Source organism: Streptomyces sp. NPDC030798 (genome assembly GCF_055572275.1).
In genome coordinates this window covers 170,612-401,297 of record NZ_JBVIDR010000003.1, presented here as the reverse complement: position 1 = coordinate 401,297, position 230,686 = coordinate 170,612, and the positions used below count along the sequence as shown (strand labels likewise).

The following is a 230,686-nucleotide window of genomic DNA, read 5'->3' as shown; positions in this document are numbered from 1 at the left end:
ACCTGGTCGCCTGGGCGCTCGACCTGCCCCGCCTGCGCGCGTCGGACGCCGCCGGCACCGCCCTGTGGCGCTCCCTGCTGCCCGCCCCACGCCCCGCCTCCCGGGCGGGGGAGGCGCTGGCCGGCCGGCTGGCCCGGCTGCCCGAGCCCGAGCGGGCCGAGCGCGTCCTCGCACTGGTCCGCGACGAGATCTCCCGCGCCCTCGGCCTGCGCTCGGCGGAGTCCGTACGGCCCGACCAGCCGCTGCGCGAGCTCGGCATGGACTCCGTCACCGCCGTCGAACTGCGCAACCGCCTGGCCGCACGCCTCGGCACCCGGCTCCCCGCCACCCTCCTCTTCGACCACCCCACCGCCGGCCGGCTCGCCGAGCATCTGCTGACCACCGTGCCGGGCCGCACCACGCCCACGGTCCCGAAGACCCCCACGAGCGCGCCGGACACCGCGGAACCGATCGCCGTCGTGGCCATGGCCTGCCGCCTGCCCGGCGGGGTGAGCGACCCGGAGGACCTGTGGCGGCTGGTCGCCGAGGGCCGGGACGCGGTCGGCCCCTTCCCCTCCGGCCGCTGGGACGTCGAGGCGCTCTACGACCCCGACCCGGACGCCCTCGGCAAGTCCTACGCCCGAGAGGGCGGATTCCTCGACGACATCGAGTCCTTCGACGCGCCCTTCTTCGGCATCACCCCGAAGGAGGCCGCCGCCATGGACCCGCAGCAGCGGCTGCTGCTGGAAACGGCGTGGGAGGCGCTGGAGCGCGCCGGGATCGTGCCCGCGCGGCTCGCCGGCAGCACCACCGGCGTCTACGTCGGCATGTTCGGCAGCGACTACCTGGCCGGTTCCCGCCTCGACCAGCTCGACGGCTATGTCGGCACCGGCTCCGCGCTCAGCGTGGCCTCCGGCCGGCTGGCGTACGCGCTCGGCCTGCACGGACCGGCGCTGACCGTGGACACCGCCTGCTCCTCCTCCCTGGTGGCGACGCACCTCGCGGCCCAGGCCCTGCGCAACGGGGAGTGCGACCTCGCGCTGGCCGGCGGGGTGACGCTGATGGTGACCCCGCAGACCTTCGTGGAGTTCAGCCGGTTGCGCGGGCTCTCCCCGACCGGCCGCTGCCGTTCCTTCTCCGACGACGCCGACGGCGCCATCTGGGCCGAGGGCGCCGGCATGCTCGTACTGAAGCGGCTGGGCGACGCCGAGCGGGACGGCGACGAGGTGCTGGCCGTCCTGCGCGGCACGGCCGTGGGCCAGGACGGCCGCAGCCAGGGCCTGTCCGCGCCCAACGGCCCCGCCCAGGAACAGGTGATCCGCCGCGCCCTGGAGCTGTCCGGTCTGGAGCCCGCCGACATCGACCACGTCGAGGCGCACGGCACCGGGACGACCCTCGGCGACCCGATCGAGGCGAACGCCCTGGCCGCCGTCTTCGCCGGCTCCCGGCCCGGGGACCGGCCGCTGTACCTGGGTTCACTGAAGTCCAACATCGGCCACGCGCAGGCCGCTTCCGGCGTCGCCGGACTCATCAAGGTCGTCCAGTCGCTGCGGCACCGGACGCTGCCCCGCACCCTGCACGCCGGCACACCCAGCCGGCACGTCGACTGGGCGGAGAGCGGGCTGCGGCTGCTCCAGGAGCCGGTCGCCTGGCCGGCCACACCGGGGCGGGTGCGGCGGGCCGGGATCAGCGCCTTCGGCATCAGCGGCACCAACGCCCACGTCATCGTGGAGGAGGCCCCGGCCGCACACGCACCGCAACCGGCACCGCAGGAGCTCGAACTGCCCGCCTCCAAGCGGCTGTTCGTACTCTCCGGGCGCAGCGAGGCGGGCCTGCGCGGGCAGGCCGCGCGGCTCGCCGCACACCTCGGCCCGGACGCCGCGCTCCCCGACGTCGCCCACACCCTGGCCCGGCACCGCAGCCACTTCGAGTGGCGCACCGCGGTCGTCGCCGGCGACCGGGAGGAACTGCTGTCCTCGCTCAAGGCGCTGGGCGGCGGCCGCAGGCCCGTGCCCGCACCGCGCGAGGAGCAGACCGGCAAGGTCGCCTTCGTGTACGCCGGGCACGGCGGCCAGTGGACCGGCATGGGGCTGGAACTGCTGGACCGGTCGGAGGCCTTCCGGGCGGAGCTGACCCGCATCGACGCGGCCGTCGAGCGGCAGGCCGGCTGGTCGGTGCTCAACGTCCTGCGCGCGCCCGAGGAGTTCTCCCCGCTGGAGCGCACCGAGTACCTCCAGCCCGTCCTGTTCGCCGTCAACGCGTCCCTCACGGCGGCCTGGCGCGAGCTCGGCGTCACCCCGGACGCGGTCGTCGGCCACAGCCTGGGCGAGATCGCCGCCGCCTACAGCGCGGGCGCCCTCACCCTGGACGACGCCGTCACCGCCGTCACCGCGCGCGCCACGGCGGTCGTCCCGCTCGTCGGGCTCGGCGGCATGCTGGCCGTCGAACTGCCGCCCGCGGACGTCGAGAAGCTGCTCGAACCCTACGGCGGCCGGCTGTTCGTCGGCGCGGTCAACGCCCCCGGTGCCACCGCCGTCTCCGGCGAGACCGAGGCGCTCGACGCACTGCGCCGGCACCTGGCGGAACAGGGCGTGCCGACCCGGGTCCTGTCGACGCCGTTCGCCTCGCACACCCCGCTCATGGATCCCTTGCGCGAGGAGCTGCTCGACCGCTTCTCCGGCATCCGCGGCACCCGCACCCCGGTCCCGCTTTACTCGTCGGTGCGCGCCGAGCCCGTCGCCGGGGACGGCCTGGACGCCGCCTACTGGTTCGCCAACCTCCGCCGCCCGGTCCGCTTCGCGGACACCGTTCGGCGCATGCTGGACGACGGCTTTCGCTACTTCGTCGAACTCAGCCCGCACCCCTCGCTCGTCCCGGCCGTCGAGGCCGTGGCCGCCGACGCCGGCATCGACGCGGTCGGCACCGGCTCCCTGCGCCGCGGCCGGGACGGGCAGGACGTACTCCTCGGCAGACTGGGGGAGTTGTACACCGCCGGGTACACGCCCGACTGGACGGCGCTGTTCCCGCACGGCCGCCGCGCGCCCCTGCCCACCTACGCCTTCGCCCGGGAACGCCACTGGCTCGCCCCCGCCCCGGCCGGCCCCGGCGGCGGCTCTCCGCTGCTCGGCACCCACGTCCAGGCCAGCGACGAGCCCGGCCGGGACCTCTTCCAGACCGAGATCGACCTGAGCGACAGCCGGTTCGCCTATCTGACCGACCACCGGGTCACGGGCGAGGTGTGGCTGCCGGGCGCCGCCTTCCTCGACCTGGCCCTGGAAGCCGCGGCCACCGTCTCGGACGGCGACGCGGTGCAACTCGCCGACGTCCGGTTCGCCCAGCCGCTGCGCCTGGACGCCGAGCGGCCCGTACGCCTGCAACTGGCGCTGCGCGACGCCGAGGACGGCTTCCGGGAGTTCACCATCGCCTCCGCCCCGGCCGGCCGGTCCCACTGGGAACGGCACGTCACCGGGCGCATCGCCCCGACACCCGCCGGCCCGCAGGAGGGGCCGGGGCTCGCCGCGCTGCGCGAGCGCTGCGCCGAGCGGGTCGACCTGCCCGGCGTCTACGCCGGCCTCGCCGCCCTCGGCATCGACTACGGCCCGGCCTTCCGGGGCCTGGACGACGGCCACCAGGACGGCGGCACCCTGGCGGTCGCCCGTCTGGCCGCCCGCCCGGCCGCCGGACACCTGCTGCACCCCGCCACCCTCGACGCCTCCTTCCACACGGCGGCGCTTCCCGCCGACGCACCCGACGGCAGGGCGTTCGTCCCCGCCGGCGCCGCGCGCGTCCACTTCACCGGCCGCCGCACCACCCCCGCCTGGGCGAGCTGCGCCCTGGGCCCGGTCGAGGGCGACACCGCCACCCTGGACCTGCGGCTGTGGGACGAGCAGGGCCAACTGGTCCTCGCCGCCGACGGGTTCCGGCTCGCCGCCCTCTCCCCGCTGGACGGCGCCCTCTTCGAGACCCGCTGGCAGCCCCGCCCCGAGGCCCGGGAACAGCCCGCCGGGGGCGGCTGGCTGATCCTCGCCGACGAGAGCGGCGTCGCCGACGAACTCGCCGCCCGGATCGGTGACTCGGCGCCCTGCGTCGTCGCCCGCCCGGGTGCCGCGTACGGCGTCGAGGGCCCCGGCCGCCACGTCCTCGACCCGGCCGACCCCGGCCACCTCTCCCGGCTGCTGGACGAGGCCTTCCCGGACGCGCCGCCCGCGCGCGTGGTCCAGCTGACCGCGCTCGACGCCCCGCCGGTCACCGACGAACGCAGCGCCGAGGAAGCGGCCCGGCTGTGCTGCCTGACCACCCTGCACCTGGTCCGCGCCCTGACCGAGCGCCCACGCGGCCGGGCACCGCGCCTGTTCGTCGTCGTCCGCGGCAGCCAGGCCGCCGGGGACAGCACCGCGGTGACCCATCCCCAGCAGGCCCTCGCCTGGGGGTTCGGCCTCACCGTCGCCCAGGAGCACCCGGAACTCGCCACCACGCTGGTCGACCTGCCCGCCGACGGCGGCACCGACGCCCTGTGGACCCAGCTCCGGCACGCCGACGACGAACGGCTCGTCGCGCTGCGCGACACCGGCCGGATGGTGCCGCGCCTGGCCCGCACCCGCCCCGACGACGACGGCGGCCACCCGGAACAGCCGGACGGCGTCCACCTGATCACCGGTGGCCTGGGCGGCCTCGGCCGGGTCGTCGCCGAACGCCTCGTGCGCCGGGGCGCCCGCCGGCTCGCCCTGCTCAGCCGCACCGCGCCCGACGCGGCCGCCACCGCCTGGATCCGGGACCTTCGGCAGCGCGGGGTCGCCGTGCACCTGCCCCGCGCCGACGTCGCCGACCGGGCCGCACTCACCGCCGCCCTGGACGCCCTGCGCCGGGAGGCGGGACCCGTCGCGACGGTGGTCCACGCCGCCGGTGTGCTGGACGACGCCACCCTGGCGAACCTCACCGACGAGCGCGTCCGGCGGGTCCTCGCGCCCAAGGTGCTGGGCACCGCCCTGCTCACCGAACTGGTCCCGGAGGCAGCCAACCTGGTCCTGTTCGCGTCGGCGGCCGGCCTGCTGGGCTCGGCCGGACAGAGCCCGTACGCGGCGGCCAACGCCTTCCTCGACGCCTGGGCGCACTCCTTGGCCCGCACCGGCCGGCGGGCGCTGAGCCTGGACTGGGGCGCCTGGGCGGGCGTCGGCATGGTCGCCGAGTCTACCGCCCGGGCCGCCGAGACCGGCCGCTCCGGTCTGATCGCCTTCTCCCCGCAGGACGGCGGCGAACTGTTCGACCGTGTCCTGGCCACCGCACGCCGCCAGCTCGCGCCCCTCGCCCTCGACCCCGACCTGCTCGCCCTCGACCCGGACGCGGCACGCGGCCGCCCCATCCTGGCCGACCTGGTCACGGTCCCGGCCGGCGGCGGGGCCACCGACGACCTCGTGCACAAGGTGTTCGCCGCCGCCACCGCACAGGAGCGCGCCGAATGGCTCGAGACCTATGTACGGGCCCGGGTGGGCGAGGTGTCCGGCGGCGCGGTCGACGTGTTCGCCACCACGGCCCTGAAGGAACTCGGCCTGGACTCCCTGATGCTGGTCCGCCTGCGCAACGCCTTCGCCCGCGAGCTGGGCGTCGAACTCCCCGCCTCCGACGTGTTCTCCGCCGCCGACGTCCGCAGCCTCGCCCGCACCCTCGCCGAGGCCCTGCCCGAACGCGCGACACCGACCGGGCGGGCACGGACCGGGCCCGCGCGCGAGGTGCCGGAGACCGACCTGCGGCCCGCCACCCGCGACGTCGTACGACTCCTGCGCAGCGCCCGGCCCGGCATGCCCGACGCGGCCCACGGCGTCGGCCTCGCCGTACGGCTCACCACGGCGACCACCCGCGCGGCCCTCACCGGCATCCTCGACCGGCTCGCCGCCCGGCACGCCGCCCTGCGCACGGCCGTCGTGCCCGGCGCCGACGGCGGACGGCACCTGCGCGTGGACCGACAGCCGCCGGCGCCCCTGCTGCGCTGGACCGACGCCACCGGCGTGGACGCCGCCGAGCGGCTGCGGCTGCTGCTGGAACCGCCGTTCGACCTGGCCGCCGCGCCGCTGTGGCGGTTCGAGCTCATCGACGGCGACGACCGCGGCCAGCTCCTCGTCTTCGGTGCCCACCACGCCGTCAGCGACCTGCAGTCCCTGCTCCTCGTCGCCGCGGAGATCGACGCCGAGCTGTCCGGCACCCCGCTGGACGGCGAGGTCACCAACCGGGACATCGATCTGCTGATCGAGGCCCAGCAGGGCGACGGCGAGGGCCCCGGCGACGAGTGGCGCGCGGCCTTCGAGGGCAGCGAGCGGCTCGACCTGACCCTCGCCCGCCCGCGCCCGGACACCCGCTCCTACCGCTCCGGAAGCGTGACCCTCACCCTGCCTGACGGGCTCGGCGAGCGCATCGCGGCCGCCGCGAGCGACCTCTCCGTGACGCCGGCCGCGTTCTGCCTCGGCACCCTCACCGTGCTGCTGGCCAGGAAGCGGGAGCGGGAGCGGTTCGTGCTCGCCGTGCCCGTGGACACCCGCATCCACGCCGACGCCCACGGCGCGGTCGGCTTCTTCGGCGTCCCCGTGCCCTTCCCGGCCCGGGCGGCGGCGGGGGAGCGGGTCGCCGCGGTGCTCGCCCGCACCGACGACCGGCTGCGGCAGGTGCTGGCGAAGGGCGCCATGTTCTCCGACGTGCTCGCCACGCTCGCCCGGCAGGGCCTGCACCGGCCGAACGCCCCGCTGGTCGAGGTGTACTTCAACTACGTCCGGTTCTCGGGTGAGTTGAGGAACCTGGAGGTGCTGCCCGCCGGCGTCGGCCACACCGACCTCGACCTGATGGTCACCATGACCCCGGACGCGGGCACCGTCCGCCTCGACCACAACCTGGACATCCTGGACGCGCAGACCACGACCGGACTCGGTGAGGAGTTCCTGCGGCTGCTCGAGGAGACCGCGCAGGACGCGAACGGACTCGTACGGGAGAACGTCGCGACCGACACCACTCCGGTCACCGAAGCCGACCTTGAGGGTCCCCGGATCGGGCTCGCCGCCACCTTCGCGCTCGGCAACCTGCCCCTGCTGTGCGAGGCGGCGCTGGAGGAGGAGCGGGCGAGCGCCGTGGAGGCGCCGTACCACCAGGTGCTCGCCGCGCTCCAGGACCCGTCCGGCGTCCTGTCCGACCCCGCCACCGCGGTGGGCGTCGTCCTGCTGCGCGCCGCCGACCTGGAGCGGTTCGGGCCCGTGGACGACACGGTCCTCGACGAGCTGGGCACCGCCTACCCGGCCGCGCTGAAGTCCCTCGCCGAACGCACCCGCAGGCCCCTCGTCGTCGGCATCCTGCCGACCGCCGCGCCCGCGGACCGCTTCCTCGCCTGGGAGCGGCAGCTCGCCGCCGCCCTCGACGGACTCCCCGGCATCGCCGTGCTCGGGCCCGACGACTGGACCCGCCACCACACCGTCGAGGACCCCTTCGACGCGCGCACCGAACGCCTCGCCCACCTCCCGTTCACCCCGGAGTTCCAGGCGGCGGCAGCGCTGAGCCTGGCGGAGGTGGTGCGGGCGGTACGGCGCCCCGCGCCGAAGGTCATCGCCGTGGACGGCGACGAGACCCTGTGGGGCGGAGTGGCCGGTGAGTGCGGACCCGAGGCGGTGGACCTCACCGGACCCCGCGCCCTGCTGGCCCGCAGGCTGCTGCAGTGGCGGGCGGCGGGCGCGCTGCTCGCCCTGGTCAGCAACAACGACGAGGCCACCGTCCGGGCCGTCCTCGACCGGCCGGACAGCCTGCTCCGGGCGGAGCACTTCAGCGTGCTCTCCGCCGCCTGGGGACCCAAGCCCGGCCGCCTCGACGAGGCCGCCCGCGCCCTCAACCTCGGTCTGGACAGCTTCCTGTTCCTGGACGACAACCCGGCCGAGATCGCGAAGATGCGGTCGGCGCTCCCGCAGGTGCTCTCCGTGACCTGCCCGCCGGCCGCCGAACTGGAGGCGTTCCTGGGCCGGTTGTGGCCCCTGGTCCCGGCGGCGGCCACCGCCGAGGACGCCCTGCGGGCCCGCTTCTACGCCGAGGAGCGCGAGCGGGACGCCGTGCGCGCGGGCGCCGGGTTCGAGGAGTTCCTGGCCCGGTTGAACCTCGAGGTCGACATCCGGGAGCTGGGCGGGGCCGACGTCGAGCGCGGTGAGCAACTCGTGCGCCGGACCAACCAGTTCACCCTGCGCGCCCGCTCCGCCGACGGCGGCGACCTGGCCCGCTGGCGCGAGCGGGGCGAGGTGTGGACGGCGTCGGCCCGCGACCGCTTCGGCGACTACGGCCAGATCGCGCTGCTCGCGGTACGGGCCGACGGAGACCGGCTGGACGTCCTCGCCTGGCTGATGAGCTGCCGGGCGCTCGGCCGGGGTGTCGAGGAGCGGCTGCTCGCCCGGCTCGCCGACCGCGCCGAGGAGCTGGGCTGCGCCAAGGTCCGCATCACGGCGGAGCGGACCCCGCGCAACGCGCCGGCCCGGCGGCTGCTGGCGGCGCTCGGTGGCGGGGACCCGGACGACGCCCGCCTCGACGTCCTGGTCACGCCCGACCGCCTGCGCGCCTTCCGCTCCTGGGAACAGCCGTGAGGACGCCTCGGACGGCAGCAGTGAGGAACACGACCATGCACAACGCGAAGGGCACTCATGCGTGACGTGAACGAGGAGCCGGTGCACGCCGGCCGGCGAGCGGTCGCCGAGGCGATCGAGCGGGGCGGCGGCGGGCTCGGCGTGTCCGACCTGCTGGCCCGGGTCCGGGCGGCGGCCACCGCGCCCGAGCCCGCCCCGGCCACCGCGCCCGACCTGGACGCGCTGACGGCCACCATCGCCGCCGCGGCCGGCCGCCACCTGCCCGCCGGCCGGCTCGCACCCGACGCCGACTTCTTCGACGCGGGCGGCTCGTCCGTCGACGCGGTGGAGCTGGTCGCCGAGCTGGAGGGCGAACTGGGCATCGAGGTCGACCTGGACGAGGTCTTCGCGGACGCCCGCCCGGCGAGCCTGGCGCGGCGATGGCTGCCGCTGGTGGGGGGCGGCGCGGTCCCGGCCGCTGCGGCGACGTCGGCCGAGGCACCGGCGCCGGCCGGGGCGCCGGTGCGCACCACGGCGCCGGCCGGGGCATCCGCAGCGGCCGTAGCCTCGGTGACCGCACCGACGCCGGCATCGACGCCGGTCAGCCCGCCGGCAGGAGGCGGAGCACCGGCACACGCACCGGCGCCGGCCCAGCCCCCCGCCCCCCACTCCCGGGCCCGCCGGGAGGACCTCGACCAGATCCTCGCCGACCTCGCCCTCGCCGACCGGCTGCCCTTCACCGACGTCCCCGAGCCGCTGCCACCGCGCCGGATCCTGCTGACCGGCGCCACCGGCTTCCTCGGCAGCCACATGCTGCTGGACCTGCTGCGGCACAGCGACGCGCACGTGTACTGCCTGGTCCGCGCGGCCGACGAGGAGGCCGCGACCGCCCGGCTCGCAGCGCAGCTGCGCGCCTACCGGCTGCCGTGGTCCCCGGAGGTCCGCCGCCGGATCACGGTCCTGCCCGGCGACATCCGCCGCCCGCGCCTCGGTCTCACCGACGAGCAGTGGCACACCCTGGCGCACGAGCTCGACAGCGTCGTCGGCGTGGCGGCCGCCGTGGACTTCCTGCGCGGCTATCAGTCGCTGCGCGGCAGCAACGTCCTCGGCGCCCTCACCCTCGCCGAACTCGCCGCGACCGGGCGGCCGAAGCCGCTGCACCACATCTCGTCCATCGCCGTGTTCAACGAGGTCGGCATCACCTCGATGGGTGAGGACGACCCCCTCGCGCACGTCGACCGGCTCGTCTCCGGCTACGACCAGTCCAAGTGGGCCGCCGAGGTGGCCCTGCGCCGCGCCCGCGACCACGGCCTGGTCGTGACCGCGCTGCGCCCCGGCGGCATCGGCGGCCACACGAAGACCGGCGCCTACAACGCGCAGGACCTCAGCAGCGGCCTGATCTCGGCCTTCGGCCGCTTCCGCACCGTCCCGGCGTTCCACTACCTCAACGCGGCGCCGGTGGACTGGGTGAGCCGGGTCGCGGTCGCCGCGATCTGCGAACCCGACGCCTGGGGCTTCGACTACCACCTCACCGGCGTGCCCAACACCCTCGACGACGTCGTACGGGACATGGCGCTCGGCGGCATGCACGTCCGCGTGCAGGACTGGGACGAGTGGCGCACGGACATCCTCGCCCGGCTGGAGGCCGAGCCGGTGCCCGAACTCGCCTTCCTCTCCCGCGTGTTGCAGAGCCCGACCGCGCTCAAGCTGTGCGAGGCCACCCTCAAGGGCCCCGCCGCCGCCGGTGAGCGCACCGACGCCCTGGTCGCCGCCCTCGGCCTCGCCCCCGCCGCCCGCTACGACGCACAGGCCCAGCTGAAGACGTTCGAGAAGCTCGCCGACGACGGCCTGGCCCGGCTCCCGCACAAGGACGACCAGCCCTACCTGTGGTTCTCCGAGACCACCGAGGGCACGGTCGGCCCGGTCGGCGCCACCTCCGGGACGCCCTGCTCCATGGCGCTCACCCTGTCCATCGCGAGCATGTACCAGCTGGTCAGGGAGCGCCGGGTGGACGTCACGGGCGAGGTGACCTGCAGCGCGATGCACCCCGAGCCGCTGACCGTGGAGCGCGGCGACGTCTGGATCCGCCCCGAGGAGGGCATCCCGCAGCGGCACGGTCTGCGGCATCAGCTCCTGCGCTACCGGCTCACGCTGTGCGACGCCGACGGCAACCGGTGGTGGCTGGAGGGCCGCAAGTACGCGCGGGCCCGCCGGGACCTGTGGCGCCAGACCCGCGCCCTCACCGTGGAGATCGGCCGTGAGGGCGAGACCGCGAGCCTGCTCGGCGAGGTCGTCGTACCCGCCGACTCCTACGTCCGCGACCAGATCGACGGCATCCGCGTCGACCCGCGCCTGACCGCCCAGGAGAAGCGGGCCGCCAAGCTGACCTGGCTCGCCTGGTTCGGCCTGGAGATGGGCCGCGGCCTCGTCGCCCCGTTCGCCCGGGCCGCCGCGGACCTGCTCGACCTGCGCCGCACCCCGACCCTCACGGAGCAGCACCGATGATCTTCCGCACCACTCCCTCCCGGACGGCCCGGCCGGCGCTGCGCAGGGTGCGCACCACTGCCGCCCCGCGCCCGCTGCGCCACCGCCTCGACCCGGCCCGCGTGGAGGAGATCCCGTTCCGCGCGAGCGACGGCGTCCGCCTCGGCCTGACCCGCGTGGACACCGGTGCCCCGGGACGCCCGGCCGTGCTGCTCCTGCACGGGCACACCGCCTCCGCCGACATGTTCCTGCTTCCCGAGACCCGCAACCTCGTCGACGTCCTGCTCGACGACGGCTACGAGCCCTGGCTGCTGGACTGGCGCGGCAGCTGCCGGCTGCCGTACAACGAGACCGGGCAGCGGTACACGTACGACGACGTGGCCCTGTACGACATCCCCGAGGCCGTACGGCACATCCGCGCGCGCATCGGCGACCGGCCGCTGTTCGTGGTGGCCCACTGCATCGGCTCGCTCACCCTGTCGCTGAGCCTGACGGCCGGGCTGGTCCCGGGCCTCGCGGGCGTGGTCTCCCAGGGCGTCTTCCTCACGCCCAGGCTCGCGGGGCGGACCTCCCTGCGGATGTCCGTGGCGGGGGAGCTGCTGAAGTCCCGCATCGACCACATCCCGGTCGACTTCCGCCGGGTGGGCCTGTGGTCGAAGTACACCCCGCTGTTCGCGCTGGCCGCCCGCAGGGCCGCGTGCCCCGACCCGACCTGCCAGATCCTGCACAACTCGGCCTGGGGCACCGGGGCCTCGCTGTTCGCCCACGAGAACCTGCACCCGGTCACCCATGACCGGCTCGCCGAACTCCTCGGCCCCGCACCGCTGTGGATCCTGCCCCACCTGCGCCGGATCGAGCTGGCCCGCAGCGTCGTGCGCTGGCACGACACCGACCACCGCTACCGTGCGCTGCCGCCCAACGCGCTCGACGCAGCGGACCGCATCGACACCCCGGTGCTGCTGCTCTCGGGCAGCGAGAACGGGCTCTGGCTGGACTCGCAGCGGCTCTGCCACGAGGTGCTGGGCCACCGGCAGCCCCAGCTGGACGTCTCGTACACCGAGATCCCCGGCTACGGGCACCTGGACACGTTCCTGGGCCGGGGCGCGGCGCTCGACGTCTTCGGGCACATCCTCGAATTCCTCGGCGCACGGCGGTGACGGCCGCCCGGCGGGCCGACTAGCCTACCCGTCAGTAACCGGATCGCTCCCCAGGAGGCGCCCCATGCCGCAGCTCGAAGTCGACGGCGCGACACTCACGTACGACGACGAGGGCCCCCGCGACGGCGTCGGGGTGCCCCTGGTGTTCGTGCACGGCTGGACGGCCGACCGGCACCGCTGGGACCACCAGCTGGAGCACTTCTCCACCGGGCGCCGGGTGATCCGGCTGGACCTGCGCGGGCACGGCGAGAGCAGTGGCGCGGGCTCGCGGACCATCGAGGACCTGGCCCGGGACGTGCTGGCCCTGCTGGACCACCTCGAGGTGGAGCGGTGCGTCCTGATCGGGCACTCCATGGGCGGGATGATCGCGCAGACCATCGCCCTGTCCCACCCCGGGCGCGTCGAACGCCTGGTGCTGGTCAACTCCATCGGCCGCATGACCTACAGCCGGGGCCGGGGCCTGCTCATGACGGTGTCCACCCTCGTGCCGTTCAAGGTGTTCGTCGCCGCCAACATCCAGCGCGCCTTCGCCCCCGGGTACCCCCGCGAGGAGATCCGCTCCTACATCCGGGCCTCCGCCGCCACTCCGCGCGAGGTCGTCATGACCTGCTACTCCGCCATGCGCGCCTTCGACGTCCTGGACCGCGTCGGGGAGATCCGCGTGCCCACCCTGCTGGTGCACGGCTACCACGACATCCAGCTGCCGGTGCGGCAGATGCTGCGGCTGGCGAAGGCCTGCCCCGACGCGGTGGTCCGCATCATCGACGCCGGCCACGAGCTGCCGGTGGAGAAGCCCGCCGAGCTGACCGCGGCCCTGGACGCGTTCCTGACCCCGAAGCAGTAACGGCCGGGCCCCTTGGCGAAGTTTTTGCCCGTGGCCGGTTCCCGGCGGCCCCGGCCCGGGGCGACGGCGGTCCGGTGGCCTCGCGCGGGCAAAACGCGGCCGAAACCGTGGGGGAGGGGAGGCCGCCCGGGGCGGGGCCGCGTTGACCGCCGGGAGCGCCTGACGGAGGCTCGTCATATAGGTGCTCGATACAACTGGTTGGCGGCCGTCCCCTGTCCCCCTCGGACGACACGGGCCGGGCGCCCGCCGGAGGCAGGAGGCAGCGCATGTGCGGCATCACCGGATGGGTCTCCTACGACCGCGACCTGACCGCAGAGGACACCGCACTGCGGGCGATGACCGAGACGATGGCCTGCCGGGGTCCCGACGACCGCGGTACGTGGGCGGAGGGGCCCGCCGCGCTGGGACACCGCCGGCTCGCCATCATCGACCTGCCCGGCGGCCGGCAGCCGATGACCGTGCGCACACCCGGCGGAACCGTCGCCCTCGTCTACTCCGGGGAGACGTACAACTTCACCGAACTGCGCCGCGAACTCGTCGCCCTCGGCCATGAGTTCACCACCGACTCCGACACCGAGGTCGTCCTGCGCGGCTACCTCGCCTGGGGGGACGCCGTCGCGGAGCGGCTGAACGGCATGTACGCCTTCGCCGTGTGGGACGGCCGCCACGGCGAGCTCGTCATGATCCGCGACCGGATGGGCATCAAGCCGTTCTACTACCACCCGACCGCCGACGGCGTCCTGTTCGGCTCCGAGCCCAAGGCGATCCTCGCCCACCCGCTGGTCCGCCCGCGCGTCTCCCAGGACGGGCTGCGCGAGCTGTTCACTCTGATCAAGACGCCCGGCCACGCCGTCTGGGACGGCATGCGCGAGGTCGAACCCGGCACCGTGGTCACCGTCGGCCGCGGCGGGATCGCGACCCGCGTCTACTGGCGGCTGGAGACCCGCCCGCACACCGACGACCGCGACACCACCGTCGCCACCGTGCGCACGCTCCTCGACGACATCGTGCGCCGCCAGCTGGTCGCCGACGTCCCGCGCTGCACCCTGCTCTCCGGCGGCCTCGACTCCTCCGCGATGACCGCGCTCGCCGCCCGGCAGCTCGGCGAACGCGGCGAGAAGGTGCGCAGCTTCGCCGTCGACTTCGTGGGCCAGAGCGACCACTTCGTCGCCGACGAACTGCGCGGCACCCCGGACGCGCCCTTCGTGCACGACGTGGCCCGGCTCGCCCGCACCGACCACCAGGACATCGTCCTGGACACCCAGTCCCTCGCCGACCCCGCCGTACGGCAGCGGGTGATCCGCGCCCGGGACCTGCCGGCCGGGTTCGGCGACATGGACGCCTCCCTGCTGCTGCTCTTCCGGGCCATCCGCGACCAGTCCACGGTCGCCCTGTCCGGCGAGTCCGCGGACGAGGTCTTCGGCGGCTACCTGCAGTTCTTCGACGAGGACGCCCGCCGCGCCGACACCTTCCCCTGGCTGGTCCGCTTCGGCCGCCACTTCGGCGACGACACCGACGTCCTGCGCCCCGAGCTGGCCAAGTCCCTCGACCTGGACGGGTACGTCGCCGACGGCTACCGCTCGGCCGTCACCGGCATCGAACGCCTGGACGGCGAGAGCGACTTCGAGTACCGGATGCGGCAGATCTGCCACCTCCACCTGACCCGCTTCGTGCGCGCCCTGCTCGACCGCAAGGACCGGATGAGCATGGCCGTCGGCCTGGAGGTCCGGGTGCCGTTCTGCGACCACCGGCTCGTGGAGTACGTCTACAACACGCCCTGGTCGCTGAAGTCCTTCGACGGCCGGGAGAAGAGCCTGCTGCGGGAGGCGACCGCGGACGTCCTGCCGCGCTCGGTGTACGAGCGGGTCAAGAGCCCGTACCCCTCCACCCAGGACCCGCGGTACGCCCGCGCCCTCCAGGACCAGGTCAAAGACCTCCTCGCGCGGCCCGCCCACCCCGTCTTCGACCTGGTCGACCGGGACCGGGTGCGGCAGGCCGCCGAGCGTGCGGCCCCCGTCAGCAGCCAGGTCGCCCGGCGCGGCCTGGAGCGCGCCCTCGACCTGGCCCACTGGCTGGACCTGTACTCCCCGCAGCTGGTCCTCAGCTGAGCCCGATGGCCCGGTCCGCGGCGGCCGCCGTCGGCTGCCACCACGTCGTCACCGGCTCCCACACCAGGACCTCGCTGCCGGTGCCCAGCTCGGCGGCGGTGAACGAGCGGCCCCACTGGAACGCCGACGGGCTGACCCCGATCCCGGGCACCCGGCGGGTCTCGGGGTCCGCCGGGTCGGCGATGGTGCGCACGTCCGCGTACGCCGTCCTGCCCGCGCGCAGCGTGTACGTCCCGCCGGAGCTGTCCGGCACCGGGAGGGCCACCCCGTCCAGGTCACCGAAGGTGACCGTGGGCACCCGGTCGACCAGGCAGGCGCGGGGGCCGCGGTTGGTCACGCCGAGGCGCAGCACGGTCGGATCGGCGGACGCGGCCTTGGCCCGCACGGTCAGCACTTTCTGCGCGCAGCGCGCGGCCCGGTCGGGCGCGGGCGCGGGCGCCGCCTGGCTCGGCGGTGCGGTCAGCAGCAGGGCCGTGGCGGCGGCCGGGACGGCGGATACGGCGAGGGCGGTGCGGATGCGCATGACGGGTTCCCCTGTCGGTCACGGACGGATACGGCGCGCCGAGGCACGCCTGCCCGGTGTGACGTCCCGGATGCCCGGGAGGTTGTGCCGATTTCGAGCCGGTTACCCGGTTGCGCTGGTTCTGTCATCCCTTGGTGGTGTTCGCGGTCGAACCCCAGTCGTCGCCGTCCGCCGGGCAGGAGCTGCCGCTCGCCGGCAGGAAGCCGTACAGCAGGAAGTCGTTCACCTTGCGGTGCACACACGTGGACGACGAGTACCCGGTGTGCCCCTCGCCCTTGTTGTCGAGCACCACGGCCGCCGGCCCCAGCCGCCGCGCGGTCTCCTCGGTCCAGCGGTACGGCGTCGCCGGGTCGCCGCGCGTGCCGACGAGCAGCATCCGGGCCGAGTGCACGTTCTTGACCCGGTGGCGGATGAAGTCCGTGCCCTTGGGCCGGCCGTAGCACATCAGCAGCTGGGTGAGCCGGAACCGGCCGAAGACCGGTGACGCCTGCTGGTAGGCCGCCGCCAGGTCCTTCAGGTCCTTGGTGGCCTGCCGTTCGGTGGGCCGGTCGGGGTCGTCGGCGCAGTTGATGGCCATCAGGGCGGCCGGCAGATTGTCCGCGGGCACGTCCTGCGGGGCGACCAGCCCGCCGTCCTGCCTGCGCTGCCGGTCGTGCCCCGTGCCCTGCCGGACCGGTACGGCGAAGCCGCCGCCGGAGGCGAAGCCGAGCACCCGCCGGGTGTCGCCGTCCTCGATCAGGGAGCCCAGGGCGCGCTCCAGCGAGGGCCAGAGCTGCTTGCTGTAGAGGGCCTGCCCGATGGCCGCCACCAGGTCCTGTCCGGAGAAGGCGCCGCCGAAGTCCGTGGGCACCGGGTTCTCGTCGAGGGAGCGCACGAGCTGGACGACCTGCTCCCCGGCCGCGCGCCGGTCCTGCCCGAACGGGCATGCGATGTCGCTCGTGCACCAGTCCAGGAAGTCGTCCAGTGCCGTCTGCTGGCCCTCGGCCCCCGCCACCCCCTGCTCGGACAGCGGCTCGGTCAGGGTGTCCACCCCGTCCAGCGCCATCCGGCCGACCTTGTCCGGGAACTGCGCCGCGTACACGGCGCCGAGCCGGCTGCCGTAGGAGAAGCCGAGGTAGTTGAGCTTCTTGTCGCCGAGAGCCTGGCGGATCACGTCCAGGTCCCGGGAGGCGTCCACGGTTCCTATGTGCCGCAGCACCGGGCCGGACGCGCCGGCGCACCGGGCGGCGATCCTGCGCAGCTGCTGCATCAGCGCCTGCGGCCGGCTGAGGGACCCCGGCCGCACGGCGAACGGGTCGCCGTCGTCGCCGCAGCTGACGGGGGAGGACCGGCCGACGCCGCGCGGATCGAAGGAGACCACGTCGTAGCCGTTGGTCAGGTCCATGAACTGCTTGCCGTCGGTGGCCAGCTCACTGACGCCCGGGCCGCCGGGCCCGCCGAAGTTCAGCAGCACCGAACCCCGGGAGGGGCCGGTCGCCCGGTAGCGGGCCAGGGCCAGGTCCAGCGTGCCCGCGCCGGGTTGCGCGTAGTCGAGCGGGACGGTCACCTTCCCGCACTGGAGGTCTTTCGGCAGGTCCGGGCCCTCGCAGGCACCCCACGCCACCCGCTGCCGGTAGAAGCGGGACAGGTCGGGCTGCGGGCGGTCCGCCGCGGTCGCGGGCAGCCCCGCCCCGACGAGCGCCAGGGTGAGGGCCCCGGCACCCGCGATGCGCCGCACGGCGGGCCGTGTGGACAGCTTGGCCAGCATCGATCGCCTCCCGGGGCACATCCGCCGCGGACCGGGGCTGCGCCCTCGATCACCATAAGCGGGCCCTGCGCGGGCCGCCTCCGGGCGAGCGGGGAGATGCCCGTTGATCTATGCTTCGCCGCCTCCGGGGTGATCAATGATCATTCGATGGCTTTGCATGCGGTTCGAATGATCATGCCACTCGATGGGGTGAAAGACCGATAAGCCATAACTCGGATGGTTCCCCTGCGTTTGATGGGGTGCGGGTGAGCGCCCGCCACGAAGTCTGGAAGGCAGGGAAACCTATGGGACGGGCTACCCGAAACGGTGTGATCGCGGTCGTCGCCGCCTCCGGCGCCATGGCCCTGGCGATGCCGGTGACCGGCGCCTTCGCGGCCGGCGGGGCCGGCGCCGAGGGCTCGGCGGCCGGCTCACCCGGTCTGATCTCCGGCAACACGATCCAGCTCCCGGTGCATGTCCCGGTGAACGTGTGCGGCAACACCGTCGACGTGGTGGGGCTGCTCAACCCCGCCGCGGGCAACGCGTGCCGGAACGGGGACGAGGCCGGCCAGGGCGGCCCGGCCGCCTCCGGCGGTGCGTCGGCGCAGGGCGCCGCGGAGGACTCGCCCGGTCTGGTCTCCGGCAACACGGTCCAGCTCCCCGTCCACGCGCCGGTGAACGTCACCGGCAACTCCGTCAATGTGGTCGGCGTGGGCAACCCGGCCGTGGGCAACCACTCCGCCAACACGCCGGGTGACGAGCCGAGCCCGCCCGCGACCCGGGCGCCGAAGCCGCCGGCCCGCGTCCCGTCCCGTCCGGCGCCGCACGCCCCGGCGCCCTCCGTGGCGACGCTGGCCCACACCGGCACGGACCTGACGGCCCCCGCGATCGCCGGCAGCGCCGCCCTCCTCCTCACCGGGGCGACTCTCTACCGCCGCTTCCGCCCGGGCCGCACCCGCTGACCCGCGCCTCCGGCAGCCGTCGCCCAACGGCTGCCGGAGAAGGGCCGGTTGAGGTGGCGCAACGGCCGATCTCGGGTGGTGCGGGCCCCGGTCGATCGGGAAGGATGCTGCGGGCACGGCCCCGCGCCGTGCCGTCCTTCACGAAACGACCCCACCGGAAACGGAGCGCATCGATGACGTCACCGGCCCCCCAGGACCTCGTCGTCACCCGGGCCACCCTCGCCGACTGGCCGGTGATCAGCGGGTGGGCGGCGGCGGAGGGCTGGAACCCGGGGCTGTCCGACGGCCCCGCCTTCTTCGCCCAGGACCCCGAAGGGTTCTTCCTCGGCCGGATCGACGGGGAGCCGGTCTCGGCCATCTCCGTGGTCACCTACGGCTCCCCCTACGCCTTCCTCGGCTGCTACCTCGTCCGGCCCGGCCTGCGGGGCCAGGGCCACGGCCTCGCCACCTGGAAGACCGCCCTGGCCCACGCCGGCGACCGCACGATCGGCCTGGACGGCGTCGTCGCCCAGCAGGACAATTACCGCCGCTCCGGCTTCCGGCTCGCCCACCGCACCATCCGGTTCAGCGGCCCGGCCCCCGAGACCCGCGTTCCCGCCGGTGTCCGCCCCGCGGTCCCGGACGACCTGCCCGCCCTCACCGCCTACGACAGCGCCTGCTTCCCGGCCGACCGCCCCCGCTTCCTCGCCGAGTGGCTGACGGCCCCCCGCCACCGTGCCGTCGTCCGCCACGACGGCGACCGCGTCACCGGGTACGGCGTGCGCCGCCCCGGCCACGACACCCTGCGGATCGGCCCGCTCTTCGCCGACACCCCCGCCGATGCCCATGCGCTGTTCGCCGCCCTCACCGCCGACGTCACCGGCCAGCAGATCGCCCTCGACGTCCCCGAACCCAACACCACGGCGGTCGCCCTGGCCGAGGAGGCGGGCTTCACCCCCTCGTTCGAGACGGCCCGTATGTACACGGGACCGGTCCCCGACCACGCACAGGAGCGGGTGTTCGGCGTGACGACGCTGGAACTGGGCTGAGCCGCAGGGCGACTTGGACCGGGCCCGCAACGGGCGCTCGCCAGGGCCTGCGGCGGCTCTCCGGGTCGCGCGGGTCGTCCTCACCGGCTGTCGTTCCGTACGGCACGAAGGCGCCGCGCGCCGTCGCCGGCACGGGCGGCGCGGTCCGCGACGGGCTGGTCCGGCGCCTGCCGGGCGTGCCGTCCCGGCCGCTTCTGCCGACGGCGCGGGCAGCGCCGTTCACCACGGGCCGCAGTCCGTGTCCGTGCGTCCTCGCCGTCGGGCCGAGCAACGCGGTTCGCCTCGGGCCGGTTTCCCACCGGCCGCAGCCGTGGCGCCGGGGCGCAGGCCGCCCGCGCGCCGACGCCGGCAACACCCTCCACGCCGGCGGCACCCGTGTCGGCGCCCGCCAATTCGGTTGCCCCGTCGGCAGGCGGATGATGGAGTCGGGCTCATGGATCATGCCGCCGTCCTCGCCCTCTACGACCGTGACATGCGCGAAGGCGCGCGCCCGGACGGCCCTGGTGTCCGGGTCGAGCGGGACGGTGCCCTCGTGCGGCAGGTCGCGGACGCGCAGGACTGGAACGGCATCGTGTGGTCCGCCCTCGACGCGGCGACCGCGGACCGGGTGATCGGTGAGCAGATCGCCCACTACACCGCGCTGGGTCTGGGATTCGAGTGGAAGCTGTACGGCCATGACCGTCCGCTCGATCTCGGCGCCCGGCTCGTCGCCGCCGGGTTTCGTGCCGAGCCCGAGGAGACGCTCCTGGTCGGTGAGGTCGCCCGGCTGGCACTGGACGGTGAGCCGCCCGCCGGCATCCGCATCGTGCAGGCCACCGACGCGGACGGCATCGACCTCGTCGTCGACGTGCACGAGCGGGCGTTCGGCACCGACGGCACCCGGCTGCGGCACCGGCTGCTCGCCCGGCTGGCCGCCGACCCGGGCACGGTCGTCGCCGTCGTGGCGCTCGCCGGCGACGAGCCCGTCAGCGCCGCCCGCATGGAGCTGGTGCCCGGCACCCGGTTCGCCGGGCTGTGGGGCGGCGGCACGGTCGAAAACTGGCGGGGCCGGGGCATCTACCGTGCCCTGGTGGCCCACCGCGCCCGCGTCGCCGCCGCCCACGGCTACCGCTACCTCCAGGTGGACGCCTCGCCCATGAGCCGACCCGTCCTGGAACGCCTCGGCTTCCACGCGCTGAGCACCACGACGCCCTACCTCTACGGTCTCTGACCGTCAGCGGCGCACGCGCGACCGGTCCAGCGCGGCCACACCCACGGCCGCGAGGGCGATCTGGATGAGCCACTCGATCCAGTCCGGCCCACTGGTGTCCGCGACCCCGAGTCCGGCCGCGATGGCCGAGCCCAGCAGCGCCGCGATGATGCCCACGACGATCGTCCACAGGATGCCGATGTGCTGCCGTCCGGGAACGACCAGCCGGCCCAGCACACCGATGATGATGCCGATGACGAGGGCACTGATGATGCCTGAGATCTCCATGTCCATCCCTCTGCGTCCGGTCCCCCACTGCTCTGCCATGTGCCCGCTGTAAGCGGACGCACGCCGCCCCGCTTATTGCCGGGACTTTCTGTTCACCGGGTAGTCATGCCATGTACCTTTCAAACAATCGACGCGTGTAGAACCCTCAACCACGTTCTACGCGCGCAGACTTGGCGTCCCCACCGCCAACTCCCCACCCCTCATGGAGGTTCGACGGATGCCCGGATCCCGGAGATCCCGCCGCACACTCACCACCGCCCTGACCGGCCTCGGCCTGCTCGCCGCCTCGGTGGCCCTGCAGGTCGGCTCCGCCCCCACCCCCGCCCGCGCGGCCACCACGCACCGGATCCTGTTCGACAACGCCCATGCCGAGACGGCCGGCAACGCGGACTGGATCATCTCCACCAGCCAGCCCGACCCGCTCGGCCAGGACTCCTCCCCGTCCACCGAGACGGACTGGACCGGCGCCCTGTCCTCCTGGGGCGTGGCCCTGCAGAAGGCCGGCGGCTACAGCCTGAAGACCCTGCCGTCGGGCTCGAGCCTCAGCTACGGCGGCTCCTCCGCCACCGACCTGACGAACTTCGACACCCTGGTCCTGCCGGAGCCCAACACGCTGTTCAGCACCGCCGAGAAGACGGCGATCATGAACTTCGTGAAGAACGGCGGCGGCCTGTTCATGATCTCCGACCACACCGGCGCCGACCGCAACAACGACGGCGAGGACGCGGTCGAGGTCCTCAACGACCTGATGACCAACAACAGCGTCGACTCCACCGACCCGTTCGGCTTCTCCATCGACTCGCTGAACATCACCTCCGGGTATCCGGCCGCGATCAGCGACAGCACCGACCCGGTCCTGCACGGCTCCTTCGGCACCGTCAGCAAGAGCCTGATCGCGAACGGCACCACCGCCACCCTCAAGCCCTCCGACAACTCCGGTGTCAAGGGCCTGCTCTACCGCTCGGGTTACTCCGGCAACACCGGCGCCTTCTTCCTGACGTCCACCTTCGGCAGCGGCCGCATCGCCTTCTGGGGCGACAGCTCGCCGATCGACGACGGCACCGGCCAGTCCGGCAACACCCTGTACGACGGGTGGAACGACTCCGGCGCCACCAACGCGGCCCTCGCCCTCAACGCCACCGCCTGGCTGGCCGGTTCCGGCACCGGCGGGGGAGGAGGCGGCGGGGGCGGCGGCACCTGCACCGCCGCACAGCTGCTCGGCAACCCCGGCTTCGAGTCCGGCGCCACCACCTGGACCGCCTCCGGCGGTGTCATCAGCAACGACAGCGGCGAGTCCGCCCGCAGCGGCTCCTACAAGGCCTGGCTGGACGGCTACGGCTCGGCCCACACCGACACACTCGCCCAGACGGTGACCCTTCCGGCCTCCTGCACGAGCGCCCGCCTGAGCTTCTACCTGCACGTGGACACCGCCGAGACGACCACCTCGACGGCCTACGACACCCTCAAGGCGCAGGTGCTGGACAGCAGCGGAACGGTGCTCTCGACGCTGGCCACCTACTCGAACCTGAACGCCGCCGCCGGCTACACCCAGCGCAGCTTCAGCCTCGCGGGCTACGCGGGCCAGACGGTCACGATCAAGTTCACCGGCACCGAGGGCTCCACGCTCCAGACGTCGTTCGTCCTCGACGACGCCGCGCTCGACGTGAGCTGAGCGGTCGCCGCGGCGGGGGCGGGGGCGGACCACTGTGCCCGCCCCCGCCGTGTCAGGCGGCCGGCACCGTCTGCTCGGGCGTGTTCCAGCCGGAGATCCGCACGTGCGGCGCCGAGCCGTGCAGATCGGCGGTGCGGTAGGTGGCGGTCAGGGTCACCGACTCGCCCGGCCAGAGGCTGACCTCGTTGTCCGACCACCGCACCGGCAGCACCGGCCGGCCCTGCGCGTCGACCAGATGGACGTCGGTCAGCAGCGACGGCGTCCGGCCGGTCCCGGTGGCGCGCACGGTCACCGTCGTGGTGGCCGTGCCGCCGGACGACTCGGTCGACGCCGTTGCCGCCACCGGCGCCGGCGCCATCGAGGAGAGTCCCCTGAGGTCCGCGTAGCCGGTCGTCGGCGTGTGGTACCAGTCGGTGCGGGCCCAGTCGAGCGTGTCGGCCCGGGTGGAGAGCCAGTACACGTTCCGGCTCACCTCCCGGCCGGTCGCGTCGGTCAGGGTCAGCCGGAGCAGGTACGTCGCCGACCGTCCGGGCACCGAGGACGGCAGGGTGAGCGCGGTGCCGTGGGCGCCGTCGCCGGGCACCGTCATCGCGGTGACGGTCCGGTCGTACGTCTGCGTGCCGTCCGGGTCGAACAGCGTGGCCCGCGCGGTGAGCCCGCCCGCGGAGGCGTGCCGGCGGTTCACGACGACGACGGAGCGGTCGTCGTAGGAGTACTGGACGTGCAGCGGTTCGTTCGCCTTCTTCGCGCCGAAGTAGGCGCCGCCCTGGTCGAGGTAGCGGTCCGTGAGCTGCCAGTGCAGGGACGTCCAGCCGCTGTTGAACATCCAGTGGACCACCCCGGTGGCGGGCCGGTCGGCGTCCGTGGCGTTGCGGGCGTAGGCCTCGAACTGGGCCCGCACGTTCTCGTACTGGGCCAGCTGCGCCTTGCGGACGTAGTCGGTGAGGCCGGTCGGGGCGCCGTAGCGGCCGGTGAGGGCGGCGTCGTAGATCTTCAGGGTGCCGAAGACGGAGGACGGCGAGCGGTGGTACTGCCGGGCGTCCGGGTTCTTCCAGAGCGTGTCGAGTTCGGCGGGCGTCATCATCCGGCGCAGGGTGTCCAGGGTGGGGATGTCCGGGCCCGCGCTGGTCTCGGAGTTGAAGCCGGTGGCCCCGCCCTCGCGCTTGGCGTACCAGTAGCCCGGCGGCACCCAGTCGTACGGGCCGGTCATCTTCATGCCCGAACGGCCCAGCTTCGGTGAGGAGTTGTCGGACGCCGCGGCGACCACCGGGTTCGGCCAGTCGGCCGCCTTCAGGGCGTCGAGGTAGTTGCCCTCGATCGTCGCGTCGGGGGCGGCGTCGCTGCCGATCAGGAAGGAGATCACGCTGGGGTGGCCGCGCAGCCGGGCGGCCTCGGCGGCCATGGACGCCTTGGCGACCGGGTAGTCCGCGTCGGTCCACTTCTCGCCGGAGCCGTCCTCGTTGACGTTCCCCTCCCACTTGTCGCAGCACTCCCAGCCGGGCAGCGTGAGCACGCCGTAGCGGTCGGCGAGGTCGAAGAACTCGTCGGGCTCGATGTGGCCTTCGAGCCTCAGGGTGTTCAGGCCGAGGTCGAGGGCGTACCGGAGCCGGTCCGCCACGTACGTGGGATCCCAGCGCAGGAACTCGTCCGGGGACCAGCCACCGCCCCTGATCAGCAGCTTGCGACCGTTGATCAGGTACTGGCGGGCGCCGTCGGCGTTCAGGGGTGCCTGGACGTCACGGATGCCGAAGGTCTCATGCGCCGTGTCCGAGGCCGTGCCGGACACCGATGCGCCGAGATCCAGGTCGTACAGGGGCTGGCCGCCCATGCCGGCCGGCCACCACACGGCGGGGGCGGTGAGGTGCAGGCCGGGGACGTCGTCGGCGGAGAAGGTGACGGTCTTCGTCTCGTGCGGGGCGAGCGGCACGCTCCGGGCGAAACTCGTCCCGGCGACGCGGCCGGTCACCTCGGCGGTGAGCGCCGATGCCGAGTCATTGCGGACCTGCGCCTTGACGGCCAGGTCCGCGGTGGCGAGGGAGGGGACGGCGAGCCGGGACACCACGTGCGCGTCACGCAGCGCCACCGGGCCGCCCCGGCGGACCAGGACGTCACGGACGATGCCCATGTTGCGGTCGGGCGGAGGCTGGAGCCAGTCGAGCCAGCCCATGGTGAGGTCGGCGTCCGGGTCGTTGGGCAGGATCCGGAACGCCACCGTGTTGGTGCCCGACCGCACCAGCGAGGTGATGTCCAGCTCGTGGCGGGTGTAGGCGCCGGTCACGTCCGCGGCCTTCGCCACCCGGTGCCCGTTGACGTACACGTCGGCCGCCGAGACGACTCCGCTGAAGTCCAGGTGGGTGCGCCGGGCGGTGTCCTCGACGGTGAAGTCGGACCGGTACCACCAGGGGACGTCGAAGTCCTCGCGCGGGATCCGCTGCAGGTTGGTGGAGTGGAAGGGGTCCGGGTACACCCCGTCGGCGAGCAGGGCCGCCACGACCGTCGAGCGGGGGCCTGCCGGATGCCAGCCGGTGGCCGGATAGCCGGGGGAGGAGACCGCCGCCGCGGAGTCGCTCACCTTCGCCGTGGACTGGATCGCGTACCCGGCGAGCGGCGTGGCGGAGCCGGCGGCCGACGGCACGTGCGTCACCCGGGGATGCGGCAGGGGCGCGGGGGCCGCGGCCGGCTCCCGGGGGCCGGCCCAGGCGCCGGTGGTGAGCGTGCCGAGCAGGCCGAGCAACGCGGCGGCCAGGGCGAGGCGGCGTCCGGGGACGGGGCGAGGGAACACGGCGGTCTCCAGCCTCGTAAAGTTAGGAAACTTTACTAACCTGCCTCAAGGTAGGGCGCGGGCCGAACCGTGTCAACGACCGTAACCGGCGCCGGTGCCGGTGACGGGTGCGAACAGGTCAGGCGTCCCCCGTACGGCGCTCGAAGACCAGGTCCCGCGCCGTGCCCAGCGCCGTCGCGACCGCACCGAGCAGCACCGCGTCCTCGCCGAGCCGGCTCGGGGCGATCCTCGGCCGCAGCGGGGTGAGTGCGCGAAGGCGCTCGCGGACCGGCCCGAGCAGCAGGTCCACGCTGTGGCCCACCCCGCCGCCGAGCACCACGAGGTCCGGGTCGAGCACGGCGGCGGCCGCCGCCACGGTGTGCGCGATCCGCTCGCCCTCCAGCTCCACCGCCCGCACCGCCGCCGCGTTGCCCTGCCGCGCCGCGTCGAAGACGGCCTTCGCGGTGAGCTGCCCGCTCATCCCGAACTGCCGGGCGGCCTCCACCACCGCCACCCCCGAGACCGCGTCCTCCAGCCGCTCCGGCTCGGACCGTGCCGTGCGCGGTATGCGGTCCCCGGGCTTCTCCTGTGGTTCCGGCCGCCCCGGCCAGGGCAGGAACCCGATCTCCCCGGCGAGCCCGCGTGCCCCCGTGAACAGCCGTCCCTCGTTGACGATCCCCATGCCGAGGCCGGTGCCGATCAGGATGTACGCGAAGAGCCGGCTGCCCGCGCCGACGCCGTAGGTGTACTCGCCGAGCGCGGCCAGGTTGGCGTCGTTGTGCACCTCCAGTGGCACGCCCAGCTCCTCGCGCATCCGGTCGACGAGCCCCGCGCGGCCCCACCCCGGCAGATGCATCGCGTACCGCACCCGCCGCTGCTTCTCGTCGTAGACCCCCGGCGTGCCGACCACCCCGTGGACCACCTGGGCCGGGTCCACGCCGGAGTTGCCGATCACCTGCCGGGCCGTGTCCACCACCAGGCCGGCCAGGGCGGCGGAGGCGCGGGCCCGGTTGCGCACGTCCGCGCGGGCCACCACCGTGCCGTCCAGGTCGACCACCGCCACCCGCAGCCAGCCCCGTCCGATGTCCACGCCGAGCGCGTATCCGGCGGCCGGGTCGGGGGCGTACAGCACGGCGGTGCGTCCGCGCCCGGGGGCGTGGGTGCCGACCTCGTGGACCAGCCCCGCCGCCTCCAGCGAGGCCAGCGCACTGGACACCGTCGGCTTCGACAGGCCCGTGTCCCGGGCCAGTTGGGCCCGCGACGCGGTGCCGAGGGCGCGCAGCCGGTCCAGCAGCAGCCGCTCGTTGGTACTGCGCAGGCGCTGCCGGTTCCAGGGCTGGTCCTGCGGCTCTTCGGGGTCGCGGGCGGGCATCGCACCATTCTCACGCATGGCCGCCGCCTACTTGACGCCGATAGTAAGTCTCCTTAACTTTATCGGCCAGTCACCCCGGCCGGGCGCGTCGCCGCCGAGCACGCGGTCCCTGCGCCCGTCGCGTCAGGAGTCCCCATGTCCGGTAGCCCGCCACCCCCCGGTGGCTTCGTCCGCCGTGTCGGCCTGTTCCAGGCCACGGCCATCAACATGAGCCAGATGTGCGGCATCGGCCCGTTCGTCACGATCCCGCTGATGGTCGCCGCGTTCGGCGGCCCGCAGGCGGTCATCGGCTTCGTCGCGGGTGCCGTGCTGGCGCTGTGCGACGGCCTGGTCTGGGCCGAACTCGGCGCCGCCATGCCCGGCTCCGGCGGCAGTTACGTCTACCTCCGCCAGGCCTTCCAGTACCGCACCGGCCGCCTGATGCCGTTCCTGTTCGTGTGGACGGCGATGCTCTTCATTCCCCTGATCATGTCCACCGGCGTGGTCGGCTTCGTCCAGTACCTCGGCTATCTCGCCCCCGGCCTCGGCCGGACCTCGGGCGATCTCGTCGGCCTCGGCATCATCGCGCTGGTCGTGCTGCTGCTCTGGCGGGGCATCGAGCACATCGCCCGCATCACCGCCGTGATGTGGGCGGTGATGATCGCCTCCGTCCTCCTGGTGATCGTCGCCGCGGCCGGCGACTTCAGCCCGCACCTGGCCTTCGACTACCCCGCCCACGCCTTCGACCTGACGAGCGCCCACTTCTGGCCCGGCTTCGCCGCGGGGCTGACCATCGGCATCTACGACTACCTCGGCTACAACACCACCGCCTACATGGGCGCCGAGATCAAGGACCCCGGCCGCACCCTGCCGCGCTCGATCCTCCTCTCCATCGCCGGCATCATGGCGATCTACCTGCTGCTGCAGATCGGCACCCTGGGCGTCGTCGACTGGCACCGCATGACCGACCCGCACGACATCGCCGCCACCTCGGTGGCCTCCGCCGTGCTGGAGGAGACCTGGGGCAGGGGCGCCGCCGACACCGTCACCGTGCTCATCCTGATCACCGCCTTCGCCTCGGTCTTCACCGGCCTGCTCGGTGGCTCCCGGGTCCCCTACGACGCGGCCCGCGACCGGGTCTTCTTCCGGCCGTACGCGAAGCTGCACCCGCGGCACCGCTTCCCGATGCTGGGCCTCGCCACCATGGGCGTGATCACGGCGATCGGCTTCCTGATCGGCCGGCACACCGACCTCGCCACGCTGATCCAGCTGCTGACCACCGTGATGGTGATCGTCCAGGCCCTCGCCCAGATCGTCGCGCTGACCGTCCTGCGCCGACGGCAGCCGGCCCTGCCGCGCCCGTACCGGATGTGGCTCTACCCGCTGCCCAGCATCCTGGCCTTCGCCGGCTGGTGCGTGATCTACGGGTACGCCGACCGCAACTCCCCGGGCCGCCACCCCGTCGAGTGGTCCCTGGCGTGGCTCGCCCTCGGCTGCGTGGCCTTCCTCGTCTGGGCGCGGCTGGAGGGGGTCTGGCCGTTCGGGCGGAAGGAGATCGGAGAGGAGTACCTCGCCGGGCGCGACCCCGACGCCGAGCCCATCGGGAGCTGAGGCCCAACGGCCCCCCGATGGGATAGATTTGACGCAGCCGTCATGAGCCTCCCCGGTCCGGACCCGGTCCGCCGGGGAGGCTTTCGTCCATGACCGAAACCAACGCTCCGGACGTCTCCGTCCGCCCCGCGACCCCCGAGGACCGGCCCACCGTGGAACGGCTGTGGCTGATGTTCCGCCACGACCTGTCCGAGTTCCGGCAGGCCCTGCCCGCTGCCGACGGCACCTTCCGCTCCGACCGGGTCGAGCACGCCTTCTCCGCGCCCGGCTGGGCGCCGTACCTGCTGATCCGCGACGACCGCCCCGCCGGATTCGCCTTCGTCCGCGCGCTGGACGGCCCGGTGCGGGTGCTCAACAGCTTCTTCGTCGTCCGTGGGGCCCGGCGCCGGGGCATCGGGCTGCGGGCCGCGCGCGAGGTGCTGACCCGGTACCCGGGACCGTGGGAGATCGCCCACCAGCAGGACAACCCGGCCGCCGTGGCCTTCTGGGAGCGTGTCGCCACGGACCTGGCGAAGGACGCCTGGACCCGGGAGCCCCGCCCGGTGCCGGACCGGCCGGACCTGCCCCCGGACCTGTGGATCTCCTTCACCGTGCCGGCCTGAGGCCCGGGCCGGCCGCGCGCGGCGGTCGGGAGGCCGGTCCGCCCGGGCGGACCGGCCTCGCGTTCTTCGTGGCCTTCACTTTCTTCGCTTGGTCCTCCCTTCCTCGTGTCCTGTCCTTATGGCCTGGGGGCGCTCTTCGCCGCCGTACCGGCGCAGATCAGTCCGAGACTGCTGCGGTGCGCGGTGAGCGCCGCATACCCAGTTTGCTCTTATTGACCCCTTATGTGTAGAGGTGGCTCAGAGCTGCCGGCCGAGGCCGCCCGTGCGGCGGCCCGCGCGATGTTGCGGGCCATGCCGCCGAACACGATGGCGTGGAACGGCGAGACACTCCACCAGTAGGCGTGGCCGAGCAGTCCGTGCGGGTGGAACAGAGCACGCTGCCGGTACCGGCTGCGGCCCGCACCGGCGGACTCGGCGTACATCTCCAGCCAGGCCAGACCCGGCAGCCGCATCTCGGCCCGCAGACGCAGCAGGTGCCCCGGCTCGATCTCCTCCACCCGCCAGAAGTCCAGCGAGTCGCCCACCCGCAGCCGCTGCGCGTCCCTGCGGCCCCGGCGCAGTCCGACCCCGCCGACCGCCCGGTCCAGCCACCCCCGCAGGCTCCAGGCGAGCGGGAAGGAGTACCAGCCGTTCTCGCCGCCCACGCCCTCGATCACCCGCCACAGCTCCCGCACCGGGGCGTCCACCGTCGCCTCCCGCTGGTCGGTGTAGAGGCTGCCGCCCGCCCAGTCGGGGTCGCTCGGCAACGGATCGCTGGGCGCTCCGGGCACCGCGGCGGACGACCAGCGGGTGGTCACGTCGGCCTCCTTCACCCGGCGCAGCGCCAGCCGTACCGCCTGGTCGAAACCGAGCGGGTGCCCGGGAGGGTCGGGCAGGTACCGCGCGAGGTCGTGCTCGCGGCAGACGACCTCGTGCCGCAGCGACTCGGTCAGCGGCCGCGCGATGGACGCCGGCACCGGGGTCACCAGGCCCACCCACAGGCTGGAGAGCCTCGGGCTGAGCACCGGCACGGGCACGATGATCCGCCGGGGCAGACCCGCCACACGCGCGTACCGGGCCATCATGTCCTGGTACGTCAGGACGTCCGGCCCGCCGATGTCGAAGGCCCGGCTCACCTCGGCGGGCAGCCGCGCGCTGCCGGCCAGCAGGCGCAGCACGTCCCGTACGGCCACCGGCTGGATCCGGGTGCGGACCCAGCTCGGGGTCACCATCACGGGGAGCCGTTCGGTGAGGTGGCGGAGCATCTCGAAGGACACCGAACCGGAGCCGATGACGACCGCGGCACGCAGCACGGCCGTCGGTACGCCCGAGGCCAGCAGGATGCGGCCCACCTCGGCCCGGGACCTGAGGTGCGGGGAGAGCGCGGACTCGGGCACCCCGGCAGGGGTGAGTCCCCCGAGGTAGACGATGCGGCGTACGCCGGCCGCCCGGGACTGCTCCCCGAAGATCCGGGCCGCGCGGCGGTCCGTCTCCTCGAACTCCCGGCCGGTGCCGAGCGCGTGCACCAGGTAGTAGGCGACGTCGACGTCCCGTACGGCCTCCCTGACCGCGTCGGCGTCGGTGACGTCACCCCGGACCACCTCCACCTCACCGGCCCAGGGCTGGTCACGCAGCTTGCCGGGGGACCGGGCCAGGCAGCGCACCCGGTACCCGGCCGCGAGCAGCTCGGGCACCAGTCGGCCGCCGATGTAGCCCGTGGCACCCGTCACCAGGCAGCGCTCTCCCGTCGGCCGTTCGTCGCGGTTCATGGCTTTCGGCCCTCCGTGTCGGCGACCCCCTCCCCATGCTTCCCCGCCGGGCGCCTGCGAAGGTTGCCCACCGACCGGGTGACATGTCCGCACACGTCCCGGGCAGTGGGTAAGCACAGGATGTACGTTCCGTTCGCCGTGGATACCGGAGGTGACGGCCACCATGGACGCGAAGGTGTTGGAGCGGTTCCCCGCCGGGGCCCCGCGTGGCTCGTGGCCCGCGGAGGAGTACGCAGCCGCCCGTCGTGCCGAGGGCCAGGACGCGACCGTGGTCATGGACCTGAAGTCCGACGCCTTCCTCGTCGTGGTCGAGGGCTCCCGGGACGACGGACGGCCCTGACCGGCCCCCTGTGATCGACCGCCGCTGCCGGACTGCCCGTTGATGACACGACAGCCCCGGCACGCCGGGCCGTCCGCCGCCCTCGGGCTGCCGGCCGCCCGGGCCGCGCACGATGCCGAGGGAGCCGTACGGTGCCGCGCCGGGCCTGCGCGCGTGCCGGAGCCGCCAGAGCGGCGACGCCGGGTGCCGGACGGTCGTGCGGTGGCCCGGCGTCTGTCGCGCCGCCGTCGAGCCCCCTACCGGGCAGCGCCTCGGCCGCGGCCGGTCAGTGCCCGCAGATGTGCCCGCCGGGTCTCCGCCGTCTGGCCCTGCACCAGCAGGAACAGGCCCTCACGGGCCAGGCGCTGGGCGCGGCTGGTCAGTGCGGTCGCACGGCCGCCGCCGGCCACCATCGCGGCGGTCGTCGCGGCCCCCAGCACCTCGTACGCCTCCGCCCGAAGGGCCAGCCGCTCCGCCACCCGCTCGAGCGGCGCCGGATCGTCGGCCAGGGCGTAGGCCCGGCGGCGCACGTCGGCGACGCGGTCCCGCAGCGGGCCGGACACCTCCTCGTCCAGCAGTGACAGCGCCGCCTCGGCGACGCCGAACACCGCCGGGTTGGCGTTCAGCGTCCGCGCCCGGTCGCCCGGTGCCCACCGCTCGTAGGGCGCGCGCAGGGCCACCGCCTCCTCGGGCACCCGCAGGCCGTCCAGCTCCAGGGACACCGTGCGGGCGGCGGTGAGCGCGGCGAGGCGCATCGGCGGCGAGGCCCGCAGGCCGGGCTGCTCGTGCGCCTCGACGAAGGCGAACAGCACCTCGTCCGCCTCGGTCACCCCGGCCAGCAGCATCACGTCGTTCAGCCCCCACCCGGTGTACCAGGGGACGGTCCCGTCGAACCGCCACCCGCCGCCCTCCCTGCGGACCCGCACCGGAACGCGCGCGGGGTGGCTGCGCAGGTGCGCGTACGCCACCCCGGACAGCAGCTCCCCGCGCGCCAACGGACCCAACAGCCGCTCCCGCAGCGGCCCTTCACCACGGGCGAGCGTCTGCACCGGCGTGTGGTGCTGCGTCTGCACGAACCAGGTCGAGCAGCACGCCCCGGCCAGGATCTCGGCGGTCTCCCGCAGTACGGCCGGCGGCGCCCCCGAGCCGCCGTACGCGACGGGCGCCACCACGCCGAGCAACCCCGAGCGCTTCACCGCCCGGATGTGGCTCGCGGGCACCCCCTCCTGGTCGACGCGTTCGGCCTCCGGGACGAGCAGATCGGCGGCGAGCCGCCGGGCACGGGCGACGAGCGGATGGGCGGTGTCGGTCATGGGGGTGATTCTCCCGGAGAGCGGTGGCGGGAGAACTTCTCCCGGATTCGACGGGGCGCGGTGTCGATCCGGGGGTCCGCCGTTCGTGTAGGAGGTGACAGCAGGCCCGGACACGGGCACAACGCCTTGGAGGACACCATGAAGCACTACCTGCTCAGCGTGGTCCAGCCGGCCGGCGGCACCCCGCCCGCCCCGGACGCGCTCGCGGAGATCATGCGCAACGTCGAGGCCTTCAACGACGAACTGCGCGCCGCCGGGGCGTGGGTGTTCGCCGGCGGGCTGCACGGCCCGGAGACCGCCACCGTGCTCCGCCCCCAGGGCGACGACGTCCTCGTGACCGACGGCCCCTACGCCGAGGGCAAGGAGTACCTCGGCGGACTCTGCCTGATCCGCGCCGCCGACCTGGACGAGGCCCTGGAGTGGGGGCGCAGGGCGGCCCTCGCGACCACCCTGCCCATCGAGGTGCGGCCCTTCGCGGACCGGCACTGACGGAGCAGCAGCCATGGCCGGGGCTCCCGACATCGAGGCCGTCTTCCGTGCCGAGTACGGCCGCGCGGTCTCCGTCCTCGTCCGCCTCCTCGGCGACATCGACCTCGCCGAGGAGGCGGTGCAGGACGCCTTCGCCACCGCCGTCCGCAAGTGGCCGGAGACCGGCGTGCCGCCGAGCCCGGCCGGCTGGATCATCACCACCGCCCGCCGTCGCGCCGTCGACCGGCTGCGCCGCGAGTCCTCCCGGGACGCCCGGCACGCCGAGGCCGCCCGGCTGTACGCACCCGCCGCACCGGTCGAGGAGGGCCCCGTGCGCGACGACCGGCTCCGCCTGATCTTCACCTGCTGCCACCCGGCGCTCGCCCCGCAGGCCCGGGTCGCCCTCACCCTGCGCCTGCTCGGCGGCCTCAGTACCGCGCAGATCGCCCGCGCCTTCCTGGTACCCGAGGCCACACTGGCCCAGCGCCTGGTGCGGGCCAAGGCCAAGATCCGCGACGCGGGCATTCCCTACCGGGTGCCGCGCGACGCCGATCTGCCCGACCGGCTCGGCGGCGTCCTCGCCGTGATCTACCTGGTCTTCAACGAGGGCTGCACCGGCGACCCCGGCCTGTGCGCGGAGGCCGTACGGCTCGGCCGGCTGCTGACCGAGCTGATGCCGGACGAGCCCGAGGCCACCGGCCTGCTCGCGCTGATGCTGCTGACCGAGGCGCGGCGGCCGGCCCGGCGGGCCGCGGACGGCACCCTCGTCCCGCTCCCCGAGCAGGACCGGACCCGCTGGGACCGGGCTCTGATCGACGAGGGCCAGGGCCTGGTCCGACGCTGTCTGCGCCGGGGCCGGCCGGGCCCGTACCAGATCCAGGCCGCCGTCAACGCCGTGCACAGCGACGCCCGCACCGCCGCCGCCACCGACTGGGGCCAGATCCTGCGCCTGTACGACCAGTTGACGGCCGTCGCCCCCTCGCCGGTGGTCGCCCTCAACCGGGCGGTCGCCGTGGCCGAGGTGGAGGGTCCGGCCGCCGCCCTGCACCAGGTCGACGCGCTCGACCTCGGCCGCTACCACGTGCTGCACGCCGTCCGCGCCGACCTGCTGCGCCGCCTCGGCCGGACCACCGAGGCGGCGCGGGCGTACGAGACCGCCGCCGCACTGGCCGCGAGCGAGGCAGAACGGGCCTATCTGGAGCGGCGCCTACGGGAACTGGACCTCGGGACGGGGTGACCGACGTCACCGTGCCAGCCGGAATTCACTTGAGCACCTGAAAGGTTGGCAAGTGCATCCGACTGTTCGATTCCAGTCGCGGGCGGACCCGCCCGTGCACCACCCAGCGAGGCACCCCGTGAACGACTTCACCCCCGAGCGTCCCGCCGACGTCGTGGCCCGGCTGCGCGCCACCTTCCGCACCGGCCGTACCAAGCCCGTCGAGTGGCGCACCGGACAGCTCCGGCGCCTGCGCGCGCTGCTCACGGAGAACGGCCCCGACCTCGCCGCCGCCCTCCACGCCGACCTGGGCAAGAGCAGCACCGAGGCCTACCGCACCGAGATCGACTTCACCGTCCGCGAGATCGACCACACCCTCGAGCACCTGGACGCGTGGCTGCGCCCGGAGCCCGCACCCGTCCCCGCGCACCTCGGCGCCGACGCGACCGCCTGGACGCAGTACGACCCGCTCGGCGTCGTCCTCGTCATCGCCCCCTGGAACTACCCCGCGCAGCTCCTGCTCGCCCCCGTGGTCGGCGCGCTGGCCGCCGGCAACACGGTCGTGGCCAAGCCGAGCGAACTGGCCCCGGCCACCTCGGCCGCCCTGGCCAAGCTCGTGCCGGCCTACCTGGACACCGACGCGGTCGCCGTCGTCGAGGGCGGTGTCCCGGAGACCACGGCCCTGCTGGCCGAGCGCTTCGACCACATCTTCTACACCGGCAACGGCACCGTCGGCCGCGTCGTGATGCGCGCCGCCGCCGAGCACCTCACCCCCGTCACCCTCGAACTGGGCGGCAAGTCACCAGTGTTCGTGGACCGAGGCACCGACATCGACGTGGTCGCCGACCGGCTGGCGCGCGGCAAGTTCCTCAACGCGGGCCAGACCTGCGTCGCCCCCGACTACGTCCTCACCGACCCGGAGACCGCCGCCGCCCTGGAGAGCGCGCTGGTCCGCGCCGTCGAAGCCCTCTACGGCACCGACCCGGCGGCCTCGCCCGAGTACGGGCGGATCGTCAACGAGCGCCACTTCGACCGGCTTTCCGCCCTGCTCGGCTCGGGCCGCACCGTGGTCGGCGGCGGCAGCGACCGCGCGGCGAAGTACATCGCGCCCACCGTCCTCGCGGACGTCGACCCGGCCTCCCCGGTGATGCGGGAGGAGATCTTCGGCCCGATCCTGCCGATCGTCACCGTGCCGGGCCTGGACGAGGCCATCGACTTCATCAACGACCGTGACAAGCCGCTCGCGCTGTACGTCTTCACCGAGTCCGACGGGACCCGCGACCGCATCGCCGCCGAGACCTCCTCCGGCGGCCTCGGCCTCGGCCTGCCGCTGGCCCACCTCACCGTCTCCGACCTGCCGTTCGGCGGGGTGGGGGAGAGCGGCATGGGCAACTACCACGGGCGCTACTCCCTCGAGACGTTCAGCCACCGCAAGGCGGTCCTGGCCAAGCCGCTGAACTGACCGTTTCCTGCGGGGAGTCGTGCGATACTCCGCCGATGCCCACTGAAACGATCACCGCGGACGCCTCCGGAACCGTCGAGCTCGGCGATCTGTCCGTCCACCGCATCGGCCTCGGCGCGATGCGGCTGACGGGCAGCGCCGCCTTCCATCTGGGCACCCCCAGCGACCGGGAGCGCTCGCTCGCCGTGCTGCGCCGGGCCGTGGAGCTCGGCGTGAACCACATCGACACCGCGGCCTTCTACTTCTCCTCCCTGCGCTCCGCCAACGAACTGATCAACACCGCCCTCGCCCCCTACGCCGACGACCTGGTGATCGCCGCCAAGGTCGGTCCCTTCCGCGACTGGTCGGGGGAGTGGGGGACCGCGGCCCGGCCCGACCGGCTGCGCGGCCACGTCGAGGAGAACCTGCGCCAGCTCGGCCGCGACCACCTCGACCTGGTCTATCTGCGCCGGATGGGCCAGGAGTCCATAGCCGAGCACTTCGGTGCCCTCGCCGAGCTGCGCGAGGCAGGCCTCGTCCGCCACCTCGGCATCTCCGCGGTCGAACCCCGGCACCTCACCGAGGCCCTGGAGATCGCGCCGGTGGTGTCCGTGCAGAACCGCTACGGGCTCGACAAGCCCTACCCCCACGGCCGGGAACTGCTGCGCATGTGCGGGGAGCGGGGCATCGCCTTCGTCCCCTTCTACGCCGTCGCCGGCGAGGGCGGTGAGCGTGGAGCGGCCGAGGCGCGCCAGGAGGAGGAGGTCGCGGCCGTGGCCCGTGCGCACGGCGTCAGCCCCGCGCAGGTCCGCATCGCCTGGACCCTGCAGCAGGGGCCGCACGTCCTCGCCATCCCCGGCACCGGCGACCCCGCGCACCTCGTGGAGAACGTCGCCGCGGGCGCGCTGCGCCTCACCGCCGAGGAGCTGGACCGGCTCGACGCCGTTCGGGAGCGGGCGGCCTGAGGGCACCGTCCCCTCACCGGGGCGCACGGGCGGACCGCGCTCGGCTCGACCCGGTTGACTACGATTGCGTAGACGCCGTGCCGCACGGGCCGCGGGGACGAGACGGGGTGAGGACCGTACCCATGACCGACGCCAGGGACGAACGCCGGCCGGCCGGTGAGCTGGAAGCGAGCGTGATGGCCGCCCTGTGGGCCGCGGGAGCGCCCCAGACCCCCGGCCAGGTGCAGCGCAGTCTCGGCGGGGGCCTGGCCCGTACGACGGTGACCACGATCCTCACCCGGCTGCACGACAAGGGCACGGTGGCCCGGCAGCGCCAGGGCCGGGGCTACGCCTACGTCCCGGTGCAGGACGCGCAGGGGCTCACCGCCCGCCGGATGCACAGCGAGCTGGACCGCGACAGCGACCGGGAGACGGTCCTCGCCCGGTTCGTGGCCCAGCTCAGCCCCGACGACGAACGCATCCTGCGGGACCTGCTCGAATCCGACGACCGATGACCGCGCTCCTCCTGCTGCCCCTGCTGCTGCCGTTCGCCCTCCCGGCACTGGCCCGGCGTGCCCTGGACCGGCTCGCCCCGGTGGCCGCGCTGCGGGCGCTGACCGCCAGCGCGGTGGTCCTCGCGGGGTGTTCGCTGGCCGCGCTCGGCGCGTTCGTGCTGACCGGGCTGCTCAAGCTGCCGCTGTTCGCCGCGCTCGGGGAACTGGTGCACCCGCTGCGCACCGCCTCCGATCTCGTCGTCGTCCCGGCCGCCGCCACCTCCGTCGGCGCCCTCGCGGTGTGCGGCTGGACCCTCGCCCGCTCGGTACTGCACCAGACCCGCGCGTTCCGGGCCGCCCGCACGGCGGCGGGGCGCCGGCCCGCCGCGGGCGACCTGTGCGTGGTCGACTCGCCGCGGCCGGACGCGTACGCCCTGCCCGGGCGCCCGCACCGCATCGTCGTCACCACCGCCATGCTGCGCAGCCTGGACGGACCCGAGCGGGAGGCGCTGTTCGCGCACGAGCGCGCGCACAACGAGGGCGGCCACCACTACTTCCTCGCCGCCGCCGAACTCGCGGCGCACTGCCACCCCGCCCTGCGCCCGGTCCGCGAGACCATCCGGCTGGCCGCCGAGCGCGCCGCCGACGAAGCCGCCGCGGCCCTGGTCGGCGACCGGCGCCTGACCGCCCGCGCCATCGCCCGCGCGGCCCTCGCCGGCCAGGCCGTCCGCTCCGACCGCCCCGGCTTCGCCCCCGCCGCGACGACCGGCCCCGTCCCCCACCGCGTCCAGGCCCTGCTGACCACCCCCCGACCCCCGCACCGCACCCACCGCCGCCTGGCCGCCGCCCTCCTCGCCACCTGCACCGCCCTCTCCTGCGCCTCCGCCCTGACCGGCATGGCCGACTTCCACCACAGGGTGGAGATCGCCCAGGGCGAGCGCTGACAAGAGCTGCGCGCCGCTCGGGTGTCCGGGCCTCATGTCGACCGGTGGACCTCCGTCACAGGGTGGAGACCCTCGTCCGGTGGTGCGCTCCGCGCCCGGGCCGGATCACCGGCCCCCGCCTCGCCGCTGCCCGCCTCCCGGTGCCGGGACTCCGGGGCGGATGCCTCGGGCCCAGCCACTTCCCGCACCCCGCGTTGTGCGGGATCGGGTCTGCCTGAGCGAGCCACTGCCTCCACCCCGCCCGGGTTCCCGCCCCTCCACGGCCCCGCCCCGCCCCAAGCCGGCCACCGCCCCCGGCGGCCTCTGCGAAGGCGACTGGCGCCGTGGAGGGTTTTACGTATAACCTCTGCCGCTACCACCCCCACCGGACGGCACCGGAAGGCCCCGATGAGACGCGTTGCCCTGGTCACGCTCGTCGTTGACGACTACGACGAGGCGATCCGCTTCTACACCGAGGCGCTCGGGTTTCGGCTGGTCGAGGACGCGGCGCGGCCCGACGGCTCGCGTTGGGTCGTCGTCGAGCCCGGACGCGGGGGCGACGGCACCGGTCTGCTGCTCGCCCGCGCCAAGGGCGAGGAGCAGCGCGCCCGGGTCGGGGACCAGACCGGCGGGCGGGTCGGGTTCTTCCTGCACACCGACGACTTCGCCCGCGACCACGCCCGCATGACCGCCGCCGGCGTGACCTTCCTGGAGACCCCCCGCCACGAGCCCTACGGCACGGTCGCCGTCTTCCAGGACCTGTACGGCAACCGCTGGGACCTGCTCCAGCCCGCCGCCACCGACTGAACCACCACCGAGGACACAGACAGACCCATGACCGCGCCCCGCATCGACACCGAGACCCTCCGCCGGCTGCCCAAGGCCGTGCTGCACGACCACCTCGACGGCGGCCTGCGCCCCTCCACCGTCGTCGAACTCGCGGCCGCGGTCGGCCACACCCTGCCCACCACCGACCCCGACGAGCTGGCCGCCTGGTACGTCGAGGCCGCCAACTCCGGCGACCTCGTGCGCTACATAGCCACCTTCGAGCACACCCTCGCCGTCATGCAGAACCGCGAGGGCCTGCTGCGCGTCGCCGAGGAGTACGTTCTCGACCTCGCCGCCGACGGCGTCGTCTACGCCGAGGTGCGCTACGCCCCCGAGCTGAACACCCGGGGCGGGCTGTCGCTGCGCGAGGTCGTGGAGACCGTCCAGGAGGGCCTCGCCGCCGGCATGGCCAAGGCGGCCGCCGCCGGCACCCCGGTCCGCGTCGGCACCCTGCTGTGCGGCATGCGGATGTTCGACCGGGTCCGCGAGGCCGCCGACCTGGCCGTCGCCTACCGCGACGCGGGCGTCGTCGGCTTCGACATCGCCGGCGCCGAGGACGGCTTCCCGCCCGCCGACCACCTGGCCGCCTTCGAGCACCTGCGCCGCGAGAACGTGCCGTTCACCATCCACGCCGGCGAGGCGCACGGCCTGCCCAGCATCCACCAGGCCCTGCAGGTGTGCGGAGCCCAGCGCATCGGCCACGGCGTGCGCCTGACCGAGGACATCCCCGACCTCGCGGCCGGCAAGCTCGGCCGGCTCGCCTCCTGGGTGCGCGACCGCCGCATCGCCCTGGAGATGTGCCCCACCTCCAACCTGCAGACCGGCTGCGCCACCTCCATCGCCGAGCACCCCATCACGGCCCTGAAGGACCTCGGTTTCCGGGTCACCCTCAACACCGACAACCGCCTGGTGTCGGGGACGACGATGACCCGGGAGATGTCCCTGCTGGTCGAGGAGGCCGGCTGGACGCCGCAGGATCTGCGCACGGTCACCGTGAACGCCCTCAAGAGCGCGTTCATCCCGTTCGACGAGCGCAACGCCCTCATCGAGGACGTGGTCCTGCCCGGCTACGCGGCCGCGCTCTGAATCAGCCCCCTGAGGTAGGCGGCCTGTCCGACGTGCTGAAGGTCGTCGGACAGGACGCTCACCAGGCGCACGCCCAGCGTGACCGGCGGATCCCAGCGCTCGTCCACGATCCGTTCCAGATCCTTGGCGGCGAGCGAGCGCAGCGCACCCAGGGTCTGCTCGTGGACGGCGTCGTAGTACTCCGCCAGCAGACCCGCCGACTCCACCCGTACCTTCGCGACCTTCGCGGCACTGTGCCCGTACCCGGTGTCGTGCCGGGGCAGGTCCAGGCCGAAGCGTTTCTCCCAGCCCTGGGAGAGCCACACCTGATCGAGGTCGAAGGCGTCGGCGACGTGGTCGTCCTGCACCCGGGTCAGGTGCCAGACGAGCCAGGCGACGGAGTTGGCGTCGGGCGCCGGGCGGTGGTGCAGCTCGTCCGGTCCGAGGCCGTCGAGGGCGGCATGGACTTCTTCCTGGATGCGGCCGTAGCCGTCGATGAGGATGTCCTTCGCATGCATGCGTCCACCATCGCGCATCCCGCCCCCTCCGGCGGGGATCCGGTGGCGGGTGGCCGAAAAATCAGCGGCCCCGGGACCCGTCCCCGGCGTGCCCCGGGTCTCCTGTCTCCAGCAGCGTGACCAGCGCGCGGGCCGCCGGGCTGGTGGCCCGCTCCGGCGGCAGCAGGGCCACCGTCTCGTACTCCGCCTCGGCCGCGCCCTTCAGCGGCAGTGCCGTGAGCGCCGGCCGCTTGTGCCGGAAGTGGCGTGGCACCACGGCGACGCCCAGGTTCTCGTCGACCAGGTCCAGCAGGCTGTGCACGTCGTTGACCTCCAGCGCGACGGTGCGCCGCACCCCGGCCGCGAGGAAGGCGGCGTCGGTGGTGCGGCGCGGCCCCCAGTCCGGGTGGAAGTCCACGAACACCTCACCGGCCAGGTCCTGCGGCGTGAGCACCGCCCCGGCGGCGGCGAGCCGGTGGCTGGGATGGCACAGCACGGTCATCGGCTCGCTGGTCAGCGACACCGAGCGGAGCTGGTCGCCGTCCGCCCGGGTGCGGTAGGCGAAGGCCAGGTCCAGCCGACCGGCCGCGACCTCCTCGGCCAGCGCGCCCGAGCCCGCCTGCCGCAGCCGGATCTCCACGTCCGGATGGCGCCGCCGGAAGGCCGCCAGCAGCCCCGCGACATGCACCCCGGCGATGCACTGCTCGGTGCCCAGCGCCAGCGTGCCGCGCAGCACGCCCTGCACCGCGGCCACCGCCTCGTGCGCCGTGCGCACCTGGGCCAGGATCCGCTCGGCCTCGCCGAGCAGGGCGCGCCCCGCCTCGGTCAGGGTCACCCGCCGGGTGGTCCGCACGAACAGCGGCGCCCGCAGTTCCCGCTCCAGCGCCCGGATGGACGCCGACAGGCCGGACTGGGACACCATCAGGCGTTCCGCGGCCCGGGTGAAATGCTGGTCCTCGGCGACCGCGACGAAGTGCTGGAGATGGCGCAGTTCCATGATTGTGCAGCCTAGCCGCACAATCCCATCGGATTCTCCTGTTGGACCGCTGTGCGTGCTCCGCGGAAGAGTGGACAGGCCAGACCGTGTGCCCACCCCTCTGGAGTCTCGTTGTACACCGCACACCCCGACCGTTACGCCGATCTGCCCTACCGGCGCACCGGACGCAGCGGCCTGAAGCTACCCGCGCTGTCGCTCGGCCTGTGGCACAACTTCGGCCCGGACCGGCCGGTCGAGACCCAGCGCGCCATCCTGCGCCGCGCCTTCGACCTCGGCGTCACCCACTTCGACCTCGCCAACAACTACGGCCCGCCGCCCGGTGCCGCCGAGTCCGCGCTGGGGGAGTTCCTGAAGGCGGACTTCGCGCCGTACCGCGACGAGCTGGTCATCTCCACCAAGGCGGGCTACCTGATGTGGCCCGGCCCGTACGGCGAATGGGGCTCGCGCAAGTACCTGCTGTCCTCCCTGGACCAGAGCCTGAAGCGGATGGGCCTGGACCACGTCGACATCTTCTACTCGCACCGCCCCGACCCGGACACTCCGCTGGAGGAGACGATGGGCGCCCTGCACTCGGCGGTGCAGCAGGGCAAGGCGCTGTACGTCGGCGTCTCCAACTACTCGGCGGAGCAGACCCGCGAGGCGGCCCGCATCCTCGCCGACCTCGGCACGCCGCTGCTCATCCACCAGCCGCGCTACTCGATGCTGGACCGGCGCCCCGAGGACGGGGGCCTGCTGGACGCCCTGGACGAGCTCCAGGTCGGCTCCATCGTCTTCTCCCCGCTGGAGCAGGGCCTGCTGAGCGACCGCTACCTCGACGGCATCCCGGAGGGCTCCCGGGCGGCGAGCGACAGCCCGTTCCTCAACTCCGACGCGGTCACCGAGGACCTGGTCGGCCGCCTGCGCGCCCTGAACGACATCGCCGCGGCCCGCGGCCAGACGCTGGCCCAGATGGCCCTGGCCTGGGTACTGCGCGGCGGCCGGGTCACCTCCGCCCTGGTCGGCGCGAGCAGCCCGCGCCAGATCGAGGACAGCGTCGGCGCCGTCCGCAACCTGGACTTCGACGCGGAGGAACTGGCCCGTATCGACACGATCGTCAAGGGCTAGGCCCGCGCGGCGGTGGCCGCGGCGGGGCGACAGGCCCCTGCCCGTGACCGCACGCGGGGGAGCACGCGGCGGATGCCGCGTCTCGCGCGCTCGAGCGGGCGCGCTCCGCCTCGTACGGTCGTGCGGACCAGCCGGCGCTCGCCCGCACGGTCCACCGCCCCGCCCCCGCCGGCGCCCGCCGCCACCATGGGCCGGCGCCCGGAGCGCCGGGTGACCGGACAGGTGGGGGCGGGGCGGAGGGCTGCGGGCGCCGGCCCGGACCGAGGTGTCCATCGGTCACGCCGCCGGCAGCCGGTCCAGGAAGCCCAGCACCTGCCGGATGCGGCCCTCGGCGTCCAGTGTGATCACGTCGGACCCGGCCACCGGGGCGGAGCCGTCGGCCTCGTTCACCAGCTCCCAGCCGAAGCGCGCGACGTCGTGGTGCCCCTCCACCGTGCCGAGGAGACGGAAGGCGAACCCCGGGAACTGCTCCTGGGCGGCGGCGATCACGGCCGCGATGCCGTCGTGCCCGCGGACGTCGGCCAGCGGGTCGATGTAGCCGCCGTCCGCGGCCCAGGCGGCGGCGACCGCCTTGGCGCGGGCCTCGGACTCGGTGGCGTTCCAGGCCTCGAGGTAACGGACGACGGCACTCTCGTAACGGTCGGTGTTCACGGTCATGGCGAATCAGCCTCCAAAGAGGTCGTCACTGCTGGTCGGAAGCCGGATCCGGGACTTCGCCGATCCGGTGTGACCACCATGCCCGCCCGTCCAGGGGCCGGTCGATTACCTCCGGGGTCATGACCGGGACGCCGTACACCCGCGCATTCCCGGCCACTTCGGGCGGTGAATATGCCAACAGACTGGCCGGAAAGTCATGGTGACAGTGTGTCGGGAGTGGCGATACTCGAACGGCAGGGGCACTCCAACCGCACAGAATCGCACGGAAAGCGAGGCGACCCCCTGGGACCGGCCTGCACCTCAGCGAGGCGACGGGGGAGTGATCGTGCACGACGAATTCCTGTGCCATGTCACGGCGTACGGCACCTGCGGCGGACAGCGCGTCGGCGTACCGCTCGGCACCTACCGCGCGCCCACCCTGGCACTGGCCCTGTGGTGGTTACGGGACCGGGCGTCCTGGATCGCCGAGCGGCTGGACCCCCGCCCCGAGGACCCCGCCTTCCCGGCGGGCGCGCTCGTCCCCGTCGCGGACACGGTGGCCGACGTCCCCGCCCTGCTGCGCGCCTGGTGCGCCGACGTGGCCCGGCAGGAACAGGTCGCGGACGAGTTGGCCGGAGGCCGCCTGGTGCGGATCGCCGCCAGCGACGACACCACCGAGTACGAACTGCTGGCGGAGTCCGTCGACGCCCTGCGCATGCAGCGCACCCTCCCGGCACTCGTCGTACCCGTCGCCTGACACGTGCCACGCCCCGCCCGCAGCCCACGAACAGCCCTGTCACGCGGCGCACATATGGTCGAATCGGGCACCACGCGGTGCTGCCCTGCGACGGCGGCCACTGGACGCTCCGCTAGGTCACGGACGCGTCGACCAGGCCCCGCCGCCGCACCGGCCGGGCCAGCAGCGCGCCCACGAAGCCCGCGGCCAGGCCCCACAGGGCGCCGAGGCCCACCGCCTGCCACAACCGGGGCCGCAGGAAGAGCATCCCGGACAGCCCGCCGCCCAGATCGCCGATGCCGAGCAGGGACAGCCCGTAGTGCGCCGAGATCCGGCACAGCAGACAGATCATGAACACCGTGAGAGCCAGGGCCACCGCCATCCGCACCGCGTGCTGCCAGGCCCGGACACCGGCCGGCGACCGTACCGCCATCCCGAAGGCCACGGCCGGGAGGAGCACCGCGTCCACGACCAGCAGCCACCACATCGTGCCGTCGTAGTCGGTGAGCGTGTGCAGGTTGAGCGTGGAGACGTCGGGTGTGCGCAGCACCTTGTCCAGCACCTGCGGCACGGGCAGCCCGAACGGCCCGTCCACCCTGCCGTGCCAGGTGGCCCCCTGGCCGAGGGTGAGGGCGAGCCACACCAGGTTGGGCAGCCCCAGCAGGATCAGCGCGAACGTCTCGGCCGGGTGACCGCGCGTCGCCGCCACCACCAGCGCCAGCACCAGGCCCACGACGACATAGCCGAGCAGCAGGACGACCATGGCGTGCGCCGCGGGCCGTACCGGCTCCCGCAGCCGCAGCAGCCGCCCCGGCAGCGGCGCGCCGGGGGCCACCAGCAGCGCCAGCACCAGCACCCCGGCCAGCCACAGCAGCCCGAACAGCACGGTCAGCGGCACGTCCGTGGTGAACCCGAGCGTGGGCTCGACCCCGAACAGACCGGCCAGATCGCTGAGGGTGCCGTCGCCCACGTCCACGGCGAAGGTCTGGCGGGCCGCGACGGACAGCCCGATCAGCGCCAGCAGCCAGAGCACCGCCAGCCGGGCGGCCCAGCCGGCCAGCTCCCCGGCCGAGGCGACCGCCCGGTGCCGCAGCGGCCGCAGGAAACCCGCCCCGATCACCAGGGCCCCGGCCAGTGTCACCGACAGCGGGATCACGCTGAGGCCGGCCCGGGTCCGGGCCAGCGCGCCGGCGTCGCCGGTGAGTTCGAGGCTGCCGCCGACCGCCGCCACCACGGTCGCCACCACGACCCGGGCGAACGCGCCGTCCGGCAGGTCCGCCGCCCCGGCCGCCCACAGGCCCACGGCCGCGAGGACGACCATGACGGTCAGTCCGGTCAGCACGGCCGCCAGGGCCTGCGCCCAGCCGTGACGGGCCACGGGCCGTGCGGAGACGGTCGGAGGGCTCACGCCTGTCACGCTAGGCAGCGCCCGCCCGCCGCGCGCGCCGGGTGGGCCGTCCGGTGTCGGCTTGCGGGCCGTCCGGGACCGGGGCACACAAGGGGATCCGCTGCGCATCACATGCGCACGAGCGGGACCGTCCCCGAGGTGAGCCGCGCCTCGCGCGGGGGGAAGCGGGGCAGTGAGCGGGCCCACGTTTCGCGGGGGACTGCGGCGCCCGGCTCGGGGTACGAGGACAGATGCGACAGTGACCGGCCGGACCGGGCATTCCGAGAGAGACACGTATGACCGAGCACCTGGGCGGGGCAGTGATACCGACTGGTTTCGATGTACCCGTGGAGCCGCTGCGACGCGCGGCGCACTACACCGGCGAACCCGGATGCATCGCTGAGGCACGGGCCTTCACGGCCCAGTTCCTGCAGCAGCTGAGGACCGAGTGGTGCGCGGACATCGACCGCCGGACCGACGGCGATCTGCTCCTCGTCGTGAGCGAGCTGGTCACCAACGCCGAACAGCACAGCAGCGGCCCCTGCATCCTGGAGCTGGAGGGCACGGACACCGCCGTCGTGGTGGCCGTATACGACAGCAGCTCCGCCCTGCCCCGCCGGTTCCCGAAGAACCCCGAACGCGTCGGCCGGCACGGCCTGGAGATCGTGCACGCCGTGGCCGCCCAGGTGACCGTGGAGCGCGTACCGGTGGGCAAGCGCGTGTGCGCGCGCGTGGAACTCAAGCGGTGAACCGGTGGGGGCGTCGCCCGCGCGCTCCCCGTTGCCCCCTGGCCGGGCCCGGGCGCCCAGCGCCCGGGCTCACCTCACGCGCAACCCAGTTCGCCCAGCATCCCCTGGCGCAGCCGGGTGATGATCCGCTTGATCAGCCGCGAGACGTGCATCTGGGAGCAGCCGAGCCGTTCCCCGATCTCCGCCTGGGTGGCCTCCTCGACGAACCTCATGTGGATGATCTGCCGGTCGCGGTCGCTCAGCTCGGCCATGAGCGGGGCGAGGGCGTGGAAGTCCTCGACGAGCCGCAGCCCCTCCTCCTCCACGCCGATGAAGTCCGCGAGCACGGCCTCGCCGTCCTCGGGGCCGTCGCCGGTGAGCGCGGCGTCCAGGGACGCCGAGTTGTAGCCGTTGGAGGCGAGCTGGGCCTCGACCACCTCGTCCGCACTGATGTTCATGAGCGTGGCGAGCTCGGCCACCGTCGGGTCCCGGTCCAGCCGGCTGGACAGTTCCTCCCGGGCCTTGGCCAGCTCCACGCGCAGCTCCTGCAGCCGGCGCGGCACGTGCACCGCCCAGGTGGTGTCCCGGAAGAACCGCTTGATCTCGCCCACGATGTAGGGCAGCGCGAAGGAGGTGAACTCGACCTCGCGCGACAGCTCGAACCGGTCGATGGCCTTGATCAGGCCGATCATCCCGGTCTGGACGATGTCCTCCATGTCGTCGCCGCGGCCCCGGAACCGCCCGGCCGCGAACCGCACCAGCGACATGTTCATCTCGATGAGGGTGTTGCGCGCGTACTGGTACTCGTGCGTGCCCTCCTCCAGTTCGGCCATCCGGCGGAAGAACTGCCGGGACAGCTCCCGCGCGTCGCGCGGCGCGACGGCCGCCGGGTCCTCGATGCCAGGCAGTGATCCCTCGCCCGTCCTGTCCCGCTCGGTCTTCTCCACGACCTCTGCTCCCGACCGGATCCCGGCGGTCTTCATTGCCTCTCCCACGAAAGTCACGGTTCGACGTCTGCCTCTGGGGCCTGGTCCATCCCTGCCCACGGTGCGTGTTCCCCGGATACCCGGAAACCGGAATCCCATGCCTGCCCGTGGTGCCGTTCACCCAGCGGGTACCCCCGGTGACGGCACGCATGCGGCCCCCGCCCAGCCCTGGCCGGAAATAACCGCCGTCCGGGTGCGCAGACGGTGCCGGGATCTAGGGTGAGGGGGTGACGAACCAGGTGAGCGACGACGTCCGTGTCATCCCGCTGCGCCCCGCACCGGCTCGCCCGGCGGCCCCGGACCCCGCGCCGAAGGAGCCCTTGTGGCGCGATCTGGTCGGTGGGGTGCTGCGCCGGGAGCGGCTGGCGCAGGAGCGCACCCTCCGGGAGGTGGCCGATACGGCCCGGATCTCCCTGCCGTACCTGTCCGAGATCGAACGCGGCCGCAAGGAGGCCTCCTCCGAGGTCCTCGCGGCCGCCGCCCACGCGCTCGGTCTCGGTCTCGGCGATCTGCTGTCGCTGGCGCAGGGCGAGCTGACCCGGCAGACCTCCACGGCACGGCGTACCGCGCGCCGCACCTCCTACCAGGGACTCTCGCTCGCCGCCTGAGCCCGGCCGGAGACGCCGCCGGGGCATGCGTCCGAAAGACACCGCGGGGCGGCCGATGAGTTCCGGCCCGGCGACCGGTCGACACAGATGACCGTGTTCCACGCCCCAGGAGGTACGCATGACCACCGACGGATTCACCACGTGTCTCTGGTTCGACGGGCAGGCCGAGGAGGCCGCCGAGTTCTACGTGTCGGTCTTCAAGAACTCCAGCATCGGCCGTGTGGGCCGCTACACCGAAGCCGGCCCCGGTCCGGCCGGCTCGGTGCTGACCGTGGAGTTCACCGCCAACGGCCAGAAGTTCGTCGCGCTGAACGGCGGCCCCCAGTTCACCTTCAACGAGGCCGTCTCCTTCCAGATCCTGTGCTCCGACCAGCAGGAGATCGACCACTACTGGAGCAGGCTCACCGAGAACGGCGGCGAGGGCGGTCCCTGCGGCTGGCTCAAGGACCGCTTCGGCGTCTCCTGGCAGGTCGTCTACGACCGGCTCATCGACCTGATCCAGGACGCGGACGCCGAGAAGGCGGCCCGCACCATGCGCGCCATGATGGCCATGGGCAAGCTGGACGTCGCCGAACTGGAGAAGGCGTACGCGGGGGAGTAGGAACCGGCGGGACCTACCCGGCCTCGGCGAGGATCTCGGCGATCACATGCCGGGAGTTCTCCGCCAGCGCCGGGTTGGTGTCCCAGTAGTACGGAAGCTGGACCAGCGACACCGACAGCGCCCAGCCCCGCCCGCGCGCCCACTCGGCGTCGTCGGCCCCCACGGCCTTGCGGAAGGTGGCCCGGGCGGAGGCCGGCAGCAGGTTCCAGGCGACGATCAGGTCCACGGCGGGGTCGCCGACCCCTGCGGTGCCGAAGTCGAGCACGGCGCTCAGCCGGCCGTCGTCGACCAGTACGTTCCCGGGAGAGAGATCCCCGTGGGCCCACACCGGCGCCCCGGTGTGCGCCGGGGCACTCAGGGCCTGCTCCCACAGGGCCGAGACGGCGTTCGCGTCCACCCGCGTGCCCAGCTCGGCCACGGCCGCGCGGGTGAGTGCGTCCCGCTCGGCGAGCGGACCGCCCCGGTAACCGCGCGGGGCGTCCCCCCGGAGCGGTCGCGCGCAGCGCGCGCACGAACGCCCCGAGGTCCTCGGCGAGCCGCTCCGGCTGCTCGACCGCCCCCGCGACCGGATTGCGGCCCTCCAGCCAGCGGTAGACGGACCAGGGCCAGGGATGGCCCTCGTCCGGCTCGCCCATTCCCAGCGGCTCGGGCACCGGCACCGGCAGCAGCGGCGCGAGCCGCGGCAGCCATCGCTGCTCGTGCCGCACGTCCGACACGGCCGAGGGCCGCCGGGGGAGCCGTACGACGAGATCGGTGCCCAGCCGGAACATGGCGTTCTCGGTTCCGGAGGAGGGCAGGCGGCGTACGGGCAGGGCCGCCCACCGGGGAAACCGGCGGGCTATCAGACGGTGGACCAGCGGGGCGTCGAGGTCGAACTCGTCGGCGTGCATCCGCCCGGGCTGCGGGCTGTCGAAGGCGCTCATCGCGAGCCATCCCACCGCCTCGACGCCCTCGCTGTCCAAGGGATTTCGCCGGGCTCAGACCCGGTCGGCCACGATCAGCAGGTACTGGAAGCTGCCGTTGCGGTACGCGGACAGGAAGGTGTCCTCGATGCCCGTGACCAGATGGTCCGCCTGCCGGCGCAGCTCCCAGTACGGCAGAGCCGCCGCCGTCAGGTCCTCGACGTGCACCGGCACCAGCCGGTTGCGGGCCATCGCGCGGAAGTACTCCGAACGCGGATGGATGTCGCAGATGTAGTGCGCGTTGATCAGCGAGACCTCCCGGGAGGCCCGGCCGTAGGTGTCGTTGTAGCAGCCCGTGATCACCACGTACCGCCCGCCGCGGCGCAGCAGCCGGGCGTGCTCGGCGAACAGCAGGTCCAGCTCGACGTACATGGTGGACTCGTTGTTCCACGACGCCGCGTACGCACCCGGCGCGAAGCCGGTGTCGAGCATGTTGCGGTGGTGGTAGCGCACCTTGCCGTCGATGCCCCGCGCACGGGCCTGCGCGTTGGCGAAGTCGGCCTGCTTGGCGGAGATCGTGACCCCGTCGGCGTGACAGCCGTAGCGCAGATGCGCCACGACGCTGCCGCCGCCGCGCCCGCAGCCGGCGTCGAAGACCCGGTCGGTCGCGGTGAGAGGTCCGAGACGGGAGGCGAGCAGCTCGGCCTGGGCGTGCTCCAGCCGGTGCAACTCGGCGGTGACGCGCTCCCGGCGCAGCTCCGCGTCGGGCTCGTCGAGCACCGAGAAGTCGGCCTCCCCGATGCCGTAGTGGTGGTGGTACAGGTCGTCGATCCTGCCGAGTTCGAGGTTGACCGGATTCTCCTCGGCGTTCCAGTACTCCGCCACGCGGCTCTGGTACGTGGACTGGGCCGGTACCGCGGCAGCCGTGGTGGGGGCGGCGGGGGCGCTGGTCAAATGGGTCTCCTTGATGGTGCTGTACGGCGTTTCACTTCACTGCCACTGGCGGGTCACCAGTAGTCGGGCAGGTGGTAGCGGTGGGTGTTGGTGGCGTGCCACTCGTGGTTGCCGGACACCCAGGCGGCGAGCCCCCGGGCGTAGCGCTCGACGAGGGGCGAGGTGGCGGACAGGACGGCCGACTCCTCCTCGAAGGCCTCCATGATCCGGTTGTGGATCTCGACGGACCTCAGATAGGCGGCCTTCAGCCCGCACCGCTCGTGGGCGGCGACGACCTGCGGCAGGTTGAGGTGGGTCGGATCGCTCGCCAGCTCCTTGGTGAAGGAGTACAGGTCGTTGACGATCGTGGTGGCGTTGCAGGCCAGCGCGGTGATCCGCTGGATCTCGGGGCGGGCGTACACCGGTTCGGGCAGCTCGTAGCCGTCCACCGCGTCGACGATCGACAGACACGGGCGGAAGTTGTTGAACTGGCGCATCACCAGGTACTCCCACACCCGCGGCACATACCGGGTCTCGGCCCAGGCCGCCTCCGCGAGGTAACCCAGGTGCAGCCGGGCGATGTCGTGCACGAACCGGCCGGTCTGGCTGGGCGTGGCGAAGCCGGCGTAGTCGGCGAGGGCGAAGTGGTACGAGCGCAGGGGACCGTCGGCCCGCATGCCCCGGCGCCACTCCTCCTCCAGCTCCGGGATGCCGTGGTAGGGGTCGATCGCCGACTGGGCCATGATCAGCCGCCCGCCGAGGCCCCGGCGGGCGCCGCCCCGGCCCTCGTCCTCCTCGCAGTAGCAGGAGTCGACGACGTTCTCGGCGAGCAGCAGTTTGCCGGCGACGGTCAGCCGCTCCAGGTCCAGGGCGCCGGGATGCTGCAGGACGACGGCCCGGCCGAACTGGAAGCCGGAGAAGTCCCCCTGCCACGCCTGCGGGAACAGATCCAGGTCGCGGGCCCAGGTCTCCAGTCGGCGGTCGACCTCGGCGGCCTTCTCCGGGTCGGCGGGGGCGGCCGGCGGGCAGTGCAGTCCGGGGATCGCCCCGGTGCGCCGTGGCCTGCGCAGGCTCTGCGCGATGTTCGGCGGCCCGGGCAGCGCGTAGGCGCGGGTGGGTGTGCTCATGGCGTGCTCCAGGACCTCAGTCGGCCGTCCGGCCGATCTGGACGTTCTCCAGGATCCCGGCGGCGTCGGGGACCAGGATGGCCAGCGAGTAGTAGGCGGTGACGAGGTAGTTGACGATCGCGGCGCTGTCGATGCCCATGAAGCGGACGTTCAGGCCCGGCTGGTACTCCTCGGGGATGCCCGTCTGGTAGAGCCCGATGACGCCCTGGTCGGCCTCGCCGGTGCGCAGCGCGATGATGCTGGTGGTGTGGTCCTCGCTGATCGGGATCTTGCTGCACGGGAGGACGGGCACCCCCCGCCAGGCGGGCACCTCGTGTCCGTCGACCTGCGCGGTGCCGGGCACCAGGCCCCGCCGGTTGCACTGCCGGAAGAAGGCCGCGATCGCCTTCGGGTGGGCGAGGAACACCTTGGTCTTGCGCCGCATCGACAGCAGCTCGTCCATGTCGTCCGGCGTCGGCGGCCCGGTGAAGGTGCTGACGCGCTGGCCGTAGTCGACGTTGTGGAGCAGTCCGAACTCCCGGTTGTTGACCAGCTCCCACTCCTGCCGCTCGCGGATCTCCTCGACGGTGAGCCGGAGTTGCTCGGCGGTCTGGTCCATCGGGTCGTTGTAGAGGTCGGCGACCCGGGTGTGCACCCGCAGCACGGTCTGGGTGAGCGACAACTCGTACTCGCGCGGCGCGAGGTCGTAGTCGACGAAGCCGCCCGGCAGCGTCGGCTCGCCCGCGTGGCCGGCCTGGACGGGGACCTCCGCCTCGCCCTTGCGGTTCATCGGCCGGCCCTGGCGCTCGACGTACGCCCGCAGATGGGCCCCGAGCGACGGCACCCGCTCGATGAACTCCGCGACGACGGCCCAGGGCAGCGCCAGCACCACACCCGCGGTCTCGGCCCGGACCGAGGCGAGCCACAGCGGGTCCGACTGGCCGACCGCCTCGTCGCCCATCTGGTCGCCGTCCGTGACGACCCCGATGATCTCCTCCTCGCCGTACTTGCCGGACGTGTAGCGGGTGAACCTTCCGTGCACCACGAGATAGGCCTCGGTGACCGGCTGGCCGGCCTCGAACAGCACCTGGCCGGCGCGCACCTCCCGGGGCTGGAACCGGGCGGCGATCTCGCGCAGCACGTCCGTGTCGGGGTAGCCGCGCAGGACCGGCAGCTCGGTCAGCGTCTCGGGGACGACCCGGATGTCGTCGGCGCCGTTGTGCTCGAAGTGCACGCGCCCGCGGCCGGTGCGCAGCTGCAGCCGCCGGTTGACCCGGTAGGTGCCGCCCCTGACGTCCACCCACGGCAGGGCCTTCAGCAGCCATCGGGAGGTGATGGCCTGCATCTGGGGTGCGGACTTGGTGGTGGTGGCCAGCTGGCGCGCCGCCCGGGTGCCCAGGCTGGTGAGCTGCCCGTCGGCCGGGGCGGCGGGCTCGGGTTCGTCGACTGCGGAACCGGTGGCGATGTCCGGAGTGGACACATTCCCTCCTGCGGAGAGGCGGACGGGGGTGATGCCGATCGATGGGTGGTGCGCGGGATGCCGGTGCGCTCCGACCAGCCAAACAGGACACGTGAGCTGCGGGTACGGCGCGCAGGGGGCGGATTTGATCAAGAGGTGGTGCAAACCCGCTGCCGAGGGCGTGCCGCCGCGGGAACCGTGATCGCGCGCCGGTGCGCTGCTTCCGCACCCCGGGTGAATCCGCCTCCCTGTCGCCCCGCGCGGATCGCCCGGCATCTTTCGGCGCGCGGGCCGGGCGCGGGATGACTAGCGTGATGTCCCGGGACGTACCGTCTGACCGAGAGGGCCCGGGCCATGGCCGTGCAACCTGAAGGAACGCCCTGTTGGGCCGATGCCATGTTCAGCGACGTCGAGGGCGCCAAGACCTTCTACGGCGACGTCCTCGGCTGGACGTTCGGCGAGACGTCGTCGGAGTACGGCAACTACACGCAGGCGTACGCCGACGGCAAGGCGGTCGCCGCCGTCGTACCGCCGATGCCCGGCCAGGAGGGGCAGTCGCAGTGGTGCCTGTACTTCGCCTCGCCGGACGCGGCCGCGACCGCGCAGCGGATCCGGGACAACGGCGGTGAGGTGCTGATGGAGCCGATGCGGGTCGGCGACTTCGGCACCATGTGCCTGGCCCGCGAGCCCAGCGGGGCCGTGTTCGGCGTGTGGCAGGCGGGCACCCACGAGGGCTTCGAGGCGACGGCGGTGCCCGGTGCCTACTGCTGGGCCGAGGTCTTCACCCGGGAACCCGAGAAGGCCGACACCTTCCTGTCCGCCGTGTTCCCGTACCGGGCCAAGGAGATCGAGGACCACGCGATCGACTTCCGCATGTTCGACATCGGCGAGGAGACCGTCCTCGGCCGGATGCGGATGACCGACGACTTCCCGCCCGAGGTGCCGTCGTACATCAACGTGTACTTCACCGTCGACGACTGCGACGCGGCGGTGGCCCGGGCCGGCAAGCTCGGCGGGGTCCTCCGCTTCGGCCCGATGAGCAGCCCCTTCGGCCGGTTCGCGGCGCTGACCGACCCGCAGGGCGCGAACTTCTCGGTGATCGACATCACGACCACCGAGGGCGACATGCCGAAGGTCAAGGAGGTCTGACCGGCCCGGGCCCGGCGCCTCGCGCGGTCGTGGCATGATCGGGCGCATGCGTGAACGTGTGGTGGCCGCGTGCGACGGGGCTTCGAAGGGCAACCCCGGACCGGCCGGATGGGCATGGGTGGTCTCGGACGACGAGCGGACGCCGGACCGCTGGGAGTCGGGACCCCTCGGCCGGGCCACCAACAACGTCGCCGAACTCACCGCCCTGGAGCGTCTGCTGACGGCCGTCGACCCCGACGTGCCGCTGGAGATCCGGATGGACTCCCAGTACGCGATGAAGGCCGTCACCACCTGGCTGCCCGGCTGGAAGCGCAACGGCTGGAAGACGGCCGCCGGCAAGCCCGTCGCCAACCAGGACCTGGTGGTCCGCATCGACGCGCTGCTGGACGGCCGCTCCGTGGAGTTCCGCTACGTGCCCGCCCACCAGGTGGACGGCGACCCGCTGAACGACTTCGCCGACCGCGCCGCCAGCCAGGCCGCCTCGGCGCAGGAGGCGGCCGGCAGTGCCCTCGGCTCCCCGGAGCCGCCGCCCTCGCCCGATGCACCCGTGGCCAGGGCGCCGCGCCGCAAGGCGGCGCCCCGCCGCACGGGCGGCACGGCGTCCTCCCGCACCATCAAGGCGAAGTTCCCCGGCCGCTGCCCGTGCGGCCGGTCCTACGCGGCCGGCGAGTCCATCGCCAAGAACGCGCAGGGCTGGGGCCACCCGGAGTGCCGGACCGCCGAGGCCTGATCGGCGCGCGGCCCGGTCAGTCGTCGAAGGTGTAGAACCGCGTGTGGTCCAGCAGGTCGGCCGGGCGCACGTCGTTCCACGGCTTCATCGTCTCGTTCAGGTCGACGACGTCCGGGGTGTTGCCGGTCGGCACGTACCCCGCGTCCGGGTGCCGGCGCTGCCACTCGGCCCACAGCTTGTCGATGTAGGCGTGGTGCAGCCAGAACACCGGGTCGTTGGGGGAGACCCCGGTGGCCATCTGGCCGCCGACCCACACGTGCACCCGGTTGTGCAGGTTGACCCCGCGCCAGCCCTCCAGGTGATTGCGGAAGCCGTCGGAGGCGCTGTTGTAGGGCGCCATGTCGTACGCCGGTATCGACAGCACCGACTCCACGTCCGCACGGGTCGGCAGCTCGCGCACGCCCTGGCCGAGCGAGCGGCGCAGGAAGGTACGGCCGTCCACCCGCACGCTGATCGGCCAGTTGCCGCCGGTCGCGGCGAACGGGCCGTCCATCACCCGACCGTCCGAACTGCGCCCGGTGCCCCCGAGGAAGTCCGGTGCCCACAGCGAGGCGCGCACCGTGCGGTCGGTGCTCCAGTCCCAGTACGGCAGTGCGACGGAGGAGTCGACCGACTGCAGGGCCTGCTCGAAGTCGAGCAGGAATCTGCGGTGCCAGGGCAGGAAGGACGGGGAGCGGTGGCCGGTCCGCTCGCCGCTGTCGGTGTCGGACATGATGAAGGCGTTGTGGGTGCGGACGAACGCGTCGTAGCGTCCGCTGCGCTTCAGTTCGAGGACGGCGTCCACGAAACGCCGCTTCTCGTCGGCGGACAGGGTGGCCTGGTTCTTGCGTACGGTCATGTGCGAGGTGCTCCGGAAGTCCTGGCGGAGGGCGGTCAGTTGGCGGGGAACGGCAGCAGAGGTGCGCCCTGCAGCTCGTCCACCGCTGCGCGGGCGGCGGCGCGCGGGGTGGGCACCGGGTCGTAGTGGCTGACGACGCTGATCCAGCTGCCGTCGGCGTTGCGCATCACGTGCAGCTCCACGCCGTCGACGAACACCGCGTAGCCGCCGCCGTGTTCGTGGTGATGACCGCCCATGGTCGACGGACGCCCCTGTATCCGGCGGCCCTTGTACACCTCGTCGAAGGCCTCCGGCGAGCCGTGCTCGTGCCCGGAGGCGAGAACGCCGGGCGCGGCGAGGGCGGCAGGCGCGGCGAGGGTGGCCGCGGTGGCCGTGGTGGCGAGGGCGGCCGCCGCGGTGAGTGCGCGGCGCCGGGTGAGTCCGGGCATACGGGTCCTCCTGTGCTGGTGTTCGAGGGGTGACCCGGCATGCCTATCGGGACCTCCGGGAGCGGGAGAAATCCCCCGGTTCCGGTTGGCTGCGATCCGGACAATTACCCACATGTGGTGCAAGGTTGAACCAAGACGATCTTGCTGCCCCGGAGTGCCGACCGAGTGCGGAACGGGCAATTCCTTGCGGTCGCGCCCGTGATCGGGGTGGTTCCTCTCGCTCGCGGTCCACCGGAGTGGCGCGGATCACCGCCACAGAGTGACGCGATCCGGAAGCCACGCCCCCGTCCGGCCGGCCTGTTACTCTGCGTACGAAATGGCTACATTGAGTGATTGTCGGGGGTGTGTGTGAAGATCGTCTGCGTCGGAGGCGGGCCCGCGGGCCTCTACCTCGCCGTCCTGCTCAAGCGGCAGAACCCGTCCCACGACGTCACCGTCCACGAGCGCAACCCGGAGGGCTCCACCCACGGCTGGGGCGTGACCTACTGGCGCGGCCTGCTCGACCGGCTGCACCGGTACGACCCCGAGTCCGCCCGCGCCATCGAGGCCAACTCGGTGCGCTGGACCGAGGGCGTGGCGCACGTCCGCGGCCGGGTGACCCGGCAGCCGGGCGACGAGGGGCACGGCATCGGCCGCCACCGCCTCCTGGAGATCCTCGCCGGGCGGGCCCGCTCCCTGGGCGTGCGGCTGGAGTTCGGCAGCGACGTCACGGCTCGCGACCTGCCGGAGGCCGACCTGGTCGTGGCGGCCGACGGCGTGCACAGTGCCCTGCGCACCCGGTACGCCGACGACTTCGGCACCCGTCTCCAGGAGGGCCGCAACCCCTACCTCTGGCTCGGCACCACCAAGGTCTTCGACGCCTTCACCTTCGCCTTCGTCGAGACCGCGCACGGCTGGATCTGGGCCTACGGCTACGGCTACAGCGGCGAGCGCAGCACCTGCGTCGTGGAGTGCGCCCCGCACACCCGCGCCGGTCTCGGCCTGGACCGCGCCGACGAGCCCGGGACCTGCGCCCTGCTGGAGCGGCTCTTCGCCGGCGTCCTCGACGGCCACCCCCTCCTCCTCCGACCGGCGGCCGGCGCCTCCTGGCCCGTCTTCCGCACCGTCACCAACCGCACCTGGCGCCCCGGCAACCTGGTCCTGCTCGGTGACGCCGCCCACACCACGCACTACTCCACCGGCGCGGGCACCACGCTCGCCCTGGAGGACGCCATGTGCCTGGCCGCCTGCCTGGGCGCGCACCCCGCCCTGCCGGAGGCCCTGGCCGCCTACGAGCACCGGCGCAGATCCGCCCTGCTCGCCGCGCAGAGTGCCGCCCACCACAGCGCGCGCTGGTACGAGAACCTGCCCCGCTACATCGACCTGCCCCCGCACCGCATGTTCGCCCTGCTCGGCCAGCGCCACTCCCCCCTGCTGCCGTACGTCCCCCCGCAGCTCTACTACGGCCTCGACAAGGCGGCCGGGCGACTGGAGCCGCTGCGCCGGCTCAAGCGCCACATCGGGCCCCGGCTCGCCCGCGCCCTGCAACCCCGGTCGTAGCCCCGCCCGCAGCCGAGGCCGCCCTCCCGCCCACCGAGGAGCCCCCACGGCCGTACCCGTCGCGTTCGACTCGCGGCCCTGACCGTCCCCGGCGACGCAACCGCCGCCGCCCGCCGAGCCGGAGACGCCGAAGCCACGCTGCGCGAAGCGGGCACCGACGTGCGGGTGCACTCGGCGCCCGATCCGCGGGAGGCTCGACCGGGTGACAGACTGTCGCCATGGACGAACGCGTAATCGGCAGGTCGGGGCAGTGGGCATCGGTCGTCGGACTCGGCACGTGGCAGCTGGGCGCCGACTGGGGCGACGTGGACGCCAAGGAGGCGGAAGCGGTCCTGGAGGCGGCGGCCGAGTCCGGGGTCACCTTCTTCGACACCGCCGACGTCTACGGCGACGGCCGCAGCGAGGAGACCATCGCCACCTTCCTGCGCACCCGCCCCGACCTGCACGTCCTGGTCGCCACCAAGATGGGCCGCCGGGTCGAGCAGATCCCGGAGAACTACGTCCTGGACAACTTCCGCGCCTGGAACGACCGCTCCCGCCGCAACCTCGGCGTCGACCGCATCGACCTGGTGCAGCTGCACTGCCCGCCGACGCCCGTCTACTCCTCCGACGCGGTGTTCGACGCCCTCGACACCCTGGTGGACGAGGAGCGCGTCGCGGCCTACGGCGTCAGCGTGGAGACCTGCGCCGAGGCGCTCACCGCGATCGCCCGGCCGCATGTGGCCAGCGTGCAGATCATCCTCAACCCGTTCCGCATGAAGCCCCTGTACGAGGTGCTCCCCGCGGCCCGGGAGGCGGGCGTCGGCATCATCGCGCGCGTTCCCCTCGCCTCCGGCCTGCTGTCCGGCAAGTACACCAAGGACACCGTCTTCGCGGCCAACGACCACCGCACCTACAACCGGCACGGCGAGGCCTTCGACCAGGGCGAGACGTTCTCCGGCGTCGACTACGCCACCGGCGTCGAGGCCGCCGCCGAGTTCGCCGCGCTCGCGCCCGAGGGCTGCACCCCGGCCCAGCTGGCCCTGCGCTGGATCATCGAGCAGCCCGGCGTCACCACCGTCATCCCCGGCGCCCGCAGCCCGGAACAGGCCCGCGCCAACGCGGCCGCCGCCAAGCTGCCCGCGCTGACCGAAGAGACCCGCACCGCCATCCGCGAGCTGTACCGGCGACGGATCCAGGACCAGGTCGAACACCGCTGGTAGGCACGGTGCGGGCTGTTTGAACAAACGCCCGGGCGGTTAGACGCACCGCATGACGCAGCAGGAGCGGCGCAGGGGGCGCAACGAGACCGAGGAGGAGCGGGCCGACCGGATGTGGGTCGAGCTGATCCAGGAGGTCAGGGTCGCCCAGACCGGCGTGCAGATCCTCTTCGGATTCCTGCTGACCGTCGTCTTCCAGCAGAAGTACGCGACTCTCGCCCACGTCGACCAGATCATCTACATCGTGACCGTCGTCCTGGGCGCCTGCGCGACCGGCGCCCTCATCGGTCCGGTCTCCCTGCACCGCCTCGTCTCCGGCCGCCGGGTCAAGCCGCAGGCGGTGCGACTGGCCTCCCGGATGACGTTCGTCGGCCTGCTCCTGCTGCTCGTCACGATGGCCTCGTCGCTGCTGCTGATCCTCCGGGTGGCCACCGACGACGGCTATGTGCCCTGGCTCGTCGCGGCCGTCGTCCTGTGGTACCTGGTGTGCTGGTACGGCCTGCCGCTGTGGGCGCGCCGCAAGCACACCAGCCGGTCGGACGGCGGGGCCGGGCCGCAGGCCCCGCGCCCCCCGGTCAGCCCGCGCTGAGGATCTCCGCCAGCATCTCGTCGACCGGCACCTCCTCCTGCCCGGGAGCCACCACCTCGTGGGCCTCGCGCAGGAACGCGGCCACCGCCGGCGCCCACGCGTACACCACCGCGCGGTGCCGGCTGCCGTCGGCCCGGAAGTCCCCGAGGAACTCCAGGCGCAGCTCCCGCCACATCCCGGTGGCGTGCGGGGACATCCGTACGTCGCCCACCCCGACCGGCCTGGTCAGCCCCTCGACGAGCATCTCCCGGTCCAGCCGCCACCGCGCCAGCACATGGCCGTCGTGCCCGAACACGGCGGTGACCGCGAACGGGTCTTCCGCGTCGTAGCTCAGATGGGCGAGCACCGGGCACCGGGCGGTGCCGTCCGCCTGGAGCTGCACCACCAGGGTCTTGTGCACGAAGGGGTTCACGCGAGGGCCTCCGAGAACGAACGGACGTAGGGCCCTCTAGTACCCCGGTCACGCCCAAGATGCTCACCCAAGCGGCTGATTCACCTGTCGTTCACTCAGCCGAACGCGTCCCGCAGGGCGGGCAGCAGCGTCTTCGCCGACCAGTCCAGGAACTCCGGCTGCGAGTCGCCGCCGATCTGGACCAGGGCGACCTCGTCGAACCCGGCCTCGGCGTAGGGCCGTACGGCCTCCACGAAGGCGTCCGGGTCGTCGCCGCACGGGATCGAGGAGGCGACGTCGTCGGCGGTCACGAACTGGGTCGCGGCCTCGAAGGAGTCCGGGTGCGGCAGCTCGGCGTTGACCTTCCAGCCCAGGCCGAACCAGCGGAACTGGGCGTGGGCCCGCTTGACCGCCGTGTCCCGGTCGGGGTCGTAGCACACCGGCAGCTGGCCCACCCGGGGCTTGCCGGTGCCGCCGTGCCGGTCGAACGCCTCCAGCAGGCCCTTCTTCGGCTCGGTGGCGATGACCAGGTCGGCGAGGTGCCCGGCGAGCCGGCAGGACTGCTCGCCGGAGACGGCGATGCCGATCGGCGGGGCCTGCTCGGGCAGGTCCCACAGCCGGGCGGAGTCCACGTCGTAGTGGGTGCCGTGGTGGGTGACGTGGCCGCCGTCGAACAGGGCGCGGATGATCTCCACCGCTTCCTCGAGCATCTCGTGCCGGACGTCCACCGGGGGCCAGCCGCCGCCCACCACATGCTCGTTGAGGTTCTCGCCGGCGCCCAGCCCGAGCCGGAACCTGCCCTCGGACAGCAGCTGCACGGTGGCCGCCTTCTGCGCCACCACCGCCGGGTGGTAGCGGACCAGGGGGCAGGTCACGTACGTCATCAGCGGGATCCGCGAGGTGGCCTGCGCGGCGGCGCCCAGCACGCTCCAGGCGTACGGGGCGTGGCCCTGGGCCCGAAGCCACGGAAAATAGTGGTCCGAGGTCACCGAGAAGTCGAAGCCGGCCTCCTCGGCGCGCACCACGTGGTCCACCAGGTCACGGGGACCGGCCTGCTCGGTCATCATCGTGTATCCGATTTGCACCATGGGGGCCGAGTCCCCGGGCTGCCGGACGGAAAACGGGTCCGGGTGCCCGCTCAGCCCTTCGGCGCACGGAACGTCTGCAGGAAGGTCCGCTGGGCCAGCCGCGCTGCGGGGTCGTCCCAGGCGTCGGCCGGCGTGGCGAAGCGCAGCGAGAAGCTGTGGCCGCCGCCGATCAGGAAGCCGCGTCCGAAGGTGTGCACCCGGGCGTCGCCGGTGCCGGACAGCCACTCCAGGTCGGCTGCCGCGTACCCCTGGTAGGTGGTGGCCCGGATGCTGCCGATCCGGTGGTAGCCGGACAGCTGTTCCAGCTCCGGTTCGACGTCGTCGCGCCACACGACGACCGGGTCGGGGCCGGCGTGGGAGCTGTAGGTGACGGCGAGGGTGGGAGAGTCGCCGTCGGTGCCGAAGGTGACGCGGTAGGCGAGGTCCTTGACGCGGGTGGTCGTCAGCCGTCGCCAGCCGTCCGGCAGGGCCACGGAGAACCCCTCCGGCGCGGTGTACCGGTGGTACCCGGCCGGCAGCGCGGCGGCGGAGGCACTGGCGCCGGCGTGCGCGCCGGGGCTCGGGCTGCCGGGCGGGGCGGCCGGGCTGGTGGCGGCGGTCGGCCGGGAGCCGGGCGTGCGGGTGTCGGTGCGGTCGGCGGGCGGGGCGGTCGTGGCGGCGGGCCGGGACGGTGCGGACGAGGCCGAGGTGCCGGGCAGCTGGTGGGTGGCGGCCAGGACGGCGGCCGCGATGCCGGCGACGGCCAGCGCGGCCCCGGCGGTCAGGACGAGCCTGCCGCGCCCGCCCGGACCGGTGCCCCGCACGGTGGCGCAGGCGCCACGCACCCGGGGCTCGGGTACCGGGGAGCGGTCGGCGTCGGTGTCCTCGTCGAGGACCCTCGTCAGGGAATCGCGCACCACCGCACGGGTCAGCCGCTCCCGGGAGTTCTTGCGCAGCAGCCCCTGGACGGCCTGGGTGAGCGGGCCGGTGCGCAGCGGGGTGCGCAGGGGCAGCCGGTCCACGGCCTTCAGGGTGGCGTCCGGGCGGCCCCGGTCGCGGAACGGCGGGCGTCCCTCGACCATCGTGTAGAGGATGGCGCCGAGGGCCCACAGGTCGGCGGCCGGTCCGACGCGCTCGTCGCGGGCCTGCTCCGGCGAGGCGTACGACGGCGCCGTGAGCCTCGGTGCCAGGGTGGTGCCCGCCAGCCCGAACCCGGCCACCAGGACCGGGCCGCCGTCCCGCACGAAGATCTGGCCGGGGCTCAGCTCGCCGTGGGTGATGCCCTCGTCGTGGGCGGCCTGGAGCACGTCGAGGACGTCCAGGCCGAGCCGCGCCGCCCGGACGGGGTGGAAGGGGCCCTCCCGGTCGAGGAGTTCGGCGAGGGTGGTGCCCTCGATCCGGTCGGTGACCGTCCACAGCGTGCCCGCCTCCACGACGGCGTCGACGACGGTGGCGACCCGGCCGGGGCACAGCAGCCGCATGATCTCGGAGTTGCGCATCACCCGGGCCGTGGCGCGGCGCACGGTGTCGGCGTCGGTCTGCTCCGGCAGGGCGGTCTGCGCCACCATGCGGGGCTGGTGGGCGGTCACGTCCTCGGCGTGCCACCACAGCCGGTTCGTCTCGCGGGCGAACACCTCCAGGAGCCGGTACCGGCCGGCGACCAACTCGTGTGCGGAGACGTGCGCCTCGACCATGGTCATCCCTCGCTGAAACCCCTGCCTCGAACTTTCCCTGAGAGGTACGCGGCGCACGCGGGGGTGTGTTCAAAGAACTGCGGCTCCGATGCCGTTCCTGCCTTTTATTCAAATCGCCGAAAGGGCTTTCGAGTTTGCGAAGGCAGTGTGGGTCCGGGCGTCGACCTGCGGGTAACCGACGGTAAACGCCCGGGTGTCACGCGGGGTTCACAGCAGCCCGAAGCGGTCCGCCCAGCCGAGGACGTCCCCGGGAGTCGCATTGCCGCCGCACACCACGAGCCCCAGCCGGGCGCCGTCGCCGACCCGCGCCCGCACCTGCCGGGCGGCCGGCAGCAGACAGCCGGCGGCCGGCTCGGTCCACACCTTGGCGTGCTCGGCGAGGTCCAGGCAGCCCCGCACGGCCTCCCGGTCCGGCACCACCAGGACCTCCTCCAGCAGCTCGGACACATGGTCGTACGTCAGCCGGGACACCGAGGGCGCGCTCAGCGTGGTGACGAGCGAGGAGACCGGCACCTGCAGCGGACCGCCCGCGCGCAGCGCGGCGGACATCGCCTCGGCGCCCTCCGTCTCCACGCCCCACACCCGCACTCCGGGACGCCGGGCGCGCAGCGCGGCCGCCACCCCGGCGATCAGACCTCCGCCGCCGATGCTGACGACGACGTCCGTCAGCTCGCCGGCGTCCTCGGCGAGCTCCAGGCCCACCGTGCCCTGGCCGGCGACGACCACCGGGTCGTCGAACGGGTGGACCAGCGTGAGGCCCTCGTCCCTCAGGCGCAGCACCAGCTCGAACGCGCTGTCCATGCCGTCGGTCAGCCGTACCGACGCCCCCGCCCGCTCGGCCAGCTCGATGGAGCGGGCCGGTGCCGTGCGCGGCATCACCACGGTCGCCTTCACGTCGAGGGCCGCCGCCATCACCGCGAGCGCGATCCCGTGGTTGCCGCCGCTGACCGCCACCACGCCGGCCGCCCGCTCGGCCTCGCTCAGCGACAGCAGTTTCGCCGTCGCCCCGCGCGCCTTGAACGAGCCGGTGCGCTGCAGCAGTTCGAGCTTGGCGGTGACCGGGACGCCGAGCAGTGCCGTCAGGCCGGGGCTGGGCACGGTCGGGGTCCGGACCACATGGGGGGCGATGTGCTGTGCGGCGGCTTCGATGTCCGAGATGCCGATCAAGGCCGTTCACCTTCCCGGCGCGGGACGGGAAGCCGCGCCTCTCGCACCCTGACCCGTGCGGCCGCCCCAGGTCAACACGGTTTCGGTGGTCCGGGGCGCGCGGGCCCGGCGATCGGCCGGAAAGGGAAGGGGCCCCGGCCCGGGGGCCGGGGCGTGGCCTGCCGAGGGCTCAGTGCTGCTGTGCCTTCTGCGGCGTCGCCTCGCTCGGCCGGACCACCACGAAGCCCTCGCCCTGCAGCATGAGCTGGACCGCCTCGCCGCTGCCGCCCCGCAGCATCGAGCCGATGGACTGCGAGCGGTGCAGCGAGGTCTGCAGATGCGCCGTCCAGCCGACGACGGCGTCCGTGTCCACGTACACCGGCGACTGCGCCGAGACGGGGATCACCAGCGGGTTGCCCTCGCAGACCAGGCCGAGCCGGCCCTGTCCGCTGAACACGCTGTTGAACAGGCCGCCCCCGGCGATGCCGGAGCCCTTCACCGTCCTGATCTCGTACGACAGCGACGCGTCGAAGCACAGCACGTTGCGGCCGTTGACGGTGAACTGGTCACCGGGCTCCACCTCGACGATGAAACAGTTCTGCGCCTCGTGCGCGAACCACACCTCGCCCTGCCCGCGCACCGCCATCAGCGGCAGCCCCTCGCCGGTGACCGCACGCTTGAGCATGCCGCCCACGCCCTGGCCCTTGCGCTCGAACTGGAGGCCGCCGCGGTGGGCGATCATGGCGCCCTGGCGGGCGTACATCTCGCCGTTCACCGCGTACTTGATGCACTTGGCGTTCTCGACGGACATGCCCGGCTCGACGGCCGGGCGCACGACGTGCTCACTGGTAAAGAGGTCACCCTTCATGCGGGGCATCGTGTCCCGGACGGAGTGGTTCCGCCAAGATCACGGCCTTCGCCTCCTTGCCGCAGAACGCCGACTCCAGCACCCCGGCCAGTGTGCCCAGCACCTTCCCGTTGTTGGACGTGGTGGCCATGGCCGTGACGCTCCGCCTGCCGTCCGGCGCGGCGAACGCGTAGGTGTAGTACCCCTGCACCGCGCCCGTGTGGCCGTACACCGACACCCCGCAGGACAGGTCCCGCCGGCGCAGCCCGAGCCCGTAGGCGGTGGTGTCGTCGACCCGGGTGAAGCGCTCCATCTCCGCGAGGCGGGCCGGCGAGAGCAGTCTGCCGCCGAGCAGCGCCGAGTAGAAGGTGTCGAGGTCCTTGGCGCTGGAGATGACGGCGCCCGCGCTCTGCGCCCAGGACACCGTCTGCTCCGTCGCGTCCACCAGCCCGGCGCCGGGCCGGTCCGGGGTGAGGTAGCCGCGGGCGTACCGGCCGGGGATCCGGGTGTCGGGGTGGACGTAGAAGGTGTCGCGCAGGCCCAGCGGCCGGAAGACGCGGTTCTCGTACTCGGTCCTCACCGGGTGCCCGGTGAGCTTCTCGATGAGCAGGCCCGCGACGACGAAGTTGGTGTTGGAGTAGGAGTAGGCGGCGCCGGGTTCGTGGGTGAGCGGCTTGCGCAGGGAGAGGGCGACGAGTTCGCGGTAGGTGAAGACCCTGTCGCGCACCGCCTCGAAGCCCGGGACGCTGTCGGCGAACAGGTCGTCGGTGTAGTCGTACAGCCCGCTGCGGTGGCTCAGCAGGTGCCGGACGGTGATGCGGTCGTCCGGCAGCAGGCCGGGCAGATAGCGGTTGACCGGCGCGTCGAGGTCCACCTTGTGCTCGTCGGCGAGCTGCAGCAGGACCACCGCCGAGAAGGACTTGGTGACGCTGCCGATGCGGAACCGGTCGTCGGCGCCGATGGCCTGCCGGGTGGCGCGGTCGGCGACGCCTCGAGTGACCTCGTAGGTCCGGCCGTTGTCGTCGACCCGGGCCAGTGCCCCGGGCGCTCCCTCGGCCACCACGGAGCGCAGCACACCGTCCAGGCCCTGGAGGTCGGGCGGCTCGGGGGCCGCGGTCGCGGCCCGCGCCGGAAGTGCGCACAGCGACAGCACGACCGCCGCGAGGACCGCACCCCTGCCCACCGTTGCTGCGCCCATCCGGCACCCACTCCCATCCGCACGGTTCGTGATGCGACGTCGGTCACATTCAGGCCTGGGAACCTAGGCGATGCGGACGGCGTCTCCACAGCCGACACACAGTTGGTCATCTCGCGATCACTCTCTGGCGCCCATTTGCAAAGGATTGCCATAGAACAACGCGAAATGGATCATTCCGGCTTTACGTGCGCATGACTGATCCGGAAGGGTTGCCCCCCGGGGCCCGACCAGCCCTCGTGGCGCTCAACAACGCCATGCCTCAGGGCGGTTGGTGACTTCAGCCGCCTTTGAACGAAGGAACCCTGATCAGATTGCGTAGACCGCACATACGCACCGTGGCGGTCGCCGTCGCGGTGGCGACGGCTGCCACAGGCCTGGCCGGTACGGCCTTCGCGGGTCCCTCCACGGGGGTGGAGCGCACCGCCGCTTCCGCCGCCCCGAACGCCACCGCGGTGGTGGAGGCGGCGCGCACCGCGGCCTTCGCCCACGCGACGGCGACGGGTGTCTCGCAGGGCGACGAACTCCACGCCCAGGACGTGATGATCGACCCCGAGGGTGCCCGCCATGTCCGGTTCGTCCGGACGCACGGCGGCATGCCGGTGCTCGGCGGCGACCTCGTCGTCCACCTCGGCCGACAGCTGTCCTACACGGGGGTCACCCGCGCGGCCCAGCACACCGTCAAGCCGGCCACCACCCGGGCGAAGCTGACGCCGGCCCAGGCCGCCGCCAAGGCCGCCCGGGCCGCCAAGGGCGACGCGGGCAGCGCCGAACTGGTGGTGGACGCCCGCGGCGGCGCCTCGGCGCTCGCCTATCAGGTGACGGTCACCGACACGGCCGGCTCGCACACCGTCGTCGTCGACGCCGTCACCGGCAAGGTGCGCAGCAACACGCCGGACGCCGACGAGTTCCTGTCGCCGAAGCTGCTCGACACCCTGCGCGAGCGCGGCGAGACGGTCGACCCGTCCACCGGCGCCGGCTCCGCCGGGAGCACCGGCCTGCTCGGCTCGGGCCTGTCCGGCGCCACGCACTACCCGGCGACCGCGCACGGCACCGGCAAGACCCTCTTCGTGGGCAAGGTCGGCCTGACCACCACGGCGACGTCGCGGGGCCACTACCAGCTCAAGGACCCGAGCCGGTACGGCACCGAGGTCCGGGACGCCAAGGGCAAGTACACGGAGAGCTTCGGCGCGGGCACGAAGTTCACCAACACCACCAACGTGTGGGGCAACGGCAAGACCACCAGCCGGTCCAGCGCCGCCGCCGACGCCCAGTACGGCATCACCAAGACCCTGGACTTCTACAAGAAGACCTTCAACCGCAAGGGCATCGCCAACAACTCCAAGGCGGCCCGCGGCATGGTGCACTGGGGCAAGAAGGTCGCCAACGCCTTCTGGGACCCGACCTGCAACTGCATGCTGTACGGCGACGGCGACGGCGACATGTTCAAGAAGCCGCTCGTCGTCCTCGACGTCACCGGTCACGAGCTGACCCACGGCGTCGTCGAGGCGACCGCCAACCTGCAGCCGACGTACGTCGACTCCGACGGCAACCAGTACGGCGAGCCCGGCGCGCTGAACGAGTCCCTCGCGGACATCTTCGGCTCGAACGTGGAGTTCTACGCCAAGAACGCCAAGGACACCCCGGACTACCTGATCGGCGAGAAGCTGGGCCTGGACCAGAAGTTCCTGCGGCGTCTGGACCACCCGTCGCTCGACAAGCTCGAGGGCACCATCGACTACTGGGCGCCGGACACGGACTTCACCGAGGTGCACGCCGGCTCCGGTGTCTCCTCGCACGCCTACTACCTCCTCGCGGAGGGCAGCGGCAAGAAGAAGATCGGCACCGTCACCTACGACTCGCCGACGTACGACGGCTCCACGGTCAAGGGCATCGGCCGCACCAAGGCCACGGCCATCTTCTACCGTGCGCTGACCCGCTACATGGTCTCCACCACCAGCTTCCACGACGCGCGCGTCGCGACGCTGAAGGCGGCCAAGGACCTGTACGGCGCGACCAGCACCGAGTACAAGACGGTGGACAAGGCGTGGGCCGCGGTCAACGTCACCGCCGCCAACACCCCGGCCGCCGGTCACTGACCGCACGCCGAGCAGTACCGGCACCACCGGATGCCCCGCCCCGCGCGGGGCATCCGCATGTCCGGCTCCGGCCGCCCCGGGCCGCCGAGGTGCGGACCCGCCGCGACGGCGGGACGATGACCTCCGTGGGACACACAGGCACGTGCCGGGCGGGGGGTCCGGGGCCCGGCGCCTCCGGCGTGGCGGGGGAGTCCGTCCGGTGACCGGCCGGTTCGGGCGCCTTCGGCGGGTCGCCGTCGTCCTGCTGGTGGCCGCGGCCTGTCAGTCCGCGCCCGCCCGGGCCGCCGGGCCGCCGGGCGGGGCCACCGAGCGGGACTCCGGCGTCGTCACCTGGGCGGCGAGCGCCGACCTCCTGGGCGAGGGCGGCGCCGGCCGCGGATACCGGCTCGTCGTGCACACCAGCGTCGGCGGCAGCGCGCTGCGCGTCCGCCTCTCCAACGCCTTCGGCGACCGCCCGCTGACCCTGGACGGCGTCTACGCGGGCCTGCGGCTCCGGGGCGCGGCCCTCACCCCCGGCAGCAACCGCCGGCTGACCTTCGCGGGAGCCCCCCGGGTGACCGTGCCGGCCGGCGCGGTGGCCTGGAGCGATCCGCTGCCGGGCAGGGTCCCGGCCGCCGCCGACCTGGTCGTCAGCCTGCACACCCCGGGCGCGGCGGGCCCGGCCACCGGCCACGGCCTGGCCATGCAGACGTCGTACCTCACGCAGGGCGACCACGGTGCCGAGGAGAGCGCGGCCAACTGGACGGCGACGACCGGCTCCTGGTGGTACCTCGACGCCGTCTCCGTACGCCCGGCGAGCCCCGCCACCGGCGCCGTCGTGGCGCTCGGCGACTCCATCACCGACGGCTGGCAGTCCACCGCCGATCTCAACCGGCGCTGGCCCGATTACCTGGCCCGCCGCCTGAGCACGGCCCCCACCGCCGTCAAGGGCGTGGCCGACGAGGGCATCTCCGGCAACCGGGTCCTCGCGGACGGCGCCGGGCCGAGCGCCCTGCACCGGCTCGACCGGGACGTGCTCTCCCTGCCCGGCGTCCGGACCGTGATCCTCTTCGAGGGCGTGAACGACCTCAGGGCCCACACCGGCGTCACCGCACCCGACCTGATCGCCGGCTACCGCCGGATCGCCGAGCGGGTCCACGCGGCCGGCAAGTGCCTGGCGGTCGCCACCCTCGGACCGTTCCGGGACGGCCTCGGATGGGACCCCGCCACCGAGGCCGTGCGCCGCGAGGTGAACCGGTACCTGCGCGGCAGCGGGGCGTTCGACGCGGTCCTCGACTTCGACCGCGTCCTGCGCGGCCCGCACGACTCCGGGCGGCTGCTGCCCCTCCTCGACGGCGGCGACCACCTCCACCCGGGCGACCGGGGCATGCGGGCGCTGGCCGGCGCGGTGGATCTCGCCGGCCTCGACTGCGCCCGCTGACTCCCGCTCAGCGCAGCGTCTCTGCCCAGTTCGCCGGTACCCGGCCCGCCGGACCCGGTGCCGGCTGCTCGGCGGGATGGCCGGCCGGCGGCGCCAGTTCGGGGCCGGAGGCGTACAGCTCCTCCGTGTCGTAGTTCCAGAACCAGTCCTCGCCCGGCTCGAAACTGCGGATCACCGGGTGCCCGGTGGCCCGGTAGTGGGCGGTGGCGTGTTTGGCGGGGGAGTCGTCGCAGCAGCCGATGTGGCCGCAGGCCGCACACCGGCGCAGGTGGAACCACCAACCGCCGGCCTCCTCGCACTCCACGCATCCGGTGCCGCTCGGCGGCACACTCGGGTCGATCGCGGCCTCGTCGCTCATCCTGCCTCCTCGGGGTCTGCCAGGGCGGACGCCTCCTCGGGCGCCTCGGCGGTCAGCGGCAGCAGTACCTGGAACCGGGTGTCGCCGGGCACCGACTCGACCCGGAGCGTGCCGTGGTGCTTGTTGACGACGATCCGCCAGGAGATGTCCAGGCCGAGCCCGGTGCCCTCGCCGACCGGCTTGGTGGTGAAGAACGGGTCGAAGATCCGGCCGCGGATCTCCGGCGGCACCCCGGGCCCGGTGTCCCGGAACTCGACCAGCAGCCGCTCGTGGTCCGGCGCGGTCCGCACGGTCAACGTGCCCTCCCCGCCCGCGCCGTTGATGGCCGACACCGCGTTGTCGACGAGGTTGGTCCACACCTGGTTCAGCTCCGCCGGGTAGGCCGGGATCTGCGGGAGCGAACGGTCGTACTCCTTGACCACCCGGATGCGCGGGCCGATCTTGCCGGACAGCATCAGCAGCGTGCTGTCGAGGAGTTCGTGCACGTCGACCACCCGGTAGGGCGCCCGGTCGAGCTGCGAGTACTGCTTGGCCGCGTCGACGAGGTGCGAGATCCGGGTGGTGGAGTCCTCGATCTCGTTCATCAGCAGCTCGGTCTCGATGGTGTAGTTGAGCCAGCCCACCGCCCCGGGCAGGATCTCCTCGCCGACGGCCGCCGCGACCTGCTCCAGCCAGTCCACGTCCAGCCCGGCCTGCACGAAGGTGGGCGCGAGCTGCCAGCCCTGGTCGATGCCGTGGTCCTCCAGCCAGTCGCTGAGCGCGTCCTCCCGGTCGGAGGCCTCCAGCGGGCTGAGCGCCGGCGCCTTGGCGACCCGCTCGGCGGTGCGCTCCTGTATCTCGATCAGGCTCGCCAGTGCGTCCCGGGAGAACGGGCCCTCGGCGATCACGGCGAGCTTGTGCCGCATCTTCGCGACCCGCTCGCGCAGGCTCGAGGTGGCCCGAACGGCCGCCGCCGCAGGGTTGTTCAGCTCGTGCGTGAGCCCCGCCGACAGCGAACCGAGCGCCAGCAGCCGCTCCCGCTGGCCGATCATGGCCTGGGTGTTCTTCGACCCGAAGAACAGCCCCTCCAGCAGGTGGACGGCCATCGGGAACCACTCGCTCATGATCTCGGCGAAGGTGTCCGCCGGCAGCACGAAGAACCGCGTCGGCTCCGTCACCCGCATCGAGTTGTTGTAGACCTGACGCACCCGGTCCCCGAGGTACGCCTGCATGGCGCCCGCGTACACACCGCGCTGCGAGGTCCGGGACACCTCCACGTCGTCACCGCCGACGCGCCGCGAGAGCACCACCGTGCCCTCGACCATCACGTAGAAGCAGGTGGCCGGCTCACCCTCGGTGTAGACCGGGCCCGGCTGGAACAGCTCCACCCGGCCCGCGCTGCACAGCCGCCCGAGCTGCTCGGGCGCCAGCTTCTCGAAGAGGAACAGGGAGCCGATCTCCCGCGGGCTGCACGGCACGACCTGCCCGCTCACGACTGCTCCAGATACCGGTGGACGAGCATGACGGCCATGGCTCCCTCTCCGACGGCGGACGCGACACGCTTGGCGGACTCGGCGCGCGCGTCGCCCGCGACGAACACACCGGGAATGCTGGTCTCCAGGTGGTACGGCGGCCGCTCCAGCTCCCAGCCCTCCGGCGGCCGGCCGTCGGCGGTCAGATCGGGCCCCGCCAGGATGAAGCCGCGCCCGTCGCGCAGCACCGTCTCGCCCAGCCAGTCGGTCAGCGGCGCGGCGCCGATGAACACGAACATCCACTGGGCGTCGACCCGTTCGGCCTCCCCGCTCGCCACATCACGCAGCGTCAGCTGCTCCAGGCGGCCGGAGCCGTGCGCCGCGTCCACCACCGTGCGGCTGCGCACCGAGATGTTCGGCGCCTCCTCGATCTGCTGGATCAGGTAGTACGACATCGACGCCGACAGGTCCGGCCCGCGCACCAGCAGTGTCACCGACTTGGCGAACCGGGACAGATACATCGCCGCCTGGCCCGCCGAGTTGGCGCCGCCCACGATGTACACGTCCTGCCCCTGGCAGGCGGCGGCCTCGGTGAGCGCCGAGCCGTAGAACACCCCGCATCCGGTCAGGTCGGTGCAGCCGGCGGCCTCCAGCTGCCGGTACTGCACGCCCGTCGCCAGGATGACGCTGTGCGCGGCGATCGCCGAGCCGTCCGCGAACCGTACGACGCGCGCCGCGCCGTTGACCTCCAGCCCCGTCACCTCGCGCGCGGTCAGGATCTCGGCGCCGAACTTGGCCGCCTGCCGCCGCGCCCGGTCGGTGAGCTGGGCGCCGGACACGCCGTCGGGGAAGCCGAGGTAGTTCTCGATCCGGGAGCTCTGCCCGGCCTGTCCGCCGGTCGCCGACCGCTCCACCAGCACGGTCCTCAAACCCTCCGAGGCCCCGTACACGGCGGCACCGAGCCCGGCCGGGCCGCCGCCGATCACCACGAGGTCGTAGAAGTCGGCCGCCGGTGTCGTCGCCAGCCCCACCCGGGCGGCCAGCTCCGGCGCCTCGGGCTCGACGAGGACCGCACCGTCCGGGGCGACCACCACCGGCAGCCGCTGCCCGTCCTGACCGGCCGCGGCCAGCAGCCGCCGCCCCTCCGGCTCCTCCACGGAGTACCAGCGGTAGGGCACCTGGTTGCGGGCCAGGAACTCGCGCACGTCCGAGGAGCGCGCCGACCACCGGTGCCCCACCACCTTGGTGCTGGGCACCGGCTTGTAGGCGCTGTTGCGCCAGGCCTGCAGCAGATCGTCCAGCACCGGGTAGAGCTTCTCCTCCGGCGGGTCCCAGGGCTTGAGCAGATAGTGGTCCAGGTCGACCACGTTGATCGCGTCGATCGCCGCGTTGGTGTCGGCGTACGCGGTCAGCAGCACCCGACGCGCGCCCGGATACACGTCCAGGGCCTGTTCCAGGAACTCGATGCCGTTCATCTGCGGCATCCGGTAGTCGGCCAGGATCACGGCCACCAAATCGCCGCGCAGCTTCAGCTCCCGCAGCGCCTCCAGCGCCGACTCGCCCGACTCGGCGCGCACGATCCGGTACGACTCGCCGTAGCGCCTGCGCAGATCACGGGCGACGGCGCGGGAGACCCCCGGGTCGTCGTCCACGGTCAGGATGACGGTCCGCGCTGCGTCGGCGGCCTGTGCCATACGACTCCCACCCCGAGGTCGGCTGCACGGCACGGCGGCGCTGGGCCGGCCGCACCGGTTCAAGGGCCATCGTAGGGTCGATCGGCCCGGTCCGCTCCGGGAGCCGGTGATCGACCGCCCCCGCACGGGTACCGGAATCGGCGGCCGGCCGCACCGGATGCGCGAGACTGGCCCCGCGACGCGGACGACGAGGAGGCCCACGCGATGACACGCCCGATCACGGCTGGGGTGGACGGTACAGAGGAGAGCCTGGCCGCGCTGGACTGGGCGGCCCGGGAGGCCGTGCGCCGGAAGCTGCCCCTTCGCGTGGTGCACGCCTGGCGCTACGAGGAGTCGCTCGCCGTGGCCGACCGGGACACGCAGCACGGCTGGGTGTCCCAGGGCGTGGCCGACGCCGTCGCCGCCGTGCGCGGGCGCCATCCGGAGCTCGAGGTGGGTTCCGAGGTCGTCGAGGGCAGGGTGGTCGAGGCGCTGGCCCGCGTGGGTGCGGAGGCCGAGATGCTGGTGCTCGGCTCGCGCGGGCACGGGCCGGTCGTCGGCTTCCTGCTGGGCTCGGTCGGCCGGCAGGTGATCGCCGAGGCGACCCGGCCGGTGGTCCTGGTGCGCGCCGGGGACCAGCCGGTGGCCGAGGCGGCCGGCCGGGACGTCCTCGTGGGCCAGCACGGCGCCCCGGAGGACAGCGCGGCCGCGCTGCGGTTCGCCTTCGAGACGGCCGCCGCCCGCGGCGCCACCGTCCGCGCCGTGCGGGCCTGGACGCTGCCGCCGGTCTTCGCCTACAGCCCCGGCTCGCTGAGGCTCCTGGACGAGGCGGGCGGCCTCGAGCCCCACGAGAAGCAGGCCCTGGCCGAGGCGCTGGGTCCGTGGCGGGAGCGCTTCCCGCAGGTGCCCGTGGCCGAGCACGTGGAGATGGGCAGCGCCGGCCAGGTGCTGCTGTCACTGGCCGCCCGGGCCCAGTTGCTGGTCGTGGGCCGCCGGGCGCACCGCACGGCGGTCGGCGCCCGGATCGGCTCGGTCGCCCAGGGCGTCCTGCATCACGCGGAGTGCCCGGTGGCCGTCGTCCCGCACGCGTGAGCTACGCGGGGGTGGTCGGCTCCAGGGTCGTGCGGGCCTTGGGCAGGACGCGGGCGATGTAGTCCTCGACCGCGGTGTCCAGGCCGATGTCGTGCTCCGCCTGCTCGGACAGGTACCAGCGGTGTTCGAGGAGCTCGTGGTAGATCTCGGCCGGGTCCATGGAGCCGCGCAGCTCCGGCGGTACGGCCCGCACGGTCGGCCGGAACACGTCCCGCACCCAGCGGTGGGCGAGCACCTCGGGGCGGGCGGCGAGCGGGTCGCCCGGGGCGTAGTCGTCCTGAGTGGCCATCCAGCTCTCCAGGTCGTTCAGCAGCCGTCGGGCCTGGTTCTCCTCGGTGTCCAGCCCGGTCAGCCGCAGCAGCTGGCGCTGATGGTGGCCGGCGTCGACGACCTTCGGCACGAAGGTGACCGTGTCGCCGGCCGCCGAGTGCTCGATCTGCATCTCGGCCACGTCGAACCCGAGCTCGTTCAGGCGGCGTATCCGGCGCTCTATGTAGTGGGACTTGCCCGCCGGGTACACCGAGGTGCGGGTCAGTTCCTGCCACAGCCCGGCGTAACGGGTGCAGATCTCGTGCCCGAACTCGACCGGGTCGACGGACGGGTGCAGCGCGCCCGACGCCTCCAGGTCCAGCAGCTCGCCGCTGATGTTCACCCGGGCCAGGTCGAGGTCGTACTCCCGCTGCCCGGGGCTGAGCCGGGGGTGCAGGTCACCGGTCTCGGCGTCCACCAGGTACGCGGCGAAGGCGCCCGCGTCCCGCCGGAACAGCGTGTTGGACAGCGAGCAGTCGCCCCAGGCGAACCCGGCCAGGTGCAGCCGCACCAGGAGCACGGCGAGGGCGTCCATCAGCCGGTGCATGGTCGCCGGGCGCATGGTCGTCTCGAACATCGAGCGGTACGGCATCGAGCCGCGCAGATGCCGGGTGATCAGCACCGGCTCCAGCGGGGCACCGGCGCGGTCGGTGCGGCCGGTGACCACCGCGAGCGGATCGACGGCGGGGATGCCGATCCGGTCGAGGTCGCGCAGCAGCCCGTACTCGCGCAAGGCGGGCCGCTCGGCCAGCTCCTTGACGGCGATCACCTCGTCGCCGGCCCGCGCGTAGCGCACGACGTGCCGGGAGATGCCGCGGGGGAGCGGCACGAGGTACTCCTCGGGCCACTCCTCCAGGGGCACGTCCCAGGGCAGGGCGAGCAGGAGCGCGGGGTGCTCCGGGTTCGTGGCGCTGATCTGCAAAGCCATGGGAGGAACCTTAAGGCCCCGCCCGGCGGAGTCAGGAAGCGCGTTCTGCGGCCCGCTCGGCGGCGGCGCGCACGGAGCCCCGGTGGAGCGGGCCGTGGCCCGGCAGCAGGGTGTCGCCGTCGAGAGCCCCGATCAGCTCCAGCGAGGCCAGGGCCTGGGCGCGCTCGTGGTGGAAGAAGCCGTGGAGGAGCTGCGGTCCCTCGACCCGGGAGGTGGCGTGGCCGCTGACCAGGGCGTCGCCGGAGATCACGATGCCCGCCCCGGGCAGGTGGTAGACGCAGTGGCCGTCGGTGTGGCCGGGGGTGTGCACGGGCACCGGACGCCCGGGCAGGTCGAGCGGGCCCTGCACCGGGAACGGCTCGGGAGCCGTGACCGGGTTGTGCTCGGTACCGCCCACCTTGATCACATGCCTGGCCCAGGACAGCACGCCCGGCCGCCAGGCGTTGCGCACCACCTCGCCGAGGGTGACCTGCTGCAGGAACTCCCGCCGGGCGTGCGGGACTTCCCGCGGGTGCAGCTGGACGGGGATGCCGTGGGTGCTGCGCAGGTACTCGGCCGAGCCGATGTGGTCGTTGTGCGCGTGCGTGATCAGCACGGCGGTCACCGCCTCCGGTGAACTGCCCACTTCGGCCAGGGACTCCAGGAGGCCCTGCCGGTCACCGGGATATCCGGTGTCCACCAGGGTGACGGCGTCCCCGTCCTTGAGGATCACCCAGTTGGTGTGGTGGCCGTGCACCAGGTAGGTGCCGTCGGCGACTTGGTGTACCTCTGCCCGCATGATCTCCCCGAACCCCGAACCCGAACCGCTGCTGCCGGGGACAGCCAACCAGATCCCGGACCACGCCCCGCACGAGGGTGGCCCGGCGGTCAGCGCACGCCCTGCGGCCGGAACTGGATGCTGATGCGCGGCCCGGTCGCCCGGGCGGTCTTGGGCACGCAGTGCTCCCAGGTGCGCTGGCACGAGCCGCCCATCACGATCAGATCGCCGTGCCCGAGCGGCCGCCGCACCGTCGTGCCGCCGCCGGCCGGGCGCAGCAGCAGGTCCCGGGGTTCGCCGACCGACAGGATCGCGACCATGGTGTCCTCGCGGGCGCCCCGCCCGATCCGGTCCCCGTGCCAGGCGACGCTGTCCCGGCCGTCGCGGTAGTAGCACAGCCCGGCGGTGCTGAACGGCTCGCCCAGCTCCCCGGCGTAGTGCGCGGACAGTGCCGCGCGGGCCTCGTCGAGCACGGGGTGCGGCAGCGGGTCGTCCGCCGCGTAGTGGGCGAGCAGGCGCGGTACCGCCACCACGTTGTCGTACATCTTCCGGCGCTCGGCCCGCCAGGGGACCTCGGCCGCCAGCTGTTCGAACAGGGCGTCGGCGCCGCTGAGCCAGCCCGGCAGCACGTCGATCCAGGCGCCGGAGCCCAGCTCGGTCCGGCGCAGCCCGTCGAGGGAGCCGAGCCGCAGCTCGTCGGTCTGGTCGAACAGGGAGCCCTGGAGGTGCGTGGACATGGGCTCAGCGTACTCCTTAATCGAAAATCAGTTCCCATTCGATCAATGTCGCGCGCCGGGGCGGTTCCGATACACCGCTGTATCCGATACATTTCTGTATCGAACTCGGGAGGGGGCGGGACCGATGTCGGAGACGGTCAGGCGCGTCACGCGGCGCCGCGAGCAGACCCGCGCCCGCCTGCTGGGCGCCGCGTTCGAGGTGTTCGCCGCCAAGGGATTCGGACGGGTCTCCATCGAGGAGGTCTGCGAGGCCGCCGGCTTCAGCCGGGGCGCCTTCTACTCCAACTTCGCCACCCTGGACGAGCTGTTCTTCGCCCTGTACCGGGAGCGCGCCGACCTCATCGCCGCCCAGGTGGCCGACGCCCTCGCCCAGGACGGGCCCGACCTCGACGTGCCGGCCTCCGTGGACCGGGTCACCGAGGTGCTGCTGCTCGACGTGGACTGGCTGCTGGTGAAGACCGACTTCCTGGTGCACGCCGCCCGTGAACCGGCCGTCGCCCAGGCCCTCCTGGACCACCGCACCCGGCTGCGGGAGGCCATCACCGAGCGGCTCTCCCGGGCCCGCGGCCACACCGCGCTGCCCGCCGTGCTCGGCGACGCCGCCGGTGCCGCCCGCGCGGTGGTCGCGGCCTACGACGGCGTCACCACCCAGCTGCTGCTGGACAAGGACGTCGACGCCGCCCGCGCCTGGCTGGGGCAACTGCTCACCGCCCTGCTGACCGACGGCAGCGGCGCGCCGTACGCGGCACAGAAGCCGGACGAGTCGTAGAAGTCGCAGACGGAAGGACACCCATCGCCATGGACGCGGACGTCATCGTCGTCGGAGCGGGCCTCGCCGGCCTGGTCGCGGCGCACGAGCTCACCACCCGGGGCCGCCGGGTCGCCCTGGTCGACCAGGAGAACGCCGCCAATCTCGGCGGCCAGGCGTTCTGGTCCTTCGGCGGGCTCTTCCTCGTCGACTCACCCGAGCAGCGGCGCCTCGGCATCAAGGACTCCTTCGACCTCGCCTGGAGCGACTGGCGGGGCAGCGCCCGGTTCGACCGGGTCGAGGACGAGGACTCCTGGGCGGTGCGCTGGGCCCGCGCCTACGTCGAGTTCGCGGCCGGCGAGAAGCGGTCCTGGCTGCGCGGACACGGCATCGAACTGCTGCCGACCGTCGGCTGGGCCGAGCGCGGCGACCTCAGGGCGGACGGCCACGGCAACTCCGTACCGCGCTTCCACATCGCCTGGGGCACCGGCACCGGCGTGGTCGAACCCTTCGTCCGGTACGCCCGCCAGGCCGCCCGGGACGAGCTGCTCACCTTCCACCACCGCCACCGGGTCGACGAACTCGTCATCGAGGACGGCGCGGCACGCGGCGTGCGCGGCACCGTGCTCGCCGCCGACGACTCGCCCCGGGGCGTGGCCTCCAACCGCGAGCGCCTCGGCGACTTCGAACTCACCGCCCAGGCCGTCGTCGTCACCAGCGGCGGCATCGGCGCGAGCCACGACATCGTGCGCCGCTACTGGCCCGCACGGCTCGGCACCCCGCCCGCCGAGATGGTCACCGGCGTTCCCGCCTACGTCGACGGGCGGATGCTCGACATCAGCGCCGAGGCCGGGGTGCGCCTGGTCAACCGGGACCGGATGTGGCACTACACCGAGGGCCTGCAGAACTGGGACCCCATCTGGCCCGGCCACGGCATCCGCATCCTGCCCGGCCCGTCCTCCATATGGCTCGACGCCCTCGGCCGCCGCCTGCCCGAGCCCTGCCTGCCCGGGTACGACACCCTCGGCACGCTCGAGTACCTGCGCACCACCGAGGACATCGCCGGGTACGACCACTCCTGGTTCATCCTCACCCGCAAGATCATCGAGAAGGAGTTCGCGCTCTCCGGCTCCGAGCAGAACCCCGACATCACCGCCAAGGACCGCAAGGCCTTCCTGCGCGACCGGCTGCTCGGCAAGGGCGCTCCCGCCCCGGTGCAGGCGTTCGTCGACAAGGGCGCGGACTTCGTGACGGCCGGCAACCTGGAGCAGCTGGTCGAGAAGATGAACGGCCTGGCCGGCAAGCCGCTGCTGGACGCGGCCGAGGTGCGCCGCCAGATCGAGGCCCGCGACCTGCAGATCGCCAACCCCTACAGCAAGGACGCGCAGATCCAGGGCATCCGCAACGCCCGCCGCTACATCGGCGACCGCCTCGGCCGGGTGGCCACCCCGCACCGGATCCTGGACCCGGACGCGGGCCCGCTGATCGGCGTCAGGCTGCACGTGCTGACCCGCAAGACCCTGGGCGGCATCCAGACCGACCTCGACTCCCGCGCCCTGGGCGCCGACGGCAGCCCCATCGGCGGCCTGTACGCGGCGGGCGAGGTGGCCGGCTTCGGCGGCGGCGGCGTGCACGGCTACAACGCCCTGGAGGGCACCTTCCTCGGCGGCTGCCTGTTCTCCGGCCGGGCGGCCGGACGTGCGGCGGCCCGTCAGACGGCCTGACTCAGCCCGCCAGCAGCTCCGCCAGCACCGAGGCATGGCTCCGCTCCGGCGCCTTGGACGCCGTCAGCAGCGTGACCGGGCCCTGCCGGGCCGACTCCCGGAGGCCGCCGAGCAGTTCGGCGGCCTCCGGGGCGTCCAGCTCGGCCTCGTAGCGGCGCCGGAACTCCTCGTACGAGCCCTCCGTGTCGTGGAACCAGCGGCGCAGTTCGTGCGACGGCGTGAGCCCCTTCGGCCACGCGTCCAGCCGGGCCGCGTCCTTGGACAGCCCGCGCGGCCACAGCCGGTCGACCAGCACCCGCAGGCCGTCGTCGGGCTCGGGCGGTTCGTAGATCCGGCGCACGCGCACGCTCACGGTCGGGTCCCCTCTCGGCTCGCGGACGGTGTCGCGAGCCTACGTCGGCCCCTTCGAGCCATCGCGCGGCGGCGCGGCGCGACTTGACCAGAATGAGGGCGAAAGCGGTCCACCGTCCGCCTAGTCTGGGCGCGAAACGATCATCAGCCACCCCCCTTTGAGGAGCGCTTGTGACACCACCGCGCAGACAGGCCCCGATACGCCGTACCGCAGTCCTTCGTCGCGAGGCCGTCCTCGCCACCGTTCCCGTCGCCGTCGCGGCGCTGCTCGGGGCCGCGGGCCCCGCGACGGCCGGCACGATCGGCGCGGCCGGCGCGGGCGACCCCTACTTCCCGCTCAGCGGCAACGGCGGCTACCACGTCAGCCACTACGACCTGACGCTCCGCTACGACACCGCCTCCCGGCACCTCGACGGCAAGGCCGTGCTCACCGCCCGCGCCACCCAGAAGCTCACCCGCTTCGACCTCGACCTCAAGGGCCTGAAGGTCACCGGCGTCACCGTCGGCCGCACCGCCGCCGCCTTCCGGCGCAGCGGGCAGGAACTCGTCGTGACCCCCCGTCACGCCCTGCGCAAGGGCGACAAGTTCCATGTCACGGTCACCTACCGGGGCACGCCGAAGCCGGTCACCGACCCGGACGGCTCCGCGGACGGCTGGATCCCCACCGACGACGGCGCCTTCGTCGCGGGCGAGCCGCAGGGCGCCATGACCTGGTTCCCGGCCGACAACCACCCCAAGGACAAGGCGTCGTACGACTTCACGCTCACCGTGCCCAAGGGCCGCACCGCCGTCGCCAACGGCGTGCTGCGCTCGGAGCACACCGCCCACGGCCGCACCACCTTCCGCTGGCACCAGGCCGAGCCCATGGCCGCCTACCTGGCCACCGCCACCATCGGCAAGTTCAAGGTCGAGCGGTACACGACCCGTGACGGCATCCAGGTGTACAACGCGGTCGACGCCCGGGAGGCGCGTGCCGCCGCGCCCGTGCTGAAGAAGCTGCCCTCCGTGCTGGCCTGGGAGAGCAAGCTGTTCGGGCCCTACCCGTTCCGCGCCGCCGGATCGATCGTCGACCACGCGCCCGGCGTCGGCTACGCCCTGGAGACCCAGAGCCGGCCGCTGTACGACTCGGCGCCCGACCTCGGCACCCTGGTCCACGAGAACGCCCACCAGTGGTTCGGCGACTCCGTCTCGCTGACCGCCTGGAAGGACATCTGGCTCAACGAGGGCTTCGCGACCTACGCCGAGTGGCTCTACGCCGAGCAGCACGGCGGCGACAGCGCCCAGAAGACCTTCGACGCCCTCTACGCCCGCCCCGCGAGCGACCATCTGTGGGCGTTCCCGCCCGGCGACCCCGGCAGCGGCGAGAACATCTTCGACACGCCCGTCTACGCCCGCGGCGCGATGACCCTGCACGAGCTGCGCCGGGCCGTCGGCGACGCGGACTTCTTCCGGATCCTGCGCGCCTGGGCGACCGGGCACCGCGCCGGGCACGGCACGACCGCCCAGTTCGAAAAGCTCGCCGAGCGCGTGTCCGGCAAGGACCTGAACGCCCTGTTCCACACCTGGCTGTACACCGAGGGCAAGCCCGGCCGGGCCTGAAATCTGACACGTTCCAAACAAGTGTCGGCCAGGGTCTGAGCCATGATCCAGCGCAGAACCGCCGTCGCTCTCCTCGCCTCCCCGCTGCTGCTCACCGGCTGCGGCGGCGGAGCCGAGGCGACCGAACGCGCGACCCCGGCCACCCGCCGGGCGCCGACGGCCACCCCCACGCCCCGGTTCACGGCCGAGGCGGCGCCGCGGGGCATACCCGGCCTCGGGCCCACCATGGCCGCCGCAGTGCCCGGGCGCTGCCGGCAGGCCGTCGTCGTCACCGGACGCGGCCGGAACTCCCCGCTGTGCACGGTCGTCCTGTACCGGCGCACGGCCGGCGGCTGGGAGCCCGGCGCCGCCTGGCCCGGCCACAACGCGCTGCACGGCTGGAGCAGCCACCACCGGGCCGGGGACCTGCGCTCGCCGGTCGGCGTCTACACCCTCAGCGACGCCGGCGGCCTGCTCCCCGACCCCGGCAGCCGGCTCCCGTACCACCACTCCTCCGGGTTCACCTCGCCCGGCACCGGCTTCGAGGGCGAACCCCTCGCCGGGTCCTTCGACTACGTCATCGCCATCGACTACAACCGCGAGCCCGGCACCTCGCCCCTGGACTGGACCCGGCCGCTCGGCCCCGGCCGGGGCGGCGGCGTCTGGCTGCACGTCGACCACGGCGGCCCCACGCACGGCTGCGTCAGCGTCGCCCGGGCCCACATGAAGGAGCTGCTGCGCACGCTCGACCCGGGCCGGCACCCGGTCGTCGTCATGGGACACGCCGACCGGCTCGCCCGCTGACCCGCCGACCAGCCTAGGATCCGAACTCGTGTGCGCACATGTGCTGGTCGCCGAGGACGACGAGAAGCAGGCCGAACTGATCCGCCGCTCGCTGCTGGCCGAGGGCCACACCGCCACCGTGGTGCACGACGGCGCGGCCGCGCTCGACGCGGCCCGCCGGCTCCGGCCCGACCTCGTCGTGCTGGACCTCATGCTCCCGGTGATCGACGGCTTCGGCGTCTGCCGCGTGCTGCGCGGCGGCGAGGACCCCGACATCCCCGTGGTCATGCTCACCGCCCGCGCCGCCGAGGACGACGTACTGCTCGGCCTGGAACTGGGCGCCGACGACTACATGACCAAGCCGTACAGCCCGCGCGAGCTGATGGCCCGCATCCGCACGGTCCTCAGGCGCAGCGGCCGCGGTGTGGGCACCCGGGACGAGGACCCCGTCGTACGGGCCGCCGGGATCAGCGTCGATCCCGCGCGGCACGAGGTGCGCTGCGCGGGCGAGCCGGTGGAGTGCACGCCGGCGGAGTTCCAGATCCTGCTGGCCATGGCGGGCGAACCCGACCGGGTGTTCACCCGGCGGCAGTTGCTGCAGTGCACCCGCGGCTTCGACCGGGCCTCCACCGAGCGCGCGATCGACGTGCACATCATGAACCTGCGCCGGAAGATCGAGGCCGACCCGCGCCGACCGGTGCGCCTGGTGACCGTGTTCGGCGTCGGCTACAAACTGAACGGCGGCCGGGCGTGAAACGCCGGATACCGCTGCGCAAACGGCTGCTGGTCCGGCTGCTGTCCGTCTCCGCCCTCATCGCCGTCTGCTCGGTCGCGGCCACCGCCTGGCTCGCGGTGACGACCACCACCAGCGCCCTGAAGGAGGAGCAGGGCCAGGACCTCGCCGCCGACAACCGCATCCTCGCCACGCTCAGCGGGTACGCGGCGACCCACTCGGACTGGACGGACGTCCGGCACACCGTACGCGACCTGTCCCGGGAGACCGGCCGGCGCATCGCCCTCACCACCGTCGACCGCACCCTCCTCGCCGACTCCGCGCCGCGCGGCACCCCGCTGCCGCCCCGGCCCGCCGCCACCGTCGACCCCTTGCGCACCGACACCTACACCGAGAGCGGGGCGCAGCTCAGCGGCATCGATCCCCGGGTGGTGGGGCCCTACCGCGTCACGGCGAAGGAGCGGGCCGAGCTGGACGCGCTCGCCGACAAGCGCCGGCAGTGCTACGAGCGGTTCGGCATCGAGGCCACCGTCGTCCGCACCCCCAGCGGACGCCCCGTCCTGAGGGGTCCCGAGGGCACGGACACCTCCTACGCGGCCGAACAGTGCGCGGACGGCCGGCTGGGCACTCCCACCCCGACGGAGCAGAAGGCGCTGGACGCCCTGTCGGACCTGGCCCGGCCCTGCCTGAGGCGCGCGGGCCTGGACCTCGGCGGACCGCTGTTCCTCTCCCTCGACCCCACCGGGCGGGACGCCTTCGGCGGCGGCTTCCCGATGTCGAAGTACGCGCGGCCCGGCAGCGGTCTGGCCGCGCGCACGGACGCCTGCGTCCTCGCCGCCCGCCGCACCCAGCTGGAGCCCTACGTGTCGCCGGTCGCCGAGCTGTTCCTCGGCATCGGCGACCAGAACCCCTCCCGCTTCGACATGTCCCCGGCCAACAAGGCGAAGGTCGTCGGCGCGGCCGGCCTGGTCCTCGCCGTCACCGTCGCCGTGACCGCCGTCGTCGCCGTCCGGCTCTCCCGGCCCCTGCGCGCACTCACCGAGGCCGCCGGAGCGCCGCCCGAGCTGCACGTACGGGTGCCGGTGACCACCCGGGACGAGACCGGCATCCTCGCCGAGGCCTTCAACGACCTGACCGAGCGCCGTGAGCGGCTGGAGGCCCAGCGCAAGGCCATGGTCAGCGACATCGCACACGAACTGCGCAGCCCGCTGACCAACATCCGGGGCTGGCTGGAAGTCGTCCGCGACGGCGTCGTCGCCCCCGATCCCGCCCTGCTGGACTCCCTGCACGAGGAGGCGCTGGTCCTCCAGCGGATCATCGACGACCTGCAGGACCTGGCCGCCGCCGACGCCGGAACCCTGCGCCTGCACCGCGAGCCGCTGCGCGCCGGCGACCTGCTGGAGCAAGTGGCCGCCGCCCACCGGGTGGCCGCGTCCACCGCCGGGGTCGCGCTGCGCACGGAGGCCGACGGCACCGCCTGGCTGGCCGCCGATCCGGTACGGATGCGGCAGGCGCTCGGCAACCTGGTCTCCAACGCGCTGCGGCACACCCCCGCCGACGGCACGGTCACCCTGGCCGCCCGGCGGGAGGGCGAGGAGGTCGTCCTCACGGTCACCGACACCGGCAGCGGCATCGCCCCCGCGGACCTCGCCCACGTGTTCGAGCGGTTCTGGCGTGCGGAGAAGTCCCGCAGCCGCCGCACCGGCGGCAGCGGCCTCGGCCTGCCCATCGTCCGCCACCTCGTCGCCGCCCACGGCGGCACCGCGGAGGCCGCGAGCGAGCCCGGCCGGGGAGCGGTGTTCACCCTGCGGCTGCCCGCTGCCGCACCGCCGGGCGACGAGACCTGAGGGCACGACGCCGCAGGTGGCGATTCCCGGCGCCCGCCGGGGGTACTCCGGGTCGCGCGACACAGCAGCCGAGGGAGGTCATGCCATGAGCACATCGGAGGACCTGCCGGTGGTGTCCGGACTCGCCGAACTGGCCCGCCTGGTCGAGACCCACCACGGCCTGTACGTGCGCTGGTCCCAGGGCCCCGGGCCGGACCTCGGCGAGGTCTCCAGCACCGACGAGCTCACCGGCGTACCCATGCCGGGGCTGTCCGCCAACCCGCTCGACGTCGAGGACTGGTGGCAGGACCGGTCGGTGGAGCTGTGGGTGGCGCGGCGGCTGTTCGACTACGCGCACCTGCCGCACGAGAAGGGTCCCGGGGTGCGTCCCTGGGTCCTCAGGGGCCGGGAGACGGGCCGCGGCCCGGACAACGAGCCTCTCGTCGTGGACGTGGACCCGATGTGCTGGATCGCCGACGACATGATCGACGAGGCCAGGGCCGAGGTCGCCCGGCAGGAACACGAGTGGGGGCCGCTGCGCCGCAGCGGACGCTGAGCGGCCCCCGGTCGGTCACCGGTTCAGCCCGAACGCGGCCGTGAGCGGGCGCGGCGCCGCAGCGAGCGCCGCTCCAGCTCGGTCGTACCGCCCCAGATGCCGATGCTCTGGCCCGTGTCGAGCGCCCAGTCCAGACACTGCTGCTGGACGGGGCAGCGCCCGCACACCGCCTTCGCGCGCTGGGTCTGCACCTGCGCGGGCCCGGTGGTGCCTATGGGGAAGAACAGGTCGGGGTCCTCTTGACGGCACACGGCATGGTCGCGCCAGTTGTCCATCGGGTTCTCCTGCGATCGAAGTCGTCCGTGCCTGTCGCTTGTGTACGTCGGGTTCGGGTGACCGGTCGGAGCGGTATGAAACGGCACAACCGACGGAAGGATCGGGCGACGACCGCGGCCCGGTCACTGCTCGCGCAGACCCCAGGGGGAGTCGTACGCGCTCAACAGGTCGAGGAACGGACGCGCGGGGAACGCCTCGGGTCCCAGAACGCCCGTGCCCGACCAGGCACCGGTGGCGAGGAGCTCGAGGGCGACGACCGGATTGACGGCCGTCTGCCACACCACCGCCTGACAACCGTACTCCGCCATCGACCACTGGTTGTCGACCACGTGGTACAGGTACACCTCGCGCGGGGCTCCGTCCTTCGTGCCCCGCACCCAGGTCCCCGCACAGGTCTTGCCGTGCATGCGCTCGCCCAGGGTCGCCGGGTCGGGCAGGCAGGCGGCGACCACGTCGCGCGGGGAGACCCCGACCGGGCCGTCCGGGCCGGGCACGGTCACCGGCGCCGTGCGGTCGAGTCCCAGCCGGTGCAGGGTCTTCAGGGTCTCGATGAAGTCCCGGCCCAGCCCGTACTTGAACGTGACCCGGCGCGCGCCGACCCACCGCGGCATCAGCAGCACCTCCTCGTGCTCGACGTTCACGCACTCCACGGGGCCGATGCCCGCGGGGAAGTCGAACACCTCCGGCTCGCTGAACGGCGCGGTGGTGAACCAGCCGCGCCCCTCCTCGTAGACGACCGGCGGGTTCAGGCACTCCTCGATGGTGGTCCAGATGCTGAAGGAGGGCGCGAAGTCGTGGCCCTCGACGGTGAGGTTCGCGCCGTCGCGGACGCCGATCTCCTCGATGGTGTCGAACAGCTCGTCCGCCGCGTACCGGGCGAACACGTCCGACAGGCCGGGCTCCACACCCATGCCGACGAGCGCGAGCGCGCCCGCCCGTTCCCACGCCTCGGCGAGCGCGAACTGCTCGTCGCCCAGCTTGACGCCGCACTCCTCGTACGGCCGCTCCGGGTGCGGCCGGGACAGGGACATCGCCATGTCGACATAGGTGGCGCCGGCCGCGCGGGCCGCCCGGAACAGCGGCATCACGAAGCGCGGGTCGGTGGCGTTGAGCAGCACGTCGCAGCCGGAGCCGGCGAGCAGCCCGGCCACGGCGGCCTCGTCCGCCGCGTCCACCCGGGCGGCACGGAACCGGTCGCCGGCAGCGCCGAGGGCCGCGACCGCCGCCTCCGCCCGGGCCGGGTCGTGGTCGGCGACCACCATCAGGTCGAAGAACGGACGCCGGGCCGCGATCCGGGTGATCGCGGTGCCCACACCGCCGGCTCCCACGAGCAGTACACGCATGACGGAAACTCCTGCCTGGAGTGAGGGGTCGGATACATGGCGGGCGCGCCTCGGCCGGAATACAACGCCCCGGAGTGTCATAAGGTCAATGGCGTTGGCATAAGCGTGCCCGTCCCCGGGCCCCAGGGAGGACCGACCGTGCCCAAGCCCGTCGTGCCCGAGGAGAAGCGCCGCCGGCGACGTCCGACCCGCGGCGGCACCGTGCTGTCCGAACGGCTGATCGTCGCCACCGCGCTGCGGCTGCTGCGCGAGCACGGCAGCGGCGGGCTGAGCGCGCGCCGCCTGGGCCTCGCCCTCGACTGCGACCCCAGCACCCTGTACCGGTACTTCCGCGGCATGGACGAGCTGACCCTGGCCATCGGGGACGCGCTCATCGGTCAGGCGCTGCAGGGGTGGGCGCCGACCGGGCGGTGGCGGGCGGATCTGCGGGCGATCGGGCTGCGCATTCACGCCGCGTACGTCGCGCATCCGCAGGCCGCGCTGCTCACCGCCAACCGGGTCACCGGCCGGGCGCACGAACTCGCCGCCGACGAGGCGGTGCTCGGCGTGCTGCGCCGGGCCGGGTTCCCGCTGCCGGACACGGTCCGGATCTACCACGCCTTCATCGACCAGACCCTGGCCTTCGCCGCGCTCGACTCCGCCTCCCTGACGCTGCCGACCGCCACCCAGCGGGCCGACGAGGAGCAGTGGCGCTCGACCTACGCCCGCCTGCCCCGTACCACCCACCCCCGCATCGCCGAAGCGGCCCCCCTCCTGGCCCGCCGCATGCTCACCAGCGCCTATCCGACGGCCCTGGACATGCTGCTGGACGGCGCGGAGGCCTGTCTGACGTCAGCGGGCTGAAGCCGCGCCCCGAGACCACCGGTCCGTCACCGGGAGCCACCGCTGCCGCGGCTCCCCTCAGTCGCGCAGGGCCTCCCGCGCCGTGGCCGCCACCGCCTCGGCCAGGGAGGCCAGGGCCGGGGAGTCGAGCTTCCACTGCTGCCAGTACAGGGGGAGGTCGACCCAGTCGGTGGGGGAGAGGAGGGTGAGGCGGCCCTGGCGGAGCAGCGGAGTGGCCTGGGCCTCCGGGATCATGCCCCAGCCCAGACCGGCGGCGATCGCGTCGGCGAAGCCCTCCGAAGTGGGGACGTAGTGCCGCAGCGGACCGGCGCCGGGGCGGCCGAGCCGGCGGACGAAGCCGTCCTGGAAGTCGTCCTTGCGGTCGAAGACCACGACGGGCGCCCCGGGCAGGAGCTCGGGCAGCGGCCCGTCCAGGTGGCGTGCTGCGAACTCCGGTGCGGCCGCCGGGAGATACCGCATCCGGCCGAGCGGCCGCACCGAGCAGCCCGGCACCGGCTCGGGGGAGGAGGTCACGGCGGCCATCACCAGACCCTCGCGCAGCAGCGCCGCCGTGTGCGCCTCGTCCTCCCGGTGCAGTTCGAAGCAGAGCCCCGGCACCCGGGTGAGCGCGCCGAGGAACCAGGTCGCCAGCGAGTCCGCGTTCACCGCGACCGACACCCGTGTCGGCTCCCCGGCGCCGCTCAGCCCCAACTCACCGCGCGCGTCCCGCTCCAGCCGGGCGAGCTGCCGGGCGTAGCGCACCAGCACCGCCCCCGACTCCGTCGGCCGCACGGGCTTGGTGCGCTGCAGCAGCACCCGCCCCGTGCGCTGCTCCAGCGCCTTGACCCGCTGGCTGACCGCCGACGGCGTCACATGCAGGGCCGCGGCCGCCGCGTCGAAGGTGCCCTCGTCCACCACGGCGAGCAGTGTCCGCACCTGGTCCAGGGGAAGCTCTGTCATCACAACAGCTAAGGGTACGTAAGAATCTTTAGCTGTACGCAAGGTGGCGGCGCCCTTAGCGTCGACGGCATGCACCACGCCCTGACCGCCGCGGCCGCCGGATTCGGCACCGGCCTCTCCCTGATCGTCGCCATCGGCGCCCAGAACGCCTTCGTCCTGCGCCAGGGGGTGCGCCGGGACGCCGTCCTCGCCGTGGTCGGCATCTGCGCCCTGTCCGACGCGGTCCTGATCGCCCTGGGCGTCGGCGGCGTCGGCGCGGTCGTGGTGGCCTGGCCGGGTGCCGTACGGGCCGTCGGCCTCGTCGGCGGCGTGTTCCTGCTGTGCTACGGCGCCCTCGCCGCCCGCCGGGTCCTGCGGCCGGGCACCGGCCTGCGGGCGGAGGGCGAGGCGGCCGGCTCCCGCCGCCGCGCGGTCCTCACCTGCCTCGCGATGACCTGGCTCAACCCGCACGTCTACCTGGACACCGTCTTCCTGCTCGGCTCCCTCGCCGCCGACCGCGGCCCGCTGCGCTGGACCTTCGGACTCGGCGCCGCCCTGGCGAGCCTGTGCTGGTTCGCCGCCCTGGGCTTCGGCGCCCGGTTGCTCGGCCGGGTCCTCGCCAGGCCCGCCGCCTGGCGGCTGCTGGACGGCCTGGTCGCGGTCACCATGCTCGGCCTCGGCGCCCTGCTCGTCACGGGATCCTGAAACAAAGAATTCGGCACACCCGGCCGGTGCTGCCATAGTGAGCCCCGCACCGAAAGGTGTACGCACCAACCTCTGCCGTACACGCACCAACCTCTGCCGAGCGACCAGGACACCCGTGGACACCAGCGAGAGCAGCAGCACCGCGCCCGACACCGCAGAACCGGCCGCGCCGGCCCCGCCCCGGCGCGGCTGGCGCCGCTGGGCGATGGACACCCGGCCCCTGCGCATCCCGGCCTACCGGCGCCTGTGGTCGTCGACCGCCGTCACCGCCGTGGGCAGCCAGCTGACCGCCGTCGCCGTGCCCAAGCAGATCTACGACATCACCCACTCCTCGGCCTGGGTCGGCTACGCGAGCCTCGCGGGCCTGGTGCCCATGGTGGTGTTCGCGTTGTGGGGCGGCGCGGTCGCCGACACGGTGGACCGGCGCAAGCTGCTGCTGGTCACCAACACCGGGATCGCCGTGACCTCACTGCTGTTCTGGGCGCAGGCCGTCACCGGACTGGACTCCGTCGCCGTGCTGATGGTGCTGCTGGCCGTGCAGCAGGCGTTCTTCGGCCTCAACTCCCCGGCCCGCAACGCCTCCATCGCCCGCCTCGTCCCCGCACAGGAGCTGGCGGCCGCCAACGCGCTCGGCTCGACGGTGATGCAGACCGGCGCGGTGGCGGGCCCGCTGCTGGCGGGTGTGCTGATCCCGGTCGTCGGGCTGCCCGAGCTGTACCTGATCGACGCGCTGGCGCTGTGCGTCACCGTGTGGGCGGTGTTCCGGCTGCCCGCGCTGCCGCCGCTGGGCGACCGGCCGGTCCGCCGGGCCGGGGTGCGCGAGATAGCGGCCGGCTTCCGCTACATCGCCGGGCACAAGGTGCTGCTGCTGTCCTTCCTCGCCGACATCGTCGCCATGGTGTTCGGGATGCCCCGGGCCCTGTTCCCGCAGCTCGCCGCGCAGACCTACGCGCCCTGGGGCGAGGGGCTCGCGCTCGGTGTGCTGTTCGCCGGGATCCCGGTCGGCGCGGTGCTCGGCGGTCTGTTCTCCGGTGTCTTCTCCCGGGCGCGCCGGCACGGTCTGCTGGTGATCGGGGCGGTCGTCGGCTGGGGCGTGGCCGTCGCCGGAGCCGGGCTCAGCGGCAACCTCTGGCTGGCCGCGGCCTTCCTCGCCGCCGCCGGGGTGGCCGACATGATCTCCATGGTGTTCCGCGGGGCCATCCTGCTGTCCGCCGCGACCGACGAGATGCGCGGCCGGATGCAGGGCGTGTTCACGGTCGTCGTCGTGGGCGGCCCGCGCCTGGCCGACGTGCTGCACGGCACCGCCGGCTCGGCCTTCGGGCCCCGGGCCGCGGTGGCCATCGGCGGCGCGCTGGTCGTCGCGGTGATGCTGGCCCTCGCCGCCGCGGTCCCGGCACTGCGCCGGTACCGCATCTGAGGGCCGTCGCGGGCTCAGAGCAGCCCGCTGCGCCGCCGGATCGCGTACTGGTCCAGCAGCTTGCCGCGGGTGGTCTCCAGCCGGTGGGCGAGGATCTCGGCGACCGTCCGCACCAGCGAGAGTCCGAGCAGCGGGTCCTCCACGCACAGCGCCAGCACCGACGGCCCGTCGAACTCGTAGGCGCGCACGTTGCTGAAGGCCACCGCGCCGAAGTCCCACTGGTAGGGCGGGAACAGCCACGACCAGCCGAGCATGTCGCCGGCCCCCAGCGTGGCCACGGTGACCCGCTGCCGCGAGGTGACCTGCTGGTCGAGGTGGACCGCGCCCGAGCGGATCACCCAGAAGCGGTCGGCGGTGCCGCCGGCCTCGAAGATCCGGGTGTCCTCCGGGAAGGACACCTCCTTGGCCACCTCCATCAGCCGCTCGCGCTGGGCCTGCGGCAGGGCGGTCAGCAGTTTTATCGCTTTGGTCATCGCGCGGGCTCCTCGCCGGCAGCGGTACGGATGCTTCCCTCGGTGAATCCCTCGGTGCTTCCCCACTCCCATTTCAGCCGCTGCCGCCGCCCCGGGCACCTCGAAGGACGCGGGTTCTCACCGGCCGTGCGCCGCGCGGACATGAAAAAGCCCTGGCTGGACGGGGGAGGCCAGCCAGGGCCGTATGCGGTGGCGAGGGAGGACGGCTCGGTCGACTCCGTCACCACGTATGGATGAACACTAAACCATTTGGAGAGGGTTCGCCCAATCGTTCGCGGGTCACGTGACCTGTTTCACTCCGGGCGCGGTCGCCGGCGGCCCGCCGGGATCGACGATCTCCTCCAGCACCCGCAGCACCGCGTCGTACGTCTCCGCCCGCACGGACGCCTCCCGCGCCCCGTCCGGATCCGTCGCCGTCAGGCTCTGCGCCCGCTCCCGCCAGGCCCGCTCCTCCTCGGCCGCCCGGTCCCGGCCCCGCCGGATGCGTCGCAACAGTTCGTCCGCGTCCACCACATCGGTCATACGAACCGGGTACCCGGCCGTCCGCCGGTGATGGCACCGGCACCGACGGTGCGCGACAGCGGTGTTTGATCCCCGGCGAAGGGGGTCAGCCGGAAAGGAGAACCCGGCGAACCGGGCACGATACAGGGAGGGAAAGGGATGCGCGAGAAGCATCGGAGCAACTCCTCGACGGGTCTCAGGGAACCGTGCCGGACCCTGCCGTCCCGGCCGGCCGACGCCCGCCGCACCGTCCGGCGGGTGGTGCACGAGCGATGCAGGGCCTGCGCGCTGACCTGCGATGCCGAGGCCCTCGAGGACGCCCTGCTGGTCACCTCGGAACTCACCACCAACGCCATCCTGCACGGCGGCGGCATCACCGGCTTCGACGTCGACGTCGACGGCGGGGATGTGAGCGTCTCGGTCAGCGACCGCAGCGACGAGCTCCCGGTGGTCGCCGCACCGGTCGACGAGCGCGGCCGTACCCGGCTCGGCGGCCGCGGCTGGCCCATCGTGTGCCGGCTGGCGCGCGACGTCAGGGTGGCCGACCTGCCGCGCGGCGGCAAGTGCATCACGGCCGTCGTCCCCCTGCGCTGAGACCGGTGGGCGAAGTTCCGGCGAGCGGCGTTTGCCGCCGGGGCGGACGGGCAGACGGAATCTCGTGCTTCGGACCGGAGGCGCGCGCCCAGCGGAGACAACACGGCTGCTGCGGGCCCCCTTCCGGCGGGCCCTGTGGCATCTCCGCGGCGATACCTGACAGCACCGTTCGGGCCAGGCCCCGGGAAACAGGTTTCCGGCCGGCCCTGAAACCATCGTTCAGGAGCGATTCCGCATGCTGACCGACATGTCGACAAGCCGTCCCGGCACGCCCGACACCACCGCCCCCGCCGCGCCCGCGCGGCGGACCCATGACGACGCTCCCGACACCACGGCACTCTTCGCCCGGCTTGCGGAGCTCGAGGACGGCCCGGAGCGGGACGCCGTACGCGACGAACTGGTGACCGCGTGGCTGCCCATGGCCCACCGGATCGCGGGCCGATTCCGCGACCGCGGGGAGTCCGTGGAGGACCTGCGTCAGGTGGCCGCACTCGGACTGGTCAAGGCCATCGACCGGTTCGACCCCTCTCGCGGCGCCTTCGAGAGCTACGCCGTTCCCACGATCACCGGCGAGGTCAAGCGGCACTTCCGGGACCGGATGTGGGCACTGAGGGTCCCCCGCCGGGTACAGGAACTGCGCAACCGGGTGCGCGTGGCCCGCCGCGAACTCACCCAGAACCCCGGCAGCCCCGAGCCCAGCGCCGCCGACATCGCCGCCCACACCGGCCTCACCGAGGAGGAGGTCTCCGCCGGCATGGAGGCGCTGGAGAGCTTCAGCACCCTCTCGCTGGACGCCGAGCTGGCCGGCGGCGACGACGGCTACAGCCTCGCCGACACCCTGGGCGCGACGGACTCCTCCTACGACGTCGTCGTCGACCGCGAGGCCGCCAAGGAGGGCCTGCGCCGGCTGCCCGAGCGCGAGCGGGCCATCCTCTACATGCGCTTCTTCGAGGACATGACGCAGAGCCGCATCGCCGACCGGCTCGGCATCTCCCAGATGCACGTCTCCCGGCTCATCAGCCGCAGCTGCGCCCGGGTGCGCGACGAGGTGCTGGGGCAGCGGCCCGGCGGCCGGACCGCCCTGTGATGCCGGACCGCCCCGCCACGCCGGCCCCGCCGACCCCCCGCCCCGGACCGAGGAGCCTGCCCCGATGCTGATGCCCCCTCCCGCCGTCCTGCGCCGGCTCGTCGAGGAGTACGAGAGACTCCTCGCCGAGGAGGCGCCCGCGGCGGCGCCGAGCCCGCGCCTGCGGGACCTCGCCTACACGTTGTGCGTGTCCACCGGCACGCGCGAGATCGGACACGCCCTGGACACGGCCCGCATGCATCTGGCCACGACGGCACCCGCTCCGGTCGCCCCGGCCGCGCCCCGGTCCGAACCGCCGGCCACACCGGACGGGCTCCTCGCCGACGCCACGGCTCTGCATGTGAAGACCGCCGAACACGCCGGAGCCGAACACGCTGAACGCGCCGGACGCATACCCCGCCTCCCCGCGGACGCGGCGGCGCCGTGACCGGCCTCTCCGCGGATGGTGCGGCGCCGTGACGGCCTCTCCGCGGATGGTGCGGCGCCCTAACCCGCCTCCCCGCGGACGCTGTGGCGCCGTAACCCGCCGCGTCCCGTGCCGGCGCCTCCCGCGGCGTCTGCGCAGCGCCTGTCACCTCTTCGCCCGCTCGGGCACCATGCCGAGCGGGCGGGCCAGGCCCGACACCGCCTCGTCCAGGCGTTGCAGATGGCGCAGCACCCGGTCGGTCACGCGCCCGTAGCGCGGGGTGCGCAGGGTGCCCGGCTCCAGCAGGGACGCGATGCTGGGGCCGGACTCGACGGCGTCCGGGGAGCGGGGATCGCGCACATGCGCGGCGATCGCCTCGATGTTGTGCACGATCCGCCCGCACGCGGTCCGCAGCCGGGGATCGGCGGCGATCGACGGGTGCGTGGGCAGCAGTTCGGCGGTGGCCGCCAGCGACCGCCCGTGGTACGCGCAGGTCTCCAGCAGCGCCACCACATAGCGCGCGGTGTCGCGGCGGGAGCGCAGCGGAGTGATCGGGTGGGTCAGCGGCTGGGTGCCGGCGCGCAGGTCGGCCAGCGCCTGGTCCAGGTCGCGCGCCTGCTCCACCAGGTCGCCCGGCGCCCCGCCGCTCAGCTGGTCGACGGCGCCCCGCGTGACGTCCGCCAGCTTGTCGAGGACGGCGACGAGAAGGTCGTTGGTGCGCCGGTCGGTGTGCACCGGCAGCACCACCGCCGCCGCGATCACCCCGCACGCCGCGCCCAGGGCCGTCTCCTCCACCCGCAGCAGCAGCACCGCCGTGCTGTAAGTGTTCAGCAACGTGTACAGCAGCCCCAGCATCGCCGTCACGAAGAACGACATCAGCGTGTACGACAGGGGCGCGCTGTAGAACATCGCGAAGATGAACACCAGCACCAGGCCGAACGCCGTCCACGTGTGGTTGCCGACCAGCCCCGCGAGCCCGATCCCGGCCACCACGCCGAGCACCGTGCCGAGCAGCCGGCGGTAGCCCTTGACCAGGATCTCGCCGGTGGACGCGGTGTTGATGAACACGATCCAGCAGGTCAGCACCGCCCAGTACCAGCGCTGCGTGGACAGCAGCTCCCCGCCGGCGATGGCGAGGGAGGAGCCGACGGCCACCTGCACCGCCGCCCGGGTGGTGGGCCGCGCCAGACCGGTCGGCTCCGGCTCGGCCGGCTCGTCCTCCTCGCTGCTCTCGATGGCCGCGTCCTCGGCGTCCAGTTCCTCGCGCGAGCGGGCCGTGGCCGGTGAGTCGTCCGACTCGTCCTGCGGGCCGTCGAGGGCGATTCTGAGGCCCAGCACGGCGCGCGCGGCCTCGCCGAGACCGCGGAAGACGTCCTGCACGGCGGGGGAGGCCTTCGGCAGGTTGTCCTCCTCGCGGTAGCCGAGCAGCCGGTTGCGCACGTGGGCCAGCGCCGTCCCCGAGGCCTCGCCGACCGGCCGCAGCACCAGCAGCCGCAGCGCCCCCAGGTCCCGGCGCAGGACCGCCGTCGCCTCGTCCCGCACGGGCAGCGCGCCGCCGGAGGGCAGGGGGGCGCCGGGCAGGTGCAGGGTCAGGGTGTCCGTGCGCTCGGCGCTGCGCGCGGTGAGCAGGAGCAGACCCAGCCGCTCCGCGGCGATCTCGGCGTCCGCGATCCGGCGCTGCACCAGTCGTGCCGTCGCCTCGTCAGAGGTGCCGTCCTCCAGCCGGCCCTGGATCATCAGCGCCGTCTCGTGCAGCCGGGCGGTGCCGGTGCGCAGGTCGTCCAGGCTCTTCTCCACCTCCTCGGGACCGGCGTCCAGCAGCTCCACCTGGGTGGCGATCAGCTGCCCGAGCCGGGCGCGGAAGGCCCGCCGCAGCCGGTCCAGCGTGCCCGCCGGGGTCTGCGGGAGCAGCACGAAGCGGGCGACGGCACTGCAGGCGAACGCCACGGTGATCACCCCGCACAGGGCGGGCAGCGCCGAGGGCGCGGCACGCACGAACAGGGAGAGGAAGTAGACCTGGAAGGAGATCAGACCCAGGGCGGTGCCGCGCTCGCCGAAGCGGCGGCCGTAGACCGCGCAGAAGATGAGCACGACGAAGAAGAGGTCGCCCACGACGACCCAGTGGTTCAGCAGCGTGCTCACGGACACCGAGGCGAGCGCCACCGGCAGGCCCAGCGCGAGAGTGACGGCCTGCCGGGAGCGCTGCTTCTCCCGGATGGCGAAGGTCGCGACCATCGCGGCCATGGCGCCCGCCACCAGCTGCGGCACCGGCACCCGCAGCACGGCCAGCACGAGCAGGGTGAGCGCGATGGCGGTGACGGTGCGCAGGCCCGCGGTCAGCCGGAGCAGGCCGGGATCGGACGCCGCCAGCCGGTCCCACATCCGTGCCCAGCCCGACCGAACCGCTTCGCTCACGCCGCCGTGCTCTCTCCCGTAGCCAGAACTCGATCTTTGCCCCAGCATGGCACGGCGGCCGGACCGCCGGCCGTCGTGCCCGTGGCCGGCGGCGCCGCGTCACATCAGGGGCTCTCGGCCGCCGTGCCCTCCACCCGGGCCCGCACCTGTTCGGGTGTCAGATACGAGTCGGTGTACTCGAAGTCCTTCAGCCGGGCCGGCTTGCGCGCCTGGAAGCCGGTGCGGACGAAGTCGTCGCCCGCGACCGCGTTCAGCAGCCAGTTGGTCATCACCCGGGCCTTGGCGACGTTGGTGCGCAGCGCCGACCAGTGGTAGCCACGGGCGACCGCCTGCGCCGGCACCCCGCGCAGCTCGATGCCCAGCGGCTTGGACACGGCGTCCTTGCCGCCGAGGTCGACCACGAGCCCGAGATCCTTGTGCACATACGGCTGGAGGGGCCTGCCCCGCAGCGTCGCGATGACGTTCTCGGCGACCCGCTTGCCCTGGCGCATCGCGTGCTGGGCCGTGGGCGGGCAGACCGCACCCGCCTCGTCCTTCGCCTTGTCCGGTACGGCGGCGGCGTCGCCGAGCGCGAACACCCCGTCGTTGCCCGGCAGCGTCATCTCGGGGGTGACGGCGAGCCGGCCGCGCACCGTCTCCGCGCCGAGCGTGGCGATCAGCGGGCTCGCGACCACACCGGCCGTCCAGATCAGGGTGTGGGTCGGCACCACCCGGCCGTCGGTGAACGTGACCTCCTCCGGGCCCGCCTTGTCGATCGACACGCCGAGCGAGACCTCGATCCCGCGGCGCTTGAGGATCTCCTGGGCGCTGCGGCCGAGCTTGTCGCCGAGTTCCGGCATCAGCTTCGGCGCGATGTCGATCAGATGCCACCGGATCAGGCCGGGGTCCAGGCGCGGGTAGCGCTGGACCGCCGCGTGCGTGAGCCGCTGCAGACAGGCCGCGGTCTCGGTGCCCGCGTAGCCGCCGCCGACCACCACGAACTGCAGCCGCGCGGCCCGCTCGGCGGGGTCGTCGCTGGCGTCGGCGAGGTCGAGCTGCGAGATGACGTGGTCGCGGACGTACGCGGCCTCGGCGAGCGTCTTCATCCCGAAGGCGTGCTCGGTGAGCCCCGGGATGTCGAAGGTGCGGGTCACGCTGCCGGGCGCCAGCACGAGATAGTCGTAGCGCTCGTTGACGATCTTGTCGGTGATGGTGCGGATCACGCACACCTTGGACTTCAGGTCCACACCGATCGCGCCGCCCGGGATGATCCGGGTCCGGTACTTCTTGCTGCGGCGCAGACTGAGGGCGATCGACTGCGGCGTGAGCACGCCGGAGGCGACCTGGGGCAGCAGCGGGAGATAGAGCTGGTAGGCGAACGGTGTCACCAGGGTGACGTCGGCCTCGTCCGGGGCGAGTTTCCGCTCCAGACGGCGGACGCACTCCACTCCGGCGAAGCCTGCGCCAACCACCAGGATCCTGGGTCGTGTCACGGTGTTCATCCCTTTCTGCGGCTCCAGGCGGTCCGACTCGACGCCGTTCGCATGCCCCGGATCACCCCATCGATCCCACCGTGCCCCGTGCCGTCCCGCCGGCTCGGGTGCGGCAGGCAGACGAACGCGTGCGCACCAGCATGCCCCTGCTCGGGCCGGAGTAACCCGATCTCGCACAGATACACGTCGTACGCCCGCACGGCGGCCGCCGGGAGCGCCCGTCACCAGGGCAGGAACACGTGAATGTCCTTGCCCCGGTCGTGCACGACGACGCTGACCTGGGTGCACAGGGTGTGCACGAGGTGCCAGCCGATCCCGCCGCCGCCCGCGTTCGGATGGAAGGGCCGCGGCTCCGGCCGGGTGGTGCTGGTGTCGTGCATCGTCACGTGCACCCCGTCGAAGGTGCGGCGCATCCGCAGGGCGAACGGCCCGGGGGCGTACTGGATGGCGTTGGCGGCCAGCTCCGTGACGACCAGGAGGATGTCGTCCCAGAACTCCGGGGTGCCGGGTGGCGCGTCCTCGGCGAGGAAGCCCAGGAACTCCTCCGCGGCGAGCCGCGCGCCCGTGACATTGCGCAGCTCGCCCGGGAAGGAGTACGTACGCTCGTACTTCTCCTCCGAGGGCGAGTCGTCCCAGCGCGGCTCCGTCGTCATCTCGCATTCCCCGGCCCCGTCGCGCCGGGGCCTCTGCCCGTCCCGTCACGACCAGGGCGGTCGTCGTTGCTGATCACTCCAAGGCTGCGGGTTCCCACAGCCGGGCCGGCTATCCGTCCGTACTCCTCCTAGCGGAAGACGTCGTCCGACTCGTCCCAGTCGGCCGGCTCCTGCGGGTCCGGCCGCCGCGCCGCCCGCGAACGGGCCTCGTACATCGCGTCGATCTCCGCGGCATAGTGCCGCGTTATGGCTTCCCGGCGCAGCTTCATGGACGGCGTCAGCAGTCCGTTGCCCGGGGCGAACGATTCTTGCAGGACACGGTAGACCCTGATGGACTCCGTGCGGGACACCGCACTGTTGGCCGATGCCACGGCCCGGGCGATCTCCTCCTTGAGTGCGTTCTCCTCCCGCGCCTCCCGCCCCGGCGACTCGCCCTGCAGCGCCAGCGCCGCCCGCCAGTGCGCCAGGAACTCCGGGTCCAGGGTGATCAGAGCGCCCACGCAGGGCCGGTCGTCGCCGACGACCACCGCCTGGTGGATCAGCGGGTGCAGGCGCAGCCGCTGCTCCAGCGGGGCCGGCGCCACGCTCTTGCCGCTGCTGGTGATGATCACGTCCTTCTTGCGCCCGGTGATCGTCAGATAGCCCTCGGAGTCGAGCTGCCCGATGTCCCCGGTGGCCAGCCAGCCACCGCGCACCGTCGCCCGGGTCCGTGCCTCGTCGCTGATGTAGCCCTGGAACACCGACGGGCCGCGCACCAGGATCTCCCCGTCGTCGGCCACCTGCACCTCGGTCCCGGGCAGCGGCCGGCCCACCGTCCCGGACTTCTCCCGGCCGAGCGGCTGCATGGTGATTCCGCCGGCGGTCTCCGTCAGCCCGTAGCCGTCGTGCACGTAGAGCCCGATGCCCTCGAAGAACAGGGAGAGTTCCCGGCTGAGCGAGGAGCCGCCCGACGTGCCCCGCACGACCCGCCCGCCGAGCCCGGCCCGCAGCTTGCGGTACACCGTCCGCTCGTAGAGGGCGTGCTGCAGCCGCAGGTCGAAGCCCGGGCCCGGGCCGAGGCCCAGCCGGCGGCGCTCCTCGGCCTCGGCGAAGTCCCGCGCGGTCTGCGCCGCCCGCTCGTACAGCGCCCCCCGGCCCGTCTCCCGGGCGGTGCGCAGGAACGTCTTGTACAGCTTCTCGAACACCGACGGCACGCCGTACAGATACGTCGGCCGGAAGGTGCGCAGCGCCGACGCCAGCGCCGCCTGGCTCACCTCCGGTTCGTGCCCCAGCAGGAATCCGCCGCGCAGACACATGAGCATGATCATGATGCCGTACACGTGCGAGAACGGCAGGAAGACGAGCACCGCCGGCTGTTCCCCCGGCGGCGCCGCGGTGTGCCCCCAGCCGGCCACCAGGACGTCGCACGGGTAGGCCAGGTTGCGGTGGCTGAGCGCGCAGCCCAGCGGGCGGCCCGAGGTGCCGGAGGTGTAGGCGATGACCGCGGTGGAGTCCGGCAGCACGATCCGGCGCAGCGACTCCACCGTCGTCAGCGGGATCGTCGCGCCCTGCTCGGCGAGCAGCGCGACCGCGCCCGCGTCCAGCTGCCAGACGTGCCGCAGCCGGGGCAGCACCGCACAGACGGTGCCCACCGTCATCACGCCCTGCTCGTCCTCCACCACGACGGCCACGCAGCCGGCGTCGCGCAGGATCCACTCCACCTGGTCCCGCGAGGACGTCGGATGGATCGGGACGACCTCCGCGCCCACGGTCCACAGCGCGAGGGCGAACAGTGTCCACTCGCAGCGGGTGCGGGCCATCAGGGCCACCCGGTGGCCCGGCGAGATCCCCGAGGCGATCAATCCCTTGGCCAGGTCGACCACTTCGTCCCGCAGCTCGACCGCCGTCACTTCCTCCCAGACCCCGGACGCCGGATCCGCGCGGCGGGCGAGGACGGACAGGGTCGGTATCCGCTCGGCGGTCTCGAAGACGCTGTCCGCGAGGCCGCCGGTCAGGGGCGGTACGGCTGGCGGAGCGAGGGCGACGTCGCGCATGCGCTGCTCCCAGGGTGTACAGAGGGTGACTCCGCCGGTGGGCTCGGTGGCGGCGGGTGCTCGAATGTAGCCCAGGGAAGCGGTTTCGGTGCCAGGAACAGGCAAGTCGTGATCGGCTGATGATCTGGGCGTGTCCGGGGGACTCGGAGCACATGACTCATGTGAACCCCGACCCGGAGCCCGAGCGGACCACCGGCCTGGAACCCGGCGGTGGAGTACCGCCCGGCGAGACCCCGCCCGCCGAGAGCAGCATGCCGGAGGCCGGGCCCCGGGAGACGCACAACCCGCCCACCGGCTGGGCCAAGGCGCCGCTGGCGCTGATTCTCCTCGTCGTCGTCCTGGTCGCGCTGGGATTCCTGGCGTACGCCCTCGCCCTGATCCTCTGAGCCCAGGTTCCCGCGCGGCCGGCCCGGCCTGCCCGCACCGGCCGGCGCGGGCAGGTCAGCCCTGGGTGCGGCGCACGGACTCGGTGACGACGTCCCGGAAGCTGCCGGTGCGCTCCAGCACCCGCCGCTGCTCGCGGGCGCCGTTGCCGCGCCGCAGCAGTTCGGTCACGGCCTCGTCCACGGGCCGGGCGTCGCCGCTCTCGGCGAGCGCGTCCCCGGTGTGCTCCAGCAGCGAGCGCAGCACGGCCCGGGCCGGCCGCGGCCGCATGGTCACCGGGTCGAGGAGGTCCTGGTCCAGGCCCGACCGGGCGGCCTGCCAGGAGGCCAGCCGGAGCAGGCTCACGCTGTGGTCCGGCGCCGGCCGGCCGGCCCGCCAGTCCCGTGCGGCCGTCTCCACCAGGGCCCGGGTCAGCGTGGCGATCAACGCGGCGGTGTCCGCGCACAGGCACACGTCCGACACCCGGATCTCGACCGTCGGGTAGTGGGCGGACAGCCGCGCGTCGAAGTAGGCCATCGCCTCGTCCAGGATGGCGCCGGTGGCCACCATGTCCGCCACCCGGCGGTGGTACCGCTCCGCGGACCCGAACAGCTCCGTCGGCCCGGCCGAGGGCCAGCGTTCCCACACCCGGGTGCGGTAGCTGGCGTAGCCGGTGTCGCGGCCCTGCCAGAACGGCGAGTTGGCGCTGATCGCGTTGAGCACCGGGAGCCACGGGCGCAGCCGGTCCAGGACCGCGACGCCCTCCTCGTCGGACTCCACGGAAACATGCACATGACAGCCACAGACCAGTTGGTCGCGGGTGCCGACCCCGTACCGGTCGGCCAGCCACTGGTAGCGCTCGTTGACCGTGAGGGAGGGGCTGACCGGCAGCGGGGAGGTGGCGAGCGCGGCGACCGCGCAGCCGATCTGCCCCGCGAGCCCGGCCGCCTCCTTGCGGCAGCGCACGATCTCGTCGGCCAGCGCCGTCATGTCCGACTGCGGATGCGTGGCGAACTCCAGCATCTGCCCGAACAGCTCCTTCTCGAAGACGTCCTGCCCGGGATCGTCCTGGGCGGCACGGGCGAGCACGGCCGCCGCCAGCGCCTTCGGGTCGCCGCTGTCCGGATCGACCAGAAGGAGTTCCTCCTCCACACCGACGGTGCGCACTGATGCCGCCCTTCTGTTCATGCCGCAAGGGGCAGTCGGGTCTGTACGACCCCGACTGCCCCCGGGACGGCCGTCGACACCTGCCGGGTCAGCGCACCGGCGTCAGCCAGACCGTGGCGAGCGGCGGCAGGGCGAGCCGCAGGAACCCGTCCTCGGGCTTGAGGGCCCCCGGCGCGCCGGCCGCGACACCGCTGCCCCCGTAGCGGACGGCGTCGGTGTTGAGCGCCTCCTGCCAGGCGGGGATCTCCTCCGGTACCCACAGCCGGTAGTCGTGGCGGACCACGGGGGAGAGGTTGGACACCGACAGCAGGGGCGAGCCCGCGCGGTCGTGGCGCAGGAACGCGAAGACGTTGTCGTCGGCGGCGTCGCACAGCACCCACCGGAAGCCGCCCGGGTCGGTGTCCCGCTGCCACAGCGCCGGCGTGGCCCGGTACAGGCCGTTCAGGTCCCGGACCAGGTCCCGCACGCCCCGGTGGTCCCCGGCGGCGCAGTACTGCGGGTCCAGCAGCCACCACTCGGGCCCGTGCTCCACCGACCACTCGCCGCCCTGGGCGAACTCCTGCCCCATGAACAGCAGCTGCTTGCCCGGATGCGCCCACATGAAGCCGAGATAGGCGCGGTGGTTGGCCCGCCGCTGCCACCAGTCGCCCGGCATCTTCGACACCAGCGCCTGCTTGCCGTGCACCACCTCGTCGTGGGAGATCGGCAGCACGTAGTTCTCGCTGTAGGCGTACACCATCGAGAACGTCATCTCGTCGTGGTGGTACTTGCGGTGCACCGGCTCCTTCTGGATGTACTCCAGCGAGTCGTGCATCCACCCCATGTTCCACTTCAGCCCGAAGCCGAGCCCGCCGCCGTCCGTCGGCCGGGTCACGCCGTCCCAGGCCGTGGACTCCTCGGCGATCGTCACCACGCCCGGGCAGCGCCGGTACACGGTGGCGTTCATCTCCTGCAGGAAGGCGACCGCGTCCAGGTCCTCCCGCCCGCCGAAGACGTTCGGCTCCCACTGTCCGGAGTACCGTGAATAGTCGAGGTAGAGCATCGAGGCGACCGCGTCCACGCGCAGGCCGTCGATGTGGAACTCCTCGCACCAGTACACGGCGTTGGCGACCAGGAAGTTGCGCACCTCGGTGCGCCCGTAGTCGAACTCGTACGTCCCCCAGTCCGGGTGCTCGGCCCGTGCGGCGTTCCCGGGCTCGTACAGCGCGTCCCCGTCGAAGCGGGCCAGCGCCCAGTCGTCCTTCGGGAAGTGCGCCGGCACCCAGTCCATGATCACGCCGATCCCGGCCCGGTGGCAGGAGTCGACGAAGTACCGGAAGTCGTCCGGGGAGCCGAGCCGGGGCATCGGCGCGTAGTAGGAGGTGACCTGGTACCCCCAGGAGCCGCTGAACGGATGCCCGGCCACCGGCATCAGCTCCACATGCGTGAAGCCCATCTCCTTGACGTATGCGGGCAGTTCCTCGGCCAGTTCACGATAGGTGAGTCCCGGTTTCCAGGAGGGCAGATGCACCTCGTACACCGAGAACGGCGCCTCGTGGACGGGGGTGTCACCGCGGTGCGCCATCCACTCCCCGTCGCCCCACGTGTAGTGCGAGGCCGTCACCACCGACGCCGTGTCCGGCGGCACCTCCGTGCCCCGCGCCATCGGGTCCGCCTTGAGGAACCGGTCACCGTACCGGGAGGTGATCTCGAACTTGTACCGGGTGCCCTCGCCGATCCCGGGCAGGAACAGCTCCCACACCCCGGACGCGCCCAGCGAGCGCATCGGGTACTGCGTGCCGTCCCAGTACGTGAAGTCCCCGGCGACCCGCACCCCCTGGGCGTTCGGCGCCCACACCGTGAAGCGGGTGCCGGACACGCCCTGGTGCGTCATCACGTGCGCGCCGAGCGCCTGCCACAGCTGCTCGTGCCGGCCCTCGCGGATCAGATGCAGGTCCAGTTCGCCCAGCGCGGGCAGGAAGCGGTACGGGTCCTGCGTCTCCTGCTCGCCCTCGTCGTAGCCCACCAGCAGGGTGTACGAGGGGATTTCGGGGTACGGCAGGACGGCGGCGAAGAGCCCGTCGCCCTCGGAGGCGAGCTGGGTGCGCATCCCGTCGACCACGACACTGACCGAGCGCGCGTTCGGCCGCAGCGCCCGGAACAGGGTGCCGCCCGGCACCGGGTGGGCGCCCAGCAGGGCGTGCGGGTCGTGGTGCGCCCCGCCCAGCAGCCGGCCGCGGTCGGCGGCGTCGAGCGGCGGGACCACGGGGGAGGCGGGTCCCGCGGACTCGGGACGCGCGGTGTCGCGCAGTGCCATGACCTCAGCCTCCCCACACGGCGAGCCGCTTGATCGCGGCCATCGGAACCGGCAGCCAGTCCGGTCGGTGTCTCGCCTCGTACAGCACCTCGTACACCGCCCTGTCCGTCTCGTGCGCGCGCAGCAGCGCGTGCTTCTTGCGTGGATCCCACCCCGCCCGGGCCGCGTAGCCCGCGCAGAACGCCTCCCGGCAGCGGCGCGCCCACTCCGGCCGCCAGGGGCGGCGCTGACGCGCCGCGTAGTCGAAGGAGCGCAGCATCCCGGCCACGTCCCGCACCGGGGACTGCTCGGCCCGCCGCTCGGCGAGCGGCCGGGACGGCTCGCCCTCGAAGTCGATGACGAACCAGTCGCGCCCGGCCCGCAGCACCTGTCCCAGGTGCAGGTCGCCGTGGATGCGCTGGGCCGGGGGCCCCGTGTCGCACGTGGCCAGGGCACCGAACGCGGCCCGCAGGCCGGGGACGAAGGGCCGCAGGCCCGGTACGGCGTGCGCGGCGGCGTCCAGCCGCGCCGACATCGCCTGCGCAGTCCGCCCGTTCTCGCCCCGCCCGGCCGGCGGAAAGGCCTCGGCCAGCGCGAGGTGCACCTCGGCCATCGCCCGGCCCAGCTCCCGGGCCTCGACCGTGAAGTCGTCGCCTGCGGCGAGCGCCCGCAGGGCGAGCGTCCAGCCGTCGGTGGCGTCGGGCAGGAACGGCTGCAGCACACCCAGCGTGGCCGGCCGCGGCGAGGTCGTACTGAACCAGGCCACCGGCGCCGGCACCCGGGCACAGCCCTGCGCCGCGAGCGCACCCGGCACCTCCAGATCGGGGTTGATCCCGGGCTGGATGCGCCGGAAGACCTTCAGGATGTACGCGTCGCCGTACACGATCGACGAGTTGGACTGCTCGGCGTCCAGCAGCCGCGGCGGGAGCCCGCCGGTCAGGTGCACCGCCGGGGCCGTCTCGAAGCGCAGCGGGCCCGCCGTGCCGGGCTGCCGCAGCCGCTCCAGCAGCAGATGGGCCGAGCGGGGGTCGTGCAGCGCGTCGTAGACCGCGAGACCGGCCAGCGGGCCCTGCTCGGCCCGGCCGATGTACGCCCGCTCCAGACGCGGGGCCGGCCGCTCCCGCAGGCCGATCAGCAGCTGGTAGCAGTCGCCCGGCGGGGGAGTGCCGCCCGGCGCGGGCACCGGCACGTGCGATGCGTGGACCAGCAGGTGCAGACACCCCGGGAACAGCTCGGTCACCGACAGCACCGACAGATCGGTGACGGGCCGGTCCTTGCCCGCGAACCAGCGCTGCTTCGGCAGCCACTCGCGCAGCAGCCCGCCCAGCGAGACGAGCGGCCGGTCGACGCCGGCCGTGGTGGGCGGTCGGAGGGTGATGGTCTTCGGCATGGTGACGCGTCCTTTCCTCGGCGCCGGGCGCTCAGCGGCGGCGGCCGATGCGGGATGCGACTCGGGTGAGCCGGAACCAGTAGAAGCCGTGCCCTGCGAGCGTCAGCAGGTACGGCAGTTCGCCGATCGCCGGGAAGCGCACCCCGCCGATCAGCTCGACGGGGTGCCGCCCGTCGTAGGTCCGCAGATCAAGTTCGGTGGGCTGCGCGAACCGGGAGAAGTTGTTGACGCACAGCACCAGGTCGTCGCCGTACTCCCGCAGGTAGGCGAGGACCGCCGGGTTGGAGGACTGCAGTTCCGTGTACGAGCCGAGTCCGAAGGCGGGGTTCTGCTTGCGGATCTCGATCATGCGGCGGGTCCAGTGCAGCAGTGACGACGGCGAGGACATCGAGGCCTCGACGTTGGTCACCTGGTAGCCGTAGACCGGGTCCATGATGGTGGGCAGGTACAGGCGCCCGGGGTCGCAGGTGGAGAAGCCCGCGTTGCGGTCGGGGGTCCACTGCATCGGGGTGCGCACGGCGTCGCGGTCGCCGAGCCAGATGTTGTCGCCCATGCCGATCTCGTCGCCGTAGTACAGGATCGGCGAGCCGGGCAGGGACAGCAGCAGGGCGGTGAACAGCTCGATCTGGTTGCGGTCGTTGTCGAGCAGCGGGGCGAGGCGGCGTCGGATGCCGATGTTGGCGCGCATCCGCGGGTCCTTGGCGTACTCGGCCCACATGTAGTCGCGTTCCTCGTCGGTGACCATCTCGAGGGTCAGCTCGTCGTGGTTGCGCAGGAAGATGCCCCACTGGCAGCGCGAGGGGATCGCCGGGGTCTTGGCGAGGATCTCCGAGACCGGGTAGCGCGATTCGCGGCGTACGGCCATGAAGATGCGCGGCATCACGGGGAAGTGGAACGCCATGTGGCACTCGTCGCCGCCGGCGGCGTAGTCACCGAAGTAGTCGACGACGTCCTCGGGCCACTGGTTGGCCTCCGCCAGCAGCACGGTGTCCGGATACATGGCGTCGATCTCGCGCCGGACGCGCTTGAGGAAGGCGTGCGTGGCCGGCAGGTTCTCGCAGTTGGTGCCCTCCTCCGCGTAGAGATAGGGCACGGCGTCCAGCCGGAACCCGTCGATGCCGAGGTCCAGCCAGAACTTCAGGGCGGCCAGGATCTCCTCCTGCACCGCCGGGTTCTCGTAGTTGAGGTCCGGCTGGTGGGAGAAGAAGCGGTGGAAGAAGTACTGGCCGCGCACCGGGTCGAAGGTCCAGTTGGACGCCTCGGTGTCGACGAAGATGATGCGCGCGTCCTCGTACTGCTTGTCGTCGTCGGCCCACATGTAGTAGTCCCCGTAGGGGCCCGCGGGGTTCTTGCGGGACTCCTGGAACCACGGGTGCTGGTCGCTGGTGTGGTTCATGACGAAGTCGATGATGACGCGCATGCCGCGCTGGTGGGCGGCGTCCACGAACTCCACGAAGTCGGCCAGGTCGCCGAACTCGGGGAGCACGGAGGTGTAGTCGGAGACGTCGTAACCGCCGTCCCGGAGCGGTGACTTGAAAAAGGGCGGCAGCCACAGGCAGTCCACGCCGAGCCACTGCAGATAGTCGAGTTTCGCGGTCAGGCCCTTGAGGTCGCCGACACCGTCGCCGTCGCTGTCCTGGAAGGAGCGGACGAGGACCTCGTAGAAGACAGCGCGTTTGAACCACTCCGGATCCCGGTCCTTGGCGGGGGTGTCCTCGAATGTGTCCGGCACGGGGTCATTGACAGTCATGACGCTGAGGGCCCTCCGATCTGTGGCGTCGATCGCCCGACATGGAGCACGTGCGCCGGTGTCCGGCCGGGCGTGAGGCGCACGTAGTTGGTCCTGCCCCAGTGGTAGGTCTCGCCGGTGAGCAGATCGCACACCGGCACCGACTCGTGCCAGTCCAGGCCGAGTTGCGGCATGTCCAACGAGACCGTGGCCTCCTGGGTGTGGTGCGGGTCGAGGTTGACGACCACGATGACCGTGTCCGGGCCCGTGCTCTTGCTGTAGGCGAGCACGTTGTCGTTGTCGGTCGGATGGAAGCGGAGGTTCCGCAGGCGCTGTAGCGCGGGGTGCTGCCGGCGGATCGTGTTGAGCCGGGTGATGAGCGGTGCGATGGTGCGGCCCGTTCGTGCGGCGGCCTCCCAGTCGCGGGGCCGGAGCTGGTACTTCTCCGAGTCGAGGTACTCCTCGCTGCCTTCCCGCAGGGGCGTGTTCTCGCACAGCTCGTAGCCGCTGTAGATGCCCCACGTGGGGGAGAGGGTGGCGGCGAGCACGGCACGGACCTCGAAGGCGGACCGGCCGCCGTGCTGGAGATAGGCGTGCAGGATGTCCGGGGTGTTGGCGAAGAAGTTGGGCCGCATGTAGGCCGCCGCCTCACCCGACAGCTCTGTCAGGTATTCGGTCAGCTCCTGCTTGCTGTTGCGCCAGGTGAAGTACGTGTACGACTGCTGGAAGCCGATCTGGGCCAGGGTGTGCATCATCGCCGGGCGGGTGAACGCCTCCGCCAGGAAGATCACGTCCGGGTCCTTGCGGTTGACCTCCGCGATGACCCGCTCCCAGAAGACCACCGGCTTGGTGTGCGGATTGTCCACCCGGAAGATCCGCACCCCGTGGTCCATCCAGTACCGCAGGATCCGGACGGTTTCCGCGACCAGCCCGTCCATGTCGGCGTCAAAGGCGATGGGATAGATGTCCTGATACTTCTTCGGCGGGTTCTCGGCGTGGGCGATGGTGCCGTCCGGCCGGTGGTGGAACCACTCCGGGTGCTTGTGCACCCAGGGATGGTCGGGCGAGCACTGCAGCGCGAAGTCGAGGGCGATCTCCAGGCCCAGCTCCCGTGCCCGGCCGACGAAGCGGTCGAAGTCCTCGATGGTGCCGAGGCCGGGGTGGACGGCGTCGTGGCCGCCCTCGGGGGAGCCGATGGCCCACGGCACGCCGACGTCGTCGGGGCCGGCGGTGAGGGTGTTGTTGGGGCCCTTGCGGAACGTCGTGCCGATCGGGTGGATCGGCGGGAGGTAGACGACGTCGAAGCCCATCTCCGCGATCGCCTCCAGCCGGCGCGCGGCCGTGCGGAACGTGCCGTGCGGCTGCTCGGCCGTGCCCTCCGAGCGCGGGAAGAACTCGTACCACGAGCCGTACAGCGCCCGCTCCCGCTCCACCAGCAGCGGCATCGGGTCCGAGGCGGTCACCAACTCCCGCAGCGGATACCGGGCCAGGATCCCCTCCACCTCCGGCGACAGCGCGGCCTTCAGCCGGTGGTGCACCGACAGCGTGTCGTCGCCGAGGGCGCGGGCGGCCTCCAGGACCAGGTTCCGCTCCGCCCCCTTGGGCACTCCGGCGGCCGCACGCTCGTAGAGTTCGGCGCCCTCCTCCAGGACCAGGCCGGTGTCGATGCCCGCCGGCACCTTCACGGAGGCGGTGTGCCGCCAGGTCGCCAGCGGATCGCTCCACGCCTCCACCCGGAAGGTCCAGCGGCCGGTCGTGTCCGGGGTGACCTCGGCGCCCCAGAGGTCGCTGCCGGGCGTCAGCTCGCGCATCGGCGTCCACGGGCCGCGGCGGCCGTTGGGATCCCGCAGGACCACGTTGGCACCCACCGCGTCGTGCCCCTCGCGGAACACGGTCGCGGTGACCTGGAACGTCTCCCCGGCCACCGCCTTCGCCGGGCGCCTGCCGCACTCCACGGCCGGCCGGACGTCACGTACCGGTACACGACCGATGGCCGGGGTCCTGCGCATGGATCTCACCTCCGCCGTGCGCGAAGCCGGGCCCCGGGCCCGGCTTCGCGATCCGAGAAAACGGTTCGGCTGCTGCCGTCCCGTGGGGAACGCCATGTACGGTGCCAGGTCAGGGGCTTGGCGCCGTGGAACGCCGCTCCGGTGGCGGCGCGCGCCGGGCCGCCCGGCCCGGCTGGGACCGTCCGTCCTGCTCGCGCAGATAGCCGGCCAGGGTCGAGCGCAGATACCGCTCGGCCGCGTCCGCTGCCTCCCGGGCGCAGCGCTTTCCCATCAGGACGCACAAGGTGTAGCCCGAGTCCTCGAAGGTCGCCCGGACCGTGCGGTCGTGGGGCGAGGCGAGCATCACGCGCTCCCACGCCCGGTAACGCCGCAACTGCCGGGCCACTTCGGCCTTGGCGGGTAGCAGCATGACCCTCTTCACCTTCCACGCTCTCGACTGGGCGCGTTCCCGACGGTCGGGTGGTGTCCGCGCAGGGGTGGGCGCGGCACCGTTACGGCGATCGAGGCTTTCACTCATGGTGCACACATGACGACCCAACGTCCTGTTGGACCTTCAACCAACCCGCCGTTCGGGATGCTCGTGTTGCACGAATGGCGTAGCGACCGCACTGTGGAGGTGACTCAGAAGCGAGCAATGCTCACGCTCAGTGTCCGGGATCCCTCCCGGACGGGCCGAGGGGAGCGGGAGCTTCGCCGGTGAGGAGCAAGCGACGATGAAGACCGCAGTGCCCTGCTACTACCACCTCGACGTGGAAGTCAGCCCGGAACGGGTGGGACAGGTCAGCCGCATCCTGGCCGCCCACCTCCGCTACTGGGACCTCGAGAACCTCACGGATCCCGTCTGCCGCGGCGCCGAACTGCTGCTGCGGGCGATCGACCAGCACGCCACCGACAAGGCCACGTCGATCGAGATGTGGTGGAACGGACAGCACCTCATCACCGCCTTCGGCGGCGACGATCCCGACCTGCGCCCGGATCAGGACCTGCGGGCCTGCCTCGCGGACATCGCCGCCATGAGCGACGGCTGGGGCTGCTGCACCTCGGACACCGGAAGCAAGATCATCTGGTTCTCGCAGCGTGCCCGCGCCGGCGAACGCGTCCCGCTGGTCCCGACCGCTCCGGCGCCGAGCCTCACCGAGGGTCTCCAGGTGCCGCGCGAACTGCCGGTGGCCGCCCTGGCCGCTCAGGCGACCGCCGTGGACGAGGCCCTGGAGGGCGCCCGGTGACGGCCCGCACGTCCCGGAAAGGGGTGCCCGTGTGGAGCGGGCACCCCTACCCGTTGGGAGCCGCCTTCGACGGACAGGGCACCAACTTCGCCCTGTTCAGCGAGGTCGCCGAGCGTGTCGACCTGATCCTGGTCGACGGCGCCGGCACCGAGACCCCCGTACGACTGCACGAGGTCGACGGATTCGTCTGGCACGCCTATCTGCCGGGCATCGGCCCCGGCCAGCGGTACGGCTACCGGGTGCACGGCCCCTGGCAGCCGTCACTCGGCCACCGGTGCAACCCGGCGAAGCTGCTGCTCGACCCGTACGCGCGCGCCGTCGACGGCCAGATCGACAACCACGCCTCCCTCTACGAGCGCGCACCCGACGGCCCCTGCCCCAAGGACAGTGCCGGGCACTCCATGCTCGGCGTGGTCACCGACCCCTACTTCGACTGGGGCGACGACCGCCCGCCGCGCACGCCGTACGCGGACTCGGTGATCTACGAGGCCCATGTGCGCGGCCTGACCCGCACCCACCCGGACGTCCCCGAGCGGCTGCGCGGCACCTACGCCGGACTCGCCCACCCCGCGGTGCTCGAGCACCTGACCAGGCTCGGCGTCACCGCGGTGGAGCTGATGCCGGTGCACCAGTTCGTCCAGGACGGGGTGCTGCAGGACCGGGGCCTGTCCAACTACTGGGGCTACAACACCATCGGCTTCTTCGCCCCGCACAACGCCTACGCCGCCTTCGGCTCCCTGGGCCAGCAGGTCAACGAGTTCAAGGCGATGGTGAAGGCGCTGCACGCGGCCGGGCTCGAGGTGATCCTCGACGTGGTCTACAACCACACCGCAGAGGGCAACGAGAAGGGCCCCACGCTGTCCTTCCGGGGCATCGACAACGCCTCCTACTACCGTCTGGTCGACGGCGACTGGGCGCACTACTACGACACCACCGGCACGGGCAACAGCCTGCTGATGCGCCACCCGTACGTGCTGCAGCTCATCATGGACTCGCTGCGGTACTGGGTCACCGAGATGCACGTCGACGGCTTCCGCTTCGACCTCGCGGCCACCCTGGCCCGGCAGTTCCACGAGGTGGACCGGCTGTCGGCGTTCTTCGACCTCATCCAGCAGGACCCGGTGATCAGCCGCGTCAAGCTCATCGCCGAGCCCTGGGACGTGGGGGAGGGCGGCTACCAGGTCGGCAACTTCCCGCCGCTGTGGTCGGAGTGGAACGGCCCCTACCGGGACGCCGTACGGGACTTCTGGCGCGGGGAGCCCGGCTCGCTCGGCGAGTTCGCCTCCCGGCTGACCGGCTCCTCGGACCTGTACCAGCACAGCCGGCGCCGGCCGCGCGCCGGCGTCAACTTCGTGACCGCGCACGACGGTTTCACCCTGCGGGACCTCGTCTCGTACAACGACAAGCACAACGAGGCCAACGGGGAGGAGAACCGGGACGGGGAGAGCCACAACCGGTCCTGGAACTGCGGCGAGGAGGGCGAGTCCGACGACCCGGCCGTCCTCGAACTGCGCGCCCGCCAGCAGCGCAACCTGCTGGCCACGCTGCTGCTGTCGCAGGGTATCCCGATGCTCTGCCACGGCGACGAACTCGGCCGCACCCAGCGGGGCAACAACAACGCCTACTGCCAGGACAACGAGGTCTCCTGGATCGACTGGGACCTCACCGACGAGCAGCGCACCCTGGCGGACTTCGCCCGGCACGTCATCGCCCTGCGGGCCGCGCACCCCGTGCTGCGCCGGCGCCGCTTCTTCCACGGCGAGACCGTGACCAACGCCAGGCAGCCGCTGCCCGACCTGGTGTGGCTCCGGCCCGACGGGCGCGAGATGACCGACCGGGACTGGCAGCGGGGTGACGCGCACTCGGTCGCCGTGTTCCTCAACGGCGACGCCATCGCCGAGCGCGACCCCTATGGGCGGCGCGTCGTCGACGACTCGTTCCTGCTGCTGCTCAACGGCTACTGGGAACCGGTCGACTTCCGCCTGCCCGACCCCTCCTTCGGGGAACGCTGGACGACCCTGATCGACACCGCCGTATCGGAGGGCATCCCCGACGAACGCGAACACAAGGCCGCCACAAGGCTCCGCACAGAACCCCGCAGCCTGATCCTCCTCTCCCGCCCGTCCCGGAGCCGGCACTAGCCCGGGCCTCCCCGCGGGCCCACCCACCGCGGGGGCACCCGGGTGCCGAGGGGTGGGGCGTGGTGGTCACCTGCCGCCGGCTGTGGTCGGCGTCGGTGTGTGCGGATCGGGCGGCTTCGGTCCGGCCCGGCGGCCCTACGCCGATCGGCGTAGGGCCGCCCACAGAGCAGTCCCGCCGCCCTCCGCGAGGATGACATGACGCCACCCGTCCGGCGTCACACAAGCTGGAACACGCTGGGGCGCCCCCATCAAGGCTGTCTTCCGCCCCCCTCGCCACTCGCCCATCCAACACGCCGGCCACGCACACCGGGGCGTCGCCTGTGGGTCGGGGACGCCGACCCTGCAGGGGCGCGGGCCACGGCGGCTGCTCTGCCGGTGGCCCTCGCCCGGGACGCGCACGGCACCGGTGTCGAGAGGTGCGGGCGCCGACGGGCCGCTGGAACCCGGAAACCCCGGTGGACGGGGTCAGCGGTGGGGGCGGGCCGTCACCGTGAACTGGGCGCCGTCCGGGTCGCGCAGGATGGCCTCCGTGTCGTCCTCGCTGAGCACACTTCCCCCGTGCTTCTCGGCGGTGCGGGCGCAGCCCGCCACGTCCGACACCGCGAAGTGGATCTGCCAGTGCGGCCGTACGGAGGGATCCGGAGCCGCCTCCACCGCACCCGAGTCGATGCGGGCCACGATGTCGCCCCGGCTGCGCAGTACCACCTCGCCGGCCTCGTACTGCACCTCGCAGCACCCCGGCGTCTGGGAGGCCCAGCCGAGGATCTCGCCGTAGAAGATCGCGGCGTCGAAGGCGTTGCGGGTGTGCAGCCGGATGAAGGTCGGCGCGGCCCGCCGCCACGCCTCCCAGTTGGAGACCAGTTCCCCCTGCCAGATGCCGAAGGTCGCCCCGTCCCGGTCGGCGAGCAGCGCGGCCCGGCCCGGGGGAAAGGACAGGGGCCCGACCGCCGCCGTACCGCCGCGTTCCCGGGCCCGCGCCACCGCCTCGTCGGCGTCCGGGACCGCGAAGTACGGCGTCCAGGCCACCGCCATCTGCCACATCGCGGCGACGGCGGCGATCCCGGCCACCGGCACCCCGTCCGCCAGCGCGATCCGGAAGTGCTCGCCCAGCTTCGCGCCGCGCCACCGCCAGCCCAGCAGGGCCGAGTAGAACTCCTGGGTCGCCCCGAGGTCGCGGCTGGTCAGGCTGACCCAGCAAGGGGCACCGAAGACCGAGTGCGTGGAGACCACGTCCCGCGTCCTCGGTCCACCGCCGGCAGGGGTGTCAACATTCATGGCAAGTCCTGGTCTCGGGGCCCGGTGGCCACCGCTCTGGCACCAGTGTCCGACCGGAGCGGGCGGTGTGCCTGTCGGGTACCCCGGTGGCGGCGGTCCAGGCGGGTGAGCACGAGGGACGCATGCGAAAGACCGAGCCCGACCGGATCACCGGGCGCAGGCCGAGGCGGACCGGTTGAAGGTCGGAGCTGATCCATCCCGCCCGGCGTCCGCGCCGCACCGGAGGACGCCCTGGGTCGGCACGGACCGTCCGGATCGCCGGAGCCCCGGACCTTGGTACCGGGGCTCCGCAGCAGCGCTGACCGAGCACGCGGAGGCGGGGCCTCAGCGGGTCTCCGCCAGCAGTTCCTCGCGCAGCCGGTCGAAGCAGCCGCTGAGCAGCCGGGAGACGTGCATCTGCGAGATGCCCAGTTGCTGGGCGATCCGGCTCTGTGTCATTCCCCCGAAGAACCGCAGGTAGAGGATGGTGCGCTCGCGCTCGGGCAGGGCCTCCAGACAGGGCTTGACGGCGGCCCGGTCGATGACCAGGTCGAAGCCGGGGTCGGGCCCACCGAGGGAGTCCCCGAGCGCGTACCCGTCCGTCCCGGCGACCTCGGCGTCCAGCGACAGCGCCGAGAAGCACTCCAGTGCCTCCATGCCGGTGCGCACCTCCGCCTCGCTCAGCTGCGTGTGCGCGGCGATCTCGGCGACCGTGGGCGCCCGTCCGGGGGTGGTCTGCGCGAGTTCCTTGACGGCGCTGCGCACCCGGTTGCGCAGGTCCTGCACCCGGCGCGGCACGTGCAGGGTCCACATGTGGTCGCGGAAGTGGCGCTTGATCTCGCCGGTGATGGTGGGCACCGCATACGCCTCGAAGGCACGGCCGCGGGCCGGTTCGTAGTGGTCGACGGCCTTCACGAGGCCCAGTGCAGCCACCTGGTACAGGTCCTCCAGGGATTCCCCGCGCCCGCGGAACCGTACGGCGATCCGCTCCGCCATGGGCAGCCAGAGCCGGACCAGTTCGTCCCGGAGCACCTGTCGCTCGGGGCCTTCGGGCAGCTCCGCGAGCCGTTCGAACGCCTTCCCGGTGTTGGGGGCGTCGTCGTGGGGATGGGGCTTCGTGCTGCTGGTGACAGGCATCGGCGCACCTCTCTCAGCACGTGCTGATCGACAGAAGCCGTGGGAGGTGCGCTCGGACCGGGGAAGGACACCGGGGCCTCCGGCGGCAGCCGGTCCCACGGACGTGCCTCCTGTCCGAAGCACCTCAGGCTGATTCCCGTTAACCATCATATCGAAACAATTGCGACTTAATGGACAGATGCGCCGGGACAGGTGTCAAGGGTGTTCATATGTCTGTAGGAGAGGTAACTTTCTAGGAGTGGTAGTGGAAGCGGACTTTTCCGAAGAGCTGGCCGACGCCCTCGTGCGCATCCAGCGGCTGGTCCGGCGCCGGCTGCGCGGCGGCCTGACCGGGCCGTGGCTGCGCGGGGCCGAGGTGGAGCTGCTGCGGCTGGTCGAGGGCCGGCCCGGCATCGGCGTGTCGGACGCCGCCCGGGAGCTGCACCTGGCGGGCAACTCCGTGTCGACCCTGGTCAACCGGCTCGTCAGGGACGGCCATCTGCTCCGGGAGACCGACCCCGCCGACCGGCGCGCCGCCCGCCTGCTGCTCACCGGGGCCGCCCAGAAGCGGCTCGCCGACTGGCGGCACCGGCGGGCCGACCTGGTCGGCGAGCACGTCGCCCGGCTGGACGAGGCCGACCGGGAGGCCCTGCGCGCCGCGCTGCCCGCGCTCCGGAAGCTGGCCGTCACCCTGCACGAGGAGGCCGAGGAGACATGACGAGCGACACGCCCGCCCCGCCCGCCGATGCCGTCACCTGCACCGGCCTCGCCTACGCCTTCGGGGACACCACCGCGGTCGACGGCCTCGACCTCTCCGTCGCCGAGGGCGAGGTCTTCGGGCTGCTCGGCCCCAACGGCGCCGGCAAGACCACCGCCATCCGGTGCATCACCACCCTCCTGCCGGTCCCGGCCGGCAGGGTCCGGGTCTTCGGCCACGACGCCGCCCGGGACCGCATGGCGGTGCGCCGCCTCCTCGGCTACGTCCCGCAGCAGCTCTCCGCCGACAGCGGTCTCACCGGGCGGGAGAACGTCGCCCTGTTCGCCCGCGTCTTCGACGTGCCGCGCCGTGAGCGCGCCGCGCGCGTCGCCCAGGCCCTCGCCGCCGTCGACCTCGCGGACGCGGCCGACCGGCTCGCCGGCACCTACTCCGGCGGCATGGTCCGCCGCCTCGAACTCGCCCAGGCCCTGGTCAGCGCGCCCCGGCTGCTGATCCTGGACGAGCCCACCATCGGCCTGGACCCGATCGCCCGCACCGGCGTCTGGGAGCACATCAACGCCGTCCGCGCCGCGACCGGCATGACCGTCCTGGTGACCACGCACCACATGGACGAGGCCGACCAGTACTGCGACCGCGTCGGCCTGATGCACCGCGGCCGCGTCCGCGCCCTGGGCACCCCCGCCGAGCTGCGCCGGGGCCTGGCCGAACGCCGGGGCACCGACACCCTGCCCACGCTGGAGGACGTCTTCCGGGACGTCGCCGGCAGCGGCCTGGACGACCACTCCGGAGGAGGGTTCCGCGATGTCCGAAGCACCCGCCGCACCGCGCACCGTGTCGGCTGACGGCGCCGCCCTGCTGCTCAGCCCGCCCGTGCCGCGCGCCGGCTGGCGGCTGCTGCCCGCCCGGGTCGTCGCGATGTGCGCCGTGGAACTGCAGAAGCTGCGCCACGACCGCACCGAGCTGTACACCCGGGCGATCCAGCCGGCCCTGTGGCTGCTGATCTTCGGTCAGACCTTCACCCGGATCCGGGCGATACCCACCGGCGGCATCCCCTACATCGACTACCTGGCGCCCGGCATCATCGCCCAGTCCGCGATGTTCATCGCCATCTTCTACGGCATCCAGATCATCTGGGAGCGCGACGCCGGCATCCTGAACAAGCTGCTGGTCACCCCGACCCCGCGCTCGGCGCTGATCACCGGCAAGGCGTTCGCGGCCGGGGTGAAGTCGCTGATCCAGGCGATCGTCGTGATCGTCATCGCCGCCCTGCTGGGCGTCTCCCTCACCTGGAACCCGCTGAAGCTGCTCGGCGTCGCCGCCGCCGTGGTGCTCGCCTCCGTGTTCTTCTCCTGCCTGTCGATGACCATCGCCGGGATCGTCCTCAGCAGGGACCGGCTGATGGGCATCGGACAGGCGATCACCATGCCCCTCTTCTTCGGCTCCAACGCCCTGTATCCCGTCTCCGTGATGCCGGGCTGGCTCCAGGCCGTCAGCAAGGTCAACCCGCTCAGCCACCAGGTCGACGCCCTGCGCGGGCTGCTGCTCGGCACGCCGTCCCACCTCGGTGGCGACTTCACCGTCCTGGCGGTGGCCGCCGTCCTCGGCATCGCCGCGGCCTCCTCGCTGCTCGGCCGGCTGGCCCGCTGATCCCGCCCCCCCGCGAACGTGATGTGCGGCACGCAGCCGCAACCGTCCGCGAGCCCGCGAACGGGATTCTTCCTGCGCAGCGCTTGATCACCGATCAAAGCGGGCGAACCCCCTGGCCACAGCGCATTCTGCTCATTTGACAGTGCGCTCGGGGCACAGATAGACAGCAGCTCTCGAGGGTCGAGAGGGGCACTGTGTACGAGCCGAACGTGGTCGGGGACTGGCAGGAGTACGACGAGCATGCCGGTCTGCGGGTCCGCGTCCACCGTCTGGAGGCGGCCGAGCCGCCGCGCGGACGTGACGACGCCGCGGCCGGTCTGGCGTACTTCTGTCTCCGGGTGACGGTCGAGAACCGCGGGGTGCGGCCCTACGGCATCCATCTGGAGGACGGGCAGATCGACGTCCGGGTCGGCCCGGACGGCGAGGGCGCGTTCATCGACTGGCGCAACTCCCAGTTCGTCGAGGGCTTCGACGTCTACCCGCTGCGCCGGGCCACCGCCGTGCTCTTCGCGGCGGCCCCGGAGGCCTCCCTGACCCATGTGGACGTGCAGGTGCAGCTGCGGGTCGAGGAGGAGTGGACCGAGCGCCGGCTGTGGGCGGGCGGCATCGGCGTCCTGGAGGCGACTGCGGCGGCCACGGCGACGGGCACCGGGCCGGGCAGCCTGGCCCACCAGCTGAGCGCCTACCTGAAGGACCAGACGGAGCCGGGCACCGCCTGACGGATCCGCCGGACCCGGGACGCGTCTCCCGCGTCAGTGCGGGATGCCGTCGATGATCTCCCGCGCCCCCTGGCGCAGCAGCGACACCGCGACCGAGGTGCCGAGCGTGGCCGCGTCCAGCCGGCCCGCCCACTCGTGGGCGTTCAGCCGGGTCTTGCCGTCCGGGGTGAAGACACAGGCCCGCAGCGACAGTTCCCCGCTCCGGTCCACGCGCGCGTACCCGGCGATGGGGCTGTTGCAGTGCCCCTGGAGCACATGCAGGAACATCCGCTCGGCCGTCGCCTCCCGGTGCGTGTCCGAGTGGCCGAGCCCGCTGACCGCGTCGATCAGCTCGGCGTCGCCCTCCCGGCACTGCAGGGCGAGGATGCCCGCGCCGATCGGCGGCATCATCGTCTCGGCGGACAGCACCTCGCTGATCACGTCCCGGCGGCCGATCCGCTCCAGGCCGGCCACCGCCAGCAGCAGCGCGTCGGCCTCACCCGCGGCCAGCTTCGCCAGCCTCCGGTTGGCGTTCCCGCGGAACGGCACGCAGTCCAGGTGCGGATGGGTGGCGGCCAGCTGGGCCACCCGGCGCACCGAGGACGTACCGATCCGGGTGCCCGCCGGCAGCTCGTCCAGGGTGAGCCCGTCCGGGTGCACCAGCGCGTCCCGGATGTCGTCGCGCTCGAGGAACGCGGCGAACACCGTCCCCGCGGGCAGCGGCCGGTCGGCGGGCACGTCCTTGACGCAGTGCACCGCGAGGTCCGCCTCCCCGGCGAGCAGAGCCGCGTCCACCTCCTTGGTGAACGCCCCCTTGCCCTCGACCTGCGACAGGTCACCGAGCCACTTGTCCCCGGTGGTCTTCACCGGTACGACCTCGGTGCGCACCCCCGGATGCAGCGCGCCCAGTTCGGCGCGCACCCGCTCGACCTGGGCGAGGGCCATCGGGGAGTCACGGGAGACGATACGGATCAGCTCGGGCACGGACATGGGGACACGATAGACCCTCGCTGGCGGTGCCCGCGTACGACGGGGAAAGCCCCCTGCCGCACGCGGGCAGCGGCCTGCGGGACGCCCGCTCGGGCGTCGGGGTCGAACGCGATTCTGGACGGCTTCGCCGAGGCTGGGTGGGCGGCGAAGTCGGCGTCCTTCAGACCGAAGTCGGCGCTGCCGAAGTCGTGGGCGCTCAGCTTGTCGCGCCCACCCGCCGGGCAGCCGTTCCAGCCCACCGGCGGTGGGTACGTACCGCACCTGCCCGTCCTGCACCCACACCACCACGTGCGCTCAGTCGTGCCGGTGCTCGGCAGCGCTCGGTGTCGTGGTCGAAGGCGGGCCGGTACGCCGGTTGGGCAGGCTCGGCGTTGTGAGGGAGCGCCTGCGGCGGAGCGGCGAGGGCGGTGCCGGGGAAGGCGACGACGAGGGCGGCGGCGCCGGCCAGGGCGCCGAGCCGTCGCCGGGGACGGACGCGCGGTGGCCGAAGAGGCACGGGGGAACTCCAACAGGCCTGGGGGACCAGGGAGTTCAGCGTCCCGTTCGCGTCCCGCGCTGCCAAGAGGTCACCGGCGCCCCCTGCGTGAAACCCCGGGGAACACTGCCGTCAGCCCGAGCCCTCCGGGAGGTCCGCCGCCGACTCCTCCGGGGCGAGGTCGGGGCGCAGCCGCAGCCAGGACGGCTGGCGCAGCATCCCGTTGCGGGTCCGGGTGCTGTAGCTGACCTCGCCGACGAGCCGGGGCACCACCCAGCGGGCGCCCGGGATCCGCGGCACCGGGTCGAAGGGGCAGGTGTCCGTCGCCGCGGCACCCAGCAGCGCCGCCAGTTCCGTCCGCTCCGCCTCGCTCCAGCCGGTGCCCACCCCGCCGACGTAGCGCAGCCGGCCGCCCGCGCGCTGGCCGACCAGCACCGCGCCGGGCAACCCGGTCAGCCGCCCCTTGCCGGGCAGCCAGCCGCCGACGATCACGTCCTCGCTGCGCATGTTCCGGATCTTGATCCAGGCGCGGGAGCGCACCCCGGGCTCGTACACCGAGTCCAGCCGCTTGCACACCAGGCCCTCCAGCCCGTGCTCCCGGGTGGCCCGCAGCGCCTCGGCGCCGTGCCCGGTCACCGCGGCCGGCGTCGACCAGTGCGGCCCGGCCAGGCCCAGCTCCTCCAGCCGGGCCCGCCGCCGCGCGTAGGAGAGCCGCAGCAGCGGCCCGTCCAGGTACGGCACGTCGAAGAGCACCAGATGGACCGGCACCTGCGCGGCCCGGCGTGCCGCCCGCGCGGGGGCGTGCGCGAGGCCCATCCGGCTCTGCAGCAACTGGAAGCTCGCCCGGCCCTGTTCGTCCAGGGCCAGCACCTCACCGTCCAGGACGGCGGGCATGCCGCCCGGCGCCCCGCCGAGCGGCCGGAGTTCGGGGTAGGCGGCGGTGATGTCCTCCCCGGAGCGGGCGCGCAGCAGCAGGCTGCCGTCGCCGGGCAGGTAGACCATCACCCGCTGGCCGTCCTGCTTGGTCTCGTACGCCCACCGTGCGTCCTCGGCGGCGGGCGGCAGCGTGCCGGGGGTGGCGAGCATCGGCGGAATGAGCGGCAGGGTCGCGGCGGTCACGGCAGAACATGTCGACCACTCCCACCGCCGCCACGCCCCTTTCCCGCCCGGTTCCCCTGAACGGTCCTGTCCGGGCGCCGGATGCCTCGAGCGGCCTGCTGGGGAGCCGACTGACGGGCGGGCGGCCGGAGTTGGGCGCCGGGGCACGGGAGCAGCGCGCGCCGACCGGGAACCGGGCGGGCGAGGACCGTTGCTGCCGACCGCGCAGTGAGGCGTCACCCGGGCAGCGGACGGGCGGCCCCCGCCCGGGCCACCCGCTCTGCCGGGTCATCCGCGCCAGGACGATCGGGATCACCAGGGTCTGCCGGTGAAGGGGTGGACGGGGCCCGTAGGCTTCCCGGGTGGACCTCGCCGCCCCGGTCGAGGGCCTGGAGCGGCGCGCGGGACCGGCCGCACCAGGGCGGTCGCAGTCCCGGAGCGGTGGTGGGCATGGCGCGCAGGACGGCGCGGGCCGAGCAGGTGCACGCGACGCGAGAGGCGATCCTCGACGCGGCGGAACGGCTGTTCGCCGAGCACGGCGTGTACGCCGTCTCCAACCGCCAGGTCAGCGAGGCCGCCGGACAGGGCAACAACGCCGCGGTCGGCTACCACTTCGGCACCAAGGCCGACCTGGTGCGCGCGGTCGCCCGCCGGCACGCCGAGCGGATCGAGTCGATCCGGGTACGGGCCCTGGAGAGGGCCGGCGACTCCACGGACGCACGCGACTGGGTCGACTGCCTGGTGCGCCCGGGGACCGAGCACCTGGCCGGGCTCGGCAGCCCCACCTGGTACGCCCGGTTCTGCGCCCAGGTGATGACCGACCCGGCGCTGCACGAGATCATGCTCGAGGACTCCCTGACCTCCCCGGCGCTGCGGCAGGCCCTGGACGGGCTGCACCGCACGCTGCCCGAACTGCCCGCCGACGTCCGCGCCGAACGCGGCCGGATGGTGCGCACCCTGATCCTGCACGCCTGTGCGGAGCGGGAGCGCGCCCTCGCCGAGGGCACCCCGATCCCGCGGGCCACCTGGGCCGAGGCCGCCACGGGCCTCGCCGACGCGATCCTCGGCCTCTGGCTGGCGCCGGTCACGCCGGCCCGCTGACGGTCGGTCGTCGAAGGTCACCCACGGGTGTGCGGGGTCGAGCGGAGGGAGACGGTCGCGCAGATCTTCGTCCGGGCTGCCACCGCCGTCGGCCGGACGTCCGGCACGGGTCGCTTCGGCGCAGTCTTCGGCCCCGGCCCGGCGGCCGGTCGACGGCACGGGACGGGCGGGCCGCCGGCCGCTCACTCCGGGGCGGCCGGTTCCGGGTCCAGGCCGGTGCAGGCCAGCCGGCCGGCCACCTCGGCGCACGCCTCCACGCCCCGGGGCGAGGACACGGCGAGCATCGGGCTGGCGGAACCGGTGGTGTCGTCCGCCGGATAGCGGGCCGACAGGACGTCCTGACCGGCCCGCACCGACACCTCCCGGGCCTGCGCCGAGTGCACCCGCACCTCCGACCACGCGGTACCGCACGCGGGGGAGTAGCGCAGGCGGACGTCGTACCCGGCGTCGGTGACCGCGCTCGTGGTCCGCGCGTCCCGTGCGCACACCGACGCGTCGGGCAACTCGCCCTGGCAGGAGCGCGCATGGCAGCGGGGCACGGCAGCCAGGCTCTGCCCGGCCGGCGCGGGGGCGGCCTGCCGCCCGGACACCATGACGGCGGCGGCCACCGCCGCGGCCGTACCGAGCAGTGCGAGCGCCGACAGCGGAAGCCACCGAGCGCGCGTCCGGTCCGCCTGCCGCGGCGGCGGGCTCGGGGCGCTGGGCGGGCTGTCGGCCTCGGCCCACAGGGCCAGTACGGCGCCGGGATCGGCGCCGGCCAGCCGGCTCAGCGCCTCCACGGCCGGCCGCGGGGGCCGCTTGGTGCCGGTGAGATAGCGGTGCCAGGCCGACTTGCTGTACGGGGTGCGCGCGGCCAGCGCCGCCAGGCTCAGTCCCGTACGGTCCTTCAGTTCGCGCAGTCTCACCACCAGTGGCTCGTCCGGCGTGGCCGATCCTTCGGGATGCGGCATCGTGCGTTCCTCGACTCCCGTTCCGCTATGGGCGCTTTCGCCCCTGTTGCCGGAATGGCTTCCCGGGAGACCGGCGTCCGGAACACCGGATGAGGTAGGAGGACGGTGAAACGCCCGCGTGCCGAAGGCCTGTTCGGGGGTCGGCGAACAGGCCTTCGGCGGTCAGCGGGTCAGGTCCGGCGGTCAGCGGGTACCGCGGCGCGCAGCCGTCAGCACCACGGCAGGGCCCGGATGAGACGCACGTAGCGGGCCGAGACGTATCCCCGGTGGTGGCGCAGCCGGTACCAGAGGTGGTTGCCGAACACCCCGGAGCCGTACGTCCGGCACGACAGCGCCAGCAGCCGGTGCTGGCGCCGGTGGCCGATCACCCGGTAGCCGGTGCCCGGACCGGAGCGCACGTTCAACCGGGCGCCGTGCGTGACGACCTCGCCGGCGGCGGGCAGCGCGTGATGGTGCGTGTGGTGGATGCGGTGCTGGGCGGGCACCGGGTACGGCGCGGCGCTCGCCGGCGCGGCCGCGGCCGCCGTCGGCAGGATCGCGAGCACCGCCACGGTGGCCAGCAGACCGCTCTTGAGAGTCCGTCGGATCATGGAAACCTCCGGCTGTCGTTCTCGTGACCACGAACCGTGATCACGACAGCCAGCGTTGCCGCGGCGGACCGCCGCGATGCCGTCCCTGCGTCCCGTGGGACGCCGGGGACGTTCCCGGGGACGGGTCCCGTCCCCGCACTTCGGCCGACCTGGCCCTCCGCCGGAGGCCGTTCCACCGCCGTCCCCCGGGTCGGTGACCGGCTGCTCCACCCGAACCGGGCCCCCCGGTGCCTACCGTCAAGTAATATCCGGCGGCAGACCACCGGAGGAGGAACCGTGTCACGGTCCGAACGTTCACCCCTGCTGCTCGCCGGTCTGCTGGCCGCGGCCGGTGCGGCCCACTTCGCCGTGCCACGGCAGTTCGACGCCGTTGTTCCCCGGGCGCTGCCCGGCTCGCCCAGGGCGTGGACGTACGGCAGCGGGGTCGCGGAGCTGGCGCTGGCAGCCGGTGTGGCTGCCCGCCGGACGCGGCCCCTCGCCGCGAAGGCGGCCGCCGCGTTCTTCGTCGGAGTGTTCCCGGCCAACCTGAAGATGGCCGTCGACTGGCGCCACCGGCCCGCGCCCCAGCGGACCGCCGCCCTGGTCCGGCTGCCCCTGCAGGTACCGCTCGTGCTGTGGGCCCGCGGCGTCGCCCGGGGCGGGGAGGGCCGGTCGTGACCCGGCGCATCGAGGTCGGGGACAAGGCCGAGGACTTCGCTCTGCCGGACGAGACCGGGACGCTCCGGCGCCTGACCGAGCTGCTGGCCGACGGGCCGGTCGTGCTCTTCTTCTACCCCGCCGCCCTCACCCCCGGCTGCACCGCCGAGGCCTGCCACTTCCGCGATCTCGCCGCGGAGTTCGCCGCCGTCGGCACCCGCCCGGTCGGGATCAGCGGCGACAGCGTCGACAAGCAGCAGGAGTTCGCCGGCCGGCACACCCTCGGCATGCCCCTGCTCTCCGACGCCGACGGCACCGTCCGCGAGCGCTTCGGCGTCAAGCGGGGCTTCACCCTCGCGCCCACCAAACGGGTCACCTTCGTCATCGCCCAGGACCGCACCGTCCTGGAGATCGTCCGTAGCGAACTGCGGATGAACACCCACGCCGACCGGGCCCTGTCCGTCCTCCGCACGCACTAGGCCCTGTCGTCGAACTCCCGCCTGCCCCACAACGCCATGCACGCACTCTCGCCGCACCGGGCCCCGACCCGAGTACATCCAGTACGAGGGCCAGGACCCGGCACGCCGAGAGCACGCACCTGACGCCGCAGGGCCCGCCCTCCGGGCGGACGACGGGAGTTTGACGACAGGACCTAGGGCTGGGGCCGGCCTCGAGCAACGGCTCGGTGCCGGCGCAGCTGTGCGTGCCCGACCCCGCGGCACCGGCATGATCCGCCGGACGGGTCCCCGACGTGAGTCCCGGCCGCCTCCGCGCTTGATGGCCGGGAACAATCGGATCATCCTGGGGCTTATGGAGCATGTCGCGGCCGCGGCGATCATCGATGCCCAGGGCCGGGTGACCGGATGGAGCGACGGCGCGCGGCTGCTCACCGGCCGGACGGCGGACGAGGTCGTCGGCCGGCCCGCCCGCGCGCTGCTCGCCGAGGACGTGTCCGCCGGTGCCGCCGCCCGCGGCGGCCCCCTCACTCTGCGCCACCGCGACGGACACCGGGTCGAGCTGACCGTCACCGTCTGCCCGGTCCTCGGCTCCGGCGGCGTGCCGGCCGGCTACGTGGTCACCGCCGACCCGCCCTGCCCGCCCGCCGCCGCGCTGGCCGCCCGCGCCTTCCAGCAGGCGTCCATGTCCATGTCGATCTTCGACCTAAACCAGCGCTACCTGCGTGTCAACGACGCCGTGTGCCGGGTGATGGGCGTGCCCGAGGACGCGCTGCTCGGCCGCTTCTACCCCGACACCGTCGCGGACGCCGAGCACAGCCGGGGCTTCCTGCAGCATCTGCGCCAGGTCGCCGAGACCGGCCGGCCCGTCCGCTACGAGAGCTTCACCGGCGCTCCCGCCCTGAACCGGGAGCACGCCTGGAGCATCGAGATGTGGCCCCTGCACGACGACTCCGGCGAGCCCGCCGGGGTCGCCCTGGCCGCCTTCGACAGCAGCGACCAGTACTGGGCCCGACGCCGCCTCGCCCTGCTGAACGAGGCCGCCACCGGCATCGGCACCACCCTGGACGTCGTACGCACCGCCGAGGAACTCATCGAGATCCTGGTCCCGCAGTTCGCCGACTTCGCCAGCGTCGACCTGCTCGACTGGGTCCTCGGCGCCGACGAGCCCCCGATGATCCCGGACGGGGGAGTCCTGCTGCGCCGTGTCGCCCACGGCTCCAGCCGCGAGGGCATCCCCGACGCCGCCCTGAGACTGGGCGAGACCGACATCTACCAGCCCTCCTCGCCGCCCGCCCGTGCCCTGTGCGAGGGCCGTGCCGTACTCGCCCAGGCCGGCGAGCCGGCGTTCGTCGAGTGGCTCGCCGAGCGCAACGCGCGCTCGCCCGAGGGTCGCCCCTTCCGCCGGGGCGTCCACTCCATGCTGGCCGTGCCCCTGCGCGCCCGCGGCACCCCGCTGGGCGTCGCCGTCTGCGTCCGCATGGCCCACCCCGACGACTACGGTGACGACGACGCCGTCTTCGCCGAGGAACTCGCCAGCCGCGCCGCCGTCTGCGTCGACAACGCCCGCCGCTTCGCCCGCGAACGCTCCACCGCCCTCGCCCTCCAGCACAGCCTGCTGCCGCGCGGCCTGCCCGGGCAGGCCGCCGTCGAGGTCGCCCACCGCTATCTGCCGTGCGGCTCGCTGGCCGGCATCGGCGGCGACTGGTTCGACGTCATCCCGCTCTCCGGCAGCCGGGTCGCCCTGGTCGTCGGCGACGTCGTCGGCCACGGCATCCGGTCCTCGGCCACCATGGGCCGGCTGCGTACGGCCGTCCGCACTCTCGCCGACGTCGACCTGCACCCGGACGAACTGCTCACCCACCTCGACGACCTGGTCACCCACCTGGCCTCCGACGACAGCGGCGAGGAGGTCGCCGAACTGGGCGCCACCTGCCTCTACGCCGTCTACGACCCCGTCTCCCGCTGCCTGTCCATGGCCGCCGCCGGCCACCCGGCCCCCGTCCTCGTACTGCCCGGCCAGGAGCCCGAGTTCGTCACCATGGCCGCCGGACCGCCCCTGGGCGTCGGCGGGCTGCCCTTCGAGGCGACGGAACTGCAGCTGCCCGAGGGCTCCGTCCTCGCCCTGTACACCGACGGGCTGGTCGAGGACCGCGACCGGGACGTCGACCGCGCCACGGAGGAGCTGCGCCGCGCCCTCGGCGCCCCGGCGGACTCCCTGGAGGCGCTCAGCGACAACGTCCTCAAGGCCGTGCTGCCCGAACAGCCCACCGACGACGTCGCCCTGCTCATGGTCCGCACCCGCGCCCTCGGCACCGACCGCGTCGCCACCTGGGACGTCCCGCCCGATCCGGCCCAGGTGGCCGCCTTCCGGCAGGCGGCCACCGAGCGCCTGGAGGCCTGGGGACTGGAGGAGACCGCGTTCGTCACCGAGCTGGTCGTCAGCGAACTCGTCACCAACGCCATCCGCTACGGCGCCCCGCCCATCCAGCTGCGCCTCATCCGCGACCGGGCCCTCATCTGCGAGGTCTCCGACGCCAGTTCCACCTCACCGCATCTGCGCCGGGCGCACGCCTACGACGAGGGCGGACGCGGCCTGCTCCTGGTCGCCCAGCTCACCCAGCGCTGGGGGAGCCGCCAGACGGGCAGCGGCAAGACCATCTGGGCGGAACAGCCCCTGCCCCCCTTCTGACCGACCGCCCACCCCTGTCCCGGCCGGCCCCCCGTCACCCTCCGGCGTCGTCGGCGGCGACCTGGGCGAGGGTGCGGCCGGTGCGGACCGAGCGGGCCCGGCGCGGATCCGGGGTGCCGTGGCCCGCGGGCCGGGCGGGACCCTTGCGGACCAGGAGCCAGGCCTCCTCCCCGTCCCGGCCGCCGCGGAAGCGGGTGAGCGCGTACGCGCCGTGCAGCTTGGTGCCGTGCAGCCGGAACGTGGCGTGCCCGCGCTCCAGGGACTCGGCGAAGTCGACCGGACGGCCCCGGCGGTCGTGACTGAGCGGCTCGTACGTCCCCCGGTCCCAGACGATCACGGTGCCGCCGCCGTACTCGCCCTGGGGAATGACCCCTTCGAACTCCTCGTACTCCAGCGGATGATCCTCGGTGGGCACCGCGAGCCGCTTGTCCCCGGGATCCGCCGACGGGCCTTTGGGCACCGACCACGACTTCAGGACGTCGTCCACCTGGAGCCGGAAGTCGAAGTGCATCCGGCGCGCGTCGTGGATCTGCACCACGAACCTGGGGCGCTCACCCGCCCCGCCCGCCTCCTGCCCCGACGGCTCGCGGGTCCGTGCGAAGTCGCGCTTGCCGCGGTAGGTCCGCAGCCGTTCCTCCGTCGCCACGAACGGCTCCTTCCGTACGTCCGTCCCACCGCGTTCCCGGGTACCCCGCGCCGGGCCGTTCAGCTCGCGCCCGGCTCCCCCGGCACGGGGTGCCCGCAGGCGGCCGCCAGGGAGGTGAGGGCCTCGCGGAACCAGGCCCGGTGCTCGTCGACGGCCCGGCGGACGGGGTGGTCCGGGTCGGGGTATTCCGCGGCGGCGTTGATGAACGGGCAGCCCCGGAAGCCGGCGCCGCACGTCTCGTCGGCGATCCCGGAGACGAGCCCGGCAGCGTCGCCTTGCGGGACAACCGGGCCACCATCCACCTGGCCCCCGGCGACAACGCCCACCTGCACGCCCCGCGGATCATGCACCGCGTGATGCTCGCCGGGGACGTGCCGGTGGGCGTGGACGGCCGGGCCTCCGAGCCGGTGACGGGGACCGAGGCGGGCCGCTGGTGAGTCAGGCGGCCGGCCGCCACCCGAGCGCGGGCCCGAGCCGCGTCGCCATGTCCGTGAGGATCTGGACGTAGTCCTCGTGTGCGAAAGTGAACGGCAGTGCGAACGCGACCTCGTCGATCTCACGGAACGCGGCGTGCGCGTGCAGCCGCTCGGCCAGCTCCTCGGAGGTGCCGACCAGGTCCGGGGCGAACAGCAGCCGCGCCGGGCCCTGCGGGGAGGCCGTGCGGGGCAGCCGCTGGGCCGCGTACGCCTCGTACCTGGCGCGCTGTTCCGGGCTCGCGGAGTCCGTCGGGATCACCACCAGGCCCTGCGAGACCCGGGCCGCCTCGCCGTCGGGGTGGTGGGCGCGGAAGGCCCGGACGTGGGAGAGCTGGATCTCCGCGAAGTCCGGCGGACCGTCCGGATCCTCGGCCTTGACGACGCTGCTGGTCAGGAAGTTCATGCCGTGCTCACCCGCCCAGCGTGCCGAGCCGAGGCTGCCGCCGCCGTACCACATCCGCCCGCCGAGCCCCGGGGAGTGGGGCTGGACGACGTCCGCGAACGTCTCGAAGCCCTCGACCCCGCTGAAGCCGGTGGCCGGCTTGCCGCGCACGAAGTCCAGCAGGCGCCGCACCCGCTCGTAGCCGAAGTCCTCCGCGTCGGCGGTGTCCGGGTACAGCGCCTCCCTGACCTGCTCGAAGTGCATCGGCGGGCCGACGCTGACGCCCGGGTTCAGGCGGCCGCTCGAAAGAAGGTCGACGGTCGCCAGGTCCTCGGCGAGGCGCAGCGGGTTCTCCCAGCCCAGCGGGATCACCGCCGTACCCAGCTCGATGCGCCGGGTGCGCTGCGAGGCCGCCGCCAGGACCGCGACCGGCGACGAGATGCCGTACTGCAGGTGCCGGTGGCGGACCCAGGCGCTGTCGAAGCCCAGCCGCTCGCCCAGCTCGATGATCTCCAGCGTGGACTCGTGGCCCCGGGCCGGGTCGGCCGCGTCGAACAGACCGATCGTCAGGAAGCCGAGTCTGCGCAGCGGTCGGGGGGTGGACGGCACGGACTCCTCCAGCGGTCGTACGCCAGTTCCGCTCCGATTCTCGCAGGCCCGTGTGACAACCGTGTGATCAGTTCAGCGGGATGGTGACCTCGTCCTCGACGGGCGGATCGAGTTCCTGCGCCCGATTGCCGGTCGCGGCGAAGCAGCGCAGCCGCACCGCCTCCTCAGTGACGTCCAGCCGCAGGAACGACTTGAAGAACGGCGGGCTGTAGGTGGCCGATCCGGGCGAGAACAGCTGGGTGTAGATCTTGCGGACCGGCAGCCGGACCCGGGAGGTGCGGTCGGGCCGGCCGCCCGCGCCCAGCAGGCTCGCGACCAGCCGGGTGCGCCGGGTGACCCGGGCGTCCGGTCCGGGCGCACGGCCCGTTTCGATGCCGAGCCGCTCGGCGATGACGGCCGTCGCCTCGGCCTCGGTGAGGGTGAAGAAGCGGCGCAGGCGCAGCCGGCGGCCGTACAGCCGGCTGTAGAAGGCCAGCGAGTCGCCGCGCAGCGGGTAGCAGCGGAAGTCCCGCTCGGTGACGCCCCCGACCGACACCCGGGGGATGGTGTGCGTGGCGTGCATGAACGCGCCGCCGCCGCCCGAGACCACGTACTGGAGGGTGCGCCCGCCCACGTCGACCGGATAGCGCTGGTAGTTGTGGATGTCGCCGCCGATCGCGGCCACGTAGTGATGGGCCGGGTCGCGGACGACGTCGTCCACCGTGCCGCCGCCCTCGATCGGGCACGGGTGGTGCTCGCCGTCCACGTACAGCGGGGAGCCGGTGATCAGGATCTTGGGCCGGGGCCCGCGGGAGACCTCGCGCAGCCACGCGCCCTGTTCGGCGTCGAGCGTGCCCAGCAGCCCGGTGTCGATGCCGACGATCCGCAGCGGCCCGGCGTCGATCGCCCAGTACGGCCCCGGCTGCACGGCCTGCTGCCCGGGCGCCGAGCGCAACGTCCGCGCCTCGGCGAGGCGTTGCTCGTCCGCCGGTCGCGGCTTGTGCCACAGCCGGGTGCGCCACCATGCGCGGCTGAACGGGCGGGCCGCCGGCTCGGCGTCGAGCGGCGGGGCGTCGGCGCAGAAGACGCGCATGAAGGCGCCGAGATCCTCGTACCAGTCGTGGTTGCCGGGAATCGCGTAGATCGGCGCCGGGTAGTCCTTGTACGGCCGGAAGAACTTGGTGCCGTAGTCGTCCGCACTGCCGACGGGGTAGATCACGTCGCTGGCGATCACCGCGAAGCGGGTTCCCCGGCTCACCTTCAGGAAGCCGGGTATCACGGCGTACTGGGAGGCGTCGCCCTCGCCGGTGTCGCCGATGACCATGAAGGAGAAGCGTTCCGGTACGTCCGGCCGGATCACCTTGTCGGCGGGCGCCCCCGCCGCGGTCTGGCGTGCCGCCCAGCGGCTGCGGGTACGGCCCGTCGGGTCGCCGAACCAGGACGCGAGCACCCCGTTGCGGGCCGCCCACAGGATCCTCGGGTTCAGCCACGACAGCTTCTCGACATGATCGGGCATCAGCTGCCGGAAGGCGCCGGGCTCGGCCGCGCCCCAGCCGGCACCGTGTGCGGTATCGCGTGAGGATTCAGACACGCGGTGCACGGTAACAACGCGTCGGCCCGGAACCGGACTTCGGGGCGGTGGGACACGGCAGCCGGGGCATAGCGGGTCATAGGGAAAACCCTCGATTGAACCGCTTGTGAGTGACATGGACTGTTCAATCCTGTCATTCTCCACCCGCACGCAGTGCATCCCCGACTGTTCACGGACCGGACACGGTTCCCGCACAGCTCAGCTCGTCCGGACAGCACACCCGGCTGCCCGGTCTGTCACCGGCCGCGACCCGGCGGCCGCAGCAGGAGGAGTACGAGTGAGACGCCTTCCCCACAGACGCCTTTCCAGCAGTCGCCTTCCCCACAAGCGGGCCGCGGTCGGAGCCGCACTGGTCTCGACCGCGGCCCTGCTCGCCGTCGGCGTCCAGTCGGTCCCGGCGGCCGCCAAGCCGGCGGGTCCCCACCCCGCCCCGGTGCGCACCGGCGGTCTCGAGGCCAGGCTCACCCCGGCCCAGCACAAGGCGCTGATCAAGAGCGCCCGGCAGAAGACCGCCACGACCGCCCGCACCCTCGGCCTCGGCGCCAAGGAGGAGCTGGTCGTCAAGGACGTCGTCAAGGACAACGACGGCACCCTGCACACGCGGTACGAGCGCACCTACGCGGGTCTGCCGGTCCTCGGCGGTGACCTCGTCGTGCACACCCCGCCCGCCTCCCTGGCCAAGGGCACCGTGAGCACGACGTTCAACAACAAGCACCGCGTCAAGGTCGCCTCCACCATCGCGACCTTCACCAAGGCGGCCGCCGAGACCAAGGCCCTGAAGACCGCGAAGGCCCTGGACGGCACGGAGTCCAGGGCCGACAGCGTCCGCAAGGTGATCTGGGCCGGCAACGGCACCCCGAAGCTCGCCTGGGAGACCGTCATCGGCGGCTTCCAGGACGACGGCACCCCCAGCCGGCTGCACGTCATCACCGACGCCACCACCGGCAAGGAGCTGTACCGCTACCAGGCCGTCAAGACCGGCACCGGCAACACCCAGTACAGCGGCACGGTCAGCCTCACCACCACGCTGTCGGGCTCGACCTACCAGCTGTACGACACCACGCGCGGCGGCCACAAGACGTACAACCTGAACCGGGGCACCTCGGGGACCGGCACCCTGATGACCGACTCCGACGACGTCTGGGGCGACGGCACCGGCTCCAACACGCAGACCGCGGGCGCCGACGCCGCCTACGGTGCGCAGGAGACCTGGGACTTCTACAAGAACACCTTCGGCCGCAGCGGCATCCGCGACGACGGCGTCGCCGCCTACAGCCGCGTCCACTACAGCAGCGGCTACGTGAACGCCTTCTGGGACGACAGCTGCTTCTGCATGACCTACGGCGACGGCTCGGGCAACACCCACGCCCTGACCTCGCTGGACGTGGCGGGCCACGAGATGAGCCACGGTGTCACCTCCAACACCGCGGGCCTGGAGTACTCGGGCGAGTCGGGCGGCCTGAACGAGGCCACCTCCGACATCTTCGGCACCGGAGTCGAGTTCTACGCGAACAACTCCTCCGACGTCGGCGACTACCTCATCGGCGAGAAGATCGACATCAACGGCGACGGCTCGCCGCTGCGCTACATGGACAAGCCCAGCAAGGACGGCGGTTCCGCCGACAGCTGGTACTCCGGGGTCGGCAACCTCGACGTGCACTACTCCTCGGGCCCCGCGAACCACATGTTCTACCTGCTCTCCGAGGGCAGCGGCACCAAGGTCATCAACGGTGTGACCTACAACAGCCCGACCTCCGACGGCGTCGCCGTCACCGGCATCGGCCGCGCCAAGGCGCTGCAGATCTGGTACAAGGCACTGACGACGTACATGACGTCGAGCACCAACTACGCCGGTGCCCGCACCGCCGCCCTCAACGCGGCCTCCTCGCTGTACGGCGCCAACTCCGCCGAGTACGCCGCGGTGGGCAACGCCTTCGCGGGCATCAACGTCGGCGGCCACATCACCCCGCCCAGCAGCGGTGTGACGGTCACCAACCCGGGCAGCCAGTCCTCGACCGTCGGCACGGCGGTGAGCCTGCAGATCCAGGCGAGCAGCACCAACAGCGGCGCGCTCAGCTACAGCGCCTCCGGTCTCCCGGCCGGCCTGTCGATCAACAGCTCGACCGGCCTGATCTCCGGCACGCCCACCACCGCGGGCACCTCCAGCACCACCGTCACGGTGACCGACTCCGCCGGCAAGACCGGCACCGCGACCTTCACCTGGACGGTCAGCACCGGCGGTGGCGGCGGCTGCACCTCCACCCAGCTGCTGAAGAACGCCGGCTTCGAGTCCGGCAGCAGCGGCTGGACGGCGACCAGCGGCGTCATCACCACCGACAGCGGTGAGGCCGCGCACAGCGGCTCGTACAAGGCCTGGCTGGACGGCTACGGCTCCTCGCACACCGACAGCCTGTCCCAGTCGGTGGCGATCCCCGCGGGCTGCAAGGCGACGCTCACCTTCTACCTGCACATCGACACGTCGGAGACCACCTCCAGCACCCAGTACGACAAGCTGACGGTGACCGCCGGGTCGAAGACGCTGGCCACGTACTCGAACCTCAACGCGGCCTCCGGCTACAGCCAGAAGTCCTTCGACCTGTCCTCGCTGGCGGGTCAGACCGTGACGCTGAAGTTCAACGGCGTCGAGGACTCCTCGCTGCAGACCAGCTTCGTCGTGGACGACACCGCCCTGACGACCGGCTGACCCACCACGTCACGGTCCCGCACCCCGGGCAGGGGTGCGGGACCGCGGCATGTCAGCTCAGCGGATCCAGCGTCAGATACGCCTGCTGGGGGCTGCCGTCGTGGACGAGCGACTCCTGGTTGCCCACGTCGTCGAAGGCGAACGCGTACGCCTTGCCGTCGGCCATCTGGGCGTGCACCTTGCGGGCGTAGTGGTTGGTCACCGGGTCCTGGTAGAACCCGGCCGGTGAGGTGTCCGGCTGGTTGCGGTCGGTCAGCAGCGTCGAGCGGTTGAACCCGGCGCACAGTGTCCGGGAGATGGGGCCGCGCACGGCGTCGTTGGGCGCGTCGAGCAGCTTGTGGCAGCCGAAGATGCTGTCCGCGTCCGGTTTCTGGAAGCTGGTGACGACCGCGCCGGAGGAGTTCGTGAAGTTCATGACGTTCCCCGAGACCCGGCCGTAGTACTTGGTGCCCGGCTGGTCGGCGAACGGCGTCACCGTCAGCGTGGACGTCGAGTACTTCTGCCACACCCGGTTCACGTAGTCGTTCATCACGCCGGCCGGAAGCGCCCCGGTCTCCACGCCGTACAGCGGGGAGAGCGCGCGCAGCACCGTGCCGTCCGGGCGCGTCTGGATCAGGTTCGCCCAGCCGCCCGGCTGTCCGCGCAGCGCGGCGAAGAAGGCGCTGTAGCCACCGGACCTGAGGTGCCCGGTGCTGCTCACGCTGCCGTTCGAGCGCTGCACCCCGACCGCGTACGGTGCGGAGAACATGTCCACCTGGGTGCTGTTGAGCCACAGCCCGGAGTCGTTGAGGGTGTACTCCGACCAGTTGAACAGGATGTTCCGGTTGGGGTCGGAGGGGTTCTGCACGGCCGGCTGCACCAGTCCGCCGGTGGTGAGCCGGAAGTCGAGCTTCTGGCCGTAGGAGAAGTAGATCCGGCCGGAGAACTTGGGGATCCGGATCGTCTTGGACTGGCCGGCGGCGGGGCCGGCGATCGCCGCGTCCGGCGCCGGAGTCGGCGGAGTGCCGCCCGCCGGCCAGGGGTGGAAGACGCCGCCGGCATCGGCCCAGCCCTGCCGGCCGGAGGAGAGCTGGGTGCCGAGGTCGTAGAGGTACACCGGCTCGGAACGGCCGGAATTGTTGGTGATCTTCAGAGGGACGGTGTCCGGGACGGCGGCGCCGGCGCGGTCCGGTGCGGCGAGGGCGAGCAGGCCGCCGACCAGGACCGCGGCGGCCGCGAGAGGCAGTGCCGGGCGTGTCGTGCTGGGGAGCACTCTCCACCTCCGTGTGGGGTCGGGGTCGTACGGACATTGGTCCGTACCTGGCTTGAGAGCGCTCTCAGAGTGCGGCCGGGACGGGTTCATGTCAATGTTTCGGACACGACGGCCGGGCGCCCTTCGAACGGAGGGCGCCCGAAACCCCGTCAGAACGTACGGTCGAGCAGATCGAGCAGCGCCGCCCAGTGCCGCTCGTCGGCCTCCCGGTCGTAGGCCGGGGTGTCCGCCTGGGTGAAGCCGTGGTGCGCCTTGTCGTAGACCTCGCAGCGGTGCCGCACCCCGGCGTCCGTCAGGGCCTCCTCGAAACGCCGGACCTGCTCCTCGGGCAGCGACGGGTCCTCACCGGCGTGGCCGAAGTACAGCTCGGCGGTGATGGATCCGACCGCCCGGTGCGGGCTGTCCGGGGCATCGGTGGCGAGCCGCCCGCCGTGGAACCCGGCGGCGGCCGCGACCCGGTGGGGATGAGCGGCCGCCGTCCGGACGGCGAGCCGGGCGCCCATGCAGTACCCGGTGATCGCGACCGGGCCGTCCGCCGTCAGCGGGCTGTCCGCCAGCCACCGCAGATACGCGTCCGCGTCCCGTTCGATCAGATCCGGCGTCAGCGACGCGACGACCGGCCCGAGCCGCTCCCAGATGGTCGGGTCGGCGCCCGGGTCGATGAACTCCGGCAGGTCGACGACCGGGGTCCGGCCCAGCCGGTAGAACACGTTCGGCACCAGCACGGTGTAGCCCGCCCCGGCGAGCCGGTCGGCCATCGCCCGCAGGCACGGGCGCAGTCCGTAGGCGTCCTGGTAGAACAGCACGGCCGGCCGCGGCCGCCCGTCGGCCGGATGGGCGAGGTAGGCATCGGCGACGCCGTCCGCGGCGGGGACGTCGACGGCGGTTCCCTGTACGTCGGTCATGGTGAGAAGGCCCTCCCTCGAGGAACGGGCGTCGGCGCGGAGGTCCGGCGACGCCGCGGGTGGAGCCCATGCTGCCACGCAAGATCCATCCCGCCGCCGCCGGTGCCGCGCCCGCTCACTCGAAGCGGCTGGTGTCTCCCGCGCCCCGCCGCACGATCTCCGCCCCGCCGCCGGAGAAGTCCACCACCGTGGTCGGCTCGGTGCCGCAGTCCCCGGAGTCCACCACCGCGTCCACCACGTGGTCGAGCCGGTCCTTGATCTCCCAGCCCTGCGTCATCGGCTCCTCCTCGTCCGGCAGCAGCAGCGTGCTGGACAGCAGCGGCTCGCCCAGCTCCGCCAGCAGCGCCTGGGTCGCCACGTGGTCGGGGATGCGCACGCCCACCGTCTTCTTCTTCGGGTGCAGCAGCTTGCGCGGCACCTCGCGGGTGGCCGGGAGGATGAAGGTGTAGCTGCCCGGGGTCGACGCCTTCACGGCCCGGAACACGTCGTTGTCGACGCGCACGAACTGGCCGAGCTGCGCGAAGTCCCGGCACATCAGAGTGAAGTGGTGCCGGTCGTCCAGATGGCGGATGGAACGGATCCGGTCCATGCCGTCCCTGCTGCCGATCTGGCAGCCCAGCGCGTAACAGGAGTCGGTCGGATATGCGATCAGCGCCCCCGACCGCACCGCGTCGGCGATCTGGCCGATGCTGCGCGGCTGCGGGTTCTCGGGGTGCACATCGAAGTACTTCGCCATCCGCCGAGCTTATGCCGTCCCCCGGCCGCGGCACGCCCGGCACGGGCCTCCGGCCGCGACACGCCGGGCCCGCCGCCCGCGTCCGCCCTGGTCACCGGCGCGCCGTGCTCCCTCGCGGCCACTGCCGTACGCCCGGCGGAAACGGACGGAAGGTGTCCGGACACGGCCAGGTGTACGGCGCGGAGAACGGGGCATCCGACCTGTGAAGCACCCGGGGCCCTTCCCCCCGCTCCGGGATGCGATTGTCTCCGCCGGCGGCCCACCCCCCCCGGGCCGCCGGCGGAGCCGTGCCACGGCACCGGCGGCGGGACGGGGCGGCGCGTCGGGTAACGTCCCCGGTGAAACGCCGAGGCCGACGCGACGACGAGGAGGGGCGTGACGTGGCCGCCCGAGCCGACGAAGGCCCCCGCCCCGAGCAGCAGGACACCTGGGCGGAAGAGCTGCTCGACCATCTGCGCCCCGCCGTCCGCGACCCGGGCCGGGTCGTCACCTGGCTCGGACGCGCCGTCGGCGCGGCGGTCCGCCTCCAGGACGCGCACGGCGCCCTCCTCGCCGGCGAGCGGCTGCCGCTCGACGACACCGTGCTCGCCGACGTCGCCACCGGCCGTATCTCCGCCGCCGCACTCCAGGACGGCGCTCGGCATGTGCGCATGGTCGGCATACGGCACCCGGAACAGGCCCCGGCGGCCGGCGCGGTACTGGTCGTGGCCCGCCCGGAGCCCTTCGACCGGCGTGCCGCCGAGATCGTGCACCGCACCGCCGGCGTCCTCGAACTGCTGCTGCGGGAGAGGGAGCTGTCCGACGCGGGGCGCCGGCTGCGCCGGGCCACCGCCGACCTGCGCCTGGCGATCCTGCAGCTGCTGATGGTGGAGGACACCGTCTCCGCCCGCCGGGTCGCCGCCGGTCTGTGGCCCGGGCTCCTGGAGGAGGACAGCGCCCGGGTGTACGTCGTCGAGGGGTCCCCCGCCGAGCGGGACGCGCTCGCCGATGCCTGCGCCGACGCCACCGAGGGCCGGGCGCTGGTCGTGCGCTGCCCCGCGATGGACGGCCACGTCATCGTCGTCAGCCCCGGCCCGGGAGCCGAGCAGCGGCTGCGCACCCTCGTCGACGGCCGGCCCGGCACCTATCTCGGCGGCAGCCTGCGCCAGCGCCTCGCCCGGACGTCCACCGCCTACGGGCAGGCCGTCAGCGCCCTGGCCGTCGCCCGCTTCCGCCCGGACCAGACGGCCGTCTTCGCCGAACGCACCCACCCCGCGCGGCTCATGGACCCCGCCCTGCTGGGCGCCTGGTCCGCCGGTGTGCTGCGCCCCCTGGACACGCTGCCCCACCACATCCGTGCCGAGCTGCTGGCCACCACCCGGCTCGGCCTGGAGTTCACCGCCGTCAACGCGGCCAAGGTCCTCGGCGTCAGCCGCAACACCGTCCGCGCCCGGATGGACCGCGTCGAGGCGCTGGTCGGCGCCGACTTCTCCGGCCTCACCACCCGTGCCGTCGCCCAGCTCGCGCTCAACACCGAAGCGGCGCAGGGGCCGTACGACCCCGACGGCGCTCCCGATGCCACGGCACCGCACCCGCCGGCCCCGGTCCGGCTCGGCGACCTGCTCGGCTCGCCCGCGCTGCGCACCTGGGCCCGGGACCTCCTCGGCCGCCTGGACGGCGACGGCCGCGACCTGCGCCGCACCCTGCGGGCCTGGATCGCCGCCGACGCCAACGCCGAGCGCGCCGCCCGGGAACTGGGCGTCCACGCCCAGACCGTGCGCGAGCACGTCCGGGCCGCCGAGCCGGTGCTGGAGCGCCAGCTGCTGGCCGGCGGCGGCGACCTGTTCGAGGTCGTGCTCGCCCATCTGGCCACCGGCGCGCTTCCCGCACCCGCTCTCGGCGGGGCGAACCGGGGTCAACCGGACGCGGTTGTGCACAAGTGAGTCCTTGGCATTCCGGAAAGGGCATGGGCGCGGTACCCGTCGCCGTGCCCTCCGGTTAAGTTCGGCACCCGCGGGGCACGACCGGAACGGGGGACCGGTCGGCGCCCCGCACGTGCATGCGCCCCGACGCACACGGTCCGGCGCCCTTCAGGTGCTTCCGCCCCGGCGGGCAGGGGCCGGCATCCCTCAGGTGCTTCTGCTCCGACGGGCATGATCGGCGTCCCGCGCGTGCTTCTGCCCGGGCGGCACGGGTGACGTCCGAGGTGTGCTTCTGCCCGGGCGGGCACGGGTCGACATCCTTCAGGTGCGTCTGCCCCGGTGGCACGGTCGGCGTCCCGCGCGTGCTTCTGCCCGGGGGAGCGCGAATCGACGGCTCGCGCGTGCTTCTGCCCCGGCGGGCACGGGCCGGTATCCCGCGCTGCTCAGCCGTCCAGCCGGACCGGCACCTCCTGCCAGCCGTGGGCGATGAACGACGGCACGTGCCGCAGCGCGCCGGGTTCGACGGCCAGGCGGAGCCCCGGGAAACGGGCGAAGAGCGCGGGCAGCGCCGTCAGCGCCTCCATGCGGGCCAGCGGGGCGCCGATGCAGCGGTGCACACCGATCCCGAACGCCATGTGGTCGTCGGCGCCGCGCGTCACGTCGAACCGTGCGGCGTCCGGCCCGTAGTGCGCCGGGTCCAGCCCGGCGGCCGCGTACGTCGTGATGATCGCGTCCCCGGCCGGGATCGTCACCCCCGCCACCTCCAGGTCCGACACTGCGAACCGCAGCGGCACGGCGGCGATGGACGGGTGCACCCGCAGCGTCTCCTCGACCACCCCCGCCCAGTCGGCCCGCCCCGAGCGCACCGCCGCCAGTTGCCCGGGATGCGTCAGCAGGGCCACGACCGCGTTGCCGATGAGATTGACGGTGGTCTCGAATCCGGCGCCCACCACCAGCAGCAGGGTGTGCAGCAGCTCCTGGTCGGAGAGCCGGTCGCCGTCCTCGTCGCGGACCCGGATCAGCTCCGTGGTCAGATCGTCGCCCGGGTGCCTCCGCCGGTGCGTGATCAGCGCGCCCAGCACCGAGCCGATCCGTTGCTGCACCGACGCCGCGTGCTCCGGGCCCGGGTCGGAGGTGTCCATGATGTCGGCGATGAGCCGCGCGGCATCGTCCCGCAACTCCTCGGGGGCACCGAGCAGTTCGCAGATCATGCGCAGGGGCAGCGGATGCGCGAGCCCGGACCGCAGATCGACCACGCGACCCCCGGCCCCCTCGGCCGCCAGCGCGTCCAGCAGACCGGTGGTGATCGCGGCGACCCGGGGCCGCAGTGCCTCGGTGCGCCGGTGCGTGAAGCCCGGGGCCACCAGCCGGCGCAGCCGCGTGTGGTCGGGGCCGTACGCGGACAGCATGTTGACCACACCCACCCAGGTGACGATCCAGTTCCAGGCGGGCCGCTTCGTGGACTCCGGCCACTGCCGCCAGTGCCGGCGCGCGTCCTTGCTCACCCGGGAGTCGAGGATCAGTGCGCGCAGGACGTCGTGGCGGGTGGGCGCCCAGGCGGGGATGCCACCGGGCAGCTCCACGGGGACGACGGGGCCGAGGGCGCGCAGCCGGGCGCTCTCCGCCACGATGTCGGTGCCGAAGGGGTCGAGCGGGACGCGGTCGGTGACGGTCACGACGGCTCTCCTGGCGGGGTCGGCTCACGTGCGGCGGCACCGGCCAGTACACACCGTCGTCGTTGCCCGTGCGCACCCCGCCGTGGCGGACTCGGCCGGAAAACGGCGTGGTGGACGGGCCCTCAGCGGGCCGCGGGTTCCGCGGGCAGCTTGAAGACGTGACCCGGAGAGATGATCTTGGTGATCGCCTCGCCGAACAGGGTGCTGGGCTCCTGGCCGGCGTGGTTGATGTCGGTGTTGAGCAGCACCACCAGGGTCGCCTTCGCGGGCGGGAGATACACCGTCAGGGCCTCGTACCCCGGGATGGAGCCGTTGTGTCCGATCCAGCCCTGCACATTGAAGATGCCCAGCCCGTATCCGGCGCCCGGGATCGATGTGGGTGGAGTGACGAGCCGCTGCTTCTGGGTGGCAGGGCCGACCATCCGCCTGCCGTCGGGGAATTGGCCGGTTGCCACCGTGGGCGCCCACACCCGCAGATCCCGCAGCGTGGAGATCATCGCGCCGGCCGCCCACGCCCAGGACGAGCTCCACCCGGCCGTCTCGGCGACCTTGCCGTCGGCCGTCTGGTTCGTGTACCCCTGCGCGTGCGGGCTGGGGAACTCCGTGCCGGAGGGGAACGACGTGTCCTTCATGCCGGCCGGGTCCAGGACGTGCTGCTCGATGTAGTCCGCGAGCCGCCGGCCGCTCTCCTTCTCGACGACCAGGCCGAGCAGGATGAGGTTGGTGTTGGAGTAGAAGAACTTCTCTCCCGGCGGGAACATCACCGGGTGCTTGAAGGCGTAGTCGAGCAACTGCTGCGGAGTGAAGGTGCGTTGCGGGTCGGAGGTCAGTGCCTTGAAGAAGGCGTCGTCCTCGGAGTAGTTGAACAGCCCGCTGCGCATGCCGGCCAGCTCCCGCAGCGTGATCCTGTCGCCGTTGGGCACGCCGTCGACGTACTTGCCGATCGGATCGTCCAGCCCGACCTTGCCCTGGTCCACCAGTTGCAGCAGAGCGGTCACCGTGAACATCTTGGTCTCGCTGCCGATCCGCATGTGCAGGTCCGGGGTCATCGTCCGGCCGGTGCCCTTGTCGGCGACGCCGAGGGAGCTGACGTAACTGCCCCGGTCCGGTGTCCAGATGCCGACGGTCACGCCGGGCACGTTCGCCTCCCGCATCACCTTGCGTACGGCGGCGTCCAGTTGGCGGGCCACGGCCGGAGTGAGGGTACGGACGTCCGTCCCGGAGGGGGAGGGGCTCGGCGAGCCGGCGGCGGCAGCGGCACGCACCGCGGCGGGCGCCGCCCCGGCGGGAGCGGCGGCGAGCGGTGCCGTCAGCGCCCCCACCACGACGGCGATCGCGGCCCCCCGGCGCAGGCGTGTGGACGAATGCGGCATGGGCTGACTCCAAGCACGTGCGAGGGAACGTGCGGTGGGCGAGACGTCGGAGCCCTGTCCACTCAGCATAGGAGCGCCCGTCCCCGGGCGCCTGTCGGCCGTCGCACGCCCCTGTGGGATGCTTGTCGGACAGGCGGAACGCCCCGTTCGAGGGGCGGGCTCACCCGACCCGGTGAGCCTCGGGCGCGGGGCGTAGCGCCGGCCCGCCCCGGGCGTTGCCCCGGCATGAACGTCATCGACCGTGTGGACCGGACGGACCGCAGGGACCGGACGAACCGCAGGGCCCCGGCGGACCGCGCCCGTGAGCCTATCTACGCCCAACTCATCGCGGAGTGGCGCGCCGAGGGGCGCACCGTGCCCGCGGAACCGGAGGCCCTGTGGGCCGCCCTCACCGGCTTCCCGCCGCGCACCCGGACGGAATCCGAACGTCCCTGACGGCGACGGGGATCAGCGCCCGCACAGCGGCGCCAGCACCGCCAGCGCTCCGTTCGCCTCCCGCAGCGCCTCCTCCAGGGCACCGGGCCGGTGCAGCACGCCGGTGCCGTCCGGCGCAATGATCCACTCCAGGAACCGGGCGGGCCGGTACGGCGGCGGTACGGCCACCCAGGATCCCCTGGTCGCGTACCGCAGACCGGCGCCGACCCAGCCCCCGGCCGGATCCGGCGGCAGGAAGAACCCCACCCGTCCCGACGCGGTGTCCACCAGGGTCGGCCCCGGCACGGGCAGCCGGGGCTGCCACAGCAGGTCCAGGGCGAGCAGGCCCAGCCGGTCGGGCACGGTCAGGACGTCCCAGAACCGGCCCGCCTCCAGCAGTGCGATGCCCTCGCCGTGGTCCCACTCCCACTTGCACGCGCGAGGATCGGCCGCCGCCGCGGCGAGCCACTCCACGCCCCGCCTCCACATCGTGTTCGCCATGCACTGCTCCGGTGCTCTCGCTCGTCCGCCATCGGCGCACAGGCATGCTGATAGATATTTCTGTCCGGCGGAAGGGGTGGCGCGGCCTGGCGTTTCCAGACCACCCGGCCGAACGCTTGATTCGAGCGTCAGCACACTCGATTCGGGCGCGACATCTTGCTCAGATCACTTTTTCGGTCGTACGCTCACGCTGTTCCGTCACCCCATCGACCGAGGTACGCCATGGACCGCACGCGTCTGCATGCCCTCCTGGCCCGGGAGAGCGCCGAGGCCGAACGCCGCAACCCGCGCTCCAGGGCGGCCTACGCCCGGGCCGACCACCTCTTCGGCCGGGTGCCGATGACCTGGATGAACAAGACCGCCGGAGCCTTCCCGCGGTACCTGGCGGGCGCGCGCGGAGCGCGCATCACCGACATCGACGGACACGAGTACATCGACTTCTGCCTCGGCGACACGGGCGCGATGGCCGGTCACTCGCCCGCCCCCGTCACCGAGGCGGTCCACCACCGGTACGCCGGCCTGGGTGGGGCCACCGCCATGCTGCCGACCGAGGACGCCGAGTGGGTCGGCGCCGAGCTGACCCGCCGCTTCGGCCTGGCCCGCTGGAGCTTCGCGCTGACCGCGACCGACGCCAACCGGTGGGCGATCCGGCTCGCCCGCGCCGTCACCGGGCGCCCGAAGATCCTGGTGAACAGCTACTGCTACCACGGCAGCGTGGACGAGTCGCTGATCGTCGTCGGCCCGGACGGGCACGGCACTGCCCGCCCCGGCAACGTCGGCGCCCCCTGCGACGTCACCCTGACCAGCCGGGTCGCCGAGTTCAACGACCTCGCCGGACTGGAGCGCGAGCTGGCCCACGGCGACGTCGCCGCCGTCCTGATGGAGCCCGCGCTCACCAACATCGGCATCGTCCTGCCCGAACCCGGCTACCTCGCCGGCGTCCGCGAGCTGACCAGGCGGTACGGCACCCTGCTCATCAACGACGAGACGCACACCTTCTCCGCCGGCCCGGGCGGCTGCACGGCGGCGTGGGACCTGGAGCCCGACCTGCTCACCATCGGCAAGGCGATCGGCGGGGGCATCCCGGCCGGCGCCTACGGCCTGTCCGCCGGCCTCGCCGACCGGCTGCTGGACCGCGCCGACCTGGACCTCGTCGACATGGGCGGCGTCGGCGGCACCCTCGCCGGCAACGCGCTGTCGGTCGCCGCGATGCGGGCCACCCTGGAGCACGTGCTCACCGACGACGCCTTCGCCCGGATGACCAAGCTCTCCGAACGCTTCGAGGCGGGCGTCCGGGCCGGCATCGAGGCCCATGGGCTGCCCTGGTCCGTCAGCCGGCTCGGCGCCCGCACCGAGTACCGCTTCACCTCACCGGCGCCGCGCACCGGCACCGAGTCCGCGGCGGCCGCCGACGCCGAGCTGGAGGACTTCCTGCACCTCCACCTCGCCAACCGGGGCATCCTGCTGACCCCGTTCCACAACATGGCGCTCATGTGCCCCGACACCACCGAGCAGGACGTCGACGCCCACACCGAGGTGTTCGCCGCCGCCCTGGCCGAACTGGCGGGGTGAGCGGACCGTGGTGCATCTGGACGACACCGACCGGGCCATTCTGCGCGAGCTGCAGACCGACGGCCGGATCGCCTACGCCGACCTCGGACCCAGGGTCGGCCTGTCCCCCTCGGCGGCCCGGCAGCGGCTGACCCGGCTGCTGGAGTCCAGGGCCGTGCAGGTCGTCGGCGTCACGGACCCGATGGCCATGGGCGGGCAGGCCATGGCCCTGCTCGGCATCGGCGTCGACGGCGACCCGCGTCCGGTCGCCGACGCGCTCGCCGAGCGCCCGGAGGTCGTGTACGCGGTGCTGACCTCGGGCGGCTTCGACCTGTTCGCGGAGGTGGTCACGCCGGGCCCGAAGAACCTGCTGGACTTCGTCAACGACGTGGTGCGGCCCCTGGAGGGCGTCCGCGATATCCGGTCCTTCCCGTACTTCGGGATCCACACCCACCGCTTCCTCTGGGACGTGGGCTGACGGGATCTGGGTCGGCGGGACGTGGGCCGGCCCGGGCGGTCCGGTACGCAGGAGCTCAGGCGGGCGGGGGCTGCGGGGTCAGGACGAGCATGCTGGCGTCGTCTCGGACCTCGTAGCGCAGCCGGTGGAGGTCCGCCCAGATGGCCCCGGGCAGTTCGGCGGGACCGGTGCCGGCGAGGGCGACCAGCCGCTCGGGCAGCGGGTAGAAGGAGTCGGAGGCGTCCCGCGCCTCCCAGAGCCCGTCCGAGGCCAGCAGCAGCCGGTCGCGCGGTCCGAGGGCCACGGTCACCTCCTTCGGCGCGTCGACGCCGACCAGTCCGATGCCCAGCGGGGGACCCGGCGCGACGGTGATCTCCCGGGCCCGCGCCTCCCGCAGCAGCACCGGCGCCGGATGCCCGCAGGCCAGCACGCGCACCGCCCGGGCGTCCGCGGCGAACTCCAGCAGCACCGCGGTGGCGAACAGCTCCGCGTGCCGGACACCGGCCGAGTCGGCGGCGAGCCTGCGGTCCATGCGGGCGGCGACCGACTCCAGGTCCGGCTGGTCCAGCGCCGCCTCCCGGAACGCGCCCAGCAGCGACACCACGGTCGCCACGGCCGACAGCCCGTGCCCCTGCACGTCCCCCATCACCGCCCGCACGCCGTACGGCCCGTCCCGCACGTCGTAGAAGTCGCCGCCCACCAGCGTCCCGTCCTGCGCGGCCCGGTAGAAGCCGGCGCAGCCGACCGGCCCGACCCGACCGGGCAGCGGAGGCATCACGGCCCGCTGCACCGCCTCCCCGATCGCCCGTTCCATGACGAGTTGGGCGTCCCGGCGGCTGCGCACGTACGACACGAACACGCTCAGCAGGGCGACGAAGACGACGGTGAGCAGATCGGTGTTGCCGGGACGGTTGAGATGCGTGGCCGGCACGTTCATCACGACCACGACCAGCGCACCGAGGACACCGGTCGCCAGGGGCCCGTACGACAGGACGGCCAGCGGCGGGATCGCGCCCAGCAGGAAGCCGAGGTCGCTGGCGTCCGGCGTGGTCAGCGTGGCCGCGGTCACCGCCACCAGGAGCAGCACCGGCAGCACCCGGACCCACCGCGGGGGCGGTGCGCCCCGCAGCCACCCGCGCTCCTCCCGGGACTCCCGGCCGCGCACCGATGCCACATCCCCACGCTACGCCGCCCCCGGAACCCCTGTCGGTGTCACTTCCTGCCGGGGCGGGTCCAGGGCCTGTCCGACCATTCCCGTCTGCCGTGCGACGCCATGCACGCCCTAGTCGCCGGGCGTCCCTGCCGCCAGCCGGGACTCCGCCGTCGCCAGGATCTCGGTGATCCGCAGGGCGAAGGCGGCGTCGCAGGGGTGGGCGCGGCCGGTGCGGGCCGCGGCCAGCAGGGCGTCCGCGGCGCGGGTGAGGGCGGCCACCGCGCCCTCCGAACCGCGCGGCAGGACCGACACCCCGGCCTCGCCGCGCAGCTCCAGGTCGGCCCCGGCCGCCGCGGGCGGCGCCGTCAGGCTCAGCGTGAGCGTGCTCGACGCACCCGTGGCGTGGTCGAGGACCAGATGCACGGTGTCGGCGGGGCCGTGCGCCGCCGCCGGCACCTGCCGTACGTCACCGAGCACCGGAAGGAGGACGGAGAGCGCATGCGGACCCACGTCCCACAGCGCGCCCTTCTCCCGCCGCCAGGGGGAGGCGGCGAACGGGCTGTCGCCGGTGAACACCGCTCCCAGCCACTGCCCCCGCGCCGTGAACCAGCCCGCCGTGGCGGCCTGCTCCTCGATCCACGCCTCCGGCTCCTTCTGGAACCGTGTGGTGAAGAACACCACCGACGCCACCCCGGCCCGCTCCGCCGCCTCGGCCACGGCCCGCCCCTCCGCGGCCGTCACCGCCAGGGGCTTGTCGAGCAGCAGATGGCACCCCGCCCGGGCGGCCCGCACCGCCAGCGGGGCCTGCACCGACGGCGGCAGCGCCACCGCCACCGCGTCCACATCCGCCAGCAGCGCGTCCACGTCGTCGTACGTCCGGGCGCCGTGCTCCTCCGCCAGCGCGGCGGCCGCCTCCGGGCGCCGCCCCCAGACCCCGGCGAAGTCCAGCCCGGGGTGCCCGGCGAGAGCCGGGGCGTGCGCCGCCCGGGCCCACGGGCCCGTTCCCAGCAGTCCGATGCGCATCCTTCGTTCCCCTCTCCGGACCGGACCCCACGGCCTCACCACGCCCGGTCCCGGTCGCCCTCGGCATACGGCGCCGCCGCATCCCCGTCACCCGCCAGCCATCCCGCGATGGCCCGGGCGATCGGCTGGCCGGTGTCCATCTCGACGAAGCCGAACTGGCCCGACTGGTTGCACTCCAGGAACCACCAGATCCCGTCCGCGTCCTCCGCGAAGTCGAAGGCACCATAGGCCAGCTCGGCACACTTCATGTACCGGTGGACGGCCTCGGCGACGCGTGGCGGCACTTGCGCCGGGAGCCAGGGCGAGACCGAGGGAGCGAAACGGACGTCCACGTCGTCGGGGTGGGCGTCCGGGTCGGCCGGTTTGCGGGCGGCCAGCAGCCGCTCGCCGACCACCGTGAGGCGGATGTCGGCCCGCTTGGCAACCCGCCGCTGCAGCAGTGTCGGGCCGAACGCGACGGCCGCGAAGTCGGTGTCCGGCGCGACCCGGCTGGTCGGCACGGCCCGCGGCGGCTCCTGCGGATGCGCGCCCGAGACGGGCTTGACCACCAGGTCCGGGAAACGCTCGGCAAACTCCCGGGCGGCCTGCGGGAACGTGGTGATCAGCGTGGCCGGCACCGCGAGCCCGGCGCGCTGCGCGAGCCGCAGCTGCCAGGGCTTGTGCCGGGCCCGGCGGGCGGCGTCCGGATGGTTCATCCAGCGCGCGTCGGTGCAGCGCAGCATGCCGTACAGCGCCTGGGCCGACTCCTCCGTCAGCCAGGCGGACGGCTGGGCGGCGCGCGCGGCGGCCCGGCCCGGCCTGCGCACCCAGATCGAGCGCAGGCCGTTCATGCTCACCAGGCGCCCGCCGACGGACAGATGTCCACGGCAGGCGCCCTGCACGTACTCGCCCGACAGAGCCACCCCGTTGGTGAGGTCGGCCGGGTCCAGCCGGACGACGGGCACGCCGGCCTCGCCGAGCCGGAGGACCACCATGTCCGCCGTCACGTCTTCTTCACTGGTCAGGATGAGCACGGTCATCTTCCGACGGCCCGCGGTCAGTCGTCGAAGTGCGTCTTGGACCCGGCCGTCGAGGTCGTTGTTCCCAGCGCTCTCAACGTCGCATGGTCGGTGGCGGCTATCCGTCCGTCCGGGAGGACGTTCAACTGCAGTCCGGAGTCGTACGAGTACGGAGTGGTGACGTCCAACTGCACTGCGGGGCGTGCGTAGTTGAGCGTGAACGGTTGCATGGGTCTCTCCCTGATTCGGCTTTCACGTCCTTATACGAATCGAACGGGTGATTGGTTTCCTTACACTCCGTAACCGGGGTCCGGAGAGGGGTCGTTGGGGGTGGTCGCACAGGAGGACGCGGGAACGTCCGAACTGGCTGCGCGGCGGCCCGGATTGCCGCCGTGAGGGCCCTGACGGGCGCTCATGCGGCCAGGGCGCCGCGGGCCGCCGCGAGAGCCTGTTCGGCGTAGCCGCGGCCGAAGAGCACCGCGTGCACCAGCAGCGGAAAGAGCTGGTGCAGACCGACCCGGTCCCGCCAGCCGTCGGCCGGTGGCGCGGCCTCCTGGTACCCCTCCAGCACCCGGTCAAGCCGAGGACAGCCGAACAGCCGCAGCATCGCCAGGTCGGTCTCCCGGTGCCCGCCGTGCGCGGCCGGGTCGATGAGCCGGACCTCGCCGTCGGCGCCCCACAGCACGTTGCCGTTCCACAGGTCGCCGTGCAGCCGCGCCGGGGGCTCGGCCGGCCCCGCGAGGTCCGGCAGCCGCGCGCAGACCTGCTCGAACACCGAGGCCTCCCCGGGCCGCAGCGTGCCGGAGTCGACCGCGGCCCGCACGTACGGCAGCACCCGGTGCTCGGCGTACCACACGGGCCAGTCGTCCCCCGGCGCGTTCCGCATGGGGGCTCGTCCGATGAACGCCTCCTCGGGCCCGCCGGGCGGCGCCGCGCCGAACGCCGGGGCACCGCAGGAGTGCAGAGCCGCCAGGGCATGGCCGAAACGCAGCGCCGCCGCGTCGTCGGGACGCCCGGTCGCCACCCGCTCGGTGACCATCCACCACTCGTCGTGCCCCAGTACCGCCGGCACCCGCACCGCACCCGCCGCACCGAGCCAGCGCAGCCCGGCCACCTCCGCCCGTACGGCATCGGGGGCATCGCCACGCTTGACCATCACCGCCGTACCGCCCTCGAGTGTCACCTCGGCGGGCGACCCCGCCCCCGCCCGCGCACCCGTCACCCGACGCCCGGTGAGCCGGGCGGCCACCTGTCCTGGATCCTCGTCCCGGTTGACCACCGCACCAGCGTACGACCCGCAAATGAGGCCCGGATGAGGGAACTTGGACCGTTGCTACGACGGTTTTCGGCCACATCGGGGCAGCGTGCTGCGGCCGCTGCGTGCCGGGCGTACGGGGCTCTCAGCGCCCCGCGGTCTGCCGTCCGGTCAGGCCGACCGGGTTGCCGGGCGGCAGCAGCCCCGCCTCCTCGACCGTGCGGGCCAAAGGCTCCAGGAGCCCGGCGAGACGCGCGGTGCGCTCCGCACCGAGTGCGGCCCACGGGTGCTCGGCCGCCTCGTCGGTCCGCGTCTCGACCTCCGCGCGCCCGGCCACGCCCGCCGGGGTCAGCGATCCGTCCTCGGCGAGAAGACCCCGCTCGCGCAGGCGGGCCTCGGCGGCCGCCCAGTCCTCCGGCTCCCACTTGCGGGTCTCCCTCAGGAAGCCGCCGTCGGACTCGCCGGCGGCCGCCTTGAGCACCATGGCCTCGACCGGCCCGAGCCCCGTGCCGACCAGAACCGCGACATGCCCGTCGCCCCGGTGCTCCCGCAAGGTGGTCAGGGCCTGCCACAGCCGGGCGGCCGGGCTCTCCGGCCGCTCCAGCGCCTGGTTGGCGGCGGCCAGCACCCGCCCCGCCGTGTCGGCGGCCCCCGCCGCCTCCCAGGCGAGGTCGGCCGCCTCGGCGAAGTCCGCGGACCGCACCGCCTCCGTCCCGAAGAGCCGGGTCATGGCCGCCTCCATGGCCTCCGTGCGGGCGGCCAGCACGTCGCTCGGGGCGGCGTACCGCCAGGCGTCGGGAAGGGCACGGTGCACCCGGGCGGGGTGGAACACGTAGAAGCAACTGGTCACCAGCGACGGGGACACGGCCCCGAGCGGTGCCGCCCGCAGCGCGAAGTACCCCATCCAGAACCCGCGCATCCCCAGCGTCTGTGCCGCCCGCCGCGCCTCGGGAGCGAAGTACACGAGATCGTGCACCGGCTCCAGCCGCTCCCACATGCCCCGCGCCGTCCCACCCGCCACCGGTTCCTCCCGCCACGTCGCCCTGCCGTACCGTCGGGACCAGCCTGCGCTATGACCGCTGTCATAACAAGCGCGCGGGACGCATTCATGGTCCGCGCGGGACGCGGGCCCTCGCCCGGTTCGCGGCCTCCGGGGCAGGGCGCCGGACCCGTCCGACGCCGTTGCCGAACAGTTCGGTGAACCACAGGTCCCCGTCCGGGCCGGGGGCGATGCGGAAGGGCGCCTTGTCGCCGCCGTCGGGGACCGGGTAGGTGGTGACCTGCCCGTCCGCGCCGATCCGTCCGATGCGGCCGGACTGGTCGGCGTACCACAGCCGCCCGTCGGGTCCCGCTGCGATGCCGCTCGGGTCGCTGTCCGGGTCGGGGAGGGGGAAGCGGGTGACGTCGCCGGTGGTGGTGATGCGGTGGACCGGGTTCGAGCCGCCCGTCGTGAACCACATGCCGCCGGGACCGGCGGCGATGTCGTCGGGGAAGGGGGAGTCGCCGGGCAGCGGGAACTCGGTGAGGCGACCGGCCGGATCGATCCGCCCGATCTTCCCGCCGGTCAGTTCGGTGAACCACAGGGCGCCGTCCGGACCCGCGGCGAGGGAGTAGGGGGAGGCGTCCGGAGTCGGCACCGGGAACTCGGTGATCTCTCCGGACAGGGTGATCCGACCGACTTTGTTCCCGTCCTGCTCGGTGAACCACAGGGCGCCGTCCGGACCCGGGGCGATGCCGGCCGGGAGACTGTCCGCCGTCGGCAGCGGGAACTCGGTGACGAGGCCGGAGAGGGTGATCCGGCCGATCCGGTTCACGCCGCCCTCGGTGAACCACAGCGCCCGGTCCGGGCCCGTGGTGATGCCGAAGGGGGAGCTGTCCGGGCTGGGGAGGGGAAAGTCGGTCACCTCGCCGCCGACCGTGATCCGGCCGATCCGGCCGGCGCCCGACGCCGCGAACCACAGCGCGCCGTCCGGGCCGGCGGTGATTCCGGTGGGCAGGCTGTCGGCCGTCGTCGTGATCGGATAGTCCGTCACGCCACCGATGTCCGCTCGCGCCGGGGCCGCGACGCCGGCGACCGTGACCAGCACCCCGAGCGTCGCCGCGAGGAGACGGCGGGCTCCCCGGCACGGCACGGTCGCACCGGGCATCGGCAGACCTGCTCCGGCGGGGGCGGTGGACTGGTCCGGACGGCGGGCCTCCGGGTGACCGGGGGGTGGGCCGGACGGGGGCTGCTTCGGCGTGTCGCTGGGGCAGACGGGTGGCGCGATGACCCGGCTGGGCGGCCCGGATGGTGCGCCGGGACCGGCTGACTGACGGTGGTTCATGTCGAGGCCGGGTCCATTCAGCTGATGCCGTATCCGCTGCCCGGCCACGGCGGAAGGACACCGACATGCGCTCTGCCCGCATCCTTCTCGCCACGGCGGCCGCCGGCGCCGCCCTGGCCTTCACCACACCCGGCGCCGCGTTCGCCGTACCCGCAGGGGACGACGGAGGCCACGGCGACTCCTCGTACAGCAGGGACCACGACAGCGACTCCGGCCGCGACCACGACAAGGGGTCCGGCAAGGAACACGACAACGACTACAGCAAGGGGGACGAGGGCGACCGCAGCCACGACGGGCCGCGCGGCGGAATGCACACGGGTGGCGGCGCGCTCGCCGCCGTGCGCGGCGACGACTGGGGCTCCTCGGACCGGGACGACAGCAGGTTCGACCCCGACAGCTACCGGGACAAGGACAAGGGCGGCGGCAAGGACAGCGGGGGCCACGACGGCGGCGGCCGGGACAGCGAGGGCGGCAAGGACGACTGGGGCGGCGGCGACGACCACGAGAAGCCGCGCGGTGGCATGCACACCGGGGGCGGCGCGCTCGCCACGCCCGGCGTCACCGCGGGCGGCCTCGCCGTGCTCGCCGTGGGCGCCACCGGCATGTACGCGCTGCGTCGCAAGAAGGCGGTCGCATCGGCCCCCTGACCGGCCCGCCGTCTCCCGGGGACGCGGCCGCCGCCGGCGCAGCGCGCACCGTGCCGGCGGCCCGCCCCCGAGTCCCTGTCACCCACACCGCTTCCGGCTCCGAAGACCCTGCCGCAGGGCCGACTGCGCCCCGCCGCCAGGGCCCGAGCCGCAGCCTCGGGGCGCCGGCCCCCACCCCCGTCCCGGCCCCGAACCCGTAACCGCTCACCCCGAGCCCCCGACCTCGACCCCCCGACCCCCGTGCTGCCGACCCCGAGTGAGGTGGTGCCCGATGGCAGCAGATCCCTCCTCCCCGTCTCCCGCCGAACCGGCGCCGGACGGGCAGAACTCCGGCCGCGGAGGGCGGCTGATCCTGTGGGGCGTGGCGATCGCCTTCCTCGCCGTCACCGTGTTCGGCGGCCACCAGGATCCGAACGACACCCCGGACGCCGCACCCCGCGCCCCGGCCGCGACCGAGGCCGCCCGGGCCGACACCCACCGGACCGGCAAGGGACTGCCGCACGCCACGCCGACCCGACTGCTCATCCCGAAGATCTTCGTGGACGCCCCCTTCACCGCCCTGTCCATCGGCCCCTCCGGCCAGCTCGAGCCTCCGCCGGCGGCCAACACCAACCTCGTGGGCTGGTACTCCGACGGCGTCTCGCCCGGCGAGGTGGGCACCTCGATCATCGCCGGGCACGTCGACACGGCGACCTCCGCCGCCGTCTTCGCCAACCTCTACGAGCTCGAGCCCGGCGACCGCTTCTCCGTCGACCGGGCCGACGGGCGGACGGCCACCTTCGTCGTGGACGACACGGACACGTTCCCGAAGGACGACTTCCCCAGCAAGCGCGTGTACGCCGACACCTCGCGCCCCGAGGTCCGGCTCATCACCTGCGCGGGGGACTACGACCACTCGGTGAAGGACTACACCGACAACCTGGTCGTCTTCGCCCACCTCGTGTGACGCCGCTGCCGCTCGGCCCGGCGCGGCGGCGTCCGGACGGGGCGTCGGGCAGCGGCACACAGGTTCAGCCCGTCGACTCGCGGACCACCAGCGCATAGCTGCTGACGAACTCCACCGGCTCGGCCGGCGGCCCCTGTTCCGCGATCCGCGCGGTCAGCAGGGCGACCGCCCGTTCGGCCATCAGGTCGTGGTCGGGGTCCACGGTGGACAGCGAGGGCACGAGGAACGCGCTCTCGTCGACGTTGTCGAAGCCGATCACCCGGACCTGCCCGGGCACCCGCACCCCCGCGTCGGCCAGGCCGCGCAGCGCGCCCGTCGCCACCGTGTCCGTCACACAGAACAGGCCGTCGAAGTCCAGCCCCCGTGCGACCATCTCCCGGACCCGCCGGGCACCGGCGTCCATGGTGAACGACGGCAGGCACTGCACCAGCTCCGGATCGGCCGGCAGCCCCGCGGCCTCCAGCGCCCGGCGGTAGCCCTGGTGACGCAGGGTCGACACATCGACCTCGTCGCGCAGTTCCCCGCACAGGATCGCGATCCGCCGGCAGCCCCGGTCGATCAGGTGCCCGGTGGCGGCCGCCGAGGCCGCCACGTTGGGCATGGCGACATGGTCCACGGGCCCGCCGAAGATCCGCTCGCCCAGGATGACCACGGGATGGTCGACCCGGAGCAGGTCGGCGTCGGCGGGGCCCATGCCGACGGTGGCGAGGATGAGCCCGTCGTAGAGCCGGTTGCGGGACTGGGCCAGGGCCGCCAGCTCGTCCTCCCGGCGGGCGCCGGTCTGCTCGATGCCCACGCGCAGGCCGTGCCGGGCCGCCGCCGTGATCAGGGCGGAGGCCAGCCGGCCGTAGTACGGGCTGTTCACCTGCGGCACCGCCAGGCCGATGGTTCCGGTACGGCCCTTGCGCAGGTTGCGGGCCGCCACGTTGACCCGGTAGTCGAGCCGGGCCATCGCCTCCAGGACGCGCTCGCGGGTGGCGGGGCGGACGTTGGGTCGGTCGTTGATGACGTTCGAGACGGTCATCGCCGACACCCCGGCCGCCTTCGCCACGTCCTGGATCGTCGTCACGTTCACTTCCTCCCGGTGTCCTCCGCGAGACGATAGAGGGCGGCGCCGGGGGCGGGCACGTCGATGGTCGGACTGCGGCCGTCGTGCGGGGCGTCGTGGGCGAGCGGGCCGAACCCGGCGGCGGCGGACGGGAACCGGTTCGGTGCCGGGAGCTGACGGCCGTGGGCGTCCAGGACCAGCGGCGCGTCCGCGTTGTGGCCGTGGGCGCGGGCCGTGGGGTCGTGCCACTGGATGTTCACCACGACGGTGTCCCAGCCGTACGGCAGCGGGTGCTCCGCCAGGAACGCGGCGTCGGCGGGCACCTCGTCCAGGGGGCGCAACCGGCGTGCGGGGAGCGGCCGTTGCCCGGCGCCGTCCTCGGCCCGGGTCATGGTGCGGCGCTCAGTCCGGGAGGGTCACGGGCGCCTGGACCGTGACGAACGAGTGCGGGGGGATCCTGAGCGAGAGGCCCTCGGAGGTGACGGTCAGCCCCTCGAAGGGGCGCGGTGCCACGGCCGTGGGCGCCTGCGGGGTGTTGTGGGCCTGCGGCTTGTCGGCCGTGAGCACGCGGGCGTACGGCTCGCCGATCTGGCCGCCGCGCAGGTCCAGGGTCACCTCGGCCGCCTCCTCGGCGTCCAGGTTGCTCAGCGAGACGAGCAGCGACCCGTCCTTCACGCTGGCGGAGACCGACACGGTCTCCAGCTCCTCGTCCCCGACCCGGCGCCGGGCGGACGCGGTGCGCAGGTGCACCGGGAGCGAGGTGGCGTCCTGGTGCCCCTTGTTCATCTCGAACACGTGATACGTCGGGGTCAGCACCAGCGCGTCCCCGTCGGTGAGGAGCATCGCCTGCAGGACGTTGACGGTCTGGGCGATGTTGGCCATGTGCAGACGGGCGGCGTGGCGGTGGAAGATGTCGAAGTGGGTGCTCGCCACCAGCGCGTCGCGCATCGTGTTCTGCTGGAACAGGAAGCCCGGGTTGGTGCCCGGCTCCACGTCCCACCAGGTGCCCCACTCGTCCAGCACCAGACCGACCGTGCGCCGGGGGTCGTAGACGTCCATGACCGTGGAGTGGCCGGTCAGGATCCGGTCCACGCGCCGCGCGGACAGCATGGCCCGGTAGTGGTCGTCGGTGGTGAAGTCGGTGGCGCTGCCCTTGGCCTCCCAGGGGCCGGCCAGCGTGTAGTAATGGATGGACAGGCCCTGGAAGAAGTTCTTCGGAGTGGCCTCGCAGCCGAAGCAGCTGATCTGCTGCATCAGCGTCTCGGTCCACTTGTAGTCGTCCCCGTTCGCGCCCGAGGCGATGCGGTACAGCTTGTTGTCGCCGTGGTCGCGGCAGTACGTGGCGTACTGGCGGGCGAGGTCGGCGGAGTACTCGGCGCGCATGTTGCCGCCGCAGCCCCAGGTCTCGTTGCCGATGCCCCAGTACCGCACGCGCCAGGGCTCCTCGCGCCCGTTGGCCTTGCGCAGCCGCACCATGGGGCTGTCGCCGTCCCGGGTCAGGTACTCGACCCACTCGCTCATCTCCCGGACGGTGCCGCTGCCGACGTTGCCGCTGATGTACGGCTCGGCGCCGAGCAGTTCGCACAGGGCCATGAACTCGTGGGTGCCGAAGTGGTTGTTCTCCTCGACGTTGCCCCAGTGGGTGTTGACCATGCTCGGCCGCTGTTCGCGCGGCCCGATGCCGTCACGCCAGTGGTACTCGTCGGCGAAGCAGCCGCCCGGCCAGCGCAGGTTGGGGATGTCCAGTGCGCGCAGCGCCTCGACGACGTCGAGGCGGATGCCGCCCTCGTGGGGGAGCGGGGAGTCCTCGCCGACCCAGAAGCCGCCGTAGATGCAGCGCCCCAGATGCTCGGCGAAGTGACCGTAGAGATGGCGGCTGATCGTCGGGCCCTCGATGTCGAGGTTGATGATCGCGGAGGCGGTGGGCACGGAGCGACTCCCGTCTGAGGCCACGTGGACGGTGCTTGTATCGATAAAAAATTCCCATCCCGCCGCGTGCACGTCAAGAGAGCGGTTGCTGCCGGGTCGGGGCGACGCGGGCGCGTGCGTCGCGGCGTCGAAGCGGGCCGGCCCTCGGCAGGGACAGGGCGCCGGAACCTGCCGGGTTCCGGCATGGTGGGCGTGGGAGCACGACCAGGAGGATGGACGCGACCAGTGACGTCCGACCGCGGGAAAGGACCCTCGTGCTCGCCCGGTTGCCCCTCCTGCCTCTGCTGCTCCTGGCGGCGTTCGTCACCCTCGTCGTCTGCCTCGCCGTCCACCGGTGGGTGCGGGCGCCCCGGCTGACCGCGGGGGTCCTCGCCGTCTCGGTCCTGTGCTGCCTGGGCATGGTCGTGGTGGGAGCCGCCCAGGACCAGCACTGGAGCGTCCGGCAGATGCTGGTCTGCTACTCCTTCACGTGGGCGGGGTTCGCCATCGGCTTTCTCCCGTCCCGTAGGTACGTCCTGTCCTGGGCCGACGACTGGCGCCGCGGGGTCAGGAGGGAGCGCCACGACTACCCGGCCCGGTACCGGGCTGCGGTGTACACGTCGGTCATCGGCATGGCCCTGCTCGGCTACGTGCTCTCGATCTGACGGCCCCCGCCGGACCCCCGGCCGTGGACCCGGCCGGACCTGCGGCTTGTGCCGGCCGGGGCACAATGGAACCCTTCCGTCCGGCGGCCGTGAGCAGGCGGTTCCCGGCAGAGTGTGCGGCCGGGCGCGGTGGCCGCGGCGCGGGACCGACGAACAGCGGGGGAGTGGACCGATGGAGCTGGAGCTGCGGCATCTGCGGGTGCTGTGCGCGATCGCCGACGCGGGCAGTGTGGGCCGCGCCGCCACCCAGCTCGGCTACTCGCAGCCCGCCGTCAGCACCCAGCTCCGGCGCATCGAGCGCCACCTGGGGGAGCCCCTCTTCGAACGGGGCCCGAGCGGTGTGCGGCCCACCCGGTACGGCGCCGAGGTCGTCGCCCAGGCCCGGGACGTGCTCGCCCGCGCCGACGCCATCGGCCACCGCCGCCCGGCCGCCGAAGGACCGCGCCGTCCCCTGCGCGTCGCCGCGACCAACTCGCCCATGCTCTCGGGCACCGTCTCCCGCGTCCGCACCCGGCTGCCCGAGCTGCCCCTGGCCGTGACCAGTGTCTACGCCTCCTCCCGGATCGTGGAACTGCTGGAGGAGGGCACGGTGGACGCCGCGATCGCCGCCGACTACCCGGGTCGGGAGCTGCGGCACTCGGACGCCGTGCGACACCGCGGGATCGTCACCGAGCCCACCTTCGTCGCCCTGCCGGCCCGCCACCGGCTGCGCCAGTGCGCGCAGGTGCAGCTCGCCGACCTGGCCGAGGACGCCTGGTTCGTGACCCCGGACGACGGCGCGGGCTGGCCCGGCGTGTTCTACGACGCCTGCGCCGCCGCCGGGTTCACCCCGGTCGCCGTCCACGAGTTCCTCGGCGACCAGACCCAGCTGCAGAGCATGATCGCCGGCGGGCTCGGGGTGTCCCTCGTGCAGCCGACGCTGCGCCCGATCCCGCACGTCACGGTCAAGCCGCTGGCGGGCTCGCCCCTGTGGTGCCGGTACGTGCTGGCGTGGCGGCCCGACGCCGTCGGCGACGACGTCGTGGAGACGGTGGTCCAGTCGGCCACCGCCGCCTACCGCGACCTGGTCGCCCAGGCACCGCACCTCAGAACCTGGGCCTCGCGCATCTGGAGCATCGCCGGATCGTAGGCGAGAGACGGATTCAGCACGGTGTTATGAGCCGTCAGTGCCATGTGCTATGTCACACGCCATTGTTGGCCCGGGTGGCGCGCTGAGACAGTGCCTCACACGCCTCACCACCCCACCGAGGCGCATCCCTTCGTGGAGGAATCCAGATGCGCTATCGCTTCGCGCTGCCCAGACGCATGGCCGGAGCAGCCGCCGTCGGCGTCACCGTGGCCGGCCTGCTGTCGACACCGGCGCACGCCGCACCCCCGCCGCAGGTCCGCACCGTCACTCACACCCCCGGGAAGGCGGCCGGCCACAGGCCCCCGCCCACCGGCCCGGCCGCCGACGCCACCGAGCGTCCGGCGAGCCAGGCGCGCCGACTCAGCCCCACGCAACTCCCGCCCCACGCACCGGCGTTCACCCGCAGCATGGAGGTCGCCGCCCCGCACCACGCCGCGCGCGCATCGGACGCGTGCACCCCCGCCGATTTCGGCAGCCGCAGCGGGTCCGCCCTGGTCGCGTTCGTGAAGGCCGCCTCCGCGGACTGCGTCAACACCCTCTTCTCCGTCACCGGCGCCGACGCGCACGCCGTCTTCCGCCAGCCGCAGATGCTGACCGTCGCCCAGGCGTTCAGCCGCACGGCGGCGACCTACCGGGGCGACAACTCCGGGAGCCTGCTGCAACTGGTCCTCTTCCTGCGCGCCGGCTACTACGTCCAGTTCAACCACCCCGGCGACGTGGGGCCGTACACCTCCCGCCTCACCACCGCCACCACCGGCGGCCTGGACACCTTCTTCGCCCGCCGCCACTCCCGGGACGTCTCGGCGGCCAACGGCGACATCCTCGGCGAGACCGTGATCCTCACCGACAGCGCCGACCAGCAGGGGCGCTACCTGTCCGTCTACCGGCGCCTGCTGAACGCCTACGACAGCACCTACGACGCGATCGACAGCATGGTCAGGGCCGTCAACGACGTCTACACCCCCCTGTGGCGCGGCAACTGGAACCCCGCGTACGTGACGGCGGTCGCGGACGACCCGCGCATCGTCGACACCCTGCACGACTTCGCGCTGGCCAACACCGACCAGCTCGGCACCGACCTGGCCTTCCTGGACACCAACGCCGGGATGAACCTGGCCCGTTATGTCGAGCACCCGGAACTCCGGGACGAGGTACGGCCGTTGACCAGGGAGCTGCTGGGCGCGACCGCCATGACCGGCCCGACGGCCGGGCTCTGGGTCGCGGTGGCGACGCAGGCGAACGCCTACGACGCCGCCGACTGCGCGTACTACGACGTCTGCGATCTGCCCGCCAAGCTGACCGACGCCGCGCTGCCCCTCACCCACCACTGCGACGCGGACCACACCATCCGCGCCCAGGCCCTCACGGCGGCCGAGCTCGACGCCGCCTGCGACAGCGTGCTGCACCAGGACGCCTACTTCCGCGGGCTGGTCGGGGCCGACGGCCCGATACCCGGGCAGTACGTCTCGACCATCCGGCTCGTCGTCTTCGCCAGCCGCGCCGACTACCAGACCTACGCCGGCGCGATCTACGGCGTCAGCACCGACAACGGCGGCATCACCCTGGACGGCGACCCCTCCGACCCGGCCAACCAGCCGACGTCGATCATGTACCAGAAGGACTACGACGACGGTTTCGTGGCCAGGATCTGGAACCTCAACCACGAGTACACGCACTTCCTCGACGGCCGCGACGACATGAAGGGCGACTTCACCGAGCAGATCTCGGTGCCGGACGTGTGGTGGATCGAGGGCGTCGCCGAGTACGTGTCCTACAGCTACCGCGGCCTCGCCGACGACCAGGCGATCCAGGAGGCGGCGAAGCACACGTACCGCCTGAGCACCCTGTTCGAGAACACCTACGACAACAGTGACGTGACCCGTACCTATCCGTGGGGCTACCTCGCGGTGCGTTACATGGCCGAGCGGCACCCCGACGACATCGGGCGCATGCTCGCCCGCTTCCGCGTCGGTGACTACGCCGGCGGATACGCCGTCTACCACGACGGCATCGGCACCCGCTACGACGCCGACTTCGACCAGTGGCTCACGGCGTGCGCCGCGGGCGCCTGCGCCAGGCCGGCGAAGGCCTGACGCACGCGCCCCCAGCACAGGCGGCCGCCGACCGGAACCCGGTCGGCGGCCGCTGAGCTTCCCGTGCGAGGCGTCAGACCGCCGTCGCCGGGTACGTCGGGTACTCCACGCCCGAGACGTGCTGCACGACCCGGACGACCTGGCAGGAGTAGCCGAACTCGTTGTCGTACCAGAGGTAGAGGATCGCGTTGTCGCCCTCCACCTTCAGGGCGCCCGCGTCCACGATGGAGGCGTGGCGCGAGCCGATGAAGTCGCTGGAGACCGCGTCGGGCGCCGTGGTGAAGTCGATCTGGCGCTTGAGCGGCGAGGTCAGCGAAACGTCCCGCAGGTAGTCGTGGACGTCGTCGCGGGTGGTCTCGCGGGCGAGCTGCAGATTGAGGATCGCGATCGAGACGTCCGGCACCGGGACGCGGATCGAGCTGCCGGTGATCCGCGCCTTCAGGTCGGGCAGCGCCTTGGCGACGGCCGAGGCGGCACCGGTCTCAGTGATCACCATGTTGAGCGGCGCTGAGCGGCCGCGGCGCTCGGACTTGTGGTAATTGTCCAGCAGGTTCTGGTCGTTGGTGAACGAGTGGACGGTCTCCACGTGGCCGCGCAGCACACCGTACTCGTCGTCCATCGCCTTCAGCGGCGGGACGATGGCGTTGGTGGTGCAGGAAGCGCAGGACAGGATCTGCTCGTCCGGCTTGACGGTGTCGTGGTTGACGCCGTGCACGATGTTCGGGACGTCGCCCTTGCCCGGCGCGGTCAGCACGACCTTCTCGATGCCGGGGCGCAGGTGCTTCGACAGGCCCTCGCGGTCACGCCACTTGCCGGTGTTGTCGATGAGGATGGCGTCGCGGATGCCGTACTCGGTGTAGTCCACGGCCGACGGGTCGTCGGCGTAGATCACCTTGATCGCGTTGCCGTTGGCGACGATCGTGCTGGTGTCCTCGTCCACGGTGATGGTGCCCTGGAACTGGCCGTGGATGGAGTCGCGGCGCAGCAGCGAGGCGCGCTTGACGATGTCCTGCGCGCCGCCGCCGCGCACCACGATGGCGCGCAGCCGGAGGCCGTTGCCCGAGCCCGCCTTCTCGATCAGTAGCCGGGCGACGAGGCGGCCGATGCGGCCGAAGCCGTACAGGACGACGTCGCGCGGCTCACGGCGTTCGATCTTGTTGGCGCCGGTGGCACCGGCGACGGCCTCCGCGGTGAACTCCGCCACGCTCAGCCCGCGGTCGTCGGCCTTGTAGGTGGTGGCCAGCATGCCGAGGTCGATCTGGGAGGGCCCGAGGTCGAGGGTGGTCAGGGCCTGCAGGAACGGCATCGTCTCGGTGACCGAGAGTTCCTCGCCGGCGATCTGCCGGGCGAAGCGGTGCGTCTTGAGGATGCTGACCACCGACTTGTTCACCAGGGAGCGGCTGTGCAGCAGGACGGTCACGTCCCGCTCGCGGTGCAGCTTCCCGATGAGCGGGATCATCGACTCCGCGATCTCCTCGCGGTGCATCCAGTTGGTGAACGAGTCGTCGTTGACAGTCACAGATCAATCTTTCGAGCTAGGCAGCGCTCATATGCTAACCGCACCCTACTTCGATCCTTCCGGGGGGCCGTGCCGGGGGTGTCCGACGGGAGGTTTGCCCTGGTTCCGTGTGTCACGCGACTGCCATGTGCGAAGCGGGTCGCGGTCATTCCTGCATCAGGGTCTTCTGCCTCACGGTCTTTCCTGAATAAGGGTCTTCCGCATCACGGTCCTTCCTGAATCAGGGTGGAAGACCGTAAGAAACCCGAGTCGCGGATTGCACGCCCCCACCGGCGTGACCAAGGTCGGAACGTGAGCACGTCTTCCGTCCCCCGGCCCGAGCCGGCCGCCCCGTCCGGTCCCCTCCGCCGCCGTCCCGCGCTGCCCCGCCCCGCCCGGCACCGGATCCCCGAAGGCGCCCTGCCGGCCCTCGCGCTGTTCGCCGCGGTCCGGCTCGCCGGAGTCGCCGTCGTGATGGCCCTCAACCACGCCACCGGCCATCCGCTGGTCAAGAGCCTTGCCCACTCCTGGGACTCCCGCTGGTACCTGCACATCGCCACCCACGGCTACGAGCACCTCGTCTGGATCACCCCGACCGGCGGGGTGCAGACCGACTGGGCGTTCTTCCCGCTCTATCCCGGACTCGTCCGGGCCCTGATCATCATCCTGCCGCTCACCCCCGGCGAGGCCGCGCTGCTCGTCGCCTGGGCCGCCGCCGGCCTCGCCGCGTACGGCCTCTACGTCCTCGGCCACCACCTGTACGGCCGGGCCGTCGCCACCGCCCTGGTCGGCCTGTGGGCCGCCTTGCCGCACGCTGTCGAACTGACCATCGCCTACACCGAGTCCCTCTTCGCCGCGCTGGCCGTCTGGTCGTTGTACAGCGTGCTCAAGGGCCGCTGGCTGTGGGCCGGTTCGCTCGCCGCGCTGGCCGGTCTGTCCCGGCCCACCGGGTGCGCGGTGGCGCTCGCCGTCGCCGTCGCCGCCGCGCACGAGGTGGTGCGCCGGCGCGGCCGCGCCCCGGCGGCCCTGTGGGCCGGCGCCCTGCTCGCGCCGCTGGGCTGGCTCGGCTACGTCCTGTGGGTGGGCCACCGGACCGGCGACCTGCTGCACGGATACTTCACGGTGCAGCGCGCCTGGGATTCGCGCTTCGACTTCGGCGCCGGCGCCCTGCGCTTCCTCAGAGTGCTGTTCCTGTACGGCGGCCATGTCGTCTACCCCGTGGCCCTGGTGATCGTCCTGACCGGTGTCGTCCTGTTCGGGCTGCTCTGCCTGGACCGGGCCCCGCTGGTCCTGGTGGTCTTCGCGGGCGTGCTGGTGCTGCTCGTGGTCGGCGGCTCCGGGTCGTTCTCGTCCAAGCCGCGCTTTCTGCTGCCCGTCTTCCCGCTGCTCATCCCCCCGGCCCGCGCCTTCGCCCGCACCTGGCGGGCACGGCCGGCCCAGGCGCTGCTGGTGGGCGGCTCCCTGGCCGTCGTGTCGCTGCTCTACGGCGCCTATGTGACGGTGGTGGCCCACTCCCCGCTGTGAGGGGCCCCCGCTTCCGGTCCGGTCACATCCATCTCGCCGGCCTCACAGCCGTCACCGATGAAGGGCACAGCGTCCGACGTCCATGACATGCCGTCCGAAAGCGGGCAGGCGCCCGCCCGGACGGTGTCCTTCACGCGCAGGCACGGGCCACGGGATTCGGGGTACAAGCTGAAGGTGCGCTGCGCCCGGCACGGCAGAACGTGTACGAGGCGCCGTGGCACGGTTCGTTGCGGGAACGACCGGAAGGCCGGGTGGGATGGCACGCACGCGGGCAGAGGCCAGTGCCCGGCATCCGAGGCATGAGCGCAGAGGAGAGGCGCGGTTTCCGGCGGTGGTCGCGACCACCGCCGCGATCGCTCTGTACCTGGTGCTGCCGCAGCAGCTGCTGATCGCTCCTCGGTACGTCCTGCCCGCCCTGGAATGCCTGCTGCTCATCCCGCTCATCGCGATCAACCCCAAACGGCTGACCCGGCAGACCAAGACGTTCCGCGTGCTGTCGCTGACGCTCGTGGGCGTCATCGCGGTCAGCAATCTCGTGGCGTTGGCCATCTTGATCCATGAGTTGCTCTACGCGGGGGTGAAGGACGGCCGGTCCCTGCTGGTGGCCGCGCTGCAGGTCTGGCTCACCAACATCATCGTCTTCGGGCTGGCCTACTGGGAGCTGGACCGGGGCGGCCCGGTCAGCCGCACCCAGGCGCCCCGCTCCGCCCTGCCGCTGGCGGACTTCCGCTTCTCCCAGGACGAGAACGACGACGCCGTCCAGGAAGTCGCCGACGGTGCCAGCGTCACCTCGGACTGGGTCCCCACCCTGATGGACTACCTGTACGTGTCCACCACCAACTCCACCGCCTTCAGCCCGACCGACACCATGCCGTTGTCGACCCGCGCCAAAGCCCTGATGGCTGTTCAGAGCGTCTCCGCCCTCGTGACCTCGCTCCTCGTGATCGCGCGGGCCGTCAGCATCCTGCACTGACTTGCCCCCACCGGCCGACCGGCCGCAGCTCCGACGCGCCGTCCGGGCATCGCCTCATGCCCTGTACAGGTGCCGTCGCTCCCTGGTGAACCGGCGCAGGGGCCCCGGCAGCGGCTCCACGCCGATGCCGGGGGTGTCCGGGACCGGGAGATGGCCGCCGTCGAGGACGAACGGCTCGGTGATGTCCTCGGCGAAGTAGCGGGAGGAGGCGGAGGTGTCGCCGGGGAGGGTGCAGCCGGGCAGGGCGGCCAGGGCGAGGTTGGGGGCGCGGCCGATCCCCGTCTCCAGCATGCCGCCGCACCACACCGGGACCCCGTGCGCCTGCGCCACGTCGTGGACGCGGCGGGCCTCCAGGTAGCCGCCGACCCGGGCGGGCTTGACGTTGACCACCCGGCAGGCGTCCATGGCGATTGCGGCGGCGGCGTCCCGTGCGTGGTGCAGGGACTCGTCCAGGCAGACCGGGGTGCGCAGCCGCTTCTGCAGCTGGGCGTGGGCGTGCAGGTTGTTCTCCTCCAGCGGCTCCTCGATCAGCAGCAGCCCGAACTCGTCGAGCCGCCGCAGGTGCTCGGCGTCCGCGAGGGAGTAGGCCGTGTTGGCGTCGACCTGCAGGGGCAGCCCGGCGCCGAAGCGCTCGCGGACAGCGCGGACGGGCTCGACGTCCCAGCCCGGTTCGATCTTCAGCTTGATGCGGACGTAGCCCTCGGCGAGGTAGCGCTCGACGTCGTCCAGCAGCTCGGCGACGGAGTTCTTGATGCCGACGGAGACTCCGGCGGGCACCCGGTCCCGTACGGCGCCCAGGTAGGTGGCGAGCGGCATGCCGTAGGACCGCAGCTCGGCGTCGAGGACCGCAGTCTCCAGGGCCGCCTTCGCCAGCTCGTGCCCCTTGACCTTCGCGAGCGCCGGGGCCAGCGCGGCCGTGGTGAGGTGCGGCAGGGCGGCCGCTCGGGGGATGAGGAAGTCGCGCAGCACGATCTCGGCTCCGGCGACGAACTCCGAGCAGTACAGCGGCTCCGGGTCGGCGGCGAACTCCGACGAGCCCTCCGCCTCGTCGGTGACGACGTGCAGCAGGAAGGTGTCCTTCGTGGTCATCGTGCCGAAGGAGGTCCGGAAGGGCGTCACGAGCGGGATCGCGACGTGCACGATGTCGACGCGTTCGAGCTTCATGCCGCGGCCTCCTCGTGCGAGAGCGTGTACCAGCCGTCGCGGGACATCCCGGTGGCCCGGAACCCCTCCAGGAAGGCCTCCAGGAACACCTCGCGCACGGCGTACCGCCAGCGCAGCGCCAGGGCGGGCTCCGCGGCGCGCAGCTTGACGACGTCGTCGGGGATGCGGCACCACAGGTGCCGGCCGTCCGGGTCCCGGCGGGCGAGCGGGCCGCCGTCCGGAGCCATGCGGACGACGGGCCCGTGGCTGTCTGCGTCGCACGGCTCGCCCGGCGCGGTCAGGTCCCAGGTCACTGTCAGCCGGTCGCTCTCGTCGCCGTCGTTCACGCCGTCGGCCATGGGGCCGTAGAAGTCGACCAGGTACTCCGTGCCGACGGCACCCAGCTTGACCAGGTTGAAGCGGGCGTTGCGGCCGACCAGCGGGTCGAACGTCCAGCGCATGGTACGGGCGCCGAGCCCGGCCGCCCAGTCCCGCTGGGCCTCCTTCACCTGCCGTCCGAGCCCCCGGTCGGCGGCGGCGACCAGCGAGTACGTGCTGCGCTCGGGACCGAGCACGGCCACGGACGCCCCGGCGAGGCGCGGGCCGTCGTAGGCCGCGTGCACGGCGCCCCCGGCATGCACCAGGCTGTGCAGGACCTCCGCCGGGTAGGGCGGGGCGGTGCGGGGGGTCTGCCAGACGTCGCTGAAGTAGTCGGACACGGCCGCGAGCCCGGTGACGTTGTGGACGGTGCGGATGGTGACTCCTGCTGTCATGGCACGAGTGTCGCCGGGCGATGCGCCCGCGGTGTTGTGGGAGCGGCCAAGGGATGCGTACTGTCGTTTCACCATCAGCCAATCACCTCCCCGAGGACCGCCATGGACGCCTGCACCCTCGGCGACCTTCTGGACGTCGTCGGCGGCCCCACCCTGCGCCTGCACACCGCCCCGGCCGGTCCCGGCGCGCCGGTCACCGAGGCGGTGCTCCACGACGGCCACACCCCGCTTCCTCGGCTGCCCGGCGCGCTGCTGCTGGCGGTCGGGACACGAGCGGCGGACGCGGGCCCGCTGCTGCGGGCGGCCGCGCAGGCGGAGCTGACCGGGGTGGTGGTGCGGGGGGCCGACGGCCCGGTCGCGGAGGCCGAGGCCCACGGCGTGGCGCTGCTGTCGGTCGCCGAGGACGCCGCCTGGCACCATGTCCACCTGCTGCTGGCCTCGGCCATCGCCGCCCGGCCCGCCGCGGCCACCGCCGAGCTGGGGCTCGGTGACCTGTTCGCGCTGGCCGACGCCATCGCCACGGCCACCGGCGGCGCCACCGCCATCGAGGACCCACGCCAGCGGATCCTCGCGTACTCGACCGTCCCCGGCCAGTCGGTGGACGAGGACCGCCGGCAGGGCATCCTCGGCCGCCAGGTGCCGGCCAGCGCGGACAACACCGAGCAGTACCGGCGCCTGTTCGCCGCGGACCGGCCGCTGCGACTGCCCGCGCTGACCGGCTCGGACCTGCCCCGGCTGGCGATGCCGGTACGGGCCGGCGGGGAGACGCTGGGCTCGGTGTGGGTGGTCGACGGCGGCTCGCTCGCGCCGGACGCCGAGGACACCCTCGCCCAGGGCGCCTCCACGGCCGCGCTGCTCCTGCTGCGGGCGCGTGCCGCCCAGGAGCTGGCCCGGCACCGGGGCAGCGACCTGCTGCGCCGCCTGCTGGACGGCACGGCGCCGGACCCGGCGACGGCCGCCGCCCGCCTGGGCGTCGACGGCCCGGCCCGGGCGGCCGCGTTCGTCCTGGACTCCGCCGCGAGCGTCCCGGACGCCGAGCGCACCGCGCTGCGCCTGCTGGACGTGGTGCGTCTGCAGTGCGAGGCCCGCTACGGGCGGCATGCGTGCGTGCTGCTCGACGGGGTGGTGTACGCCGTACTGCCCGGTCCCGGCGAGCGGCACAGGAAGCTGGCCGAGGACATCGTGGCTCGGGCCGGGCAGGCGTTGCGCGTGCCGGTGCGGGCGGCGCTCGGCGAGGTCGTGCCGGGCGCGGCCGGGCTGCCCGGCTCGCGGGCGGACGCCGACCTGGTGCTGCGGGTGCTGGACGCCCGGCTGCCGGTGGCCACCGTGGACGAGGTCCGGGCCCGGGTCACGCTGCTGCGCCTGGCGGAAGTGATGGGCGAGCACCGGGAGTTGAACGCGGGGGCGTGGCGGCGGGTGCTGGCGTACGACGCGGAGCACGGCACGGAGTACGCCCGCACGCTGGTCTGCTGGTTCGACGCCGGTTGTGACATGGCGGGCGCGGCGCGACTCCTCGCCGTGCACCCCAACACCTGCCGCTACCGCCTCCGGCAGCTGCAGCAGCACGCCGGAGTCGACCTGGACGACTGCGACGAACGACTGCTGCTGTGGCTTCAGTTGAGGGCGCTGGCGGGGCTCAGCTCAGCCACGACCTGAGCCTGGTCTCGCACCGCTCGAGGTGCTCGACGGGGACGTGCTCCCCGGCCGTGTGGGCGAGGGAGGGGTCCCCGGGGCCGTAGTTGAGCGCGGGCACGCCGAGCGCGGCGAAGCGGGCCACGTCCGTCCAGCCGAGCTTGGCCCTCGGCTCGGCGCCGAGCGCGCGGACCAGCCCGCCGATCCGGTTCAGGTGGGGCGGCGCGCCCGCGACAACCTCGGTGACGCGGACCTCGTGCTCCGGGAACAGCCCGCGCACGTACGACTCCGCCTCCTGGGCCGAACGACTGGGTGCGTAGCGGCAGTTGACGGTGACGACGCACTCGTCGGGCACGACGTTCCCGGCGACCCCTGCTCGCACGGCCACCGCGCTCAGCCCCTCCCGGTACTCCAGCCCGTCGATCACCACCCGCTCGGGCGTGTGGTCGTCCAGCCGCTGCAGCACCCGGGCCGCCTTGTGCGCGGCGTTCACCCCCTGCCAGGCGCGGGCGGTGTGCGCGCGGGCGCCCTTGACCACGATGTCCGCGGTGAGGATGCCCTGGCAGCCGGCCTCGACGCCGGCGTCGGAGGGCTCCATGAGGATCGCGAGAGCGGCGTCGGCGAGCAGGTCCGGGCGCTCGGCGCCGATGCGCGCGAGCCCGTTCCTGTCGCCCTCGACCTCCTCGCACTCGTAGAAGACGTACGTGACGTCGCGGACCGGCTCGGGAATCCCGGCCGCCAGCCGCAGCGCCACGGCGACCCCGCCCTTCATGTCGCAGGCGCCGAGCCCGTGCACGCTGCCGTCGGTGAGCCGGGACGGCAGGTTCCCGGCGGCCGGGACGGTGTCCAGGTGCCCGGCGATCAGCGCCCGTTCGGGGCGGCCGAGACCGGTGCGGGCGACGACGGAATTGCCGAGCCGCTCCACGCTGAGGTGGGGCAGCGCCCGCAGGGCCGCCTCCACGGCGTCCGCCAGCTCCGCCTCCCGGCCGCTCTCGGACGGCAGGTCGACCAGGGCGCGGGTGAGGGTGACCACGTCGGCGGTGAGGTCCAGGGCGCGGGTCATGCCAGGTCCCGCTGCCGGTCGAGCCTGGAGTGCCGGATGCCGTAGAGGCCGTAGATCACGAGCCCGGCTGCCATCCACGCCCCGAACGCGACCCAGGTGTCGGCGCCGAGGCTGCCCAGCATGTAGACGCAGAAGCCGACCCCGAGGAGCGGGGTGAACGGGGAGAACGGCACCCGGAAGGAGCGAGGAGCACCGGGGCTGCGCCGGCGCAGCAGCACGACCGCCAGGTTGACCAGCATGAACGCGAAGAGGGTGCCGATGCTGGTGGCATCGGCGAGGCTGCCGAGCGGGACGAGGGCGGCGAGGACGGCGATGAACGACGAGACGATCACGGTGTTGGCGCGGGGCACGCCGGTGCGCGGGTGGACGCGGGAGAACAGCGGGGGCACGAGGCCGTCCCGGGACATGGCGAACAGGATGCGGATCTGCCCGTACTGCACGGTCAGCACCACGCTGGTGGTGGCGACCACAGCCCCGATGGACAGCAGGATCGGCCACAGGTTCCCGCCGCCGACGGACCGCACCAGCACCTCGCTCAGCGTCGCCTCCGTCCCCGCGAACTGCTTCCAGGGCATCGCGCCGAGCGCGGCGACTGCGACGAGCACGTACAGGGCGGTGACGAGGACGAGGGACAGGATGATGGCGCGGGGCAGGTCGCGCTGCGGATTGCGGGCCTCCTCGCCGGCGGTGGAGGCCGCGTCGAAGCCGATGTAGGAGAAGAAGAGGGAGGCCGCTCCGGCACTCATCCCGGCGGCGCCGAGCGGGAAGAGCGGCTGGAAGTTCCCGGCCCGGAAGGCGGTGAACGCGACCGCGCAGAACAGCAGGAGCGAGGCGATCTTGACGGCGACCATGACGGTGTTGGCGACGGCGCTCTCCTGCGCCCCGCGCAGCAGCACCACCATGGCGAGGACGACGATGAGGGCGGCCGGGATGTTGAGCACGCCGCCCGCGCCGGGCGGGGCGCTGAGCGAGTCGGGCAGGGTCACGCCGAACACGAGATTCAGCAACTCGTTGACGTACTGCCCCCAGCCCACGGCGACGGCGGCCACCGACACCCCGTACTCCAGGATGAGACACCACCCGCACACCCAGGCGACCAGCTCGCCGAGGGTGGCGTAGGCGTAGCTGTACGACGATCCCGAGCCGGGGATCATGCCGGCCAGCTCGGCGTACGACAGCGCCGAGAACAGGGCGGTGACTCCGGCGAGGGCGAAGGAGACGACGATGGCGGGCCCCGCCTCGGGCACGGCCTGCCCGAGCACCACGAAGATGCCGGTGCCGAGGGTCGCCCCCACGCTGAGCAGGGTCAGCTGAGCGACGCCCATGGTCCGCTTCAGGGGGCTCGCCGCCGCTTCTCCGACCAGCGTCCCCATGGCCTGCCGCCGGGTGAGCCGGCCGGTACGCGTTCTCTGTTGTCCGGCCGACGGCCGTGTCCCCACGATTCCCATCACACCGCTCCCTCCGCCTGCGGGCTTTGTCTGGCCCTTGATGATGCGGAGGGGTGAAGACCCACGGTTGTGCGGATCGGCCAAAGCTGCGGCGAGCACATTGGGCAGCGGGCCAAAGCGGCCCCGCCGGATCCGCCGGGCCCGGCGGTCAGCGCAGCGCTTGCGTCACTTCCCGCGCTGCCTCCACCACCCGTGGCCTCACCCGCTTCCGCGCCCGTGATCTCCAGCGTGTGCAGGTCGGTCAGTGGCGCGGTCCCGCCGGAGCTGTGCGAAGACCGCGAATCGGGGTAGCCGAGGCAGAGGCCCCGAGGAAAGGATCGTCATGACGACCTACGTCATCACCGTCCCCGGTACCTTCACCACGGGCGCCGGGCCCGACACCCGAGAGCGGCTGAGCCGGTCGCTCAGGCCCGCCGACCCGCACACCACCCGGATGGGGAGCTCCGAGGACCTCGACGTGCTCAACGTCAACGAGGACAACACCTTCACCCTCCGCCTGACCGTCGAGGCGGACACCGGCCCGCACGCCGAGCAGGAGGCCCGCCGCCTCGCGGACTCCGCCCTGCGCGACGCCGGGCTGGACGAACGGACGGCGCCCCTGGGGCCCGCCGTGATCACCGGCATCGACTCCGAGGTCCGCTGACCCGCAGGGCTGCCGACCCCGTGCGTCCGCGCGGGCCCGCTGCAGGGGCAGGATCAGCGCATACGGGTAAAATCTAGCCGTTGGACAGAGGCGTTTCATCCGAAAAGGCTGCCGCCCAGCCGGAAGTGACCGATGCCCCGCAAGCGCCCCACGGACGACGGCGACGAGCTGCTGACCCGACTCGGATCGCTCACCGCCCAGGCACGCGAGCGTGCGGAGCAGCAGCGCACCCAGGTCGAGCTGGCCATCGCGCTGCAGCGGGGCATGCTCCCACGGGACCTGCCGACCGCCCCCGGCCTGCACCTCGCGGTGCGCTACGCACCCGCCACCTACGGCCTCAACGTGGGCGGCGACTGGTACGACGCCTTCACGCTGCCCGACGGCCGCATCGGGCTGTCCATCGGTGACGTCCAGGGCCACAACATCGAGGCCGCGGCCTTCATGGGGCAGGTCCGCGCCGGGCTGCGCGCCCTCGCCTCCGTCACCGGCGAGCCGGGCGAGCTGCTGGCGCGGACCAACGAACTGCTGCTCTCCCTGGGCAGCGAACTGTTCGCCACCTGCACCTTCATGCGGCTCGACCCGGCCACCGGCGTGCTGGAGAGCGCGCGGGCCGGGCACACCCCGTTCATCCGGGCCACGGCCGACGGCAGGGCAGGCGTCGTGGACGACGAGGGAGGGCCGCCGCTCGGCGTCGACAAGGGCATGGAGTACCCGGTGACCCGGCACCGGCTCAGCGCCGGCGGCGTCGTCGTCCTGCTCACCGACGGCGTCGTGGAGGGACCGTCGCTGAGCATCGAGGACGGCCTCGACCAGGTCGTGCGGCTCGCGGGTGTCGCGGCCGTCGCCGGCCTGGAGGCGCACGCGCTGGCCGCCGCCGTCATCAAGTGCGCCGCGAGCGTCGGGCACGAGGACGACGCCGCCGTCCTCGTGGTGGGGCTGGACGGGCCCTGCGTCGCCGGGCTCGACGGGGGCGACGTTCAGCCATAGGGCCGCCACGCGGCGGCTCTCGCCTCGCCGACGGCGGGCCATCGGTGTGAGATGGCTGCTGTGGTGGGTTTGAAGGATCTGCGCCGGCCGGGCGGCTACGCCGTCCAGGTGCTCGCCGTCGCCGCCTGCTACTACGCCGCGGGCCGGCTCGGGCTCCTGCGCCGGCTCGTCGTCGAGGGCGCCGTGGTCACCCCGATCTGGCCGCCGACCGGGGTCGCCGTCGCCGCCCTGCTGATCCTCGGGCTGGGCTCCTGGCCCGGCATCACGCTCGGGGCGCTCTTCGCCGTGCTGTCCGTCACCGTCTCGCCCGGACCCGACGTGATCGGCACCGTCTTCGGCCAGACCGCGGCGCCCGTGTGCGCGGCGCTGCTGCTGCGCCGGGCCGGCTTCCGCACCGACCTCACCCGGCTGCGGGACGGGCTCGCCCTGGTGTTCCTCGCGGCGTTCGCCGCCATGCTGATCAGCTCCAGCGTGGGCGTCGGCCTGCTGATCGCGACGGGCAAGCTGGCCACGGACCACCTCTGGCCGGTGTGGCTGGCCTGGTGGGTGGGCGACGCGATGGGCGTGCTGATCGTCACGCCGCTGCTGCTGCTCCTGCTGCGGATGCGCCGGCCGCTGGCCGTGACGCGCTGGAAGGAGGCCACCGCGCTGGCCGTCGTGGCCTGCGCACTGGTGCCGCTGGCCGCCTACAGCCGGAACAGCATGCTGTTCCTCGTCTATCCGCTCATCATCTGGGCCGCCCTGCGGTTCCAGCTGGTGGGCAGCACCCTGTGCGCGCTGCTGACGTCCGTGCTGGCCACGGTCGCCGCGACGGACGGGGCCGGCGCCTTCGCGGGGCTGAACAGGGTCGAGGTCATGGCCAAGCTCCAGGCCTTCAACGGCGCGATGGCGCTGACCGCGCTGCTGCTGTCCGCCGTGATCAGCGAGCAGCGCAACACCCGGCGCTCGGTCGAGCAGGCGTGCCAGGAGCTGGTGGAGGTGCTCGAACACCTCACCGCGGGCGAGCCCCCGCCGCCGCGCCCGCCGCCGGACGGCGAGGACGCGGAAGCGACCGGCGAGGCGCACGACGCGCACGGCGCCGACGGCGCGGACGGCGCGGACGACCAGGCCCGGCCGAGCGGCGGCCCCGGACCGTGAGACGGGTGGCCGGCGTTCGCGCCTCGTTCACCCTCCCTGTTCACCGTCCCTGCTCGTCACCGCCCGCCTCCGACGGTGCCGCGCGCTCGGCGTCGTCCCGCTTCCTGGTGGGTGGGTGCGCCGTGCCCTCGCCGCCCGGCTGCCCGCCGCCGGTCGTGCCGTACCCGCCGGGGATGCCCGCGGGCATGTCGGCGTCGGCCTGTTCCTCGCTGATGTGCCGCCGGGCCCGGACGTTCGCCCGGCGGTCGGGGTAGGGGTAGTCGAACGGCTGAGCGGCGGCACGTTCCCGTTCCGCCTCCCGCTGCCGCCGGGCGGCGCTCTCGGCCGCCGTCGGTTCCCGGTCCTGATGCTTGCGGTCGTTGGCGTGCACGCAGCGCCGAGTACCCCCCGTGCCGGGCCCGCCCACGCGGGACACGGCGTGTCGAACGACCGCCCGGGGGCACTGGGAGACGATGGGCGATGCCCGCACGGGCACCGGGTCGGTCCGGAGGAACAGGGGCGGCAGGCGGCATGGCACAGCGGCTGACACAGAACCGGAACGACGGGCACCCCGGCACGCCGTTCCTCACGGCCGACACAGGTTCCCACGACCCCGAAGGGCACCCTGGGACGGGCGGGCGGTCTCGTGGTGGTGGCCCGGCGCGGGGGCCCGAGGGCGGGGGCGACGCGCGTCGGCGTATCCCCCGGACCGACGTGCTGCTGCGTGAGCCGCGGCTCGCCGCCGCGGTCGGGCGGCTCGGGGAGCGGGTGGTGAAGGCGGCGGTCCGTCAGGCGCAGGCGCGGGCGCGTGCGGGCGGCATCGCGCCCGAGCAGGTGCCGGACGCGGCCGTCGCCCTGTTGCCCGGCACGCCCGGTGGGCTCCGGCCGGTGATCAACGCCACCGGCGTCCTGCTGCACACCAACCTGGGCCGCGCCCCGCTGTCGGCGGCGGCGCGGCAGGCCGTGGCGGCGGCCGCCGGACCCACCGACGTGGAACTCGACCTCCCCTCCGGCGTACGGGCCCGGCGCGGCCGTTGCGCCCTCGCCGCGCTGGCGGGCCGTGTGCCCGCGGCCGGCGGGGTGCACGTCGTCAACAACGGGGCCGCCGCGCTCGTCCTGGCCGCCACCGCGCTCGCCGCCGGTAAGGAGATCGTCATCAGCCGGGGCGAGATGGTGGAGATCGGCGACGGCTTCCGCCTGCCCGACCTCCTCGTCTCCACCGGCGCCCGGCTCCGCGAGGTCGGCACCACCAACCGCACCACCACCGCCGACTACGCCGCCGTGATCGGCCCCGGCACCGGCTTCGTGCTCAAGGTGCACCCCTCCAACTTCCGCGTCACCGGTTTCACCCGTGCCGCCGAGGCCGGTGACCTCGCCGCCCTCGGCGTCCCCGTCGTCGTCGACATCGGCTCCGGCCTGCTCGCCCCGCACCCCGCGCTGCCCGACGAACCCGACGCCGACACCCAACTGCGCGCCGGAGCCGCCCTGGTCACCGCGAGCGGCGACAAACTGCTCGGCGGCCCCCAGTGCGGCCTCCTGCTCGGCCGCGAGGACCTGGTCCGCCGCCTGGCCCGGCATCCGCTGGCCCGCGCCCTGCGGGTCGACAAACTGACCCTCGCCGCCCTGGAGGCCACGCTCACCGGCCCGCCCACCCCGACCGCCACCGCCCTCACCGCCGACCCGGTCGGGCTCCGGGCCCGGGCCGAACGCCTCGCCACCGCCCTGGGCGCCGACGGCATCGACGTATACGCGGTCCAGAGCGCCGCCACGGTCGGCGGGGGAGGGGCCCCCGGCGTCCTGCTCGACAGCGCCGCGCTGTCCCTGCCCGAGCCGTACGCCGCCGCCCTGCGCACCGGCCCGGTCCCCGTGGTCGGCCGCCTGGAGGCCGGGCGCTGTCTGCTGGACCTGCGGGCCGTGCCGCCCGAGGACGACGACCGGCTCGCCGAGGCCGTACGAGCGGCCCGCCCGGCCGCGGAGAGCTAGCTGCGGTGTGCGGGCGCCCGCCACCCACGGCCCCGTCGACCCATGAGCGGCCCGCCCGGCCGCGGGAAGGTAGGAAGTGATGCGGGTCCTCGCCACCGCCGGCCACGTCGACCACGGCAAGTCCGCCCTGGTCCGGGCGCTCACCGGGATGGAGCCCGACCGGTACGAGGAGGAGCGCCGCCGGGGCCTGACCCTCGACCTCGGGTTCGTGTGGACCAGGATCGGCGGACCGGACGGGGAGCCGATGGCCTTCGTGGACGTGCCCGGCCACGAGCGGTTCGTCGCCACCATGCTCGCCGGCGCCGGCCCCGTGCCCGCCGTGCTGTTCGTGGTCGCCGCCGACCAGGGCTGGCAGCCCCAGTCGCAGGAGCACCTGGCGATCCTCGACGCGCTCGGCGTCCGGCACGCCGTCCTCGCCGTCACCCGCAGCGACCTCGCCGACCCCGAACCCGTCCGCGCCGACGCCGTCGAGCGGATGGCCGCGACCTCCCTCGGCAAGGTGCCCTCTGTCGCGGTGAGCTCGGTCACCGGCACCGGGCTGGACGACCTGCGCACCGAACTCGCACGCCTCGCCGACCGGTTGCCCGCCCCGGACGCCGACGCCGACGTACGGCTCTGGCTCGACCGCGCCTTCACCGTGCGCGGCCACGGCACCGTGGTGACCGGCACCCTCGGCGCGGGCACCCTGCGCGTCGGCGACCGGCTCGCCGTCGGGGACGGGACGGCCGTACTGCGGGTGCGCGGGCTGCAGAGCCTGCACGAGGAGCGGACGGAGGTCGCCGCGGTGGCCCGGGTGGCCGTCAACGTGCACGGACCCGGTGACGCCGGCCTGGGCCGGGGGCAGGTGCTGCTGACCCCGGACCGGTGGCTGCACACCGGCGTCGTCGACGCCCGCGTCACCGGGGAGCCGGCCGCCGACCTGCCCCGCTCGGTCACCCTGCACATCGGCACCGCCGCCGTCCCCGTGACCGTCCGCCCGCTGGGCGAGGACACCGCCCGGCTCACCCTGCACCGGCCGCTGCCGCTGCGCGTCGGCGACCGCGCCGTGCTGCGCGAACCGGGCGGCACCCGGATGCCCTGCGCGGTCACCGTCCTCGACGTCCGGCCGCCCCGGCTCGCCCGGCGCGGCGCCGGCCGCGCCCGCGCCGCCGAGCTCGCCGGAATGACCGGCCGCCCCGACGGCGCCGCCGAGCTGCGCCGCCGCTCCCTCGTCCGGCGCGCGGACCTGCTGGCGATGGGCGTCGCGCCCCCGGCCGACCCGGTCGCCGGGGACTGGCTGGCCGACCCGGCGTACTGGGCGGCCCAGCGCGACCGGCTGGCCGCCGAGACCCGACGGCACGCCCGCGCGCACCCGCTGGAACCCGGCCTGCCGACCGAGGCCGCCCGCCACCTGCTCCGCCTCCCCGACCGGGCCCTCGTGGACGCGCTCGCCCGGAGCACGCCGGGCCTCGCCGGCCGCGAGGGGCGGCTGTATCCCGCCGACGCCCTGCGGCCCGCCCTGCCTCCGCCCGTCCGGGTGGCCGTCGACGCCGTACGCGGGGATCTGGCCCGTACGCCGTTCCGCGCCCCCGAGGCCGACCGGCTGACCCGGCTCGGGCTCACCCGCAAGGCGCTGGCCGCCGCCGTGTCCGCCGGGGCCCTGCTGCGCATCGCCGAGGGCATCGTCCTGCTGCCCGGCGCCGACACCGAGGCCGCCGCCGTGCTGCGCCGACTGCCGCAGCCGTTCACGCTGAGCGAGGCGCGGCAGGCCCTGGACACCACACGCCGGGTGGCCGTACCGCTGCTGGAGTACCTGGACGCCCACGGGTACACGGAACGCGTGGACGACCAGCGCCGGCGCTGCCGGCCCGGGCCCGGGAGCGGAGGCGTGACCTGCGAAGACACAGGAAACCGGGACAAACGCACGCCTATCGATGACCTTCGATGACGTCCGGGCCAGCCGCTCGCGCACTCGCTCCGTGATGCCGCTGATGCCGCTGATGCCGGCCTTCCATACCGTCCGTTCGTACTCGGCCTGCCGATCAGGCTCGTCGGCGAGGTGGTCAGGGTTGCTGAGCCAGAAGTCCAGTGCTTGCAACCGCTTATGTCCCCGGATGACCCCGACGGCCTCCTGCGGCAAAGCCTGGTCATCATCGGATTCGCACGACGTACCGCACCGGTCCAGGACGAACAGCAAGCGAACCGCGTCCTTGAGCATGAAGCTCTGCCCGGGATGTGCGAGTCAACTGGTCTTGTGGTCCCATTTCGGTCCGACCAGGGTCCATTCCTTGTCCCACTGCGCGATGCGGCGCCGGTCGAGCCACCACCGCCCGGCGCTGCCGATGCCGAAGACCACGCCGCTCAGCGCGAGGGCGGCTGAGCCTCCGAAGAGTGCCGCCTCGACGGCTGCTGCGGTGGGGGACGCCGGCTGAGTGCTCAGCTTCCCCTGGCCGTCGATCCAGATTCTCACCGTCGAGCCGGCCTTCTTTCCGGTGGCCACCAGCGTCATGCCGGTGCGCGTGGAACCGTCGGAGCTCGTCCAGCGGACCCTTGCCGAGGCAAGGTCTCTGCCCAGGTCGGAGGTGGTGGGACGCGGGACGTCATCGAGGAGAACGGCGCGGACGGGGATCCGGTCGGCCCGCTGTTGGGCGAAGACGTGGTCGGCTGCGTGGGCCGTCACCACACCGGCCGCCGTGCCACCCACCGCGATGAGCACCCATATGGCCAGCACGAGCCATGCCTCGAGGACGTCGTCGCGTCGCCGGATCGGGTTGTTCCGCCATCGCCACAGCGGCACGCTCGTTCGCTTGCGTTTCCTGTTCGCGGGCCTGTCCTCGCGCATCTCTCCACCCCTCCTCGTCGTCACACACACGAAGGTGACAGCCGCAGCACCTCCGTGGCATGGGCCGATCAGGCGGAAGCGGAGGGCCGGTCGGGCCAAGCAGGGGCCGACGCCGGTCCCTTCGGCCCAGCACACGCACGGGTCGTTGAACCGCGCCGTGGTTCTGTGCCGTGCGCGGCGGTCGGTACGCGCCGTACCCGAGCGTGGCCTGAGCCACGCGGATCCTGTCGGCCGGGCTCTGCATCTGTCTGTCGGTGCCGCTGTCTTCAACCTCCGCGTTGCTACGGCCCACTCCGGCAAGCCGCTTCCACCGAACAATCGAGTCGAACTCGGCGGGCTGCACCTCTGGTCATCAGCCCGCTGCTGTGGTGAGGACACCAGCGGGCACAGCAGCCAAGGCCTCGGACAGGTGGCCGTACATCTCGAACACGCCGTCCAGCCCCGCAGCACGAAGAATTCGACGGAACTGGTTGCCGGCAGTGACGAGACGCAGGCGACCGTGCCGTTCCACGACCCTGTTCCGAGCCCGGCACAGCATCCCCAGTCCGGCGCAGTCGATGAAGGACACGGCGCGAAGGTCCACCACCAGGTCGGGAAGGACGACGGCCGTCAGATCGTCCAGGCGCGCCCCCAGGGGCGGTGCCGTGAGGATGTCGATCTCACCGCACAGCTCCACGACGGTCGCCCCGCCGAAGGCACGCTCGGTGTGGCGCGATGCGGACGTGATGAGGGTTTCGACCATGGTCAGAGGAAATCCGGGCCGATGGGCGTGCCGGAAGGGCCGTCCGGCCCCCCTTCGCCGCCACGTTTCCTCGGGCCGCTCTCCGGCCAGGGCGGGCCCCGTGGCCCCTCACCCGAGGCAGCCGGCGGACTCAGCATGGACTGTGATCCCCCCCCGGGCGAAAGACGGGCTGACTCATGTACCCGAACGACGGTTTCCGCGAACTCGGTCGTCGCGAGTGCCTGCGCCTGCTGGCGACGGCACCCATCGGCCGCATCGTCTACACGCGCCAGGCGCTGCCCGCGGTCGTGCCGGTCAACTTCGGCCTGGACGTCGACGGAGCGGTGCTGCTGCGCACCTCGACGGCCTCCGAGCTGGCCCGCGCGGTCGACGGCGCGGTCGTCGCCTTCGAGGCGGATGCGGCCGATGTGGACACGCACTCCGGATGGAGCGTTGTCGTGACCGGCCGGGCAGAGATCGTGACGGATCCGGCCGAGGCAGCACGCCTGGAGCGGAGCGGCCCGCGCTCCTGGGCTCCCTCGCTCGAGGAGGTCTTCGTGCGCATCGAGCCTGAACTGGTCACCGGGCGTGAACTCTTCGGGGGCCGCACGATGTACGGCCTGGATCTCTCCGCCTGACCGCTGGGCATCACGCGCTCGCGACCCGGTCCGAAGGGCCCAACGGTGCGGGCCGGACGGCGCGGCGACGGGTTCCCGCAGGCCCTGCCCCATGCAGGGGCGCGCGAGGAGCATCGTCAGTGGAGCCGCGCACGGAACTGTCCGTGGTGCGGTGTCGCGAACGATGCGGAGGCAGTGATGACCGTGGCAACCCGTCCCGACGTGGACGTTCCCGCCGATGCCTGGCGTGGCTTCGCCGGCCGGGGCTGGCGCGAGGGGATCGACGTACGCGACTTCATCCAGGCCAACTACACGCCGTACGAGGGCGGCCCGGAGTTCCTGACCGGTCCGACCGAGCGCACGCTCGCCGTGTGGCACAAGGTCAGCGCCTTGTTCCCCGAGGAGCGGCGCAAGGGCATCCTCGACGTGGACACCGCCACCCCTTCCACGATCACCTCGCACGCCGCCGGCTACATCGACCGGGACCGTGAGCTGATCGTCGGTCTGCAGACGGACGCTCCGCTGAAGCGCGCGATCATGCCGAACGGCGGTCTCCGGATGGTCGAGAACGGCCTGAAGGCGTACGGCTACGAGCCCGACCCGTTCGTGACCAAGGTCTTCGGCACCTACCGCAAGACCCACAACGACGGCGTATTCGACGCCTACACCCCGCAGATGCGCGCCGCCCGCAAGGCCGGCGTCATCACCGGACTGCCCGACGCCTACGGACGCGGCCGGATCATCGGCGACTACCGGCGCGTCGCCCTCTACGGTACGGACCGCCTGATCCAGGCCAAGAAGGCCGAGCGTGCCCAGCTCGACGCCTGCGCATCCTCCACCGAGGTCATCCGTGACCGGGAGGAACTCGCCGAGCAGATGAAGGCGTTGGACGAGCTGACGCGGATGGCGGCGTCGTACGGCTGTGACGTCTCCCGCCCCGCCACCACTGCCCGCGAGGCCGTGCAGTGGCTCTACCTCGGCTACCTGGCTGCGGTGAAGGAGCAGAACGGCGCGGCCATGTCGCTCGGCCGCACCTCCACCTTTCTGGACGTCTACCTCCAGCGGGACCTGGCGGACGGGACCATCGACGAGACCCGGGCCCAGGAGCTGATCGACGACTTCGTGATCAAGCTGCGGATCGTGCGCTTCCTGCGCACACCCGAGTACGACGCCTTGTTCTCCGGCGACCCGACCTGGGTGACGGAGTCCATCGGCGGCATGGGCGCCGATGGCCGGACCCTGGTCACCCGCACCTCCTTCCGGTTCCTGCAGACCCTCTACAACCTCGGCCCCGCCCCCGAGCCCAACCTGACCGTGCTCTGGTCGCCCCGGCTGCCCGACGGCTTCAAGGAGTTCTGCGCCCAGGTCTCCATCGACACCAGCGCCGTCCAGTACGAGTCCGACGACCTGATGTGCCCCCGGACCGGAGACGACACCGCCATCGCTTGCTGCGTCTCCGCCATGGCGGTCGGCAAGCAGATGCAGTTCTTCGGCGCACGGGTCAACCTCGCAAAGGCCCTGCTCTACGCCATCAACGGCGGCCGCGACGAAATGACCGGCGAACAGGTCGCGCCCGCAGCGCCCCCGCTGACCGGTGAGTACCTCGACTACGAGGAACTGTCGGCGGCCTACGACCACGTCCTGGACTGGCTGGCCCGGACGTACGTCAACGCGCTCAACGTCATCCACTACATGCACGACAAGTACGCCTACGAACGCCTGGAGATGGCCCTGCACGACTACCCCGTGCACCGGTTCATGGCCTGCGGGATCGCCGGTCTGTCGGTGGCGGCGGACAGCCTGTCCGCCGTGAAGTACGCACGCGTGAAGGTGTTCCGGGACGCCACCGGACTCGCCGTCGACTTCCGCACCGAGGGCGACTTCCCGGCGTACGGCAACAACGACGACCGCGCCGACAGCATCGCCGTCGACCTGGTGGAGTCCTTCATGGCGAAGGTGCGGCAATACCCCACTCACCGTGGCGCCGAGCACACCCAGTCGGTCCTCACCATCACCTCGAACGTGGTCTACGGCAAGCACACGGGCAACACCCCCGACGGCCGCCGTTCCGGGCAGCCCTTCGCCCCCGGCGCCAACCCGATGAACGGCCGGGACCGGCACGGGGCCGTCGCGTCGGCGCTGTCGGTGGCGAAGCTGCCGTACGAAGAGGCCCGCGACGGCATCTCCCTGACCACGACCATCACGCCCGAAGGGCTCGGCCACGATCCCACGGAACGAGCCGGCAACCTGGTCGGCATCCTCGATGGATACATGACCTTCGGGGGCTTCCACATGAACGTCAACGTGCTGAACCGGGCGACGCTCAAGGACGCCATGGAACACCCGGAGAAATACCCGGAGTTGACGATCCGGGTCTCCGGTTATGCGGTCAACTTCGTCCGCCTGACGCGTGAGCAGCAGCTCGACGTGATCAGTCGCACCTTCCACGGGTCGCTGTGAACGCCACGGCGGCGCCGGTGGTGACCGGCCGGGTGCACTCCTGGGACCTGTCCACCGGCGTGGACGGTCCCGGGACCCGGTTCGTCCTGTTCGTCAGCGGCTGCCCCCTGCGCTGCCTGTACTGCGCCAACCCGGACACCTGGCACCTGCGCGACGGGCGGGAGACCTCGGTCGACGAGGTGATGCAGGAGATCGAGAAGTACCGGGGCTTCCTGACCACGGCCGGGGGAGGGGTGACCATCACGGGCGGGGAGCCGCTGCTCCAGCCGGCCTTCACCGGCTCCCTCCTGCACCGCTGCAAGGAGGCCGGACTGCACACGGCGCTGGACACCTCCGGCTTCCTGGGCGAACGTGCCTGCGATGAACTCCTCGGCGACACCGACCTGGTGCTGCTGGACATCAAGTCGTTCGACGCCACCACCTGTCGGAGGCTCACCGGTGCCCGTCTCGCCCCCACGCTGAGCTTCGCCACCCGCTTGGACCGGCTGGGTGTCCCCGTGTACATCCGATACGTCCTCGTCCCCGGCTGGACCGACGACCCGACCGCAGTGGACGGTCTCGGCGCCTTCCTGGCCGGGCTGACCAACGTGGACCGGGTGGACGTCCTGCCCTTCCACAAACTCGGCGCCCACAAGTACGACGCCCTGGGCATCGACTTCCGGCTGCGCGACACACCCGCGCCCGATCCGGAGCTGACGGAACGCGTGCGCGAGCAGTTCCGGGAGCACGGACTTCGGGCGTTGTAGTCGGCCGCTGCCCGTCGAACGTGCACCCGCGCGTGGGCCACCCGGCCTCCGCACCGGGACTTGAGACCCCTCCTGATCCAAGTGCCCGGCCTCGACACTGAATTCGTGACTGATAAGGAGGCCGAGATGCCCCGCACCATCACCGCAGGACTGGACGGGTCCCCGGAGAGCCTGACTGCCGCCGACTGGGCAGCCAGGGAAGCCCTGCTCCGGGATGTTCCGCTGCACCTGCTCCACGCCGTTGGGCCGAAGCCGTACATGCACGCATCCGCGGGCGGCGTATCCCAGCCGTCCCTGAGCATTCGTTGGGCGGACCGCATGCTGCGCGAGGCCGAGGCGACGATCGCGCGGCGTCACCCGGGCCTGCGGATCACCACCGACCGTGTCACTGAAGAAGTCGTGCCCGCGCTGCTCGGCGCGGCTGCGGAAGCCGGCCTGTTGGTGCTGGGCTCTCGCGGCCTGGGCGGCGTAGCCGGATTCCTGGGCGGGTCCGTCGCCCAGACGGTCGTGGCGGGCAGCCGACGGCCTGTCGTCCTCGTGCGGGGCGGCCTGCGCCCCGACGACGAACACCAGCCTGGGGCCGTTGGGTCCGGGATCGCACCGTTCCGCGACGTCGTCATGGGCTTCAACTCTGCCGCTCCGAACGACACCGTGATCGGATTCGCCTTCGAGGCCGCCTCTCAGCGTGCGGCGAGGCTGCGCGTCGTCCATGGCCGGAGCCCGGAACTGCCCTACTACGACAATGGCGGCGATCTCAACGCCGAACTGCACGACGAACTCACCGGGGACATGCACCGTGCCCTGGGCGAGGCGCTGGAGCCCTGGCGGGGCAAGTTCCCCGGAGTCGAGGTGACAGAGCAGGCGGTGATCGGCAAGGCGGCCTCGCACCTCGTGGAGGCGTCGCGCGACGCGTCCCTGGTCGTGGTCGGCCGTCGGCGCCGGACGGCGATCGGCGCGGTGATCGGCCCAGTCGCCCAGGCGGTGCTGCACCACGCCACCGCACCGGTCGCGGTGGTCCCGCACGATTGACAGGGCCACCCTGCGAGCGGACCGCGATCAGGCGCCGTCGGACCCGTCGTCGGCGGTGAGCCGTACGCCGGTTATCAGATCCGGGCGGATGCGCACCGCGTAGTCCATGGTCCGGTGCACCCACGGGTTGAGCAGTGCCTGGTAGCGGGCCAGTTCCTCCGAGTCGGTCACCAGGTGCGCGTAGCCGGTGACCACCACGCTCCAGCCGAGGTGCGTGTCGGGGTCGATGGCGTCGGCCTCGTAGGCCACCACGACGCCTTGACCGCCGGCCTGCCCGGCGCGCGCGGTCAGGGCCGCGCCCTCGTGGGTACGGATGACGATGTCACCGTTGTCCAGGACGACGTGGTTGACCGGACGGACGGTGGGCAGCGCGTGGCGGGTGAAGACGATCCGTCCGAAGGAGACGCTGCCCAGTAGCCGCAGGGCTTCGTCATCGCCCAGCTCGATGCTCCGGCGCGGCCCGGCAGGGAGATCCTCAGTGGTGTCGATGGTCATGGGGGGCTTCCGTACGGTCTCGTTGCTCACTGCTGCGTGTCTTGACTGGGGCGGCGAGGCGGCTGCACGGCCTTTCGCCGAGATGTGGTGGTCGCCTGTCCGTGGCACTCGGCCCGGAGCCACGGACAGGCCGATCAGATCATTGGAACGGCACCGAAGCTCTTCACGCCAGGGCCGTTCGGCCCTTGTCCGCGTTCGGTCGGCCCTGCGCACGCCCGTAGAAGGCCGTGCGCATGATCTCCTGCATGTCGTCGAGCATCGGCATGCGCGGGTTCGCCGGCGCACACTGGTCCTCGTAGGCGTTCAGGGCCTGCTGCGGCAGAGCGTCCAGGAACGTGCGCTCATCGATGCCGAGGGCCAGGAACGACGGCTCGATGCCCACGGCGTCGCGCAGCCGCTCCACCGCGCAGGCCAGCGACTCCACGCCCTCCTGCGCGGTGGAGGCGGGCAGACCGAGGGTGCGGGTGATGTCCTGAAAGCGTTCGGGAGCACGGTAGTTCTCGTACTTGGGCCAGCCCGTCAGCTTCGTGGGTACGGTGCCGTTGTAGCGGATGACGTGCGGCAGCAGGACCGCGTTGGTGCGGCCGTGTGCGACGTGGAAGGTGGCGCCGAGGGTGTGCGCCATGGCGTGGACGATGCCGAGGAAGGCGTTGCCGAAGGCCATGCCGGCGATCGTGCCGGCGTTGTGCATCTTCTCCCGCGCGTCGGATCGGCCCCTGCGGTCGTTCACCGCCGCTTCGATGTTGTCGAAGATCAGCCGGATCGCGTGCAGAGCCAGGCCGTCGGTGAAGTCGTTGGCGTAGACGGACACGTACGCCTCTATGGCGTGGGTGAGGGCGTCGAAGCCGCAGTCGGCCGCCAGCGCCGGGGGCAGGCCCGCGGTGAGCAGTGGGTCGACGATGGCGACGCTCGGGGTGAGCGCGTAGTCGGCGAGTGGGTACTTCTTGCCGTTGGCGGGGTCGGAGATCACCGCGAAGGGGGTGACCTCCGCGCCGGTGCCGGATGTGGTGGGCACGCACACCAGGCGGGCCCGGGTGCCGAGGACCGGGAAGCGGAAGGCGCGCTTGCGGATGTCGGAGAACTTCTGCCGCATGTCGGCGAAGTGGATGTCCGGGTGCTCGTACAGCAGCCACATCACCTTCGCCGCGTCCATCGGCGAGCCACCACCGAGCGCGATGATCGTGTCCGGCCGGAAGTCCCGCATGAGCTGGGCGCCGCGCTGGACGGAGTCGATGCTCGGCTCCGGCTCGACGTTGTCGATGATCTGGAGAGTGACCGGCTCGTGGCGCCGCTGCAGCACGCGGCTGACACGGTCGACGAAGCCCAGGCGGGTCATGGTGGCGTCGGTGACGATCGTGACGCGGTGGACGCCCGGCATGGAGGCCAGGTAGCGCAGGGACTGCGGCTCGAAGTAGATCTTGGGCGGGATCTTGAACCACTGCAGGTTGTTGCGGCGCGCGCTGACCCGCTTGATGTTCAGCAACTGGACGGCGGAGACGTTGTTGGACACCGAAGTGTGCCCCCACGAGCCGCAGCCCAGGGTGAGCGACGGCAGCAGACTGTTGTAGACGCCGCCGATGGCACCCTGCGACGACGGGGCGTTGACGATGATCCGTACGGTCTTCATGCGCCGGCCGTATGCCTCCGCCAATGCCGGGTCCTCGGTGTGGATGACCGCGGTGTGACCCTGGCCGTGGAAGGCAACCATGTCGACGGCGAGGTCGAAGCCCTGCTGCTCCGAGCCGGCGCGCAGCACGGCGAGCACCGGGCAGAGTTTCTCGCGGGTCAGCGGTTCGTCCGGGCCCACCCGTTCGGCCTCTACCAGGATCACAGAGGTGTCGACCGGGATGGTGAAGCCCGCCTGTTCGGCGATCCATGCCGGGCTCTGACCGACGGCCTCGGCGTTGACCTTGGGCTCGCAGCCCGCGTTGGCCCGGCCGGTCGGGAACAGGAAGGCTTCCAGCTTCGCCTTCTCCTCGGCGGTCGCCATGTGGGCGTGCAGGGTGCGGAACTCGGCCAGTGCCGCGTCGTAGATGCCGTCGTCCAGGATGACAGCCTGTTCGGAGGCGCAGATCATGCCGTTGTCGAAGGACTTGGACAGCACCAGGTCGTTGACGGCCCGGCGCAGTTTCGCGCTCTTGTGCACGTAGGCGGGGACGTTGCCCGCGCCGACGCCCAGTGCGGGCTTGCCCGCCGAGTAGGCGGCCCTGACCATGGCGTTGCCGCCGGTGGCGAGTATCAGGGAGACGCCGGGGTGGCGCATCAGCAGGCCGGTCGCCTCCACGGACGGGGTCTCGATCCACTGCACGCAGTGCTCCGGCGCGCCGACGGCGACGGCCGCGTCCCGTACGATCCGGGCCGCCTCCGTGCTGCACCGCTGGGCCGAGGGATGGAAGGCGAAGACGACGGGATTGCGGGTCTTCAGGGCCATCAGGGCCTTGAAGACGGTGGTGGAGGTCGGGTTGGTGACCGGTGTGATCGCGCAGACCACGCCGACCGGCTCGGCGACCTCGATCATGTCCTCGAGGTCGTCGCGGGCGATGACGCCGACGGTCTTCATCGGGCCCATGCTGTGCGTGACGTGCTCGCACGCGAACATGTTCTTGGCGGCCTTGTCCTCGAAGACCCCGCGCCCGGTCTCCTCCACCGCGAGGCGGGCCAGCGCGGTGTGTTGGTCCAGGGCGGCGACCGAGGCCTTCTTGACGATGTGGTCGACCTGCTCCTGGGTGAGGGCGTCGTAGTCGGCGAGTGCCTTGAGTCCGTTCGTGACCAGCCGGTCCACGGCGATGGCGATGTCGGACGGCGCATCGGGAGTCGCCGTTGCCTGGACTCCGGCCTCATGACGGGTCATTGGGGAACGCCTCCGTTGACGAGAACCGTCGGCGGCGGCCGACGGCGTGCGGTCGGGAGCGGCACCGCGGGGGATCGGTGCCGCTCCCGCCTTCACTCTCGTCCTGCCTGTTCCCGGCTCCCAGGGGCCGATGGTCCCTTCCGGGGGCTGACCGGCACTGCCCGGCCAGGCCGGGCGGCCTGGCCGGGCAGTTCCCTCGCCGAGGTGCAGAAATCACACGTACCCGGCGGAGGGCGACCGCCTCACAGCGGAGGATCGTGAAGGGCGCTACTCCCGGCCGCTGTCGGGACGGCCGCCGCGCCACGGAGGCGGAGTGGCCGACCTGCGGGTCTCCTCCTTTCGATGCAGGACACGGTTCAGCTGGCTGCGCAGCCGGTCCTGCAGCCGGTCCGCCAGTTCGTGTCCCGTGGCCTCCTGAGCATGCACGACCACGAGGGTGTTTCCCACGACGAGCTCGACCCCTGCGGACCAGGGCCGCTCGGCGTGGTGCGCCACCGCCCTGGCCACCCTCACCGCACCGCTCACGGCAGGGACCCCGGGCCGGCCGAGTACCGCGTCGACCTTCTCCCGGAGGTACGCGACGGCTTCCTCGTCCACATCGCCTTCCACGCGCACCTCTACGGAGACGGTGCTGGTGCCGTAAGTGTCGGTGTCCTTGGCAGTCATGTGCTCCACTCCTTCTGATCGTTTCGCAGCGGCTCCAGACTTCTGCGGGTACTGGTGCTGGCCCAGGGCTGTCGGGCCCCAGCAGCGGGACCATTGGACCTCACTCTGCGGGGTGGCATGATGCGGGCTTGTGCCGTGTGGAGCCCCGTACGGCTTCGGCTTCCCGGAGCATCAGGGCCGTGACACCTGACCACTGAAGGGGGCTACGGCCGTTTCGCACCCCTGTTGGCAGAGGTACTTCACGGCCGCGGGACACAAAGGGTGGACAACAGGGCCGACCGGCCCTGGCCCCTCGGCCCGGATACGGGAAAGGATCTCTCTACGGAGGGCCGATTCCGTCCACGAGCGGACATCGGTGCGGAACGCGGAACCAGGGAGCAGTTTCATGGCGGACAGCGAGCAGCCCGACGCCGGCGACCCGATCCGGGTCTTCCTGCTGGACGACCACGAGGTGGTACGCCGCGGAGTGCGTGACCTGTTGAACGACGAGCCGGACATCGAGGTGATCGGCGAGGCCGGCACGGTGGAGCAGGCACTGGTGCGTGTCCCCGCGTTGCGCCCGCAGGTGGCCGTGCTCGATGTCCGACTCCCCGACGGCGACGGTGTGACCGTGTGCCGGGAGCTGCGCTCCCGCATGCCGGAGCTGGCCTGCCTCATGCTGACCTCCTTCGACGACGAGGAGGCCCTGCTGGACTCGATCATGGCGGGCGCCTCCGGGTACGTCCTGAAGCAGATCCAGGGTTCGGACCTGGTGTCCGCCGTGCGCACCGTGGCCAGAGGCCAGTCCCTGCTCGATGCCAGTGCCACCACCAAGCTGATGGCCCGTCTTCGTGGCGGCCGGCAGGAGGAGCAGCAGCCCGACGGACTGCAGGGCCTGACCGAGCGGGAGCGGGAGATCCTGGCTCTGATCGGCGAGGGCCTGACCAACCGGCAGATCGGCCAGAGGCTCTACCTGGCCGAGAAGACGGTGAAGAACCACATCTCCCGTCTGCTGGCCAAGCTCGGCGTCGAGCGCCGGATCCAGGCCGCCGTCATCGCCACTCAGGTCCAGGACCGGCGGCGGCAGGAAGGGCACTGAACCGGGGACCGACGGGGTACGAGAACGAACGAATCGTCGGGCGACTCCCACACGGTGTGCTGGCGTGCTCAGGCGATCCGGCTTGTTCGTGTGCCCTGGAGCGGACCGGCCAGCAGGCGGCGGCACCACGCTGACCTGGTGGACGCCCGTGATACAAGTCCAGTACCGCCCCGTGGGGATCCCGCTGTTCTGAGGAGTTGGCGGTCAAGCCGGGGACAGGTTTTCTTCGCCATTCGGGGGAGCGGCGGTCGACTCTGCCGCGCCTTCCGAGCGCGTCAGCTCGAACTCCACGTCGACCACGCCCTCGACGGCCCGGACCAGGCGCGCGGCCACCGGGACCAGGGATGTGTCCCGGGCATGCCCGATGAGCCTGACGACGCCGTTCTGCACTTCCACCTGCACGGCTGACACCGGCGTAGGGAAGAGATGCGCCACGACCTCCTGCCGGACCTCCTCGGCGATCTCCTCATCGGTCCGCAGGAATACCTTGAGCAGGTCCGCGCGGCTGACGATGCCCTGGAGCATGCCCACGTCGTCGACAACGGGCAGGCGTTTGACCTTGGCGTGGGCCATGGTCCGTGCGGCCTGGGCGAGTGTCGCGCCCGCATGGACGGTGAGGGCGGGGGAGGTCATGAGGTCCTCGGCGGTGAGGCCGCCGGCCTTGGCCAGATCGTCGAGACGGCGCAGCTGGGTGGCCCGGTCGGGATCGCTGTCGCGGAACTCCTCCTTCGGCAGCAGGTCGGCCTCGGAGACGACGCCGACCACGCGGCCCTCTCCCTCGAGGACGGGCAGGGCGCTGACCTTCCAGTCCTGCATGAGCTGCACGATCTCCTTGAAGGCGGCCTGTCGGCCCACGGCGGCGACCGTGTGGGACATGACGTCGCTGACGATGTGCGGGGTGCTGTACACGGTGACTCCTTCGTCGGGTCGGCCCGCTCACACGGCGCTTGCGGCGCCGTAGGGGGCGTAGAGGTCCAGCAGCCGGGTCCTGGTGGAGCGCAGGCGGTGGGCCAGTACGTCGCCGGCCCACTGGGCGACGGCCTGGCCGAGTGCCGGATCGTCCTGGCAGAGGGAGCGGACGGCCGTGGCGTCGAACTCGTAGGCGCGCACGGGGGTCGCCGCCGTGGCGCCCAGGTGCCAGACGTGCGGCGCGAACCGCCAGGAGAGGCCGACGAGTTCGTTGTGGCCGAGGGTCTCGATGATGGCGCGGCGCCGGCCGGGTACGTGGGTGTCGAGTTCGATGGATCCGGTGCGGATGATCCAGAACCGGTCCGCGCGGGCACCCTCGTTGAACAGACGCGTTCCCTGCGGGAAGGACACCTCCCGGGCCAGCCGCATGAGCCGTTGCCGGTGCTCGGCGGACAGTGCGCGCAGCATGCTCGGAGTGTTCATGGCCTGCCTCCCGGTCGGGGGGTACGGACTGATACCTCCAGCGTGGGTCGCCGACTCAGACCGGGCGAGGGGCCATTGGGGCCGGAGCAGGGCCATCCGGCCCCGAGGCGGACGGCAGCGAAGACGGCCGCCGCCCCCGTGTCGGCGAGGGCGGCGGCCGTTGCGCGAGGATCGTGCCTCCCCCAACACGAGACTCGCATGGAAGCCCTCGCGGCTCCTGGGGTCTTCGGGAGAACCGCCCCATCTCGAACGAGCCGTAAGGACATGGCACCGTCGGCCGGTCGACACCGTGTCGCGAGCCCGGCCGTAGCTCCTGCCGTCGATTGTCGAGCTCGGCACAGTGCCGACGATGGGGCTGGGCGGGCCATGCTGTGGACCGAACGGCCCATGTCCGGTGACCAGGAGCACCGGAAAGCAGCCGAGTCGGGCCGGCCAGGCCTGCGACAGCGGGACCATCGGGGTCGCGCGTGGGCCGTGTGGCCGCTGACTGCGCGCGGCTGAGGGGCAGAAGGATCAGTCGCAGATCTCGACTCACCCACACCGGTCTGTAAGGAGCCTCGGCCATGCCCAGAACCACAGGCGGCGGAAAGGGGACGGCGCCCACGACGGCGCTCGGCCTTCCCGCCGCCTCCGCGCTCGTGATCGGCAGCATCGTCGGCACCGGGGTCTTCGCGCTGCCCTCCGCCCTCGCCCCGTACGGGCCCATTTCCCTCGTCGCGTTCATCGCCGTCACCCTCGGTGCGCTCGCGTTGGCGATGACCTTCGGGGCGCTGGCCAAGCGCGTTCCGGCCAGCGGCGGTCCGTACGTGTACGCCCGCGAAGCCTTCGGGGAGTTCGCAGGGTTCCTCAACGCCTGGTCGTACTGGATCACGGCCTGGGCCGGCAACGCGGCGATCGTCGTGGCCTGGGTCGGTTACGTCGAGGTGTTCGTGAACACCGGGCACCACAAGTGGATCTCGGTGCTGCTCGCGCTGGTCGGGCTGTGGATCCCCGCCGCGATCAACCTCACCGGCGTCCGGAACATGGGCGCGTTCCAGGTGATCACGACCGTCCTGAAGTTCGTCCCGCTGATCTTCATGGCCACCGTCGGGCTGCTGTTCATCGACGCCCGAAACTTCGGCCCGTTCAACGCCAGCGGCCAGTCGGCGCTCGGCGCGATCTCGGCCGCGGGCGCCATCGCCCTGTTCAGCTACCTGGGCCTGGAAGCGGCCTCCGTCGTCGCCGGCCGGGTCCGCGAACCCGAGCGCAACGTGCCCCGCGCCACCGTCTACGGCACGCTCATCTGCGCCGTCATCTACATCCTGGGCACCCTCGCCGTCTTCGGCACGGTCGCACACGGCAAGCTGGGCGCCTCGACCGCGCCGTTCACCGACGCGGCGAACAGCATCTTCGGCGGCAGCTGGGCCGGCGACATCGTCGCCGTCGCCGCGATCATCTCCGGTATCGGCGCCCTCAACGGCTGGACCATGCTGTGCGCCGAGATGCCGTACGCGGCCGCCCGCGACGGGCTCTTCCCGCAGACCTTCGCCCGGCTGCGCGGCGAGAGCGGGGTGCCGGCCTTCGGCATCGTCGCCTCGACGGTGCTGGCCTCGCTGATCACCGTGTTCAGTTACACGCGCTTCGACGACGTCTTCACCAAGATCGTGCTGCTCAGCGTGCTGACCGCCGTGATCCCCTACCTGTTCTCCGCTGCCGCCCAGCTGTACTGGCTGCTGGTCCGCGGCCGGGAGAGTCTCAGCCCACGCCGCCTCGTCCGAGACGTCACCGTGGCCGGGCTCGCCCTCGCCTTCTCGTACTGGTCGATCCAGGGAAGCGGCTACCGGACCGTCTACTACGGCCTGTTCGTCCTGCTGCTCGGCATCCCCGTCTACGTGTGGCTGAAGCGGGACCAGGACACCTTCGGCGAGGCCACGGCGCCGAGGAGCGCAGCGGCCGTCCAGCGGCCGGAACGGGCACCCGAGACGCCCCCGCCGGCCCAGCGGCTCTCCCGAGGGCTCCGTACGAGCCGTATCGGCGGAACCGGGAGCAACGACCTCCGCCACCACGACTGACCGCCCCCGCACAGAGGAACCTCCGCGATGAACACCTTCCACGTCGACTCCGAGGTCGGCCCGCTGCGCCAGGTGATCCTGCACCGACCCGGGCTCGAACTCTCCCGCCTCACTCCGCGCAACGTCGACGCCCTGCTGTTCGACGACATCCTCTGGGCCAAGCGCGCCCGCGAGGAGCACGACGCCTTCGCCCAGGTCCTGCGCGACCACGGCGCCCGCGTCCACTACTTCGCCGACCTGCTGGCGCAGACCCTCGACGTCGCCGAGGCCCGCGCCTGGCTCCTGGACCAGGTCGTCACTCCCGCCGCCGTGGGCCGCGCCCTCATCGACCCGGTGCGCGAACTGTGCGCCGAGCTGGACGGGGAGACCCTCGCCGGATACCTGATCGGGGGCCTCCTCAAGAGCGACCTTCCGCTCGCCGCCCCGCACAGCCTGGTGTGGAACGCGCTCGGCACCGACGACTTCGCGCTCGCGCCGTTGCCCAACCACCTCTTCCCGCGTGACAACTCCTGCTGGGTGTACGACCAGATGTCGGTCAACCCGATGGCCAAGCTCGCCCGGCGCCGCGAGAGCCTTCACGCCGAGGCCATCTACCGGTTCCACCCGATGTTCGCCGGCGTCGCGCCCGCGCCTCTCCTCGACGGACCTGTCGGCACCCTTGAAGGCGGGGACGTCCACGTCCTCGGCAACGGGGCCGTCATGGTCGGAATGGGCGAGCGTACAACGGCCCAGGCCGTGGAGAACCTGGCCGCCCGGCTCTTCGCGGCCGGTACGACGAGCAGGCTCATCGCCGTCCAACTCCCCGCGGCCCGCGCGTACATGCACCTCGACACCGTGCTGACCATGGTCGATCGCGACGCGTTCGTCATCTACCCCGGCCTTGCGGATTCGCTGCGCTCGTGGACGTTGCGGCCCAGCTCCGAGCGCGAGACGGGCTTCGACGTCACCGCGAACTCCGATCTCGCGACCGCGCTCGCCGAGGCCCTCGACCTGGACAAGGTGCGGATGCTGGCCGCGCCGCAGGACCTGCGCAACGCCGAGCGCGAGCAGTGGGACGACGGCAGCAACTTCCTCGCCCTCGCACCCGGCGTGGTCGTCGGCTACGAGCGCAACGTCACCACCAACACCTACCTGCGCAAGCAGGGCATCGAGCTCGTCACGATCGCCGGGGCCGAACTCGGCCGCGGGCGGGGCGGCCCCCGCTGCATGAGCTGCCCCATCGAACGCGACCCGATCGTCTGAGCTCACGAGGACACCACCATGACCATCGATCTGCGAGGCCGCTCCTACCTGAGCGAACTCGACTTCACCGCCGCCGAGATCCACCACCTTCTCGATCTCGCCCACGACCTCAAGGCCGCCAAGCGCGCCGGCACCGAACAGCCACAGCTGACCGGCAAGCACATCGCCCTGATCTTCGAGAAGACCTCGACCCGCACCCGCTGCGCCTTCGAGGTCGCCGCCGCCGACCAGGGCGCCCGCACCACCTACCTCGGCCCCGGCGACACCCACGTCGGCCACAAGGAGTCCATCGCCGACACCGCCCGCGTCCTCGGCCGCATGTTCGACGGCATCGAGTACCGGGGCTCCGCCCAGTCGATCGTCACCGAACTCGCCGCCCACGCCGGGGTCCCCGTCTACAACGGACTGACCGACACCGCCCACCCCACCCAGAGCCTGTGCGACATGCTCACCATGCGCGAGCGCAGCGCCAAGCCGCTGTCCGACATCGCCTTCTGCTACCTCGGCGACGCCCGCAACAACATGGGCAACTCTCTGCTCTCGATGGGCGCCCTGCTCGGGATGGACGTGCGCATCGCCGCACCCCAGGCGCTGTGGCCGGCATCCGCGCTGGTCGCCACATGCCATGAAGTGGCGGACCGCAGCGGGGCGCGGATCACCCTCACCGAGGACATCGAGACCGCCGTGCACGGCGCCGACTTCCTCCACACGGACGTCTGGGTCTCCATGGGCGAACCGGCCGACACCTGGCGCGAGCGGATCGACCTGCTGCTGCCGTACCAGGTCAACGACAAGACGCTGGCCCTCACCGACAACCCCGATGTGAAGTTGATGCACTGCCTGCCGTCCCTCCACGACCACCGCACCCGGCTCGGCCAGGAGCTGTTCGAGGCGTATGGCCTGAACGGCCTCGAAGTCACCGACGAGGTCTTCTCCTCACCCGCCTCGATCGTCTTCGACCAGGCGGAGAACCGGCTGCACACCATCAAGGCCGTGCTCGTCGCCACCCTGGAGGACTGAAGCCATGCGCATCGTCGTCGCCCTCGGCGGCAACGCCCTGCTGCACCGCGGCGAACGCCCTGACGCGGCTGCCCAGCAGGCCAACATCGACCGGGTCGCCACCGCCCTCGCCGCCCTGGCACAGGAACACGAGCTGGTCATCACTCACGGGAACGGCCCGCAGATCGGCCTGCTCGCCATGGAGAGCGCGGCCGACCCCGCGCTCAGCGCCCCCTACCCGCTGGACCTGCTCGGTGCCCAGACCGAGGGCATGATCGGCTCTCTGCTGGCGCGTACGCTCCACAACGCGCTCCCCGGTCGTCGTATCGCCGCCCTCATCACCCACACCCTCGTGCGGGCCGACGATCCCGCCTTCGGCCGGCCCACGAAGTTCGTCGGCCAGGTGTACTCCGCGTCGATGGCCAAGGCCTTGGCGCGCAAGCTGGGCTGGCACATCGCCCGGGACACCACCGGTTGGCGCCGTGTTGTCGCCTCTCCGTCGCCCGAACGGATCCTGGAGACGGACACCATCCACGAGTTGCTCACGGACGGCGCGCTGGTCGTGTGCGCCGGCGGCGGGGGCGTTCCGGTCATCGCCGACTCCGACACGGGCGCGCTCAGCGGCGTGGAGGCCGTCGTGGACAAGGACCTCACCGCGGCCCTGCTCGCCGAGGACCTGAAGGCGGACTTCCTTCTCATCCTCACCGACGTGCCCTGCGTCTACGACCGCTACGGCACTCCGGATCAGCGGCCGGTCCTCGACGCCACCCCCGGCGACCTGCGTGGCGGCAGGTTCCCGGACGGCTCGATGGGACCGAAGACGGAGGCCGCGGCACGTTTTGTGGAGCGCACCGGCGGTCTGGCGGCGATCGGTGCCCTGGACGCGGCCCACGAGATCGTCCACGGCAGGTCGGGCACGCTGATCCGGCAGGACCTCACTGCCGGCTGACAGCCGGTGGAGGGCGGCGCCCCGCAGCAGCAGGATGCCTCACCGCGAACAGGAACACGGGTGCGGCCGCGGAGAAAGCGAGCGTTGGCGGATCGACGTCGCCCAAGTACGCAACAAAGGACCACAGTTGCGGGAAGAAGTACGAACCGGTCGTCCGCACGCCGGTGAGCCGGGGCACCTGGCCCACCGTCATGGTCAGGGCCACTCCCGCCAGATAGCCGGCGGCGGTGATCAGCGCGGTGGTGGCTTCCGGCCCGACCGACAGCAGCCGGGTGGACCCGAACAGCGCGTACAGCGCGACGGAGGGCAGGATCGCCCACAGTCCGGCGACCGGTGGCAGCCCTGCCACGCCCGCATAGGCCATCACCTGCGGCACGAGGTACGCCGCAACCGTCACGCCGGCCGGCAGGTCGCCCCTCAGCCACGAACGCCGGTAACCGAACAGAGCATCGAGACCGGTACCAGCCGACGCCACCACGACAACCGCCTGCCCGCACCCTGAGCCATGTACCGCCCCTGCCTGGGCCCAGCATCCATGGCAGCGCCATCGATCGCGATACCCGCCCGGCCTTCCCCCTGCCCAGTTCGCCACCTCCAGCCCAACAGGCCTCGCGCACAGGGACGTTCAGCCCCACGGATGGAGACCTTCGGCATCCGGCGCGACGCCAGGCAGCGGACGAGAGTGAGACACGTCAAGGAGACGACGATTCATACATCCCCGAAGGGATCACCATCATGGCCGTGCACGAGGACCCCCACCGGAGCCCGGGCTTCCACCTGTCGGCCGCCTTCCGCCTGCACCGGACCGGCTCCGGCTCCAAGTCCGCAGTGTCGGCACGTCTCGGCACGCACACCGCGCAGGCATACGCCCTCGCCTCCCTGCGCATCCTGACCGGATTCGTCTTCCTCTGGGCCTTCCTGGACAAGACCTTCGGCCTGGGTTACGCGACCACCTCCGGCAAGGCCTGGATCGACGGCGGTTCGCCGACGAAGGGCTTCCTCAGCTCCGTCGCCGCCGGGCCGATGGAGTCGACGTTCCACGCCTGGGCCGGTGACGGGTGGGCGGACTGGCCGTTCATGCTGGGCCTGCTCGGCATCGGCTTGGCCGTCACGGCCGGTGTGGCGCTGCGGCCGGCCGCGGTGGCGGGCACGGCGATGATGGCGCTGATGTGGATCGCCGAGTGGCCGCCGGCCAAGCACCTGTCGAACGGCGCGCCGAGCATGTCGACGAACCCGTTCACCGACTACCACGTGATCTACGCTCTCGCGCTGATCGCCGTGGCGGCCGCGGGCGCGGGCGTCACCTGGGGTCTGGGCCGGCAATGGGCGCGGCTGCCGATCGTCCGCGACCACACCTGGCTGCGCTGACCCCGCTCGCGGCGGGACGGACCTCGCCCCGGGCCCGTCCGCCGACCCGTGTGAGGGGCCCATCGTCCCCGCTGAAGGACCAGCGGCCCCTGCCCTGAAAAACCCCCGAACACGACGCTGGAATCGGGTCCTCTCGGGGCCCCGGTTCAGGAGGTGGAGAACATGCCCCGCACCATCACCGTCGGCCTCGACGGCTCTCCCGAGAGCCGCGCCGCTGCGGAATGGGCGGCCCGCGAGGCGAAACTGCGCGGACTGCCGGTGAAGCTCGTCCAGGTATGGGAGCCCGTCCCGGAGCCCATGGCCCAGGCCCCGCTCCTTGGTGCCGAGACGCACCAGCACTGGACCGAGAGGATCCCCCGCGAGTCCGCCGAAGGTCTGCGGCTGCGTCACCCCGGCGTCGAGGTGACCACCGAACAGCTCACCGGGCGACCCGCCGAAGCCCTGGTCAAGGCGGCCAAGGACGCCGAGATGCTGGTCCTCGGCTCACGCGGCCTGGGCGGGATCGGCGGCTTCCTGGTCGGCTCGGTCGGGCTCGCGGTCGTGGCGCACACCGAGCGGCCCGTCGTCCTGGTCCGTGTCGGCGAGCAGGCCGCGGACGAGCATCAGATGGACCCGGCAGGCATTCCCTCTGCGGCCACGGCGTTCCGGCCCGTTGTCCTCGGGCTCGACGTCGCAAGTCCCGACGAGGCGCTGATCGGGTTCGCCTTCGAGGCCGCGGCGAGCCGTTCGGTGCCGTTGCGGGTCGTGCACGCCTGGAACCCGCCGCCCTACTACGCCTACGGCATGGCCCTGGAGCCCGCGGTCGAGCGGGAGATGGCGAAGGGTGACGCCGTCATGCTGAGCGAGGTGCTGCGCCCCTGGCGTCAGAAGTACCCGGACGTCGACGTCGTGGAGCAGTCGGGCTACGGCAGCCCCTCGCTCCTCCTGATCGACGCCTCCCACGAGGCCTCCCTGGTCGTCGTCGGCCGCCGCATCCGCAGCTCTGCCGTCGGCGTCCACATCGGCACCGTCACCCACGCCGTCCTGCACCACTCCACCGTCCCCGTCGCCGTCGTCGCCCACGACTGACGTACCCCTCCAGAGGAGAGAACAGATCATGAAGGCAGCGGTCGTACGAGCCTTCGGCGAGCCCCTGGTCATCGAGGAGCGCCCCGACCCCGAACCCGGCCCTGGCCAGGTCCGCATCCGCGTCGAGGCCTCCGGCCTGTGCCACACCGACATCCACGCCGCACACGGCGACTGGCCCGTCAAGCCGACCCCGCCCTTCGTCCCCGGACACGAAGGCGTCGGCCTCGTCGAGAAGCTCGGTGAGGGCGTCACCCGTCTGAGCGTGGGGGACCGGGTCGCAGTGCCGTGGCTCGGGAAGGCCTGCGGGCGGTGCGAGCACTGCCTGTCCGGCTGGGAGACGCTGTGCGAGCAGCAGCTCAACACCGGGTACGGCTGCGACGGCGGACACGCCGACAAGATGCTGGCCTGGGCCGACTTCGCCCAGCCGGTGCCCGAGGGCGTCTCTCCCTTCGACGCGGCCCCCCTGACCTGCGCCGGCGTCACCACGTACAAGGCCCTCAAGGTCGCCGACGTCCGGCCCACCCAGCTCGTCGCGATCTCCGGCGTCGGTGGCCTCGGCCACCTCGCCCTCCAGTACGCCAAGATCGCCGGTGCCACCGTCGCGGCCATCGACGTCACCGACGACAAGCTCGAACTCGCCCGCGAACTCGGCGCCGACCTCGTCATCGACGCCCGCAAGCAGGACGTCGGCAAGGAGCTGAAGAAGCACGGCGGAGCCCACGCCGCGATCGCCCTCGCGGTGAACCCGGCCGCGTTCGAGGCCGTCAACTCCGGTCTGAGGCGCGGCGGAAAGCTCGTCATGGTGGCCCTGCCGGCACACGGCACGATCCAGGTGCCCATCTTCGACACCGTCCTCAACGGCACGTCCGTCATCGGCTCGATCGTGGGCACACGGCAGGACCTCACCGAGGTCTTCCAGCTCCACGCCGCCGGCCGGACCAGGATCATCTACGAGACCCGCTCGCTCGCCTCCGTGAACGAGTCCATCGACGCCGTGCTGCGCGGCGACATCAAGGCCCGGATCGTCTTCGACCTGGACGCGGGAAGGTGAGCACGATGGAACTGCCCCTGGTCGTCGGCGTCGACGGCTCCGAGCCGAGCCTGCGCGCCGTCGACTGGGCGGCCGACGAGGCCGCCCTGCGCGGGCTGCCGCTGCGAGTGGTGTATGCCTCGCTGTGGGAACGGTACGAAGGCACCGCACTCGCGGACGATCTCGGCAAGCCCTCGGACCAAGTGATGGCCGAGGACATCGTCGAGACCGCCGCGCGTCGGGTCCGTACCCGGCAACCCGACGCGAAGGTCACCATCGACGTGCTGCCCGAGGAACCCGAGTACGCGCTGGTACGGGAAAGCCGCAGCGCCGCTGCCATGGTCCTGGGCTCACGCGGCCGGAGCAGCCTCACCGAGGCGCTCCTCGGCTCCGTCAGCGTGACGGTGGCTGGGCATGCGCACTGCCCCGTGATCGTGCTGCGCGGCAGCCACGACAACCGGGCCGTACCCGGCAGGCACGGCCGCATCGTCGTGGGCGTCGGCGAGGAGCCGGCGGACGCGGCGGCGATGCGATTCGCCGTCGAGGAGGCACGGCGCCGAGGCGTGCCGCTGGAAGCCGTCCGGGCCTGGCGCTGCCCCGCGCACGAGACGACCGACCACCCCTTGCTTGCCGGCGAACCGGCCCGGCTGCACCAGGAGAAGGCAGCGGAGGTGCTGGAAGCGGCTTTGCGGGACGTCCCGGCCGACGTCGAGGTGCACCGACGTACCGTCGAGGGCCATGCCCGCCAGGTCCTGCTCGGCGCCTCGGCCGACGCCGACCTGCTGGTCGTCGGGGCCCGGCGCCGCGAGGGCCACTACGGCCTCCAGCTCGGCCGCGTCGCCCACGCGGTGCTGCACCACGCCACCTGCCCCGTCGCCGTCGTACCGCACCGGGCGTGAGCGCGATGACCGGCTTACAGGCTCGCCGCGTGATCGGGGACGTACGTCTGCAGATCGCGCGGCGGCCGCTCGTAACCGGTCGACGGCGGCCGACGCGGCAGTTCCAGAACCGGTGGGGGCACGTCGTGGTAGGGAACCGAGCCGAGCAGGTGGGCGATCATGTTCAGCCGCGCCCGGCGCTTGTCGTCGCTCTCCACGACGAACCAGGGCGCCTCGGAGATGTCCGTGTGGATCAGCATCTCGTCCTTGGCCCGCGAGTACGCCTCCCAACGGGTGATCGACTCCAGGTCCATCGACGACAGCTTCCAGCGCCGCAGCGGGTCCTCCAGACGGCGCCGGAACCGCTCCTGCTGCTCTGTGTCGCTCACCGAGAACCAGTACTTGCGCAGCAGGATCCCGTCCTCCACCAGCATCCGCTCGAAGATCGGGCACTGCCGCAGGAAGAGCTGGTACTCCTCCTTCGTACAGAAGCCCATCACGTGCTCGACACCGGCCCTGTTGTACCAGGACCGGTCGAACAGCACGATCTCCCCTGCGCCCGGCAGGTGCTCGACGTACCGCTGGAAGTACCACTGGGTCCGCTCGCGCTCCGTCGGCTTCGGCAGCGCCGCGATCCGCGCCACCCGCGGATTGAGATGCTCGGCGACCCGCTTGATGGTCCCGCCCTTGCCCGCCGCGTCCCGCCCCTCGAAGATCACGACCAGCCGGGCGCCCTCCGCCCGCACCCACTCCTGCAGCTTCACCAACTCCGTCTGCAGGCGCAGCAGTTCCTTCTCATACACATCGCGCGGCAGCTTCGCCGCCTTCTTACCGGTCATGCCGCCTCCACCACCGACGACTCACGGAGCCACTCCCGACCACGGTAGGCCCCCGACTGCAAAGGAACTCCTCACCATGACCGTACGCGTCGGCATCAACGGCTTCGGCCGCATCGGCCGCACCTGTCTCCGCGCGGCCCTCGACCGCGCTGAGGCGGGCACCCAGGACGTCCACGTCGTCGCGATCAACGACATCGCCCCGCCCGCCACCCTCGCCCACCTCCTGGAGTACGACTCGACGTTCGGGCACATCGGACGCGAGGTCATCCACGACGACAGTTCTCTCACCGTCGACGGCCGGCGTATCGCCGTCACCGCCGAGCGCGACCCGGCCGCCCTGCACTGGTCCGACTACGGCGCCGACATCGTCATCGAGTCCAGCGGCCGATTCCGCGACCGCGACGCCGCGGCCCTGCACCTGAAGGCAGGCGCCCACACCGTGCTCCTGTCGGCGCCGGGCAAGGGAGCCGACGCCACCATCGTGATGGGCGTCAACGACCACACCTACGATCGGCACAGTGATCGAATCATCTCGGCCGCCTCCTGCACCACCAACTGTCTCGCACCGATGGTCAAGGTGCTCGACGAGAACTTCGGCATCGACCGCGGCCTGCTGACCACCGTCCACGGCTACACCAACGACCAGTCCGTGCTCGACAGCCCGCACAAGGATCTGCGCCGCGCCCGCTCGGCGGCGCTGAGCATCATCCCGACCAGCACGGGCGCCGCCCGCGCTGTCGGCCTCGTGCTGCCGGAGCTGGCCGGCGCGCTGGACGGGATCGCCGTCCGGGTGCCCGTGGAGGACGGTTCGCTCACCGATCTCACGGTGGTGCTGAACCGCGAGGCCACGGCGGACGAGATCAACGCCGCCTTCGCCGCGGCGGCCGAGGGCCCGCTGAACGGCATCCTGCGCGTCTCGACCGCGCCCATCGTCTCCCGCGACGTCATCGGCGACCCGGCCTCCTGCGTCTTCGACGCCGCGCTCACCCAGGCAAACGGCACCTTGGCCAAGGTCTTCGGCTGGTACGACAACGAATGGGGCTACGCCAACCGGCTGCTGGACCTGACGGAGCTGGTCTCCGACTGACCGTAAGCAGCCCGTCGGCGTAAGCTTCCGATGGCCCTTACAGCTTGAGGCTGAACCAGGTCGTCTTCCCGTGGTCCATCGGCCGCACGCCCCAGTCGTCGGCGAGGGCGCGGACGAGCAGCAGGCCGCGCCCGGACTCCTCGTCCTCCGCCGCGAGGCGCGGTTGGGGCAGGTGGGGGCTGCGGTCGCTGATCTCCACGGTGAGATCGGTGTCCGTGCGGCACACGTGCACCCCGATGGGGCCCTGGGCGTGCTGTACGGCATTGGTGAGGATCTCGGAGAGCAGGAGGAGCGCGTCGTCCGTCGTGCCCGCGCAGCCCCACGTACTCAGTGCCTTGGCGAGGAATGCGCGGCCCGTCGGTACGGATTCCGGCGCGGAGGGCAACTCCGTCGTGGCCGTGGCGAGCGGAGCTGCGGGCAACTGCGTCAGGAGCAACGTGACGTCGTCGTGGCCGTCCGCGTCGGGCAGCAGCGTCGACAGGACATGGTCGGCGGCGGTCTCCAGGTCGGGCAGCGCGGTCGGGAGCTCGTCCAGGGTGGCGACGAGCTGGGTGAGCTTGTCCTCGATGTCGGTGCCGGGGGTTTCTATCAGACCGTCGGTGTAGAGCACCAGGGTGGCGCCGGGCTCGATGGTGCTGCAGCACTGCTCATAGATCACCCCACCGACACCGAGGGGGGCGTTCACGGGTGCCGGAACCGTTCGGGTGGGGGCACTGGGGACGGCGACGAGAACCGGCAGGTGGCCGGCGGAACACACGGTCACCTCACCGCTGTCGGCGGCGATGACCAGATAACAGCAGGTGACCAGCTGGTCGGGAACGTCGAGATCGGCGACGACGGTATCCATCGCCTGCATCAGTTGTCGCGGCTGGAGCCCGGTCTTGGCCAACGCGTGTGCGGCAGAGCGGAGTTGGCCCATGACGGCAGCGGCCTCGAGACCCCGGCCCATCACGTCACCGATCAGTACGCCCACTCGGCCGGCGCCCAGGGGTATCAGGTCGAACCAGTCGCCGCCGACGCCGGCCCCCTGGGTCGCGGGCCGGTAGCGGCTGGCGGTGGCGAGGCCGGGGATGGCGGGCGGCGTACCCATCAGACTGCGCTGCAGGGTCAGGGCGATGTGCCGCTGCTGCTCGTACAGTTCCGTCAGTTCCGCCTCGGCGCGCTTGCGGTCGCTGATGTCCCGGACGATCGCGCACGCACCGGCGACGGCGCCGTCTGCTGCTCGGGTCGGCCACAGGGTGATGTCGACGTCCAGCAACTCTCCGGAGCGGGTGAGCCGCAACGTCTCGAAGTGCTCGACCTTCTCCCCCTGCCGCAGCCGCTCCAGCAGCGCGGTGATCTCGTGCTTCCTCGAGGACGGTGCCAGCACGGACACATGCCGGCCCAGGACGTGGTCCGCCGTGAACCCGTACAGCCGCTGCGCCGCGGCGTTCCAGTAGGTGATGCGGCCGTCGAGGGTATTCGCGAGGATCGCGTCCTGCGAGGATTCCACGAGCGCGGCGAGCTCGTTGATGCGCTCTTCGGCGGCTTTGCGTTCGCTGACGTCGCGTACGGCGGCGGAGACGAGGAGGCCGTCGGTGGTTTCGAGGGGGCTGAGGCTGATTTCGACGGGGAACTCGGTGCCGTCCTTGCGCAGGCCGTACAGGTCGAGTCCGGCGCCCATGGGGCGTACTTGCTGGTTGTGGGCGTAGCTGTTGCGGTGTGCGGTGTGGTGGGTGCGGAAGCGGCTGGGGACGAGGAGTTCGACGGGGTGGCCCAGGAGTTCTTCGCGCCGGTAGCCGAAGAGGGCTTCGGTCTGGGCGTTGACGAGCCGGATGGTGCCGGTGTCGTCGACGATGACCATGGCGTCCGGCGCCGCCTCCAACAGCCCCCGGAACCGCTCCTCGGCGGCTTTGCGTTCGCTGACGTCGCGTACGGCGGCGGAGACGAGGAGGCCGTCGGTGGTTTCGAGGGGGCTGAGGCTGATTTCGACGGGGAACTCGGTGCCGTCCTTGCGCAGGCCGTACAGGTCGAGTCCGGCGCCCATGGGACGTACTTGCTGGTTGTGGGCGTAGCTGTTGCGGTGTGCGGTGTGGTGGGTGCGGAAGCGACCGGGGACGAGGAGTTCGACGGGGTGGCCCAGGAGTTCTTCGCGCCGGTAGCCGAAGAGGGCTTCGGTCTGGGCGTTGACGAGCCGGATGGTGCCGGTGTCGTCGACGATGACCATCGCATCCGGCGCCGCCTCCAACAGCCCCCGGAACCGCTCCTCTGCGGCGCCCGGAACACCGACGGGGGCCGAAGCGCCGCACCGGCACGCGCCAACATCCACCATGGAGGCGGGATCGGGTGGTGCTGTGTCGATCAAGTCGTTCATTCGCGTCCTCGCCCACAGGCTCACTTCGAGACAGGTCATCCCAACGCAAGCTGCGCCATTGTGCCGTGAGAAGTCGTGTAGTGGTCCCGGGTGCCCGAACTTGTCCGCACACGACAAGCGCGGTGACCGCTCCGTGGCGGCGTCCGTCCGGTCATTTCACTGCCAGAGCGGCGATCCACGGACACGCGCAGCGGGGAATAAGGGCCGACCGGCCCTCGAAGGGCCTCCGCACAGCCCATGGGATCCCTTCGTGATCCGCCCGATGCTCGAAGGGACGAGAGCCTTGAAGGAGGACCGACCATGGCGGACGAGACACTCAGCCGGCGACCCGCTCACGCCCTGCTCGCTGACGGCACCACCGTGTGCATCCGTCCCGTGACCCCGGCCGACCACGACCAGGTGCAGGGGCTCTACGAGGAGATGTCCCCGGAGAACCTCCGTCTCCGGTTCTTCTCGCTGAGCCCGCGGTCCGCCGCTCTGGCCGCCGACCGGGCCTGCGCTCCGGCGCACCCCGGCTACCGGGCCCTGCTGGCCGAGACCCACGGTCAGGTGATCGGACTCGCCGAGTACGACACTGCGGGTGAGAAGGACGAGGCAGAGGTCTCCATCGCCGTCTGCGACGGCCTGCACCACCGCGGAGTGGGCACCCTGCTCGTCGAGCACCTGGTCTCCGCCGCCCGCAACGACGGCATCACCACCTTCACCGCCGACGCGCTCAGCGAGAACCACGAGATACTCCAGCTCTTCGCCGACCTCGGCCTGCGCACGGCCCGCCGGTTCGAGGGACCCGAGGTGCGCTGCACCATACGGCTGGACTCGGACGACGCCTATCTGTCGGCCGTGGAGGCACGGGGCCGGGCCGCCGACGTGGCCAGCCTCGAGCCGCTGCTGCGCCCGAACGTGGTCGCCGTCGTGGGCGCCGGACGCAAACCCGGTTCCGTGGGCCGGGCGATCCTCCACCACCTGAAGGCGGGCGGCTACACCCACCGCCTGTTCGCTGTGAACCCGAGCGTGCATCACATCCTCGGCGTGCCGTCCTACCCGTCCGTCGGCGACCTGCCCAAGACCCCGGACCTGGTGGTCGTGGCCGTCCCCGCCGCGGCGGTCCCGGCTGCGGCCGAGGAGTGCGGCAAGGCCGGTGTCCGGGCGCTGCTCGTCGTCACCGCAGGACTCGACGCCGGCCAGGCGCAGGCGCTGCTGGCCACCTGCCGCACCCACGGCATGCGCCTCGTGGGGCCCAACTGCCTCGGCATCTCCAACACCGACCCCGATCTGCGTCTGGACGCCACGTTCGCCGCCGACCACCCGCGCCCCGGGACGGCAGGCGTCGCCGTGCAGTCCGGCGGGGTCGGCATTGCCCTGCTCGACGGGCTGTCCCGGCTAGGTATCGGCGTCTCGTCCTTCGCCTCCCTCGGCGACAAGTACGACGTCAGCGGCAACGACATGCTGCAGTGGTGGGAGTACGACCGCCGCACCGAACTCGCCCTGCTGCACCTGGAGTCCTTCGGTAGCCCACGCGCCTTCTCCCGTACCGCCCGCCGCGTCACCCGCCGCATGCCCGTCCTGACCGTGGACGCAGGTCGTACCGAGGCGGGCCGCCGTGCCGCGGCCTCGCACACCGCGGCGGCCGCCACCCGCACCATGACCCGGCAGGCGCTGTTCACCCAGGCCGGCATCACCGCCACCAGCTCGGTCGGCGAACTGCTGGAAACCGCAGCCCTGATGCACTCCCAGCCGCTCCCCGCGGGCAGCCGGGTCGCGATCGTCACCAACGCGGGTGGTGCCGGGGTCCTCGCCGCGGACGGCTGCACAGAGGCGGGACTCTCCTTGCCGCCGCTCCCTTCTGCGGTGATCGATGACCTGCTCGCCGTGCTCCCGCAGGGCGCCGCGGTCGGCAATCCCGTCGACGCCACCGCCGCCGTCGCCGAGGACCAGCTCGCCGACTGCCTGGACCGGCTGATGCATCACCCGGGCATCGACGCGGTCCTGGTGGCTCTCGTGCCCACGGCGGTCGCCGTCGCAACCGGTGACGACCTGATCAGAGCCCTCACCGATGCCCCTGCGCACCGGGCCAAGCCGATCGCCGCGGTACGCCTCGAACAGGATCTGCCGGTCAAGCTGCTGCCCGCCGCCGACGGCGGCACGATCCCCTCCTATGCCGAACCTCAGGCTGCGGCACGGGCGCTGGCCCACGCCGCACGCCGCGCGGCCTGGCTCGCCCGGCCCGTAGGCACGGTCCCGGAACTCGACGGCGTCGACACCACGCGTGCCCAGGAGATCACTGCCACCTTCCTGGCCGCGCATCCGGACGGCGGCTGGCTCGACCCGCGCACCTGCGCCGACCTGCTGACCTGCTACGGCATCCCACAGATCCCGTGGGCGTGGGCGCAGACCGAGGACGAGGCCGTCCTCGCGGCCCAGCGGCTCCGCGGCCCGGACGGCCGGGTGGTGATGAAGGCCCACTGGCCGGGTCTGGTGCACAAGAGCGAGCAGCGTGCCGTACACCTCGACCTCCAAGGCGATGCCCAAGTCCGGGCCGCCTTCCGGGACTTCGACACCCGGTTCGCGGGGCTGCTCACCGGTGTGGTCGTACAGCCGCTGGCCGCGCGCGGCACCGAACTGTTCGCCGGTGTCGTCCAGGACGAGGTCTTCGGCCCGCTCGTGCTGTTCGGGCTCGGCGGCACCGCGACCGAGGTCCTGGGCGACCACGCTGCACGACTTGCCCCGCTCACCGACCACGACGTGCACGACCTGATCACCGCGCCTCGCTGCGCGCCGCTGCTCTTCGGAGCCCGCGGCAGCGGGCCGGCCGATCTCGAAGGCCTGGAGCAGCTGCTCCTGCGCCTGTCCCGGATGGCGGCCGACCTGCCGCAGCTCGCCGAAGTCGACTTCAACCCCGTGCTCGCGACCACGGCCGACGTCTCCGTGCTCGACGCGCGGGTGCGGCTGGTGCCGCGTAGCCCCCAGGACCCCTATCTGCGCCGGCTCCGCTGAGGAGGAACCAGAGATGAAACACAACAAGATCGGCTCCGTGATGACCACGGACGTCGTCCGCGCCTCGTACGGCACCCCCTTCAAGGAAGTGGCACGGCTGCTGGCTCACCACAGGATCAGCGGAATGCCGGTCGTGGACGAGGACGAGAGGGTCATCGGCGTCATCTCCGAGACCGACCTGATCGCCCGACAGGCCGAAACGCCCGACCCCTATGAGCCGAAGCGTCGCCTCCCGGCCCTGGCGTTGACGCGCAACGGAAGGCAGCGGGCCGCGAAGGCGGCGGCCCGCACCGCCGGCCGGCTGATGACCGAACCGCCCGTCACCGTGCGCGCCGAGGCCACCATCGTCGAGGCCGCGCGGACCATGGTCCAGCGGCGCGTGGAGCGGCTGCCGGTCGTGGACGAGGAGGACCGGCTCGTCGGCATCGTCACCCGCCGGAACCTGCTCCAGGTCTTCCTTCGGCCGGACACGGAGATCCGCGACGAGGTGGTCGAGGAAGTCCTTGTTCGCGCGCTGTGGCTGCCCACGCGGAGCGTCGACGTATCCGTGGTGGAGGGTGTGGTCACGCTAGCCGGCCAGATGGAGCGCAAGAGTGAGACGGAGATCGCAGTCTCCATGACCAAGCAGATCGACGGCGTGGTCGCTGTGGTCGACAACCTCACCTACCGCCTGGACGACAGCCACGTCCAGCCTGCCCAGCCGGCTCTGCACGGCGTGGCCGATGACTGGCTGCGCAGGCTGTGAGGAGAGGCGGACCGCCATGACCGGCAAGGTCCTGGTCGCGTACGGGACCACGAACGGATCGACCGCGCAGATCGCCGAGGCCGTCGCCCAGGTCCTGTGCAAGGAGGGGCTGACGGCCGAGGCCCGGCCCGCACCGTCGGTGACGAGCATCGAGATGTACGCCGCTGTAGTGGTCGGGGGCGCGCTGTACGCCGGGCGCTGGCACAAGGACGCGCGCGGCTTCGTCCGCCGCCACCGCCGCGTACTGGCCGAACGCCCACTGTGGTTCTTCAGCAGCGGGCCGCTGGACGCTTCGGCCTCGGAGCGGAACATCCCACCCGTGTCCGGCGTGCGGCGCGCCATGGACCGGCTCGGCGTCAGGGAGCACGTCACCTTCGGCGGCTGCCTCGAGGAGGGTGCGAGGGGCCGAGTCGCACGGATGATCCTCCGCAACGGCAAGGGTGGTGACTTCCGCGACTTCCCCGCGATCGAGGCCTGGGCGCAGCGGATCGCAGAAGAACTGACGGCTGCTTAGCTTCCCTGGTGTCATACGCTCGCCAGACCACCTCCACCCCCCACCACCAAGCCGCTGCAACGGCTCGAACCGGCCGTCAGTCAGCGACAGAACTTCCTTGCCGTGGACCGCCTGCGCCTTACGGCACGATGACCACGGAACGACATCCTCAAGCACCGAAACCCGCGGGTACTCCACCCGCCAAGGCCGCAGCGCGTCGGCCGGCAGTTGCACTTCGTGGTCCTCCCGAGTGGCGCGGTCCTCCTCGGGAATGCCCGAAGCACAACCCGGCGGCGCAGGACGGAAGTTCCCAAGCGTGGACGGCGTGCAGCCGTACGCCCCGGACCTGAGCGACGCCGAAGGCGAAGTCGCTGGCCTGGTCCGCCGGGTGACGGGCGTCGATCCCGAGGGTGAACTGTGCGGCGCGGCGCGCCGGAGCTGTGGCACACGGGTGACCCGCTCTCACGCCTCCTACCGTGCCGACCGCGCCAGGACCGGCGCAGGGGCCGAATGGACCCGGGAGAGCCCTTGCGGCCCATACCTGGCGGGTCACCTCAGGACGACGCTGGCAGTAAGGAGCAGACCAAGCGCAGGAGGTGCGCACCATGCTGTCGCCCGTCATCGCCGGAGTGGACGGATCGGCCGAGAGCCTCGCCGCCGCGGGGTGGGCCGCCCGCGAGGCGCTGCGTCGTGACCGACCGCTGCGGCTGGTGCACGTCTGGGACTGGCACCCGCGCGGACACGACGGCGAGCCGGCGAACGCCGCGCAGCGGCATCTGGCGCGCCGGGTCCTGCGGCAGGCGGAGGAGCGCATCCGCAGCGCCGTACCCGGCGTGCTCCTCACCGACGAGCAGGTCGAGGGCCCGGCGACCGCGGCCTTGCTGAAGGCCGCCGAACAGGCCGACCTGCTGGTGCTGGGCTCGCGCGGCCTCAGCGGCTTCACCGGCCTTCTCGTCGGCTCCGTCGCTCAAGGCGTGGTCGCCAAGGCCACCCGTCCCGTGGTCCTCGTACGGGCAGAGGAGGAGGCCGAGGACGAGCACCTCCCGGCGGATGAAGGCAGCCCGTCCACCCGCACCGGCTACCTCGATGTGGTGCTCGGTATCGACGTCGCCGACGCCTGCGACGAGGTGATCGAATTCGCATTCGAGGAAGCCCGGTTGAGGCGAGCTCGGCTGCGTGTCGTGTACGCCTGGCAGCCGCCTTCCGCGATCAGTCTCGGCCCCGGCGACATCGCTCTGGTCAACGATCCGCAGCGGGCAGAGGAATGGAAGGGGTTCCTGCACGCGGTGCTGGCGGTGTGGCGGGACAAGTACCCCGACACCGATGTCCTGGAGTCCGTCGTGGAGGGCAAGGCCTCCACGGCACTGGTCCGGGCCGCCTCCGCGGCGAGTCTCCTCGTCGTCGGCCGTCGCCTGTCCGAGCGGCCGACGATTGCGCGCATCGGTCCCGTCACCCATGCCGCCGTCCACCACGTCGGCTGCCCGCTGGCCGTCGTGCCCCACGCGTGAGAGACCGGAGAGCGCGATGAGCACACCGACGAAGTACGTGTACGCATTCGCCGAGGGCAGCCGGGAGATGGCCGACCTGCTCGGCGGCAAGGGAGCCGGCCTGGCCGAGATGACCCGGCTCGGGCTGCCCGTACCGCCGGGCTTCACCGTCACCACCGAAGCCTGCAGGGTCTGTCTCGCCACGGGGGAGGAGCCGCCCGAACTCGGCATCGAGGAAGCACGTGCGCTGGCCGGCCTGGAACGGGCCATGGGACGTACCCTCGGTGCACCCGACGATCCGCTCCTGGTGTCCGTACGCTCCGGCGCCCGCTTCTCCATGCCCGGCATGATGGAGACCGTCCTCGACATCGGCCTCAACGACCAGTCCGTCACCGGCCTCGCCAAGGCCTCCGGTCAGGAGCGGTTCGCCTGGGACTCCTACCGGCGGCTTGTGCAGATGTTCGGCCGCACCGTGATGGGTGTGGACGGTGATCTGTTCGAACAGGCCATCGCCGCGCACAAGGCGCAGCGCGGGACACGCGACGACCACGATCTTGATGCCAGGGAACTCGCCTTCCTCACCGAGGAGTTCAAGGCGATCATCCGCCGCGAGACGGGTGAGGACTTCCCCCAGGAACCCGTTGAACAGCTCCAGCGCGCCATCCGCGCCGTCTTCGACTCCTGGAACGGCGAACGCGCCCGTGTCTACCGCCGTCGCGAGCACATCCCCGACTGTCTCGGCACCGCCGTCAATGTCCAGGCGATGGTGTTCGGCAACCTCGGCCCCGGTTCCGGCACCGGCGTCGCCTTCACCCGTGACCCGGCCACCGGCGCCCGCGGCATGTACGGCGACTACCTGCCCGACGCCCAGGGCGAGGACGTCGTCTCCGGAGTCTGCGACGCCGTTCCCCTGAGCGAGCTGAAGATCCTCGATCCCCGCTCGTACGTCGAGCTCGGAGATCATCTGCGCATGCTGGAGAACCACTACCGGGATCTGTGCGACGTCGAGTTCACCGTCGAGCGGGGCCGGCTGTGGATCCTGCAGACGCGGGTCGGCAAACGCACCGCTGAGGCCGCTTTCCGCATCGCCCACGACCTGCGTGAGGAGAAGACGATCACGGCTGACGAGGCGCTGGCCCGAGTCGACGGTGCCGAGCTGACCCGGCTGATGTTCCCCCGCTTCGACACCACCCCCGCCGACGTGCCCCTCGCGCACGGCGTACCGGCCTCACCGGGCGCGGCGGTCGGGATCGTCGTCTTCGACTCCGCCGAAGCCCAGCGCCGAGCCGCCGCCGGAGAGAAGACGATCCTCGTACGACGTGAGACGACCCCCGACGACCTGCCCGGAATGATCGCCGCAGAGGCCGTCCTCACCAGCCGTGGCGGCAAGACCAGCCACGCCGCCGTCGTCGCACGCGGCATGGGCAGGGTGTGCGTGTGCGGGGCCGAGTCGCTGACCGTCGACCCGGTCGCCCGCCGGCTCACCACGGACACCGGGGTCGTCGTCCGCGAGGGCGACACCGTGTCCGTCGACGGAACGGCGGGCACCGTGCACCTCGGCGCCCTGCCGCTCACCGCCTCCGACGTCGGTCGCGCGCTGGAGACCGGTGAGAGCACCGGCCCGCTGACCAAGTCGGTCCTGGCAGCCCTCGCGCACGCGGACTCCGTCCGCCGCCTGGACGTGCGGGCGAACGCCGACACACCCGAGGACGCCCAACGCGCCCGCGCCCTCGGTGCGCAGGGCATTGGCCTGTGCCGCACCGAGCACATGTTCCTCGGCGACCGCAGGAAGCTGGTCGAGGCGATGATCCTGGCCCGCGACGACACCGCCCGCGAGGAGGCCCTCGCGGCGCTGCTGCCGCTGCAGCGCGAAGACTTCATCGGCATCCTCGAAGCGATGGACGGGTTGCCTGTGACCATCCGGCTCATCGATCCACCGCTGCACGAGTTCCTGCCCGACCGCACCGCGCTGGCCGTCCGCCTGGCGCGCGCCACCCACCCGGACGTCCACGACCGCGAGCTGCTCGATGCGGTCGAGCGCCTGCATGAGCAGAACCCGATGCTGGGCCTGCGCGGCGTCCGGCTCGGACTGGCCGTGCCCGGCCTCATGGCCATGCAGGTCCGCGCGATCGCCGAGGCCGTCGTCCAACGGCTGCGCGAGGGCGGCCGGCCGCGCGCCGAGATCATGATTCCGCTCGTCGCAACGGCCGAGGAACTGCGGCTGGCCCGGACGGAGACCGAGCGCGTGCTCGCCGAAGTCGGGGCCGAGACGGGTGAGGGCCTGGACCTCCCGATCGGCACGATGATCGAACTGCCCCGCGCGGCCCTCACCGCGGCACGCATCGCCGTAGCCGCCGACTTCTTCTCCTTCGGTACCAACGACCTCACCCAGACGACCTGGGGGTTGTCCCGCGACGACGCCGAGGCGTCCTTCTTCCCCCTGTACCTGGAGAAGGGCATCTTCGCGGTGTCGCCGTTCGAGACGATCGACCAGGAGGGCGTCGGCAGGCTCGTGGAACTCGCGGTCGGGGCCGGTCACGCCGTCAACCCCGAGCTGGAGACGGGGGTGTGCGGCGAACACGGCGGTGACCCGGCATCCATCCATTTCTTCCACCGGATCGGCCTGGACTACGTGTCCTGCTCGCCGTTCCGTGTCCCAGCCGCCCGGCTGGAGGCGGGACGAGCAGTCCTCAGGGAAATCAGAGAGCCGGGCGTCAGCGCGCTTCTCGCGGACCCGGGACGGATGCCGAGGGCGATGCAGCTCAAGTTCAACGTGATCAAGAGGGCCTGAGCGCCCCTGCACCGCCGGAACTGGCTCCCGGAGCGCGGGACGATGTGACGGGCGGCGTTCTCCCGGCAGCATCGAACGCGCGTCCGTGGAGCCTGGGTACTCGCCACGTGAGCCGAAGGCGCGTGGTGTGAGGAGGGCGCGATGGAAACACAGCAGCTGGACGCGAAGACCGCCGCTGCGCTGGTCGCCGAGGCCGTGCTGGCCCCTTCCATGCACAACGCGCAGCCATGGCGCTTCCGCTACGTGGCTCGTGATCATGCTCTTCTGCTGCTTGCTGATCTCGACCGGGCCATGGCTCGATCCGACCCAGGGAATCGGGCATTGCACATCGGATGCGGAGCGGCACTGTTCAATCTCCGCGTCGCCGCGGCCCATGCCGGATTCACCCCGGTGGTCCAGTTGCTGCCGGATCCCGCGGAGCCGCTGTTGCTCGCCGCTGTCCGGTTGGGCGAGGCACGTCGTCCGACGACGGACGAGGACGCCGTTGCACGCCTGCACCCCGTGATCCCTGAGCGGCACACCAGCCGGCATCCCTTCGACGAGAAGGACATCCCGGAGGACGTACGGGCTGCCTTGCAGAGAGCAGCCGACCTGGAGGGAGCCGAGCTGCTGTTTCCCGGCCCCTGGCACGTGGAGACCGTGCTGGACCTGGTCCACGACGCGGAGAGCCGAGACGCCCTGAATCCCGAGGGCATGGAGGATCTGCACCGCTGGACCCGGCTCGGCCCGGAGGCGGACATCGCCACCGACGGCGTTCCGGAGTACGCGTTCGGGCCCCGGATGCGGGACGGCAAGGCCCCGCTGCGCGACTTCGCCGGACGCCGCCCGGTGGCCGACCGCGGCGCCACCGCCTTCGAGAAGAACCCGCACCTGGCTCTGCTCAGCACACCGGGAGACGCCCCCGCCGACTGGCTGCGCGGAGGCCAGGCGCTGGAACGCGTCCTGCTGGAGGCGACCCTGACAGGACTCGCCACCTCCCTGACTTCCCACGCCCTGGAGAGCCGGGACCTGCGCCTGCTGGCCCGTGATCCAGTGGTCGGCCGAGGCCACGTCCAGATGGTGCTGCGCCTCGGCTATGGGCCGCAGGGTCCCGCCACGCCACGCCGCCCTGTCAGTGACGTCCTCGAAGTCGTCTAGGAATCGGGCCCGGGACCGGCGATCTCCAGCCGAGTGCGCGGACCTGGCCCCTGGCGTAGTGCAAAGGGCGGGGCAGGGTCTGCCGGACGAGTGATGGATGGGCGATCGGCTCCGTGAAGCAGAGAGACGTCCCTCCGGGGATGATCAAAGCTGTGAGCCCAAGACGAGCTGCGCGCTGCCGTCGGCCAGGCGGTAGCCCAGGCCCACCACGGCGGCCTGACCTGCAGTGGTCACCGACCGTCTCGAAGACCCGCAGAACCTGATCGGCGCCCGTCATCTCCAGGAAACCGTTCACGGAACCCAGGGCTGTGTGAGGTAGTCCATCGCCCCGTCGACCCGCGCAATCAACCCATGACCGACCACGGCCGTCCCGACCGAGGGAACATCATCCACGGCGCTTGCCAAACCGTCTCACCAGGGGCTGGGGCTGCAGAGCTCCGCGGAGCCTGTCCGCCGCCGTCAGTCGTCCCGTTCGAGGCCAGCGTGACACACCGGACCAGCACACGGCCTTCACCGCAGACGGCGCTTCGTAGAGCGGGGCGTCGGCAGAGCCCCGGGGTCGGTCGGCCTGGGAGCAGGGACATCCGGCCCCTGCCTGCGCCGCTTCCTCATGAGTTCACTGACGGTTACAGGCGTCGACCGTGTCCCGTCGGCGCTGCGCCGTGCGCACACCGCTGCCGCCCTGGTTGAGGCCGCTGCACGGCTTTGACCACAGTCGGCCGTTCGTGACAGCGGGCGGCAGAACGGAGGAACGTGATGACCGACGCTCCGCAGCAGTCCCGGGCCCACCTCGTCGGCGGCGGTATCGCCTCGCTGGCGGCGGCCGCCTTCCTGATCCGCGACGGCGGCTTCCCCGGCGAGAACATCCACATCCTCGAGGAACTCCCGGTCGCCGGCGGCTCCATGGACGGCCGCGGCGAGCCCGCCGGATACGTCACCCGTGGCGGCCGCATGCTGGAGGACGAGGCCTACACGTGCCTGTGGAACCTCCTGGAGACCATCCCGACCCTCACCGACGAGACCATGTCGGTGCGCGAGGAGATCCGTGAGTTCAGCGCCAAGTGGCCCACCGACGCCAAGGCCCGCCTGATCGGTAAGGGCGCCGAGATCCTGAATGCCGCCGATTACGGCCTCGACACCCGCGACCGCCTGGAGCTGACCCGGCTGCTCGTGCTTCCGGAGGCGGTGGTCGGGGCGCGCCGGATCGAGGACTTCTTCTCCCCGCACTTCTTCGAGACCAACTTCTGGGCGATGTGGCGCACCACGTTCGCCTTCCAGAACTGGCACAGCGCGATCGAGCTCAGGCGCTACTTCCTGCGCTTCATGCAGGAGTTCCCGCGCATGCACACCCTGGCGGGCGTGCGCCGCACCCGGCTCAACCAGTACGACTCGATCATTCGCCCGCTGCAGACCTGGCTGGAGGAGCGCGGCGTGCACTTCGAGCACGGCGTGCGGGTCACCGACGTCGACTTCACCACGCAGGAGGACGGCACTCGCCGGGTGCGACGCCTGCACCTGGACCGAGCCGGGCAGCCGGACGCGTACGACCTCGGCGACTCCGACTACGCGTTCCTCACCCTCGGCTCGATGACCGCCGACGCCGCATACGGCGGTGACGACACGGCTCCCGAGCTGATCCGCGACAGGCGTGACGGCGGCTGGCAGCTGTGGGAGACCATTGCAGCCAAGGCGGACGACTTCGGGCGACCGGCCGCCTTCTACGGCAACGTGGACGAGGCCAAGTGGGAGTCCTTCACCCTCACCATGCGCAGCCCCCTGCTCCTGCACCGCATCGAGGAACTGTCCGGCAACCTCCCCGGGACCGGCGCCCTGATGACCTTCAAGGACTCCAACTGGCTGATGTCCATCGTCGTACCGCACGCGCCGCACTTCGAGGGACAGCCCGAGGACGTCTGCACCCTGTGGGGCTACGGTCTCTTCGTCGACAATGCGGGCGACTTCGTCGGCAAGACGATGGCCGAGGCCACCGGCCGGGAGATCCTCACCGAACTGCTCAACCACCTCGGCCTGCGGGACATCGAGGAGCAGGTCGCGGCGACGACGACCGTGATCCCGGTGATGATGCCGTACATCACCAGCCAGTTCGCCCCGCGTACGGTCCACGACCGCCCGCTGGTCATCCCACGGGGCGCCGCGAACTTCGCCTTCCTCGGCCAGTTCACGGAGATCCCGGAGGACGTCGTCTTCACCGTCGAGTACTCCGTTCGCGGGGCTATGCACGCCGTCTACGGCCTCCTCGGCCTCGACCACGAGATCCCTGGCATCCACCACGCCCTCGCCGACCCGAAGACGGCCATCGGCGTGCTCAAGGCAGCCCTGGGCTGACCTGCAGCGGTGCAACCGCATGCCTTGCCCGGGGGCCGGACCGACGGGCCCAGTCCTCCAGGGCGGTTCGGCCCTATTCCGGGTGATGGCTACATCGGATGATCGATGTGCCGGCCGGACCCGCACGACGGATCACGGCTGTCACGGTGCACGCCGTCCCTCTACCTCTCTACATCTCAGGGGAGTTCCATGCTTTCGCCCGAGTCGGCCGCTGTCGTTCGCGCCACCCTGCCCGCTGTCGGCGGCGCCCTGGACGAGATCACCACTCGCTTCTACGGCACCATGTTCGCCGAGCAGCCCGAACTGCTGGACGGCCTGTTCAACCGCGGCAACCAGGCCAGTGGTGAGCAGCGCCGGGCGCTGGCCGGATCCATCGCGGGCTTCGCCCAGGCCCTGCTGGCCGGCCCTGACACCCGGCCGGACGCCCTCCTTGCCCGAATCGCGCACAAGCACGCCGCGCTGGGCGTCACGGAGGACCAGTACACGATCGTCCACAAATACCTCTTCCGCGCCATCGCCGACGTACTCGGCGACGCGGTCACGCCGGAGGTGGCAGGTGCCTGGGACGAGGTGTACTGGCTGATGGCCGGTGCCCTGATAGCCCAGGAGGCGCGCCTCTACCAGGAAGCCGAGGTCGACCCGCGCAAGCCGTGGCGGCAGTGGACCGTGGTCGAGCGGCGCGAGGAGACCCCGGACGTGGTCTCATTCCTGCTGCGCCCGGCCGACGACGGCCCCATGCCGAAGGCGTGCGCCGGCCAGTACGTGAGCGTTCGGGCGCTCATGCCCGACGGCATCCACCAGACCCGCCAGTACAGCCTGTCCAACGCGCCCGGCGACCGCCTGCGGCGCATCACCGTCAAGCGGGTGGTGAGCGTCGCCGATGCCCCGGAGGGTGAGGTCTCCAATCGGCTGCACCGCACCGTCCGGACCGGCGACGAGCTCACCCTGTCCGCTCCGTTCGGAGACGTGGTCCTGGACGACGCCGACACTCCGCTGCTGCTGGTCTCCGCCGGCATCGGCTGCACCCCCATGGTCGCCATGCTCGGACACCTCGCCGCCACCGGCTCGACCCGGCCGGTATGGGTCCTGCACGGCGACCGCACCCCCGCCGACCATGCCCTGCGCGCTGAGACCCGGCGTCTGGTGGAGCAACTTCCCGCCGCCAGGGCCGAGTTCTGGTACGAGGAGGAGGCGACCGAGGAACCCGGTTCCCACACCGGCCTGATGTCCCTCGACGGCCTGGACCTGCCCGCCGACGCCGATGTCTACCTGTGCGGCTCGCTGCCCTTCATGCGCGCCGTCCGTACCCAGCTGCTCCAGGCCGGCATCCCGGCGCGCAGCATCCGCTACGAGGTCTTCGGCCCCGACCTGTGGCTCGCCCACGCGGAAGGCTGAAGGCCGACGACGACGTAGGGCGCAGTGGCGCACGTCTGAACCAGGCAAAGGGCGACTCACAGGCGGAAAACCCGGAGCTGTCGCGCCGCGTCCGCAAGGGCCTCCAGGCTGCGCCGGGAGGGCGGCACGAGGAGCAGGTCCCCGGCCATGCCCTCCCCTTCCATGTCGGAAGGGGACGCTGATGCGGCGCTGGTGACGTCCGCTGCTGCCGTCTTCGGGACTGCACTGGGCGAGGTGCTGGGGGCCGCGCTGGCCGGCGCCGCGGGCATCGGCATCGAGAACCCTAAGAGCCCGCATCCGAGCTGCCCGGGCTCGGGAGTGGTGTGAGACTGGGCGCGGAAGGAGTGATGCCCGTGTCGGACCCACCACACGCGTCCTCCGGTCCGGACACCGCCATTGACGAGCATCGGCTGGAAGACCTGGTCATCGAGGCCCAGACGGCCCTACCCGTTGAACTGCCGGACCTGGCGAACCGGTGTGCCGCAGCCCTCGGCCTGCGCACAGCGCTGATCTACCTCGCCGACCTGCAACAACGGCTGCTGATTCCCCTCGACGAGGCCTTGGAGCCGCTACCGGTGGAGGGCTCATCGGCTGGCTGGGCGTACCGCACACTTTCCCCGCGGGTGATCGATACCCACGACGGCTTGATCGTCTGGATGCCTCTGGTCGACGGTGCGGAGCGGCTGGGCGTGCTCGCGGTCGGTACCGCCTCGCTCGACGGGGTACGCATGCGCCGCAGCCGGATGCTGGCCCATCTGTTCGCCATGCTGATCACCTCCAAGCGCGCCTACAGCGACTGGCTCGCCGCCCGTACCCGCACCGCGAACATGGCCCTGCCCGCCGAGATGCTGCGAGCCTTCCTCCCACCGCGCACCATCGGCAGCATCCGGTGCGTCTCGACCGCGGTCCTGGAACCTGCGTACGAGATCGCCGGGGACGCCTTCGACCACTCGGTGGTCAAGAACGTGCTGCACACCTTGATCCTCGACGGCATGGGTCACGATCTGACCGCCGGCCTGACCACCTCGGTCGCCATGGCGGCGGCGCGCAACGCTCGCCGCGGCGGGTACGATCTGGCCGACGTCGTCGGCTCCGTCGATCAGGCGCTCGCCAAGTGGCTGCCCGACCAGTTCTGCACCGGCGTGCTGTGTCGCCTCGATGCCGAGACCGGGGTGCTGCGCTGGGTCAATTGCGGTCACCCCCCACCGCTGCTGATCCGCGCCGAGCGGGTGCTCGCCGGGGCGTTGGACAGCCCTCCGCAACCGCCGATAGGCCTGGCCGGCTCACTCGCCCCGGCAGCCCGGAAGGTCCACGAGACGACCCTGGAACCGGGCGACTGCGTCCTGCTCTACACCGACGGTGTCGTGGAGGCGCGCGACGCGGACGGTGCGGAGTTCGGCCTCGACCGGTTCACCGACTTCATCATCCGGTCCAATGCCGCCGGACAGCGTCCGGCCGAAGTGTTGCGGCTGCTCATCCACGCCATCCTCGAATACCAGCGCCACCAACTGCGGGACGACGCGACCATCCTGCTCTTCGAATGGCGCCCGCAGCACCAGTGACGCGGCACTGCGCTGAGCCGCGCTGGACGGGAACGCCACGGCCTTTCAGCGCGAGGGCCGACAGCAGGGAGCCGACGGCGATGACTTTCGGCCATCAGTCGTAGTTCACCCTCGCCGTGGCGGATACCGGGCCCTCCAGGAGCTTCCCGGACGTAATGAAGACTCAGCCCAAGGCGACGGTCACGTGTCCGCTGAGCTGTTGGATGGGGCGGGCAGCGTGGTCAGCAGCTGCCGGGCGTTGCCTCGGTCTTCTCGTCGCCCGTAACGAGCTCGAGGCGGCCCTGGACGACCTGGATGACGACAGGCAGGGCCGAGGTGTGCTCGGTCAGTTCCTGTCCGGCGACCCAGCCGCGCGGGGTCAGGGGGCGGGCGCCGACGTGGAGCCAGCCGGCCGAGGGCGTTCCCCAGGGGAAGTACCAGGCCGGTGCCGCGGCTCGCGCCCGCCCCCTGGGCATGCTGTGCGGTCGCGGCGTTCGGCGTGCGGGCCGGTGGGTGGATCATGCGGCGCGCCGCCCGGAGCGGGGCGTCCGGCTGTGGAGTCGCACGGCCGAGCCTGCTGTCGGCTCGGCCCGCCTCCGGTACACCAGGTACGGCCGGGCGAGGTAGCCGATCGGGACACTCCACACATGCACCAGCCGGGTGAACGGCCAGAGGGCGAAGAGCAGGCAGGCGCTCAGGGCGTGCAGCTGGAACAGCAGCGGCGCACCGGCGATGGCCTCGGGCTGCGGCTGGAGGGTGAAGACGCCGCGGAACCAGACCGAGATGGTCAGCCGGTAGTCGTAGCCGGGGCCGAACACGTTGTGCGCGGCCGTGGCGGAGATGCCCAGCAGGACGGTGGCGGCCAGCACCGGGAAGAGCAGTTTGTCACTGCGGTCGGTGCCGAGCCGGATCCGCCGGGTCAGCAGCCGCCGGACGCACAGCATGCCGAGCCCGGTGACCATGGCCACGCCCGCCACGGAACCCGCCGCGACGGCTGTGGTGTGGTACGCGTGCTCGCTGATGCCGGCCGCCTCGGTCCACGAGGCGGGCACGGCGAGCCCCACGACATGCCCGGCGATCACCATGAAGGCGCCGAGGTGGAACAGCGGACTGCCCCAGCGCAGCCAGCGGTTCTCCAGTAGTTGGCTGGTGTGGGAGGTCCAGCCGAACTGATCCTGCCGGTAGCGCCACACGTGCCCGACGACGAACACGGCCAGGCAGACGTAGGGAACGGCGACCCACAGGAGGAGATCGGCGCCGCTCGCTGCGGCGAGTGAGGAGTCTGCGGCGCTCATCAAAGGCCTTCCGGGGTCGAGAGGGGCGGCATGAGAGTGGGCGGGGCGTGCTCGGGCGGGACGAAGGTGCCCGGGGGCGCGAACTCGCCCGTGCCGTACGGGTCGAGGCCGACGTCTTCGTTGGGCGGCCCCTGTGCGGCCAGTTCGGCCACGGCCGCCAGATCCGCCTCGGTGGCAGGGGGCAGCAGGGTGAGCAGCGCGGCGACGACGTGCCGATAGGGGGACTCGGCGGCGGTCAGCGCGTGCTGGATCAGCTCCAGGCCGCGCCGGTGCTGACGCAGCGGCGCCTCGCCCGTCCGGGGACCGGCGAGGGCGGCGAACTCGAGGACGACCGGCAGGTGGTCGGGCAGTTCGCCGCTGTCGATCTCCCAGCCGGCTGCCCGGTACCGCTGAGCCAGGGTGAGCAGGGCCATGCCCCGGCGGCGGGTGTCGCCGTGCAGGTAGTAGGTGAGGTAGAGGCTGCTCTTGCGGCGCAGGTCGAACATCTCGACGTACTGCCGCTCCAGCGCCTCCGGCTCCTGGTCGGCGAACCAGGTGGTGAAGGCTCCCAGGTGTTCGGCGGCGGGTGAGGGCGGCAGCGCGTCGACGGTGGCGGTGAGCACCGGCCGGGCGGCGGCGAGTTCGGCGTCCGGGTACTGCAGCAGCAGCGAGCACAGCCGCAGCACCAGGACGCGTGCCTCGGCCTCCTCGGGCGTGAGCCGGGCCGGGCGGCGCACGGCCGCCCGCAGACGGGTGCGGACGACGGCGGGAACGGTGGCTGGCAGGGGACTCACGCGTGGCCTCCGGCGGGGACTTCGGGGTTGCGGCGGCGCAGGGTGGGGATGCCGAGCATGACCTTCCGCTCGGCCGGCTCTCCGGAGGACGCCACCGGGCAGCGGTTCTCCATGGCGGTCAGCGCGGCGGCGTCCTCCTTGTGGGCTGCGGGAATGACGTACCGGTCCTTGTACTTGGCCACCGCGAGCAGCCGATGCAGGTCCTCGGCCTCCCGTGCGGTCAGCCCCACGGCCGTGATCGCGGCCTCGTCGGCGGCTTCTCCGAGCGTCTTCTGCCGCATGTAGGAGCGCAGTGCGGTCAGCTTCATCAGCACCCCGGCGACCACGTCGGTGTCCCCGGCGGTGAACAGCTCGGCGAGGTACTCCAGCGGGATGCGCAGCCGCGTGACGGCGGCGAACACGTGGTCCGGGTCGTCCTGGTTGCCGCCCGCGGAGGTGACGGCGTCCAGGACCGGGGAGAGCGGCGGCACGTACCAGACCATCGGCAGCGTGCGGTACTCCGGGTGCAGCGGCAGCGCGATCTTGTACCGCGTGACCAGGTCGTACACCGGGGAGCGGCGAGCCGCGTCCAGCCAGTCCTCCGGGATGCCGGACGCTCGGGCAGCCGCGCTCACCTCGGGGTCATGCGGGTCCAGAAAGACACCGCGCTGGGCATCGAGCAGGTCCTTCTCGTCCGGGGTCGCCGCGGCCTCGCCGACCCGGTCGGCGTCGTACAGCAGCAGCCCGAGGTAGCGCAGGCGGCCGACGCAGGTCTCGGAGCAAACGGTGGGCTGTCCGGCCTCGATGCGGGGGAAGCAGAAGGTGCACTTCTCGGCTTTGCCGGTGGCGTGGTTGACGTACACCTTCTTGTACGGGCACGCGGTCACGCACATGCGCCAGCCGCGGCAGCGGTTCTGGTCGACCAGGACGATGCCGTCCTCGACCCGCTTGTACATCGCGCCGGAGGGGCAGGCGGAGACGCAGGCCGGGTTGAGGCAGTGCTCGCACAGACGGGGCAGGTGGAAGAGGAAGGTCTGCTCGAACTCGAACTTGACCTTCTCAGCCCACTCGCCGCTCAGGTTCGGGTCGCCGCCCGCGTGCTCGGGAGCACCTCCCAGGCCGTCCTCCCAGTTGGCGCCCCAGGTGATGGCAGTGGGTTTGCCGGTGAGCACGGAGCGGGGGCGGGCGACCGGGATGTCCTGGCCGGCCGGGGCGCTGACGAGGTTGTCGTAGTCGTAGGTGACCGGCTCGTAGTAGTCCTCGATGGACGGAAGGTCCGGGTTGGAGAACAGCGACAGCAGGCGCTTGACCCGGCCCCCGGAGCGCAGGACCAGCCGACCCCGCTTGTCGAGCGTCCAGCCGCCCTTCCACAGCTCCTGGTCCTCGTAGCGGCGCGGGTAGCCGACTCCCGGCTTGGTCTCGACGTTGTTGAACCAGGCGTACTCGACGCCGGTGCGGTTGGTCCACGTCTGCTTGCAGGTGACCGAGCAGGTGTGGCAGCCGATGCACTTGTCGAGGTTCATCACCATCGCCACTTGGGCCATGACGCGCATGTCAGTACTCCACGTTGTGCGAGCGACGGCGGATGACGGTGACCTCGTCGCGCTGGTTGCCGGTCGGCCCGTAGTAGTTGAAGGCGTACGTGAACTGCGCGTAGCCGCCCGCGAGATGCGTTGGCTTGAGCAGCAGTCGCGTCAGGGAGTTGTGGATGCCGCCGCGCTTCCCGCTGACCTCGGTCTTCGGGACGTTCACGTTGCGGTCCTGGGCGTGGTACATGTACACCGTGCCCTCGGGCATGCGGTGCGTGACCACGGCGCGGGCGGCGACGACGCCGTTGCGGTTGTAGGCCTCGATCCACTCGTTGTCCTTGACGCCGATCTTCTCGGCGTCGGCGGTGGACATCCAGATCACCGGGCCGCCGCGGGACAGGTCGAGCATGTACTTGTTGTCCTGGTAGTTGGAGTGGATGGACCACTTCGAGTGCGGGGTCAGGTAGCGGACGGTGACCTCCGCCCGGCCGGCTTCGTGCAGCTGCTCGTCGCCGTAGTGCCGAGGTGTGTTCAACGGCGGCCGGTACACCGGGAGTTGCTCGCCGAGCTCTGTCATCCAGTCGTGTTGCACGAAGAAGTGCTGGCGGCCGGTAAGCGTGTGCCAAGGCTTCTTGTGCTCGACGTTGATGACGAAGGGCGAGTAGCGGCGGCCACCGGTCTCCGAGCCCGACCACTCGTACGACGTCATCACGGCCCGCGGCTGGGTGCGGGTGTCGGCGAAGGTGATCCGCTCGGCCTCGCGCTCGGCGGCGAGTTCCACCAGGCCCTCGCTGCCGGTCTGCCGCACCAGCTCCCGGAAGCCTTCCGCGGCGAGCCGCCCGTTGGTGGTGCCGGACAGGGCGAGGATCGCCTCGCACATGTCGGAGGCGGTGGCCAAGGAGGGCCGGCCTTCGGCGATTCCGTCGCGGACGGTTCCGCAGCGGTGCCGCAGTTCGTCGACCTCCCGGTCGGGGTGGACGGTGACACCCTTGGTGGTCGTCCCGAGCGTGTCGAGCAGCGGGCCGACGGCGCGCATCTTCGCGGCCACGGCTGCGTAGTCACGTTCGATGGTGACGAGCTTGGGCATCGTCCGGCCGGGGATGGGCTCGCACTCGCCCGCCTTCCAGTCCCGGACAGCACCGCCGGGCTGGGCGAGTTCGTCCGGGGTGTCGTGCGTGAGCGGTACGGCCAGGACGTCGGTGCGGGTGCCGAGGTGCTCGGCGGCCAGTTCGCTGAACCGGTCGGCGATGGTCAGGAAGGCGTCGTAGTCGGTGCGGGCCTGCCAGGGCGGGGCTATGGCCGGGGTGAAGGCATGCACGAAGGGGTGCATATCCGTGCTGGACAGGTCGTCCTTCTCGTACCAGGTCGCCGCCGGCAGGACCACGTCGGCCATCAGCCCGGTCGACGTCATCCGGAAGTCCATGCAGACCAGTAGATCGAGCTTGCCCTCGGGAGCCTCGTCATGCCAGACGACCTCCTTCGGACGCTCCTGGGGCGGGGTTTCCTGGGAGCGGACGGCGGCGTCGGTGCCGAGCAGGTGGCGCAGGAAGTACTCGTTGCCCTTGCCGGAGGAGCCCAGGAGGTTCGCCCGCCACACGGTCAGCACGCGCGGGAAGTTGGCCGGGTCGTCCGGGTCCTCCACGGCGAACCGCAACCGCCCCGACCTCAGCTCGTCGACGATGTGCTCGGCGACCGGCCGGCCCGCCCGCGCCGCCTCCTCCGTCAGATCGAGCGGGTTGCGGTTGAAGGCGGGGTGGCCGGGGGTCCAGCCCAGCCGCACCGCCTGCGCCAGGCAGTCGGCGAACCCCATGCCCTCGAACCGTCCCTTCCCCAGTGGGGAGGCCAACTCGTCGGGTCCGAACGCTTCGTAGCGCCACTGGTCGGAGTTCAGGTACCAGTACGACGTGCCGGCCATGTGCCGGGTCGGCCGCTGCCAGTCGAAGGCGAACGCCAGATGTTGGAAGCCGGTCAGCGGACGGACCTTCTCCTGCCCGACGTAGTGCGCCCAGCCACCGCCGTTGACGCCTTGGCAGCCGGTCATCGTGGTCAGCGCCAGGAACGCGCGGTAGATCGTGTCGGAGTGGAACCAGTGGTTCGTGCCCGCGCCCATCGCGATCATCGAACGGCCCCGGGTGCGCTCGGCGTTGCGGGCGAACTCGCGGGCGATCCGGGCCGCCTGCTCGGCGGGCACCGAGGTGATCGACTCCTGCCAGGCCGGGGTGTACGGCTGCGAGGCGTCGTCGTACGCCAGCGGCCAGACACCCGGCAGACCGGGCCGGGCCACCCCGTACTGGGCCAGCATCAGGTCGAAGACCGTGGTGACGACCCGCCCGCCGATCCGCCGGACGGGTACCCCGCGCACCATCACCGAGCCGCCCTCGGTCGCGCCCTCGTCGAACCGGGGCAGCGTCACCCGCACCCTGTCCTCGGCCGACTCCAGCAGGCTCAGCTCGGGCACCACATCGCCCAGGTCGAGATTCCAGCGGCCCTGCTCGGCCTCCCCCCAGCGGAAGCCGAGCGAGCCGTTCGGCACCACCGTTTCGCCGGTTGCCGCGTCGAGGAGGACCGTCTTGGATTCCGCGTGTTCCGTGGTGTGCCCGAGGTCGGCGGCGGTCAGGAACCCGTCCGGGACGAGACCGTGTTCATGCTCGCGCAGGGTCACCAGGAAAGGCGCGTCGGTGAACTTCCGCAGGTAATCCTGAAAGTAGGGCACTTCGCGTTCGACGAGGAACTCGCGCAGGATCACATGACCCATGGCCATGGCCAGCGCCCCGTCGGTGCCGGGGTGCGGGGCCATCCACTCGTCGGCGAACTTGACGTTGTCGGCGTAGTCGGGGCTGACCGCGACGACCTTGGTGCCGTTGTAGCGGGTCTCGGTCAGGAAGTGGGCGTCGGGGGTGCGGGTGACGGGGATGTTGGAGCCCCACATCACCAGATAGCCGGCGTTCCACCAGTCGGCCGCCTCCGGTACGTCCGTCTGGTCGCCGAAGACCTGCGGCGAGGCGACGGGGAGATCGGCGTACCAGTCGTAGAAGGACAGCAGAGTGCCGCCGATCAGCGACATGAAGCGAGAGCCGGCCGCGAAGGACGCCATCGACATCGCCGGGATCGGGGAGAAGCCCGCCACCCGGTCGGGGCCATACGTCTTGATGGTGTGCACCTGGGCGGCGGCGACCAGTTCGGCGACCTCGTCCCAGTCGGCGCGCACCAGACCGCCCTTGCCGCGGGCCCGCTTGTACGCGCGCGCCTTCGCAGGATCTCCGGTGATCTCCGCCCACGCGGCCACCGGGTCCCCGAGCCTGCGCCGGGCCTCGCGCCACAGCTTCAGCAGCGCGCCTCGTACGTAGGGGTGGCGGACGCGGCTGGGGGAGTAGGTGTACCAGGAGAACGACGCTCCGCGCGGGCAACCGCGCGGCTCGTACTCGGGGCAGTCCGTGCCGATCGACGGGTAGTCGGTGGCCTGGTGCTCCCACGTGATGATGCCGTCCTTGACATACACCATCCACGAGCAGGAACCGGTGCAGTTCACGCCGTGCGTGGAGCGCACCACCTTGTCGTGCGCCCACCGGTCCCGGTAGAAGCCCTCCCACTTCGGGTCGGCTTCGCCGAACACAGCGCGTCCGTCGGCCGAGACCTCACGGCGGCTCAGCAGCCTGCGCGCGGCCAGCGGCCAGCTTCCTTCGACGCGCGACTGTCCCGGCCGTGCCTTCTGATCGTTCTCCATGGTCGTGAACGTTAGGTTTTGGCCATCGGTAGGGCCTTGGGCCTAACGGCCCTCACTGCACGTCCCACCGGCCCCGTCCCTGTCCGCCTCAAGGGGACCGAGGTCCCTCCAGGGAACAGTTACATCCTGGTTTGGGTTGTTATGCCCGGTCACTTGAACAGGTCCGTGTTGAGGTACCGCTCGCCGGTGTCGGGCGGGACGGCGACGATCAGGTCGCCGTGGTGCTGCGGGTGTCGCGCGATGGTGGCGGCGGCGTGGAGGCGGCGCCGCTGGAGACGCCGGCGAGGATGCCTTCGGTACGGGCCGGGCGACGGGCCTCGGCCTGCGCTTTGGACAGGGGGACGAGGCAGACAGTGCCGTGGACGGACGTGTCGAGGACGTCGGGGATGAACCCGGCGCCCAGGCCCTGGAATACGATGCGGACCCGGGGATCCGCCGGAGGGGACCGCGGACTCGGCCGGCTCCACGTCCACCACGGTGACCTCGGGCTTCTCCTCCTTCAGTACCTGGCCGACGCCGGTGATGGTGCCGCCGGGTGCCCACGCCGGCCACCAGGACGTCGACCTGTCCGTCGGTGTCCTCCCGGATCTCCTGGGCGGTGGTGCGTCGGTGGACGTCGGGGTTGGCAGGGTTGGCGAACTGCTGCGGCGTGAACCAGCCGTGGCGCTCCAACAGCTCCGTAGCCCGTTCGACAGCGCCGCGCATGCCGTCCAGCTGGGCACCGGGTGGGCCATGGCCTGGCACAAGGGCGTCACCTGAGCCGCGCTCGCCGAGCCCGGGTACGGGCGCACCCTGTCCACGAAGCTCGGATTGTTCCTGCTGGTAATGCTCGCGGCGGCAGGGCACGGCATCGCCCACTCCAAGGGCCGCTCCGAACTGGCCCGGCGTTGGCCGTCGTATCTCTAGTCGGCTCGCTGGGCGTCGTCCTGCTCGCCACCGCCTTGCCCGCCACGTGGGCCGCGTGCGGAGCGGACATCCGCGATGCCGAGGGACGGCCGGGATACGAGACGCCGCCTTCGGCCCGGGTCGTCCGGTCCGCGGTGGGGGACGGACGGCCCTCCTCATGCGTGCTGCGACGACCGAAGGTAGAGGACACACGGGGAGCCCCACACACCCATGCGGCTCCTCACAGGAGTTGAGGAGCCGCGCATGCAGACCCGGGAGATCGACGCCGGCGTCCTGGAGACGCTGATGGCTGCGGCCGTGGCGGCACCGTCGATCCACAACACGCAGCCTTGGCGCTTCGGGCTGCAGGCGGCCACACGGTCCATCGAGGTCCGCGCCGACAACAGGCGAACACTGCCGCTGACCGACCCCGACCGACGGGCCCAGCATCTGTCCGTGGGCGCTGCGGTCCTCAACCTGCGGGTCGCCGTCGCGCACCTGGGCTGGGACCCCGTGGTCCGGCTGCTGCCCGATCCCGGCGAGCCGGACCTGCTGGCCACCGTACAGCTGGCCACGCCCGCTGGACAGTTGCCGGACTGCCGGTGGCTGTACCCAGCCGTGGAGCGGCGTCACACCAGCCGGATGCCGTTCACCGGTCGCCCGGTGCCCGAGGCGATCGTGGCGGAGATGGCCGAGGCCGCACAGGTCGAGGGCGCGAGACTGCACGTGCCGGACTTCGCCGAAACCCGTCTGCTCCTCGGGCTGACCGCAGCGGCCGAAGCGCGCAACCAGGCCCACCCGGCACGGACCGCCGAATCCCGGACCTGGATCACCGCACCAGGTGCGGACGTGCCCTACGGCATCCCGCTCACCGCTCTCGGCCCACAGGACGCGGACGGACGGATGCCGATGCGCGACTTCACCGGCCGACTGCCCGTACCGCACCTGCCGGACCGGCACTTCGAGCGTCACGCTCAGGTGGCCTTGCTGTGGACGGCCCACGACCGGCGAGAGGACTGGTTGCGAGCGGGGCAGGCCCTGGAGCACGTGCTCCTGACTGCCACCGCGCACGGGGTGCGCACCTCCATGCTGCACCAGGCGATGGAGTGGCCGGATCTCCGGGCCGCGGCCCGCCTGTCACAGCGGCGCTGCTGCCCCCATCTGCTGATCCGGTTCGGCTACGGACCGGACGGTGGCCGCACACCGCGTGCCTCCGCACAGACGGTCCGGCACCGCGTGGACTGAGGAGGGGACTGCCGGCTGCGGTGGACGGGGAGAAGCCGGGGGCGCTGCGGCCCGCGCTGCGCCGGGTCAGTGCGTAACGGGCGTGCCGATGATCTCCCGCCCGGTGACCATCTCGGCCTCGATCCGGAGGAAGATCCAATCTTGGGTGACCACCCAGGACAGCGGACCGGTCCGAGAGAGGCGTTCGTGTTCCTCGGGATCGGTCACCGCGGTGGCGCGGCCGGTGACGACCACGCTCCAGCCCGAGTGCTCGGCGGCGTTGAAGTCGTCTGCCTCGAAGGCGACCACGACTCCGTCGACAGCGCGGACCAGGTCGGAAGTGGCCGAAGTGCGCAGCAGGATCGAGGAGTCCGTGTCCAGGCCGAAGTTGACCGGGAGGACAGCGGGCAGTGCTTGCCGGGTGTACACGATGCGTCCGACCGGCACCTTGGCCAGCAGGCGGAGGCACTCCTGCCGATTAAGTGCGCGGAAGCCGTCGTTGTGGGACATCGGTCCATACTCTCTCACTCGGCCGAGGCCGTGATAGGGCCGGAGGGCCCTCATGGTCGTCTTCTGCCCGCACGTGAAGCGAACTCACAGCGCGGGTGTCCGAGGGGGCCGCCTGGTCATACGTGAGGGGATCAAAAGGCCCGCTCACGCGGACCGGACGGCCCGAGAGCGACCAGTCCTGGGAAGGCCGCCCCCCTTACCGGTCTCCGGCACGCGCAGAGGGCCGATCGGCCCTGACGGCCCGCCCGGTGACCGGCCCACACGGCCCGCGCGCGAGGACCGGTCGGATGGGCAGGAGGCACCGACGGCCCCATGCCTACGCGCCCCGGATCACGAAGCCTGGGCAAGGGCCGCCGCGCCGTCAGAGCGGGGTGGCCGGAACCTTGGGATCAGGGAGGGACACGATGGTGGTCCAACGGTCTGGGAGAAGCGACGCAACACCGTCGGCGCATGAGCCGGTGCCGGGCCGGGCCTGGCTGATGCTGGCGCTGGCCACGGTCGGCTTCGCCGTCAACTTCTGGGCCTGGGCCCTGCTCAGCCCGCTCGGCCCGCGGTTCAAGGACAGCCTGGCCCTGAGCGCGTTCCAGCAGTCGCTGCTGGTGGCGGTGCCCGTCGTCGTCGGCTCGCTGGGCCGCATCCCGATCGGCGCGCTCACGGACCGATTCGGCGGACGGGTGATGTTCCCGATCGTGTCGGCGGTGACCATCGTGCCCGTGCTCTACCTCGGCCTGGCCGGACACTCCTCCCTGGCCGCCCTGCTGGTCGGCGGGTTCTTCCTCGGCATCGGCGGCACCGCCTTCGCCGTCGGCGTCCCCTTCGTCAACGCCTGGTTCCCGCCCGAGCGGCGCGGTCTGGCCATCGGCATCTTCGGCGCCGGCATGGGCGGCACCGCCATCAGCGCCCTGACCACGGTGAAGCTGGTCAAGGCGCACAGCATGTCCACCCCGTTCCTGATCACCGCCGTGGTCCTGGCCGTCTACGCTCTGATCGCCGCTCTGCTGCTGCGTGACGCGCCCGGCCGTACCATGCCGACCGAGCCGCTGGCCCGCCGGCTGGGCGCCACTCTGAAGCTCGGGATCACCTGGCAGGCGTCCGCGCTGTACGCGGTCGCGTTCGGCGGCTACGTCGCCTTCTCCGTGTACCTGCCCACCTACCTCAAGACCGGCTACGGCCTCACTCAAGCCGACGCCGCCAACCGCATGGCCGGCTTCGTGCTCCTCGCGGTGGCGATGCGCCCGGTCGGTGGCTGGCTGTCCGACCGGCTGGGCCCGGCCCGGGTGCTGGCCGGGGCGCTGTCCGTGGTCGTGGCCGGGGCGATCGTGCAGTCCTTCACCCCGGACCTCGCACCCGTGGGCACCATCGCTTTCCTGGCCATGGCCGCCGCGCTCGGCGCGGGCAGCGGCGCGACCTTCGCCCTTGTCGCTCTGCTGACTCCGGCCGGCAAGGTCGGCTCGGTCACCGGTGTGGTCGGAGCCGCGGGCGGACTCGGCGGCTTCCTGCCGCCGCTGGTGATGGGTTCGCTGTACGGCGAGTACGGGACGTACGCGGCCGGGCTCGCACTGCTCGCCGTCGTGGCCGCTGCCGCGCTCGCCTACACCCTCACCGGCGTCCGCGCCGCCGCCGAAGGCAGCGAGCGGAAGCAGCGCACCGGCCGCCCGCCTGGGCACCGCACCGCACGCACCACCGCGTAGGCGAGGGCCGGGAACGGCGCGCCGAGCAAGGGCGACGGGTTACCGGCGGGTTGAGAAATACCGGCACATTGAGGAAGAAGGAGAAGTCCGGTGTGCGAGTACTGCGGCTGCCAGTTGCTGACGACCATCGAGGAACTGGCCCGGGAGCACGACGAGGTCGTCCGCCTCATCGGCCACCTTCGCACCGCCCGCCAAGAGGGCAGTGCGGCCCGGATGGCGGAGACCGCCCGGGAGATCGCGAGGGTGCGTCGGCCCCGACGAGACCGTCTCCAACCGCCTCCAGGCGGTCTACGAGGCCAGCGGTAAGACCTGGCAGGCCCAGGTGCTCCAGGTGGACGAGCACCTCGAGCGTCACGGTCGGGTGATGGAGATCCTGTCCGAACACACCTGCCAGGGCTGGCTGGAGGGCTACCTCCTCACCGGGCGGCACGGGCTCTTCTCCTGCTACGAGGCGTTCGTGCACATCGTCGACTCGATGGTCAACCAGCACATCAAGTGGCTGCGCACCACCCGCCGTCTGCCCTGGCGCGCCCCCATCGCCTCCCTCAACTACCTGCTGACCTCCCACGTGTGGCGCCAGGACCACAACGGCTTTTCCCACCAGGACCCCGGCTTCGTCGACCACATCCTCAACAAGAGCCCGGAAGCGGTGCGGGTCTACCTGCCGCCGGACGCCAACACCCTGCTGTCGGTCGCAGACCACGCCCTGCGCAGCAAGGACTACGTCAACGTGATCGTGGCCGGCAAGCAGCCCTGCTTCGACTGGCTCTCCATGGAGGATGCGAAGGTCCACTGCGCCCGCGGCGCCGGCATCTGGGAATGGGCCGGCACCGAGGACGGCACCCGGGAACCGGACGTGGTGCTGGCCTGTGCCGGTGACGTCCCGACCCAGGAGGTGCTGGCCGCCGCCCAGTTGCTCCGCCGCCACCTGCCCGAGCTTGCGGTGCGGGTGGTCAATGTGGTCGACATCGCCCGGCTGCTGCCGAGCGAGGAACACCCGCACGGGATGACCGACTTCGAGTACGACGGCCTGTTCACCCCGGACAAGCCGGTGATCTTCGCCTACCACGGCTACCCGTGGCTGATCCACCGCCTGGCCTACCGCCGCACCGGGCATCCGCACCTGCACGTGCGCGGCTACAAGGAGATCGGCACCACGACCACGCCGTTCGACATGGTGGTCCGCAACGACCTCGACCGCTACCGCCTGGTCATGGACGTCGTCGACCGTGTCCCCGGCCTCGCGGTCCGCGCCGCCGCCGTACGCCAGCAGATGGAGGACGCCCGGCAGCGCCACCACGTCTGGATCCGCGAGCACGGCATGGACCTGCCCGAGGTTGCCGACTGGACGTGGGATGGCTGACCAGGCCTCTTCCGCCTCCGACGCCCCGGCCGCCCGAGAGGGCAGCCGGGGCGTGCGGTGCGGACGATCCCTACGGAAGAGGTACGCCGAGATGGGTCAGTCCGTGGCCGGGGCTCGGCACCACCCTGCTGTGATCGCACATCACAGCAGGCGCGCCGAGGACGTTCAGCTACGTGTCGCCGACGCCATCACCAAGTTCGCCGGTTCGATGACGTTCGTCTACGTCCACGCCGTCGCCTTCGCGGTCTGGATGCTGTTCTTCGAGTCCAGCCCCTGGCCTACGTTGACTCTGGTGGTGTCGCTGGAAGCGATCTTCCTGTCGACGTTCGTCATGATCGGACAGAACCGGCAGGCGGCCTTCCAGCAGATCAAGGCCGACCACGACTTCGTCGAACAGGAGCTGGAACTCAAGACCAATACCGAGCTGACTCGGGCCATCCACCTGATGACCACGGAGCTCCACAGGCGTCTGATCGACGGCGCCGACGAGCCGTAGCCACCAGCAGGTCTCGACCACGCTCGCGTCTCGGCTGGCCGGCTCGCCGGAATACAGGCTGCCCGTTGTAGGAGATCGACATCGTGGCGGCGGACAGTTGGTGCTCGTGTGCAGGCGGCCTCTGATTCTGCGCATCCTGCAGATCGTCCACCTGATGGCGGTGTTTCCTGTCTACGAGACGCTCGACGAAGCTCTTGACCGGCGGGAAGCGTCAGCCTGTTGACGAGAGCGGAACGACCCACTCGACGACGGTGCCGCTCGGCTGGTTGGCGGAGACGCTGAAGCTGCCGCCCAACTCCTCCGCACGCTTGCCCAGGTTGGCCAAGCCGCTGCGG

196 protein-coding genes and 4 pseudogenes (2 of these 200 cut by a window edge) are annotated in these 230,686 nt (G+C 72.6%); 105 read left to right on the top strand and 95 right to left on the bottom strand.

The annotated features are described in order from the left end of the window. The 5 genes from ACZ404_RS10090 to asnB all read left to right on the top strand — a co-directional run. Positions 1–8,573 carry the 3' portion of an SDR family NAD(P)-dependent oxidoreductase gene (locus ACZ404_RS10090; protein ID WP_468437870.1) on the top strand. 5,083 nt of this gene lie to the left of the window's left edge, so 8,573 of the gene's 13,656 nt are visible here — the last part of the coding sequence; its start codon lies beyond the left edge, outside the window; the stop codon is at positions 8,571–8,573. Positions 8,574–8,630: 57 nt separating this feature from the next. Beyond that, positions 8,631–11,057 carry a thioester reductase domain-containing protein gene (locus ACZ404_RS10085; RefSeq protein ID WP_468437868.1) on the top strand — a complete coding sequence of 809 codons (2,427 nt, stop codon included), beginning with the start codon at positions 8,631–8,633 and terminating at the stop codon, positions 11,055–11,057. After that, on the top strand, positions 11,054–12,193 hold the full coding sequence (locus ACZ404_RS10080; protein WP_468437866.1) for an alpha/beta hydrolase: 1,140 nt from the start codon (positions 11,054–11,056) through the stop codon (positions 12,191–12,193). The genes ACZ404_RS10085 and ACZ404_RS10080 overlap by 4 nt, the downstream gene beginning before the upstream one ends. Before the next feature lie 64 nt (positions 12,194–12,257). Then, positions 12,258–13,037 (top strand): alpha/beta fold hydrolase, encoded by a 780-nt coding sequence (locus ACZ404_RS10075; protein ID WP_468437864.1) that lies wholly within the window; start codon positions 12,258–12,260, stop codon positions 13,035–13,037. A 266-nt stretch (positions 13,038–13,303) separates the two neighbouring features. Continuing rightward, on the top strand, positions 13,304–15,145 hold the full coding sequence (asnB, locus tag ACZ404_RS10070) for an asparagine synthase (glutamine-hydrolyzing) (protein ID WP_468437862.1): 1,842 nt from the start codon (positions 13,304–13,306) through the stop codon (positions 15,143–15,145). On the opposite strand, the gene ACZ404_RS10065 is transcribed toward asnB, so the two are convergent. Continuing rightward, the gene (locus ACZ404_RS10065) at positions 15,138–15,668 is read right to left on the bottom strand and encodes a DUF4232 domain-containing protein (protein ID WP_468437860.1); all 531 of its coding nucleotides are present in this window, start codon (positions 15,666–15,668) and stop codon (positions 15,138–15,140) included. The genes asnB and ACZ404_RS10065 overlap by 8 nt on opposite strands. 124 nt (positions 15,669–15,792) lie before the next feature. Continuing rightward, positions 15,793–17,415, bottom strand: a complete 1,623-nt coding sequence (locus tag ACZ404_RS10060; RefSeq protein ID WP_468437858.1) for an alpha/beta hydrolase — start codon at positions 17,413–17,415, stop codon at positions 15,793–15,795. 308 nt (positions 17,416–17,723) lie between these two features. Here ACZ404_RS10060 and ACZ404_RS10055 point away from each other — a divergent pair, with 308 nt between their 5' ends. The 3 genes from ACZ404_RS10055 (at position 17,724) to ACZ404_RS10045 (ending at position 20,594) form a co-directional block, all read left to right on the top strand. Then, positions 17,724–18,356, top strand: coding sequence for a chaplin (locus ACZ404_RS10055; RefSeq protein WP_468437856.1), 633 nt, complete (start codon positions 17,724–17,726; stop codon positions 18,354–18,356). Positions 18,357–18,529: 173 nt separating this feature from the next. After that, positions 18,530–19,384, top strand: coding sequence for a GNAT family N-acetyltransferase (locus ACZ404_RS10050; RefSeq protein WP_468437854.1), 855 nt, complete (start codon positions 18,530–18,532; stop codon positions 19,382–19,384). Positions 19,385–19,817: 433 nt separating this feature from the next. Further along, positions 19,818–20,594, top strand: a complete 777-nt coding sequence (locus ACZ404_RS10045) for a GNAT family N-acetyltransferase (RefSeq protein ID WP_468437852.1) — start codon at positions 19,818–19,820, stop codon at positions 20,592–20,594. A 3-nt stretch (positions 20,595–20,597) separates the two neighbouring features. On the opposite strand, the gene ACZ404_RS10040 is transcribed toward ACZ404_RS10045, so the two are convergent. Next, positions 20,598–20,861 carry a GlsB/YeaQ/YmgE family stress response membrane protein gene (locus ACZ404_RS10040; protein WP_468437850.1) on the bottom strand — a complete coding sequence of 88 codons (264 nt, stop codon included), beginning with the start codon at positions 20,859–20,861 and terminating at the stop codon, positions 20,598–20,600. A 217-nt stretch (positions 20,862–21,078) separates the two neighbouring features. On the opposite strand from ACZ404_RS10040, the gene ACZ404_RS10035 reads away from it, so the two are divergent. Then, entirely contained in the window at positions 21,079–22,533 is a 1,455-nt protein-coding gene (locus tag ACZ404_RS10035; RefSeq protein ID WP_468437848.1) for a hydrolase, read from the top strand. A 52-nt stretch (positions 22,534–22,585) separates the two neighbouring features. Here the strand turns inward: ACZ404_RS10035 and ACZ404_RS10030 are convergent, their stop codons facing one another. Together ACZ404_RS10030 and ACZ404_RS10025 are read right to left on the bottom strand one after the other, a co-directional pair. Further along, positions 22,586–25,315, bottom strand: coding sequence for a glycoside hydrolase family 2 protein (locus tag ACZ404_RS10030; protein ID WP_468437846.1), 2,730 nt, complete (start codon positions 25,313–25,315; stop codon positions 22,586–22,588). A gap of 118 nt (positions 25,316–25,433) precedes the next feature. Continuing rightward, on the bottom strand, positions 25,434–26,684 hold the full coding sequence (locus ACZ404_RS10025; RefSeq protein ID WP_468437844.1) for an ROK family protein: 1,251 nt from the start codon (positions 26,682–26,684) through the stop codon (positions 25,434–25,436). A 117-nt stretch (positions 26,685–26,801) separates the two neighbouring features. Between ACZ404_RS10025 and ACZ404_RS10020 the strand changes: the two genes are divergently transcribed. Together ACZ404_RS10020 and ACZ404_RS10015 are read left to right on the top strand one after the other, a co-directional pair. Next, complete coding sequence (locus ACZ404_RS10020; RefSeq protein WP_468437842.1) at positions 26,802–28,256, top strand: APC family permease; 1,455 nt, start codon at positions 26,802–26,804, stop codon at positions 28,254–28,256. A gap of 89 nt (positions 28,257–28,345) precedes the next feature. After that, positions 28,346–28,858 carry a GNAT family N-acetyltransferase gene (locus ACZ404_RS10015; RefSeq protein ID WP_468437840.1) on the top strand — a complete coding sequence of 171 codons (513 nt, stop codon included), beginning with the start codon at positions 28,346–28,348 and terminating at the stop codon, positions 28,856–28,858. A 209-nt stretch (positions 28,859–29,067) separates the two neighbouring features. On the opposite strand, the gene ACZ404_RS10010 is transcribed toward ACZ404_RS10015, so the two are convergent. Continuing rightward, positions 29,068–30,606, bottom strand: a complete 1,539-nt coding sequence (locus tag ACZ404_RS10010; RefSeq protein ID WP_468437838.1) for an SDR family oxidoreductase — start codon at positions 30,604–30,606, stop codon at positions 29,068–29,070. Between the two features lie 163 nt (positions 30,607–30,769). Here ACZ404_RS10010 and ACZ404_RS10005 point away from each other — a divergent pair, with 163 nt between their 5' ends. After that, positions 30,770–30,946: a hypothetical protein gene (locus ACZ404_RS10005; protein WP_468437836.1), complete on the top strand. Its 177-nt coding sequence runs from the start codon at positions 30,770–30,772 to the stop codon at positions 30,944–30,946. 236 nt (positions 30,947–31,182) lie between these two features. Here the strand turns inward: ACZ404_RS10005 and ACZ404_RS10000 are convergent, their stop codons facing one another. Beyond that, a complete protein-coding gene (locus tag ACZ404_RS10000) occupies positions 31,183–32,238 on the bottom strand; it encodes an acyl-CoA dehydrogenase family protein (protein ID WP_468437834.1) in 1,056 nt (351 codons plus the stop codon). 138 nt (positions 32,239–32,376) lie between these two features. Between ACZ404_RS10000 and ACZ404_RS09995 the strand changes: the two genes are divergently transcribed. The 8 genes from ACZ404_RS09995 to ACZ404_RS09960 all read left to right on the top strand — a co-directional run bounded on the left by ACZ404_RS09995 (position 32,377) and on the right by ACZ404_RS09960 (position 39,638). Next, a complete protein-coding gene (locus ACZ404_RS09995; protein ID WP_468437832.1) occupies positions 32,377–32,727 on the top strand; it encodes a YciI family protein in 351 nt (116 codons plus the stop codon). A gap of 13 nt (positions 32,728–32,740) precedes the next feature. Further along, on the top strand, positions 32,741–33,943 hold the full coding sequence (locus ACZ404_RS09990; RefSeq protein ID WP_468437830.1) for an RNA polymerase sigma factor: 1,203 nt from the start codon (positions 32,741–32,743) through the stop codon (positions 33,941–33,943). Between the two features lie 118 nt (positions 33,944–34,061). Next, on the top strand, positions 34,062–35,384 hold the full coding sequence (locus ACZ404_RS09985; RefSeq protein WP_468437828.1) for an aldehyde dehydrogenase family protein: 1,323 nt from the start codon (positions 34,062–34,064) through the stop codon (positions 35,382–35,384). A gap of 35 nt (positions 35,385–35,419) precedes the next feature. Further along, positions 35,420–36,328: an aldo/keto reductase gene (locus tag ACZ404_RS09980; protein WP_468437826.1), complete on the top strand. Its 909-nt coding sequence runs from the start codon at positions 35,420–35,422 to the stop codon at positions 36,326–36,328. 122 nt (positions 36,329–36,450) lie between these two features. Continuing rightward, a complete protein-coding gene (locus tag ACZ404_RS09975) occupies positions 36,451–36,822 on the top strand; it encodes a BlaI/MecI/CopY family transcriptional regulator (RefSeq protein ID WP_468437824.1) in 372 nt (123 codons plus the stop codon). Next, the gene (locus tag ACZ404_RS09970; protein WP_468437822.1) at positions 36,819–37,745 is read left to right on the top strand and encodes a M48 family metalloprotease; all 927 of its coding nucleotides are present in this window, start codon (positions 36,819–36,821) and stop codon (positions 37,743–37,745) included. Before ACZ404_RS09975 ends, ACZ404_RS09970 begins: the two co-directional genes overlap by 4 nt. A gap of 387 nt (positions 37,746–38,132) precedes the next feature. Next, a complete protein-coding gene (locus tag ACZ404_RS09965; protein WP_468437821.1) occupies positions 38,133–38,531 on the top strand; it encodes a VOC family protein in 399 nt (132 codons plus the stop codon). A 27-nt stretch (positions 38,532–38,558) separates the two neighbouring features. Beyond that, on the top strand, positions 38,559–39,638 hold the full coding sequence (locus ACZ404_RS09960; RefSeq protein ID WP_468437819.1) for an adenosine deaminase: 1,080 nt from the start codon (positions 38,559–38,561) through the stop codon (positions 39,636–39,638). Here ACZ404_RS09960 and ACZ404_RS09955 read toward each other — a convergent pair. Continuing rightward, on the bottom strand, positions 39,620–40,135 hold the full coding sequence (locus tag ACZ404_RS09955; RefSeq protein ID WP_468437817.1) for a mycothiol transferase: 516 nt from the start codon (positions 40,133–40,135) through the stop codon (positions 39,620–39,622). The genes ACZ404_RS09960 and ACZ404_RS09955 overlap by 19 nt on opposite strands. 61 nt (positions 40,136–40,196) lie before the next feature. Further along, positions 40,197–41,111, bottom strand: a complete 915-nt coding sequence (locus ACZ404_RS09950) for a LysR family transcriptional regulator (protein ID WP_468437815.1) — start codon at positions 41,109–41,111, stop codon at positions 40,197–40,199. Positions 41,112–41,222: 111 nt separating this feature from the next. On the opposite strand from ACZ404_RS09950, the gene mgrA reads away from it, so the two are divergent. Continuing rightward, complete coding sequence (mgrA, locus tag ACZ404_RS09945; RefSeq protein WP_468437813.1) at positions 41,223–42,215, top strand: L-glyceraldehyde 3-phosphate reductase; 993 nt, start codon at positions 41,223–41,225, stop codon at positions 42,213–42,215. 276 nt (positions 42,216–42,491) lie between these two features. Here mgrA and ACZ404_RS09940 read toward each other — a convergent pair whose 3' ends face one another. Then, positions 42,492–42,872 carry a nuclear transport factor 2 family protein gene (locus ACZ404_RS09940; protein ID WP_468437811.1) on the bottom strand — a complete coding sequence of 127 codons (381 nt, stop codon included), beginning with the start codon at positions 42,870–42,872 and terminating at the stop codon, positions 42,492–42,494. A 325-nt stretch (positions 42,873–43,197) separates the two neighbouring features. On the opposite strand from ACZ404_RS09940, the gene ACZ404_RS09935 reads away from it, so the two are divergent. Further along, the gene (locus ACZ404_RS09935) at positions 43,198–43,608 is read left to right on the top strand and encodes a hypothetical protein (RefSeq protein WP_468437809.1); all 411 of its coding nucleotides are present in this window, start codon (positions 43,198–43,200) and stop codon (positions 43,606–43,608) included. Between the two features lie 112 nt (positions 43,609–43,720). Here ACZ404_RS09935 and ACZ404_RS09930 read toward each other — a convergent pair whose 3' ends face one another. Next, entirely contained in the window at positions 43,721–44,995 is a 1,275-nt protein-coding gene (locus ACZ404_RS09930) for a streptophobe family protein (protein WP_468437807.1), read from the bottom strand. A gap of 275 nt (positions 44,996–45,270) precedes the next feature. Between ACZ404_RS09930 and ACZ404_RS09925 the strand changes: the two genes are divergently transcribed. Further along, positions 45,271–45,723, top strand: a complete 453-nt coding sequence (locus ACZ404_RS09925) for an ATP-binding protein (protein WP_468437805.1) — start codon at positions 45,271–45,273, stop codon at positions 45,721–45,723. Between the two features lie 74 nt (positions 45,724–45,797). Here ACZ404_RS09925 and ACZ404_RS09920 read toward each other — a convergent pair whose 3' ends face one another. Further along, positions 45,798–46,685 carry an RNA polymerase sigma factor SigF gene (locus ACZ404_RS09920; RefSeq protein WP_468437803.1) on the bottom strand — a complete coding sequence of 296 codons (888 nt, stop codon included), beginning with the start codon at positions 46,683–46,685 and terminating at the stop codon, positions 45,798–45,800. Positions 46,686–46,915: 230 nt separating this feature from the next. Between ACZ404_RS09920 and ACZ404_RS09915 the strand changes: the two genes are divergently transcribed. Then, positions 46,916–47,296: a helix-turn-helix domain-containing protein gene (locus ACZ404_RS09915; RefSeq protein ID WP_468437802.1), complete on the top strand. Its 381-nt coding sequence runs from the start codon at positions 46,916–46,918 to the stop codon at positions 47,294–47,296. Between the two features lie 118 nt (positions 47,297–47,414). Beyond that, a complete protein-coding gene (locus ACZ404_RS09910) occupies positions 47,415–47,897 on the top strand; it encodes a VOC family protein (RefSeq protein ID WP_468437800.1) in 483 nt (160 codons plus the stop codon). Positions 47,898–47,910: 13 nt separating this feature from the next. Here ACZ404_RS09910 and ACZ404_RS09905 read toward each other — a convergent pair. From ACZ404_RS09905 to ACZ404_RS09890, 4 genes and pseudogenes are all read right to left on the bottom strand, one after another. Next, a pseudogene (locus ACZ404_RS09905) lies at positions 47,911–48,787 on the bottom strand (aminoglycoside phosphotransferase family protein). Positions 48,788–48,874: 87 nt separating this feature from the next. Continuing rightward, a complete protein-coding gene (locus tag ACZ404_RS09900) occupies positions 48,875–49,753 on the bottom strand; it encodes a geranyl diphosphate 2-C-methyltransferase (protein WP_468437798.1) in 879 nt (292 codons plus the stop codon). A gap of 53 nt (positions 49,754–49,806) precedes the next feature. Beyond that, positions 49,807–50,859, bottom strand: coding sequence for a family 2 encapsulin nanocompartment cargo protein terpene cyclase (locus tag ACZ404_RS09895; RefSeq protein ID WP_468437796.1), 1,053 nt, complete (start codon positions 50,857–50,859; stop codon positions 49,807–49,809). A 16-nt stretch (positions 50,860–50,875) separates the two neighbouring features. After that, complete coding sequence (locus tag ACZ404_RS09890) at positions 50,876–52,318, bottom strand: family 2B encapsulin nanocompartment shell protein (protein ID WP_468437795.1); 1,443 nt, start codon at positions 52,316–52,318, stop codon at positions 50,876–50,878. A 333-nt stretch (positions 52,319–52,651) separates the two neighbouring features. On the opposite strand from ACZ404_RS09890, the gene ACZ404_RS09885 reads away from it, so the two are divergent. After that, complete coding sequence (locus tag ACZ404_RS09885; protein ID WP_468437793.1) at positions 52,652–53,446, top strand: VOC family protein; 795 nt, start codon at positions 52,652–52,654, stop codon at positions 53,444–53,446. A gap of 34 nt (positions 53,447–53,480) precedes the next feature. Then, positions 53,481–54,176: a ribonuclease H family protein gene (locus ACZ404_RS09880; RefSeq protein ID WP_468437791.1), complete on the top strand. Its 696-nt coding sequence runs from the start codon at positions 53,481–53,483 to the stop codon at positions 54,174–54,176. 16 nt (positions 54,177–54,192) lie between these two features. Here the strand turns inward: ACZ404_RS09880 and melC2 are convergent, their stop codons facing one another. Together melC2 and melC1 are read right to left on the bottom strand one after the other, a co-directional pair. Then, positions 54,193–55,014, bottom strand: coding sequence for a tyrosinase MelC2 (gene melC2 / locus ACZ404_RS09875; protein ID WP_468437789.1), 822 nt, complete (start codon positions 55,012–55,014; stop codon positions 54,193–54,195). 35 nt (positions 55,015–55,049) lie between these two features. Continuing rightward, complete coding sequence (gene melC1, locus ACZ404_RS09870) at positions 55,050–55,442, bottom strand: apotyrosinase chaperone MelC1 (protein ID WP_468437787.1); 393 nt, start codon at positions 55,440–55,442, stop codon at positions 55,050–55,052. Positions 55,443–55,784: 342 nt separating this feature from the next. On the opposite strand from melC1, the gene ACZ404_RS09865 reads away from it, so the two are divergent. The 3 genes from ACZ404_RS09865 to ACZ404_RS09855 all read left to right on the top strand — a co-directional run bounded on the left by ACZ404_RS09865 (position 55,785) and on the right by ACZ404_RS09855 (position 58,769). Then, positions 55,785–56,981: an FAD-dependent monooxygenase gene (locus ACZ404_RS09865; protein ID WP_468438150.1), complete on the top strand. Its 1,197-nt coding sequence runs from the start codon at positions 55,785–55,787 to the stop codon at positions 56,979–56,981. Positions 56,982–57,199: 218 nt separating this feature from the next. Next, positions 57,200–58,183: an aldo/keto reductase gene (locus ACZ404_RS09860; protein WP_468437785.1), complete on the top strand. Its 984-nt coding sequence runs from the start codon at positions 57,200–57,202 to the stop codon at positions 58,181–58,183. A 49-nt stretch (positions 58,184–58,232) separates the two neighbouring features. Beyond that, on the top strand, positions 58,233–58,769 hold the full coding sequence (locus ACZ404_RS09855; RefSeq protein WP_468437783.1) for a DUF6328 family protein: 537 nt from the start codon (positions 58,233–58,235) through the stop codon (positions 58,767–58,769). Here the strand turns inward: ACZ404_RS09855 and ACZ404_RS09850 are convergent. From ACZ404_RS09850 to ACZ404_RS09825, 6 genes are all read right to left on the bottom strand, one after another. Beyond that, complete coding sequence (locus tag ACZ404_RS09850) at positions 58,756–59,181, bottom strand: SsgA family sporulation/cell division regulator (RefSeq protein WP_468437781.1); 426 nt, start codon at positions 59,179–59,181, stop codon at positions 58,756–58,758. The genes ACZ404_RS09855 and ACZ404_RS09850 overlap by 14 nt on opposite strands. Before the next feature lie 95 nt (positions 59,182–59,276). After that, complete coding sequence (locus tag ACZ404_RS09845) at positions 59,277–60,248, bottom strand: LLM class F420-dependent oxidoreductase (RefSeq protein ID WP_468437779.1); 972 nt, start codon at positions 60,246–60,248, stop codon at positions 59,277–59,279. Between the two features lie 50 nt (positions 60,249–60,298). Continuing rightward, positions 60,299–61,927, bottom strand: a complete 1,629-nt coding sequence (locus tag ACZ404_RS09840; protein ID WP_468437777.1) for a serine/threonine protein kinase — start codon at positions 61,925–61,927, stop codon at positions 60,299–60,301. 201 nt (positions 61,928–62,128) lie between these two features. Next, complete coding sequence (locus tag ACZ404_RS09835) at positions 62,129–63,088, bottom strand: threonine/serine dehydratase (protein WP_468437775.1); 960 nt, start codon at positions 63,086–63,088, stop codon at positions 62,129–62,131. A 169-nt stretch (positions 63,089–63,257) separates the two neighbouring features. Then, positions 63,258–63,935: an AIM24 family protein gene (locus ACZ404_RS09830; protein WP_468437773.1), complete on the bottom strand. Its 678-nt coding sequence runs from the start codon at positions 63,933–63,935 to the stop codon at positions 63,258–63,260. Then, on the bottom strand, positions 63,925–65,112 hold the full coding sequence (locus tag ACZ404_RS09825) for a serine hydrolase domain-containing protein (protein WP_468437771.1): 1,188 nt from the start codon (positions 65,110–65,112) through the stop codon (positions 63,925–63,927). Before ACZ404_RS09825 ends, ACZ404_RS09830 begins: the two co-directional genes overlap by 11 nt. 311 nt (positions 65,113–65,423) lie before the next feature. Here ACZ404_RS09825 and ACZ404_RS09820 point away from each other — a divergent pair, with 311 nt between their 5' ends. Together ACZ404_RS09820 and ACZ404_RS09815 are read left to right on the top strand one after the other, a co-directional pair. Beyond that, positions 65,424–67,208, top strand: a complete 1,785-nt coding sequence (locus ACZ404_RS09820) for a M4 family metallopeptidase (protein ID WP_468437769.1) — start codon at positions 65,424–65,426, stop codon at positions 67,206–67,208. A gap of 199 nt (positions 67,209–67,407) precedes the next feature. Beyond that, entirely contained in the window at positions 67,408–68,628 is a 1,221-nt protein-coding gene (locus ACZ404_RS09815) for an SGNH/GDSL hydrolase family protein (protein WP_468437767.1), read from the top strand. Positions 68,629–68,635: 7 nt separating this feature from the next. Here the strand turns inward: ACZ404_RS09815 and ACZ404_RS09810 are convergent, their stop codons facing one another. The 3 genes from ACZ404_RS09810 to ACZ404_RS09800 are packed head-to-tail and all read right to left on the bottom strand — an operon-like array spanning position 68,636 to position 72,131. Continuing rightward, positions 68,636–68,986: a UBP-type zinc finger domain-containing protein gene (locus ACZ404_RS09810; protein WP_468437765.1), complete on the bottom strand. Its 351-nt coding sequence runs from the start codon at positions 68,984–68,986 to the stop codon at positions 68,636–68,638. Then, positions 68,983–70,458, bottom strand: coding sequence for an ATP-binding protein (locus tag ACZ404_RS09805; RefSeq protein WP_468437763.1), 1,476 nt, complete (start codon positions 70,456–70,458; stop codon positions 68,983–68,985). The genes ACZ404_RS09810 and ACZ404_RS09805 overlap by 4 nt, the downstream gene beginning before the upstream one ends. Next, positions 70,455–72,131: an FAD-dependent oxidoreductase gene (locus ACZ404_RS09800; RefSeq protein ID WP_468437761.1), complete on the bottom strand. Its 1,677-nt coding sequence runs from the start codon at positions 72,129–72,131 to the stop codon at positions 70,455–70,457. Before ACZ404_RS09800 ends, ACZ404_RS09805 begins: the two co-directional genes overlap by 4 nt. A gap of 204 nt (positions 72,132–72,335) precedes the next feature. Between ACZ404_RS09800 and ACZ404_RS09795 the strand changes: the two genes are divergently transcribed. Beyond that, the gene (locus ACZ404_RS09795; RefSeq protein ID WP_468437759.1) at positions 72,336–73,202 is read left to right on the top strand and encodes a universal stress protein; all 867 of its coding nucleotides are present in this window, start codon (positions 72,336–72,338) and stop codon (positions 73,200–73,202) included. Between the two features lies 1 nt (position 73,203). Here ACZ404_RS09795 and ACZ404_RS09790 read toward each other — a convergent pair whose 3' ends face one another. The 3 genes from ACZ404_RS09790 to ACZ404_RS09780 form a co-directional block, all read right to left on the bottom strand. Then, a complete protein-coding gene (locus ACZ404_RS09790) occupies positions 73,204–74,439 on the bottom strand; it encodes a DUF4032 domain-containing protein (protein ID WP_468437757.1) in 1,236 nt (411 codons plus the stop codon). Between the two features lie 31 nt (positions 74,440–74,470). After that, positions 74,471–75,217 carry an MBL fold metallo-hydrolase gene (locus ACZ404_RS09785; RefSeq protein ID WP_468437755.1) on the bottom strand — a complete coding sequence of 249 codons (747 nt, stop codon included), beginning with the start codon at positions 75,215–75,217 and terminating at the stop codon, positions 74,471–74,473. Between the two features lie 89 nt (positions 75,218–75,306). Then, a complete protein-coding gene (locus tag ACZ404_RS09780; RefSeq protein ID WP_468437754.1) occupies positions 75,307–75,933 on the bottom strand; it encodes an alpha-ketoglutarate-dependent dioxygenase AlkB in 627 nt (208 codons plus the stop codon). A 124-nt stretch (positions 75,934–76,057) separates the two neighbouring features. On the opposite strand from ACZ404_RS09780, the gene ACZ404_RS09775 reads away from it, so the two are divergent. Next, a complete protein-coding gene (locus tag ACZ404_RS09775) occupies positions 76,058–76,702 on the top strand; it encodes a TetR/AcrR family transcriptional regulator (protein WP_468437752.1) in 645 nt (214 codons plus the stop codon). 29 nt (positions 76,703–76,731) lie between these two features. Further along, the gene (locus tag ACZ404_RS09770; RefSeq protein ID WP_468437750.1) at positions 76,732–78,405 is read left to right on the top strand and encodes an FAD-binding dehydrogenase; all 1,674 of its coding nucleotides are present in this window, start codon (positions 76,732–76,734) and stop codon (positions 78,403–78,405) included. Position 78,406: 1 nt separating this feature from the next. Here ACZ404_RS09770 and ACZ404_RS09765 read toward each other — a convergent pair whose 3' ends face one another. Next, positions 78,407–78,757: a DUF488 domain-containing protein gene (locus tag ACZ404_RS09765; protein WP_468437748.1), complete on the bottom strand. Its 351-nt coding sequence runs from the start codon at positions 78,755–78,757 to the stop codon at positions 78,407–78,409. Between the two features lie 170 nt (positions 78,758–78,927). On the opposite strand from ACZ404_RS09765, the gene ACZ404_RS09760 reads away from it, so the two are divergent. The 5 genes from ACZ404_RS09760 (at position 78,928) to ACZ404_RS09740 (ending at position 84,232) form a co-directional block, all read left to right on the top strand. Next, entirely contained in the window at positions 78,928–80,355 is a 1,428-nt protein-coding gene (locus ACZ404_RS09760) for a M1 family metallopeptidase (protein WP_468437746.1), read from the top strand. A gap of 42 nt (positions 80,356–80,397) precedes the next feature. Continuing rightward, positions 80,398–81,138: a L,D-transpeptidase family protein gene (locus ACZ404_RS09755; protein WP_468437744.1), complete on the top strand. Its 741-nt coding sequence runs from the start codon at positions 80,398–80,400 to the stop codon at positions 81,136–81,138. A gap of 28 nt (positions 81,139–81,166) precedes the next feature. Continuing rightward, complete coding sequence (locus tag ACZ404_RS09750) at positions 81,167–81,871, top strand: response regulator transcription factor (protein ID WP_468437742.1); 705 nt, start codon at positions 81,167–81,169, stop codon at positions 81,869–81,871. Beyond that, on the top strand, positions 81,868–83,697 hold the full coding sequence (locus ACZ404_RS09745; RefSeq protein WP_468437740.1) for a sensor histidine kinase: 1,830 nt from the start codon (positions 81,868–81,870) through the stop codon (positions 83,695–83,697). Before ACZ404_RS09750 ends, ACZ404_RS09745 begins: the two co-directional genes overlap by 4 nt. Positions 83,698–83,782: 85 nt before the next feature. After that, complete coding sequence (locus ACZ404_RS09740) at positions 83,783–84,232, top strand: DUF6098 family protein (protein ID WP_468437738.1); 450 nt, start codon at positions 83,783–83,785, stop codon at positions 84,230–84,232. 23 nt (positions 84,233–84,255) lie between these two features. On the opposite strand, the gene ACZ404_RS09735 is transcribed toward ACZ404_RS09740, so the two are convergent. Both ACZ404_RS09735 and ACZ404_RS09730 read right to left on the bottom strand, forming a co-directional pair. Beyond that, complete coding sequence (locus tag ACZ404_RS09735; protein ID WP_468437736.1) at positions 84,256–84,507, bottom strand: WhiB family transcriptional regulator; 252 nt, start codon at positions 84,505–84,507, stop codon at positions 84,256–84,258. 123 nt (positions 84,508–84,630) lie between these two features. Continuing rightward, on the bottom strand, positions 84,631–85,851 hold the full coding sequence (locus tag ACZ404_RS09730; protein ID WP_468437734.1) for a saccharopine dehydrogenase family protein: 1,221 nt from the start codon (positions 85,849–85,851) through the stop codon (positions 84,631–84,633). A gap of 138 nt (positions 85,852–85,989) precedes the next feature. Between ACZ404_RS09730 and ACZ404_RS09725 the strand changes: the two genes are divergently transcribed. After that, positions 85,990–86,694 carry a TetR/AcrR family transcriptional regulator gene (locus tag ACZ404_RS09725; protein ID WP_468437732.1) on the top strand — a complete coding sequence of 235 codons (705 nt, stop codon included), beginning with the start codon at positions 85,990–85,992 and terminating at the stop codon, positions 86,692–86,694. A 57-nt stretch (positions 86,695–86,751) separates the two neighbouring features. Here ACZ404_RS09725 and ACZ404_RS09720 read toward each other — a convergent pair whose 3' ends face one another. Continuing rightward, the gene (locus ACZ404_RS09720; RefSeq protein WP_468437730.1) at positions 86,752–87,636 is read right to left on the bottom strand and encodes a LysR family transcriptional regulator ArgP; all 885 of its coding nucleotides are present in this window, start codon (positions 87,634–87,636) and stop codon (positions 86,752–86,754) included. Between the two features lie 66 nt (positions 87,637–87,702). Here ACZ404_RS09720 and ACZ404_RS09715 point away from each other — a divergent pair, with 66 nt between their 5' ends. Both ACZ404_RS09715 and ACZ404_RS09710 read left to right on the top strand, forming a co-directional pair. Beyond that, on the top strand, positions 87,703–88,317 hold the full coding sequence (locus ACZ404_RS09715; RefSeq protein WP_468437728.1) for a LysE/ArgO family amino acid transporter: 615 nt from the start codon (positions 87,703–87,705) through the stop codon (positions 88,315–88,317). Positions 88,318–88,432: 115 nt separating this feature from the next. Beyond that, positions 88,433–89,734 carry an MFS transporter gene (locus ACZ404_RS09710; protein WP_468437726.1) on the top strand — a complete coding sequence of 434 codons (1,302 nt, stop codon included), beginning with the start codon at positions 88,433–88,435 and terminating at the stop codon, positions 89,732–89,734. A 14-nt stretch (positions 89,735–89,748) separates the two neighbouring features. On the opposite strand, the gene ACZ404_RS09705 is transcribed toward ACZ404_RS09710, so the two are convergent. Both ACZ404_RS09705 and ACZ404_RS09700 read right to left on the bottom strand, forming a co-directional pair. Beyond that, the gene (locus ACZ404_RS09705) at positions 89,749–90,207 is read right to left on the bottom strand and encodes a cyclic nucleotide-binding domain-containing protein (RefSeq protein WP_468437724.1); all 459 of its coding nucleotides are present in this window, start codon (positions 90,205–90,207) and stop codon (positions 89,749–89,751) included. Positions 90,208–90,486: 279 nt separating this feature from the next. After that, the gene (locus tag ACZ404_RS09700; RefSeq protein ID WP_468437722.1) at positions 90,487–90,729 is read right to left on the bottom strand and encodes a hypothetical protein; all 243 of its coding nucleotides are present in this window, start codon (positions 90,727–90,729) and stop codon (positions 90,487–90,489) included. A 138-nt stretch (positions 90,730–90,867) separates the two neighbouring features. Between ACZ404_RS09700 and ACZ404_RS09695 the strand changes: the two genes are divergently transcribed. The 3 genes from ACZ404_RS09695 to ACZ404_RS09685 all read left to right on the top strand — a co-directional run bounded on the left by ACZ404_RS09695 (position 90,868) and on the right by ACZ404_RS09685 (position 92,816). Continuing rightward, positions 90,868–91,302: an ATP-binding protein gene (locus ACZ404_RS09695; RefSeq protein WP_468437721.1), complete on the top strand. Its 435-nt coding sequence runs from the start codon at positions 90,868–90,870 to the stop codon at positions 91,300–91,302. A 235-nt stretch (positions 91,303–91,537) separates the two neighbouring features. Beyond that, the gene (locus ACZ404_RS09690) at positions 91,538–92,389 is read left to right on the top strand and encodes a SigB/SigF/SigG family RNA polymerase sigma factor (protein ID WP_468437720.1); all 852 of its coding nucleotides are present in this window, start codon (positions 91,538–91,540) and stop codon (positions 92,387–92,389) included. Between the two features lie 64 nt (positions 92,390–92,453). Beyond that, positions 92,454–92,816 carry a DUF5133 domain-containing protein gene (locus tag ACZ404_RS09685; protein ID WP_468437718.1) on the top strand — a complete coding sequence of 121 codons (363 nt, stop codon included), beginning with the start codon at positions 92,454–92,456 and terminating at the stop codon, positions 92,814–92,816. Positions 92,817–92,960: 144 nt separating this feature from the next. On the opposite strand, the gene ACZ404_RS09680 is transcribed toward ACZ404_RS09685, so the two are convergent. The 4 genes from ACZ404_RS09680 to ACZ404_RS09665 form a co-directional block, all read right to left on the bottom strand. Further along, positions 92,961–95,177: an FUSC family protein gene (locus tag ACZ404_RS09680; RefSeq protein WP_468438148.1), complete on the bottom strand. Its 2,217-nt coding sequence runs from the start codon at positions 95,175–95,177 to the stop codon at positions 92,961–92,963. Between the two features lie 137 nt (positions 95,178–95,314). After that, on the bottom strand, positions 95,315–96,691 hold the full coding sequence (locus ACZ404_RS09675; RefSeq protein ID WP_468437716.1) for an NAD(P)/FAD-dependent oxidoreductase: 1,377 nt from the start codon (positions 96,689–96,691) through the stop codon (positions 95,315–95,317). A gap of 212 nt (positions 96,692–96,903) precedes the next feature. Continuing rightward, entirely contained in the window at positions 96,904–97,335 is a 432-nt protein-coding gene (locus ACZ404_RS09670; protein WP_468437714.1) for an ATP-binding protein, read from the bottom strand. 128 nt (positions 97,336–97,463) lie between these two features. Continuing rightward, on the bottom strand, positions 97,464–99,368 hold the full coding sequence (locus tag ACZ404_RS09665; protein ID WP_468437712.1) for an AMP-dependent synthetase/ligase: 1,905 nt from the start codon (positions 99,366–99,368) through the stop codon (positions 97,464–97,466). Between the two features lie 152 nt (positions 99,369–99,520). Between ACZ404_RS09665 and ACZ404_RS09660 the strand changes: the two genes are divergently transcribed. Further along, a complete protein-coding gene (locus tag ACZ404_RS09660; RefSeq protein WP_468437710.1) occupies positions 99,521–99,754 on the top strand; it encodes a DUF6480 family protein in 234 nt (77 codons plus the stop codon). A 55-nt stretch (positions 99,755–99,809) separates the two neighbouring features. Here ACZ404_RS09660 and ACZ404_RS09655 read toward each other — a convergent pair whose 3' ends face one another. The 6 genes from ACZ404_RS09655 to ACZ404_RS09630 all read right to left on the bottom strand — a co-directional run bounded on the left by ACZ404_RS09655 (position 99,810) and on the right by ACZ404_RS09630 (position 108,710). Beyond that, positions 99,810–100,898, bottom strand: a complete 1,089-nt coding sequence (locus ACZ404_RS09655) for a glutamate--cysteine ligase 2 (protein WP_468437708.1) — start codon at positions 100,896–100,898, stop codon at positions 99,810–99,812. Positions 100,899–100,986: 88 nt separating this feature from the next. Further along, positions 100,987–103,194 carry a 1,4-alpha-glucan branching enzyme gene (gene glgB, locus ACZ404_RS09650; protein WP_468437706.1) on the bottom strand — a complete coding sequence of 736 codons (2,208 nt, stop codon included), beginning with the start codon at positions 103,192–103,194 and terminating at the stop codon, positions 100,987–100,989. A gap of 4 nt (positions 103,195–103,198) precedes the next feature. Further along, complete coding sequence (locus ACZ404_RS09645) at positions 103,199–104,563, bottom strand: maltokinase N-terminal cap-like domain-containing protein (protein ID WP_468437704.1); 1,365 nt, start codon at positions 104,561–104,563, stop codon at positions 103,199–103,201. A gap of 31 nt (positions 104,564–104,594) precedes the next feature. Beyond that, on the bottom strand, positions 104,595–106,313 hold the full coding sequence (gene treS / locus ACZ404_RS09640; RefSeq protein WP_468437702.1) for a maltose alpha-D-glucosyltransferase: 1,719 nt from the start codon (positions 106,311–106,313) through the stop codon (positions 104,595–104,597). Next, a complete protein-coding gene (locus tag ACZ404_RS09635) occupies positions 106,310–108,301 on the bottom strand; it encodes an alpha-1,4-glucan--maltose-1-phosphate maltosyltransferase (protein ID WP_468437700.1) in 1,992 nt (663 codons plus the stop codon). The genes treS and ACZ404_RS09635 overlap by 4 nt, the downstream gene beginning before the upstream one ends. Positions 108,302–108,410: 109 nt before the next feature. Continuing rightward, complete coding sequence (locus ACZ404_RS09630; protein WP_468437698.1) at positions 108,411–108,710, bottom strand: DUF5133 domain-containing protein; 300 nt, start codon at positions 108,708–108,710, stop codon at positions 108,411–108,413. 304 nt (positions 108,711–109,014) lie between these two features. On the opposite strand from ACZ404_RS09630, the gene ACZ404_RS09625 reads away from it, so the two are divergent. Together ACZ404_RS09625 and glgX are read left to right on the top strand one after the other, a co-directional pair. Further along, a complete protein-coding gene (locus tag ACZ404_RS09625; RefSeq protein ID WP_468437696.1) occupies positions 109,015–109,527 on the top strand; it encodes a pep a2 in 513 nt (170 codons plus the stop codon). 23 nt (positions 109,528–109,550) lie between these two features. Then, on the top strand, positions 109,551–111,668 hold the full coding sequence (glgX, locus tag ACZ404_RS09620; RefSeq protein WP_468438146.1) for a glycogen debranching protein GlgX: 2,118 nt from the start codon (positions 109,551–109,553) through the stop codon (positions 111,666–111,668). 465 nt (positions 111,669–112,133) lie between these two features. Here the strand turns inward: glgX and ACZ404_RS09615 are convergent, their stop codons facing one another. Beyond that, complete coding sequence (locus ACZ404_RS09615) at positions 112,134–112,943, bottom strand: VOC family protein (RefSeq protein ID WP_468437695.1); 810 nt, start codon at positions 112,941–112,943, stop codon at positions 112,134–112,136. Between the two features lie 324 nt (positions 112,944–113,267). Continuing rightward, a complete protein-coding gene (locus ACZ404_RS09610; protein ID WP_468437693.1) occupies positions 113,268–114,059 on the bottom strand; it encodes an RNA polymerase sigma factor SigF in 792 nt (263 codons plus the stop codon). 244 nt (positions 114,060–114,303) lie between these two features. Between ACZ404_RS09610 and ACZ404_RS09605 the strand changes: the two genes are divergently transcribed. The 4 genes from ACZ404_RS09605 to ACZ404_RS09590 all read left to right on the top strand — a co-directional run bounded on the left by ACZ404_RS09605 (position 114,304) and on the right by ACZ404_RS09590 (position 117,122). Beyond that, entirely contained in the window at positions 114,304–114,756 is a 453-nt protein-coding gene (locus tag ACZ404_RS09605; RefSeq protein WP_468437691.1) for a MarR family winged helix-turn-helix transcriptional regulator, read from the top strand. Beyond that, the gene (locus ACZ404_RS09600; protein WP_468437689.1) at positions 114,753–115,598 is read left to right on the top strand and encodes an ABC transporter ATP-binding protein; all 846 of its coding nucleotides are present in this window, start codon (positions 114,753–114,755) and stop codon (positions 115,596–115,598) included. The genes ACZ404_RS09605 and ACZ404_RS09600 overlap by 4 nt, the downstream gene beginning before the upstream one ends. Beyond that, positions 115,558–116,403, top strand: coding sequence for an ABC transporter permease (locus ACZ404_RS09595; RefSeq protein WP_468437687.1), 846 nt, complete (start codon positions 115,558–115,560; stop codon positions 116,401–116,403). The genes ACZ404_RS09600 and ACZ404_RS09595 overlap by 41 nt, the downstream gene beginning before the upstream one ends. Before the next feature lie 194 nt (positions 116,404–116,597). After that, complete coding sequence (locus ACZ404_RS09590; RefSeq protein ID WP_468437685.1) at positions 116,598–117,122, top strand: hypothetical protein; 525 nt, start codon at positions 116,598–116,600, stop codon at positions 117,120–117,122. A 33-nt stretch (positions 117,123–117,155) separates the two neighbouring features. Here ACZ404_RS09590 and hemC read toward each other — a convergent pair whose 3' ends face one another. The 3 genes and pseudogenes from hemC to ACZ404_RS09575 all read right to left on the bottom strand — a co-directional run bounded on the left by hemC (position 117,156) and on the right by ACZ404_RS09575 (position 119,652). Further along, positions 117,156–118,091 (bottom strand): hydroxymethylbilane synthase, encoded by a 936-nt coding sequence (hemC, locus tag ACZ404_RS09585; RefSeq protein WP_468437683.1) that lies wholly within the window; start codon positions 118,089–118,091, stop codon positions 117,156–117,158. A 92-nt stretch (positions 118,092–118,183) separates the two neighbouring features. Continuing rightward, positions 118,184–118,587: pseudogene (locus ACZ404_RS09580) on the bottom strand (hypothetical protein); the annotation flags it as partial. Between the two features lie 111 nt (positions 118,588–118,698). Further along, a complete protein-coding gene (locus tag ACZ404_RS09575; protein ID WP_468438144.1) occupies positions 118,699–119,652 on the bottom strand; it encodes an ATP-dependent DNA ligase in 954 nt (317 codons plus the stop codon). A gap of 462 nt (positions 119,653–120,114) precedes the next feature. Here ACZ404_RS09575 and ACZ404_RS09570 point away from each other — a divergent pair, with 462 nt between their 5' ends. Further along, positions 120,115–120,765, top strand: a complete 651-nt coding sequence (locus tag ACZ404_RS09570; protein WP_468437681.1) for a TetR/AcrR family transcriptional regulator — start codon at positions 120,115–120,117, stop codon at positions 120,763–120,765. Positions 120,766–120,947: 182 nt separating this feature from the next. Here ACZ404_RS09570 and ACZ404_RS09565 read toward each other — a convergent pair whose 3' ends face one another. Then, a complete protein-coding gene (locus ACZ404_RS09565; RefSeq protein ID WP_468437679.1) occupies positions 120,948–121,715 on the bottom strand; it encodes an XRE family transcriptional regulator in 768 nt (255 codons plus the stop codon). Between the two features lie 209 nt (positions 121,716–121,924). Further along, positions 121,925–122,305 carry an SH3 domain-containing protein gene (locus ACZ404_RS09560; RefSeq protein WP_468437677.1) on the bottom strand — a complete coding sequence of 127 codons (381 nt, stop codon included), beginning with the start codon at positions 122,303–122,305 and terminating at the stop codon, positions 121,925–121,927. Between the two features lie 276 nt (positions 122,306–122,581). On the opposite strand from ACZ404_RS09560, the gene ACZ404_RS09555 reads away from it, so the two are divergent. From ACZ404_RS09555 to ACZ404_RS09545, 3 genes are all read left to right on the top strand, one after another. After that, positions 122,582–122,962: a DoxX family protein gene (locus ACZ404_RS09555; protein WP_468437675.1), complete on the top strand. Its 381-nt coding sequence runs from the start codon at positions 122,582–122,584 to the stop codon at positions 122,960–122,962. Further along, entirely contained in the window at positions 122,959–123,420 is a 462-nt protein-coding gene (locus tag ACZ404_RS09550) for a peroxiredoxin (protein ID WP_468437673.1), read from the top strand. Before ACZ404_RS09555 ends, ACZ404_RS09550 begins: the two co-directional genes overlap by 4 nt. A 331-nt stretch (positions 123,421–123,751) precedes the next feature. Beyond that, positions 123,752–126,088, top strand: coding sequence for an ATP-binding SpoIIE family protein phosphatase (locus ACZ404_RS09545; protein WP_468437671.1), 2,337 nt, complete (start codon positions 123,752–123,754; stop codon positions 126,086–126,088). A 34-nt stretch (positions 126,089–126,122) separates the two neighbouring features. Here the strand turns inward: ACZ404_RS09545 and ACZ404_RS09540 are convergent, their stop codons facing one another. Beyond that, positions 126,123–126,734 (bottom strand): DNA polymerase ligase N-terminal domain-containing protein, encoded by a 612-nt coding sequence (locus ACZ404_RS09540; RefSeq protein WP_468437669.1) that lies wholly within the window; start codon positions 126,732–126,734, stop codon positions 126,123–126,125. 257 nt (positions 126,735–126,991) lie between these two features. On the opposite strand from ACZ404_RS09540, the pseudogene ACZ404_RS09535 reads away from it, so the two are divergent. Beyond that, a pseudogene (locus tag ACZ404_RS09535) lies at positions 126,992–127,171 on the top strand (TauD/TfdA family dioxygenase); the annotation flags it as partial. 1 nt (position 127,172) lies between these two features. On the opposite strand, the gene ACZ404_RS09530 reads toward ACZ404_RS09535, so the two are convergent. Beyond that, positions 127,173–128,201: an LLM class flavin-dependent oxidoreductase gene (locus tag ACZ404_RS09530; RefSeq protein WP_468437667.1), complete on the bottom strand. Its 1,029-nt coding sequence runs from the start codon at positions 128,199–128,201 to the stop codon at positions 127,173–127,175. Positions 128,202–128,268: 67 nt separating this feature from the next. Next, entirely contained in the window at positions 128,269–129,771 is a 1,503-nt protein-coding gene (locus ACZ404_RS09525) for a metallophosphoesterase family protein (protein ID WP_468437665.1), read from the bottom strand. A 277-nt stretch (positions 129,772–130,048) separates the two neighbouring features. Here ACZ404_RS09525 and ACZ404_RS09520 point away from each other — a divergent pair, with 277 nt between their 5' ends. Continuing rightward, positions 130,049–132,475, top strand: coding sequence for a M4 family metallopeptidase (locus ACZ404_RS09520; RefSeq protein ID WP_468437663.1), 2,427 nt, complete (start codon positions 130,049–130,051; stop codon positions 132,473–132,475). 52 nt (positions 132,476–132,527) lie between these two features. Here the strand turns inward: ACZ404_RS09520 and ACZ404_RS09515 are convergent, their stop codons facing one another. The 3 genes from ACZ404_RS09515 to ACZ404_RS09505 form a co-directional block, all read right to left on the bottom strand. Then, the gene (locus tag ACZ404_RS09515) at positions 132,528–133,727 is read right to left on the bottom strand and encodes a glycoside hydrolase family 64 protein (protein WP_468437661.1); all 1,200 of its coding nucleotides are present in this window, start codon (positions 133,725–133,727) and stop codon (positions 132,528–132,530) included. Between the two features lie 149 nt (positions 133,728–133,876). Then, positions 133,877–134,632 carry a dienelactone hydrolase family protein gene (locus ACZ404_RS09510; RefSeq protein ID WP_468437659.1) on the bottom strand — a complete coding sequence of 252 codons (756 nt, stop codon included), beginning with the start codon at positions 134,630–134,632 and terminating at the stop codon, positions 133,877–133,879. 115 nt (positions 134,633–134,747) lie between these two features. Further along, positions 134,748–135,368, bottom strand: coding sequence for an L-threonylcarbamoyladenylate synthase (locus tag ACZ404_RS09505; protein WP_468437657.1), 621 nt, complete (start codon positions 135,366–135,368; stop codon positions 134,748–134,750). A 380-nt stretch (positions 135,369–135,748) separates the two neighbouring features. Here ACZ404_RS09505 and ACZ404_RS09500 point away from each other — a divergent pair, with 380 nt between their 5' ends. Then, positions 135,749–137,290 carry a helix-turn-helix domain-containing protein gene (locus ACZ404_RS09500; RefSeq protein ID WP_468437655.1) on the top strand — a complete coding sequence of 514 codons (1,542 nt, stop codon included), beginning with the start codon at positions 135,749–135,751 and terminating at the stop codon, positions 137,288–137,290. Positions 137,291–137,712: 422 nt separating this feature from the next. On the opposite strand, the gene ACZ404_RS09495 is transcribed toward ACZ404_RS09500, so the two are convergent. Next, positions 137,713–138,945 carry a cytochrome P450 family protein gene (locus ACZ404_RS09495; protein WP_468437653.1) on the bottom strand — a complete coding sequence of 411 codons (1,233 nt, stop codon included), beginning with the start codon at positions 138,943–138,945 and terminating at the stop codon, positions 137,713–137,715. Between the two features lie 122 nt (positions 138,946–139,067). Further along, positions 139,068–140,318 carry a serine hydrolase domain-containing protein gene (locus ACZ404_RS09490; RefSeq protein ID WP_468437651.1) on the bottom strand — a complete coding sequence of 417 codons (1,251 nt, stop codon included), beginning with the start codon at positions 140,316–140,318 and terminating at the stop codon, positions 139,068–139,070. 225 nt (positions 140,319–140,543) lie between these two features. On the opposite strand from ACZ404_RS09490, the gene ACZ404_RS09485 reads away from it, so the two are divergent. Continuing rightward, positions 140,544–140,753, top strand: coding sequence for a hypothetical protein (locus ACZ404_RS09485; protein WP_468437649.1), 210 nt, complete (start codon positions 140,544–140,546; stop codon positions 140,751–140,753). 12 nt (positions 140,754–140,765) lie between these two features. On the opposite strand, the gene ACZ404_RS09480 is transcribed toward ACZ404_RS09485, so the two are convergent. After that, complete coding sequence (locus tag ACZ404_RS09480; protein WP_468437647.1) at positions 140,766–141,233, bottom strand: hypothetical protein; 468 nt, start codon at positions 141,231–141,233, stop codon at positions 140,766–140,768. 222 nt (positions 141,234–141,455) lie between these two features. On the opposite strand from ACZ404_RS09480, the gene ACZ404_RS09475 reads away from it, so the two are divergent. Next, entirely contained in the window at positions 141,456–142,805 is a 1,350-nt protein-coding gene (locus ACZ404_RS09475) for a transaminase (RefSeq protein ID WP_468437645.1), read from the top strand. Between the two features lie 16 nt (positions 142,806–142,821). After that, positions 142,822–143,262, top strand: coding sequence for an Lrp/AsnC family transcriptional regulator (locus ACZ404_RS09470; RefSeq protein WP_468438142.1), 441 nt, complete (start codon positions 142,822–142,824; stop codon positions 143,260–143,262). A gap of 55 nt (positions 143,263–143,317) precedes the next feature. Here the strand turns inward: ACZ404_RS09470 and ACZ404_RS09465 are convergent, their stop codons facing one another. The 7 genes from ACZ404_RS09465 to ACZ404_RS09435 form a co-directional block, all read right to left on the bottom strand. Next, on the bottom strand, positions 143,318–144,415 hold the full coding sequence (locus tag ACZ404_RS09465) for a PP2C family protein-serine/threonine phosphatase (protein WP_468437643.1): 1,098 nt from the start codon (positions 144,413–144,415) through the stop codon (positions 143,318–143,320). Between the two features lie 108 nt (positions 144,416–144,523). After that, positions 144,524–145,417: a Gfo/Idh/MocA family protein gene (locus ACZ404_RS09460; protein ID WP_468437641.1), complete on the bottom strand. Its 894-nt coding sequence runs from the start codon at positions 145,415–145,417 to the stop codon at positions 144,524–144,526. Between the two features lie 35 nt (positions 145,418–145,452). Next, complete coding sequence (gene tgmB / locus ACZ404_RS09455; protein WP_468437639.1) at positions 145,453–146,436, bottom strand: ATP-grasp ribosomal peptide maturase; 984 nt, start codon at positions 146,434–146,436, stop codon at positions 145,453–145,455. A 17-nt stretch (positions 146,437–146,453) separates the two neighbouring features. Further along, positions 146,454–146,645 carry a putative ATP-grasp-modified RiPP gene (gene tgmA / locus ACZ404_RS09450; RefSeq protein WP_468437637.1) on the bottom strand — a complete coding sequence of 64 codons (192 nt, stop codon included), beginning with the start codon at positions 146,643–146,645 and terminating at the stop codon, positions 146,454–146,456. A gap of 182 nt (positions 146,646–146,827) precedes the next feature. Continuing rightward, positions 146,828–147,664 carry a fructosamine kinase family protein gene (locus ACZ404_RS09445; protein ID WP_468438140.1) on the bottom strand — a complete coding sequence of 279 codons (837 nt, stop codon included), beginning with the start codon at positions 147,662–147,664 and terminating at the stop codon, positions 146,828–146,830. 151 nt (positions 147,665–147,815) lie between these two features. Next, the gene (locus ACZ404_RS09440) at positions 147,816–148,691 is read right to left on the bottom strand and encodes an SCO6745 family protein (RefSeq protein ID WP_468437635.1); all 876 of its coding nucleotides are present in this window, start codon (positions 148,689–148,691) and stop codon (positions 147,816–147,818) included. A gap of 85 nt (positions 148,692–148,776) precedes the next feature. Then, the gene (locus ACZ404_RS09435; RefSeq protein ID WP_468437633.1) at positions 148,777–149,817 is read right to left on the bottom strand and encodes a Vgb family protein; all 1,041 of its coding nucleotides are present in this window, start codon (positions 149,815–149,817) and stop codon (positions 148,777–148,779) included. Between the two features lie 242 nt (positions 149,818–150,059). Here ACZ404_RS09435 and ACZ404_RS09430 point away from each other — a divergent pair, with 242 nt between their 5' ends. After that, on the top strand, positions 150,060–150,641 hold the full coding sequence (locus tag ACZ404_RS09430) for a hypothetical protein (RefSeq protein ID WP_468437631.1): 582 nt from the start codon (positions 150,060–150,062) through the stop codon (positions 150,639–150,641). Positions 150,642–150,912: 271 nt separating this feature from the next. Then, positions 150,913–151,587 carry a class F sortase gene (locus ACZ404_RS09425; RefSeq protein WP_468437630.1) on the top strand — a complete coding sequence of 225 codons (675 nt, stop codon included), beginning with the start codon at positions 150,913–150,915 and terminating at the stop codon, positions 151,585–151,587. Between the two features lie 64 nt (positions 151,588–151,651). On the opposite strand, the gene ACZ404_RS09420 is transcribed toward ACZ404_RS09425, so the two are convergent. The 3 genes from ACZ404_RS09420 to ACZ404_RS09410 are packed head-to-tail and all read right to left on the bottom strand — an operon-like array spanning position 151,652 to position 154,564. Then, positions 151,652–152,656 (bottom strand): LacI family DNA-binding transcriptional regulator, encoded by a 1,005-nt coding sequence (locus ACZ404_RS09420; protein WP_468437628.1) that lies wholly within the window; start codon positions 152,654–152,656, stop codon positions 151,652–151,654. Between the two features lie 2 nt (positions 152,657–152,658). Next, the gene (locus tag ACZ404_RS09415; protein ID WP_468437626.1) at positions 152,659–153,027 is read right to left on the bottom strand and encodes a hypothetical protein; all 369 of its coding nucleotides are present in this window, start codon (positions 153,025–153,027) and stop codon (positions 152,659–152,661) included. A 10-nt stretch (positions 153,028–153,037) separates the two neighbouring features. Continuing rightward, on the bottom strand, positions 153,038–154,564 hold the full coding sequence (locus ACZ404_RS09410; RefSeq protein WP_468437624.1) for an alpha-N-arabinofuranosidase: 1,527 nt from the start codon (positions 154,562–154,564) through the stop codon (positions 153,038–153,040). 212 nt (positions 154,565–154,776) lie between these two features. Between ACZ404_RS09410 and ACZ404_RS09405 the strand changes: the two genes are divergently transcribed. The 3 genes from ACZ404_RS09405 (at position 154,777) to ACZ404_RS09395 (ending at position 158,430) form a co-directional block, all read left to right on the top strand. Beyond that, positions 154,777–155,208 (top strand): hypothetical protein, encoded by a 432-nt coding sequence (locus ACZ404_RS09405; RefSeq protein WP_468437622.1) that lies wholly within the window; start codon positions 154,777–154,779, stop codon positions 155,206–155,208. Positions 155,209–155,380: 172 nt separating this feature from the next. Beyond that, positions 155,381–156,337, top strand: coding sequence for a LysR family transcriptional regulator (locus tag ACZ404_RS09400; protein ID WP_468437620.1), 957 nt, complete (start codon positions 155,381–155,383; stop codon positions 156,335–156,337). A 146-nt stretch (positions 156,338–156,483) separates the two neighbouring features. Continuing rightward, positions 156,484–158,430: a collagenase gene (locus ACZ404_RS09395; RefSeq protein WP_468437618.1), complete on the top strand. Its 1,947-nt coding sequence runs from the start codon at positions 156,484–156,486 to the stop codon at positions 158,428–158,430. Between the two features lie 73 nt (positions 158,431–158,503). On the opposite strand, the gene ACZ404_RS09390 is transcribed toward ACZ404_RS09395, so the two are convergent. Further along, positions 158,504–159,949, bottom strand: a complete 1,446-nt coding sequence (locus ACZ404_RS09390; RefSeq protein ID WP_468437616.1) for a glyceraldehyde-3-phosphate dehydrogenase — start codon at positions 159,947–159,949, stop codon at positions 158,504–158,506. A 291-nt stretch (positions 159,950–160,240) separates the two neighbouring features. On the opposite strand from ACZ404_RS09390, the gene ACZ404_RS09385 reads away from it, so the two are divergent. Further along, positions 160,241–161,452: a hypothetical protein gene (locus ACZ404_RS09385; RefSeq protein ID WP_468437614.1), complete on the top strand. Its 1,212-nt coding sequence runs from the start codon at positions 160,241–160,243 to the stop codon at positions 161,450–161,452. Positions 161,453–161,783: 331 nt separating this feature from the next. Further along, a complete protein-coding gene (locus ACZ404_RS09380) occupies positions 161,784–162,425 on the top strand; it encodes a hypothetical protein (protein WP_468437612.1) in 642 nt (213 codons plus the stop codon). Positions 162,426–162,479: 54 nt separating this feature from the next. Here ACZ404_RS09380 and menC read toward each other — a convergent pair whose 3' ends face one another. Next, positions 162,480–163,589 (bottom strand): o-succinylbenzoate synthase, encoded by a 1,110-nt coding sequence (gene menC / locus ACZ404_RS09375; RefSeq protein ID WP_468437610.1) that lies wholly within the window; start codon positions 163,587–163,589, stop codon positions 162,480–162,482. After that, complete coding sequence (locus tag ACZ404_RS09370) at positions 163,586–164,341, bottom strand: chorismate synthase (RefSeq protein ID WP_468437608.1); 756 nt, start codon at positions 164,339–164,341, stop codon at positions 163,586–163,588. Before ACZ404_RS09370 ends, menC begins: the two co-directional genes overlap by 4 nt. Positions 164,342–164,443: 102 nt before the next feature. On the opposite strand from ACZ404_RS09370, the gene ACZ404_RS09365 reads away from it, so the two are divergent. Beyond that, entirely contained in the window at positions 164,444–165,997 is a 1,554-nt protein-coding gene (locus tag ACZ404_RS09365) for a PucR family transcriptional regulator (protein ID WP_468437606.1), read from the top strand. Here ACZ404_RS09365 and dapE read toward each other — a convergent pair. Both dapE and ACZ404_RS09355 read right to left on the bottom strand, forming a co-directional pair. Beyond that, positions 165,978–167,036 (bottom strand): succinyl-diaminopimelate desuccinylase, encoded by a 1,059-nt coding sequence (gene dapE, locus ACZ404_RS09360; protein ID WP_468437604.1) that lies wholly within the window; start codon positions 167,034–167,036, stop codon positions 165,978–165,980. The two genes, ACZ404_RS09365 and dapE, sit on opposite strands and share 20 nt — an antisense overlap. Then, the gene (locus ACZ404_RS09355; RefSeq protein ID WP_468437602.1) at positions 167,033–168,484 is read right to left on the bottom strand and encodes an amino acid permease; all 1,452 of its coding nucleotides are present in this window, start codon (positions 168,482–168,484) and stop codon (positions 167,033–167,035) included. Before ACZ404_RS09355 ends, dapE begins: the two co-directional genes overlap by 4 nt. Positions 168,485–168,806: 322 nt before the next feature. On the opposite strand from ACZ404_RS09355, the gene ACZ404_RS09350 reads away from it, so the two are divergent. The 3 genes from ACZ404_RS09350 to ACZ404_RS09340 all read left to right on the top strand — a co-directional run bounded on the left by ACZ404_RS09350 (position 168,807) and on the right by ACZ404_RS09340 (position 171,251). Continuing rightward, positions 168,807–169,127: a hypothetical protein gene (locus ACZ404_RS09350; RefSeq protein WP_468437600.1), complete on the top strand. Its 321-nt coding sequence runs from the start codon at positions 168,807–168,809 to the stop codon at positions 169,125–169,127. Between the two features lie 132 nt (positions 169,128–169,259). Next, positions 169,260–170,114 (top strand): PP2C family protein-serine/threonine phosphatase, encoded by an 855-nt coding sequence (locus tag ACZ404_RS09345; RefSeq protein ID WP_468437599.1) that lies wholly within the window; start codon positions 169,260–169,262, stop codon positions 170,112–170,114. A 51-nt stretch (positions 170,115–170,165) separates the two neighbouring features. Continuing rightward, positions 170,166–171,251, top strand: a complete 1,086-nt coding sequence (locus tag ACZ404_RS09340; RefSeq protein ID WP_468437597.1) for an MASE1 domain-containing protein — start codon at positions 170,166–170,168, stop codon at positions 171,249–171,251. A 40-nt stretch (positions 171,252–171,291) separates the two neighbouring features. Here ACZ404_RS09340 and ACZ404_RS09335 read toward each other — a convergent pair whose 3' ends face one another. Beyond that, positions 171,292–171,621 carry a hypothetical protein gene (locus tag ACZ404_RS09335; protein WP_468437595.1) on the bottom strand — a complete coding sequence of 110 codons (330 nt, stop codon included), beginning with the start codon at positions 171,619–171,621 and terminating at the stop codon, positions 171,292–171,294. A 308-nt stretch (positions 171,622–171,929) separates the two neighbouring features. Between ACZ404_RS09335 and selA the strand changes: the two genes are divergently transcribed. Then, on the top strand, positions 171,930–173,213 hold the full coding sequence (selA, locus tag ACZ404_RS09330; protein ID WP_468438138.1) for an L-seryl-tRNA(Sec) selenium transferase: 1,284 nt from the start codon (positions 171,930–171,932) through the stop codon (positions 173,211–173,213). A 79-nt stretch (positions 173,214–173,292) separates the two neighbouring features. Further along, positions 173,293–175,140 carry a SelB domain-containing protein gene (locus tag ACZ404_RS09325; protein WP_468437593.1) on the top strand — a complete coding sequence of 616 codons (1,848 nt, stop codon included), beginning with the start codon at positions 173,293–173,295 and terminating at the stop codon, positions 175,138–175,140. A gap of 294 nt (positions 175,141–175,434) precedes the next feature. Here ACZ404_RS09325 and ACZ404_RS09320 read toward each other — a convergent pair whose 3' ends face one another. Together ACZ404_RS09320 and ACZ404_RS09315 are read right to left on the bottom strand one after the other, a co-directional pair. Then, positions 175,435–176,034: an Rv1733c family protein gene (locus ACZ404_RS09320; RefSeq protein WP_468437591.1), complete on the bottom strand. Its 600-nt coding sequence runs from the start codon at positions 176,032–176,034 to the stop codon at positions 175,435–175,437. A gap of 352 nt (positions 176,035–176,386) precedes the next feature. Next, a complete protein-coding gene (locus ACZ404_RS09315; protein WP_468437589.1) occupies positions 176,387–176,776 on the bottom strand; it encodes an STAS domain-containing protein in 390 nt (129 codons plus the stop codon). Between the two features lie 176 nt (positions 176,777–176,952). Between ACZ404_RS09315 and ACZ404_RS09310 the strand changes: the two genes are divergently transcribed. From ACZ404_RS09310 to ACZ404_RS09295, 4 genes are all read left to right on the top strand, one after another. Then, entirely contained in the window at positions 176,953–177,393 is a 441-nt protein-coding gene (locus tag ACZ404_RS09310; protein ID WP_468437587.1) for a pyridoxamine 5'-phosphate oxidase family protein, read from the top strand. 177 nt (positions 177,394–177,570) lie between these two features. Next, positions 177,571–179,832: a formate C-acetyltransferase gene (pflB, locus tag ACZ404_RS09305; RefSeq protein ID WP_468437586.1), complete on the top strand. Its 2,262-nt coding sequence runs from the start codon at positions 177,571–177,573 to the stop codon at positions 179,830–179,832. Continuing rightward, positions 179,829–180,578: a pyruvate formate-lyase-activating protein gene (gene pflA / locus ACZ404_RS09300; RefSeq protein ID WP_468437584.1), complete on the top strand. Its 750-nt coding sequence runs from the start codon at positions 179,829–179,831 to the stop codon at positions 180,576–180,578. The genes pflB and pflA overlap by 4 nt, the downstream gene beginning before the upstream one ends. A 126-nt stretch (positions 180,579–180,704) precedes the next feature. Continuing rightward, a complete protein-coding gene (locus ACZ404_RS09295; protein WP_468437582.1) occupies positions 180,705–181,607 on the top strand; it encodes a universal stress protein in 903 nt (300 codons plus the stop codon). 27 nt (positions 181,608–181,634) lie between these two features. On the opposite strand, the gene ACZ404_RS09290 is transcribed toward ACZ404_RS09295, so the two are convergent. The 3 genes from ACZ404_RS09290 to ACZ404_RS09280 form a co-directional block, all read right to left on the bottom strand. Next, positions 181,635–182,102, bottom strand: a complete 468-nt coding sequence (locus ACZ404_RS09290; protein ID WP_468437580.1) for a pyridoxamine 5'-phosphate oxidase family protein — start codon at positions 182,100–182,102, stop codon at positions 181,635–181,637. Positions 182,103–182,265: 163 nt separating this feature from the next. Next, positions 182,266–184,953: a bifunctional acetaldehyde-CoA/alcohol dehydrogenase gene (adhE, locus tag ACZ404_RS09285; protein WP_468437578.1), complete on the bottom strand. Its 2,688-nt coding sequence runs from the start codon at positions 184,951–184,953 to the stop codon at positions 182,266–182,268. A 267-nt stretch (positions 184,954–185,220) separates the two neighbouring features. Next, entirely contained in the window at positions 185,221–185,619 is a 399-nt protein-coding gene (locus ACZ404_RS09280; protein WP_468437576.1) for a hypothetical protein, read from the bottom strand. Positions 185,620–186,004: 385 nt separating this feature from the next. Between ACZ404_RS09280 and ACZ404_RS09275 the strand changes: the two genes are divergently transcribed. Beyond that, the gene (locus tag ACZ404_RS09275; protein WP_468437574.1) at positions 186,005–186,697 is read left to right on the top strand and encodes a response regulator; all 693 of its coding nucleotides are present in this window, start codon (positions 186,005–186,007) and stop codon (positions 186,695–186,697) included. Positions 186,698–186,901: 204 nt separating this feature from the next. Here ACZ404_RS09275 and ACZ404_RS09270 read toward each other — a convergent pair whose 3' ends face one another. Beyond that, entirely contained in the window at positions 186,902–187,606 is a 705-nt protein-coding gene (locus tag ACZ404_RS09270) for a CBS domain-containing protein (protein ID WP_468437572.1), read from the bottom strand. A 27-nt stretch (positions 187,607–187,633) separates the two neighbouring features. Beyond that, positions 187,634–188,089, bottom strand: coding sequence for a Crp/Fnr family transcriptional regulator (locus ACZ404_RS09265; protein WP_468437570.1), 456 nt, complete (start codon positions 188,087–188,089; stop codon positions 187,634–187,636). A 563-nt stretch (positions 188,090–188,652) separates the two neighbouring features. Here ACZ404_RS09265 and ACZ404_RS09260 point away from each other — a divergent pair. The 4 genes from ACZ404_RS09260 to ACZ404_RS09245 are packed head-to-tail and all read left to right on the top strand — an operon-like array spanning position 188,653 to position 193,330. Further along, positions 188,653–190,140, top strand: coding sequence for an APC family permease (locus ACZ404_RS09260; protein ID WP_468437568.1), 1,488 nt, complete (start codon positions 188,653–188,655; stop codon positions 190,138–190,140). A 27-nt stretch (positions 190,141–190,167) separates the two neighbouring features. Then, on the top strand, positions 190,168–191,382 hold the full coding sequence (locus ACZ404_RS09255; RefSeq protein ID WP_468437566.1) for an arginine deiminase: 1,215 nt from the start codon (positions 190,168–190,170) through the stop codon (positions 191,380–191,382). 18 nt (positions 191,383–191,400) lie between these two features. Beyond that, positions 191,401–192,402, top strand: a complete 1,002-nt coding sequence (gene argF, locus ACZ404_RS09250; RefSeq protein ID WP_468437564.1) for an ornithine carbamoyltransferase — start codon at positions 191,401–191,403, stop codon at positions 192,400–192,402. A gap of 4 nt (positions 192,403–192,406) precedes the next feature. Then, positions 192,407–193,330, top strand: a complete 924-nt coding sequence (locus ACZ404_RS09245; RefSeq protein WP_468437562.1) for a carbamate kinase — start codon at positions 192,407–192,409, stop codon at positions 193,328–193,330. On the opposite strand, the gene ACZ404_RS09240 is transcribed toward ACZ404_RS09245, so the two are convergent. Next, a complete protein-coding gene (locus tag ACZ404_RS09240; protein WP_468437560.1) occupies positions 193,317–193,808 on the bottom strand; it encodes a SulP family inorganic anion transporter in 492 nt (163 codons plus the stop codon). The genes ACZ404_RS09245 and ACZ404_RS09240 overlap by 14 nt on opposite strands. A 257-nt stretch (positions 193,809–194,065) precedes the next feature. Here ACZ404_RS09240 and ACZ404_RS09235 point away from each other — a divergent pair, with 257 nt between their 5' ends. The 4 genes from ACZ404_RS09235 (at position 194,066) to ACZ404_RS09220 (ending at position 197,695) form a co-directional block, all read left to right on the top strand. Further along, positions 194,066–194,698 carry a hypothetical protein gene (locus tag ACZ404_RS09235; protein WP_468437558.1) on the top strand — a complete coding sequence of 211 codons (633 nt, stop codon included), beginning with the start codon at positions 194,066–194,068 and terminating at the stop codon, positions 194,696–194,698. A gap of 162 nt (positions 194,699–194,860) precedes the next feature. After that, positions 194,861–195,766, top strand: coding sequence for a universal stress protein (locus ACZ404_RS09230; protein WP_468437556.1), 906 nt, complete (start codon positions 194,861–194,863; stop codon positions 195,764–195,766). Between the two features lie 28 nt (positions 195,767–195,794). Continuing rightward, the gene (adhP, locus tag ACZ404_RS09225; RefSeq protein ID WP_468437555.1) at positions 195,795–196,817 is read left to right on the top strand and encodes an alcohol dehydrogenase AdhP; all 1,023 of its coding nucleotides are present in this window, start codon (positions 195,795–195,797) and stop codon (positions 196,815–196,817) included. A 5-nt stretch (positions 196,818–196,822) separates the two neighbouring features. Then, positions 196,823–197,695: a universal stress protein gene (locus tag ACZ404_RS09220; protein WP_468437553.1), complete on the top strand. Its 873-nt coding sequence runs from the start codon at positions 196,823–196,825 to the stop codon at positions 197,693–197,695. 14 nt (positions 197,696–197,709) lie between these two features. Here ACZ404_RS09220 and ppk2 read toward each other — a convergent pair whose 3' ends face one another. Beyond that, entirely contained in the window at positions 197,710–198,513 is an 804-nt protein-coding gene (ppk2, locus tag ACZ404_RS09215) for a polyphosphate kinase 2 (RefSeq protein ID WP_468437551.1), read from the bottom strand. A gap of 76 nt (positions 198,514–198,589) precedes the next feature. Between ppk2 and gap the strand changes: the two genes are divergently transcribed. Further along, positions 198,590–199,600, top strand: a complete 1,011-nt coding sequence (gap, locus tag ACZ404_RS09210; RefSeq protein ID WP_468437549.1) for a type I glyceraldehyde-3-phosphate dehydrogenase — start codon at positions 198,590–198,592, stop codon at positions 199,598–199,600. Positions 199,601–199,637: 37 nt separating this feature from the next. Here gap and ACZ404_RS09205 read toward each other — a convergent pair whose 3' ends face one another. Next, positions 199,638–201,953 (bottom strand): SpoIIE family protein phosphatase, encoded by a 2,316-nt coding sequence (locus ACZ404_RS09205; RefSeq protein WP_468437547.1) that lies wholly within the window; start codon positions 201,951–201,953, stop codon positions 199,638–199,640. A 300-nt stretch (positions 201,954–202,253) separates the two neighbouring features. On the opposite strand from ACZ404_RS09205, the gene ACZ404_RS09200 reads away from it, so the two are divergent. The 10 genes from ACZ404_RS09200 to ACZ404_RS09155 all read left to right on the top strand — a co-directional run bounded on the left by ACZ404_RS09200 (position 202,254) and on the right by ACZ404_RS09155 (position 216,903). Continuing rightward, a complete protein-coding gene (locus ACZ404_RS09200; RefSeq protein WP_468437545.1) occupies positions 202,254–204,947 on the top strand; it encodes a bifunctional acetate--CoA ligase family protein/GNAT family N-acetyltransferase in 2,694 nt (897 codons plus the stop codon). 13 nt (positions 204,948–204,960) lie between these two features. Further along, positions 204,961–205,692, top strand: a complete 732-nt coding sequence (locus ACZ404_RS09195) for a CBS domain-containing protein (RefSeq protein WP_468437543.1) — start codon at positions 204,961–204,963, stop codon at positions 205,690–205,692. Positions 205,693–205,708: 16 nt separating this feature from the next. After that, entirely contained in the window at positions 205,709–206,206 is a 498-nt protein-coding gene (locus ACZ404_RS09190; RefSeq protein WP_468437541.1) for a flavodoxin domain-containing protein, read from the top strand. Between the two features lie 584 nt (positions 206,207–206,790). Continuing rightward, positions 206,791–207,693 (top strand): universal stress protein, encoded by a 903-nt coding sequence (locus tag ACZ404_RS09185; RefSeq protein WP_468437539.1) that lies wholly within the window; start codon positions 206,791–206,793, stop codon positions 207,691–207,693. 16 nt (positions 207,694–207,709) lie between these two features. Further along, complete coding sequence (gene ppdK / locus ACZ404_RS09180; RefSeq protein WP_468437537.1) at positions 207,710–210,463, top strand: pyruvate, phosphate dikinase; 2,754 nt, start codon at positions 207,710–207,712, stop codon at positions 210,461–210,463. Positions 210,464–210,604: 141 nt separating this feature from the next. Continuing rightward, positions 210,605–211,600 carry an Acg family FMN-binding oxidoreductase gene (locus ACZ404_RS09175; RefSeq protein ID WP_468437535.1) on the top strand — a complete coding sequence of 332 codons (996 nt, stop codon included), beginning with the start codon at positions 210,605–210,607 and terminating at the stop codon, positions 211,598–211,600. 756 nt (positions 211,601–212,356) lie between these two features. Next, positions 212,357–213,946, top strand: a complete 1,590-nt coding sequence (locus ACZ404_RS09170) for an oleate hydratase (protein ID WP_468437533.1) — start codon at positions 212,357–212,359, stop codon at positions 213,944–213,946. A 189-nt stretch (positions 213,947–214,135) separates the two neighbouring features. Next, a complete protein-coding gene (locus ACZ404_RS09165) occupies positions 214,136–215,341 on the top strand; it encodes a globin domain-containing protein (protein WP_468437531.1) in 1,206 nt (401 codons plus the stop codon). A gap of 147 nt (positions 215,342–215,488) precedes the next feature. After that, positions 215,489–215,668: a hypothetical protein gene (locus ACZ404_RS09160; protein WP_468437524.1), complete on the top strand. Its 180-nt coding sequence runs from the start codon at positions 215,489–215,491 to the stop codon at positions 215,666–215,668. Between the two features lie 20 nt (positions 215,669–215,688). Further along, complete coding sequence (locus tag ACZ404_RS09155; protein WP_468437522.1) at positions 215,689–216,903, top strand: PP2C family protein-serine/threonine phosphatase; 1,215 nt, start codon at positions 215,689–215,691, stop codon at positions 216,901–216,903. A gap of 221 nt (positions 216,904–217,124) precedes the next feature. Here the strand turns inward: ACZ404_RS09155 and ACZ404_RS09150 are convergent, their stop codons facing one another. The 5 genes from ACZ404_RS09150 to ACZ404_RS09130 are packed head-to-tail and all read right to left on the bottom strand — an operon-like array spanning position 217,125 to position 224,182. Continuing rightward, complete coding sequence (locus ACZ404_RS09150; protein ID WP_468437520.1) at positions 217,125–217,358, bottom strand: cupin domain-containing protein; 234 nt, start codon at positions 217,356–217,358, stop codon at positions 217,125–217,127. 42 nt (positions 217,359–217,400) lie between these two features. Next, positions 217,401–218,177, bottom strand: a complete 777-nt coding sequence (gene narI, locus ACZ404_RS09145) for a respiratory nitrate reductase subunit gamma (RefSeq protein ID WP_468437518.1) — start codon at positions 218,175–218,177, stop codon at positions 217,401–217,403. Beyond that, complete coding sequence (gene narJ, locus ACZ404_RS09140; protein ID WP_468437516.1) at positions 218,177–218,950, bottom strand: nitrate reductase molybdenum cofactor assembly chaperone; 774 nt, start codon at positions 218,948–218,950, stop codon at positions 218,177–218,179. The genes narI and narJ overlap by 1 nt, the downstream gene beginning before the upstream one ends. Beyond that, positions 218,947–220,482, bottom strand: coding sequence for a nitrate reductase subunit beta (gene narH, locus ACZ404_RS09135; protein ID WP_468437514.1), 1,536 nt, complete (start codon positions 220,480–220,482; stop codon positions 218,947–218,949). Before narH ends, narJ begins: the two co-directional genes overlap by 4 nt. 1 nt (position 220,483) lies before the next feature. Beyond that, entirely contained in the window at positions 220,484–224,182 is a 3,699-nt protein-coding gene (locus ACZ404_RS09130) for a nitrate reductase subunit alpha (RefSeq protein WP_468437512.1), read from the bottom strand. A gap of 477 nt (positions 224,183–224,659) precedes the next feature. On the opposite strand from ACZ404_RS09130, the gene ACZ404_RS09125 reads away from it, so the two are divergent. Together ACZ404_RS09125 and ACZ404_RS09120 are read left to right on the top strand one after the other, a co-directional pair. Beyond that, positions 224,660–224,941: a hypothetical protein gene (locus ACZ404_RS09125; RefSeq protein WP_468437510.1), complete on the top strand. Its 282-nt coding sequence runs from the start codon at positions 224,660–224,662 to the stop codon at positions 224,939–224,941. 390 nt (positions 224,942–225,331) lie between these two features. Beyond that, entirely contained in the window at positions 225,332–226,312 is a 981-nt protein-coding gene (locus ACZ404_RS09120; protein ID WP_468437508.1) for an Acg family FMN-binding oxidoreductase, read from the top strand. Between the two features lie 66 nt (positions 226,313–226,378). Here ACZ404_RS09120 and ACZ404_RS09115 read toward each other — a convergent pair whose 3' ends face one another. Then, positions 226,379–226,801, bottom strand: a complete 423-nt coding sequence (locus ACZ404_RS09115) for a pyridoxamine 5'-phosphate oxidase family protein (RefSeq protein WP_468437506.1) — start codon at positions 226,799–226,801, stop codon at positions 226,379–226,381. Between the two features lie 479 nt (positions 226,802–227,280). Between ACZ404_RS09115 and ACZ404_RS09110 the strand changes: the two genes are divergently transcribed. From ACZ404_RS09110 to ACZ404_RS09100, 3 genes and pseudogenes are all read left to right on the top strand, one after another. Further along, on the top strand, positions 227,281–228,492 hold the full coding sequence (locus tag ACZ404_RS09110) for a nitrate/nitrite transporter (RefSeq protein WP_468438136.1): 1,212 nt from the start codon (positions 227,281–227,283) through the stop codon (positions 228,490–228,492). A gap of 247 nt (positions 228,493–228,739) precedes the next feature. Continuing rightward, positions 228,740–229,855, top strand: a pseudogene (locus tag ACZ404_RS09105) (phosphoketolase family protein); the annotation flags it as partial. A 130-nt stretch (positions 229,856–229,985) separates the two neighbouring features. Next, positions 229,986–230,351, top strand: coding sequence for a DUF1003 domain-containing protein (locus ACZ404_RS09100; RefSeq protein ID WP_468437504.1), 366 nt, complete (start codon positions 229,986–229,988; stop codon positions 230,349–230,351). 211 nt (positions 230,352–230,562) lie between these two features. Here ACZ404_RS09100 and ACZ404_RS09095 read toward each other — a convergent pair whose 3' ends face one another. Next, on the bottom strand, positions 230,563–230,686 hold the 3' portion of the coding sequence (locus ACZ404_RS09095; protein WP_468437503.1) for a sensor histidine kinase. 1,571 nt of this gene lie beyond the right edge of the window; 124 of the gene's 1,695 nt are visible here — the last part of the coding sequence; its start codon lies beyond the right edge, outside the window; the stop codon is at positions 230,563–230,565.

Coding starts and splice junctions, on each gene's coding strand:
- ACZ404_RS09265 (WP_468437570.1), bottom strand. CDS start 188,089: ATGAACACTCCGAGCATGCTGCGCGCACTGTCCGCCGAGCACCGGCAA.
- ACZ404_RS09800 (WP_468437761.1), bottom strand. CDS start 72,131: ATGGCACAGGCCGCCGACGCAGCGCGGACCGTCATCCTGACCGTGGAC.
- narI (WP_468437518.1), bottom strand. CDS start 218,177: ATGAGCGCCGCAGACTCCTCACTCGCCGCAGCGAGCGGCGCCGATCTC.
- ACZ404_RS09810 (WP_468437765.1), bottom strand. CDS start 68,986: ATGAGCGACGAGGCCGCGATCGACCCGAGTGTGCCGCCGAGCGGCACC.
- ACZ404_RS09715 (WP_468437728.1), top strand. CDS start 87,703: ATGCACCACGCCCTGACCGCCGCGGCCGCCGGATTCGGCACCGGCCTC.
- ACZ404_RS09775 (WP_468437752.1), top strand. CDS start 76,058: ATGTCGGAGACGGTCAGGCGCGTCACGCGGCGCCGCGAGCAGACCCGC.
- ACZ404_RS09785 (WP_468437755.1), bottom strand. CDS start 75,217: ATGCGGGCAGAGGTACACCAAGTCGCCGACGGCACCTACCTGGTGCAC.
- ACZ404_RS09120 (WP_468437508.1), top strand. CDS start 225,332: ATGCAGACCCGGGAGATCGACGCCGGCGTCCTGGAGACGCTGATGGCT.
- ACZ404_RS09415 (WP_468437626.1), bottom strand. CDS start 153,027: ATGACCCGGGCCGAGGACGGCGCCGGGCAACGGCCGCTCCCCGCACGC.
- ACZ404_RS10060 (WP_468437858.1), bottom strand. CDS start 17,415: ATGCTGGCCAAGCTGTCCACACGGCCCGCCGTGCGGCGCATCGCGGGT.
- ACZ404_RS09970 (WP_468437822.1), top strand. CDS start 36,819: ATGACCGCGCTCCTCCTGCTGCCCCTGCTGCTGCCGTTCGCCCTCCCG.
- ACZ404_RS09855 (WP_468437783.1), top strand. CDS start 58,233: ATGACGCAGCAGGAGCGGCGCAGGGGGCGCAACGAGACCGAGGAGGAG.
- ACZ404_RS09205 (WP_468437547.1), bottom strand. CDS start 201,953: ATGAACGACTTGATCGACACAGCACCACCCGATCCCGCCTCCATGGTG.
- ACZ404_RS09980 (WP_468437826.1), top strand. CDS start 35,420: ATGCCCACTGAAACGATCACCGCGGACGCCTCCGGAACCGTCGAGCTC.
- ACZ404_RS09365 (WP_468437606.1), top strand. CDS start 164,444: ATGGACGCCTGCACCCTCGGCGACCTTCTGGACGTCGTCGGCGGCCCC.
- ACZ404_RS09705 (WP_468437724.1), bottom strand. CDS start 90,207: ATGACCAAAGCGATAAAACTGCTGACCGCCCTGCCGCAGGCCCAGCGC.
- ACZ404_RS09965 (WP_468437821.1), top strand. CDS start 38,133: ATGAGACGCGTTGCCCTGGTCACGCTCGTCGTTGACGACTACGACGAG.
- ACZ404_RS09575 (WP_468438144.1), bottom strand. CDS start 119,652: ATGCTCGCCACCCCCGGCACGCTGCCGCCCGCCGCCGAGGACGCACGG.
- ACZ404_RS09885 (WP_468437793.1), top strand. CDS start 52,652: ATGGCCGTGCAACCTGAAGGAACGCCCTGTTGGGCCGATGCCATGTTC.
- asnB (WP_468437862.1), top strand. CDS start 13,304: ATGTGCGGCATCACCGGATGGGTCTCCTACGACCGCGACCTGACCGCA.
- glgB (WP_468437706.1), bottom strand. CDS start 103,194: ATGGCACTGCGCGACACCGCGCGTCCCGAGTCCGCGGGACCCGCCTCC.
- ACZ404_RS09325 (WP_468437593.1), top strand. CDS start 173,293: ATGCGGGTCCTCGCCACCGCCGGCCACGTCGACCACGGCAAGTCCGCC.
- ACZ404_RS09675 (WP_468437716.1), bottom strand. CDS start 96,691: ATGAACACCGTGACACGACCCAGGATCCTGGTGGTTGGCGCAGGCTTC.
- ACZ404_RS09610 (WP_468437693.1), bottom strand. CDS start 114,059: ATGCCTGTCACCAGCAGCACGAAGCCCCATCCCCACGACGACGCCCCC.
- ACZ404_RS10000 (WP_468437834.1), bottom strand. CDS start 32,238: ATGACCGACACCGCCCATCCGCTCGTCGCCCGTGCCCGGCGGCTCGCC.
- ACZ404_RS09160 (WP_468437524.1), top strand. CDS start 215,489: ATGCCCTCCCCTTCCATGTCGGAAGGGGACGCTGATGCGGCGCTGGTG.
- ACZ404_RS09960 (WP_468437819.1), top strand. CDS start 38,559: ATGACCGCGCCCCGCATCGACACCGAGACCCTCCGCCGGCTGCCCAAG.
- ACZ404_RS09170 (WP_468437533.1), top strand. CDS start 212,357: ATGACCGACGCTCCGCAGCAGTCCCGGGCCCACCTCGTCGGCGGCGGT.
- ACZ404_RS09840 (WP_468437777.1), bottom strand. CDS start 61,927: ATGACCATGGTCGAGGCGCACGTCTCCGCACACGAGTTGGTCGCCGGC.
- ACZ404_RS09910 (WP_468437800.1), top strand. CDS start 47,415: ATGACCACCGACGGATTCACCACGTGTCTCTGGTTCGACGGGCAGGCC.
- ACZ404_RS09570 (WP_468437681.1), top strand. CDS start 120,115: ATGGCGCGCAGGACGGCGCGGGCCGAGCAGGTGCACGCGACGCGAGAG.
- ACZ404_RS09695 (WP_468437721.1), top strand. CDS start 90,868: ATGCGCGAGAAGCATCGGAGCAACTCCTCGACGGGTCTCAGGGAACCG.
- ppdK (WP_468437537.1), top strand. CDS start 207,710: ATGAGCACACCGACGAAGTACGTGTACGCATTCGCCGAGGGCAGCCGG.
- ACZ404_RS09290 (WP_468437580.1), bottom strand. CDS start 182,102: ATGACCATCGACACCACTGAGGATCTCCCTGCCGGGCCGCGCCGGAGC.
- ACZ404_RS09505 (WP_468437657.1), bottom strand. CDS start 135,368: ATGGCGAAGTACTTCGATGTGCACCCCGAGAACCCGCAGCCGCGCAGC.
- ACZ404_RS09665 (WP_468437712.1), bottom strand. CDS start 99,368: ATGCGCGACGTCGCCCTCGCTCCGCCAGCCGTACCGCCCCTGACCGGC.
- ACZ404_RS09345 (WP_468437599.1), top strand. CDS start 169,260: ATGCCCCGCAAGCGCCCCACGGACGACGGCGACGAGCTGCTGACCCGA.
- ACZ404_RS09405 (WP_468437622.1), top strand. CDS start 154,777: ATGGACGCGACCAGTGACGTCCGACCGCGGGAAAGGACCCTCGTGCTC.
- ACZ404_RS09480 (WP_468437647.1), bottom strand. CDS start 141,233: ATGGCGAACACGATGTGGAGGCGGGGCGTGGAGTGGCTCGCCGCGGCG.
- ACZ404_RS10075 (WP_468437864.1), top strand. CDS start 12,258: ATGCCGCAGCTCGAAGTCGACGGCGCGACACTCACGTACGACGACGAG.
- ACZ404_RS09340 (WP_468437597.1), top strand. CDS start 170,166: ATGGCTGCTGTGGTGGGTTTGAAGGATCTGCGCCGGCCGGGCGGCTAC.
- ACZ404_RS10040 (WP_468437850.1), bottom strand. CDS start 20,861: ATGGAGATCTCAGGCATCATCAGTGCCCTCGTCATCGGCATCATCATC.
- ACZ404_RS09320 (WP_468437591.1), bottom strand. CDS start 176,034: ATGCGCGAGGACAGGCCCGCGAACAGGAAACGCAAGCGAACGAGCGTG.
- ACZ404_RS09110 (WP_468438136.1), top strand. CDS start 227,281: ATGCTGGCGCTGGCCACGGTCGGCTTCGCCGTCAACTTCTGGGCCTGG.
- ACZ404_RS09955 (WP_468437817.1), bottom strand. CDS start 40,135: ATGCATGCGAAGGACATCCTCATCGACGGCTACGGCCGCATCCAGGAA.
- ACZ404_RS09220 (WP_468437553.1), top strand. CDS start 196,823: ATGGAACTGCCCCTGGTCGTCGGCGTCGACGGCTCCGAGCCGAGCCTG.
- ACZ404_RS09185 (WP_468437539.1), top strand. CDS start 206,791: ATGCTGTCGCCCGTCATCGCCGGAGTGGACGGATCGGCCGAGAGCCTC.
- ACZ404_RS09615 (WP_468437695.1), bottom strand. CDS start 112,943: ATGAATGTTGACACCCCTGCCGGCGGTGGACCGAGGACGCGGGACGTG.
- ACZ404_RS10010 (WP_468437838.1), bottom strand. CDS start 30,606: ATGAACCGCGACGAACGGCCGACGGGAGAGCGCTGCCTGGTGACGGGT.
- ACZ404_RS09880 (WP_468437791.1), top strand. CDS start 53,481: ATGATCGGGCGCATGCGTGAACGTGTGGTGGCCGCGTGCGACGGGGCT.
- ACZ404_RS09645 (WP_468437704.1), bottom strand. CDS start 104,563: ATGCCGAAGACCATCACCCTCCGACCGCCCACCACGGCCGGCGTCGAC.
- ACZ404_RS09175 (WP_468437535.1), top strand. CDS start 210,605: ATGGAAACACAGCAGCTGGACGCGAAGACCGCCGCTGCGCTGGTCGCC.
- ACZ404_RS09630 (WP_468437698.1), bottom strand. CDS start 108,710: ATGCTGCTACCCGCCAAGGCCGAAGTGGCCCGGCAGTTGCGGCGTTAC.
- ACZ404_RS09845 (WP_468437779.1), bottom strand. CDS start 60,248: ATGGTGCAAATCGGATACACGATGATGACCGAGCAGGCCGGTCCCCGT.
- ACZ404_RS09990 (WP_468437830.1), top strand. CDS start 32,741: ATGGCCGGGGCTCCCGACATCGAGGCCGTCTTCCGTGCCGAGTACGGC.
- ACZ404_RS09995 (WP_468437832.1), top strand. CDS start 32,377: ATGAAGCACTACCTGCTCAGCGTGGTCCAGCCGGCCGGCGGCACCCCG.
- pflB (WP_468437586.1), top strand. CDS start 177,571: ATGACCGTGGCAACCCGTCCCGACGTGGACGTTCCCGCCGATGCCTGG.
- ACZ404_RS09260 (WP_468437568.1), top strand. CDS start 188,653: ATGCCCAGAACCACAGGCGGCGGAAAGGGGACGGCGCCCACGACGGCG.
- ACZ404_RS09255 (WP_468437566.1), top strand. CDS start 190,168: ATGAACACCTTCCACGTCGACTCCGAGGTCGGCCCGCTGCGCCAGGTG.
- ACZ404_RS09130 (WP_468437512.1), bottom strand. CDS start 224,182: ATGGAGAACGATCAGAAGGCACGGCCGGGACAGTCGCGCGTCGAAGGA.
- ACZ404_RS09280 (WP_468437576.1), bottom strand. CDS start 185,619: ATGACTGCCAAGGACACCGACACTTACGGCACCAGCACCGTCTCCGTA.
- ACZ404_RS09920 (WP_468437803.1), bottom strand. CDS start 46,685: ATGAAGACCGCCGGGATCCGGTCGGGAGCAGAGGTCGTGGAGAAGACC.
- melC1 (WP_468437787.1), bottom strand. CDS start 55,442: ATGCCCGGACTCACCCGGCGCCGCGCACTCACCGCGGCGGCCGCCCTC.
- ACZ404_RS09430 (WP_468437631.1), top strand. CDS start 150,060: ATGCGCTCTGCCCGCATCCTTCTCGCCACGGCGGCCGCCGGCGCCGCC.
- ACZ404_RS09560 (WP_468437677.1), bottom strand. CDS start 122,305: ATGATCCGACGGACTCTCAAGAGCGGTCTGCTGGCCACCGTGGCGGTG.
- ACZ404_RS09770 (WP_468437750.1), top strand. CDS start 76,732: ATGGACGCGGACGTCATCGTCGTCGGAGCGGGCCTCGCCGGCCTGGTC.
- treS (WP_468437702.1), bottom strand. CDS start 106,313: ATGACTGTCAATGACCCCGTGCCGGACACATTCGAGGACACCCCCGCC.
- ACZ404_RS09395 (WP_468437618.1), top strand. CDS start 156,484: ATGCGCTATCGCTTCGCGCTGCCCAGACGCATGGCCGGAGCAGCCGCC.
- ACZ404_RS09925 (WP_468437805.1), top strand. CDS start 45,271: ATGACCGAGCACCTGGGCGGGGCAGTGATACCGACTGGTTTCGATGTA.
- melC2 (WP_468437789.1), bottom strand. CDS start 55,014: ATGACCGTACGCAAGAACCAGGCCACCCTGTCCGCCGACGAGAAGCGG.
- ACZ404_RS09940 (WP_468437811.1), bottom strand. CDS start 42,872: ATGACCGTGAACACCGACCGTTACGAGAGTGCCGTCGTCCGTTACCTC.
- narH (WP_468437514.1), bottom strand. CDS start 220,482: ATGCGCGTCATGGCCCAAGTGGCGATGGTGATGAACCTCGACAAGTGC.
- ACZ404_RS09680 (WP_468438148.1), bottom strand. CDS start 95,177: ATGTGGGACCGGCTGGCGGCGTCCGATCCCGGCCTGCTCCGGCTGACC.
- ACZ404_RS09230 (WP_468437556.1), top strand. CDS start 194,861: ATGCCCCGCACCATCACCGTCGGCCTCGACGGCTCTCCCGAGAGCCGC.
- ACZ404_RS09425 (WP_468437630.1), top strand. CDS start 150,913: ATGGCAGCAGATCCCTCCTCCCCGTCTCCCGCCGAACCGGCGCCGGAC.
- ACZ404_RS09460 (WP_468437641.1), bottom strand. CDS start 145,417: ATGCGCATCGGACTGCTGGGAACGGGCCCGTGGGCCCGGGCGGCGCAC.
- ACZ404_RS09625 (WP_468437696.1), top strand. CDS start 109,015: ATGAAGACCGCAGTGCCCTGCTACTACCACCTCGACGTGGAAGTCAGC.
- ACZ404_RS09830 (WP_468437773.1), bottom strand. CDS start 63,935: ATGAAGGGTGACCTCTTTACCAGTGAGCACGTCGTGCGCCCGGCCGTC.
- ACZ404_RS09475 (WP_468437645.1), top strand. CDS start 141,456: ATGGACCGCACGCGTCTGCATGCCCTCCTGGCCCGGGAGAGCGCCGAG.
- ACZ404_RS09545 (WP_468437671.1), top strand. CDS start 123,752: ATGGAGCATGTCGCGGCCGCGGCGATCATCGATGCCCAGGGCCGGGTG.
- ACZ404_RS10050 (WP_468437854.1), top strand. CDS start 18,530: ATGACGTCACCGGCCCCCCAGGACCTCGTCGTCACCCGGGCCACCCTC.
- dapE (WP_468437604.1), bottom strand. CDS start 167,036: ATGACCCGCGCCCTGGACCTCACCGCCGACGTGGTCACCCTCACCCGC.
- adhP (WP_468437555.1), top strand. CDS start 195,795: ATGAAGGCAGCGGTCGTACGAGCCTTCGGCGAGCCCCTGGTCATCGAG.
- ACZ404_RS10035 (WP_468437848.1), top strand. CDS start 21,079: ATGCCCGGATCCCGGAGATCCCGCCGCACACTCACCACCGCCCTGACC.
- ACZ404_RS09275 (WP_468437574.1), top strand. CDS start 186,005: ATGGCGGACAGCGAGCAGCCCGACGCCGGCGACCCGATCCGGGTCTTC.
- ACZ404_RS09195 (WP_468437543.1), top strand. CDS start 204,961: ATGAAACACAACAAGATCGGCTCCGTGATGACCACGGACGTCGTCCGC.
- ACZ404_RS09310 (WP_468437587.1), top strand. CDS start 176,953: ATGTACCCGAACGACGGTTTCCGCGAACTCGGTCGTCGCGAGTGCCTG.
- ACZ404_RS10020 (WP_468437842.1), top strand. CDS start 26,802: ATGTCCGGTAGCCCGCCACCCCCCGGTGGCTTCGTCCGCCGTGTCGGC.
- ACZ404_RS09200 (WP_468437545.1), top strand. CDS start 202,254: ATGGCGGACGAGACACTCAGCCGGCGACCCGCTCACGCCCTGCTCGCT.
- ACZ404_RS09485 (WP_468437649.1), top strand. CDS start 140,544: ATGAACGTCATCGACCGTGTGGACCGGACGGACCGCAGGGACCGGACG.
- adhE (WP_468437578.1), bottom strand. CDS start 184,953: ATGACCCGTCATGAGGCCGGAGTCCAGGCAACGGCGACTCCCGATGCG.
- ACZ404_RS09730 (WP_468437734.1), bottom strand. CDS start 85,851: ATGCGTGTACTGCTCGTGGGAGCCGGCGGTGTGGGCACCGCGATCACC.
- ACZ404_RS09950 (WP_468437815.1), bottom strand. CDS start 41,111: ATGGAACTGCGCCATCTCCAGCACTTCGTCGCGGTCGCCGAGGACCAG.
- ACZ404_RS09700 (WP_468437722.1), bottom strand. CDS start 90,729: ATGACCGATGTGGTGGACGCGGACGAACTGTTGCGACGCATCCGGCGG.
- ACZ404_RS10065 (WP_468437860.1), bottom strand. CDS start 15,668: ATGCGCATCCGCACCGCCCTCGCCGTATCCGCCGTCCCGGCCGCCGCC.
- gap (WP_468437549.1), top strand. CDS start 198,590: ATGACCGTACGCGTCGGCATCAACGGCTTCGGCCGCATCGGCCGCACC.
- ACZ404_RS09355 (WP_468437602.1), bottom strand. CDS start 168,484: ATGGGAATCGTGGGGACACGGCCGTCGGCCGGACAACAGAGAACGCGT.
- ACZ404_RS09975 (WP_468437824.1), top strand. CDS start 36,451: ATGACCGACGCCAGGGACGAACGCCGGCCGGCCGGTGAGCTGGAAGCG.
- ACZ404_RS09190 (WP_468437541.1), top strand. CDS start 205,709: ATGACCGGCAAGGTCCTGGTCGCGTACGGGACCACGAACGGATCGACC.
- ACZ404_RS09895 (WP_468437796.1), bottom strand. CDS start 50,859: ATGAGCACACCCACCCGCGCCTACGCGCTGCCCGGGCCGCCGAACATC.
- ACZ404_RS09790 (WP_468437757.1), bottom strand. CDS start 74,439: ATGGCTTTGCAGATCAGCGCCACGAACCCGGAGCACCCCGCGCTCCTG.
- ACZ404_RS10080 (WP_468437866.1), top strand. CDS start 11,054: ATGATCTTCCGCACCACTCCCTCCCGGACGGCCCGGCCGGCGCTGCGC.
- tgmA (WP_468437637.1), bottom strand. CDS start 146,645: ATGCAACCGTTCACGCTCAACTACGCACGCCCCGCAGTGCAGTTGGAC.
- ACZ404_RS09600 (WP_468437689.1), top strand. CDS start 114,753: ATGACGAGCGACACGCCCGCCCCGCCCGCCGATGCCGTCACCTGCACC.
- argF (WP_468437564.1), top strand. CDS start 191,401: ATGACCATCGATCTGCGAGGCCGCTCCTACCTGAGCGAACTCGACTTC.
- ppk2 (WP_468437551.1), bottom strand. CDS start 198,513: ATGACCGGTAAGAAGGCGGCGAAGCTGCCGCGCGATGTGTATGAGAAG.
- ACZ404_RS09295 (WP_468437582.1), top strand. CDS start 180,705: ATGCCCCGCACCATCACCGCAGGACTGGACGGGTCCCCGGAGAGCCTG.
- ACZ404_RS10085 (WP_468437868.1), top strand. CDS start 8,631: ATGCGTGACGTGAACGAGGAGCCGGTGCACGCCGGCCGGCGAGCGGTC.
- ACZ404_RS09315 (WP_468437589.1), bottom strand. CDS start 176,776: ATGGTCGAAACCCTCATCACGTCCGCATCGCGCCACACCGAGCGTGCC.
- ACZ404_RS09690 (WP_468437720.1), top strand. CDS start 91,538: ATGCTGACCGACATGTCGACAAGCCGTCCCGGCACGCCCGACACCACC.
- ACZ404_RS09670 (WP_468437714.1), bottom strand. CDS start 97,335: ATGACGACGGAGCCGCGCTGGGACGACTCGCCCTCGGAGGAGAAGTAC.
- ACZ404_RS09510 (WP_468437659.1), bottom strand. CDS start 134,632: ATGACCGACGTACAGGGAACCGCCGTCGACGTCCCCGCCGCGGACGGC.
- ACZ404_RS09740 (WP_468437738.1), top strand. CDS start 83,783: ATGAGCACATCGGAGGACCTGCCGGTGGTGTCCGGACTCGCCGAACTG.
- ACZ404_RS09350 (WP_468437600.1), top strand. CDS start 168,807: ATGACGACCTACGTCATCACCGTCCCCGGTACCTTCACCACGGGCGCC.
- ACZ404_RS09685 (WP_468437718.1), top strand. CDS start 92,454: ATGCTGATGCCCCCTCCCGCCGTCCTGCGCCGGCTCGTCGAGGAGTAC.
- ACZ404_RS09660 (WP_468437710.1), top strand. CDS start 99,521: ATGACTCATGTGAACCCCGACCCGGAGCCCGAGCGGACCACCGGCCTG.
- ACZ404_RS09795 (WP_468437759.1), top strand. CDS start 72,336: ATGACACGCCCGATCACGGCTGGGGTGGACGGTACAGAGGAGAGCCTG.
- ACZ404_RS09115 (WP_468437506.1), bottom strand. CDS start 226,801: ATGTCCCACAACGACGGCTTCCGCGCACTTAATCGGCAGGAGTGCCTC.
- ACZ404_RS09595 (WP_468437687.1), top strand. CDS start 115,558: ATGTCCGAAGCACCCGCCGCACCGCGCACCGTGTCGGCTGACGGCGCC.
- ACZ404_RS09150 (WP_468437520.1), bottom strand. CDS start 217,358: ATGCCCAGGGGGCGGGCGCGAGCCGCGGCACCGGCCTGGTACTTCCCC.
- hemC (WP_468437683.1), bottom strand. CDS start 118,091: ATGTCCGTGCCCGAGCTGATCCGTATCGTCTCCCGTGACTCCCCGATG.
- ACZ404_RS09235 (WP_468437558.1), top strand. CDS start 194,066: ATGGCCGTGCACGAGGACCCCCACCGGAGCCCGGGCTTCCACCTGTCG.
- ACZ404_RS09435 (WP_468437633.1), bottom strand. CDS start 149,817: ATGCCCGGTGCGACCGTGCCGTGCCGGGGAGCCCGCCGTCTCCTCGCG.
- tgmB (WP_468437639.1), bottom strand. CDS start 146,436: ATGACCGTGCTCATCCTGACCAGTGAAGAAGACGTGACGGCGGACATG.
- ACZ404_RS09860 (WP_468437785.1), top strand. CDS start 57,200: ATGGACGAACGCGTAATCGGCAGGTCGGGGCAGTGGGCATCGGTCGTC.
- ACZ404_RS09155 (WP_468437522.1), top strand. CDS start 215,689: ATGCCCGTGTCGGACCCACCACACGCGTCCTCCGGTCCGGACACCGCC.
- menC (WP_468437610.1), bottom strand. CDS start 163,589: ATGAAGCTCGAACGCGTCGACATCGTGCACGTCGCGATCCCGCTCGTG.
- ACZ404_RS09490 (WP_468437651.1), bottom strand. CDS start 140,318: ATGCCGCATTCGTCCACACGCCTGCGCCGGGGGGCCGCGATCGCCGTC.
- ACZ404_RS09245 (WP_468437562.1), top strand. CDS start 192,407: ATGCGCATCGTCGTCGCCCTCGGCGGCAACGCCCTGCTGCACCGCGGC.
- ACZ404_RS09165 (WP_468437531.1), top strand. CDS start 214,136: ATGCTTTCGCCCGAGTCGGCCGCTGTCGTTCGCGCCACCCTGCCCGCT.
- ACZ404_RS09755 (WP_468437744.1), top strand. CDS start 80,398: ATGATCCAGCGCAGAACCGCCGTCGCTCTCCTCGCCTCCCCGCTGCTG.
- ACZ404_RS10045 (WP_468437852.1), top strand. CDS start 19,818: ATGGATCATGCCGCCGTCCTCGCCCTCTACGACCGTGACATGCGCGAA.
- ACZ404_RS09565 (WP_468437679.1), bottom strand. CDS start 121,715: ATGCCGCATCCCGAAGGATCGGCCACGCCGGACGAGCCACTGGTGGTG.
- ACZ404_RS10005 (WP_468437836.1), top strand. CDS start 30,770: ATGGACGCGAAGGTGTTGGAGCGGTTCCCCGCCGGGGCCCCGCGTGGC.
- ACZ404_RS10025 (WP_468437844.1), bottom strand. CDS start 26,684: ATGCGTGAGAATGGTGCGATGCCCGCCCGCGACCCCGAAGAGCCGCAG.
- ACZ404_RS10015 (WP_468437840.1), top strand. CDS start 28,346: ATGACCGAAACCAACGCTCCGGACGTCTCCGTCCGCCCCGCGACCCCC.
- ACZ404_RS09735 (WP_468437736.1), bottom strand. CDS start 84,507: ATGGACAACTGGCGCGACCATGCCGTGTGCCGTCAAGAGGACCCCGAC.
- ACZ404_RS09825 (WP_468437771.1), bottom strand. CDS start 65,112: ATGGGCGCAGCAACGGTGGGCAGGGGTGCGGTCCTCGCGGCGGTCGTG.
- ACZ404_RS09370 (WP_468437608.1), bottom strand. CDS start 164,341: ATGACAGCAGGAGTCACCATCCGCACCGTCCACAACGTCACCGGGCTC.
- ACZ404_RS09780 (WP_468437754.1), bottom strand. CDS start 75,933: ATGTCCACGCACCTCCAGGGCTCCCTGTTCGACCAGACCGACGAGCTG.
- ACZ404_RS09635 (WP_468437700.1), bottom strand. CDS start 108,301: ATGCGCAGGACCCCGGCCATCGGTCGTGTACCGGTACGTGACGTCCGG.
- ACZ404_RS09400 (WP_468437620.1), top strand. CDS start 155,381: ATGGAGCTGGAGCTGCGGCATCTGCGGGTGCTGTGCGCGATCGCCGAC.